Genomic DNA, 230,686 nt, shown 5'->3' on the forward strand with positions numbered 1-230,686 from the left:
GATATTAAACTTTGATAAAACTGGAAAACATATGCTTAAAGTATTCCAGGAAACAGTTGGAGATACTATACCTAGCTATGTAAACAGCCAAGCACTTGGCATTGATGCAAACGACCAGATAGAGCGTTTTGTTCTTAAAGAGACATTTGGTACAGAAGTGCCAATTACGTCCATAAAGGGCATGCTCGGTCATACATTTGGTGCTATGGGGGCAATGCAAATCATTTCGTCCTTACTATCAATGGAATACGGATTTATCCCTCCAACCACCAAAACACAAGGAATTGGATTTGAGGATATCCCTATTGTTTTTAACACAAGGCAACAAGATATTGAGTCAGTGTGCATCACTACCCATGGCAGTAGTGGAAATAATGCTTGCCTTTTACTGACACATACATAGGAGGCCCATTTTTACATGTTTTTACTCTTTCTAGTTATTTTAGCTTTAATTCCTATTTGCGTTGGTATTACGCTCTTAGTTTTATTTAATAAAAATAAGCTCTCTAGGGTTATTCTGCTATTCTTGCTGCTTGCAACCCTTTGGCAGCTAGATGTTGCCTTTTTATATTCGCATGAGTTATTTAATGAAGAAACCATCAGCTTCTTTTTCAAGCTTTTTCGATTTGGGCCTATTATGGTCACACCGACACTTTTCTATATTGGCTATATAATGGTTCAAGAAACATTATCAAATGATTTGCAAAAAAAGTGGCGATTCCTTGTTAATCGAACAACCGTTATTATCTCATATGTATTAGCTTTCATAGTGTATCTAATTGGATGGACTTCAAGTGGCATAAAAGATTTACAGCTTATACAAGAAGGAACGAATATATTTTACTTCCCTATCTACGGCGAGCACCATTGGGTATTTCAAGGTAATATTGTACTTTTCTTTGCTAGTACTACTCTCTGTTTCTTGGTTAGTCTCAAAGTACAAAATAAGAGTGAACGTTCATTTTTAATTTATTTTATAATCTTTTCGACCATCGGCTATTTAATAGGTACTTTGAATATGTTTTCAACTACAAGATTGTACCCAAGCTCGATCGCCGTGCTTGTATTTGCAGTTTCGTTATTAATATTAGCGAGCAGAATGCATATCAAAATTGTAAATAATATGAACAAGAAGCTAAATGAGCAAAAAAAATTCCTATTTCAAGTCATTGATTTAAATCCTAACTATATTTATGCACAGGACAAATTTGGTCGCTATACACTTTTAAATCAATCCTATGCACAGCTAATGGGAATGGATATACAAGCGATGATTGGAAAGTCTGATGCTGAACTACAAATTAATCAAAACGAGAAGAAGAAAAATTTGACCCTAGAATATAATATGGTCAATTCACAGGAAAAACTCTTCATTAGAGAAGAATCTCTTACAGCCGCAACTGGCGAGAAGATTTGGGTACAGACTGCTAAAGTGCCTATTAATTTTAATGAGGGCTCAGCATGCCTTGCTGTATCAACTGACATTACAGAGCGAAAGCAGTATGAGGATGAAATCAAATTCCAGGCAAATCATGATTCTCTAACCGGATTACCAAACCGCCGTATGTTCAACGAGGATCTTACAAATCTATTAGAAAAAGCGAAATTAGAAAAAAGTCAAAGTGCTATTATGTTTCTTGATTTGGATCGTTTTAAATATATTAATGATACCCTAGGACATGATTGGGGAGATCTTTTACTCGTTGAAGTATCAAGGCGAATGGAAAGCCTGCTAAAAAAACAACACCAATCTGCCAAAATTTATAGACTTGGCGGTGATGAATTTACGGTTATCCTTCCCTACTACAATTCAGCCGATAGTGAAAAATTTGCAAACGAATTACTAGCGCTGTTTAAAAATGGCTTTATCATAGCAGATAGCGAGTACTTTATTACACCAAGTATAGGTATCAGTATCTATCCAAATGATGGCGAAGATGCAAATACACTTATTAAGCACGCTGACACTGCCATGTACTATGTAAAGGAAAAAGGAAAGAATAACTACCAATTATTCAATTCAGATATGCAAAGTAACTTCTATAGAAAAATGATGATAGAAAAGCAATTGCGTACAGCACTGGACAACGAAGAATTCGAGCTTTACTACCAGCCGATAATTGATTTGAAAACTAGTGATATTATTGCGATGGAATCTCTTTTAAGATGGAATAATCCAATTCTTGGACTAGTCTCTCCAGATGAATTTATATCAATTGCAGAAGAAACTGGAATGATTCTCCCTATCGGTAAATGGGTATTGAATACTGCCCTAAAACAAAATATCCAATGGCAGCATGAAGGCTACAAGTCCTTAAAAACAAGTGTTAATGTTTCTGTCCGCCAACTACTTGACCCCAATTTTGTAGATGATGTGAAAAAGGTGCTCGACAATCTAGGAATCAATGCAGACCTTGTCGTGCTAGAAATAACGGAGAGCATTGCCATGTATGCAGATTCAATGATTGCAAAGCTCAATACATTAAAAGATCTTGGAATCAGTCTGTCGATGGATGACTTTGGAACAGGCTATTCATCCTTAAGCTATCTGAATAAGTATCCATTAGATTCTTTAAAAATCGATAAATCCTTTGTTATGGGCATGAATCAAGACGATGAGAACAATGCAATTGTAAAAACGATTGTGGCAATTGCACAGCAGCTTGATTTAAGTGTTATCGCTGAAGGAGTTGAGGGCCAGGAAGAAGCTCATGTTTTAAATACGATGGGCTGTGATTTTGCTCAGGGCTATTACTTCAGCCGTCCTCTACCAGCAAATGAAATCAAAGAAAAGTGGTTAATTGCAAGAGACTAATTTAAGAAAATATACTTAAAAAGCCTATCCTCTGAGAAATCTAGGATAGGCTTCTATTTATTTCGTTTTCTTTAGCCTATGATTAATAATTTACGAAGAATGCCGCTATATCAGCATTTCCCAAAACTTTCTGCTACACATATCCCCTCAGCTCTATCTAATAGGTATTCTCTCCTACAATTACCAGCCTTCTAATCACTCTTTCTATATTATTATTGATAGTGAGGTGAAGACATTGATAAAAGTATATAAATACCCAGTAATTTTTGCAGTAGAGGATAATGAAACAGATGAAGGTGATTTCCCAGTTTACATTAGAATACCTGACCTAGTTGACGCAGGGTTTTCATTTGCTTCATCAGCTGGACATACAGAAGATGATATTTTAGCAATAGCAAGAGATTGTATGAAAATGTCTATTGAAGACGGGCTTCGTCGTGACTTACAGGCTCCTGTGGCATCCAAGCTTCGTGAAATAGATTTAAAAAAACATCTTTCTCGATATGACGAGGAACTAATTGATTTAAAAAGTATAGCTGTAGAATGGATTAAAGCTGAGGTGTAAGCCTCAGTTTTTTTCTATTAAAAATAGATACTATATCCCCCCTACAGTTAAGATATTCACTATTTTAAAAATACTGAAAATTATGGTAACATGGTGGTATCTTAATAGAATTGGAGAGTTGTTATGATTAACTTTGATAAACCAGGTGTAGAACAATTTTTTCAAACATTAACGGTTTCTAATTTTACTGTCAGCCCCGATGAGAAACAGGTTGTTTTTAGTACAAACCTAAATGGTTACTCAAACCTTTGGGCTATGGATCTTCCAAATCAGTTCCCCTACCCTCTAACTTTTAATAACCAAGGTGCGGCATTTCTTTCCTACGCGAAAACAGGAGAATTCATCATTGCCGGCTTTGACCATGATGGCGATGAAAACACTCAAATCTATGCTATCTCTCCTAAAGGAGGTAAATTCACCCCTCTTCGTACTAAAGAAGGAGAACGTCATTTCTTCTCTTATTTAAGTGAGGATGGAAAACGTCTTTACTATCCAAGTACCGTTGGAAATGCTACTTATTTTAATAACTATGTTTATAATCTTGAAACTGGCGAAGAAAAGCTATTACTTGAAGGAACAGAAGCCCCTACCGCAATCGAGGCGGTTAGTCCAAGTGAAAATTCCTTTGTCTCAATTAAGCAATTCGGCAACACTCATTCACTAGCTTTCGTACACCTAGGAGAAGAGAAGCTTTTATTGACTCCAGAAACAACTGAACAGCACACTGTAAATGAAATCGTCTATACATCAGAGACAGCTATCTATTTCTTAACTGAATATAATGATGATTTGTCTTATCTTGCTAAATTCGATTTAACTTCGAAAGAATTCTCAAAGGTTTTACAGTTAGAAAAAGAGGATTTCACAAGCTTAACTTACTCTAAAAAGAATAACTCTCTATATTTAGTAGGTTCATATGGTGTAGAAGATCGACTTTACGAATATTCTCTAGCAGATGGCAAACTAACAACTTTAAACACACCAGCAAGCGTAATTGATAAGCTAGTTGTAATGGCGAGTGGAAATCTCTACGTTCAAGGACGCACTGCTAAAACACCTGGTAATCTTTTTGTTTCTAAGTATGGTGGAGTAACTTGGGAAGAGTTAACACATTATCGTGTTCCTGGTGTTGACGATGAGGATTTAGTGGAGCCAGAAGTTTTAACATACCCTTCATTTGATGGAATGGAGATTGAGGCACTGTTCTTTAAAGCGAAGGAAGAAAATTCAAATGGACATGTAATTCTTTGGCCACATGGTGGACCACAGGCGCTTGAACGCAAAACCTTCCGCTCTATGTTCCAATCACTTATTTATAGTGGCTACTCAATCTTCGCCCCGAACTTCCGTGGTTCAACAAACTATGGATTAAAGTATTCAAAAATGGTTGAGGGTGACTGGGGTCATGGTCCACGTCTAGATAATATCCAAGGCTTAGAATGGCTAATCGAAAATGGCTATGCAGATCGAGAAAAGATTTTACTATTGGGCGGTAGCTATGGCGGTTACATGGCCCTTCTACTACATGGTAGACATGCAGATTACTTCAAAGCAGTAGTGGATATTTTCGGTCCAAGTGATCTCTTCTCCTTCATAGAGTCTGTTCCTGAGTTCTGGAAGCCATTCATGGAGCAATGGGTTGGAGATCCTGTAAAAGATAAAGAAAGACTAACAAAGGATTCCCCTATTACTTATTTGGATGGCATGACTAAGCCTATGCTTGTAATTCAAGGTGCAAACGACCCTCGTGTTGTTCAAAAGGAATCCGACCAAATTGTCGCAGCACTAAAGGAAAGCGGTCGTGAAGTGGAATACATCGTGTTAGAAGATGAAGGTCATGGCTTCTCCAAAAAACAAAACGAAATCCGCATTTACAGTAGAATTATCGAATTCTTCGACGAAAATATTAAAGCAGCAAATCCAGTAGCATAAATAAAAGCCCCTCAAGCTAGAGCATACTCTATCAATTGAGGGGCTTTAGCTTGCTTCAATTTGGCATTCTCTTTTTTGCCAGCTTTAACGTGGCAACTATAAGAAAGCTGACAATTACAAGTAGCAGCCATGAACTTACCTTTCCTAAATGCACAAGACTCCATGTGTCAGCTTGGTTTGGATATTGCCAGGCTCCAAAGAATGTGGCGATATTTTCTGCTATCCATATAAAAAAGCCAATAAGTACAAAGGATAACGCTATTGGCATCCGGTAGCTTATGCCATTCACTTCATATCGTACCCATGACCTCCAAAATACGATTACTACTAGTCCAGATAGCCACCAACGTACATCAATCCAATAATGATGCGTAAAAAAATTTAAATATATGGCAGCCGCTAATGGAACTACAACTAAAAATGGAGGCCAGCTCTCAAGCTCTACATTTAGCCTTCTCCACGCCTGGCAAAGATAACTCGCGACACTTGCGTACATAAATCCACTATACAAGGGTACTCCAAAAATTTTAGTATAACCCTCCTCTGGATACGACCAGGAGCCCATATGCACCTTAAAAAGCTCAAGTGCCAGACCAATTAGGTGAAATAATGTAATTACCTTTAATTCATCTCTTGTTTCAAGCCCCGAACGCACCATCCACCACTGCATGAGTAAACAAATGATTAGCAACCAATCATATCTTGGCAGAAATGGCAGAGGAAAAATTTGAGTTAAGGCCAAAGAAGCAAAGATAACGACCGGAAACAAACAGGATTGTGCTTGTTCAACCCCAAATTGTACAAGCTGTTTTAACGCTCTCATAAGCACCCCCCTTAGAAATTTCAACCAGCCGATATTTATCGTTTATCAACACTTTATTATCGAATAATAAGACTTATTTATCCCTTAAAGGTTCCTTTAAGAAAAAATCAAATCCTCCCAGTCTCCTTATTTTAAATTCTCAATTTTAGAAATATGGTAAAAGTTATTTCAAAGTAAGTTTTTTCTACTAAAATAAGAGACAATCGTTTTTTTAGGAGGCAGTATTATGAATAAACCCGCGCATTTAATGGGTGGTGTAGCAGCAGGAATAGCAGCAGCAAAATATATAGCCCCGACCGTTCCGTATAGCGGATTAGTCGATGGAATTGTAGGTTCTGGAGTGGTATTCTGCGGTGCTCTATTAGGTTCCCTTTTACCGGATATTGACCATCGTCACAGCTATATCGGTCGAAAGCTTAAAATTGCTTCTTTCATTATCAGTAAGACGCTTGGACATCGAAGTGTAGTGCATACTCCACTGATTATCTTTGCATTTACAGCATTTCTATTTTTCTTATCCAATGAATTAATAGGTGAAGCCCAAGCCCTGGCAAAATCCTTTGTTATTGGCTTGAGTGCTGGTATGTGGAGCCATCTATTATTAGATTTGATGACTAAAAGAGGGATTCCCCTTCTCTACCCGTTTACTAAGAAGAGCTTTCGCATTGCAAACTTTAAGGGCGGGGGAATTGGTGACAGCTTAACAACTACAGGCTGTGCTATTTTAATAGGATTAATGCTTTTAAATTTACTTTAATAAATATGCAGGCAAAAATGAGAGTACCTTACATTACCAAATGTAAAGTACTCCCTGCTAAATTGAATCCTCTTCCATTTATTCCTTCGAATTATTGACCTGTTAAACATATTTAACCATCGCAATTTCACTACAGTTATCAATTTTGGGGCAATTTCTGCAATCAATCCATACCTTTTCCGGTAGCGTTTCTTTACTGACAATATGAAATCCACATTTTTCAAAAAAATTCACTTCGTATGTTAAAGATATTAATCGCTTCACTCCTAATTTGATGCTTTCCTCTACAATGTGATCAACTAAAATACGTCCTATTCCTTTACCTTGATAATCAGGAGATACTACCAATGATCGAACCTCCCCCAAATCCTTTCCCAAAATATGCAGACCTGCCACACCTACCACTGTTTCTTGATCCTTTACTACATATAAACATTGCAAACTCTGATAAAGCGATAACAATGAACGAGGCAGAACAATCTGTTCCTTTACATAAATTTCAATCAATTCGTATATAGACTCTACATCTGCCGTAGTCGCGTTATAAACCTTCATTTCAAATCCCCTTTTCAATGAAAATATACTTTTTTCATAAGATAGTCCCATGTCTTTATTTTATTATAAATATACATTCGCAAGAATAAAAATACAATAAAATATTTAAAAAAATACTCAATTCTTCTTATAGCTTAAGAGAATGAGTATTTAAAGCTAGTGTTGGTAATCTTTTATTATTCTGAGTGCTAAGGAGTCCATAAATGTAACCAAAATGTCACACCTCATATAGTTTGCTCCTCTCGATTACTTTAATCTACTTGCTTGAATGCGTTGGATGACAGAAGCATTCTAGTGTGTGATCGTTCACCATTCCAACGGCCTGCATATATGAATAACAAATCGTACCTCCAACAAATTTGAAGCCATCCTTCTTCAGCTTTTTGCTCATACGATTACTAATCTCGGTCGTGACAGGTACTTCTTTAATAGACTTCCATTCGTTGATAATAGGCTGATGGTCAACGAAGCCCCATATGTAGTTGGAGAATGAGCCATACTCCTTTTGAATACGCAGAAAGCTTTGTGCATTTGTGACAACACTTTGTATCTTCAACTTATTCCGTACGATTCCAGGATTCTCCTTTAAGGCTTGTAATTTTTCTTCTGTATATTGCGTTATTTTTTCGGCATCAAACTGATCAAAGGCTTCACGATAGTTTTCTCTTTTTTGCAAAATTGTCCACCAGCTCAATCCAGCCTGTGCCCCTTCCAAGCAAAGCATTTCGAATAATTTTTTATCATCATATACTGGAACGCCCCACTCCTTGTCATGGTATTCCATATACAAAGGCTCCTTTGTTACCCAATCACATCGTTTCATCCTATTTAACTCCTTTAATTAAGATTATTTACTTTATTTTTATTGTACACGTCTAACCCCAATTAAGAAATTTCTTGGAAACTATTAAAAAACCACCTAGCCTATAATGAAGCATTGGGTGGTCATTGATTAATATATCTATATTCTTTTATAATTCATCCCTGAGTACATGTGTCCCGGCAATAAAATCGTGAATAGCCCTTTTATCCTCTCGAGTCCCTACCATGAAAGCGCTCAAAATGGGAGCAATACCTAAAGACACATAAGCTAATAGCTGTTTTCCGATAACCTCACGTTTTATCATCGTCCAAAAATTAATAGGATTTTCATCTATTCTCTCAATATGAATTTTCATAACTCTTTTACCTATTATATAACCCTTCCAATAGATTGGAAGCAACGTGGCATAAATCACATATAAACCACTTGTAATATTATTAATTATATCCGAAGAATAATCAAAGCCAAAAATTAAATTAAAGACAATCCAAATTAGACCTATAACAATAACTGTGTCCAATATATCTGCCCCAAGCCTTCTCCAAAAACCCGCTAAATTTTGCATTAATCATCCCTCCTATAATATGCTCGCATACCTTTTAACCAAATTATACCATAATAATTTCTGTAAGATAGTTACAATTTTTGGAATTATTAAACGTGGGAACAGGATAATAGCGAGTATACTTTATTACGTCCACCAAAGTATTTTTCCACAGAGGCTGCCGTAGTCAATCGTCTAAACTACATATAGATGAAAAGCTTTGAGTTAACTGTCGATCAAAATTGTAGCCTGCATTTTAAGCTAATATTAAAACGAGCATTTCTACTCCTTGAGGAAATGCTCGTTCTATACTTATTAATTTAGTTTGCTAAAATAATTTCCTCTATCTTTTTCATTACCTGCTTTGCCGTTAAATTAAAGCTTAAAGCAAGTTCCTCAGAAAAGAGTGAGGTTACTTGCTCTAGCATGAGCAAATCCTGGTTCGGAAGAGTTTTGTCTTCTTTTTCCAATTCAAACTTTTTTCTTAAAATGGTATTAATCATCTGGGCAATCTGTACATGATTCTTTGACTCAATTACTTTTTGATAATGCTGCGTACGCTCGTTCATACGACTAGGCCAGTCATCCGGTGGATTTTTAAATGTCTCCAAAATCACTTCTGCTGCTTCTTTTGAAGTGATTGGTGATAGCTTAGAATCCTTCGCTTCAACCGGATGATACAGCTTGATCGATACATCATGAAAAGAATGTAAAATATAATATTTTTTTTGTTTACCTGAAAATGTTAATTTTTGTATATCCTGAACTATGCATACGCCATGTGCACCATAAAAGACTTTATCCCCAATTGAGAACATCGTTTTCCCCCTTGTTAATACCATTTTTTAATGTGTGCCCTTCCTTTCAACCACCGACTGCTACAAAATTGCTCTATTCGTTATGGTCATCTATTAGCCCCTCCATTAGTCAGTATATTCGCCAACTAGCTCAATTACGTCTAAATTTAAAGGGTTCCTACTAATTTACTATTAATCTTTTGTTATTATAGATAACAATATAAAGAAAAAAGTGTTAAACCGTTAACGGCCAACACTTTTTCAAAAATATATAATTTATACTGAATCTCTAGTCTTAAGTTTTTTTGGTAAGTTTATGATATTTCCGGTTATTAATGGCGAGGTGATGTCCCATACCCACTTTCTCGATAATAGGTACACAACAAGAAATGCCAGTCCAAATAAGAAAATATAGTTACCTGTTTCTTCAATCCAATCATAAAAGATGGTTGCTTTAAACGCTCGCACGACAAATAAATGTAATAAATAGATAGCTAATGTTTTAGCTCCAATATCTGTATACCATTGTTGATTTTTAGGTACTAATGATAAGAATATATAGGTTGCCACAAACATTGCTACATAGACCACTAGTCTACTTAATGCACCAACTTCAACGATTCCATAGCTGATATCTTCGTACGGAATTCGACCGAAGAACCATTCCTTCCAACGAACATCTGCAAATACATGGACAAAGAATACAAGGCCTATCCCAACAACACCTGCTATTCCCATATTCCATTTGTTTTTTAGCTTCACAAAATTTTCTCGATTTAGGTAATAGCCTAGTAAAAAGAATGGGAAGAAGAAAAATGTTCTTGCTAATGATAGCCATTCATTGATTTCACTGATGTATCCTACCACTAATGATAAGGCAATAGAAACTAATACCATGATTTTATGGCTACCAAAAGCCCATAAGAGGAATTTCCAAATTGCCATACTTAGTAAAAACCATAGTGCATACCGAGGCTCAAAAATCTCGAATACTACGCTATCTCCAAAAACATTTTTATAATATAAGGTATATAGCAGTTGAAAAATAATATATGGTATCAATAGTGTTTTCCCTATTTTCACTAAATCCTGCTTGCTCTTAATAGTTCTAGAAAAATGCCCAGAAATTAAAATAAATGCCGGCATATGAAACAAATAGATAACCAAATATAAAGTATCGATATATTGGTTTTCCAACAAATAGCCTGACATTAGGTGTCCTAAGACGACTAAGTAAATTAAAATTGCTTTTGCGTTATCAAAATATGCACTTCTATTCATGTTGCCTTCCTTTCAAGCAATTATTTTAACATAGAATTATATGATCATAGATGCCAATTTTTACATTCCCTAAACACCCTGACATGAAACGTTGCTATCGCCCTATCTTTTTAAATAGTGCTTAAGGAATATTGCTTGAAGAGTAGTCATTTTTGAAATAAGTACTTTAATATACAAAAAGAGTATTAATCAATTAAGATTAACACTCTACTTATTAGTATTATATTCTTCCTTCAATAAACCGTACATGTATAGGTCATCAAACTTCCCACATGTGTACTCGTATTTTCTTAGCAAGCCCTCTCGACTAAAGCCAGCTTTTTCGACCATTCTTTGTGATGCTTGATTTAACGGTTCAATTAATGCTTGAATACGTTGGATAGTTGTATGCTCAAAAGCATAACGAATAATTTCGTTCATCGCCTCACTGGCAATACCCTGCCCCCAAAACTCCTTACTTAGTTCAAACCCGATATCTGTTCGGTAATGGCTTGAAACAGTGTTTAAAAAACCGCAGCTACCAATGACTTTATCCTCATTTTTTAACGTAATTCCCCATCGGATGCCTGTTTTTTCTTCTAAAATGGAATTATACCAAGCGATTTCTTCTAACGCCTCCGCTTCAGACATAAACGGCGCTAAACCATAATATTTCATAACCTCAGCATCTGATAAGTACTCATAAATACTGCTCGAATCCCTTTCAGTAATTTCCCTCAATACTAATCGCTCTGTTGCAAGCACTGGGAATTCTGTAATTGAGTTCATTTTTTCGCTCCTTTCTTTGGACATTTATTTAATCAATCTGCTTTTTTGGAAGCTCTTTATAGAAGAATATCTATCCAAATTTTCACAGCTGTTCCCAGAATAAGAATCGCTAGAATGTTTTCTAACACTTTAGTGTTTAGCTTCGTGCTTACTTTTGCTCCAATTGGTGCTGCCATGAGACCCGCAATAACGATGATTAGTGTAGGAAGGTACTCAACTTGTCCAGTTGTTATTTTCCCTATCGAGCCTGCAACAGCAGAAATGAAGGTAATGGCTAAACTTGAAGCAATCGCCATTCTTGTTGGGATACGTAATATTAGGAGCATAATAGGAATGAGTAAGAATCCCCCACCAGCACCAACTATTCCTGAACCAATTCCTACAAGGAAAGCAAGAATGGTTGCAAGAGGTTTATTGAAGGTTACTTGCTCTATATGAGACTCATCAAGTTGCTTTTTAGGTATGAACATCATAATGGCAGCAAGTAAAGCTAAAATACCATACACTATATTTACTTGTGTTTCTGTCAATAATTCGGAGTCAAAGCTTCCTATTAAGGAACCAACTAATACTGAACTTCCCATAACGATTATCAAGGATTTATTTAAATACCCGCCACTTCTGTAGCCGAGCACTCCTGCAATGGAAACGAATAATACATCTAAAGCACTGATGCCTGATACCTCATGGGCTGTAAGGGCCTCAAATCCAAAGACAGGCGGAATCATTAGCAGCATTGGATATTTCACAATAGCACCGCCAATACCGAGCATTCCCGATAAAAACGAGCCTATAAAGCCGAGCGTGAAAAGGAGCACGACATAATAAAACTCCATGTTGTTTCCTTCTTTCTATGTAAATCTAGTAGCAGTCTAATCCTACTAAAGAAAGATGGACATTACAACTCACCTATCGTTAAACCTATTTTAAGATATCGTAAACATCAATTTCATCTTACTTAGTCGTGACCCTCATCAAAGCTTGCTTAACTGTGAATTATGAGTTATGGATAATTTTTAAGAAAAACTAATTAAAGTGGGATTAGTATGAAGCATACTTATTGAGCAAAATCCTTCTTTTTTGTCCTTCATTGCCTAGATGATGGACACTTTTTGGGATACACTCTAATTTTCTGTCCTTCATTCCCAGACTCTACTCATAAAACTGAAATAAGTGGAGAAAGCATATCTGTTTTCTCCACTTATTTCTAGTTAACATATATTACTTTTTCGCGATAACTGCCATTGTGCAGCGAGAAACACAAATTAGCTTCTCGTCTTCATCCACAATTTTAATTTCCCAAATCATCGTTGTGCGCCCTTTATGTAAAGGCGTGGCAACTGCTGTAACGATACCGTCCTGCTTACTTCGGATATGGTTTGCGTTAATCTCCAGTCCTACTGGGTTAAACTTTGTTAAATCAACATTGATAGCCGTCGCGATGCTTGCGGCAGTTTCTGCTAAAGCAACAGATGCCCCACCATGTAAAATTCCCGCTGGCTGTCTTGTTTTCGGACCAACAGGCATTGTCATTACAACACGATCCAATGATAATTCTACATACTGTATATCCAATGCTTCAATTAACGTATTGCTTGCATTTTTTTGCATTTGGTCAATAAATGCAGTTTCATCCTTTGCACCAAATCGCTCTAACACATCTTGTGAAACAACCATTTTCATACCCCCTATAGTTTAACTAGTATTCTCCCACGCGCCTGTCCTTTTAGTAATGTCGGAAGGACTTCAGGTAATTCAGGTAATGTAACCTCTTGCTGGATAATGTCTTCTAAATTACCTAGCTTAAAGTCTGAGCCAAGTCGATTCCATACCTTTAAGCGAGTTTCCATATCACAGTATACTGAGTCAATCCCAAGTAAATTCACGCCTCTCAGGATAAATGGGAAAACGCTGGTTGGTACACTTGTACCTGCTGTCAATCCACTTACAGCTACAGACCCACCATATTGAATTTGACTCAATAGGGATGCAAGGGGTTCTCCTCCAACTGGATCGACTGCGGCAGCCCACTTTTGTTTACCTAAAGCACGTACCTTCCCATCGTATACTTCTTCTCGTGAAACAATGGATGCTGCACCTAGACTTCTTAAATACTCAGCTTCAGATTCTTTTCCTGTGCTCGCTTCTACCTCATAGCCTAATTTTGCAAGAATAGAAACAGCAAAGCTACCAACGCCACCAGTTGCTCCTGCTACTAGAACCTTCCCCTTTTCAGGTGTTACACCATTATCCTCTAGACGTAAAACAGATAGTGCAGCTGTGAAGCCAGCTGTTCCAATTGTCATCGCTTCTTTTAAAGTAAGACCTTTAGGTAACGGTACAATCCATTTGGCTGGGATTCTAGCATATTGGCTATACCCTCCAAAATGTGTTACTCCGATTTCATAGCTTGTTGCGATTACCTCGTCTCCCTCTTTAAAACGTGAATCCTCAGAAGACACAACTACTCCTGCTATATCAATTCCCGGTACAAAAGGATAATTTTTCACGATATTTCCGTTTGGAATAGCAGCTAGACTATCTTTATAATTTACCCCTGAATATTGTACGCGAATTAATACCTCACCCTCTGGTAAATCCGCGATTGTCAACTTTTGAATATCTACAGAAAATTGCTCTTCTTGCTTATTAACTACTAATGCCTCAAATGCTTGCATTTAAAAACTCCCCTTCCCTTTGACTTTCTCCCAACTTAAAACTTCCACAAAAAGCTATTAAATCCTGCTTACTAAATTAATAGCTTCAATGGATGGATATTCTCATCTCTCCTCTATATTAACTTATAAAAACAGGGATTTAAATTAATGAAGCTTCAAGATTCATTTTTTACTAAACCGTTACATCTGCTCAGATAACTCTTTCATACTCGCATATTTTGTATATGAGCTACTAGATTGGAGGTGATATGGTGAAAAAACTAGGACAAATATTTATAGCACTTCTTTTTATTGGTACTCTGGCATTTGCAAATAATGCACTTGCGGTAGAACCAGAGAGCTCTTCCGAATATGAAGGAATTGACGTAAGTAGATATCAGGAGAACGTTGACTGGGAAGCAGTAGCTAACGCTGGAATGGAAGTGGCGATTATTAAATCCAGTGAAGGTGTTGACTATACGGACCCTAACTTTGAAGTCAATTATGAAGGCGCAAAAGCGGCTGGTTTAAAGGTTGGTTTTTATCACTTTTTAACAGCTACAACTGTTGAGCAGGCTCGGGAAGAGGCAAGCTTTTTCGCATCCATAATTAGCGGCAAAGAAATAGAGGTTAAGCCAGTAATGGATTTTGAGGACCTTGATGGTCTATCTGTTGAAGATATCAATGCAATTGCTCTAGCCTTCGCAGAAGAGGTTGAAAGTCAAACCGGCTACCCAGTAATGGTATATAGTAACGCAGATAATGCTACGAATGTCTTCGGAGAATCTTTAACAAAGTATTCCTTATGGCTAGCCCAATATGACGGTAACCAGCCTTCTAATGATGTTATCTGGGAAACTTGGGCAGGATGGCAATATACGGACACTGGCTCTATTGATGGTGTTACCGGAGATGTCGATTTAAATATATTCAATGACGGGATTTTCATAGAGGCTACATCGACCGAGGAGGAACCAGAAGAGCAGCCGGAGCAATCTGAGGAGCAGCCTACAGAGCCTTCTACACCAGAATCAGGTGAAAATTCATCTGCAACTACGTATGTTGTAAAGGCTGGCGATACACTATATAGCATTGCAAGAATGCATGACACAACAGTATCAGCTATTCTAGCAAACAACGATCTAGCAAATCCAAATCTTATTCACCCTGGCGTTGAGCTAACAATCTCGAATATATCCTCTTATTTAATCAATTGGGGAGATACACTTTGGTCACTATCTAAGAGATTTGGAACAACTGTAGAAGCACTGGCTTCTGAAAACAATATCGAAAATCCAGACCTTATCTACGCTGGCGATACGTTGAATATTCCACAATAACAAACGTAATGTGAGGGCTAATCAAATCGACTAGCCCTCTTAAATTTTTATAATCCTTCATATACCTAAACCTCATTCAATTCCATCGCTGCAAGAATGAGCTTCGTATAGACTTCCGACTGAAGGTCTTCCATCTTTTTAAGCGTTATATATTTCATTGTTTTTCCCGTTCCCTCTAAAATTTCCTTCCCTACTCCCTCTTGAAGCAGATTGCCTTTATGAAAGCCTAGCTTCACATGCTTTTTAGCTGTTTGCAGGTAACAGACTAATCCCTTGTATGAATAATTCGGCATGGACCATTTATATTCTTCCACTAACATAGGTGAAGCATCGAGAATGATATTTCGTAATACTTCAGTTATTTCTTGAATTTCCTCTGGCAAATTCTCAATAAATTGATCGATTTCTACAACTTTTCTCTTTTCACTATTCATGAGCTCTTCCCCTTTTTATGTAATAATCTCTCCTCATTATCTACTATTCCTATCTATTTCAACAATGAAGAAGCCATCTCCTCTATTCGAGATGGCTCTTTTAGCTATCTAAATCAATGGATAATATGCTTCATACCGCGGATGGATATAGTAAGGGGGTCTTGGTCCGATTTTAGGCACCTTTATGTTGAGCGATAGATAATGCATAGTCTCTTTTTCCTTCGACTGATTGATCAATAAATATTTCACTTCAGGATTGTAATAATAGTTCATCCTTTTAAGCCTCCTATAATACGAGTTTCCCCTTATGTTATTCGAGCGTTTAGTAATATGTCCATCGAATCGGGATGCACACCCAACTCCAGCCTTGCATATCGTAAGCAGAAAATCGTTTTTGGAGGTTGAAAAACGTTGACTAAGGAACCGAACAATCGAAATTACCCGATGCACCCGAATTTCGGAAAAATTACTCAATACGAGGAAGTTGCCTTAACAGTCCCAGAGCAACGTCAATACCGTCACCCTGGAATAGAAGGTCTTATGGTACCCAAGCCGATCATTGAAAATCCAAATTATAAAGGAAGCGACAAGCTTAAAGGAAAGGTTGTCCTTATAACTGGTGGTGATAGTGGAATGGGGGCAGCTGCCGCAATAGCCTTTGCAAAAGAAGGCGCAGATGTAGCAATTGCCTATTTAGATGAGCATGAGGATGCAACACGCACAAAGAATAGAATTGAAGAGCTTGGGCAGCGTTGCCTCCTTTTACCGGGTGATTTAAAAGAGAAGAAACAATGTGTGGATATCGTTGAAAAAACAGTGGCAGCCTTTGGGAAGCTAGATATTTTATGTAATCATGTCGGCGTTCAATTTCAGCAATTAAATTTAACTGATATTACAGATGAACAGTTCGATGATACTTTTAAAGTAAATATCTACTCTCACTTTTACACAACTCGCGCTGCATTAAAGCATTTAAAGGCCGGAAGCTCTATTATCAATACAGCCTCTGTTGTTGCTTATGATGGTAATGATCAGCTAATGGACTATACCGCAACAAAAGCCGCCAATGTTGGATTTACGCGGGCTTTAGCTAAAAATTTAGTTCGCAAAGGAATTCGTGTAAATGCTATAGCACCTGGGAAGTTCTGGACGCCTCTAATTCCTGCAAGCTTTTCTGCTGACCAGGTTCCACTTGCAGGTAACCCGATGGATCGCCAAGGTCAACCTTTTGAAATAGCGCCAGCTTTTGTTTACCTAGCCTCAGATGATTCCCGTTTTGTGACAGGTCAGGTTATGCATGTTAATGGGGGGCAAATATTCGGATGAATTAGATTTTCGTTCTGCAAGAGTCACTTTCTTGCAGAGCTTTTTATTTTCAATACTTTTTCTAAATACAAGGTGAAATTGAATAAATCTCTTTCCGGCAGGGAAGCCTTTTTAAAGGAAAAATCAGGAGGTGCGATTTACATGTTCGAAAAGAAATTAGCCCTTCATGAAACAATGGAATTTCATGAAGTCATAAATTTTATGACAACTAGTCTACTTAAATCAAAGCTTAGTCAAGGTGTTGTTTTTGATGATGATTTACGTGCTTTACTCGACAAAAATGTAAAGTTATCTACCCCAGCTCTACAAGCCATGATTAAGCTCTATTCTAAATCGGAATTAGAATATTAGGAGGACATCATATATGGAAGATTATTTAGATCCTATTAACTCAGTTGGAATGCCTGAACTTACAGATTCGGGAGTTGCGTTAGAGTTTTTGCTAACAACAAAGACAGGGATTCGAAACCTATCGATTGCCCTAACAGAAACGGCCTCTCCTGCCCTTCAAAAAATTATGCAAACTCAGCTCAATGTCATGATTGACTTGTATTTCGAGATATCCGAATTGATGTTAAAGAAAGAATGGCTAAAACCATATGATCTTGAAGGTCAAAAAGAACTGGATATTAAATCGGCTGAAAACGCGATTAGCATTGCCCAGTTAGATTTATTCCCTAAAAGCATGAATCGCAAAGGAATGTTCCCTACTCCACCGAAAAAATAAAAGAAAACGAGGGATTTTTTATGAAAGCTGTTACTTTTCAAGGAATCAAAAACGTAGAGGTAAAGGAGGTAAAAGACCCTAAAATTAAAAAGAATGATGATATTATAGTTCGATTAACCACAACTGCTATTTGCGGTTCTGATTTGCACTTACTTCACGGGATGATTCCGAATTTGGGACAAGATTATGTCATCGGCCATGAACCGATGGGTATTGTTGAAGAGGTTGGTAAAGGTGTGACAAAGGTTAAAAAAGGAGACCGAGTTGTCATTCCTTTTAATATTGCCTGTGGAGAATGCTGGTATTGTAATCACGACCTAGAGAGCCAATGTGACAATGCCAACGATAATGGTGAAATGGGTGCTTACTTCGGTTATTCCGATACAACTGGAGGATTTCCTGGAGGACAGGCTGAATATATGCGCGTTCCTTATGGTAATTTCATTCCCTTCAAAATCCCTGAGAAGTCTGAAGTTCCCGATGAAAGCCTAGTTCTCCTTGCTGATGCTGCAACTACGGCCTTTTGGAGTGTAGAAAATGCAGGTGTAAAAAAAGGAGATACTGTTGTTATTCTTGGTTGCGGACCTATTGGATTATTAGCACAAAAGTTCACTTGGTTAAAGGGTGCAGAAAGAGTTATTGCAGTAGACTATGTTGGCTATCGATTAAAGCATGCAAAGAAAACAAATAATGTTGAAATCGTTAATTTTGAAGATCATGAAAATTGCGGCGAATATTTAAAGGAAATCACTAAGGGTGGCGCTGATGTTGTAATTGATTGTGTCGGGATGAGCGGAAAAATGACACCCTTGGAGTTCCTTGCAAGTGGTCTAAAACTACAAAGTGGAGCAATGGGTGCCATTGTCACAGCAAGCCAAGCAGTTAGAAAAGGCGGAACAATTCAAATAACAGGGGTTTATGGTGGACGCTATAACGCCTTCCCTCTTGGAGATATATTTCAACGCAATGTAGCTATCCGTACTGGACAAGCACCGGTTGTTCACATTATGCCTCATGTCTATAACCTAATTGAAGATGGCAAAATCAATGCTGGAGATATCGTTACCCATGTCCTTCCTCTTAGCAAGGCAAAGCACGGCTATGAGGTTTTTGACACTAAAACAGAGGGTTGCATAAAGGTTGTTTTAAAGCCTTAATATTAAAGGTGCTTTTGAGTTTTCAAAATTTCCTTTTATGCTTTTTATATACTAAATAACCCCATATTAAACACTTATATGACTTCCTGCCATTAATATTGCATTGAGCAAAAGCGCGAATCTAGCTATGATGAAGATAAGTTAATAATTTGAACGGTTATTAACTTAGCCATTTCACTATAATTTAAGTGAAAATATGAGTAGAGTTATTTTTGCCCAACCATTTTAATTAATGGTTGGGATTTTTTAATTTATATCATATTTTCTTTTTCTCCATTACTCTGGAAATAGGTTGGGGGCAGCAAAGTCGAAATTATGCCCTGAGGTGTATGAACAACATACTTTGGCTTTTCCTTCTCGACAAGATCCAAACCGTCCAATCCCCAACTAACCCACATAAATGGCAGTCCTACCTTATTGCAGGCAATGATATCTCGCACTTCGTCTCCAACATATAGCACATTTTCAGGTATGAGCTGATGTTTATTTATAAATTTCTTCAATACTGTATCCTTCCCAAATAATTTGCTGGATGTAAGTACCTGGGATACAGTATCAATTCGTTCCTGCTTTAACAGCATTTCAATATTTTCCTTTGCATTTGATGAAAGAATAACAATGCTATAACCATTTTGAGAGAGTACATCAAGCATTTCTTTAATGCCTTCAAAAACCTTAACTTCCAAAATATGATTTTTAAAGTAGCTATAAATTTTCGGTAAAATAATCGGCAGTTTGTGCATTGGAAAATTGAACAGCTTTGCTCTTTGATGCAAATTTAAATTTCTTGTAGCAATAATGTCTTCACTCTTAACGGGATAATACTTAAAGGTTTCTGCATATGTATTCCACGCATCCATAAAAACAGTGCTTGAGTCAGCTAAAGTTCCATCAAAATCAAAAATAATATATTTCATTTTAAGTTACCCCTCATTTTTATTGGCTATTTCCCATTTTAAGGTATGCTCCTATCCATTAGCAAAATTTTATCGTTAAAAACCTACTACAACTCACCTACTAAACTTAAAGTACGAAAAATTGTCATATTCAAGCCTAATAAATCCTATCATTTAGGGAATACTCCACATAAATATGTTAATAACAAAAAAGAAAATGAGTGAGTAAAATGAAAACTGATGAAAAAATTTATGATGTGACAATCGTTGGCGGCGGTCCTGTAGGTCTGTTTACCGCTTTCTATGCAGGTATGCGTAACTTGTCTGTCAAAATAATCGAGAGTCTCCCCCAGCTTGGAGGTCGCCCTTCTGTTATTTATCCCGAAAAATATATCTATGATGTTGCAGCCTTCCCTAAGGTACGAGCAAAACAACTAATCGACAATTTAGTGGAGCAGCTAGGACTATTTGAACAAACATTTGTCCTTGAGCAAACGATTCAAGGATATGAAAAACTAGAAAATGGTGTGTTGAAGCTCACAACCGACAAAGAAATTCATATGACAAAAACCCTAATTATCGCCGCTGGTTTAGGTGCATTCCAGCCAAGAAAACTATCTATTGATAATGCTGAAAACTTCGAAGGAAAGTCCCTGCATTACTTTATCAATGATATGAGCCTGTTTAAAGGAAAGAAGGTAATTGTTTTAGGTGGTGGTGATTCAGCAGTAGATTGGGCGTTAATGCTGGAGCCTATTGCGGAAAGTGTAACGATTATTCATAGACGTGATAAGTTCACTGCCCATGAGCACAGTGTCGAGCAATTAAAAAAATCATCCGTACAAATTAAAACGCCGCTTGTTCCTACAGAGTTATTGGGTGAGGATGGAAAATTGCAAAAAGTCATCTTTAAAAACGGCGAGACTGGTGAATTCGAAACACTGGAATCGGATGAACTGGTTGTAAATTATGGTTTCACTTCTTCTCTTGGTGCCCTAAATGACTGGGGATTAGATATGAGCAAAATTTCCATTAACGTAAGCTCAAAAATGGAAACAAACCTTGAAGGAATTTATGCGGTTGGCGATGTTTGTGACTATGAAGGAAAAGTAAAGCTAATCGCCACAGGCTTTGGTGAAGCAACAATTGCCATCAATGCTGCCAAACATTATATCGATCCGTCAACTCGTGCCCATGTACCTCACAGCTCTGATATGTTTAATGGAAAATAAAGAACGTGACCTAAAATCCAAGATATTGGTTTCATACTATGAAATGAACTGAACCCAATTGGGAGGTACGATGGTGCAGTTCAATATAGGAATTTCACCATTATGCTTCTGACATAACACTCAGAACAGCGGCAGAGCAAAAAATAAGGAGATGTGAAAAACAATTTCACATCTCCCTTTTATTCAGTACTTTTATTTTACAGGACCTTCGTCTTCACTATTAGTAACATCATTGTTTGATTTCTTATCTAGACCCTCATCGAATTCCTGCGAAAACTCAGTTTGCAAATTAGAAGCTGTATAATTTCTTCCGTACGACGCCGGCTTTGGATCATCGACAACACCCATTACGTGGTCTCTATAGTAACGGTGAAAATATAGTTCTCCGACAGCTACAAAAAGGGCTGATAAAAAGGCAGCTGAAAGAACTGCGATACTTTCACCAAACAGAATCGTACCCAATGCCCAAACGCCAAAAAAGGCAAGAACTAAGTCCCCTGCTGCAGCCATAAAATTACCAACATTAGGTAGTATGAATACATCTCCTACAAAAGCAACAATTGTAAGTATTGTACCAATAAGAAGTATATTTCCAAAGGAAGCGCCAAAAAATAATCCTAAAACTATCCATAACACCACTATCGTCATGGCAAGCTTAATAAAGAACGCTTTCGTATACTTCAATATAACTTCCTCCCTTCTTTATTTCTTAAGGTTTAGACTATCCCGTTCTAAAGCCTTCATACTTCAAGAAATAAAGCAATGGAGGAAAAAATACCTAAAATGTTTACGAAAATCATTCTCTTTTATCTTCTCGTACGGATAGGATTTGAGGCTCTGAACCATATTTATATCGAATGGTTTTTCTCGCTTCTACCGGTGACCTTGCAATAATTGACTTCGTTTGTTTTTCACCATTGACCTCGTATTCAACCAAAAAGCACTTTGATCCACATCTCATGAAAACCCTCCTTAAATCAAATAACCCTTCCAGGAATTGAAAGGGCTGTTATCTGAGAAAATTATAATGTTAAATGAATTTTATTGCTAAGATTACTGACCTCCAGCCTGCATGTTCACTTCTTCATAAGGCTGAACAATCACAAAGCCATCCCCTTCAAAACGCATTTGGATTGATTCTCCACTGCCTCTTCCGACAAAGGTTTTTAGTGAAATATCCGTCTGGAACTCTGGCATAAGATTTCCTGACCAAGCAACTGTAGCGTTAGGATCTGTAATAACTGGATTGCCAGGCGTAACACGTAATGTCAGTGGCTCGTAATGAGTAGTAATGGCAACCATCCCTGTTCCTTCACAGCGAACATTAAATAGTCCACCTGCCATCATTCCCGCTACTTTTCTCATCAGCTTAATATTGTGCTTGATGGATGGCTCGAACGCCAACAGATCATTGCCATTTACATGGATAGCTTCATTTTGCAGTTTTAAAATAATTATTTTTTTACCCATATCAGCCAAATACAATTTCCCTTTTCCATTCGCCTTCATAAGGGTAGCGCCTTCACCTGTAAATGCCTTTTTAAATAAATGACCAATTCCGTTTTCTAAAATGCCTTCACGCTCGAATTTAATCTTGCCATTATAAGAAATCATGGCTCCCGATTTTGCCCACACAAGTCCATCGAGATTCACCTCTAAAATACGAGGTGTTTCTAATTCAAATAGTCCTTCTCCCTTATCAACCTGCTCTGTATTTTTTATAAATTCTTCAATTGAATATCGATTTACCATACAATCCCCTCCATTATTTAACATATACGTAACGTGGTCTAATTTAGTTTCAGGTCTTCCATTCTTTTTATGAACCAAAGCGATTTTATTAGTTAGCCTTACAGTTTATTCCTACTTAGTCACAAGTATCATTCGTTATAAAGTAAAATGAGTACAAACAGGCTTCGTTTATTATAGGTATTACAACTTACAAACTTTTTATCTTTTGAATTATTTTTTTGAGAATATCTTATCTAACTGTTCGTTGTACATTATGAAAAGTTTTTCTCTACATAAGGAGCAATGTGAATGAAGTGTTCATCGACAAATTTTATAAGCAGATTAAAGAAACAAAAAGAAGACGCCCTTGACTATATAATCGAAGCTTATTTGCCCCTAGTAAAAACGATAGCAACAAAAATTTTACACAATATGAAGCACCCTGATATCGAAGAATGTGTAAACGACGTCTTTCTTACAGTTTGGCAAAATGCCCTTCAATTTAATGGCGAGGCAGACGACTTTAAAAAATGGATTGGTATGATTGCAAAGTACAAAGCCATCGATCGGTATCGACAGGCTGAAAAGCTAATGTCAATCGAACAATCTTATGAACCCCTTGAACAGAAAGCTAGCAAGATACAAACAGACCAAACTGTTCTAAAACGAGAAGCTAAAAATGAAATATTATTTGCTGTTAGTCAACTAGAAGTAATCGACCGCGACATTTTTATAATGAAATACTTTTTGGAGCTCTCAAATTTAGAAATAGCAAACCAGCTTGGTTTATCGAAGGCAGCTGTTGATAATCGGCTATATAGAGGTAAGAAAGTTTTAGCCAAAAATGATAAGTTAAAGGAGCGATTTGTATGACAGAGAAAGAATGGCTCGATTTAGATATTGATCAGCTGGAGTTACTAGATGTAACAGAGTTCGAAAAAACTCGTGTTAAGCAGTACGTTGTAAAAAAACGAAAAAAAACATCCCTTTTACGTAATATTGCTGTTGCTTCTATTATCATTATCAGTGCAACTACTGCATCAGGATTCGCCTTCCCTTCGCTTGCATCACAGCTTCCTTTTATGGACAACGTCATCCAACTTTTCAATGTTGAAGAGCATCGATATGAGGCTTTTGAGGACTTCTCTACAGATTTCAACCTTACACAATCGAGCAATGGTATTAATATCATGATTGATGACGCAGTATATGATGGTACTAATATTACAGTGACTTACGCAATTGAGACAGAACATGATTTTGGCAAGACGATGCAGGAAAAAGCACCGAATTGGTTTGATGTAACTGGTTCACACGCCCTTGGTGGAACAGAGGAAATTAAACAAATTAGTGATACAAGCTATATAGGAATATCCACCTTCACCCCTAGTTTTGAAAATGATGTCTATCCAGAAAAAGTGGAAGTAACTTGGACCCCAAAAGCTTTTATAAGTTTAGCGAATGATTTGGAGGTTGAAGGTGATTGGTCCTTCTCCTTCTCATTAGAACGTTTAAAAGGCGATTTACAGCATGTTAATCAAAAGGTCGGGCAAGAAGGGATTAACTTTACATTGCAAACTATTGAATTTACGGATGTTTCAACAGTTATTACCTACGAACAGGTCGTGACTGATGAACTGGTTTCTAAATGGCCAATGGTAACACCCACTTTCCGAATTAAAGATAATTTAGGGCATGTATATGTGGATGGTACAAACGGAGGCGGTGTATCTAGGGAAAACGGCAAGCTCTACAATGGCACAACCGCATTTGGTAAAATTCAAGATGGTGCAAGTCAGCTTATTATCACCCCAATCGAAATCGCAAGTGAGATGTCAGGGTTAACTCATACCGAAATTGAACTTGAACCAATCGTAATTGATTTAAAATAAAAATGTGTGCCTCTATATGGAACCAGTTTCCTTCTATAGAGGCATTTCATTTTGATATCTAAAGGAATTTCCACATATTTATAGAAATAGTCATCTACGGAGGTGTTAGTATGCAAGTACGAAAAGCGGTTATGGCGGATGCTGCTGGGATTGCAAAGGTTCACGTAGACAGCTGGCAGACGACCTATAGAGGGATTATACCGGATGATTTTTTAAATAAGTTATCCTATGAGCAAAGAACTGAGCTGTGGAAGCGTAATATCTCAGAAGTAGATAATTATGTGGCAGTGGCAGAGGATGAAGAAGGCAAAATCATTGGCTTTGCTAGTGCTTCAAAAAGAGAAGAAAATTCGACGCCAAATTCAAGCGACTTAACATCTATCTACTTGCTTGAAGAATATCAAGGCCAAGGAATCGGAAAGAACATCCTTCAGCACATATTCGTGCACTTTAAAAGCTTGGGTCTTCAAAAGATATTTGTGGATGTTTTAGCAGAGAATAAAACACGCCATTTTTATGAATATTATGGTGCCAAATTATATTCAACTACTCAAATTAAGATTGGCGGAAAGGTTCTGGATGAACTCATTTATGAATGGGATAGTGTGGATGAAGTGTTAGAAAGGTTAAAAAAGGTAGCTCATTAGACGAAGCAAATTTGGCGTTAATCACTGGACTAACGCCTTTTTTATATTTACTTTTCTGTCCAAATTGCTTTCGTATAGGCAATCTGCAATCCTGCTCTTTCCATATTATTTTGACTGACAGATCGGAATCTTACTTGCCCCACTATTAAGCTACAGCCTTTATCAATCGCCTCGTTGATACGGTGGTTGATTAATGCACTTTGGATACCTCTATTTCTTAAGGAAGGCATAGTTGCTGCCGCAGCAAGAGTAGCAATGTCATCCTTTATGAATAAAACACCTATCCCTGCAGGTACATTTTCATACGTAGCAAGATAAAATGTCCAGCCCTCAATATCATAGAGAATTTTATTATTCTGAGCGACGCCGTTTTTAAGAAAATCAGGCATCCCAAATCCTTTTACGTAAATATTAGCAAAGGTATCAAATTCATCCCTGTCCAGCTTGTGAATCCCAATATTAGGTTGAATTTCGATTTTAGCCTTCTTTGAGAGTGTCCCGTACAAAGCTGTATGAAAATCGTGATGATAATAGCCCGCCCTACTAAGGCAAGTAAGTAATTCTGAAGAGGTGTTAGCTGGCGCTAGTTCAAATCGAGCCGGTATTTCTTTCTGCTCGTAAAAATTCCCCATCTCTTCAATAGCGTGTTCATCCCCTGTCTTTAATCCCTTTACTGTATTGAAGGACGGACCAGGGATATTTCGTACTGAAAAGGCCGTAGCTTGACCGAACTTTTGAATTTCAACCCCCATTGGATTCCCTTGAAGCTGCTGAAATGCTGATAATCTAGATTCCAAGCATTCTATTTCAGACTGCTCCAACCTTTGTGCCAATTCATGGTTTAAAACTACTGTTGTCACTGTGTCACCTTCTCTCATTTTTCAGGATTGAATAGACATTTGTATCATGAGAAGCCCCGTTATGATATATATTCTCCCGTAAAACTCCCTCTTTTTTAAATCCTAGTTTGATAAGCAAATTATTAGAAGCTTCATTTTCTATGAAAACAATCGCTCCTATTCGTGATAAGCCCATCACATCAAAGCCATAAGGGAGCACCTTTGATAAGGCTTCTGTTGTATAGCCCTGTCTCCAATAGTCAGGATGAATTTCGTAACCGATTTCAGCTTTTCTATGCTTAGGCAACCAACCATTAAAGCCGATTGTACCAATAATCCCTTTTGTCCCTTTCACCTCAATACCCCAACGAATACCCCGTTTCGCTTCGAAGCTATTCGCAAAAAAATCAACAAATTCTTCGGCATGCTCGATCTGCTGTAGTGTCTCTTCACCATAATACCTAGTGACTGCCTCGTTTGAAAAGCAAGCAAAAATGGCCTCTGCATCGTCTTTTGTTATTTCTCTTAAGCGTAGTCTTTCAGTTTCTAATACGGGGAACATAGAACCTCTCCTAACTCAATTTGAATTACCTACGTTTAATTCATCGACTAAATTCTTAACTGTCTTAAAATGATTATGCAATTCGAACCTGTTTCTTTTGAAAGTAATCTATAATGCACCAAACAACCGCGTAAAAGATTCCTAACATTATTGAAAGCACCTCGTAGCTTGTGTCTAAAAAAAGGTTCATGCCGAATAATGGTGTCACAAAAATCACATATAAGGGATATTGGATTGATGCTATTGCGTCGAAAATACTACTTCCAGAAATGTAGTAGGTCTCCAGCTCTGAAATAAAGAAGATCACTATGCCCGCATACGTTCCTCCAATTATAAATTTTTTCAATTTTTGACTTCCTGTTTTAAGGCTGATTACTATGAAAGCCATAAAAACTAAGGATACAAGGAAATTGAGCATACCAATTTGCAGATCCGGATGCTTTATGGCAGGCATTAAGTTTATTGAAAATGCTAATAGATACGACACTATTAACAAGATTAAGAGTTTTTTATTCATAAAATTTTCCTTCCTTACTGATTAAATTGCTTATTAAGTTCACTAGTAGTTATTCTTTTTCGAGAATTATTGCTCCTGTCATCGCATCAATATATCGTATCGCTCTTTTTGTATGATGGTCACATGCTCGATAGATGAGTGAGTATTCCTCGTTCTCTCCATCTTCATCTCCATAGTTTTTATCCCACGCTAATTCAAAATCTAAAGATTTCAGAAAAATTTTGTGCGCTTCTTCCTTTGAAGTAACCGGGGCGGCAGGAATATGTTCTAGTTGGTCAAAGTCAAAGCTAGGGCCACTATAATAATCGATTAAACCTGTATGTCGATTTACTGACACTATTACCAATTCTAAAAAAATTTGTATTCCCTGTTTGCTCTGCACTCGAAAACTAAAGGTTTCTTTTGCTCTAGCCTCTTCAAAGTCCTCCTCGTTATCATGCACCTTCAATTGCAAACATTGGTAAAAATTAGGAATAAGCATTTGTAAAAAATCGAGAGCCTTTTCATAGCATTCCTCACGATCAAGACAAAGGTCACCATTTCTTTCCTTAAACCAGACAAAACCTCTAACCTTCTCTGAATCTTTTGAAATGAAAGCCTTTACGGTATCTTCATTGTGACTCTGTAAAAAGCTATCTACCGATAAATCCTTTTTACTTTGTTTCCATCCACGCTCACGCCAAACAATCCCTACCTCTTTTTCCAGCTCTACCTTACGAATGACCTCCATCTCTGCAGGAATACCGATGACCTCTTCAATAGAAGCTTCTTCTTTTGCTACTGTATCAGCTTTAGGAAGTGGAACATATTGGCTCGGCGAATCCTCATCATGAATAATAGTTAAAGTCGGCTGGGCAGTATCTGCTTTGTAGTTCATGAGAAGGTCAATATCATAAACAAGCTGCAGTCCTTCTTTCCTAACATCATGAATCGCAGAATTTAAGTTCGCTATTAAAGGCTTAAAATCAAGCTGCGTTTGGACATGCTGAAACAATTTTTCTTTTTCTATCAACGTCTCAGGAATAGATGGCTCATCTTTAATTCCAAAATATTCAAATCCGATAACTTCTCCACTTGGTTCAACATCAATATAGAATCCAGTTCGAGGTAGCGATAGGCCCATCACTATTTGTTCATAGTTAAAGCGGTAGGCACCCTCTACCTTTTGGGTAGTAAATAGGGTTACCTTTTGTAAAGCATGGGGATAATGGCTGCTTAAAAACTGCTCCGCCTTTTCTTTCAGTTGTGTCTCGTTTAGTGAAAACACTCCGTTAGTTGGTTCATTTCGTTCAATTGATAAACTTGTCAAATTCCCATTCAAATCAAGGCTTACCGAAATCCCTTCCTCTTGCTGCTCATCAGCCCATGTAAATATCGCTTGGCCTTCGCCATTCTCATCCTCAGCCACTTCTTCTATTAATGGGTTAAGATGATCAGGCAGCTCGATTAAGGATAGTGCTCGTTCCTTTAACTGATCTTTATTCAACGTAAAGCACCTCCAACGTTATTAAAATACTGTTAATAACAATATTAACATATATATCCAAAATAAAAATCACCTCCCCTCTAACGAATTCTTGGAGGAGAGATGATTTTTTTATAGATTATTTTTTTGAACAGGAAGCCAAATTTCGCATTCTACAATTGGAGACGTTAAATCTTTCGTTTTAATCGATAAGATTTCAGGACCCTGTGCTACTTGATAGCTGGAAGCTGGAAACCACTCAGCATAAATCCTCCCCCATGTTTCCTGTAGTGAACCTGGAAAGGGGCCAGATGATTCAAATACTGCCCACGTTGAAGCAGGTACTTCAAGCTTTGTATAGTCTTTTGGGGAGGTTTTTGTTGTTGCTACTCCTATATACTGATCAAGCTCCCCTTTTTCTTCCATGCGTCCTTCCGAAAAGTTTGTAGAGGCTTGAATTATTCCTGACGGTTCAACGTTAGAGAAACTTTTTAGTTGCGTTATTTTCTCCATAGTCAACGATTTCCACATCGCTGTAATTTCCGGGTTTTCCCCTTCAAAAATAATCGGAACTCTTTTCATAATACCAACTATGTTAAAAGCCTCTTTTTCTTCAATTCGATAATTCATCTCATTTCCTCCTCTAATGGATAATTGAAAGGTCATTTGAGGATACGCTTTAAGTGACTTTCCATTTGCTCTTGCTTCCGATGGTGTTACACCATGCAAATTTTGAAAGGCTCTAGTAAAAGAGTCCGGTGAATTGTATCCATATTTGATGGCAACATCAATTATCTTCATGCTACTACTGTTTAACTCCAATGCTGCCAAACTAAGTCTTCTACGTCGAATGTATTCCGAGAGCGGGATACCCGCAAGGAATGAAAACATCCTTTTAAAATGGTATTCCGAGCAGTGAGCTATTCTTGCCACCGCCTTGAAGTCAATTTCATCCGTAAGATTCTCTTCAATATATTTCATGGCAGCATTCATACTTTTAAGCGAATCCATTACATGACCTCCTTTCATCTATACAATAGCAGGAGCTGAGTGTATCCATCCGACATTTCGTGCACCATTATGTAGGGGGACCAACTGAACAGCAGAAAATAATTTACTATTCAGTTCGCACCTTTGCATAAATACAAGTGTCTGTCAGTTTACTGCCATCTGCTGATAAATCTTCACTTTTCAAAATACCCTCCAGCTCAAAACCTAACTTTTCAGGAATGGCACGACTTTTTAGATTTGTAGATTCACACCTAATCTCGATTCGATTAAATTGAATTTTGTTCAAGCCTACATTTGTTAATGCCTCTACTGCTTCTTTCATATAACCGTTCCCATTATATTTGGTATTTATCCAATACCCAATTTGAGTTTTAGGGATATCCCAGCTGACACCTTCAAAGCTCGTTACCCCAATAAACTCATTACATTCTTATTAGGAGCCGCCAATAGTTCTTGATAATAAGGTTCTGGTATTGCCTGTTCAACCTTCATAAAAATATGAGGGAGTGCCTCGGAATGCTCAGCTTGCCCTTCCTTAACAATTGCATTTACTCCTTGATAATCTGCAATTTTCGCCGTAGTTATTTGTATCCTCAACTCAATCCCCCCTTATCACTCGTAATTTATTCAACAAAAATAACCTTAATCCTTCTTGATCAAGGCCCTAGCTCTATTACTTTGTTATCGCAAGCTCCTTATACGTTCTTCTCAAAACTAACAAAATATATATCAATATCGAATATATACAAGTACCAATCATGTAATAAATTGCGTGTTCTTTTGGGTTAACAATTGTAAAACCATCTTCGCCATGAATGGTCTGATATACTTGAATTGACCCATAGAATTGCCAGAAATAATAGAGAGTCACTACTACCATTACTAGGGCCAGGAAAGCTTTTTTGTGAAAAATAAGCTTGAGGGAATTTCTCTTGAAGACCTGTGAAAACGCAATATTCGGCATTGCTTGTAGCTCTAAATTGAATGGCATTAGGAAATAAATCATTAATCCTCCCCAAATCAAACCGACCACAATGATTTCTAGTAAACTCATTAGTACCTCCTTAAAACACGAATTATAAATAGAAATAGAGGAGAATTAATATCCCCTCCACTTCTAATATTATACATTAATTACCATTTAAAAACCCATAAATCCCCTCAATCGAACTACTAGAAAGTGTATAAATCGTATGCGTATCCTTCGTATTCATAATGGTCCCTGCCTTATCTGAAATCCATAGAAAATAGGACTCATTTGCAATAGAAAATTGAAACTCCGGATTTGCCATATTTACAATGCCTGATTCTTTTATCGAATCCTTTACAGCTCTTTCGAAAATGACTACCTCTTCTTTATTTAATTCTAAATTTATAGTGCCATGGTTCTCTTTAGGTATAATTGCAATATCTAATTTACTCACTGTTTCTTCAGCTGCCCGCTCTTCATGGGAACAGCCAGCCCATACCATTCCTATCAGGCTCAAAAAAATAAGTGCTATTTTCAAATTCATCACCTCTTGTATTAGACATGCTTTTTATAAGATAAGTTACAAATTTTTGAAGCAACAATAAAAAGCGTTTATCCTTCTATGAATAAACGCCCTGTATTACACTCTCTTATTCGACTACTTCAAAATAGATTTCTGCTTTTAGTGAGTAGCGTGGTTCTTCGTCGACAATGTGGAAATCTGTAATCCCTTCTATTTTATATTTACCTGGCGGGAAGTTCATGGACGACATTTTTTCAAATTCCTTCTCTGAGTATGGATTTCCTCCATTTCCTTCAAAATAACTGCCTCCAGAAAATTGATATTGCTCCAAAATTGGTTCATTTGGTTTCATGGCTGTCACGATATAAGGCTGAATCATGACTCCCTCGAATTTATATCCCTTGGTAAGGTTCGTTGTATTGAGGAAAATCCATGATCCAGCATGACCAATCTCAATGTCTTCTTCACCTGTATATGTTAGGCTCGCAGTTATATCTAACTCTTCCCCTGCCTTATACTTAGCTTTTGCACTTTTCAGCTCCAGCTTGAAATCGTCCTGACTCTCTACAGCTTGGCTATTTTCGTTGGCATTGCTTGCTCTATTTGAAGTATTTTCACCATTTCCCGCTCCACATGCAGTAAGGAGCAATGACATAAATAGCAAGACAAGATATCTCATTTAATCCCTCCTATCTTCTTATTCCATTAGACCTTATTAGTTATGAAAAGTTACAAAAATGCGAAAAAAAAATGCCAAATTCTATCATTCAGATTAGAATTGGCACTTCGTAAACGTTTAGCGTGACTCTTTTGGCGGTTGGCAAACGTCACATTTACGTTGGTTATTATTTTTAAATTTCGTAAAAGTTTTTTCGAAATTCGTTCCACAAGAACATTTAAAAAGTAATTTTTGAGAGAAGCCGTGATATTCTGTCGTTAGTAGCTTACTGTCAGAGTTTTTCTCAACAAATTCCTTTATCTTCCCGATAGTCCAGCGTTTGTTCATACTTACACCTCTATTTTTTCTATCATAAGTTCCTCATTATACCATGAGCTTTTGTAAAATTGTTCTTTTCTAATACTTTTCTTAAATATAGAGCATCTAATATATAAATTTATATGATTTTCCCATTACCAATTTGCAATAAATGTTATGATAAATTAAATTACCAATTTGTTTTTTCGCTTACCAAACCCATTTATCTTGATGCAATCATTGCAAGTAAGTCTCTCTTCAGTTTGTCCTAAAGTTGGGTGTTTAACTATTCATTTTTACATATTCTATTTCCAATTACAGATAGAAGGTGTTCATTATGCCAGATTGGTCCTATCATCCATTAAAAGAAGCTTTGTTAGATAAAGTTAATGCAAAGGCTGGCCGCGAGTTTATTCATCAATCGATGAGTACTGTTGCTAAAGTTCCTGGTGGCCGAAGCTTTATTGGATTTTTGGGACATATGAATCCTCCTCACCAAATTCAGAAAGACATTTTCCAAACGCGATTTTCTACTTCGGTTGGGTTAAGTGGTGTAATTGACCCGAAATTATCAGGATTACGAGCTTTTCAAGAGCTCGGTTTTGGATTCGTTGAAATTGGTCCAATTGTTATAAATGAACCTCACGAGCAAAAAGAGCCATTACGTGAAAATAGACAAATCCTTTTTGCTAATCAGCCAGAGAAGGTACCACTTAAACTTGTAATACAAAAACTTACGCTACTAAATATTCGAATCCCAGTATTGGCAAAGATAGATGCACAGGTTAATAGTCAAGAACTGATAAGCGTAGTCCAGCATTTAACGCCATTTGTTGCGGGCTTCATTGGCACAAGTGAGCAACTTCATTTCATAGATCAAGATTTAGCTCGCCCTTTTTATGTCTCCTTTACAGCTGAGGAGTTTAATGAAAATATACTAGATGAGCTCGTGGTGCGGTCTTGTTTTGCTGGCGTAGTCCTCACTGCCCCTCGGCAAATTGCAGATAATTATTGGCTTGAGACTGCTAATGCAAACGAAAGCCTTGTAAAAATAGTAAAACAGGCTAAGGAAGTCAATCCTGAATTGAATATCATCACTTCAGGGGGAGTAGAGACACCAAATGAAGCCTACCGTTTAGTCGAGGCGGGCTCTGATTTGGTCATGCTTACGAGTGGCTATGTGAGGGCAGGTCCCGGCTTACCTAAAAGAATTAATGAACGGATTTTGTTTGAAGAGCGACCTCTTCAAAAACCTAGATGGGCTTGGTCGCTCCTATTTGGGCTCTCCATTTTAATGGGTGGATTAATCGCTCTCTATTTTGCATTAACGAGCATTATCCTTCCCTACGATGAATCATTCATCGGGTTAACTAAGGAAGAAATCTTACTAGTCAATCCACGCATTTTAGCATTTATGTCCCATGATCGAATGGCGTTAGCTGGAACGATGATTTCTGCAGGCATTTTATATATCCAGCTTGCACGGCACGGCATTAAGCTCGGTATGCATTGGGCAAAAATCACGTTTCATAGTGCAGCGATTATAGGTTTTCTTGGCATCCTTTTGTTCATCGGCTACGGTTATTTTGATTGGCTACATGGTCTTTTTTGGCTAATATTATTGCCAATCTATTTCTTTAGCTTTAAGGAAGGAAAAAGAGTTACTGGCTCTCCCTTCTCAAGTCACGGAGAAAATAATACAGCCTGGAGGATTGGCCTTTACGGTCAGCTATTGTTTATCATTCTTGGATTTTCGATACTAGTCGGTGGGATAGTGATTTCTACAATTGGTGTATCGGCCGTTTTTGTATCAACTGACATCAGCTTCCTATGCATGTCCCCTGAAATGTTAGACAATATTAGCAGCAAGCTAATCCCTGTGATTGCTCATGACCGCGCTGGATTTGGAAGTGCCCTAGTCAGTGTTGGGCTTCTTGTTTTAATGCTTTCTTTGTGGGGCTTTCGCCAGGGTGAAAGTTGGGTTTGGAATACGTTAGCAATTGGGGCATTACCGGCTTTTGCTGCCGGAATCGGAACGCATTTCTATATTGGCTACACAAACTTTTTGCATTTGCTACCTGTCTACTTTTTAGTTGTTTTGTATTTGGTTGGATTGGGTTTATCTTATGGTTTCTTAAAGAGTAATAAGTGAGTTTAATTAAATAAATAAAACGCACAAATGCTGTTGCTCAACATTTGTGCGTTTTTTGATTGTTAATTGTGCAAGTGCAATAAATATAACTAAGGTTTCTCTTAGTAATGTAGTTTTTTTGCTTGTGAAAATCGTATCTGTATCGATATAGCTTACTGACGCGTTTCATCGGGCTCATGAACATCGTTTTATCATCGATATTCCACTCTAATGCGTTTCATCCTGCTCATGAACATCGTTTCAATATTGATTTCACTCTCCAACGCGTTTCATTAGCCTAATGAACATCATTTTATCATCGATATTCCACTCTAATGCGCTTCATCGGGCTCATGAACATCGTTTCAATATCGATTTTCTTCTCCAACGCGTTTCACCTCAGTTATAAACATCGTTTCGACATCCATTACCTTCTCCAACGCATTTCATCCAGCTCATGAACATCATTTCAACAACAATATCCCTCTCCAATGCGTTTCATCCAGCTCATGAATATCATTTCAACAACAATATCGCTCTCCAACACGTTTCATCCAGCTCATGTACATCACTTCATCAACGATTCCCCTCTCCAACACGTTTCATCAATTTCGTCCATCCCCTTCTTACAAACCCAACCGATTAGAAATCAAAGTTATCTGGGTCTGGACCGACGCGGTGGTTTTGGTTTAAACCATCAATTAGCTTCATATCTTCGCCTGTTAGCTCAAAATCAAAAACATCTGCATTTTCAATAATACGGTGTTCTTTTGTTGATTTTGGGATTGTGACTACACCGTTTTGCAAATCCCAACGCAGAATGATTTGGGCTACGGATTTATTATATTTGCTAGCAATTTCTTGTAGTGTTTCGTTATCAAGTAATTGCCCTTGCATTAATGGCGACCATGCTTCAAGCTGAATTCCATTCTCCTTACAGAATGCTTGGACTTCTTTTTGAGTCAGTCTTGGATGGTACTCTACTTGGTTGATCATCGGTTTTATCTCAGCATCCTTCATTAAATCCTCAAGATGGTGAATTTGGAAGTTACTTACGCCAATCGCTTTAATGCGACCTTCTTTATAAAGTGTTTCTAATGCTCTCCAAGCATCCTTGTATTTCCCCTCCACCGGCCAGTGAATTAAATACAAATCTAAATACTCTAAATCCAGCTTCGCTAAGCTTGTTTCGAAGGCTGCTAAAGTTGATTCGTAGCCTAAGTCAGCGTTCCATACTTTTGATGTTACAAATAGTTCTTCTCTTGAAATTCCAGCTTCCTGTAAGCCTTCTTTAATACCTTTTCCTACCCCTTCTTCATTTCCATAAATCGCTGCTGTATCAATACTTCTGTAGCCATTTTTAATAGCTGCCTTTACAGCGTTTACTAGCTCAGGACCTTCTTCTACTTTAAAAACCCCTAAACCAAACCAAGGCATTTTTACACCGTTATGCAAAGTTGTTGTAGCTTGTAAATTTTTCATTATTTTATTCCTCCATTTTTTCTAGTTATTTTGTGATTGATCTTTACGCTCCATCGCTCTACTGAACCAAGTTAGTACTACTGCCGCTAACACCATTAGTGCACCTATCCACGATGTATGAATAAGCCCAATAGAGTCTGTGACAATCCCACCTATAAATGATCCAATTGCTATGCCTGCATTGAATGCTGCAATATTAATAGCCGATGCTACATCGACTGCACTTGGTACAAAGCGTTCCGCAAGCATTACGACATAAACCTGTAGACCTGGTACATTCATAAAAGCAAAGAGACCCATGAAGAGTATTGTAATTAAACCAACTATTTTATACGGTGCAGTAAACAGCAAAACAAATAGAATCACGGCTTGTACTATAAACATATAGAACAATGCATTGATAGGATTTCGGTTAGATAACTTTCCACCAATCGTATTACCTATTGCAATGGCAATTCCATAAACCAATAAAATCACTGCAACTGTTTCTGCTTTATAGCCTGTTATATCCTGAAGTAACGGTGATAGATAAGTAAATACTACAAACGTTCCCCCGTAGCCTAATGCTGTAATGATGAACACTAGAAGTAAGCGTCCATTTGTTATGAGCTTGAACTGATCTCGAAAAGTTGTTTTGTTCCCTTTACGTAATGTAGTTGGAATTAGGAAGCTTGTTGCAATAAACGCAACGATACCTATCGCGACAATTATTAGAAATGCCGCTCTCCAACCGACCTGTTGTCCAATATATGTTCCAAACGGTACCCCTGTAACGGTTGCAACAGTAAGCCCCGTAAACATAATAGAAATCGCACTAGCTCTTCGATTTTCTGGTACCAAATCAGCTGCAATTGTTGACCCGATTGACATAAAAATACCATGTGACAATGCTGAGATAATGCGAGCGATTAGCAATATCTGTATCGAGTTAGCAAAAGCTGCCAGGGTATTTCCTGCTATGAAAATAATCATTATCCATAGCAACAGTGTCTTCCTTGGTATTCTTGATGTTAAAGACGTTAAAACAGGTGCCCCTAAAGTGACCCCCAATGCATATAAAGAAACCGTTAACCCTGCAGTTGTAACCGGTATACTTAAATCCTCAGCTATCAGTGGCAGTAACCCCACACTGATAAATTCGGTTGTACCTATAGCAAAGGCACTGACCGCTAATGCGAGTAACGCCAATGTACTTTGCTTTTTATTTAATGCCATTTCTCTCTCTCCTCCTCCAGTTGGCAAATCAACTAAACTACTTATGAATTTTAAGAAAGTCTAGTAAAAATCGACTGGCAAATGTTATTATGAGATATACAAATCAAAAATAGAAGTACGCACTTTTAAGTTATATAAGCACCAAAAAGTAATATAGGCACTTTAAAGTACCTATAGAATGGAGTAGTTGATTATGCAGAAAAAGAAATACAATATATCAGTCGAAGCTACTTTAGAGGTTATCGGCGGTAAGTGGAAATGTGTCATCCTTTGTCATCTTACTCATGGAAAGAAACGAACAAGCGAACTAAAACGATTGATGCCGAGCATTACACAAAAAATGCTTACACAACAGCTTCGTGAGCTTGAAGAGGATGGCGTTATTAACCGCATCGTGTATAACCAGGTACCTCCAAAGGTAGAATACGAGCTTAGTGAATACGGCAAGAGCTTAGAAGGAATTTTAAATGCTCTATGTAATTGGGGAGATACTCATATTACGAGAGTTTATGGAGACAAATCAGAGGTTTTAGAGAAAAGTATATTAAATAATTAGTTGTCTATGGCAAGGAAACTTGTACTCATAGTTAGACTCCTTTTTTACCATAAATTTCAACCGTCTCTATTGCGATAGAGGCGTTTTTTTCTATTTTAGGGTTACAGCACTGTTTCAATGTATTTTTTAAAGGGAATATCCAAAAAGTACATACACTTTGAAGTTGCCTTTGCTTTTTAAAATATGGTACGTTTTATTTTCAAATGTGATTTTGATTATCAAAGGAATGAGACTATGAAAAAATTTCATTTTGCTTTTGCGGTTTTTACCTTTGTTGTGTTCTGTATTTTATGGATGACTTTTGAGACCCCTGCTATCCTTTCCTTTGACAAGAAAGCAGCCGATTTAATGTATGGGATTGATTTTATTACATGGTTTCATAATCTAGGTGAAACGAATGTTATATTTGGTGTTTCACTGGTTGTTCTTATTATTATCTGGGTTCGTCTCCGTGATTATAAATTAATGTTTTTTACCTTTTTAACAATTGGTGTTGGTTTTGGGCTGTATCAATTTTTAAAACGAGTGGTTGAAAGACCCCGTCCTGAGATTGTCGATCAATATACTACCTTTAGCTTCCCATCTGGACATGCCACTCATGGAATATTGTTTTTATTAACACTCGCCTTTGTTTTTAGCCGATTGGTTAAATCAAAAAAAGCTTCACAAATTGGCTGGATTGTAGCCATTATAATTTTTATGTTAATTGGCCTGTCCCGAGTAACAGAAGCACGTCATTATGCATCTGATGTATTAGCTGGATGGTCTCTTGGTTATACTTGGTTTACTATATGCTCTTGGTGGTATCGGACTAGCAATCGCATTCATTTACAAAAGACAAACTCAAATGAATAGCTACTATATGTTTATGTAAAGACAGGTGAAAAATAATGAGCTTAACAAACAAAGAATTAGCGGACCTTTATATGAAATATAAGAAGGAAAAAAAATTATATAAACAGAAAAAGAGAAACTCTCTATATGATTTAAATCATTATTTTGAATGTAAAAAAGCCTTATCCCTTATTAAAGTCGAAATGCTTAGACGTGGTTTAAAGAAAAAGCATGCCAAGAGGCTCAGCAGCTTTTAGCATGAAAACTTCCTACTACACTTGAATGGTGTAGTATTTTTTTGTTTAATTTTATGAATAATTTGCCTCCAGTTTTGACAAATTACATTGTGGGAGGTGGGAATTATGGCAAATACAATTGGTGTAGAACAATCATTATCAAACGTGGAAGCAGCTTTAAAGGCAAAGGGCTATCAAGTCGTTCAACTTCGCAGTGAAGCAGATGCGAAAAACTGTGACGCTTGCGTTATTACTGGTCAAGATGATAATGTAATGGGCATTAGCGACACTACAGTTAAAGGACCTGTTATCGATGCTACTGGACTTTCTGCAGATGAGGTTTTAGATCGCGTCGAAAAACTATTCCATTAATTAAAAAGGTGCTATTCATCGGTCTTTTGGACTTTTGAATAGCACCTTTTTTTATTAGTGATAATACTTTGAATAAAGATCGCCCAGCGTCATTTTCCCTACACTAAACTCTGGCTTGTCATTGTCGCTTAAGAAGGCTGAAATACTTTCCAATCTATCAGCTTCATTTTTAGGGAAGTCGATTAGCGTTACGCCGCTCGCGAGTAATTGGATGCTGAGCTCTGGAAATGCTTTTGCCAGCTTTTCTTTTAACTGTTCAGTTCCCTCTTTTACTCGTATTACCATATTTCCATTAACCCCTAAATCGCTATAAATATCCTCGATTAAATCCAGGCTCCCATTTTTAACAAAGAAAATTCGATCTGCGTATTTCTCTAAATTTTCGAGTAAGTGAGACGCAATTATAATCGTTTTTCCCTCTGCTTTTTTCTTCACAAGCATTTGTGAAATAATCTCTACCTGTGTAGGATCCAATCCATTCATCACTTCATCCATCAGCATTATTTGCGTGTCTGAAACAATTTGCATAGCAAAGCAAAGTCTTTGGCGCATTCCTAGCGAGTAGGTGCCAGTTTTCTTATTGACATAGGACTCCATTCCAAGTGCTTTAATAGTACTATCAATCAATTCAGGGTTACTATTCCACATAGAGCTATAAATTTTAAGATGCTGCCTTCCTGAAAGATGATTGTACAAGTCACTTTGATCAGGCATCATCGAAACAAGCTGGTGAATTTTCACCTCATTCTTTTTCGAACTGTATTCTAATCCATTATTAAAAACGACTTTCCCACTGTTTGGTCGAAGATAATTCATGATGACATTCATCAGCGTCGATTTCCCTGTTCCATTTGGGGCGACTAAACCGATGATTTCCCCAGGCTGGAAGGTGATCGAAATCTCTTTCAAGATATCTCTACCTGAAAAATTTACACCTATATTTTTTAGTTCAAGCATTTAATTTCCTCCTGTTCATCAAAGTAGCTTATACCTTCTATGGTTACTAATTATAAAAGTAAGGAGTAAGCAAATAACTGTACATACCGCCATAACGAGTAGACCATTTTTTAATGTGAGTGCTACCGAATTATTGAGATACTCACGATAGCCGGCAATAATTTGTCCTACCTGAACATAGCTAGATGGATACCAATGAATATCCTTTACATATCCAAGCCCTCTCACATAATAATAATATTCAGCAAACACAACAACACAGCCAGCTACCAGATTAGCAAACTCATTTTTTACAATGATACTAACAAGCAGAAGCAAGGAAATCAGCATAAAAAACCAAAACAAGATTAGTAAAGCGTTTTGGAATAGATACTCTCCCATCGAGATAGTAGTAAAGGCTTTTGTTTTATAGCTAAAAACCGGAACGGGTAAATTTAAATCTCCAATCCCATTTCGTATCGCTATAATAACAAAGCCCACTGCCAGCGGAATCACCGTTAGAATGCTACCAGTTAAAGCCACTCCTCCTTTAACTAGCAGGCTTCTCCAAACAGAAATCGGGAAGCCCTTTATCAAGCTCGGATTTTTTTTATCCTTTAATACGATATCTGCTGCAAAGAGAATACAGCTAATCAGCAGGATTAAAGGCAGATAGGAATGCAGCAGTCTTTGTAAGGTTTGCAGGGCTGTTCGCTCCTCAAAAACATTAATGGATAGATTAGAATCCCCCTTAGCATAGCCATCGAAGCGACTAGCAGAGTACATGTAAGCATAGTGGCCATCCTCTGTTGCATAAAGATTTCCTGCTGTATAATAACGAGAATTGTAATAAAGTATATCCTTGCCATTTCTAAAGATCATATTGTCCGAATATACATACCAGTTAAAAGTTGCCTCTGCATACTTTTTCATATCACCTGCAGCTAATGCATCTAATCGCTGTTTATCGTATTCGTTCCATTCAGGGTAAATCGCAGCAGCAAATCTCGTTAAAGGATACGTATTTTCATCCAATACAACATTATTCAGAAAATCCTCTCTTGTTAGGAACCTTGCTTCAATTTCCTCTCTATCAACCTTTTCAATAGGGTCATAGGCCGGAGCAATTTTCAATGCGTAGAAGCAGGCGAAAAAGAGTAGGATGACATAGACTGCAATATTTTTCTTATTGAACATAAATTGAATAAATTCAAACTTAAAATAGGCTCGCATTGTTCTCCTCCTATACCTTTTTTAGTTTTCCAGTAGTAAAGAATAGCTTTACTGCAGCCAGCATCAGAATAATACTTATCCCAATGTAAATCAGCCCATGGACGAGCTCTAATCCAACCGGCTTTGCTAAATCAAGACTTTGACCATTTAATAGATTCGTAAAGTTCATATAGTTGAATGGATTAAATGGAACAAGGCTTACTAGCGCTGGAAACAAAGAAGGAGCAATAAACAAAAGCAGCTGTACAAACAATGTTAAGTACATATTTTTTAATAATACATTTAAAATAACAGACAAAAGAATGGTAAAAATCGCTATAAATATCATATAAATTAAAGCAATTCCTATGTATTCGAGAATCGTGATTACTTTATAGCTGCCATCAAAAATCGCAACCGGATAATTAGCGTCCCCTACCCCATAAAAGTAAATGAAGGGCAAACTACAAGCGAAGATTTCTGCTATAAAAATTAAGACAATCAGCATCGCAGAAGTCGATTTTGCTAGGACGTATTTATCAAAGGAAACCGGATAGCCTTTTATTAATGAGATATGACGGAACTCTTCAATGAGAATTCCACTTGAAAAGATGCTGATGAAGATGAACCAAAAAGAACCTAGCATCATAAATACACTTAAGAGAAATGGGAAGAAGGATAAGGAATCCTGCGATACAACAATCCCCGCTTTGTCCATGAATTGGTAAAGAATGGCATCTAGATGATTCTCTGTTTTGGTAGGTAGATTCGTAGCAACCTTTTCGTAGTCCTCTAATTCAAAGGCACTTGCTCTTACCTCTACTAGCTTGAGGCCAGTATCCAAATAGAGCTGGGGGCGGTCTATTTTGAGAGCCATACTTTGATTTACAACATATTGTTTTTGCTGGAGCAGGTTATAATATAATTCGTTCCCTGTACCATCATCCATAGCATCCGGCGGCTGAAACTTGGTCAGAGCAGCTGATAGTGATTGCGATTCACTCCCCTTTTCGTCAATCAGCTTTTGGGAATTTTCAAGCTTCTCATAGGAAAACAGGCCAAAAACGAAGAGAGCAACTACAAGAATAGCAATGATATTTTTCTTATTTGACCTTTCAATGATTAAATCATTCTTTAAAAGCTTCCACATAACGACCTCCATATTAGATTTTCTTTCTATCAATCTTCTTTTTCCAAAGAATTGGAATCTTTCATCAGTATATCAAATTTTCCGAATATTAAATAGATAATTAATATTAAGATAATAACAGGGGGGCAATATTCGAGTATGAAAAAATTGGATATTTTCTTTCATGAATTTAGAGAAGCTCTTTAAGCATGGCAGTGTCGTAGCTTATTTGGGATTCTCATCTGATATTTCTCGGGCCTTTTTATGTCCAAAAAGCACAAAAAACCAAGTCGACCTGACTTAGTTTTTGCGTATGAATATTTTGTTAAGAAAGCTTTTTTCCTAAAATAATTAAATCTCTTTTTATGCCATCTAATGAGGCTACTTCTGGGAGATTGGCCCATTGCTCAAAGCCAAACTTTTCAAATAAGCGAAGGCTTGGCTGGTTGTGACCAAAGATGAAGCCTAGTAAAGTATCTACTTTACAGCCTGGTGCAGCTTCAATCACTTTGGCTAAGACTGTTTTCCCAAGACCGTGCCCTCTAAAGCTCTCATCTAAATAAATGCTGACCTCTGCTGTTGCTTGATAGGCAGCTCTACCATAAAAATCCTGGAGGCTTACCCACCCACAGATTTCTCCCGCTGCTGTTTCTACTACCCAAAGGGGTCTTTTCGATGGGGTATGCTCATGGTACCATTTTAATCGGTCTTCCACTGTTACTGGTTCTGTGTCTGCCGTAACCATTCTGCCAGGAATCGTTGAATTGTAAATCTCTACAATTCTCGGTAAATCTTCTAGTGCCGCATCGCGAAATGTAATTTCTAGTGCCATCAAAACACCTCATATTTAAATTTTATATTTATGTTAATTCTATTTACATCGGAATACAATATAATCTTTACGCACAAAAAATAAAAGTGCTCCTACCTAGTAGAAACACTTATCTTTTCATTCGCTTAAAAATCCCCAAATATACAAGGATAAATCCGATTACTTCCAGTAAGACAAAGCTATAGATCATTACTGTAAATCCGATAAATCCGTCCCCTTCATCCATCCCAAATGAAATTCCCGCAATCCATGAGACTAAGGGTGCTATGGCCACAATTGTTGCAATTCCCCAAACTAAAAGCTTTTTTTTCCTCGGTTTGTTCCTGCTCATATAAACTGCCAATACGATTGCGAGTAATAAAATTATAATAGCTATTGCCAAATTATTTTCTCTCCTACTATTAATACTATTGAAACTTTTAATTATATTAATTATAACAAAAACTTTCTCCCTCATGTAATAAACTCTATACCTGGAGCTTAAAAATAGGAAAGCCTCAAAGGTTAAACCAAACCTTTGAGACTTTCCCTTTATCATTTATATAAAAAGAACAATTTACTGTACATATGTGCTTTGATGAGAGTTCATTTGTTGGAAGTAATTTAGGACAACATCTAATTCTTGACTACATTTTACGGTATCTGGATGAGTTAAACCTTTAGATAATCCAATATCAATCATACGATTCTTAAGTGTTACAATTTCATCCTCTAAATTTGATAAAGAAATAGCTATTTTACCCATATATATTCCCTCCAACTTAATATATTTTTTCAGCCCTCGGTATTCGGAAATTATTCAAATGAATATTTCTAGATTAATTATCTATCTAATTCTTCCAATTGAATATCACCATACATTCTTATTTTTATACTTTGTAGGGGTGAAGAAATAGGAAGCTCTTCTCATTAAATCTAGTACAGCTCCTATTAATAGAATAGTACCCTGATAGATTTCCACTAAACTCTGGTTACTAAATTGTAATAAATGAAAAAAATGCGTAATCCAATTTGGATTAACGCATTTTTATATTCTATATCTTATTCCTTATTGAACCAAAGTGGCTCTGTGTCATCGACTTCACCATTATAATTAATGAAGATTTCTTCTCCAGCCTTGATATCCTTGTAAGCAAAGAAGTCAAAGGTATGATTATCAAAGTTAATCTCGTAAATGGCATTTGGCTCATAAGAATGGTTAAACAACATACCGTAACCGAGAAGTATCGCCGTATGATTGATGCCATACTCAAAAGCGTAGTCAGCTAGTAAAGTTTTCTCGATATGTTCATGCTGCTCGTTTGGATATGAAATGACTGGCGCTTCATGAAAAAGCTCGCCCTTTTTAATATCCTGTTTAGCGAATACGCCTCTGTTAAATTCTCCATCACTAATTGGAGAGGTTTTTACCTCAATCATATTGGTCTCCTACTCATCTTAAAAATTTTCTTTCTAACTGTAACACGAATTTAACTATTGGCGCTCACTTTATTGCTTATTTAAATGGACTTTGTAAAACTTCCATCCATTTTTTAAAGATTCCTTTATCATTAATCTCTACATCATTTAAATCATTCGTATAAATTTGATAATTATTCTTCCCATTATTCTTTGCAGAATACATTGCTTTATCAGCTGCTTTTATCAAAGTTTCCTTGTCTTCCCCATCATCAGGATACATACTAATTCCTATACTTAGGGATATACTGACACTTTGATTATTAATAGTATATGGCTCGGCAACTAGAGCAATCAATCGTTTTGCAATTTGTTCAATTACTTCTTTTCCTGTTTCTTCAAACATGACGATAAATTCATCGCCACCAATACGTGAAATTACATCCTCTTCCCGGATACAATTATTAATTCTCGATACTACATCTATTAACAACTGATCGCCCGCATCATGGCCGAGTGTATCATTAACCTGCTTAAAATCATCCAGATCGATAAACATAAGCGAAAAATTATGCTGATGACGCTTCGAGCGTACGAGGGCTTTTTGAATTTGTCTATCTAACATCTTTCGATTTGGGATATCTGTTAACTCATCAAAGTAAGCCATTCGTTTCAGTTCAAATTCTAATTCCTTCTGTCTCGTTATATCCTCAAACTGGCCATTTACTTTTTCCAACAGCCCCTCGCTATTTTTAAATGGGTGCGCTTTAAATAGAACCCATTTCTCTCCATCTCCTGGATGGACAATTTTCACTTCTCTTCGAACTATCTTCCCCATTACTAAATCTCTTTGAATCTCTTCCAGGATGGGGATATCTTCTTTATGAACAACCTGTTTTACTATCGTTATATCACTATTGAATTCAGCTTGTGTCAATCCAAGTAACTTTTCAACACCTTTGGAAAAAAGATATTCCTGACTTCTATAGTTAAAAGAAAAGAAGGTAGCCTCATCAAAAGTAGTAAAAAACTGTTCATAGTCCTTATATTTTTTTGTAAGCTCATATTTTTCTTCTATTAGCTGCTCATTTACAGCTTTTATTTTCACATATCGTTCTTTTGTTTTATTAAGATTTATGCCATAATTCATAGAAATGACTATTAGTAGTAAGCTCAGGAGAAGGCTCAGAATAGGTACGGAGCCTGTATGTAAGTAAACAGATAGTATATTGACAAGAGTGATGATAGATATTGAACTGATGATGCTTTTCCCTGATATTTTCATGGATTTTATCCTTCTTTGTTATGCTTCGCTTTATTTTACTCAAAATTACTAGTTCTTGAGTACGTTCAGATAATACATGATGCTTAGAAACTTGTAAATAAATATTTCTCTAAAAAAGCCTGATAATTTTAAAGCCAATCTAGACAGCCAATTTTGAAGATGCACCAACCTAGTCACTTACCTATACCTAAACAAATATTATCCATACTCTAATGATAGTACTTGTATGAATTTACTAGGGAGGTGTCTTTTTGTATTACTATTATCAGCCTCATTACTACCAAACACCATATAATTCTAATACCTATCAGCCTGTTGTTGGAGCTCCATTAAGCAATCATCATTCTATGCATCAACCAGTTCAGCATGCTCAGCCGAACCTTATGCGTTATGTAGCGCAGCGAAACGTAGCACCAGCACAGCGAAACTCAAATCCTCAACCCTCTAATGGATCCCCATCCGCATATCCTGCTGTGGATCCAGAGCTTTTGTACGAATCTGCAAACGAATCGAATAAGCTTATGAAAGAAGCTAGTCTAGTACTCGATAAATTGGCTTCATCTAAGGAATTTGGTGCTAGATTAATGGACGTTGCACAGCATTCCAATACCGAAGAGGTAGAACGTTTAATTCATTCAGTTGGTATTACATCAGACGTTGACATTAAATACAATCCAGATGGTCTAGAGCTTGAGTTTAAGTCAAAGGTTCAAAGTTTAGATTGCTGTAAATTGTCCATTTCCTTACGCTGGCGTTAAGACATATGCCGCTTCTTACAGATGTTTCCCGAGAGCTTAGCTTCCATAGCTAAAAAACAAAGCATTTCGAAATGGAAGTGCTTTGTTTTAACTTATAGACTAATATTCAAAAGAGCTGTTCCTTTTTTAGATCTACTTAAGAAAATCCGGATTGTTTTTCAAGTAATTTTGCCACGCGTTTTTCATTCCTTGCTCGATTACTTCTTTAGTGGCAGTGAGTCTCTTTTCCGTTCCTCCGTAGCCAATTTCCCGTTTTTCACTTCTTAAGCCATCAAATATCCCCGAGATAAACTCATTCAGAGGTGCACCAAATGTATGGAGACCTACCCCACCTAAATCCGTATTTACTGCTGGAGGCAATACCTCTACAACTTCAACATTTGTACTGGCTAGCTGCTCACGTAAAGTAAGCGTAAAGGAGTGCATTGCCGCTTTTGTCGCACTGTAAATTGGCACCCAGGTTCCAGGCTGTACCGCAAGACCGGATGTTATATTAATAATGGCCGCTTCCTTTTGCTTCATAAAATGCTCAATCAATAGCATCGATAAGTGAATTGGCCCTTCAACATTAATGGCAATCTCATTTTGATAATATTTCCAGTCATTTGAGGCATTTAGTAGATTTACTCTTTGCTGGATGCCCGCATTATTGACTAAAACATTTAACTGAGGAAATTCCTTAATAACCCATTCAACCAATTGAATACGTTCGTCTTCCTTTGAAACATCACATGCTCTAGTATGTAGCTGCGGGTATTTTTTCTTTGCTTCAAATAGTTTTTCTTCCCCACGCCCTACTACGATTACTTCGTTTTCTTCCTTTAAAAATTGCTCGGCAAAGGCTAGTCCAATTCCTGATGCCCCACCTGTTATCAAAATTGTGTTACCTGATAATTTCATAATCCCCACTCCAGTTTTAGAATTTAGATTTTGTGCTTTTTAGCTCGCATAATCATTCTCCTCTTAAAGCTATTCCTTTCAAACAAATTCTTCAACAAATGTGAACTGTATTTTGTTCAAATAATTAAGGTTTTCTAAAGCTTTTGTTGGCTATACTCGTGAGGAATGCTTTATAAAAAGGTGGGCCGAATGTGGTGAATTTAGGACAAACAACTATCGAGCTAATATTTGGATTTATAGCACTATTAATTGCTGCCAAAATATTAGGTAAGACACAGATTTCCCAGCTTACTCCCTTTGATTTTATTTCTGCTATGGTACTGGGGGAACTTGTGGGAAACAGTGTTTACGACCCTGAAATAAAGATTTGGTCGATTCTATATGCTTTAATTTTATGGACGGCTTTAATATTCACAGTTGAAAAGCTTACACAGAAATTCCGAGGCTTACGGAGAACCTTTGAAGGAAATCCCTCCATTATCATAAGACAAGGCAAAATTGATAGAGATCAGCTAAAACAAAATCATCTCGATATTGACCAATTGCAGCAAATGCTAAGACAGCAAAAGGATATTTTCTCTATTCGAGAGGTTGAATATATGATTTTAGAGCCCAATGGACAAATCAGTGTCATGAAAAAGCCAAAATATGAATCCCCTACTTTGGAGGATTTAAGCTTGAAACAAAAGCCGGCTTACTTACCAATTACCTTAATTAGTGATGGGATGGTTGTTAAAGATAACTTAAGAGAATCTGGACATGATGAGGAGTGGCTTCTGAATCAGCTAAAAAAGAGGAATGTCACCAAGTTTGAAGATGCCTTGTATGCAGAATGGGTAGAGGATGAAGGGTTTTTCTGCTTAAAAATGAATGGGCAGTAAAGAGAGTTAAAGTCGGTTTCTTTGTTTTGAAGAGCCGACTTATTTTCTGTGTTTATATATATGGTGATAACTATACTAAAAAATTCATGAGAAGCATGCCTAGAATCCAGCCTACAATGCCTCCGACAACACCGGAAACGATTAATGCTAACCCTTGTGATTCGGCTTCGTAATCACGTCTTAACACTACACCAATACATATAGGGATAAACATAAGCAACGGTGCCATTAAGTGACATGTTAATAAGACCACCGATATCCACCCTACCGTTGCGAGAATCTTCTTACCGTTCTTTTGTTCAGCTTCCAACCTTATCAGCTCCTAAAATATGTATAACACTATTCTACCATTTAATTACAAACATTATGATAACCGTTTAGTAATCTCCAAAAATAGAAAAAGACGTCAATCCAATTAGATTAACGTCCCTATATTTATTTCTTTAATATCGGTTTTAAATCCGTTGAGCCTTTAATCATTTCTACAATAAAGACAAACAATGGAATCCCTATAACTAATCCCCATGCACCAAATAATAATTCACCAACCATCAATACCATAAACGTAAAGAAGATAGGTAATTTCATTGTAATGGAGTAGAGTTTTGGATTTAAAATGTAAGATTCAATCGCATGGATAATCATGATGATAACAAAGATGTAAAACACATACATGACGCCCCCGATTTGGAAAGCAATTATCGTCAGTGGAATTAAAGAAATTACCACACCAATAACCGGCATTAACCCTAAGAAGAAGATCATAATTGCTAGCCCTAATATATTGGGGAATCCTAGGATTAATAAGCCAATTACCGTCAAAACAGTGTTTACTGTTGAAATCATTATTTGTACTTTAATAGCTAATCCAAACGTATTTAAAAAGCTATTTCCGAAAAGAACAACCTGGTTAAATACTTTTTCGGTTTGGTTCGTTTTAAAGGACTTACAAAAGATTTTTATCTTATCAATCTCTAAAATAAAGAAGAAGCTTAACAACAGAGCCATAAACGCTTCCAGTAAAAACGTGCTGACATCTCCTATTTTGTCTAGAATCGTGCTGCCAATATCCTTTAAGATTCCTTCCATATCAAGATTTAAGATAAAAGCATATATCTTTTCGGGAATCATATCTCGATATTGCTCAATATGGAATGACGAGCTTTGGACAATAATAGCTGATAATTGACTTATAGCAGATGGGAGATACCGATAACCAGTAGTTCCCACGATAGCTAAAATCAGCAAATACATGAGTACCAAAAGAATCTTCGGACGTTTTAAAGGCTCAGGCAAGATATGTAGCACCTTTACAAATATGGTATAGGCCAAATATGTAATAATAAATGTTAATAATAAAAAGTTTAATGCATTTGCAAAAAAGTACAGGAGACCGATAATGAAAATCATAATGATCCACTTTAAATTTACTTTATCCCTTAACCAACTCATTTTCTATCCCCTTTAATTCACAAATAAATCCTTAAAAAAAGCCTTATTTTAAATCAAAATAAGCGAATCTATTTTTTCAAGAGAAATTTCGTTCATCCTCTAAAATTTCATCGATTTTTTAACAGCGTAGCATGAATAGACCCGTAGAAACAATACTAAAACCTTGCTTTTCGACAAGAATTGCGATTTTTCATAAAATAGACATGATTCTAAAATAACATTTTGATTCCACGATACTTTTGGTAGTTAACAATAGAGGAAAATAGGACTCATGGCTTCTGTTAAAAGCTTTCTTAGTGAGGATAGTTTTTATTTAGTTTATGTTGGAGGTAAGGAGTAGAGAATTAGATTTTGAGGAAGCTGCTGTGTTTTAAACCATATATAGAAAGGAATATGAATACATGATTCATACTCCTCAATTTTAGATATGCTGTTGGTTCTTTTCCAATTCGGCGATTACAGCTGCTACGTGCTCTTCTGTTAAGCCGTGCTTTTCAATGTAGCGATTACGTGGATGCTTTGTGCATTCAAGTGTACAGCCGCCAAGGTGTTTGGCTTCATTTTCCTCTGAGGCTAGAATATGCTTGTTGCATTCAGGGTTGGCACACTTTACGTAGCGCTCACAAGGAGTCCCATCATAGTAATCCTTCCCTACAACAACATGCTCGACTCGGTTGATAGGTACAGTGATTCGCTCGTCAAATACATACATTTGACCATCCCAAAGCTGCCCCTTTGCCACTGGATCTTTACTATATGTTGCAATTCCACCATGTAACTGGCCTACATCCTCGCCAATTCCTTCAGCCTTTAACCAGCCAGAGAACTTTTCGCAACGAATCCCGCCTGTACAATATGTCAACACACGTTTCCCCTCGAAAATTTCTTTGTTCGCTCGCACCCATGCTGGTGTATCTCGGAAGTTCTCTACTTCTGGACGGATTGCGCCACGGAAGTGACCAACATCGTATTCGTATGTGTTTCGCACATCAAGAACCACTGTATCTTCACGCTGCATTTCTTCCATAAATTCAGAGGGAGATAAATAACGCCCTGTACTTTCATGGGGATTAATATCCTCTTCCAAGCCTAAATTCACAAGCTCTGGTCGTGGACGTACACGCATTCTTTTGAAGGCATGCCCCTCTGCCTCATCAATTTTGAAAACAATCCCCTCAAACAAAGGATGATTTTTCATCATATCCATATAGGCATTCGTTTGTTCAACTGTACCTGAAACAGTGCCATTTATTCCTTCATGGGCAACAATAATTCTTCCCATTAAGTCGATGTCCTTACATGCTTGTAAATGCTCTGTCGCAAAAGCCTCGGGATCTTCAATAGTTGTGTAATGATAATATAATAAAATTCGATAATCCATGTTAGTTCCACCTATCATTTATATTTGCAGGATATCCCTGATAGCAAGAAAAGCGCCTCATTCTTACTCAGGCACCAATAAGTTATGTCCTTTTAAGAAATTCATTTTGTTTTCTACATAAGTAAAACAAAATAATCCGAGAGTCTGACCGCTGTAGCTAGACACTTTCAAAAGTATATTTAAATAATATATGAATTGGAGAGAATTCTCTACCGTAAAAAAATACTTGTGTTAAGCTCGGAAGCAAAACACAAGTAAGATAGTTGAAAAATCAATTGTCTATTTAGTTTTTTTCCATCACTGCAAAGTAATTCTCTTCATTATCTGCAAAGTTAAATACTCTGCCAGATGGCATATTAACTATTTCTCCAACTGTAATATTCTTATTTAAAAAGTCATTGTATAGTTGCTCTAGATTCTCTGAAAAAAACATTAAAGATGGGGTACCCAGATTTAATTCTGGAGAAAATTTAGCAATTAATTCCTTATTATGAAGAATAATGCGTGTTTCAGAATCCTTTTGTGGTGAAATTTCAATCCATCGCATTCCTTGACCATTATTCTCTTCTGAAATTACAGTAAATCCTAATTGCTCTGTCCAAAATTTCACAGCCTCATCTTGGTTATTAACATACAACATAATTTGACCAACTTTACTTAACATAAGTGTCCACTCTCTTTCACTTTTTCTCTTCTACTAGCTTTTATTACATTCGAGAAAAGAAAGAGAAATCCTTTTTAAAAACCATTTATTAAACATCAATATTAATATATTTTCCTTACTTTTGGAAAACTTATTATTAGTTTATATACTCTACTTGCCTAGCCTGTCTTGCGTGCATTTTTTTCATAGCAAATCTCGCTATTGGCTGAGCAATCAATAGCTCAATCCAAAATGCTACCCCAAAATTTCTAAACCAGCTGTGAAAGAAATTTTGAAAAGGCTCAAGGCTAATTTGTTTCGTGCCTACCATAGGTCCGATAATTGTAAGAAGAATAGATAATACCGTAACGTTCAATAGAATATTCAATAATACGCGAGCGTTAAATCCATCTGTTTGTCCCATAAACTTCGGCATTACTTTACCCACTACCGGCCCAGCTACTAATCTTACTAATAGAACGACGATAATCCACATAAATGGAATTATCTTAAGTGTTGCTAAATAATTTTCTTTACTAAAACCAAGCTCCAACCCCATAATAATCGGGGCGATAGTGTTTACTGATATGATTGAAATAATTAACATAAATACTATGCCCTCTTTTGAATTATGAGGAAGACGATCTTCCTTATACATATTTTCCCCTCCGAAAATAAAAAATTTCAGATGGTAGACGTATCTTGCGACATATATTTTTGGTTAATAAATTTTCAACCAATATCTCTACACACTGTTTCAACAGTATAACAAGCTTATATGTAATCATGTAAGTTCTAATTTTTATTATTTGTCCTGAATTTATTATTTAGAATCGCACGCCTTAAATCAAAGTAGCCTATCGTTCCACAAATTAATGCGCCAAGTGAAAAGAAAATGGTCCAAAACCAATTTTCTCCCCAATATTGGACTACATTATATAAAAGACCCAATGCAACTACTATTCCAGCATATTTTGCACGCCCACCTTCAAGCCTTGAAGGTTTTCCCTTCTCCATACTCCACCATCCTTTATTACTATGCTTGCATTGACTTTATGCTTTAAAAAATCGGTAAATAAATCTGCACTTCTTCTCCGTCTTCTACGGGGTGATAGGTCTCTATAATATAGGACTCTAGGTTTCTCTTATAGCCTTGCTCTTCTCCCCAATTAATTAGATTAGCATGCAGCGCCCCTATACTAGAGATTTTTCCTCTTGCGGTCATAAATCTTTCATCTACTTCTATAAAATGCATTCCAGCAGGTACATCCTGCAAACGCTCATTTACTATTAACCCTACTAAATACTCTCCTATTTTATGAGCCTGATTTCTTTTAGGCTCAAATAACGCTATTTCTACACCCGTATGGCTCTCGATTTCATCTGACCGACTTAATAATTGTTTGGCGAGCGCCGGTACTTCCTTATCGAAATTTCCAAAGTCTCCTCTACTTTTTAAGCTCACTACTTTAAAATTTTTATTAATAATTTTAAAATCCACTATAATCCTCCCTTTAAAGCATCTATGCTTAAAATTTCTCTTTAAACCTTAAAAAATCCTCCATCAAAAAAAGACAACTGCCTCATTACAAGCAATCGCCTTTTCTTATTTATGGATTTCTTTATTTAATAAATTCGGGATTTCTTCAAAAGGTACAGGCTTACTGTAGAGATAGCCCTGGAAATGCTGGCAACCGAGATTTTTCAAATATTCTAGTTGTCCCACCTCTTCGACACCTTCAGCAATTATTCCTTTTTCTAAGCTTTCTGCCATCAAGATAATCGTTCGTACAATCGCTTCTTGCGCCGAATCATTGATATTTTGTACAAATGATTGGTCGATTTTCAAAGTATTAATAGGAAGTACGCCGAGATAGCTTAAAGAAGAATAGCCTGTTCCAAAATCATCAAGAAATACACCAATTCCTGATGCTCTTAATTGATTTAGCTTTTCAATTATCTTCTCTACATCCTTCATCATAATGCTTTCCGTTAACTCTATTTTGAGATTTTCAGGATTAAAATTCGTTTCCTCTAAAATCTTTTTAAGCTTACTTACGCAGTGATCCTGTTCAAATTGCTTTGTGGATACATTCACAGATAGATATGGCATGTATTCACTATTCTTATATAGTTCGTTAAAAGCTGTGCATGCTGTTCGAACCACCCATTCACCAAGTGGAATAATCAGTCCCGACTCTTCAGCAATAGGGATAAATTCTGCAGGAGAAAGGAATCCTAAAGTCGGATCATTCCATCTTAAAAGTGCTTCGAAGCCAACTATTTTTTTATCATCTACAATCGGCTGATAGTGTAATGTTAACGACTCATTATTCTTAATAGCCTGTCGTAGTGCCTGTAATATATCCAATTTCCTGACAATATCCTCTGAAAAGTCAGTCTGATATATTTTATAAGTGTTTTTTCCATCCTTTTTCGCAGCATTCAACGCCTGATCTGCAAAAGTTATTAGCTTCTCTGGATCTCTTGTATCGTCTGGGTAGATGCTTATTCCAATACTGGCAGTAAGGACGTAGCTTCTTTCCCCTAAAATAATAGGCTGAACAATTTCATCTATTAAGGTTTGGGCTTTGTCTTCAACCAACTCTATAGATGACACATCCTGCAAAAGAATAATAAATTCGTCTCCACCTACTCTTGAAACTATACCTTCTTCACCAACGATATCCTGTAACCTCTCAGCTATTTTCTTTAATACCTTATCTCCATTTGTATGTCCAAGCGTATCATTAATCCATTTAAATTGATCTAAGTCAAAGAAGAGAATCCCAAGTTTTGTACTAGCTTCATCGGCTTTCAAAACGGACTCTTTTAATAGCTGTTCAAGTCGTCTACGATTAGGCAGCTGTGTTAGTTCATCGGTGAATGCCATAAAGACTAATTTCTCTTCGGTTACCCGCTGTTGCTGAATATCTGCAACCATCCCGTTTAGTCGAATAACCTGCCCCGACTCATCAAAAATAGGCGTTGTATAGCTAGATAGCCACTTAACATTGCCATATGCATCAATTATGCGATATTCAAGATTGATTGTATGTCCTTCTGCTAATTTAGATTGCATTGCCAACACTTGGTCACGGTCCTCAGGGTGAATTAATCCCTTCCAGAGTTGAGGGTTTTTTTTAAATTCCTCTTGTGAGTAGCCATAAATCTTTTCACAAGCGGAAGAAACCTGGAAAACTTGCTTATAATCAAAATCACTGGACCATACACAGACATCAATATTATTAAATACACTTTCTAATTCGAGCTTCGTTCTTTCAAGCTCTCTTTGAATTTGTATTTTCTCTGTTATATCTCTTACGATTCCCGCAACTCCTAAAATCTCACCGCCTACAACAATAGGCACTGATGTTACGTATAATTCAATTCTTTTACCTGTTTTATGATTAACCGCTACTTCAAAACTTTTTCTTGTACCATTTTTTAAAACGTCGATGAACGTTCCATTTATGTGTTCTCTATATTCTTCCGCCACTATATCTGAAAAGTAAAGTTTAGAAAATTCCTCGTGAGTATATCCTGTTATGTCCATCGCTCTTTTATTAATGATGATAAATTTCCCACTTTGATCTAATGCATAGCATGGATCAGGGTTAGATTCAAAAAGGGATTTATAGATTGAAAATAAAGCGTCTGAATCTTCATAGATGGGATGCATCTGTACTGCCTCACTTTTAATAATTAGTAGTAACAAAAGAATATATTAGTTCTTATGAATATTCAATTTATTTCTTACGGGAACTCTGTTTAGTAGAGTAAATCAGCTCTTTCACTGTTTAAAATCTCCAATTCCCCATATTTATAAGTTAATTCCTGTTTATAACTGCCCTTCGGAAAGATAAACGTCCAGGGCATGCTTGCTTTTGGTGGAATTGTAAGGGCTGGTAGATTGAAAATCTCTTCTGCAATAGTCTTTCCCTGTATTCTATAAAGTAATCTTGTATTCTCAAAGATGAGTGGATAGTCCATAAAATTATGCACTAACACGGTCACAAGTAATGCTTCTTTATGGTTGATCGCTTCTCTTATAGGCGCACAATAATGTGCAGAATGATTTAAACTTTTTGTCTCATGAAATATTCTTTCTATATTTTGCCGATCATTGGGTGCTAAAGCTTTTTCCCAAGATGCCTCGAATAATAATTGCTGCATATCGTACATCACCTCTTGATTGAAGTGTAACATAAAGAGGTGAGAATTCAGAAACCCTATCTATAGACAAAAGAGCGATAACTATTCTCGTAATCGCTCTATCAAGTGATATTCAAATTTATAATATTTACGTGGTTTGGAGCATAGATAATAGAAAATAGGACGATTAGGATGATAGGAGTTGAATATTAATTGGCACTAGCTTTTTTAGAAAACGTAAAAGAGGTCACTACATTAATACTCTTTATTTCGTGTGTTATTTATCGCAGGCAGCTGAAGCTTACAAAATGGAAAAGGAAGCTGACTAAAGGCGAGATGGCCATGTATTTAATCACTTCCATTACGATTCCGATATATGCCCTTGCTTATTTGATGATTATGTTTGGGGTAGAGTGAAGCTAGGTTTTGAGTAATGGGTGGGACGGCTTCGCTGAGGAATCTAGCCAGTTTTGTGATTTTTCTAGCCACTTTTGGCGATAATCTAGCCACTTTCCCCACTAATCTAGCCACTTTGAAAATCTGATAGCTTCGATAGAAAATATTTTTTAAATCTCAACTTAATTTAGTTTCTTACTGCAAGAAGATGCTCTTCAACAAATTCCATCTTATGTCTTTGAACATACGCTAAAATTTGATCTTCTATCTTCGGAAAAAGTAGAATTTCATCCAGTTCATTTAAAGGAATCCATTTAACTCCGATTTGGTGGGGATCAGGAGTCTTTGGCAGTTTAGGTACTGTCCCATTTTGAATTTTGCACTCAAAAATCATATGCAAAGAAGGCGTCTCACCATAGTTATTATCATTCAAATGTGGCGCATACTCGTAAACTAAAGCTAACTGACCTACTTCAACATCGATTGAGGCCTCCTCCTTCGCCTCTCTTTTTACAGCCTCCACCACGGATTCGTTCTGCTCAACGCCACCTGCTGGCAGGTTATAATGCACCCCTCGATGATCCTCAAATTCAACTAATAAAATCTTTTCATCCTCAATAATGAGTGCACATGCTCGAACTCTGATTGGATATGTCACTAATGATCCCTCGCTCTCTTAAGGTTTTATAAATTACATTTTATTACATTTCCTATTTTTTAAACAGTAAAAAATCCCCACTATAATTAAAAAGTGAGGATTCTCAAATTGCGTTCTATGCTGTAAAGTTGCCATCATAGCTCAACATAATAGCTGATTTTACGCCTTCTATGTTGGAAATATTATTGATAAAGCTCATATCATTTTCTTTAACACGAATCTCATATGTTACCTCAAAATCATCACCAGGCATAATGGACTTTGATTTTACTGAATGTTTTTTTACATGCTTTGAAATAATGTGTTCCATCGATTTTTCAATAGAGGTTTCATCATAGCGAACTACTAGTAGATAAGGATTTTCTACTCGAATTCGGCTGCCAAAAAGAATTAAAACCCCACCGATTAAAATTGAACCAATAATAACTAAGGGAATAAATCCAGCCCCACATAATATACCCGAAACGATTGCCCAGAATAGATACACGATATCCATCGGGTCTTTTATAGGTGTTCTAAAACGCACAATTGATAATGCTCCTACCATTCCTAGGGACAGCATGACATTAGATGAGATACCAATAATGATTAGGGCCGTTGCCATAGACATGATTATTAAAGAAATATTGAACGTATGGGAGTAAATGACCCCTGAAAAAGTTTTCTTATATACATAGTAAATTAATAAACCTATTATAAAGGCTGCTAATAATCCTATCACTGAATCTACAATTGAAAAGCTGCTTGTTTTTTCTAAAATACTTGATTTAAAAATATCATCAAAATTTACAGTATCCATTTTAATTCCTCCAATTTTATATACTTAACCAAACATTCTGCTGACTTGATATTTTGAATAGGTGCCTTTTTTTCTGTTGCCAAGCTGCAGTAAATACTTAATGACGTCTGGCAGAAACTCGTCATACTTCACTTCAAGAATGACAACTTCTGGGTTTGTGTCAATCATTGCTAAATCAGGATTTAACAAATCTGGATTTCGAAAGCTTGTCTTAATATTACTGTCAAAGGTTACTCTGACATTCCCTTGATCATAGATAAATACTTCCCTTTCATAGTCAACTACCGTTACAGGCTTTATTTGAAACAGGTTCATTTGTAGATATAAACCCTGAATAAGCGATCTCGAATCTTTCTCCATCCAAGCAATATTACCAACTGCTATTTTTTCGTATTCCTCTGCAGTTATGGAGCATTTTTGCTTGTAAGTAAGATTATTTCTTTTACTTTTTTTCTCTAAATTTAAGAAATTCATATTGTAGTCATAGAGTCTTACGCGAAACTTATCCCGTTGATAAAACCCTTCTTTTTTCTCAGTAAGGACTTTGTTATCGAAATTATCAAAGTACACACTACGAATTAAATATTTGCCATCTTTCTTGGCGTGGGGATCCACCCTCATAAAATGCTTTAATTTATTTCTAAGAAGATAGCAATCCATTTTGGAAATTTCATGCTTCAGCTCCGTTCGCCCCATTACCCCGTTTAAGCGTCTTCCTTCCATTTGCCTTACTCCTTTGCTCTGTTCTATGTTTTACATTATTGAGGACAAACCTTAAACAAACCTTAAAAGAAAATGAAGCTAGGAAAATAAATAGAATTTATGGATTTTGGATAGGTTTTGGTTCATCCACTACTTGAAACGCGTTGTCTGCCTACATCCCACTCACAACACGTTTCATCCCCTCTGCTTCCGCTCATCTCAAGCTCGCCACAAAAAAAAGAGACTGCATTTCTGCAATCTCCTACTTTGGTAGTTTGATGATAAAGTTTGTTCCTTTGTTTTCGTTTTTTGTTACTTTGATGGCGCCTCTGTGTTTTTCTACGATCCACTGGGCGATGGATAATCCTAAGCCAACGCCGCCAGTTTCTCTGGATCTTGCTCTGTCTTCACGATAGAAACGTTCAAAAATATACTGCATATTTTCTTCTTTAATGCCAATACCGGTGTCGCTTACTTCAATGACTACTCGATGGTCTTCGATGTAAGTTTTTACGCCAATACTGTCGTTATCACCTGTGTATTTAAGTGCATTATCAAGCAAAATTACAAACAGCTGATGTAATCGGGTTTCGTCTGCTGTTATGGACACAAGACAATTTAAATTTAGCCACAAATGCTTTTGCTGTGACTCGGCAATTTCCTGATATGGCGCACAAACCTTTTGAACAAACTCATCGAATTCAAACGTATTGAATATTAGCTCTGTTTCAGCAGAGTCTGCTCTCGCCAATGTCAATAAATCAGAGGTAAGCTTAGATAATCGGCGTGTTTCAGAAAGACTCAAGGCGATGTTTTCAAATTTGTCGGCAATTCTTTCTTGAGGAGCTCTAAGTAGTAACTCCAATTTATTTTGAATGATCGTTAACGGCGTTCTCAGCTCATGTGAAGCATTTTCAACAAATTCAGCTTGTTTATTCCAGGACTGAATTATTGGCTTCATCATTTTTTTCGATAAAAGGAAGCTCGCTGATATAGATAGAATGATGAAAATTACCGAGCAAATCGTTACAAGCTTTACGAAGTTAGCGATAATAATTTGTTCAGCATCTACATTGATTAGTAGCTGCGTATAAGCTACACCATCCTGATTATTTGGATTTTCAAAAAGAAGATATCTAAAATGATATAATTCATCAATGGATGTCATCGTAATTTCGTCTATTTTGGTTTTATCTAGCTGATAGTCCGAAAGATAATTATCATAAAATAGTGATCCCATATCCCCTTCATTCACCATATTTCCAGCCTCATCCCAATGGATAACCACGATTCTAGGGTTAGGATTATTTCTATTTTGATCGGTTAAAGGAGGGTCCTGATTTCCCTTTCCAGGCTGGGGCCTCATATCTGTTCCCACATTCACATCATCAGTAAGTTTTTCTTTAAATAATTTCAGCTCCTCATCTGCATGAGAATATAGCGTATTTTGAACCTGTCCAAAAATGATGAAACTGAAAATCGTGAAAATGACCGTAAAGGCTAGTAAGTTAAGGAGCATAAACTTAAATTGCTGCTTACCGAAAATTGTTTTATTAAACATTTTCTTCACCACTGTCGCTTAGCATATAGCCCAATCCTCGAAACGTTTTAATGTATTGGTCGTAGCCATACTTCTTTAAATTTTTACGCAAATTGCTCGCATACACTTCCACCACTGTTGTTGAGGTGTCGGACTCAAATCCCCAGATTCGGTCGAAAATTTGCTCCTTTGTTAAAATCGCATTTTTATTATTAAGTAAGTACTCTAATAAATCGAATTGCTTGCCGTTTAGCTTCAGCATTTCCCCGTTTATTTCTGCGGTTTTATTTTTAATGTTTAGTTTCAGCTCCTTAAAGGTAATTACATTTTCCTTTAATAATCCGCCGCTTCTTCTCACCATTGCCTCAAGTCGCAGCAACAGCTCTTCTCGGTGGAAGGGCTTAACTAAATAGTCGTCCGCGCCAACTTTGAACCCTTGAATTTTGTCATCGATGCCATCCTTGGCAGTTAGCATAATTACCGGGGTCATGATATTTTGCTTACGCAAGCTCTGCAGTACCTCATAACCGTTCATAGAGGGAAGCATGATATCTAAGATAATGACATCAAATATATTTTGTTCCGCAAGAAATAACCCTTCTTCCCCATCAAATGCCTGCTCTGCCTGAAACATTTCCTTTACCGTTTCACATATAGAGTCAGAGAGGTTTTTGTCATCTTCAATGATTAGTAGCTTCATATCCCTGTTCCCCCTTTTCTTCATTAAATTTCTACGTTTGATTATATGTCCAATTTCTAGAAATGCAAATTTTATTTTTTTAAGGTTGCTTTAAGGTTGGTCATTAATAATAGCCTCATACCCAACAATAGCTTTCAAAATTCGAAATGAAAAGGAGTTAAATTTTATGAAGAATTCTAAACTTATAAAAGTGGCAACACCTTTTATGATGTGTAGTGCGTTATTATTTGCTTGCAGCGATAATACAGAGGAGGTCAAAACTACGAGTGATCCAGCTGTTGCCGAGGCAGAGAGCTTAAGTACTATTGGTAATCAGGAAATTATTAGTGTGATTAACGAGAAGGTTTCTTATTCAGATGATGATTTTTATAGCGAGTGGAAAAATGCCACTTCTATTAAATTGAATGGCGATAGTGCGAGCTTTGATGGCAACGGAGGCGTAGTCATTGATGGAAGTACGATTACAATTCGAACTTCTGGTGTTTATGAAATCAGCGGAAAATTGAATGATGGTCAAATTATTGTGAATGCAGAGGATGAAGGAACTGTTCGGCTGATTCTTAATGGTGTGGAAATCAGTTCATCGACTAGTGCGCCTATTTTTGTAGAAAAGGCAGAAAAAACGGTTGTTTCATTGGAAGATGGAACTGAAAATATTTTAAGTGATGGCGAAAATTATGTTTATGAAAATTCAGATGATGATGAGCCAAATGCAGCCCTATTCAGTAAGGATGACCTTACAATAAACGGGGATGGCACTTTAATCGTGAATGGCAATTACAATAACGGAATTGCCTCTAAGGATGAATTAAGAATTACTAGTGGGACAATCCAAATTGAAGCAGTAGATGATGGGTTAATGGGACGAGACCTCGTTGCTGTTAAGGATGGAGAGATAAGTATTACAGCTGGTGGAGATGGCATTAAATCTACAAACGATAAGGATGCTTCAAAGGCTATTATTGCTATTGAGGGTGGTAGCTTTGACATAGAGGCTGCCAATGATGGGATTCAAGCTGAAACCTCTCTACTAATTGCTGATGGAGATTTCACTATTACAGCTGGTGGTGGTAGCCCTGAAACGGTTGAGACGAATGAAAATAATAGAATGCCTGGCATGCCGGGTGAAACGAATACAACTACTACGAGTACAAGCACGGATTCCGAAAGTACGAAGGGGTTAAAAGCAACTGTGGAAGTGGCTATCGGTGGTGGTAGCTTTACAATTGATTCCTTGGATGATGCTGTACACAGTAATAATTCAATTACCATTACTGGTGGAGAGCTAAATTTAGCTACTGGTGATGATGGAATTCATGCCGATACATCCATTTTAACTAAGGGTGGAATCATCGATGTTACAAAGAGCTATGAAGGAATTGAAAGTAAAAGCATTACCATTGCAGATGGTGAAATTCATGTAAATGCAACGGATGACGGCATTAACATAGGCGGTGGAAATGATGGGTCAGGTCGTGATTTTGCCGCTACTGAAAATGCAGAAGAGAATGTCCTATCTATTAATGGTGGATACATCTATGTCAATGCTATGGGAGATGGACTTGATTCGAACGGTTCGATTTCCATGACAGACGGAACGGTTATTGTCAGCGGTCCTTCCAATAATAACAACGGGGCACTAGACTATGATCAAAGCTTCGAAATTAGCGGTGGGCTACTTATTGCTTCAGGCAGTTCAGGTATGGCTATGGCGACTTCTGAAGAGTCCGCGCAAAGCTCGATTCTAATGACATTTACCGAAACACAAGCAGCAGGAACCGTGCTTCAGCTTGAAGATAGCAACGAGAATTCCATCGTGACATTTGCTCCGGACAAAGACTATCAATCTGTGTTAATCAGTTCCCCACAGCTTACGAAGGATGGGTCTTATAAGCTTATCTCAGGTGGAACGTCTACAGGCTCTGAAACTGATGGATTATTTACTGATGGAACAATCCAAGGAGGGTCAAATGAAGTCGAGTTTACGGTTTCTGATACAGTTACATGGTTAAATGAATCAGGTTTAACAGAGCAAGGTGCTAATGGTTTTGGTGGTATGGGAGGACCTGGTAATGCAGAAGGAAATCCAGGTGGAAGCCGTGGCGATATGTTTGCAGACTTAGATGAGGAAACTAGACAAAAAGTCCAAAGCATTATGGACCAACAAAGAAACGGCACGATTAGTCAGGAAGAAGCCCAAGAGCAACTTTCCGAACTAGGTGTGGAGCTTCCATTTGGAGGACAAATGAAAGAACCTGGTCAACCAGAATAGGATTTAAAGAAGTCAAATTTAGCCCAAGTTACTCAATGAATTTCGTTGAGTTGCTTGGGTTTTTTTATGTATTTTCCCTTTCCTCAAGAATTCTCTAAACCGTTTTTAATTTATGCTATACTTTAGCAAAGGGGGTAATATTATCAAATATTTCAAAACTTTTGACTCGTTATTTATTGTAGCAATTACTCTTTTATTCATTTATGATTACTTTCCTACTGTTCCCTTTGCTAGTGCGATTCCAATGGGCGTAGTGATTTTTCTTATTTTGGGTTCACTCCTATTTAACTTTGTGCTAAAAAAATACAATGAGACAGATTTAAAAACTGAGGTAATATGGAAGATTATTATAATTTTATATGTACTCTTTCTTCTTTGGCTGTTCCCACTGCTAGGTGGCCAATCTGTTTCAGGCATTAGCTTTAGTGATGGCGGTTTATATATCATCATCTTAATTTCCTTATTCGATATTTATTCCAAATGGAAGAAGCTAAAAGTTAATCATTCTGAAGCTTAACAAACATATATAAAAGCGTATTCGGTAAATTAAACGAATACGCTTTTTCGATTAGAATGACCTATCATTTTTGTACCTCAAATACTAATCTGCTTTTTCCTATAGCCGTACCGTCTTCCCAAACAAACAGCAACTCGTAAATTTTATCGTAAGCTATGTCTGTAATCACTAATTGAAAATTCTTTTGTTCATCTGGAAGCATTTCGGTTTCCCCAACCTGATTAAAATCGGTTGTGTATACTCTTACTTCCACGCTGTTTGGAGCAGGAATCATATGATCCCACTTCACATTAAATCTATCACCGATTTTATCCTTTATGTTTTTATCAAATCGACCATTTAATTTATCCTCTTCGGTACACTCATTCCAACAAACCTCTTGATAAAAGGAATCAAAGCCGACCCCATCATTTAGCGAGATTATGGGATGTGCAATCGATTCAAAAGAAGGAAGCTGCACCTTCTCCTCTATCGATATACTTTCTATCGGTTGTGGTTTTGGCTGCTCTTGAATTTCTGCTGTCTCTTCCTGAATCTCTTTTTCATTTGTACAGCCTGTTAAAGCAAGTAAGATTATTAGTGCTCCTATTAGTTTTTGCATGAGGTTCCCCTTATCAACGGTTATGGCCAATATATTGCATGACATTTTCTATATATGTATCTACCGGTTTACTAGTATCCACTACTAAATAGGGATCATCCTCCGACTTTTTACTATTTTCAATTGTGTTTTGAAAAGCTTCCATCGATTTCACTTCTTTTATTTGGCTTAGCTTACTTTCACGATTTTTAAGTCGGAAATTTACCTCGTCAAAGTCATTTAAATAACATTCAACATATTTATATTTTACATTGTATTTCTTCGCTAACGTTGTTCCATTCCTCACCATTTCATCATATAAACATGGACTATCAAAAATCACGCTTTTCCCCTGTGAGAGATAGAATTCTATTAAGGCCCAATCAACCTTGTATGAAATCTTTCCCAAAAGATTTTCTTCAAGCTTTGTTTCCGCTACATTTTCCAATAGTGCCGTTTTTGAAATATCATGGTCAACGATGATAGCATCTACTCTTTTTGCAATTTCACGAGCTAATGTAGATTTTCCCGAACCAGGGAAACCAGACATTTGTAAAAAAAACATTGGAACCCCCCACTATATCTCATCAAAATTATAAATAAACTCTCCCTGATAATCCTTTAGCAAAGGCGTTACTTTAACAAGAGCATTTAAATTTAACTCACCGTAAATATGTGGATAGGTGCGACCGTAATTACCGTCATCCTCCCATTTAATCTCGGCCTCTACCTTATTAGTGTCTATAAATAAAAGAACTACTGGCTCTAAAACATCTTTAAAGTTAGGTGCTACTCTCCAAAAATTTTCAATAGACGAGCAATGTATATACCCAAATGCCTCAATTGATTCCCTGCCATAATATACATTATCCTTCGCTTTCTCCCAAGTGCTCTCTTTGAGACAATGTAAAATAATCATTTGAGCTCCTCCTCTCACTTCTAGATTTGCGATTTATTCCTTACTAACCAAAAAGCATCGTCCTTCAAAGCCGCCCCGTTCTTCATACTTTTTCTGGCGTACTTGTTCAACCTGGTCAATCGTTACTTGATGTGTCTTAGCTAAGGAATGAATAACCTCCAAAATATCTGCAAGCTCCTCAGTTGCAGCTTCTTTAGTGGATGAAGCCAAATACTCGTTAACCTCTTCCAGGAGCTTTTTCTTCAGCTCTCTGATAAACGTCTTTTCATCTAATATCGTAAACTGGCTTTTTTCACCACTAGCTTCTATGATACTAGGGATTTTATCTCGAACTAATTTATTAAAGGTAAGCATTGTTTTCTCCTGCTCTCTAGAATCTCGCCTTACCATTCAAGAGCTGCTGACGAGAATATTTATCTAATCGAATATAGTCTTTTGTTTTTGATATTAGGATGGAATGTCTGTCAGTAAATTCATCTAATTCTAAACATACATTTTTAGGTTCAAAGTTAATAATTCGTAATGGTAATCCTTTTTTTAATTTAATGATTGCACTCTTTTGTGCCCATCCAGTTCGAATAAATTTCACATGTTTAATGTCCTCAGGGTATATTATTCTTTTATATAGCTGGATTGTAAAAAAATTAATTTCAAAAGTGAGCGTGTTTTCTTCGATGTAAAACTTATATTTTATAAAGGCTAACGAAAAAAATATAGCTAGAATAGCTATTTGTAAAATTAATATCTCTCTTTCTCGCCCCTCAACATTGATTGTTGTGTTTAACACCATGACAAAAGTCAGAGAAATCAGGGGTCCATTTGGTAGTGAAGCTGTGAAAAGAAATTTAGACTCTTTTTTCCTTCTTCCTTTTATCTCCTGAGCACTTATCAAAATCATTGAAGAGACCAAGCTAAAAATTGACACTATGTAAATATATTCCCAATCGTATTTTAACTCGAACCAAGAACTCATTAACAGCTGGATCAATAGCGCAGGCAATAATAAAATCATTAAAATGTTTGAAATATGTTTAATCAAGGACACCTCACTTTAACATTATTTTACTATTTTACCATTAATGGATAAGGGAATGGGATAGCTATTTTGGATAATTCTATTTGTTTCATACATAAAGTTATCATTCTCTCTTCCAAATCAATTGCCCGCGCTCAATTACCGATTCCCAAGAATCCTTTTCAAGGAAAACTTCATTGGCATCAAACTCAACATAATACACGGCATCGATTTTCTCACTCTCAGGAAGCCCGAAGATATAGTCATATTCATCTTGACCATTATTTTCATCCAAAAGGTTCCTTGTAGGTGAATGGGCAATGGTTTTTGTATAATAAATAAAACTCACATTCTTTTTCTCGCCATCCACTACAACTGAAATCGGATGCGTTCCATAAACACCAGCATGGCTTTTTCCTAAATAATGAGAAACCAATTGATCATTTTGAGTTTCGATTTTAATCAGATTCTCTGAATATGGAATAACTGTTTTATAATAAAAGACATAGTTAAAAGCACCGAATAAAATTATAGCCGTTCCTAAAATGGAACCCATGGCAATCATAAACTTTTTATTGCGCCACTTTTTCTTAATGGCTTTCAGAAGAGATTCTTTGTTTTCAACAGGAATGTAGAGCTCCTGTTTCATCGACTCATATTCCTTTCGACAGTTCTCACAATCCTGTAAATGCTTGTCTACCATTTCTGTTGTATCCTGACTCACTACTCCATCAATATAGAGAGGTAAAATATCTTGGATGATTGTACACTTAATCTCTTTCATGATTGATCGCCTCCATATGCTCAATTATTTGTTTCCGCGCTCTGTAAAATGTCACCCTAGCCCACCCCGCACTTTTTCCAAAGAGTCTTCCAATTTTCTCAAAGGGCAGTTCTCCAAAGGCTCGCAGTGAAAACACTTCCTTATAAGGCTCTGCCATCGTATGGAGAAACTCGTGAATCGCAAAGGCCCCTTCTTCATTCATCAAATGACTTACAAATTGAACTCCTGTATCTACTACTTCATCAATATCTAACTCTATTTGTCTATTATTTCTTTTGTAGTATGAGAAATATGTATTTTTGGCAATCGTATAAAGCCAAGCTCTAATGTCCTTAGAACCATCGAATTTGTCGATAGCTTTTAACGCTTTAAAAAATGCTTCTTGGGTAATTTCTTCAGCTATTTTTCATCTCGGCTTAAAGAAATGTTGTACAAATAAACCTCTTTAAAATATTTACGATAGATTTCCTCGAAGTTCATAGCCATGCCTTTTTCACCCCTTTCACTTATATAACTTCGGATATAAAGAAACGTTACAAAAAAATGAGAATTTTTTATTTCAATTCTATTCCAGGATTGGCTTTTGGACTTACTAAGTTTGTTATTGGGCATAATAAGTTTAAATTTCAAATTTAGGAGCTTATACTATGCCGCGAAAGTCATCCCAAACAAATGAAGAATCAGAAACTGTAGAAATAGAAGAAGTTGATAAAGCATCAAATAATCTACAAAATGAAATCGACAACCTCTCACGAATGCTAGCTGCCGTACTGGATTATTTAGCTGATGAGGAAAATGAAGAAATCGACATCGAATACCTTTTCGATAAAACTGAGGGTCTACGAGAATGGCGCAAGCAATACCAAGAAAAAAATCGAAAGCTAATCGAGGATGAAATCAAGAAGTCCCTAGGTAATTTATCATTCGAGGAATTGCAACGAATACGGGAGCAGATAAAAGAGAAATAAGTATATGGAGGATGTTGCTGGTTTCATTGGCTTTATGAAGGGGGAATTTTAGATTTTGGCTCGGCTTTTTGTCTTTCATTCGATTGATGAAGGATAATTTTCAGATGCTGGCTCGGCTTTTGTCTTTCATTCGCTTGATGACAGACATTTTTCAGATACTCGCTTTCGGTTTTGTCTTTCATTCGCCTGAGGACAGACGTTTTTCAGATGCTTGCTTTCGGTTTTGTCTTTCATTCGCCTGAGGACAGACATTTTTCAGATGCTTCCTTTGGATTTTGTCTTTCATTCGCTTGATGACAGACATTTTTCAAATGCTTGCTTTCGGTTTTGTCTTTCATTCGCTTGATGACAGACATTTTTCAAATGCTTGCTTTGGATTTCGTCTTTCATTCGCTTGATGACAGACATTTTTCAGATGCTTCCTTGGCTTTTTGTCTTTCATTCGCTTGATGACAGACATTTTTCAGATGCTTCCTTGGCTTTTTGTCTTTCATTACCAGCATGAATGCCACTTTTCAAATTCCGCTCAATATTTTTGGCGTTCATCACCCTTATGAATGCCACTTTTCAAATCCAGCTAAATATTTTTGGCGTTCATCTCCTTCATGAATGGCACTTTTACAATCCAGCTAAATATTTTTGGCGTTCATCACCCTCATGAATGCCACTTTTCAAATTCCGCTCAATATTTTTGGCGTTCATCTCCTTCATGAATGCCACTTTTCAAATCCAGCTAAATATTTTTGGCGTTCATCAACCTCATGAACGCCACTTTTACAATCCCTCTCAACCTTTTTGGTGTTCATCACCCTCATGAACGCCACTTTTACAATCCCTCTCAACCTTTTTGGTGTTCATCTCCCTCATGAACGCCACTTCTCAATCTCCCGCTCAACCAGTTTGGCGTTCATCACCCTCATGAATGCCACTTTTCAAATCCAGCTCAACCAGTTTGGCGTTCATCTCCTTCATGAACGCCACTTCTCAAATCCCGCTCAATCTTTTTGGCGTTCATTACCCTCACGAACGCTACTTTTCAAATCTCGCTAAGCAATATTAGTCTTCATTACCTTCATTAACCACGCTTCGTCTATGTTTCCGCTTGTTCATTCACCTGATTCCAGAATCACCTCTACGAAACTCCTTTTCCACCCTTTGTTTTAAGAGTACTGATTCTTTCCATGCCGGTTATGATTGGTTTGGCTCGTTGAATTAGCTTTTGGGTAGCTTCAAGAGTAAGGGATGCTTGGTGTGCTTCTTCGTTACTCCATACTTCATAGACAAACACCGAATTTGGCTCGTCTGGTGAAATATTAATAAGGTAAACCTCACATTCTATTAGATCAGCCATTGATTCTGCGGCTTCTAGTAAAATCTCTACCAGTGTGTCACGTTCACCGTCCTGTACCGTAAACTTGCCAAACAAACTGAATTTGTTCATTTCGTCCTCCATGATTTTGACTTATGAGTATTATTTCTACATAGTCACTCTTTTAACCTCTTACTAAAAGAGGCCTCATTCTAAATTGATGAGGCCCCGTCGCATTCTTTCAATCTTCTATTCTAAACTCGCAAACTTAGCTAAATCGTTACGATTTCCTATTGTTACTAGAATATCGTCAGGTTGAAGTAATTCGTCCGGCGATGGGGAAACGATAATATCGATGCTGCTTCTTAAAATCGCGATAACACTTACTCTAAATTTTGCGCGTATATCAAGCTCCTTCAAGCTTTTCCCGATCATTTTCTTAGGTAATAAAACTTCTTCAATATTATATTCCTTAGACAGTTCTATATAGTTCAGCATGTTGGGTGAGAGTAGCTGATTTGCAACGCGTTCGCCCATATCTCGTTCAGGATAGATAACCCAGTTTACCCCGATTGTTTCTAAAACCTGCCCATGACGTTTACTTGTTGCCTTGGCGATAATTTTTTCGATGCCCAGATTTTTGAGAAGCATCGCTGTGAGAATACTGGATTGGATATCATCGCCAATAGCTACAATGACACAATCAAAATTCGTGATTCCTAAAGCAGTAAGTGCCTTCTCTTCACTAGCATCTGCTATAGCGCTATCTGTTACATAAGGCTCCGCACTCTCAACTCGTTCCTCACTAATATCAATTCCTAACACCTCTTGCCCAGCTTCATGTAATCTTCTTGCGATGCTTGTGCCGAATCTTCCTAAACCGATTACTGCATATTGGTTTCTAGCCATTTTTTAACTCTCCCTATTTTGAAATTATCCAATCATCATATTTCCTTTTGGTCGTTTAAAAGCTTCTTTTGTTTGTCTTTTTGTAATAGCAAAGCCTAAAGTTAACGGTCCTAGCCTGCCAATAAACATTGTAATCACAATCAAGATTCGTCCGATTGGCGACAATTCTGGTGTTAAACCCATTGAAAGGCCTACCGTACCAAATGCAGAGGTTGCTTCAAACAAATACATCATAAAATCATGGCCATGCTCCGTAATGCTAAGCAAAAACGTAACCAGAATTACAATCATCATCCCACTTACCGCAACTGTAAGAGATTTTAAAATTGTCTCTTCGACAATACGTCTTTTAAATAAAACGACATCTTCTTTCCCCTTTAGCTGCGCCATTACCGTAGCCATTAACACTGCAAAAGTAGTTACTTTAATACCACCGGCTGTAGATCCTGAGCCCCCGCCGATAAACATAAGGAAAATCGTCAAGAACAAGGTTGCATATGTCAAATCTGCCATCGACAAAGTATTGGCGCCTGCTGTTCTAGGCGATATCCCATGGAAAATAGCTCCCAATATTTTCCCTTCCATATTCAAAGGACCTAGCGTTCTCACATTTCCATACTCAAATAAGAAGATTAAGATGGACGCCCCTACAATCAGAATAGCTGTTGTCGTTAATACAACCTTAGTATGGAGTGAAAGCTGCTGTGTTTCACGATACTCATACAATTCATTGATAACAACAAAACCAAGTCCACCGATAACGATAAGTCCACAGATTGTTAGCACTACAAACGGATCATCTACATAGCTTGTTAAACTGCTGAAATCCCCAAAAATATCAAACCCTGCATTATTAAAAATAGAAACACTATGGAAAATCCCAAAGTAAACTGCCTCTCCATACGGCATATCAAACGCAAAACGCATAGCTAATAAAAAGGCACCGATTCCTTCTACAATCACTGTAAAGAGCAAAATTCGTTTCACTAACTTCACCATTCCAGCAGTAGAAGTCGCATTATAGGCTTCCTTGAGAAGAATTCTTTCCTTAAGCGAGATTTTTTTCCCTAGCAATGTAAATAGAAACGTCGCAAAGGTCATAAACCCTAACCCGCCAATTTGAATCAGTACCAAAATGACGATTTCACCAAACTTCGAAAAGGTATCTCCTGTATCAACCACGACAAGTCCTGTTACACAGGTAGCGGAAGTGGCAGTGAATAATGCATCTAGGAATGATAAGCTAACACCATTAACCGTTGCTATAGGAAGCGTCAGTAAAAATGCTCCAACTAAAATCACCAATGCAAAGCCTAGCACTAATATTTTAGAAGGATTAAGACCCTCTAAAAGTATATTTTTCATGTTTCTTCTCCTCGATTTCAAAGTAAAAATGACTACTAAAATTAGCTTCTTCTCTTAAACTACTTGTTTTTTGGCATAATAAAAGACCGCATTTAATACAAGTCGCTTATCTGTTGGATTTACCAACAAATTGGCACCTTGAATTAGGCGGTCGTATAGACCTCCTTCGCTTTAGCCGACGAAGTTAGCTGACGGGTAGGATGGCGAAGAAGCTAGAATCATCCTTTCTGCAATTTGCAGAATTAACCCCAAAAGATCGGGTCCTCCGTTCTCATTTAGAGATTTGGCCATTTATTATTCACTTGATTTCGGATTCATTCTACTCCTCGAATTGTCACTTGTAAATATGAAAATAATTACAAATTTACGCATAAAAAAAGAACCATTTTGTTTATGGCCCCTTTAACATTTGCTTATTTAAACTACCACTTTTATCTCTTTAAAGACATATATGCAGATGGATCTAATGCTTCGCTCTCGATAACAATTGCCGTTAACCCAGTATCAGTCTTTGTTTCATGCCATTCATCTCTCCCCCAAAACACGGCATCGCCTGTCTGGACAGTAATGTATTCTTCCTTATCCCCACGGACATATCCTTCTCCATTTAAGACAAGAAAAAGCTGAGGAACAACTGCTTGGTGAAAGCCAACAATACCATTTGGAGCTAAATACATACACCCAATATTTGCTTTCCTATCTGTTTGAATAACGCGCGCCATTACAAAATCTGAATTGAATTGTGCGATTTGCTTTCCGTCTTCCTTACCAAATCTATAAAATTTCATGGATATATATCTCCTTTTATATATTTTCCGTTCTATTCCAAATTCTCTTAACCTCTTTCAATTCCTGGTATTCAAAGGTTAGTTTATAAATGTCTGGCATATCGAGGGTTTTCCAGAAATTAAAGTCATAGTTTTTATCGAAATGGTTCAGAATAAGCGTCATCAAATTACCATGGGTTCCGATAACAACATTTTTTCCTTCGCAGGTAGTTAACAGATTTTTTAACGCCTTTACCCCCCTTTTTTGAGCGTCCATATTGGATTCTCCACCTGACCAGGAAAATGTAGGCTCGACCCATACCTTTGTAATAGCGGCTTCAAAATCCTCCACAGCTCCTATGGATAAAGTGCGTTCTTTAAAATTTTCTTCTAATAAAACGACCTTTTCTCTAAAATTTGCAATTCCTTCTACAGTTTGAATGGCTCGTTTATAGGGACTCGAAATGATAATATCAATCTCTTCATTTTCAAATAGCTTCTTTATTTTTTCTGCATCAATAAACCCGCGTTGAGATAGTGGTCTCCCTAACTCATCCGGAGAATATGTAGAGTAGGCATGACGTACAAGGTACAAATTAGTTAGCAAGCTTCACACTTCCTTCAATGTTTTTTGATATGTAATTAGTGTTGGTGCTGGTAAAAATGAAAAGTATTTTAACATCTTTAAAGCAGCAGAGTCCGATGTATCAATTTCGGCTTCGATAAACTGCACGCCCTTTTCAAAGGCATAGTTTATTTGCTTAGCTGTTAGCATCAGTAGAATTCGAGAATCTGCATCATCTCTGGTTCCTCTCCATCCAAATTCAAATTGGTTTGGGTGGTTAGAATGGTGCAACAGAGCGTATGCGTGGACTACATTATCCTTCAGTAAAATAAAACTTCCATCTAGAATGGTATCTTCATCGAAAATCAACTCTTCCCATTTCTCTAAACTGTGCTCACCTACCGGATTTGCTTGATGTGTTTTTGCATAGTTATCTTTAACAAGTTGTGTGAGTTCTTCCTTCAATTCTGGATTATTCACTACGCTATTTAAGTCTTTTAAGTGTAAGCACTGTATGTGAAGGTTCCCATAATCTAGCTTAGAGGTTTTCAGCAAAGGTGAGTATGTCCGCCTTACCTCTTTGAACCCATTATCCTCGTAAAAGTTTTTTAATTTATATGAAGTTTCCCAGATGGAGGTTTGTAGCGGCGATTGTATATCTTCTAACTGATACAACGAGCCAATCAAAGCAGCTTCGATTTCATAATCTAGGTGCGATTTTGAAACTATTGAGAAATATGTACAATGTGGATGAAATACTGATTTCCATGCCGTTAGTAAGCCTACTAATTGATTATTTTCTAATGCTTCTATAGTGACCAAATTTGTATTTATATGTAAGCCCCGTAAAAAGTAATCACGTGTGAAATCATCTCCTGCCCAAGTCGTTACCAGTTCCTTAATGAGTTCAATATCTGGAGAATTATTGTTTTGAATAGTGAAATCTCCTGTAGTCATTTTATCCCTCCCTAACCCTTTATCGAAAAAAAGGAAAGGACATTAGCTTTTTATGACTAATGCCCTTGTTACTATAACTATTCGATTGATTGTATATATTATCCTCTAAATTTCGATTTTGTATTGTAGTAGATGAGCATGAGCGAGAAGATGATTAATAATATATACCCTACAAATGACAGAATGTCTGCGACTAGCACGATAAACTCTTCAAGAGCTCCCCCTCCATTGAATACGCCCACTAAGGCAGATCCAAGTAACGTGCTATTTAGCATTGCCAGGACAAAGCTTCCTAATAAGCAGTAAAGTAATTTCGCATTTTTAGTCAATGTGAAAACACCTCCTTATGCTATTTTATTAGAGAACAGCACAGAAGGTTACACCCCTTAGATAAACGCTAAGCTTTGACAATAGACTGCATCACTTTCACACAATGTTCACAAGGTACTCCCTTAATACATTTCGATCCTCAGGGAAAGTAAGCTCCAGCTCATGTATTTCATCTAGAGATTTCCAGTCAATCTCATAAATCAGGTTGTCAGGATCTTGGATAGTTTTTGTCCCACCAACTAGCTCGACTAAAAAATAATGCACCTCAATGGAGATATTGGCTTCCTCATAGCTTCCCTTTTTTACCTGAAGCTCCTTAACAATCTTGACCTTGTACCCTGTTTCCTCTTCAATTTCTCGAATACAGCATTCCTCAAAGGACTCATTGTTTTCTCTTCCCCCAGAGGGTATTGACCAAGTTTTCTTTTCATCAGGCTTCCCTTGCAGTACCATCAAAAGCTGGCCCTTTTCATTAATGCAAACACCTGAAGCACCCTGCCATTCTTGCATATTGATTCAGCTCCTTAATACAGCCTATTTACTTAAGGATTCTTCTTTCAAAATGGAAATTCCTTTTTACCATATAGAACCTAAGGATGCTATTTTGTTTCACTCATTGCATTTACCTTGAGAGAATTTATAGTAAAATAAATAGCCACCTGTTTCCCAAGCGGCTACTCTAGCTCCATCCGAGCATATTCATGTAATTTACCATCTTCTAGCGTATATTGATAGCTCACATTCGGATCGTTTTCAAAGATAACCTCTACTGCAAAATCATATGGAAAACTATAGAGATTTATATCTTTGTTCATCGTCCATTTCTGATTTGGATACTGTTCATTCAGCTTATTTTCAACTTTAATTAAAAAAGATTCATAGTTATGCGCTCGAATCATTGGGGCCGTTATTTCAACGGCTGCATACGCGATCAGTAAAGCAAGGATCGCTATATAGCTCCATTTACGCCAATTCTTTTTTAATAATAAGGCAACGATAAATAAAGCGATTAACGCAATGATAAAAACGATAAGCCGAAAAGCATTGAATTCCATATTTTTACTCCTTAACGCTAATCCGAATAAGACCCTCCCGGTAAAGTGAATAAGTACAATCCGTTATCTCCTCGTAACTGCCATCCTTCAAAATAGCTACTGTCATGGAATACTTCCAGATAGATATCGTCTTCAAATTCAACGACCAAATCCGATATCTCTTCATAATGCCAGATATTCGAGATGCTCTTCCCCATAAGAATCTTTTCAACATTTTTATGCGAATATTCTCCTGGTGCCAAAAGACAATCTGAATAACCCACGACCACGTCTCTAGAAACTCTTAATCTCCAAGGGCATTCCACGGTTAAATTTCCATTTTCAAAGGAAAATCCCAGTGGTTGTTTTTTATCTGTGTTTACCTCTGTAACCCTCTGACCTATAAAATATTTAAAATCTATATCACTTAGCTTTTTATACATGCTTCTTCCTCCCTAGGATTTTCTTTGGATGAAAAATACTATTCAATCACAATCGCCACCTGGACTATCTGGTGAGATATCGTACTTCTTTTTAGCGCTCGCATTATAATTACGCCGTCTTTGCTGTCTGATTTTTTCATATTTCCGTTCAATTGGATTCATGCGCTGCCATCTAATCCAGTGGTACACTTTTGTAATCACTTTTATAAGTAGCATATAACCAAAGCAAGTAGCAAAATAAGTAGCAATACACCACCGACACTTTTAAATAAGGCTTCCATCCAATCAAATCCTTTCTTCTCAATCCCCTTCATTTTATTTAAAATAAAGGAGAAACCTCGGGAGAATTTCCATTTCCGTCCACTTTATTATTACATACGGGGCTTTTATCTAGAAAGATTCAAATGGAATTTTTTTACTTATCCACATCATTGTATGAGGGGTTTCTTTTTGTTCATACTTAACATTATTTTTCTGCCAACATTGAATACTTTCGATAAGCTTTATAGTAGCTGCCCCCATAAAAAACAACCATAATAACCGGAAACAATCTTAAAAGAGCAAATGGAGTTTCAAAAATGAAGGCTTTCCAAAATAAGCTTCCCTCCATACTCCAAAGACCATCAGTTAAATATAAACCTGAATCCTTGTAGAGCATATAAGAAAATAGCAAAAACAGCATTCCAAGACCAGATGAATAGCTCATCAATCTTTTATAATAATTACGCTTTGATTGGCGATCCGAGAAAATTTCATTTTGATGATCATCTTCTTTTTGCCAATATTGAATTGAACCCATCGAGGAGCCTTTAATAAAAGTCCACCCAAAGTCTTCATAAATCCCTTTGTAATCCCTGAATTTCTCCTTCGCTAAATAATCTTGATAATCCAGTTTCATCACGTATCTCTTGTCGGTTTTTTCGAAAGTATATATCCCTAATCCACTAATATTTGTACAACGATAGCCTTTTTGTAATTGGTCGTTCAGCCATTGCTCCTCTTTTTCAATATCAAAAAACATCTTAACTTTCCTCATTGGATTCACTTCCTTCGTACAAGGATAAAATATGCAATAACCTGCTTTGTTCCATTTTCAAAATAGCATTTCCTTCATCAGTAATCATATAGACTTTTCTCCGCCCAGACTCTCCAACCGGTTCAATCCATCCATGCTTATTCAGGTTTTCTATCGCACCGTATAATGTACCAGCCGCCAAAATAACCGTACCGTTACTCAACTTTTCTATCTTCTGCATGGCAGCATAGCCATGAAGCGGCTCACGCAAGGCCAACAAAATATAATGCATCGTTTCAGACAGCGGTAATAATTTGTGCTTCATCTTCTCAACTCCTATTCAGTCCGACTATATAGTTCAACTTAATAAAAATATAATACAGTTCAACTGAATAGTCAATGATAATTCCAAAATTAGTAAAGGATACTTAAGGGAAAAGAACAATAAAAAACCGCTTCCCCTACGTAGGGAAAGCGACTCTTAGATAGACTTATTCAAATTTAAGGGTCTTTCACATGCAAAAGACGCTTAACAAAACGCATATTATTAATTGATTATTTCTTCCGTTTATCTAAATAGAAAGATACTATAGCAGAAATACATAGTGCCGCTATCAACGTCCATGCATTGAAAAACAAATGATTTGAATAGGGATTAAGATACCCAATTTCATCTTCAAAATAGGGTTGCGCCGTTAAATTGAAATCGATTACTCGATATGCAGTGTAACTAACTAGAATTATAGATAAAAATGTGTAACCCATAATAAAATGTTTTCTATTGACCTTGTATTTACTATGAATAGATTCGAATACAAAGATCATTGCAAATAAAAAATAAGCAATAATCGGCATTGGAAAAACTATAAAAAATAAAGCCGGATTCCCATTGCTCCACATTGCATTACTACCGTCTGGATTGAAATTGAATGTATATAGCTGTACAGTCTGAATTGCCAAGATTGTGATTATGCCTGAGAATAGGACACTCCCATTGAATATCAAAAGCATAATTTTGCCTCCATCAATTTTTTCTGTCCAAATTTTACTTATCAGGTGAATGCCATTGTTTTCCATGTTGTTTCGGCAATAGTTTTCTCCATAATTAGTTCAGCAAGATAAGAGCATATTTATTCCAGAAAGACAGCCTCCCACCTCAGTGTTCCAAGTAATTAGCTAGATTAATATAAGCGAAGATTTTTCGGTTAAACAAAGAAAAATCCCCAATTTTCACGTTTTTTAAGGCAATAGACGGAATTTCTCCTTCTATTTTTGATATTTTTCACCTTATTTTCTAATTAAGCGGAAATTTTCCTGTTATTTTACTGATAGGGCACTTACCTGAACGTCAATCGTTTAGAGCGCACTTCCAGATCTTCATTTTCGCGCTATTTGCTGATTCTACAAGTCTTTTAAACTCTTTTTTTAGAATCCCCTCTATAAAACGGATGATTATGTTGGCTACAACCGAATAAATAGCAGCCTCCTTCAACGTAAATATCGATTTCATATGGTGGTACATAGCCTTTTTTCAGGTTCTTGAGCAGGCCTGTTACTTCCTCGCGCCATTCCTCTAATTTTTGGATTTGTTCATTTTTATCTTCTTCTGACCAGTCAATTTCTTTTTGTACCTCTTCCACCTCTTGCTCAATATTAGCCAATGTATGCTTTTGGATTTTCATAAGTTCTTCTTCTTTTCCTAATCGATACAACACGTAACTATAACGTTTCACTATATAAGGGGATGGAAAAGTTATACCCCATTCTTTTTCAAAACCTTCTTTAGCGTTTGTGAACTCACCCAGCTCAATCCATAAATCAGCAGCTTCACTCCACCCGATAAAATCATCCTGACTTTCATCCCATTGAAGTAATATGTCCTTAGCTTTTATATCATTTGCTTGAATACGACAATGAATTTCCATTATTTGGATGTAACTTGACATTTTAGCACTTTCTTGAAAATAATTAGCCGCCTCTGTCCATTGTCTTTTCTTGGCATACAGTACACCAAGATTATGAATAATGGATGGAATACGATGTTTCTCTAATACTTTATGTAAGTGTACTTCCGCACGAGGTAAATCGTTTTTCCTTAAGTAAATTTCAGCAAGTAGCGCGTGAGGAAAATGATGATTAGGCCCTAATTCCACAGCTTCTTCGGCTAATTTTTGTCCCATATTTAAATCTTCTTCTTCATTTAAATAGAGCCATGCTAAATTGTGTAGATTTTCAACTGAACGCTCCTGTTCAACTAATTGTTTCATCCGCTTAAAAGCTTGTTTATACTCATTTCCTTCAAAATAGGCTAAAGCTTGTATCATAACTATCTCCCCTCTTCTCAAAGTGCAATCATATCTCTCCTGCACTTTCAGCTTTTTTAGATTTAATTATGACTAAGTTTTTTCACGTTAGAGAATAGAAAATAAATAAATTCTGCAATTGCATAGAACGTAATAAACGTTATAAATATATTTAAATTCTCCCCAAAGGAAATAGCCCATAACCATCCCGGCCATCCAACCTATTAGTACCGTAGCAATATGTTTTATTCTGTTCTGAAAATAAGTCAAAAAAATACCCCTTTTCATTTTTACTTACATCAATTATCAATAAACTGTAAAATCCAACGCTCGCCCGTTACAGAAAAAGGCACAATTCATTTCAAGAATTGCGCCATAAGGAACCTTTCAGTATCATTACCACCTGTTATTATTCTTATAATTTTTTGTATGAAGGTACACTCTATTATCGATTGATGCTCGTGTACCTATGAAGCTCATAATCGCCACTAAAATTCCAAAGAAAACAAACGCAGTTCGATAATAACCTTGGAACATGGCAACAAAGGACGCTACCATCAAAAAAATCATAATCCCGATTATTATTAACTGTCTTTTTCCCCTTTTCTTTTCTTCCATGTCTCAACCCCCAATCCCTCGGTAATATTGCACTTTTTTTATATGTATTATTTTACCATAAACCAATAAGAACACTACTACTCAACGAGAAAGTCTTATATGTACTGGATTTTGGTTGATTGTATCCTTTAAGAAATACTCCGTAAATATTTCTCAATTTTCATTGTTATATTTTCTTCGCTCATTTCTCCCAAAAACTATTTAAAGAAGTTTTTTATTGCATCCATGCGGATTTTAGATTCGCATGCTTCGCAACGAAAAATCTTATTTGTTCGCTCCTTGAATAGTTTATATTTTAGCGTACCCTCACTTAGTCTGAATGTTCTTCTACAACTACTGCACACGATTTCATAGTAAAACATAGTTCTCCTCCTAGTGACACTTTACTTTTTAGTTGAACTCTCAAATTGTAACCAGTTCGTTAGAATATTTCTGAAGTCCTTTTCCTCTTACATTACTTTTTTTAAATGCATTCGTATCCTAAATTAAGCATCTTTCTAGGAGTAAAATAAGCGGAGATTTTTCGGTTATTTGCAGAATTGAGCTGGAATGAGGCTAAATAAGGGAAGATTTTCCGCTTATTCAAAGGAAAATCCCCAATTTTCATGTTTTTTGAGAGGATAAGCGGAATTTCTCCTTTTATTTTTATCATTATTCACCTTATTTTCTAATTAAGCGGAAAATTTCCTGTTATTGATAATTACTTTTGATTTTAAATAAAGAATGAACGCAATTTACTTTAAAATCGCGCCCAATCGGTGAATCTTACGAAATGCATTTTCTGGCTTATAACAATTTATTTTCCTCGAACCTTATTTGACACTGTGAAAAACAAATGATTTATTTTCTAAAGTAGCTTGTTCAAACTCCCAATCTCCATAGACTTTGATTTGTGAAAAGCCTACTTTTTGTAAGGATTCATAAATGGTCTCTTGCGTCCGAAACTTTAGCTGCATTTTTTCGCGAATGACTACTTCACCTGTATGTACTTTTTTCACAGTTTCATAGAACGTATAAACATCATCTACGAACCCCTCGTATTCAGTCCAAATCTCAAGCGATTCGCCGCTCGCCTGATCAGTTGCAAAATCAGGTGTTTTATCCTTTTCCCACTCTTCCCATACTTTTGCTGCTGGGTTTCGTGTGTCAAAAATAAAATGACCCCCCGGTTCTAAAGCTCCATAGACATCTAATATGACCTGCTGCCAGCTTTCATCAGTTAGAAAGACTTGGGCAACATTCGCTGTCATGATAACGGCGTCAAATTCATTTGCTTGTAAATTTGAGCTATCACCAACAATCCATGTCACTTCACCCGGATACTCCTTGTTTTTCGCATACGCAATTGCTTCTTCATTCGGGTCAATAGCTATAATGTGATAGCCTGCTTTAGCAAAGTGCTTTGTCAATCTTCCTGTGCCACAACCCAAGTCGGCTATTTTTTTAACATTTAACTTCTTTAACAATGCCATAAAGAATTCATCATCTTTTGCCCATCTATTAACCTGGTCATATACTAATGGAATCATATATTCGCCTACTTTCAAATACTTCAGTACCTATCAAATGTTATTTGTTTAGCCTCTAAAACTAGCTGTATTTACTTTTTATTAAATTCGGCTACCACATAAAAATTTCCTGCAAATCATGACTAGATGGTTAGCGTAATCATTACTTCACGACCGGCGACTTCAATCTAAAATATGCCACATGTCAAATATTTTACTACCTTATTTTGCTTTCAATATCAAATTAGGGACTGCCTTTATATAGATCAGCTCTCCAATTAACTCCATTATCGTTTGCGTTACAATTACAGCAGCTGCTATCGTTGCCCAAGACTCGGGTAAAGCTAATGCCAATGGAAGAACAACAAGGGAGTTCCTTGTCCCAGTACTAAAAATTAGCGCTCTGCCTGCATCAACATCCAGTTTGAAGGTCATTACGATAACTCGAGAAACTATGGGAGTAATGACTAAAAACAAAATATATATAGGAATTACGCGTACAATTACATCAAAGTCACTATATACCTTACCAATTTGTGACGCGACTACAGCTATTAATACTAATGCCATAAACGGCACTGGCAGCCATGCTGTATACTCTAAAACTCTATCTCCTATTGCCTTCTTTTTAGCCCACAATTGCGTAATCACAGCCACTATTAATGGTACAACTATTAATAATAGAAATGCTTCTAAAAATGGCTCTATATGAACGATTCCCACCATATCTTTCCCTATAAATAACCACAGGTATAGTGGCAGCAAAATCATTTGCAGGGCGAACAAAATTGGTGTAAAAGCTAGCATTAGTTTCTCATTTCCCTTACCTAATTGCGTAAAGACAATTACATAATCTATACAGGGAGTTAGCAAAACTAGATAAACACCCAGTAATACAGGTGTAGACTGAGGAAATATCATGGTCAAAATCCAAACAATGATAGGTACGGCTATAAAATTTCCGATTAGTAATGCTGACATGAATCTAAGATTTGTCATTGCTTCTCGTAGTTTTAAGAATGGAATTTGAGCGAACATTCCATACATGAGCACGGCAATAAGTGGTGAGATAGCCCACTCTAAACTGGCTCCTATTTTCTCATTTGATAGACCTATTATTAAGCCAAGAATTATAGAAAATACATAGATCCAAATCTGCTGATTTTCTAAATTTACCCTAGTGATTTTCACTTCTTAACCCTCCCTAACTTATGAGGTTTTTAAATCATGTAGAAAATACTTTTCCTCAGGTTATTAATACACGATGAATACTTTTCACAGTATAACATGGCCGTTTTCTTTCTCTTAAAAATCACATTATTGATAGATATGGATTTGCTTTACTCAACCAGCTTTCCATTTTCAATCCCACTATTTACCTCTCCTCTCTCATGTTCGATAAAATCAAAAATGTTTGATTTTCACTAAATTGTTGACACACATATTAGTAAATACTAATATGATAGTATGAAAACATATTAGTTTCAGCTAATATGAAAGGAGTCAAACCATGCAAAATCAAACATCCAATTTTGATATGAAGATGAAACTAATTCACGGTTTTTCTAATAAAACAAGAATTCAAATTCTGGAATGTATTAAAGAAGAAGAAAAAACTGTTAATCAAATTGTTGAAGAAATAAAAGGAAGTCAATCGAACATTTCACAGCATCTTGCGTGTTTAAAAGGCTGTGGAATTATTGTCGGTAGAAATGAAGGCAGATACATGTATTATAGTTTGCGAAATCAGCATATACGAGATTTATTATCTATGTTTGATGTAGTACTAGAAGATGTAGAAAACGACGTTGCTTGCTGTGATCGTCACATAGATTAGGGAGGACAATTCATTGGCAGAAAAATGTTGTAGTTCAAATATAGAAGTTAAACCTATTGAAAATAGCTGCTGTACTTCTACTGTAAAGTCTGAGAAATCAAGTTGCTGTTCCGAAAACAAAAATTCAGGAAATAATTCGATATCCACTTTAGATGGAGAAAACTCAAGCGGTTGCAGCAGTAGTAACTCAAAGAAAGAATCAGAAGAAGAAACCAGTTGCTGTAGTAGTAAAGAACAAGCACCAATCAATACATTTACGAATTCAATCTCTTCAGTTGAAAATGTGACATATCGAGTGAATGGAATGGATTGTTCATCATGTGCAGTAACAATTGAAAAAGGTTTAAGTAGACTGAAAGATATCATAGAAGTAAAGGTAAATTTCAGTTCAGGCAAAATGCAAGTAGTTGCAAGTAACACTAATGCGCTGATACCCATTGAAACGGAGATTCAAAAACTTGGATATTCCGCTAACCCTATAACTCAGAATAAAAAACTGAAAACATATAACATCGAAGGAATGGACTGTGGTAGTTGTGCCAAGAGTATTGAAAATCATTTAAATACCCTCCCCTCCGTTAAAAATGTTAGTGTCAATTTCTCTACTGGAAAAATGAAAATTGAACATGATAGTAGTGTGGATGATATTATCTCAGAAGTCTCCAAGATCGGTTATAAAGCTTCCTTACTGGCTAAGAAGCATTCTAATCAATCTCTACAAAAACCTAGAAAAGAGTTTAATTTAGTCATTTTTTCTGGAGTATTAATTGCATTTGGTTTTGTTGGATCATTGATTAATATTTTTCCAATGCTTTCCACAATTCTCTATGCTATTGCTATAGTGATGAGTGGTTATAAACCAGCTAAGAGTGCATTCTATGCAATCAAAAGTCGATCACTTGATATGAATGTACTTATGTCAGCTGCAGCAATTGGTGCTGCTCTAATTGGAGAATGGTTAGAAGGTGCAACTGTCGTTTGGTTATTCGCAGTCGGTACTTACCTTCAAAATAAATCAATCGAACGCACAAGGGATTCCATACGTAATCTGATGGATCTGGCACCTCCTGAAGCATGGGTTAAGATTGGCACTGAAATTATTAAAAAACCAGTTGAAGAAATAAATGTTGGTGAGACAATCGTTGTTAAACCGGGTGAAAAGATTCCTCTAGATGGGGTAATCATTCTTGGAGAAACAAGTATTAATCAGGCGCCAATCACTGGAGAATCCATTCCTGTGGATAAAACGATTGACGATTCTGTCTATGCAGGTACAATCAATGAGCACGGTTCAATTGATATCAAGGTTACTAAGTTAGTTGAAGATACAACGATTTCAAAAATTATTAACCTTGTTGAAGAAGCTCAAGAACAAAAAGCACCCACAGAAGCGTTTGTCGATAAATTCGCTAGCATATATACTCCAATTGTCTTTATCTTAGCATTGGGCATTATGGTACTACCTCCCCTACTTGGCTTTGGAACATGGGGAGAATGGTTTTATAAAGGATTAGAATTACTTGTTGTTGCTTGTCCTTGTGCTTTAGTTATTTCTACTCCAGTTGCTATTGTGTCAGCGATAGGTAACGCTGCAAAAAATGGTGTCTTAATAAAGGGCGGTACATTTTTAGAAAAAGCTGGTACCATAACTGCCATTGCATTCGACAAAACTGGTACTTTAACTGAAGGAAAGCCTAAAGTAACTGAAATAAAATCGGTAAATGGGTCAGAAGAAGAGTTATTATCAATTGCATTTACTCTGGAAGAATACTCCACACATCCTATTGCAAGTGCGATCGTTGACTATGCAAATCGAAATGGGATAAAGCGATACAATGGAGATTCATTCAAAAACATTGTAGGTAAAGGCGTTCAAGCTACCATTCAGGATGAAATTTACTATGCTGGTAATCCAAAGTTATTTGAAATGCTACCTATTTCATTAGCAGATATAAAAAAACATGTTCAAGAGCTACAAACTAAAGGAAAATCTGTCGTAATAATTGGAACACAAAATAAAGTCATAGGAATTATTGCAGTTTCTGATACAATACGTGAAACCTCAGCTTCTGCATTACAAAATTTAATACAAAATGGCGTTAAGCAAACCGTCATGTTAACAGGGGATAATGAAGGAACAGCTAAGCTAATTTCTTCAGAAGCAAATGTTAATAGATATTTCGCAGAATTATTACCAGAGGATAAAGTAGATGCCATCAAGAAATTACAAAATGAAGGCCATAAGGTGGCAATGGTTGGGGACGGTATCAATGATGCTCCTGCACTCGCGACAGCAGATTTAGGTATCGCTATGGGTGGTGCAGGTACAGATACAGCAATGGAGACAGCAGACATTGTATTGATGGCTGATAATTTAGAAAAGCTTCCTCATACTATGAAATTAAGTAAAAAAGCATTAAGGATTATTAAACAAAATATTTGGTTCTCCATTTTTATAAAAGTTGTGGCACTAGTATTAATTTTCCCTGGATACCTTACACTTTGGATGGCCGTATTAAGTGATACAGGTGCTGCATTAATCGTTATTTTAAACTCAATCAGACTGCTAAAATTCAAAGAATAATTATTGTGTGAGATGTTTCTTTATATTAGAAACATCTCATTTTTCACTTACTCTCTTTGACCCTTTTAAATAGTAAATTTGTGGATTTTACAATTTATAAGTTCTTCAACGCTTCACGTTTACTAAGCGGCTTTAAATCGTTTGAGGCAACAAACTCTTTAACTAATAAGGGGTTCGTTTTTGCGTATTCTCTCAATGCCCATCCAATCGCTTTTTGAATAAAAAACTCCTTACTATCTGCTCTATAGAGAATATATTGAAACAGTCGGTCTTCATCTGTTCCCTTCTTATATTTCAATTGATAGAGTATGGCCGTTCTTTGTAGCCAAAAGTTCTCATCCTTAATCCAGCAATCTGCATATTGCGAAAGTAGCTCTGGATAAGCTTTAAACATATGCCCCATTATTTGTGGAGACAGCTCATCCACTGTATCCCACCAAGATTTGTTCTCTATTAAAGAGCTTAACCATTCCATATCCTCAGGAATGAGCGTCTTTTTTACTTGTGAAAGTATATCGAGAGCTGCTTTTTGATACTCTCTTTCTGGAAGCTCCCATAATGCAAAAATTACATCTGGCAGATTTTCTTTTGACGGGCTACCAAACTCCTTTAAAAACTGTTTTGTTAGCTTTCTACGTATAGGTGTGCGAATCCCTAAAAAGTCAAATTGATTTCTCATATAATTTTCCGACCAACTAGCATAGACCGGATCAATATGCTCGGAATACAGCTTTTTAAGCTCCTCTACATACTGTTGATTGTTAAGATTTATGTTGTTCCTCATCATTTTCTTCTCCCATGCTACTATAAATAACTTCTTCATTAAGCCTTATCATAATCTAAACTGAATATCCTTGTAAAAGGTACCTTCCCAAAACTCCTCTCATAAACTAGTAAGCAAACAAAGGAGTGAATACCATTATGCATAGTCCACGTAATCAGAATCACAATTTAGCGGTACCCCCTGGTCAATATAAGTATTCTAATCATTTCCCTCAAGTCATGCAGCAGTTATCGCCTACTTATACAGTGGCTACAGAACCCGTTTTCTTTGACCATTTACTTATGAATGTAGGAAAATCCATTCGTGTCGTAACATTAAATGATACTTTGGAAGGAACACTTTCAGGAGTAGCAATCGATCATATACAGCTTACAATCGGTGAAGAGCACTATCACATTCGCATTCAACATATTAGTTATTTTGTTGGGAAGCCTTAAGCCAGCTATTCAAGTAAAAAGGATACTACAGCTGTAAATACGAGCCATAGTATCCTTATAAATTATTTAAATTAAGATAGCTTGAATTGTTGTATTAGGCTGTTTAATTCCATCGCTAATTTTGCAAGCTCTTCTGAACTAGCTGCAACTTCTTCCATTGCGCTGCTAGTTTGTTGTGTTGAAGCGGATGTTTGCTCGACACCTGCAGCTGATTCTTCTGAAATTGAAGCAATCTCCTCGATTGATGAATTCATCTCTTGGCTAGTGGATTTAATGCTGATTAAGCTATCGCTAACCGTTTGGATTCTTTCTACCATCACTTTGACAGAGTCACTAATTTTTTCAAATGTCTCGCCTGTTGTTTTCAGCTGTGATGCGCCCTTTTCAACTTCTGTATAGCCCGTTTGTAAAGCGTTTGCCACCTCTGAAGAATCTGTTTGTATTCTTCCAACGATTTGCGTGATATCCGATACGGATCTTGCGACTTGTTCAGCAAGCTTTTTTACTTCCTCTGCCACCACTGCAAAGCCACGTCCATGCTCTCCAGCACGTGCTGCCTCTATTGCTGCATTCAGAGCTAATAGATTTGTCTGTTCAGCTACTTCTCTTATTACAGTAACTAACTGTGTGATTTCGTTTGTTTGCACATCTAATTGCTTTACTTTTTGCACAGAGCTATGAACAATTCGGTCAATATTCGTCATTTGCTCAATTGATTGCAGCATTAACTGTGAACCGCCTTCTGTTAGCTGTAATACTTCGTTAGATGTCTGATGGATTCGTTCACCATTTTCGTTTGCTTCTTCTACCTTTTCCACATACGTCCCCATTGAAGAAGAAAGATCTGATGCGTGACTTGCCTGAGATTCAGTGCCTGAAGCAATTTCCTCCATTGTTCTTGCAACTTGCTCTGCACCTTCTTTTACTTCATTTGCTGATTGTGTTAGTTCCTCACTGTGCCCAGTAATCAGCTGTGAGGCCTGAGAAATATTTTGGATCATCTCTTTTAACTTCATTTGCAGGCTATTTAAGCCGTTTGCCAGCTGGCCAGTCTCATCCTTAGATGTAATCTCGAGTTCACTTAGAGTTAAATCCCCGTCAGCGATATAGGCCATTTGTTCTGTCACTTTCTTTATAGGTCTTGATACGTGATTTGCAAAAAACCAAATAATGAGAATGCCAATTACTAAAGTAACTCCGATGATAATCAGGTTTAACTGAAGTATTTCATTTGCTGGCTGGTTAAAATCAACAATATAAGTACCTGCAACAACTACCCAGCCCCACTTAGGGAAGGCTTTTGAGTACGTTACTTTTTCTTCAACCTGCTCTTGGTTACCTGGAAGCGGGAAATGGTAATAGGTAAAGCCTCCACCATTCAAACCATTTTCGATGAATTCCTGCGCATAATTGTTGCCATTAACATCCTGCTTATCCCAAAGATTTGTTCCTTCACTGTTTGGATGAGCAATCATATTTCCCTCGTTATCAGAGATAAATACATATCCATTTTCACCTAGGTCCAGGTTTTTGTTTATCGGTCTTGTGTTATCTGCCTGCATCTCACCAAGGATAGCTACCTTCACTTTTTCCTTCGCTTCATCTAGTGAAAGGTCACCATTTTCAACTTGTTCGTTTAGAACGTTCATCAATTCAATGGTATATTCAACACTATTTTTTAGATTCGTTTCACCCAATTCACTTAAACTACTACTACTCTTCTGATAGCTGAAGAGTCCTAGGATAATCAACGGAATCGTTAATAGTAAAATAGAAACAGTAAGAAGCTTTTTCTTTATAGATTGCTGGGTAAATAAAGATTTAATATTGGATTTCATTTAGAAACATCCTCATCACTTTTATTAGTTCTTCTTCATATTCGACATTTTATAACAAAATTTTCTCTCTCGTACAATTCCAGATTATATTCCTACTAGACTAAAAACACAATAACTATATTAATGGAAAATAATATTTTTCATTATAAAAGAACCCCTCCTTCAGTCTTGGATAGATTGAAGGAGGGGTTCTCTCAAAGGTTTTATTCTATTTAACCATACATCTTATGGTGGAGCTGCTTTAACTCTCTATTAATCAATTCTCGAATACTCGAATGCTCGTTTTTAAAGCCGATTATAAAATACAAAGATTTTAGGAAGTTGGTTATGTTAAACTTAGTTCGAAAATATCGATTTGAGAAGCCTTCGTTAGAGTAAATCGCTTCAAGATCATTTAAAATTTCATGAATCCATTGCAGCAATATACTTTCATCCACATTCTTTTCAAATAATGCCTCGATGATGAAAACTAGCCGTTCATCTTCTTCATTAATATATGTAGCGTTCTTTAGTAAGCAGTTTTGGATTGCCTTTAAAATCCTTTTAGATTCATCTATTTTAAAGTTGGGGTGCTTCACTACTGCAACTAATAAGTCAGCACCGTGAGCTATGCTATGAGCCCACCCTTTCACTTCTACAAAACCTCTTGTATCTAGTTCACTTTCTAAGTAAGCTACACTCCTACTCAATACATATCTAAATTTTTCATCGGTTAATAGCTTTAGGTCCCTATCTTTATAAAGGAGTCCCACCAGAACTAAAGCGGAAAACGATCTTGTAAAGACCGAGTCTGTGTTTTCCTCACCAATCTTATAAAATAAATGATTGTCATCTAGACAAGAGTCAAAGAGATAATGAACTTGTTTAGGAGTTAGTAATTCTTCATCAATCATCTTCATAAATGTTGGATAAATGAGAGCATCTCTTAACTCTGCATCACCAGAGCCAATATGCTTTAACATAGCCTCAAGCATTAAATCCACATCATCTATTTTTGATTCCTTAAGCCGTACTTTTAGTCTTGAAATTTCTTCACGAACGATCATAAAAATTCCTTTAACCTCTCTAAATTCTCCTCTAGAAATACTGCATTCTTTTCTATCCCGCGGCGTTTGCACCATCCTACACTGTTGAAGGCGTCAGTGAATAAATAAAATGGCAAGACGACATCTAAATCGATGAGTGGCCTGATTGTTTGATAGCCTTCCTTAAAGGCTTGATACAGAGACGGGTCAAAGCTTAAAAAATCACGATACAACTTAGTGAAGTCGATTTCTGTGGAGCCAAATCGGACACTCTCAAAATCAATCATGCCTGCAACCTTATCACCATCAACAATAATATTGGCTGGTCTAAAATCCATATGTACAAAGCTTGGACCATCTGGAGCTGGAATTTGCTGCTTCATCTCTTCATATTTCTTTATGGATTGCTTGTAAATCCCCTCATCTACTACCTCTTTTACATCCTCAGCAAAGCTATAAAATTGCTTTTCTATAAACTGAGACCAGTTTAAAAATTCGTTTTGTATACCCGTTAACTCTTTTCCAGCTGGCGGCTCGATTGTATGCATCGTAGCTTGAAGAACGCCAACTTGATACGAAGCAGCTGGTGATACATCAGTTGTTAGTGGCTTCCCCTTTAGCTCAGACAATAACAAGGCACCGGGACACTCTTCATCCCCAGACCAATAATCTAGTAATTCAGGAATGGCAACTCGCCCTTTTAATATTTCGTACGCTTCAAGCTCTCGCTGATACTTCAATCTTGTGTAAGGTATTTTTAAAAAGAGATTTTGACCATTCAGTAAAGTAATTTTATAGACTGTGGAGCTATGAGAATCCTCCACCTCACTCATAGAAGAAAACTGCAAACCAAATTGTTCAACGACACGATTTAGCAACGAACATACCTCCTTTTTCGAATCTGCTCTTTTCTTGCTTCGATATATATTCAACAAAAAATTCACTAGTCCTGCACAAGCATCCTCAACATGACAAAAATGTCACTTTACATGCTCTTACATCACTGGTTGATGGGCAGATTAGTATATATAGTAAATAAAGGCGAAGGAGGACGAAGCAAATGACTACAATTATACAAACAAAAAATTTATCCAAGGCTTATGGTGAAACTGAGGTCTTAAAAAGTATCGATTTAACAATTGAACAAGGTGAATTCACTGCGATTATGGGTCCTTCCGGCTCAGGGAAAACAACCTTGATGAATACTCTCTCCACAATTGATAGCTTTACCGGTGGCGAAGTATGGATTGAAGGAAATTCACTTTTAGATATGAAAAAGAAATCTTTACGAGAATTTCGTCAAAAGCGAATGGGCTTCGTTTTTCAGGACTACAACCTGCTTGATACCTTGACGGTGAAAGAGAATATTTTATTACCTCTTTCATTGCAAAAAACACCTGTTGCTGAGATGGAAGAAAGACTAGGGAGACTAGTTGAAGCGTTAAATATTGAAGACATTTTAAACAAATATCCTTCTGAAATTTCTGGAGGGCAAAAGCAAAGGACTGCAGCAGCAAGAGCGATTATCACCAATCCAGCGATTGTCTTTGCAGATGAACCAACAGGTGCTCTTGATTCCCGCTCTGCTACACAATTACTCGAGCAAATCCAATTCTTAAATAATCTGTTTAAGACTACAGTATTAATGATTACTCATGACCCATATGCAGCAAGCTATTGCCGTCGTGTTGTATTCCTTCGTGATGGAAAAATTGTGAATGAGATGTTCAAGGGAGAGCAATCTGAAAAAGAATTCTTTGACCACATCCTAACGATCCAAAGTGCCCTAGGTGGTGAAAGACGTTGAGCTTGATTGATTTATCTTGGCGAAATATGAAACGGAACTTCCGTTTATATACGATTTACTTTATCTCCATGCTTGTTGGAGTAGTGATTTACTTCACCTTTTCAGGGTTAATGTATAACAAGGATGTTGTAGCAGCGATTCAAAATAAAGAAAACTACCAAACGGTTATTTTAATTGCTTCTATTATCGTTTTTCTATTTATTGTTTTCTTCATCTTGTATGCAAACTCTTTTTTCATGAAGCAAAGAAAAAAAGAATTTGGTATGTATTTACTTTATGGAATGAAGGAACGTCAAGTTGCTACGATGGTATTCTTTGAAACATTATTCTTGAGTGCATTTGCTGTTGCCGGTGGTATCTTAATCGGTGGACTACTTTCTAAATTTTTCGGAATGGTTTTAATGAATTTAATGCACTACAATGACGACATTTCATTTGCTTTTCCACTGAAGGCAATTCTTTCAACTATCCTGATATTCGTTTTATTAATTGTGATTATTACGATTCAAAGCTATTTTAATGTTCGTCGTGTACAGCTAGTTGAATTATTTCATGCAAAGGAGAAAATGGACAAGCCGTTTAAATTTTCATTTATCCTAGCGATTCTTTCAATCCTGTTAATTGCAGGGTCCTATTATACAATCACTCTATCTGGACACACAGAGTTATGGTCAGAGCATTTTAATCTAGTTTTAATCGCAACAACTGCGGCATTGATTATCGGAACGTATTTATTTTTCCGCCAGTTTTCAGGTTGGCTATTGCAAAAAATGAGCGAAAGGAAAAATTACTTATTTGGCAACAAAATGCTGTGGATTTCCTCCCTTCGTTTTTCGATTCGAGGAAATACTATCAACTTTACGTTCAATTCACTCATTAGTGCAGTGGTTATTTTCGGGGTTGGTTTTATCGCGGTAGACTACGCTGTGAAAGCTGATGTCGTAAAAAAAGAATTCCCTAATCATTTTGTTTTTTCAACACCAAATGAAAATGCTCTTACAGAAGTTGAAGAGATAATGAATGATGCCCATCCGATTCTTGCACATGAAACGATTACTGGTATTCAAACAGAAAAATTTACAGATAGAACACCCTTCTATAGTTATCCTGAATATTACACAGAGGAGTTTTACCTTTTCCCTGAATCTCAACTAAATGCGATTGTGGATTTACGTGGAGTAGGCGATAAAGTAAATATGCAGGAAAACGAGTCGATTCTATTAACAAGAGGCATTGATGATCCTACTAAATATTCGGACCTTACAATTACAGTTTTAGAAAATCAAGAATTTGAGGTAACGGAAAAAATACGTTATCCATTGTTAAGTATTCCGACGAATCCTGGAGGAGATACAGGGCCTCAACCGTCTGTACTTGTTATTTCAGACGAGGTATTTGATTCTTTAAAGGAAAATAATGTTCTTTCCTCTTATGAAGTCTATCAAATCGAGGATCCGAATACATCTAATGAAGAATCTCGTAAAATACACAAGATTATAACTGGAACTGAGGGAGCTTATTATTCAGCTTATGTAGATGAATATTCAACAAATACAGAATCATCCTCATTAGTTCTGTTCTCTGTTGCCTTTTTTGCAGTCATTGCCTTGTTTGCTTTAGGAAGTGTTATTTACTTCAAACAGCTCCGAGAAGCAACAGAAGAAAAAGAACATTATGCCATTCTACGAAAAATGGGTGTTGAAGACAAAGAGCTAAAAAAGATAATCCGTAAACAATTACTGTTCGTATTCTTACCACCATTACTGCTTGGATTGGCCCATAGCTGGTTCCTTTTATACTATACGGTAATTCAAGTAATACAGGATTTACCTTCCCTCACGACTATTATTTTCTCTGTCATGGGCTTATATGTTTTAACGTATTTTATCTTTTATATTTCATCAGCATCGATTTACTACAAAATTATCAACGAAAAGAACACGCGATGACTACTCATCGCGTGTTTTTTGTCTTATTAAATATGGATCATGATTTTTCGGAAAGTGAATTGTGAATTCTGTGTAGGAGCCCATCTCAGATGTACAAGTGATAAAAGCTCCGATTTTGTTCGATAAAGCTTGCGCTAAATATAGTCCCATCCCCGTTGACTTGGAATGAGTGCGCCCGATTTCTCCAGTAAATCCACGGTTAAAAATTCGTGGGAGGTCCTTCTGGCTAATCCCGATTCCATTATCTCTTATTAGTAGCTGCTTCTCCTTGGCGGTTTCATTTACTGTTATCGTAATCTCTCCACCATTACCGGTATACTTTAAGCTATTTGTTAGTAATTGATTGAGTATAAATTGCAGCCATTTTGCATCACTTTGAACCTTTAGAGATTCAGCCTTCAGTTGAATTCGAATTTTTTTAGCAAAAAAGGTTTTTGAATGGGATTTAATAAGCTCTTTTGCAATCTGGATAACGTCACAATTATGAATATCATAATCCTGATTAAAGCTATCCAGCTTCGCATAGTAGAGAGCCTGATCGACATAGTTTTCTATCTTTCCAATTTCTTCTCTTAAGCTATCTCGATCCATATCCGTTTGCTGTAAGAGACGTAGAACCGCAATTGGTGTCTTAATCTCATGAAACCAAGAAACGATAAAATCATAGTGATCCTCTTGCTTATTCAAAATCTCATTCTTGGCACGAATATGCTCTCTTTTCAACTCATCGATATATTGTTTGGCGAAGTCCCCTTCTAGTGAAAGTGGTTCGTAGTCATCAATCTTCATTTGCCGAATTACACGTACATTTTGTTGGTAGCGTAATAACAAGAAGCCTATTAGTAGAAGGCAAGAAAGAAGGAAAGCATAGAAAAAGGTTCCCCATTTCCAACCATCATCATTAGCAGCACTATATACCGCAGATGGAATTAAGGTCCCTAAAAAGTACAAGTAGATATACGGCTTTTCATAGGAAAGAAAACGAAGGATACTCATTCGATTAAATACCCCATTCCCTTCCGAGTAACGATGAAATCCTCAAGACCAAAAGTGGCAATCTTTCTGCGTAATCGATTCACATTGACCGTTAAAGTATTATCATCAACAAATTGGTCTTCATTCCACAGAGCCTGCATCATATCCTCTCGCGACACGATTTTCCCTATGTTCCGCATCATTAACTGTAAAAGGATAAATTCATTGCGGCTCAGCTCTGTCATTTGACCCTCATACTCAATCGTTGAATTCGTGACGTTTAACTTCAAGCCTCGATGGATGAAACGAACATTTGCATCCTCCTGATAGGTATATTTTCGACGCAGCAATGCACTAATTTTAGCAACCAGAATTCCTAAATCAAATGGCTTCTGGATGAAATCGTCGCCACCCATATTTATAGCCATGATGACATCCATATTTTGATTTCTCGACGAAAGGAAAAGTATCGGCACCTTCGAAACATTACGTATTTGCTGGCACCAGTAAAACCCATCAAAGACAGGGAGATTAATATCTAATAAAACAAGATGGGGCGCTGTTTTCTCAAATTCTGATAGGATGTTGTCAAATTGCGTCACTTCCACCACATCATACTGCCACTTTTTTAAGGTATCTGCGACGATGCTTCTGATCTTTTCGTCGTCTTCTATCAACATGATTTTGTACATGAAATCCCTCGTTAACTAAATAGTTTGTGCTTTTATTTTAGCATAAGTCACACTCGGGATACTTTCAGCTGGCATTGAAGGTAGTAAAATCAGGCATTAACAAAAAGAACGTCAATTCATTCCGAATTAACGCCCTTCCCCAATTTAATTTCAATTTCATTCGTTTAGTAGTACGCGCTTTTTGCTGACGATGATTTATCAATAAAATGATGCCAGCTTGAATAGTCATGGATAATACAAGAAGGATAAAATGCGTAGATCCAAGACCAACCCATGAGAAAATAAGAAAGCCGGCGCAGCCGAAAGATACGAGATATATTGGTTTTTAGCTGCTATATAAACGATTGTTGAAACACATGTCGTTACCAATAGAACCTCTAATACCCTTCTTATAAAATAGAAATCAATCGATAATCAATAGGGTACTTCATTTCATTTAGTATCGTCATTATTCTTATTCCCTTTCCGATATGTAAATAGTTTGTTTTTCTAGTAGTCTCTGAATGCTATTTCGTTAAATCCAATTCATAATGATAGAATTCTCCATCCCTTTCATATCCCTGCTTTTCATATAAACGTTGAGCAGTGAAATTGTCTGCAGCTGTACTTAGACTCAAGCTTTTTGCGCCTGTTTCAAGGGAAAATTCCTTTGCTTTGTTTAATAGCTTCTCACCTACACCTTGCCCCCTTGCCTCTGCCTCGACATATAGATCATTTAAAATCCATGCTCTTTTCATAGAAATTGACGAAAACGTTGGATACAGCTGCGTAAACCCGAGCATTTTTTCATCATCCTTAGCCACAAATATGACAGAATCCTTGTATTTAAGACGATCGTTTATGTAAGCCATAGCACCTTCTAAGTCTGACTCCTGCTTGTAAAACATTCGATATAAGTTAAACAAATGTGCTGTTTCCACTAAATCTTCAATTGTTGCTTGGTATAGCTTCATTAGAATCCTCCTTAAAATTAGCTCTTAGTTTTCAGCAATTTTATAGCTTTTTAACCACTCATCAATAACTTCGAAGTACCGCTCATTCTTCCACAATAATAATGTATCTAGTTCACTGGTTTGCTTGATAGAGTATTGAAAGAAACAATCTGCTATAAAATAAGCAAGTCTTGAATAACCAAATGTAACGCCACCATTGATGGAAAACCATTCTTTAAAAATTTCTATACTTGTTTTTCCATTATCTATATCATTTGCAAAGCATCTTATAATTTTCTCTCGGTTAGCCTTCGCAAATCCTAGCCATTCGTCTCCCTCATTATCGTAAGAGAAATAGATAGATTCCTTTAGATCAGGGATAATCTGTCTTGAAAAATGGGTAGCTGCTCCTTCTTGCAATAACGTGATAAAGGGATGCGTCCATTGTATATTTTTCCACTCTATTTGATGGGCATCCGAAATTATGTTATGTGCTGCATGACCAAATTCGTGTGCAATTATCACCCGCAATGGATTTTCCTCAAAAGAAAGCCGCTCCATCGCAAAAGTTAAATCGGGAATGATTTCTCGATGTGTATAAGCATTAGATCCATATGCGCCAATTATTAAATTGACCGAGACCGGGAACTCTATTTGATATTTCTCTTTATAGTGCCCTACTACTTCCTCTATTAAATCTTTGATAGAATGGTGTACCTTTTCAATGGACTCCCAATCATCAGCGTATTTCTCAATGGCTTTGTTTAACCGCTCATCTGTATCCTTGCAATGATATAAAAAATAGGTGTTAAATATTTGAGGGTACTTAGCGTAATATTGCCTTAGCAGATCTAAGCTTAATTCTTCTGGGAAGGCCGAGAATGTGTCAATGATTTTCAAAACTTATTCCTCCTCGTGAAAGCCAGTACTTAAATAACTTCCACATTAAGTGCGTGAATCCTTCCTGTCATTTATGAGCTCTAGATTTGGTTGCGCCGTTAAAAATGCTCAAAATTAACGAACTACCGGCAATAATTCCAAATAGATTCGAAGTGTACATTCGATTCAACCAGGTATAGATTGTGATGGCTAAATTATTGGACGGTATCTCGATTTTTAGTACAAAACTCCATAATGGTACGGCAAAAGCAAGGACAATATTAGGAATGAATACACACCAAAAGAGTGATGGATTCAGATTAATCGTCCATTTTCTAACTAAAATAAGTGAAATATACAATCCATAAAGCAGAGCAATTATCGGTTTCGACCAATACATATACGTAGCATCAAAAGTGTCAGCTACATGTCGTTGAATTTGGTTTTCAATATTAAAAACAATGATTGTCAAGATGATTAACCCCACAAGCCAACCAAGCTTCCACAAATAACCAGACCATTTTCTCACTATAACTTCCCCCTCATAACACATTAGCTGTACAGGCATAATTGTATTACGTTTAAAATTACAAAAAGTTCCAAATTTTTGGTATAAATTGAAATTTTAATGTTTGGAGCAGGAGGAGTTTATAGATTAGATACTGGAATTGGCAATGTGTCTGGTAAATTTGCGAAGGTGTCCGGTAAAACGAGAATGTCCAATAAATTTGTGAAAGTGTCCAATAAACTAATAGATGTTGTCTATAAGAATTAAAAAAGCATTGATTCATCTGCAATCAATGCTTTTCATTAATATTCTGTATGTAATCATTTATAATCGGTAAATCAGGCGGACTTATATTAGGAGGGAGTTCATTCAAAATAAAGAATTTCAATTCCTGGACTTCACTTTCATCGATTGTTAATTCACCATGAAAATCCTTGCATATATATGCTGCAACAACACCGTATACCTCGTCACCGTGAGGATATTTATAGTAGAACTGTTCTCCTGAATACATATTAAATAATTCAAGTGCGTTAGCAACTAAACCTGTTTCTTCAAACAATTCTCTTTTGGCTACCTGTTCCAAAGTCTCCCCTAATTCTAATGAGCCTCCAGCTAAACCCCAGCATTTATTATCCTGACGAAGCTGTAATAATATCCTATTTTCTTGATCTAATAAAATGACACAAGCTCCAACCATTATTAGCGGCCTGCTTCCAACTAACTTTCTTAACTCCATTATGTAGCCCAAAATATATCCCCTCCCAATAGCTCTATACTTCTTACACTATTCACTCCCTTCAATCCCCCTCCAACAAGAATCAATATTGGTAATTTTTCCATTCAATCGTTGTATTTGCATGTAAATAGGGAACACTAGAAATAGGAGTGATTCTATGAACACAATTATTTACTTCCTTTTAGCTTTCGGATATTTTGTTCTTTTGATTTGGGGGTTAGCCCTTTCAAAAAATAACCTGTGGAATTTAACAAACGTACTTTTACTCGTTATTGTCGGACTCGTTTATGATAATTTAATTATTGCATTAGGCAAATTTATTGGCGAAGGAGAGCTACTTAAAGGATTAAGCTACCCAAGATTCTGGTTACACGCCCTCTTTACGCCAACGCTCATTCTTTTTGCTTGGAGCATTTGTAATAAACTTGATTTACCATGGGCTAAGAAGACGCATTGGAAAGTCATCTTCGGTTTCCTAACGATTGGGTTAATTCTTTATGAACTCCTTACTTCTGTTATGAATCTTGAATTAAAAGCTAACCATGAAAACGGTGTTTTAAACTATGAGAGTATTGAATCCACTAGTCCAGTAATGGTTATCTTCGTTACGCTAGTACTCCTCATTGTCGGTATCATTTTATTAAAAAAGTTCCACTTCCCTTGGCTATTAATCGGAACCATTATTATGATATTAGGTAGTTTATTAGCGATATGGATGAAGACCTTCCCAATCATGAATATATTGGAGATTCTTTTGATTACCTCATTAGTTTTGACAAAACAGCTTCAAGTGAAGGAGTCCAAAATAGTAGGTTAACATCCTAGAAAAGAATCGTCTAAATTTAGAGGATTCTTTTTTAATTGGATTTATATCTACTTTATATTGAATGTAGATCCATCAATTACTTCAATATCGTCACGTTTTTTTATTTCATTCATTAAAGTAAATAGAGCTTCATCCTTCTTTTTTGCTTCAATCATACAATCGATTTGTGGAACTGTTCCTTTGATTTCTTTTAAAAACCTAAAAAACATATCAACATCTACATAATCTGAGTGATGTCGAAATTCAGCAAGACTTTTAGGACTAGAAATATGCATTTTGATGGGCAAAGGTGAATACTTCCAAGTTGCTATAACACGCTCCCAATTCTCTTCCCATTGTTCGTTATAATGGTGAGCAAGATGGTGATGATAATCAAATACAAGTGGAATTCCTAGCTTCTCACATAAATACAGCGTATCATCCAACGTAAATGATTTATCATCATTTTCAAGCATAATCATCTCTTGGATGCCCCTAGGTACATCCATCCAATTATCAACAAAACGCTCTAACGATTTCTCTGTTTCCTGATATCTTCCGCCAACATGGAGTACACAACGATGAGTAGGATTAATTCCCATACCATTTAATAATGATTTGTGTAGTTTCAAATTTTTAACTGAATTAATAAACACTTCTTTTTTGTCAGAGTTCAGAACAACAAAATGGTCGGGGTGAAAATCTATTCGTATCCCTTTATTTGTTGCGTATTCACCTACTTCTCGAAGCCTATCTTTAATTGGGGTGATGTAATCCCAATCAAGTAATGCTTCATGAGTAGCTAACGGAATTAGACGAGAAGTTAAACGATAAAAGTGAATTTCATGAAAAACATTATGCTTAAGTAGCCTGAGCGTGTTCTCTAAATTCGTTAGTGCAATTTGTTCTAATTTTCGAATTGCCGCTTCACGATCATCAATTTTTTGAAAATTGGTAAAGGTCATCGTTTTAGAAGGCGAAGCATTCTTAAGTTCCATACTCATGGCAACATAGCCTAATCGTATAATTGTCATCTTTCCACCTCTAACATAGTATGGAGGTTTAAGATTGGTGGTAACCATTTTTAAAATAGGAAATCAGAACTAAATATGTGTAAGCAACAGGCTTTACTTATCAGCTAACTGTATATTTGATGACGTTGAACTAATGAATTAATGACGCTCTCAAACCTGTTATTTCGTTTTCCAAATAAGCCTTTAAACAAGTTAATGTATATACCCAACCTTCTTTTTGTCCTAACATTTTGTTCACTACTTCTGGGTCACTTTCTTTAAGTCCCGTTTCTTTTACTTCAATCACTGTAGTTTCCGGATTTACCTCATTTAATGTTATGGTCACAATTGTCCCTTCTCCTGCTTCTTCCCCCCATGAGAAAGTGATTTTCTTGTTCTCTTCTATTTCCAATATATTAATGACGCCTTCTGCTTCGTATTCAACATAGCATAATGTAATTGCCTTGCCTTCTTCCCATCTTTCCGAGCTCGATGAAAACCAGTAATTTCCGATTTTCATCGGATCAACGATAGCCTCAAAAACCTCGCCAGCAGATTTACGTATTTCAAGTTTCGTTGTTATTTGAGTATCCACGAATCAATCATCTCTCTTTTTAATTGTATTTTTTCCGTACCTTTTATATTTCAATTACAAAGTCCATATTCCTTCAAAATCGACTCAAAAGAAAATATGAGTTCAGTGTTTTTGAAGCTTCAGCTTGGGTAAGCTAAATTGAAAGGAGTGAACAGAAGATGCCAAGAAAACTGATTAACGCTATTAAAGAGCAATCCCTCCCTTTGAACGACCAAAGCTTGGACAACATCATTGAGACAATAGGAAATGCCCGTATTGTAATGATTGGTGAAGCATCCCATGGGACATCTGAGTTTTACACAACTCGAGCCGAGCTTTCTAAAAAGCTGATTGAGCAAAAAGGTTTCCATGTCATAGCAGTTGAAGGAGATTGGCCTTCAGTACAAACAGTGAACCAATATGTAAAAGGCTTTGGTGATGAAGGCGCCTCGGCTAAAGAAGTCCTTATAAAATCTTTTAATCGTTGGCCAACCTGGATGTGGGCAAATGAAGAGGTCGAAGAGTTTACAGAATGGCTTAAGGAGAAAAATAAAGCATTAGAGAATAAGGTAGGCTTTTACGGAATTGACCTCTACAGCCTCTATGAATCTATTGATGAAGTACTGAAATTTTTATCGAAAAATCCTGAGTACAAAGTTGATTTGGAGCACGCTAAAAAAGCCTTCACCTGCTTCGAGCCCTATAACAGAATGCCTGAGCACTATGCCCTTTCCACCGCGCATTTTACAGGTGAATGTATTAGCGAGGTTTCCAGTTTACTTAAATCCTTACGAAACAATGAAGAAAAGTATTCCGAAGAGCACGAAGAGGATTTAAATGTAATCATGAATGCGCTTGTAGCCAAAAATGCAGAAGCCTATTATCGTGCAATGATGCAGGATGCAAAATCGTGGAATACTCGTGATTCTCACATGGTCGAGGCGATTAATGAACTAATTAAGTATCATGGTGAAGACGCCAAGATTATCATTTGGGAGCATAACACCCACATTGGGGATGCTTCTGAAACAGATATGAAGGACGATGGCTTAATCAATGTTGGCCAACTTATGAGAGAGCAATATGGCAAGGACAACACATTTGCCATTGGATTCGGAACTTATCAAGGAAAAGTTATTGCTGCTGACAGCTGGGGCGATCCTTTAGAAGCTATTGATGTACCGCCTTCGAAACTCAGTACGTGGGAAGGACAGCTCCATGCAGCTGGTGCAGAAGATAAGGTACTGCTTTTTAATGATGAAAATCGCGACATCTTCAACGATTGGATTGGTCACCGTGCAATTGGCGTCGTTTATAACCCTGAATTTGAAGCCTATGGAAATTATGTCCCTTCCCGGGTAGGTAGCCGTTACGATGCTTTCATTTATATTGAAGAATCAAATGCGTTAAAACCATTGAAGGAGTGAGCCGTGCGATTTTTCGTACGGTTTGTTTATTGGCATTTTTTTCACTCTTTCAATTTTGCTTCAGTTTTAGTTAGAAATTTTTCCAACGCTTCACCACTATCAATATCCATACGTTCAGCCAAAACTATCAACCACCACATGCATTCACCGATTTTATGCTCAAGATTAGTTTCACTGCCGCCACTAATTGGCCAACGCTTTTGTTGTGACATTGTAAGACGACCTACTAATCCAGCATCTGTTAAGAATGCCAAAGCATCCTCTTCTACTGTCCATTCACTTTCATGATACTGTCTTTCTAAACGATGGTAGGCTTTTCTTAATTGTATGGAGCGTTCAGCTATGTCGCTAAAATTCATATTAATTTTACCTCACTTGTATTAAAATTTTTTCTTCTTCTCTCGACAAACAAGGAACGTATGTTCTCATTTCAATTATAACCTTTATTAAACTAAAGTACAAGGAATATATTACCTTAAAGCTACTACCTTTACTGTACACCCACTAAGGAGAAAAAAATCCGTGCATATATTAGATTTCCCCTATCTTGATGAAGGATTATGGATATATTATAGAAAATAACCATATGGAGGTACGAAATGGAATTTTTAATCTATATCTCATTATTTATTTCAGCCGTTTCATTTATGCTGGGAATCGCCAAATTATCATGGTGCTACCTGCTTGTTAGCACCATTACATGCATCCCATTGTCTTACTATTTTCTCGGAACAAACAATGCTTGGAAATATGTAGGCTTTATTCCGTGGTTCGTACTATTTTTATTAGCCGTAGCATTTGCGATTATTAAAAGGAAAAACGTTGATGTGAAAAATTTAGGTGAGTTTCTCAGACGTATTTGAAGAGATGAACTTTGTTCTGTCCCCCCTATTCGTCAATTGAATCTGAGAACTCTAGAAAATAGCTGCGTATTTCTTCTGGCAGCTCTTCAACAGCAAGAACCTTAAGTTTTGATTTTCCAGGACTTGTCAAAATGAGATAGGTTCTGTCTTCAAACTCAAACAGCGTAAATTGGTTCACACTTTTAGCTACTGTTTCAGGCTTACTTATGTAATCGAAATCCTCTTTTTTAAAATTCCTCTCATATCCCGTTAAACTTAGCTTTTGAGCCTCTTCAAAATCCTTTGCAAAGGAAATAGACTGGTATAGCTCAAGTGAATTCTTGGGTTTGAAGAAGAGTATGAAATAGCTTGATGCAGCTATTGCTACGATTGCGATTATACAAAATGAGAGAATTTCTTTTAAGGTTAATTTCTTTTTCACATACTCTCTCCGTTCCTAAATAAATTTTAATTAGTAGATTTTTCCATCAAAATGAAGGACACCGGATGGCCAAAGAAGCCCCCTTGGTTTTCTTTGATTCTCTTAAACCCTTCTTTTTCATAAAACGAAATATTAGGATTACCTTCATATACTGTTAAGGCGACAGTTGTAGCGTTCGGAAAATTGGAAATTGCCGATTGTAATAGTTTCTTCCCTATCCCTCTTCCTTGGTAATTCGGGTGAATATATAGAGATTCTACAAATAGCTTGTTATCGGATTTCACATATAGAAAAGCATAACCCATCACCACTCCATTTTCTTCTGCTACCAAATTTAAAGAGGATTTAAAGCGACTAGCCATCTCTTTACTAGAGTAAGCCTCTGCTAAAACTTTATCCTGAATTTCTTCAGGAATAAAGCTACTATAAGTCGCCCTCCAAGCATCTCTCGCAATCAACCTAACCGTTTCAATATCCACAGACTTCATATCTCTAATTATCATAAAATGCCCTCCAGTGTACGATGTTTTATAGTGCCGATTATTTCAAATTATGAAATCTCATAGTGTTTTTATAATCATTACTGACTCTCATGTAGGTATGAAAACTAATAAGAAGAGAAATTTCCGTTAATGTTAAAATTGAGCATTTTAACGGCAAAATAAGCGAAAATATTCCGGTTAACTCCTCTAAATTCGGCAAAATCCAAAGAATTAACCACAATAAGCGAAAAAACTTCCTTTATTTTCAATAAAATCTGGGTATTTTTCAATATAAGCGAAATTTTTCCCTTTATCTTCTTCACATAAAGCAAATGAGCTTCGCCTTCATATACTAGCTTGAAGTTTGTTGTTCCAGTTAACTAACTTTCCCTTTACTCTACTAACATCTATATTTTTTTAACCTTTAAAAGTACTTGTTCAATCCAGCATTCCACTTTTGACTTTCGTTGCTCGTAGCTTAGTTGATAATCTAGAGTTAAATACTGTAGTTCGGATGGTAAGCGATGTATATGTGGACGGATATACTGGTTTGCTTCTGCTTCCTCATCTAGAAAAAGATCATTTTTTCATTGTTTAAAGTTATTAGGGTACGTACAGAGTATTCAACTTTATCAATGACCACCTCTAAATGACCCCTTGCGTTAAGTGACAACGGCTAAAAATGCCTTTATTTAAATTGAAAAGAGAGGACTCAAAAGTACTTAATTGCTCCTCGTTAATTATGTAATGATGAAAATAGATGTCTTCGCTTTTTCGATTCATTTCCATATTCATATCGTAAACATCCATTTGGAACAAAATATTTCCTTCTTCATTCTTATTTTCAGGGATATCGCCCCACTCTACCTCAAATTTACTTAATCTATCTTTTACTAAATAATGAATATTAGAATAATCAAGATTACAGCCGTAAATGGCAAGTAAGATTCCTTTCAAGGCTACGCTACCCTCCAAAGTGAAAGTGTTCATTGTATGAAGTATTTTCGACAAAAAGAGCGATAATCCTTTTTCTGGGATTATCGCTTAGTCATAGTTCATGGAGTTAGCAATTTTAAGGTAATCTCCAGCCTCGAAGGTTTGTTCCTCTTCCTCGCCACCTTCTAAATGAATGGAGTAAATCAGGTTATTATCCTGCAATAAAAATTGTTCTGAACCTGGTTTGTAAAGAGCTTTTAAGCCATTACTTAATGTGTAAATTTGATCGTTCGCAGCTTGAAAATCTTCTAACGCTGTAGCGTTTTGCTCTACCGCTATTTGTAGTGAAGCCTCGGTTTCTGTATTTCTATAATTTAATTCAAGACGTCCATTATCTATATTCCCATCAACCTGCTGTACCACAAAATGATGTTCTGTGACGGTAAGAATGTTGGTTTTACTCTGACTTTCAAATTCATTAACAAGATTCACCTCGTTTATGAATGGATTTGAACCATCGTAAACCACACGAATGTCCGTGATTTTCTCATCTTCTACTGTTAGCTCCCAAATAAAAGCAATTCGTCCACTTCTTCTGGAAATTCTTTCGTCCTCGAAATAACTGATGACCACACTTACATCTTCATCTGGCGAGGGATAGCCAGTTACTCTGTTAATCGGTGTGTTCTCCCTGACTTCTGGAATCGTTACGTTTTCAGCAAGATAGGTTCTTGCTTGTTCTTGATTATTCTCTATAAAATAATCAATGACAAATTCACTTGCATTTGTTACAACGGTTGATACTGCCTTAGCCGGCTGAAAGTGTATGATAACAAGGGTTAAAGCCAAAAATACAGTCACTATTTTCTTCATTTTTCATCACCAATATTAGATTGTCCTTGATATGTTATTTTATCCTTTGATGAATATCGGAAAGTATATTTTATAAATCGAGTATAAGTACTGACAATCCATCCATACTATTAGAGATTTCACTTCTAATCCAGTGACTTAGGAGGGTTAACCCGATGAGTGCGATTGATCGTTTTCTCTAGGAAGAACCATCTAACTGAATAGCTAAGCAGTAAAATGCGAAAGCGAGGCAGCGTGTCGTGGATACAATAATGTAGTGCAATCAGACCCGGAATTTATTCCAGGTTTTTCTTTTTTTCAAAATTTCATGTATGAGATTTAAAAAACCATCCATACTATTAGAGATTTCACTTTAACTCCAATGAATTGGGAGGGTTAACCCGATGAGTGCGAATGATCGTTTTCTCTAAGGCAATCTAACTAAATCGTGGAACATGTGTAATCAGACCCGGAATTTTTTCCGGGTTTTTATTTTTTCAAATTTCATGTATGAGATTTAAAAAACCATCCATACTATTAGAGATTTCACTTTAACTCCAATGAATTGGGAGGGTTAACCCGATGAGTGCGAATGATCGTTTTCTCTAAGGCAATCTAACTAAATCGTGGAACATGTGTAATCAGACCCGGAATTTTTTCCGGGTTTTTATTTTTTCAAATTTCATGTATGAGATTTAAAAAACCATCCATACTATTAGAGATTTCACTTCTAATCCAATGATCTGGGAGGGTTAACCCGATGAGTGCGAATGATCGTTTTCTCTAAGGCAATCTAACTAAATCGTGGAATACGTGTAATCAGACCCGGAATTTTTTCCGGGTTTTTATTTTTTTCAAATTTCATGTATGAGATTTAAAAAACCATCCATACTATTAGAGATTTCACTTTTAATCCAATGATCTGGGAGGGTTAACCCGATGAGTGCGAATGATCGTTTTCTCTAGGTAAAACCATCTAACTGAATATGCTTGAGCGATATTATCTTAGGTCAAACTTAAGGTTAAAAAGCGAAAGCGAGGCAGTGTGTCGTGGATACAAATATGTAGTGTAAATCAGACCCGGAATTTATTCCGGGTTTTAATTTTGCTTAAATATCAATAGGCGGATCTTGTAAAATAAGTCACCACCACCATTAAATAAAAGAAAAAGTTCCCCCAAATTAAACAGACCAAAAACCTATAATCTACAAAAAAGACGTTTATTAATACTGTGAAAAAAATAGCTAAGGCGATTGCGTAAAATAGTTTCCCATGTTTGCAAAATAAACTTTGTATGACTGCAAAAACAATCGTTAAAAGAATTGGAAAGTAAAAACTCATCGGCTCACCTCTGCTTCTATCGAAAATGCTGATTTCCATGAAAAACCTTTAAAATAAAATCCTTAGCAGGTACATTTAACTGCTCGTAGGCAAGTAAAAATTCTTTATTGTCATATGGCACCTCTATAAATGAAACATCAATTTGCCCTGAATTCCCCACCTTCAATGTTGCATAGGGAGCTAATGGAGAATGATTACAGCCTAAAGAACCCGGATTGATATAAAGTCTCTTCTTCGATTTAAAATGATGCACGATGTGATGGTGACCAAAACATACGACATCTATATTTGAATCTCCATAAAGAGTATCTAATTCTAAAGCAGTAGGTCGTTCATCAATCGGTAGAAATTTCTCTTCAACGTTCAAATGATAATGTACAAAGAGAAAGTTTTTACCGTTTATGGTTTCGTATCTTGTCATCGGAATACTGGCTAAGGCTGGTAGAAATTCCCGCTCAATTCTCGAAGCAATCCAATCGTGATGCTCGATTTTGTTCTGAAAACCTGTGGACTTATGCCCCGCAAGAATATTTAATATATCCTCATCATGATTTCCCTTTACAAAAGAAATGTCTTTTCTCGAAAACAGCATCTCAAGCACTTCGTTTGTTTCATGGCCAATCGCTATTAAATCCCCAAGGCAATAAATATGTTTTATGTCAGTATCCTGATCAATATGATCTAAAACAGCCTTAAGAGCTGAACTATTCCCATGAATATCTGTAATAATTGCAATTTTGTCCCGCATTGTTTTCACATCCAAATTGCTTATTAAAAGAAATGATTTTTGAAGCTTTTTAACTCGGATAAAACTCCATCGCTTCCTTAGAATGAACGTACCCATTCTTTTGGTAATATGTGATTGCCTCATCACTCGGCCAGACGATGACAAACTCATAGCTATTTTCTTTAATCCAATCGTTTATGGAGCTAAGTAATTTACTTCCAACGCCCATATTTCTATATTCCGGTATTGTATAGACATTCGTCATATATGCAAATGGTTGAGTAACTCTACCGGGGCGAGGCACCTTTTGTATTAATTCTATGTATATATGGGAGACAATTTTCTCTGCTTCTTCTACAACCCAAACAAACCATTGACCACTAGTTAAAGCCTTTTCAAAAAATGATTTACATTCTCTTTCAAAATGAACAAAGGACGCATTTTTTTTACTTTCATCGTGTTCAATCGTAAAATCCCAGCGCATTCTAATTAATTGATCGACGTCTTTTGCTTCAGCTAACCTAATAATCAAAGTTAATTCCTCCCTGGTTTAGAATCTTAAAAGCCTATATTATTATAAGTTCAACAAAAAAAGGGCAAATCCTTGTTGGAAATGCCCTTTTATATACAATAAATCCCAATATTTCGTTCAATAGTTAACTATTTGTAAAAAGCTATGCTGCTATTACATTTGAATCAGCTTATTATCCGCAATGTGAAATTGTCCATCTGCGACATTGGCAATGAACTGCTTATCATGTGAGATAAATAGAATCGTTCCTTTATAGGCTTTGATAAAGGCTTCTAATGCTTGTATAGCCTGGATATCCAAGAAATTAGTCGGTTCATCCAATAACAATATATTATATTCCCCTAAAAAAAGCTGGCAAAGTTGAAGACGAATCGCTTCTCCCCCACTTAACGTTTTGACTCTTTTTTGGAGGTCTGTTCCACCAAATCTCATGGAATGCAGTACACTCCGCAGAAATCCTTCGTCGTATGAAGATCGATTTTTTAAAAATTGCAGAACCGTCTCATCGCTGCTGAATTGATAGCTCATTTGCTGGAAGACCCCTATTTTTGCTTTAGGAGATATGGTGATGCCTTGTTCTTGATTCACAATATAATGAAAAAGAGTACTTTTCCCACTACCGTTGTTTCCTGTTATGGCGATTTTTTTACCAAGCGGAATTTGGAAGCTTATGTCCTCTAATAAAGTTTTGTCCTCTACACCAATCGTTACACGGTCCGCCATTATCGGAAACCTGTTGTGCAATTCGAGGGTACTCGATTGATGGAATACAATTGGTCGCTCCTCTTGAATTGCATCCACTACATGAAGCTTTTCTATACGCTGCTCGATTGCTTTTGCCGAACGCTGTATCGCTTTTTGACTCGTGCTTTTCGATTTGGTTTCGAACATTCGATTTGCTTTGGCTTTCGATTCCTTTGACATAGCCGTAGCTTTTGCGATTTTGTCTGCTGCCTTCATTTTTTCTGCAGCAGCTTTTTCAAGACGACTCTTTTCTTTTAGGTATTGTTCATGAGCTAGCATTTGTTGCTCCTGCTCGCGCTGTTTCTGAGAGATATATTCACTGTAGTTTCCAGCATAGACATTAACCTTGCCATCTTGAATTTCCCAAATTGTCGAAACCAGCTCATCTAGAACAGCTCGGTCATGGCTTATTAAAACAAGCGCTCCATAATAATAGCGCAACTCATCTAGGAGATATGAAATTCCCTCCTGATCTAGGTGTGTCGTGGGTTCGTCTATTAAGAGACACTCATAATAATGAGAAAACAGCTGAGCAAGCTTTAGTCTCGTTTGCTCTCCTCCACTTAAGGAATCCTGCTGTTTCGGCACGTGTAATTTCCCCAGTAACTTAGGGTCCGCTTCTTTAGTTTCTGGGGGTTCCACTTGCTCAAAATAACCAAAGTCTACATGCCGATTCACCTTGCCCAGTGAAGGCTGAATCTCACCTGCCAGAAGCTTTAATAACGTACTTTTCCCAGCACCATTTTTCCCTACAATACCGATGCGATCAAATTGATGTACAGCCAAACGGTCAATCTTTAATATCTCTTTATCTAAATAATTCAACTCTATATTTTCTAATTCAAAACAAATTTGTTCCATTTTCGCTACCTCCGAAATTGTAAAATTCCGTATCGATAGCTAGAATCTAGAATCGATACGAGCTTCTAAATCAAGCTCGTATTAAAAGAATAATAACCACATATGGTGTCCTCCTAGTTTTCTATGTGATAAAGCTCTATATGCGACTAAATTTGATGGGCTGAGAGACATTTTTTTGAAATTTGAAGTTTTTTGTCCTTCATTCACCCTATGAAAGATATTTTTTTGAAATCTGAAGTTTTTTTGTCCTTCATCAACATACTATTAATCATCAATATATAAGACCCAAAAACAAAAAATCACAGACTGTGCGCCTGTGATTTAGAGTAAAAAGGAGTATCCCTTCTTTTAACTTAAATTGAAAACAATAAAGAAAGACAGAATAACCTACCTTTCTCCCCATAAAAAAATACCTGAAGATTATTAAAAAAGGACAGACTAACTCCATTTACTCTGCTAGACAAACAGAGCCTTTGACCATATTCAATTACTGGTTCAAAGCTAGAAAACGTAGTCTCATAGAATGCGTCATTTTTTAATAATCCTCCTTAAAGTGTAATACAGTATCATTATATATTTTGAATTGTAACAAAGTCAAATACCCTATTTAGATAAGTAATCTCTAAACTTTAGTTAACATGTTCTTTTGCGATAGAGATTTTCTCTACCTCACAGCGCAATTTATAAAAATATTGAACTATCTCATGGTCCCCTAAAATGGATTCTCTAATATTACGTAAAGTCCGCTTTCCCACTCGGCGATCTAGTAAACAGAGAATTTTAGTTAGACTATCTGGGGATTTTAAAGATTCTTCAATTGATGAATTGAAGTAGTTCTCTAAAGCCGTAAAGAAATCGTATTGAGCATAGACTCCTTCTTTTTTCAATTGTTGATGCGCTTGATCTTGTATATCCCTATTAAATTCAACATTGTCAAAATCGAAATTATTCAAATCTCTCCTTATCTCGTTTTCTCTGTAATACTCTTCTCTTTCAGCTGTAATTGTACACATATTTACCTTTTCAAGTTTATCGACTGTAATAACCGCTCTTCCTAACTGATCGTGAGCTCTACGATAATTAATGACCTGAAAATCAACTCTTGAACGCAAAGGTTCACAAATAAAACTCTTTAGCTGTTTCTTCGCTTTACTCCATTTTGGCTGAAATAACACTAAACTACTTCCTCCTTTGGATTTCACCCCTTGTGATGCAGGTCACTTTTAGGTTTCGGGGCTCCTGTTTTGCCTTTCTTTCTGATGATGCATACACTTTTACGATTTTGGCTCGCGTTTATGCCGTTCATCCCGGTTGTGAATGCCACTTTTAGAGTGCTGCTGCCTCGGGTTTGGCGTTCACCACACTTATGAATGCCACTTTCAAAGTGCTACCTTTCATTTTTGGTGTTCACCACACTTATGAATGCCACTTTCAAAGTGCTACCTTTCATTTTTGGTGTTCATCACACTTATGAATGCCACTTTCAAAGTGCTGCCTCTCGTTTTTGGCGTTCATCCCACTTATGAATGCCACTTTCAGGTTGCTGCCTTTCGGGTTTGGCTTTCATCACACTTATGAATGCCACTTTCAGGTTGCTGCCTCTCATTTTTGGCTTTCATCACACTTATGAATGCCACTTTTAGAGTGCTGCCTTTCATTTTTGGCTTTCATCACACTTATGAACGCCACTTTCAGAGTGCTGCCTTTCGTTTTTGGCGTTCATCACACTTATGAATGCCACTTTCAATGTGCTGCCTCTCGTTTTTGGCTTTCATCACACTTATGAATGCCACTTTCAAAGTGTTGCCTCTCGATTTTGGCTTTCATCACACTTATGAATGCCACTTTCAGGTTGCTGCCTCATATTTTGGGCTTTCACTCTGATTATGAACTGTCTACATCACTTCTCACTACTCACCAAAAACATCGAGGCATCTTGGTTCATAAAGATGTGGCTACCATGGTGGAAGGTATTGATTTCAATTGATTTAAATCCAACTTCAGATAAAGTTTTTTTTAGCTCTGCATGTGAAAAACCATTGTGTACTTTTGGATGATTAATTTTCTCGTTTTTATCAAAATCAACGATAATCAGCTTGCCGCCATCATTTAAAATCCCATATAATTCCTGCAGTATATTTTTTGTATCTGGAATATGGAGTAGCACGAGTGACATGAATACAATGTCTGCTTTTAGTTCAGGAGTGGCTTGAGTAAAATCTGAATAAAGCACTTTTGCATTGCTAATTCCTTTATGAGAAATTTTAGCTTCTGCAACCTCCAGCATTTTCTTTGAGGAATCCACCAACAAAACTGTATCGACTAAGTCTGTAAGCTCTAGACTGACTAGACCTGTACCACTTCCATAGTCTATTAAAGCTTTGGATTTACTGTTCTGTAATTCTCCTCTTACTTCATTAACTATAACTTTCGCTAATTCAATTCTGTCTTTTGTATCATATCTGTTGGCCATTTCTTCAAAAACGTTACTTTCCATATTCTACTCCCCCTGAAATTAAAGCTTCTTGGTGGTCATTATAGCAAAAATCTAATCTTGAGGCTTCGTTCATAGCTCAAAAAGCACCGAGCAGGTAAAACTACGCTCGATGCTTAATAATTATTCTTGTTATTCACACTTCAAAATACAAATGCTTATGAAGGCTACAGCCTGGGTTAAAGGAGCTCTCGCAGGATGGACAGGTTGAATGGCAGCTTAGATATTCATTGATGGTTAGTTCATGTCCACAGGAACCGCATAATATGGCCTTTTGATGAAAATGCTCTTTTGGCCACACCTGTGGGTTACTGCAGCCTTCCTCTTCGTGACAGGAAAAGCAAGGATAATAGGTGTCACAGCAATAGAATTTGATGGCGATTCGATCAACCTCTGAATGATAATGTCCACAGCGTGTTTCGTTGTCCACATTATTCCCCTTCACTTGATGTCCATGTATCAGCATTTAACTCACCCCTAGGTAGTAACTCTTACTTTTTGAACCTTTGTACAATTGGCTTAAGTCGATAGCCAAAGATTCCGGCGAAAATAGCCAAGATGATGTCCTTTGGCAGTGGTACAACCATCCATGCCCACGCCATTTGATAGGTAAAGCCTTCTGGTGCAGCAAACCAAAACTTATAGGCTGCGTACATCCAATTAGTTCCGATAACATAATTGATAACCGTTCCTACCAATGCTGCTATGATAAAACCCTTTACTGATGGGAATTTGCGAACGATTTCCCCTACAATGTAAGCCACGAAAAAATATGAAACTATAAATCCGAAAGTTGGTGATATAAGTGAATCAATTCCTCCTGAAAACTGTGCGAAAACAGGTAGCCCGGCTAGTCCAATAAATGCATAAAATAGCATCGCAATTAAACCTGTACGACTGCCTAATATCATTCCTGCTAGGATTGCGAAAAACGTTTGTAGTGTGATGGGAACCCCACCGATAACTAAGAAGGAAGAAATGTTGGCACCAATCATCATTAAAACTGAAAACATTGCAATTTGAACCATTTGTAGCGTACGTGAATAATTCGTTGTTTTTTCAACTGTAGTAGTCATCATATACCTCCTAAAAATCCAATATTAGGAATAGTATATTTAAATACCCAATATGAGTCAACCTATTTTTTATTTAGGTTAACGTAAATAAAAATAGAATTATTGAAGTCCTTCCAATTTCAAGATAGCTTCAGCTTTTCTTTTATTCTTTCAATAATATGCGTAACGCTAGTATTTTCAGTGTCTATAAATTCTCCAAAGGCAGCTTCTTTATAGGCTTCCAAGCATTTTTCAGTTTGCTGGAAACACCAATTCCCTTCTTCCTCGCCCCGTTCTCTTAGCCGCTCGTAAATTGTTTCTTTACTTGCTGTCAAACAAAAATGGAAGGTTTGTTCATCAATTTGCTTGAAGCCTTCTAGAATATATTGCAGGTACTCTGATTTTCGAATAGTCATGGGTACGATAAGGTTCATTTTATATTTAGCCACAATACTTTCTGCTACTCTAACAGTTAACTCTCTCCATAGGTGTAAATCCTGAAAATCTCCCGTATCCGCTTCACTCTTTTTTATCTCCTCTGGTATCACATTTCTTAACATAAAACCAATCTCTTCGGGATCATAGATCATGCTGTTTTCGAGCTCCCTTTGAAGCTCACCTGCAACCGTCGTTTTCCCTACACCAAAGGCTCCATTAATCATTACAATCATCTTGCTCCCCCTCTTATCGGGATTTTCCTGACTATATTACGCTATCAATCTCTTAGCTAATTCACTGATTTCTTTATCCTTTGTCTTGCTGGCGATATTTTGGATGATTTCGATGAGCTCTGGATTTTGCCAGTGCTTTTTATCTTGCGCTTCTAATGTATTTAAGGCAAAGTATTGACAATTCGGTTCACCTGAACGCAAGCATTTTCCAACGAAATGAAGGCCCGTTCCTTCAAACTCTTTTAATGCCTCTAATAAAGAAATAATCTTATATTGTTCCATATCAGATAAATTTTCAAATGAGCCAAGGTGTTCCATAGAGTTTACTAAAGCTTCTATTACCTTTTGCTCCTTTGTTGCAACAAGGGCTATATGATATTCTAAATTATCCGGCTCGCTTTTAAGCTTCTCAAATAATAGCTTTGTGATGTTTAATTTAAAATAGAGTGCAATGGCTAATGCCTTTGTATTGTTCTGATTTTCTGATTGGAGAATTTCCATTGCTTGTTGTACCCAGATTGGTTTTTTTGCAATTTCTTCAATCGTCTCATTTACCGCATTCCGTTCGTGAGGCTTCCAATTCTCTGCAAATCGCTCCTCCCAAGTCTCCAGGCTTTCGTTCATATAATCTGCAATACGTGTTAGAATATAAAATTCCTCGAGATTTCTACAATGCAATTTTGAATGATATATATAACGCATAAGCACCTGTCCCGCGTATTCATATTCATCAATGGCTTGATGAGGCACATCTCCCAGTAACCCTAAAATTATTTCTCCTGCACCGAGATATAGCTCTTTTGAGATTTCCGGCTCATGTAGCACAATATCAAGCTTGCCTTTTACAGCACATGCAAGAGACGAATAACCGTTCATTACATCATTAATCGTGCCTTCCGTTAATAACCAATGCTGAATCTCTTCTGTACTAGCTTCTAAAAAGTCAATCGCTTCGATTTTCCCCCATCCATTTACAGACTTGGCTATTTGGTAGATTGTTTCATTGGCATTTCTTGTTCCATTTTTCAGCGCAAATAGAGCAACACCTGTAAATTCTTCGTGTAAGGCAAACATTTGCAGGCGTTCTTTTATATTTTCACAATTTGTGCAGCCGAGAATAATTAATGCAAATTTTACTACCTCTCGGTGAGCTGCATGCTCCAATAACCAGATTGCCTCCTGCTGTACCTTCTGCTCGTCTTTTTCCTCTTGGGCAAAAAGCTCAATTAGCTCCTGGAAATAGCTGATTACTTTCTCATCCTTAATCTTCTCATAGGTTGCTTTACGTGTTTGATTTGTTGGGTTTTCAACTTGCTCCATAAATAATTTAAGGAGCCTTTTCGTATAAAATGGAGTTACACCCTCAGAAACTAGCTGATCTGATAAGCCAGGTGCTAGCTTTGGATGGTTTTCATCTACTAAAAAGGCATCGTCTGGTAAGGCAGTATTTATAATCTTTTGATGCTCTACTATTTGCTGTTCAAGATACGGGACAATATATTCTTTATTTGCCCATGGTAAGAACTCCAGCTTCATGGCTTCCTTTAATATAACTTGGCCATTTACTTTCACCGTAATATTTAAACGGACAAATCCACCTATCTTCACAAATACTTTATGACGCTTGCCGTCCCTTGATTGAAATGTCCCTGACAAGTTTGTAAAAGGAATTATGTGAGACCAAATAGACTGCCTGATGTTACTTGCAATAATATGTCCATCAACTAGTAAACTTTCTTCCATCATTTTATTGTGAATCTCTATTTTATGCCCCTTAAAATCGATTGCCCAGTACTTGTCGACCTCTTTTGCCGCATCATTTTTAGCATTACGCATCTCTCGTTTAAACTCTTCTTTAAATCCCATTTAGTATCTCCTTTTCTTCTATCTACTATATTACTCTCTTTATTAATTCTTAGACTTCGTTATTATGTAAATATTTAGTAAAATAGGCGCCTAAAATCAACAGCACTATTGTAATTGACCAACTTAAGACGCCCAAGAAATCAAGCCAGTATGCAAGTAGATTGGTGATTGAAACTAGATATAAACAAATAGATGATAAAAGGGGTTTGATTCCCTTAACACCTGTTTTTTTCCTCTTTTGAAGCATCATTATTACAGAATAAGCAAGAGCAATTACCAGCAGTATTGATAAAATAATAGGTAGCATTTTAGTTCATCCTTTCACTTAATCATTAAATTGCTCGACACTCAATATCCCCAATCCTTAACATGCCATTTTCCGTTTTCACTATTTCGTATTAATACCCAGCGCCACTCAGTATAAGTTGAATTTGGCTCTAAGCTTCCGTCACCACCAGAAGAGTCCACCTTAAAATTTGAAAGTAAGCCAATCACGTTATCTTTGTCTATATTCTTCTCCGAGCCATCACCATAGTTTAAATAGTCTTCAGCAATTTTATCGGACTCAGCTTCTGTGTACCAAATTTCAGTAAGCTCACATCCTCGAAATCCCCAAAACTTCCTCTTCACCTTGGACACGGCCTCATTGATTTCTACTTCAGAGAACTTAGTAGATTCACCTATACTCACCTGAGCATTATTGCTTTTTCCAAGCTGATTCATTAACAGAATCGCTGTTCCACCAACCACCGCTACTACTATTATGAAACGAAGTAAGTTCTTCATTTGAAATCTCCTTAAATTTTTCATTCACTTAACATATAACCAACCACTTCTTTGGTAATAGGATCTACTAGAATAGAAGGTGTTCCGACTACAGCATCCTCCTTATCTTGAAAAGAAACACTCAGCACTTCTTTACCTTCAAAACTCGGGTCCAATAATTCATAGTTTTCATCCACAACTATTTCTATGACAGTCGTATTTTGCCACTCTTCCTTCGCCATCTGATTCCAACCTTTTTCGTTAACAAACTCCCAAGCAACAGCCTTAACCTCTCCGAAATCATCTGCTACCTGTTGGTTAGAACAACCAATGATTATTAATATCGGAAATACGGTTAGGGTTAATATCTTAAATTTCAATTTACTCCCCCTATAATTAGTCGAAATTCATTTATTTTAGTTTCACAGATTATTCGTTTTTTGTAAAATAATTGAAATAATTTATAACTCAATGTTTCCTGTAAATAGAGAAAAGACTGATTTGAAAACCAAGGTTCAAATCAGTCTTTTAAATTGATGGATTGCATTTTCATTTCAACTTCAATTTTTTGAATGAACAAACCATTTTCAACATTTGTATTTAACATGACGTCAGGATACTGGTTGATAATACTTTGAACTGTACTAAGTCCTTTTCCACGATTCTCTCCTTTTGTTGAGAATCCTTCCTTAAAGATTTGGTCCAATAAGATGGACTCCTCTTGAACAGTATTTTCAATAATGATGATGATTGAATCCTTCACACTCTTCATTATTGCTATATTTATTTCTTTTTCATTTTCTACATGGCTAGTAGCTTCGATTGCATTATCTAAAAAGATGCCCAATATTCTTGAAATATCAATTACATTCATTGCAATCTCTTCTATTTCTCCTGGTATTTCAATATCTACTTCAATTCCCGCTTTTTCTGCCTGCAAAGTTTTCGTTAATAATAGCCCTTTAATACCTGTAATGTGTAAATTTGATAAGTTGGCAAGTCGTTGATTCCTCTTTAATGTATCTCCTTCAGCAGACATAATATGTTGCTTGAAATAGTTCTTCAGCCCCTCCAAATCATTTATCTCCATATAACCTTGCATTGTAGATAAGATATTCGCATAGTCATGACGGAACTTTTGCATATCATGATTGATCAATTCCAATGAATGCATATAATCTGCGAACTGTTCTTTTTCAATCTCTATCTCTCGAAAATGATTTTCTTTCTTTAGATTTATGATTGTTATATAAAGAACAATGCACATAAACCCAAAATACGTTAGCTGGGAAAAGATATTAAATTTTAAAATAGTATCTTGGGAGAAGTAATCTGTTAAGTATAAATTGATATAAAATGTACACATCGTGATGAAGACAATAGAAAGAATAAAAACATATGCTGTTTTTGTCAGACCTAATAACTGGTATATCTTCTTAGAAACTAATTTATAAATGACAGCACAAGAAATAAATATAATTATAAAAATGATGTATTGCTCCAAAATTCCCGGCAGAACATCATAGGGATATACCACCATCGTAAATTGAGCTAGATTATCTGCTATTATTCCGATAATAACAACAAAACAAATATGTATTAGTGTAGAAAATCCTCTTGCTAACCAATAGAAATATGTAAATGAACTAACAATGAAATAGATAATGCCTAGCCACTGACCAAAAATTACAAAATTTAATGCGGTAGGACAAATTACTACTAAAATAAATGCTAATACCCGTTTAATCGTGATTTTTATATTAGTTAAAAATGTAATGGCCCAAAATATTAAGCTAAACTCAATTATTAAAAATAACAGCTCCATCCTGTTCTCCAAACCTTAATATTTTTTGTACAACGGTAATTCTTTATAACTATTATTGTAGAAAAACTTTATACGAATACAAACTTCTTTTTAGTTAGGAATGGTGCTAGTACTAAACGTTATATCTAAATTCCCACCTTTATTCAGTACATATCATCCAACCCTTGTTAAATAAGCCATAAGTCTCCATTCTAGCACAACTTATATTATTATCCCCTCTATTTTTTCAATAATCATATAAAACTATCAATAATATATTTTAATTATAGAAAGTAGAGAGGCATGGACACAACATAAAATATCAAATTTCTCACTGAGAAATTTGATATTTTTTCGCTTATGCTAAATTAATTTCCAATGCGGAGATGCTTTGCTAGGGCACGGCTCGAGCCTATAGTGACTCGTATCTATTAATAACATTCGTTAATTTATAGTTTTCATGTATAACTTATTATTTGATCTCTACCAATTCGTTTTAAAAATTTATGGAACGTCTCTCGTTTCTTCCCGGTTTGTGAATATAAAGCGATTATTTTCTCAACTGATTCGTATAATTCCTCTGGTGATAGATTCTCCAATAACAACGAACCCACTTCAGCGTCTTTTCCTTTTGCTTTTCCACCTATATATAAATTGTAATGCTCTCTTATTTTCATAATTCCTATGTCGCTAACCATTGGTTCACCGCACCCAATTGGACAACCTGTATAAGCAACCTTAAGGGTAAATGGAACAGGCTTTCCTGCTATACGTTGATTTAATTCTTTTGCTACAGGCATCCCTTCCTCTAGTTCCCCTTTGTAAAAATTACAGGTTCTCAAGCTCTTTACGAAGTTTCCAACTGGATAACAGACTAATCCAACACTTTGAAATTCTTCAATGATTTCTTCTTTTTTATCTTCTGGTATTTCTATATAGAGTTGCTGAAATGTCGTTAACTCAAGTTCCTCATCTTCATCCATATATTTTGAAATTGTTAGAAGCTGTTTTGAATTAAGTTTTGCCCCGAAACCGATTCCTCCATTGATGGCAATTTTAACTTTTTTAACATCGTTCCCCATATTCATTTCTCACCTCGATTTTTCAACTTATTACTCCATACATACCTATACATGGTATATATGGAGCAGTGAGTAACCATTATTTTTCTAATTTCACCCTTTGTAGACGTAAAGCGTTTAATACCACCGATACAGAACTAAATGCCATAGCAGCACCTGCTACCCAGGGTGCAAGGAATCCTGCTGCAGCAATCGGAATCCCAATTATGTTATAAGCAAATGCCCAGAATAAGTTTTGTTTAATATTACGCATTGTTTTGCGACTCATTATGATTGCATCTGCAATACTATTTAAGTCCCCTCTTATTAACGTAATATCTGCTGCTTCCATAGCGACATCTGTACCTGTTCCAATAGCCATACCAATATTGGCTGTTGCAAGTGCTGGTGCGTCATTAATGCCATCGCCAACCATTGCTACCTTTTTACCTTTTTGTTGTAGCTTCTTCACTTCCTGTGCTTTACCTTCAGGAAGAACTTCTGCAATAACTGCATCAACGCCTACTTCTTTTCCAATTGCATGTGCAGTCCGTTCGTTATCCCCTGTCATCATAATGACTTCGATTCCCATAGCTTTTAGACGCAATACAGCTTCTTTGGACGTTTCTTTAATTGTATCTGCTACGGCCACTAGACCTGCGTATTGCCCATTTATTGCAGCTAACATTGCTGTTTTCCCTTCACTTTCAAGCTCCTCCATCATTGGAAGGACACCTTGAATATCGATACCATATTGCTGCATTAATTTTCGGGTACCGATGATAATACCTTGACCAGAAACTGTTGCCTGTATCCCGTAGCCTGGAATTGCTTCAAAGAACTGAACATTCCCAAGTTCGATTCCTTTTTCCTGAATACCTTGAACAATTGCTTGTGCCAATGGATGTTCGGATTGTTTTTCTGCTGCACCAATTAGTGATAAAAAGCTCTCTTCTTCTTTACCAGTTGCTGTATAAACATCCGTTAATACTGGCTTACCATGTGTGACAGTACCTGTTTTATCAACCACAACGGTATTAATGCCTTGTGTTTGTTCTAAATGCTCTCCACCTTTGAACAAAATACCAAATTCTGCTGCACGACCAGATCCAGCCATAATCGAAGTCGGTGTAGCTAAACCTAGTGCACAAGGACAAGCAATAACAAGGACTGCGATTAACACTTCAAGTGCTTGTGTAAAATTCCCTGGTTCAACCAAGAAGAGCCAGACTAAAAATGTCAGGATCGCAATACCTATTACAATCGGAACGAATACACCAGAGATTTTATCCGCTAATCGTTGAATTGGCGCTTTTGTTCCCTGTGCATCTTCTACTACTTTAATAATTTGAGCTAGAGCTGTATCACGACCAACTTTTGTAGCCTTCATTTTGATAAAACCATTCTTGTTGATAGTTGCTCCGTATAAAACATCACTTACCTTTTTATCTACAGGTAGACTTTCCCCGGTTAACATCGATTCATCAACAGCCGTTGTACCTTCAACAACTTCACCATCAACTGGAATTTTCTCACCGGGTTTCACTAGAATTATATCAGCGATCATTACTTCTTCCAGCGGCACTTCCTTTTCAATACCCTCACGAATTACTATGGCTGTTTTTGCCTGAAGCCCCATTAATTTTTTAATCGCTTCCGACGAACGTCCTTTAGCTTTTACTTCGAATAATTTACCTAAAAGTATAAGCGTAATTAAAACCGCACTTGTTTCAAAATATAAATGTGGTCCGTGGTGTGTACCCGTTGCAACAATAGCTTGATAAACACTATAAAAATAAGCAGCTGAAGTACCCATTACTACTAGTACATCCATGTTCGCACTTCCATTACGAAGCGATTTATAAGCACCTACATAAAACTGTTTGCCAATAATAAATTGCACAGGTGTTGCTAGCATCATCTGAACCCACGGATTCATTAAAAACTCTGGAACATAAAGAAATGAAGTAAAGGAAAAGTGGCCCACCATCGTCCAGAGTAAAGGCAATGAAAGAATGGCAGAAATTAAAAATTTTCTTTTCTGCTCTTTAATTGCTTTTTCACGATAATCAACTTGTTCTTTATCATCTTGTTTTTGATGTGCACCATAGCCAAGTTTTTCAACCTTTGTAATAATGTCTGCAACGGAAACTTCGGATGGATTAAATTCGATTGTTGCTTTTTCTAGTGCTAAATTGACGTTTGCAGAAGCTATACCATCGATTTTATTTAAGCCTTTTTCAATTCGAGTAGCACAAGCTGCACAAGTCATACCAGTAATATCAAACTCAGCTTTTTGCTTTACAACGCCGTATCCAAGAGATTCAATTTTCTTTTCAAAATCTTCCTCACTCAGTATAGAAGAATCATATTTAATCGATGTCTTTTCTAACGCTAAATTTACAGTGGCTATTTTAACACCTTCTATTTTGTTTAAACCTTTTTCAATTCGAGTAGCACAAGCTGCACACGTCATACCCGTAATTTGAAGGCTTGCTTCTTTAGGTTTTCTTATATCTTCATTTGATGCTGTCGTCATTCACTTTCACCTCTCACATACCCATCAGGGGTATAATTTCCTGTAAGAATTAGAGTGCCTATAAAAGCACTCTTGAAAAATTCACTATTCAACTTCATAGCCTTGATCATCAATAGTTTCTTTAATCTTTTCTAGTGTAACAAGACCATTATCGAATGATACAGTTACTTGACCATCCTCAAGGTTGACTATTACTTGGTCTACACCTTGTAATTCGCCGACACTACCTTCAACTGACTTTACACAATGTCCACAAGACATACCCTTAACATTTAAAGTTACATTTTCCATATTATCTACTCCCTATTTTTTCATTAATTTTTGGATTGTAATAAGCACTTCATCTAGAACTTCTAAATCCCCTTCTTGTATGCGCTCTGCCACACACTCTTTCATATGGGTTTCTAGAAGCATTTTGGCTACGCCATTTAAAGCTGCTTGTGCTGCAGATATTTGCGTAATGACATCATCACAATAAGTGTCTTTTTCAATTAAGCCTTTTATGCCGCGGATTTGCCCTTCAACACGATTTAACCTTGTGATAAGATTTTTCTTTGTTTCATCTGAGTGATGACTTTTCCGCTCACTAGAACTTGAACAGCAGCTATCTTCATTTATTTGAACTTCGTTATTTAATTCATGATTCATTTATTTACCTCTCCTTAGTTCAGGAATTGCATACCCCTATACCCTATACAAGAAATATAACATACCCCCATACCCTATGTAAAGATTATTCTTCAATTATTATTTACCCACAACAGGCCTTTTAGTATACTGCATGATTAAAACTCTATTTAAAAAGCGTATATCCGTTTAGGACACACGCTACTTGTTTACTTATTTTAAAGTGTTTTTGTCATTATAAAGTCCAGTTGTTCTTCGTCACCCATATAAAACGAGTGTGTTCCTGTTTGGACAAACCCCATTTTCTTATAGAAGGCAATGGCATTTTCATTTTCTTCCCATACACCAAGCCAAACCTTCTTTTTATCTAGGTCTGTTGCTATCTCAATGGCTTTATTTAGCAGCACTTTACCTAGTCCATGTTTTTGAAATTTTGTTTTGAGATAAATACGCTCAATTTCTAGTGATTCATCCCCCATTTCTTCTGACTGCGCTTCATTGATATTAATCTTTAAATAGCCCGCAACCTCATTATTAAAATGAATTAAAAAGAATTGAGAAGAAATATTGGATATCTCTAGCTCTAACTTTTCTAAGTTAAAAGCTTTCTCCAAATAAGCTTCCATACTTTCAGGTGAATTTTGCTCCTTAAATGCCTCGTAAAATGTCTCGATACTTACTTCTTGTAGCGTCTGTAAATCTTCAAGGTTACACTTTGTTATTTCTATAGACATATATATTACTCCCTTACCATTAGTAATCTCGCTTATTTCCCTTTTTTACATACTCCCAGTCTTTCTCCACGTTTTTTCTTACTTTTTGAAGAAGGGTGAAAATGGTTTCTGCTTCTGTTTCGGAGAATCCCTCTAACGCTACTAAATTAGAATAATCATTTTCTCTTTTTATAAATGGATATGTGTTTTTCCCTTTTTCTGTAGGATAGAGCTTTTTTATTTTTTTGTTGTTTTTATCATCTTTCTTTTCTATAAAACCATTACTCTCTAGTTTTTTTATAGCCCGAGCTGCTGTTGTACGATCTACCTTGATCATTTCAGCTAGTTTTTCCTGAATGATTCCTGGATTTTCACATATTCGAACAAGATACAAATACTGTCCCTTCGTAAGATCGATTTCTTTAAACTCTATATTACTGATAGAATCTAGTGCCCTTGCTATCATTCCAATTTCTCGGAGAATCTCCTTCATAACTGACTCCTTATTCTTTTTGTTGCAAATACAACAAAAAATAGTATATATTTAATTTAATCCAAATTTGTTGTAAATGCAACAAAATAACAATTTATGAGGTCGATAAAGTGAAATATGTTTTTTATGTTTTGGGAATTCTAGTATTAACCCTTGGTATTACTTTCACTATTCAATCAGACCTTGGAACTTCACCTTTTGATGCACTTTTAGTAGGGTTGTTCATAAATTTAGGGCTAACTGTTGGAAGCTGGGAAGTAATTATCGCTTTACTATTAATAGGCTGTAATTCAATTTTGAAAAGACAAAAACCGGAATTTTTGGGTTTGGTAACAGCTTTTATAACGGGGATAGGAATTGATTTATGGCTATATTTATTACATAATTTTTTATCACCTGAATTCTGGTTAGGAAAAGCGATATGCTTTGCATTAGGTCTAGTTTTAATAGGATTAGGTACAGCAATCTATTTACAGACTAATTTCGCCCCCATTCCCATTGACCGTTTAACACTCATCATCCAAGAAATAATGAAGAAAAGTATATTTTTTTCAAGAACACTTATTTATATCGTATTTTTAGTTATGGCAATCATTTTCAATGGTCCTATAGGTATTGGAACTCTATTAACAGTTTGTTTAGGTGGGCTAATACTCAATTGCTTTATGCCACTCACTAAAAGATTTATAGACCGTTACACCCTAAATAAAAACGAACGCTGTTGAAATGATATCAACAGCGTTTCATTTTACTCATAAATCTTTTCCCACGTTATATTAAATGCTAGCTTCCACAGAATCATTAAGACGATAAGTAATATTCCAATATAGTAATATTTTCCAAAAGTGAACCATGTACTTACATAGTGCAGCCCTGTCAGCAATAAAACTATCAGTGTTAAGCCTATCAATATAAATGCGTTGCTGTTTTGATTGTACTCATCAAAGGACTGTGAAAATGGAATGTATTTCTTAAGGAGCATGAAGCAAATTACTGCGAAGCTGCACGCATGCAAAAATACTAAAATCAAATCTGGCAAAATTCTAACACCAAATAGGAAAACAAATATAATACTAAGCAGCAAGTAAATCGGTAAATATAAATTCACTATAAATGCCTTGATGGTTCCACTGAACATTGGTGCCAATCTTTCTAAAGGTGCTGCCTTGTAAATCCATGCCCCTTTATATTTACCCGAGAACTTAAGTACAATCATAACTGTTGGGATAACAATTAAGCTAAAGTAAATCGACAAATACGAATTGCTGCTAGCTAAATCATTTAAGTCTGTTCTAAATACTCCAAAGATGAACAGCAAAGGAATGACAATAGAAAAACCTAATGATGGATAGACCTTCAGCTTAAATTCACGCTCATTTTTCATCATCATCGTTGCAAATCTAAAAAATGCTCGCTCCTCTTTTGAGCGACAAAGGAAATTCACAAGCATTTTTCTAAGCTTACTTCTTCTTTGTTCCTTTGCTTTTCCGTGATAAGAAAGCTTTTGAAGATTGTGCTCAAAGGCTGGCGTGATTTTCATATAAATCCAGATTGCTAGTATAGGCATAAGTAAGCTCAATACTGAAAATAGGATAATTGCTGGCTCAAAATTTTGATTCAAGAGCAGTTCAGTATTCGCCCCATACCATAATGGGAAAACAAACACCTGCCACCACTCGATGTTAAACCGTACCGTTAAATCAAAGAGCTCAAAGGAACGACCAAGCAATTGATAGCCAATCATAATAGCAAAGGATAGTCCAATTTGAACGTAATTTATAATATCCTTCAGCTTCTCCCCATCAAAGAACCGTAAAATCAGGAAGTAGATGAGCGCTGTAAAGACAACAATCAATAGATCCAACAAAATGATATTCAATACCATAACAAGGAAAAATAGAATACCCTTCGTAAAAAGTCCTACAATCAAAGGGATTCCGGCTAATGCAATTGTTAGGTAGGACAAATAAATAATGACATGCATTAGCTTTGCCGTACTAATCGTTTTCCGATCCACCGGCTTTGGATAGAGTATGTTACGGTCGCGAATATCAAGTAGAACCGAAGAAAAATCTGAAATCAATGAGGTCATGATAAAAAAGGTAAAGATTCCATAAACAATACTCATTTGGAACAGTAGGTTGTTACCCATAAACATAAACGGAAGCAAAAACAGACTAAATAAAACATAAATCCATAGTGATTTGATATATTGGTTGGTAGGTTCTTTGTCTTTCTTTTTCGCATTTTGGGAGAAAATCGTTGGTACACGGCGACCATCCATTGTTAGCTTAACTTGAAGGATTTTTCGCATTACCCTGTAGTCAACACCAAGCCCTCTAAAAACCTTTTCAAAACGGTCTAATAGTTTCAGAGTGAAATAGTCCTGCATCGTTACATCTCCCCTACTACGGAGACAAATCTTTCCCCAATTTCTTTATGCTCACTAAATCCTGTCAGCTCGTTGAAAATCTGTTCGAGTGAACCTTCCTTATTCGTATCCTTTAGCTCTTCAAAGGTACCATCTGCTGCAATTTTTCCGTCATGCAGAAGGATAATTCTGCTGCTTATTTTTTCAACCACATCCATTATGTGAGAGGAATAAAAAATTGTTTTTCCCTGAGCCGCAAGCTGCGTCATAATTTCCTTAAAAATCATCACACTGTTTGCATCCAAACCATTGATTGGTTCATCAAAAAATAGAATTTCTGGATTATGTAAAAGGCTTGAGATAATTAATATTTTTTGGCGCATTCCTTTTGAATACGATGCAATGCGAGAATGATAGACCTCACCAATTCCGAAAAGATTCATTAATCGCTTTGCCTTAAAGTCAGCGAAGTCCGAATCTAAACCATATAACTCACCGATGAAAGTCAGATACTCATACCCAGTTAAATTATCGTAGAGCTCAGCGATTTCTGGAACATAGCCAATCTTTCTCTTATACTCCATACTTTCAGTGGAAATATCCTGTCCAAAGATTTTCACTTCCCCAGAATAGCCACTTTCAATGCCTAGCAGGATTTTAATAGTTGTACTTTTCCCAGCCCCATTCGGACCGATATAACCAATAATTTCTCCTCTTTTAACTTCTAGGGATACACCATTTAAAACCGTTTTAGAGCCATAATGTTTTCTTAAATCCTTGATTGATAATAGTATTTCATCCATTGTGTGAACCTCTTTCCTTCGGGAGAATTACTCCCAGGTTTGATCTAATTTATCAGCATAAAAAGTAAGTGCTTTTTTATAATCGAGTAGGTTTGCATCTTTTGTTGTTTCGATTAGGCAATTAAGTAACAGCTCGACCGCTTGGCTATGCTCATTTAAATTGTAAAGTGTCATGGCATAAAAGGTTTGGATTGCCCGATTAGCTGGAAATGCTTCCATTGCTTTCAGGAAGACACTTTTAGATTTTTCGTATTCACCTAGAGCTCGATAAGTGCTCCCTAAGCCGATAAAAGCTCCTTCTAGTTCCTCAGGTGGTAGCCCCAATTGAATGGCCTTTTCATAATAAGGAACTGCCTTTGTTTCCTCTCCCAATAGGTCAAAGCTCCAGGCACAATGATAGTTGATGACCGCTTCGTTCGGGCATTCTTTTACTAATGCAGTGAGGATTGCATTGGATTCCTTGATGCTTCCACTTTTTCTTAAAGTTATGGCTTTTTCTAATTTTAGTTCCAAGGTGTTCACCTCCAATGAACGCTGTTATTATTTCGCTATATCTATTAACTCCTCAATTGAAGGACCACTTACAAGCTTATATTCCCTGCCATGAATGTTCAGTATCCCATCAGAAGTTATTAAAATGTCATAGGGATCAATGGGTTTTTCTATATTTGAAAGGTTTATTTGATACATATCTTGAGAGGAATCCTGTTTACTAAAAAGTGTCCTCTTTACTTCCCATTCATTTAATGCAGCAATTATTTCTTCATACTTTTCCTCGCTAGAATTGAAGGTAGCTAGCGTTTGGACAGTTCCATTCTCTCCCTCTCCCCAAATCGTAACTCCATTTACTTTGTCTGATAATTCTTCAGGATCTGAAAGAAATGCGTGCACAAAGTTCACCGTTCTAAATTCCGAATAGAAAATAAGTCCCCCTAACAAAATGCAGAATGCCACTAACGATAAAATTACTTTTTTCATGTCAATCGCTCCGTTTCTGTTGATTATAATTTATTTACGTTAGAAATTTCCAAAAGTTTCAATAATTACATTTTTATACAATAACATTTAAATTTTCTTTGGAAATTAGGCGATCATCTGTTATATATCAGTTAACTTTTAAATATACTGTTATATACCAAATGAAATATAAGGGGTGGTAAAATGATTACGGAGAAAGAAAGACAAAACATGATGCAATTTCTAATCAGATACTTTGGTGTGGATCCAAAGCAGCTTGTTAACATTAGCGATCGCATGCTTGAAGCGACTTATGATTTTGCCTACAGAAGAACTGAAATGGAATGTGATTTTTAATTTAAAACCACAAGGCTATTAAAATAATCTGCTAAACTTTAAAAATATATGGAATATTATGTTAAGATTAGTAGCGATTATTTAATAGGAGGCCAGTTATGCTATTTTTTATCTTTATTAGTTTTTACTTCACACCTATATTAGCGATTATTTTTTGTCTGAATTTAGTAGCAATCTTAAAGAAAATTAAAAGTGAACAACCTACTGCCAAAAATACATTTTGGTTAACAACATCCTTCGTCTTAATGGCATGGAGTATCGCATTCTCATCCTACGGTGGCCTTTAAGGCTTAAAATACTGATAAAACGCTTGGAGTTGAGCTTATCCTCCAAACGCTTTTTGTTTCCTATCGAATGGATACTTATAGGATAAGAATAGGCCTTCCACAGGTAGCCCAATGGGATTCTTACAATGATTCAGCAATCAAAACAATCTCTTTAATAACGGCTTCCATCTCTGCACTGTTTTTTATGACAAACAAACGATCCGCCTCACCATCGATTGGAGGTGAGGCACTTTTTGATGCTTGCTGCCGCTTTAGTACTTCCTCAAAAGTAGTTGCAGCTCCTCTGAAAATATTGGTGCCTCGCTTACTTTCAGTCACTCGTTTTAATAGAACCTCATCCGGGATATCCAGATGAACTAGAATACGATAAAAATCATTTTTCTGAAATAACTCTTCTAGTAAATATTCGCGATCCTTTCGACTTCGATTAGAGTTGCAGATAATAATGTGAAGATCTGTATGTTCTTTTGCATAGTAGACGATTTGCTTTGATAGAGCGTGCTTTAGCGTATTCGGCCCTTGGTTGGGCTGAAGCTTCTTATAATATGTATTGATAAATTCAGCCTGATTGTCTTGATCCATCACAAAGGAATTAGTCAGCTGTTTTTCTAAAGCTTGTGCAAAAGTCGTTTTGCCGCTATGTGTTTTCCCTATCGTAATAATCGCAAGCCTTTGCATAACCTCAACTCCATTACTTGTTTCATGCTTAAATGCCGCCCTTATTTCATCGAAGCTTTTACTTTGTTTGGTATCATCACTACCTCAGTTTTTAAATCAACTGGACGATATGTTTTATCAATGCATTCATCCCAATACTCCAGATGCTTCTTGTCAATCCAGTGTTCGGATGCTTCTACTTCTACTCCCCCTGTGCCTTGGACTGAATACCAATATAGAAACTCGTCCCCATTTAAGACTTCTCGAAAGATGGTTTCAACAAACATCTTCTCACCTTCTAACGTAACCAATACATCGTCCAAATGCTCGTTTAAGAAGGCTAACCATTCATTTACTCGCTCTGTTTTTCCTTGCTTCACTCGAAATCTAGTACATTCAATATTCATAAAAGCACATCCAATTCTTTAATAGTTTGCTACTATCCCCACCACCAAATCAAAACAAATAACGACCAACAGATTGTAAGTAAGCTTACGAAGCAACCCATAACATAGAGATATGTCATTAGACTCATATCCACAAGCCGTTGCTTTCTGTAGTACCGAGCAACCAAAACAAAATATATAATATATAAAACTAGACTTAAGATGGTTACAACCGCTAAGTAAAATATCGGTGCTGCTTCAATCAAATTTTCATTTAAAAAATAGGCCATATTCTGACCGAATATTCCAATAATGGTTGCTATAGCAAAGCTCCCTAATAGCATCACATGATTCTTCACAAAAAACTCCTCCCTTAATTATACAATATTACGCTTTCTAATAGGAAAAAGTTTCCTGAAATGAGAAAAGGCCTCCAAAATTGGAGACCCCTCTTCTAATCCTTGCTACCGCATGTAAACCATCGCTACGTCTGGTGTTGATATCTGAATAGTTTGAGCCTGTGGTCGCGGCGGCAACTTAGGCTCTATAAACATTGTTGAATAATATGCATCTGAAATAGTAACAAAGTAGGCTAAAAATAATAGCTTTTTCAGTCAATAATCCAAAGTAAAATCTTTTCTCCCTCTTACACATAAACTTCGGTGAAATCCTACCGTGATTGTACATATAATATATACGCTTGATAGCTGAATAAGTTTCAAAAAAGGTCTATTTAATCACTGTCTGAGTGTCTCCTTAATCTTCTCTGTAAACCGTCACTCGATTCTTCCCTGCCTGCTTTGATTGATAAAGGGCTTTGTCTGCTCTTTCGATAATAGCCTTTGGTGTGTCGTCATTTGGTTGATGAGCTGTCAAGCCAAGGGATACTGTGATTGGTTTTCCAGTCGGGCTTTCGGTGCTGGCAATTTTCAATCTAAAATGTTCTGCCATGCTTCTAGCTTTTTCCGCCTCTTTCCCTTTCAGCAATATCCCAAATTCTTCTCCACCATATCTAAAACAAAGGTCTCCTTCTCTCGAAAAACTAATGAGGATGGAGGTTAAAAATTTAAGAACATCATCCCCTACTAGATGTCCATAGGTGTCATTGATTTGCTTGAAATTATCAATATCCAGCATAACAAGGGAGAACGGCTGCTTTTGCTCCATCCATTCATTGATAACGATATCGAAAGCTTTTCGATTCGCTACACCGGTTAATCCATCCAGTTGAATCTCTTGATTTAGCTTCAATAATTGAATTCGCATTCGCCGGTAGAGTTGATTGATTTCGTAAATATTGGAATTAATGATTAGCTCATCATTTGGATGATTTAATTTATTAGTAGTTATTAACCGTTCTGAGTACTCCGCCAATCGTGTTAATGGCTTGGTTAATTGCTTTACTAGAAACATTGCAATCACTAAAATTATGAGCAAAATCAGCGTTGACTGTGTAATGATTTTAAAAACTAGATTATTTAAGGGTCCATGGATGATTGACGTAGGAGTAAGTAAAATCACACCCCAGCCTAAATTTTCAATATATGAATACCCTGCAAAATACTCATTACCTGCTTCATCTGTTACTTGATAGCCACTTTCCCCACCTCTTACAGCCTTCACAATTGAATTTCCACTAACATTTTCATAAACTTTATTGGTATCTGGATGGCAGATAATTCGCCCATTTTGATCGACTGCATAGACAAAAGAACCGTCATTATATTTGTTGGAGCTTAAAACGGTTTTAATAGCATTTTCATTCTCTAAATAGATTGTCCCTACCATCATTCCTTCAAATATGCCATGCTTATTTAATAATGGTGCTGTAATGAGAATTAGTACTGTTCCCGAAGTTGTGATATATGGTTCAGTGATAAACGGCTTTTTAGTTGTTAAAGATTTCTCAACCACATCCGGATTGATTTTTCTGCCTGCCTGTATTATTACGGACGTTTCCCTCTCTTTGAAATCAATTGTTTCTGGACTCATTAGCTGGATAACGCCATTTTCGTCGGTAATGAAGATGGAATTAAAGTGCCCGTTTTCAGATTCCTTTAGGATATCTAACTGGTTTTGGTCAAAATGTGGCGATTTGGAGAGCTCAGCCATGGCAATAATAGTATGCTGTAAATCAATTGTTACATATTGAATCCCTTCAGCTATTTTATTACTGTAATTGTAATTACTCTCGAGATAATTCGTTGCTAAGGAGTTTTTTAGTGCATTGGTGGAAGAAACTAATTCGATTACAGTAGCAATCATCACAGCAATGACAACCAAAATACTGATAGCAACATTGAGTTTTATTTCCTTTTTCATGATTTAATCTCTCTCATTTTTTAGTTATTCTTGTTCAAATAGGCTACCATACAGACAAAATAATAGGAAGTAATATGAGGAGAGTTTGGAGAACCCTAAAAAAGCAGCGCCTCCCATGGGGTTTGCGCTACTTTTTTGAAGATAATTTTAAACTAATAGTAGTCACGGCGATTTAAATAAATATGCTCAGCTTTAAGATCGGCCTCAACTGTTTTCGTTTCTAAATAATCCATGGTTTCATCGTCTGCATAAATCAGGATACCACCGCTTTCAACGACCTCTTTATAATGATCGAGCTCTGCTTCTGGTATATCTCTTCCCTTTAGTCCTTCTATAACAGCATCATCACCCGTGAAAAGCGACTTAAATTTGTCCACCATATTCCCCGGTCGATGCATATCCACATCGGCATCCCATTTCAGGATTGTAAAGTCATCTAAATTTTTACCTACTAAATGTATTTGACCCATCGGAGTTCCACCAGTCTTCAATCTCTCGATAATTCCCATGGCTTCGTCAACCGTATAAGCCACCTCAATCTTGTTCGATGAATACATGCCTGAATCCCTCCTTTTACTAGTCTATTAACTTACTACCCAATTTGTGATTTTTCAAACCTGTTCAATTTGAAAAAGAGACGCCAACCCCCTCTGGGATCAACGCCTCCTTTTATATCAATAAAGGCTTCAGCCCTCATTAATGAATTTGGTTGCTTCTATTAGAGCCTAATTCCGGCTCTTTTAATATTTTTAAATTAATGGGTTACGATCATTTGAGTACGTATCCATGCCTGTATTCAGGTCACGTTCTACAACTGTCGTATCCATATAGTCATCTCGATAAATTAGCACTCCGCCGTTTTCAACCACTTCTTTATAGTGAAGAAGCTGACTTTCTGGTAAATCCGCATCTCGTAAGCCTTCCATCACGGCATCTTCACCAGTAAAGAGCGATTTAAATTTGTCTGCGAAGTTGCCGGCATTGTGGACATCCACATCGGCATCCCATTTTAAATCTGCAAATCCAGATAAATCTTTCCCGATAATATTAATTTGACCCCTCGGAATTCCATCATTTTTCAATCTGTCAATAATCGCCATTGCTTCATTTCTACTGTGAGCAACTTCAATATTGTAATTGCTTTCGTTCATATTGTTTGAATACATGTCTGAATTCCTCCTTTTAATAGGTTATTAGTTTTATACCCTGGAGGGATGGGGGTAAACATTTTTTATGGTGGTAGTTGAGGGGTGTGGTAGGGTTCGAACTGGCGGAATGGGCTTTGGAGGAGTTGATGAATGCCAGTTTTCCTTTTGCATTTATCCCAAGTGGCTTTCATCACTTCGATGAACGCCATTTCCTCTCATGCTTTTTCCAAAAGTGGCTTTCATTCTCCTGATGAACGCCATTTCCTCTCTTGCTTTTCTCCAAAGTGGCTTTCATTCACTTGATGAACGCCATTTCCTCTCTTGCTTTTCTCCAAAGTGGCTTTCATTCACCTGATGAACGCCATTTCCTCTCTTGCTTTTCTCCAAAGTGGCTTTCATTCCATCGATGAACGCCATTTCCTCTCTTGCATTTTCCAAAAGTGGCTTTCATTCACCTTATGAACGCCATTTCCTCTCGTGCATTTATCCAAAGTGGCTTTCATCACTTCGATGACCGCCATTCCCTCTCTTGCATTTTCCAAAAGTGGCTTTCATCACTCCTATGAATGCCAGTTTCACTTATGCTTTTATCCAAAGTGGCTTTCATCACTCCTATGAACGCCACTTTCCCTCATGCATTTTCCCAAAGTGGCTTTCATTCACCTGTTGAACTCCATTTCACCTCATGCATTTATCCAAAACGGCTTTCATTCCACTTATGAACGCCATTTCCTCTCGCGCATTTATCCAAAGTGGCTTTCATTCCACTTATGAACGCCATTTCCTCTCGTGCATTTATCCAAAGTGGCTTTCATTCCATCGATGAATCCCATTTCCTCTCATGCATTTTCCAAAAGTGGCTTTCATCACTTCGATGAACGCCATTTCCTCTCTTGCTTTTCTTCAAAGTGGCTTTCATTCACCTTATGAATGCCAGTTTCCCTCATGCTTTTATCCAAAGTGGCTTTCATCACTCTTATGAATGCCAGTTTCACTTATACTTTTCTCCAAAGTGGCTTTCATTCCACTTATGAACGCCATTTCCTCTCGCACTTTTATCCAAAGTGGCTTTCATTCCATCGATGAACGCCATTTCCTCTCTTGCTTTTCTCCAAAGTGGCTTTCATTCACCTGATGAATGCCAGTTTCCCTCATGCATTTTCCCAAAGTGGCTTTCATCACTCCTATGAATGCCAGTTTCCCTCATGCTTTTATCCAAAGTGGCTTTCATTCCACTTATGAACGCCATTTCCTCTCACGCTTTTCTCCAAAGTGGCTTTCATTCCATCGATGAATCCCATTTCCTCTCATGCATTTTCCAAAAGGGGCTTTCATTCCACTTATGAATGCCATTTCCTCTCTTGCTTTTCTCCAAAGTGACTTTCATTCACCTGATGAATGCCAGTTTCACTTATACTTTTCTCCAAAGTGGCTTTCATTCCACCGATGAACGCCATTTCCTCTCGCGCATTTTTCCAAAGTGGCTTTCATCACTTCGATGACCGCCATTCCCTCACGAACTCATCACTAAACTGGCTTTCATCCCATGACCGCTTATTCTTCCTCTTCTTCATCCTTCAAACGACTTTCTTTAAGTTCGATTCTCATATCCAGTACCATCATCATAGGTAGTCGGATCATCAATAACATTTGGATCACGCTCCATTTCCTTTACGATTTTGGTTGTGTGCAGGTATTCGTCTGTATAGATCAGGACGCCCCCGCTGTCTATAATTTCTTTAAATTGTTGCAGCTTGTCTTCAGGTAGCTTTGAATGCTTTAACCCTTCAATTTCGGCGTCTTCTCCGGTGAAGAAGGATTTGATTTTGTCCCCTGGATTTCCTATTCGGTGGAGATTGATCTCGGCATCCCATTTCAAATTCGCAAATTCATATAATTCCTTGCCTACTACATGAATATCGCCCTTTGGAATACCATCTGCCTTCAAACGTTCGATAATTGCCATTGCCTCTTGTTTTTCAAAGGTCACTGCTATATTGGCTCTGCCTGGTGTTCCATTATCTATTGGATACATGTCGACTCCTCCTCATTTAAATTAGTAATTTGTACCCTGAGGAATCGTCAAATAAACATAAAAAACTGCTGGATACTTACCATCCAGCAGTTAAAGGAATCCTATTTCATCGAAAGCTGTCTTTCAATTTCTCTTTTGGCTTCTAATATATATTCGGCATACATTTCTGTTTGTTCATCCTTGAAACGGACGTCCGGAATAATGATGGCGATGGAGGCAATGGGTCTGCCAAGAGAAATAATTGGTGTGCTTATTGAGCATGCCCCGATAATTCTTTCGCTCTTTGTTGTCACATAGCCCTGAAGACGAATTTGCTCTAGTTCAGCGAGGAGCTTCTCCCGATCAACCACCGTGGATTTTGTAATCGGAACTCTTTTCACTCGGTCTAGATATTCCTCAATTTCCGCTTGTGGAAGATATGCGAGCAAAGCCTTTGCCGAAGCTCCTGCATATAAAGGAGAGGTATCTCCTACCTGATTTCGAGCTGTTAGTGAATGGACACTTTCATAATTCAGGATGCATCTCCGTTGGTCGCCATCAAAAATGCTCATCGAAACACTTTCGCCGATTTTCTCGCTTAACGCTTTTAAAATTGGTTCAGCAACAGCTAAAATCGTCGACTCCTGCTCCACCAGCTTGCCGAGATAAAATAACGATAGCCCTAGCTGATACTGTTTCGTTCTTTCATCTTTAATAAGAAACCCTTCATGTACCAGTGTTGCGACGAATCGTTGAAGACTGGAGATTCCTATGCCTGTCATTTTGTTCAGGTCCGTTAATGTAAGCTTCGGCTCTTCCCTTGTGAACGCCCGTAATATTAAAACTGTTTTTTGAACTGTATTCATCAAATAATTTTTTTCAAATGTTGTTTGATCCATGCAGCATCCCCCTTACAACCATAATAGCAAACCCCTCTATTTTTCGTTAAGTAGTTTCATAGATTGACCTTTAAAGGATTTATAATGTCTGCTGTATGCTCACCTAATAGTGGCGGTGCCTGGTCATAGGAAATATTCAACCCTGAGTGCTGTAATGGATTTTTGACAAACTTCACCCTTCCGTAGCTCGGATGCTCCATCTCGCCGATCAAATCTCTCGCTTTCGCTTGTGGCTGCTCCAGAGCTTCTGCAATTGTATTTACCCGACCACCAGGGATTTTGTATTGTTGCAACAAAGTCAGCCACTCGTCCCGGGTTTTCGTTACAGTTATTTCTTCAAGCAACTCCGTAAGCTCCTGCTCATTTTGCTTTCTTGCTGAATTTGTTTTGAAGCGCTGGTCTGTTGCCCATTCCTCTCGTTTAATCATCTGACAGAACCTTTCAAACTGGGCATCCGTACCGACACAAAACATTAAAGGGCCATCTGAACAAGGGAATACCTGATATGGCGCTACATTATTATGCTTGTTTCCTAAACGCTTTGATGCAAAATCTGCATTCAAATAGGCACTTGATACATTTGCTAAGGAACTCAGCTGCACATCCAATAGTGCAAGATCGATAAATTGACCTTCATTTGTCTGGTCGCGCAAGCGTAACGCTGCTAGAATCCCGATTACTACATAGTTAGAGGTTAGAATATCCGCGATCGGAACCCCTACCTTTGTAGCCTCGCCATTAGGATCCCCCGTCACATCCATAAGACCACTCATTGCTTGAATGACTGGGTCAAAACCAGGTTCCTGTGCAAGTGATCCTGTTTGACCAAAGCCAGTAACAGCACAATGAATAATTCGAGGATTTACCTTTTTTAGTACCTCATAGCCTAATCCCATTCTTGTCATATCACCAGTTTTAAAGTTTTCTAAAACAACATCTGCATCCTCAACCAGGGCAAGGAATTTCTTTTTATCCTCTTCCTTTTTCAAATTAAGCAAGATTGATTTTTTGTTACGATTCGCACATAGATAATAGGTGCTTTGATCATTCACAAATGGACCCCACTCCCGCATGCTATCTGACCCATTTGGATGCTCGATGCGGATGACCTCAGCTCCTAAATCTGCCAACAGCATCGAACCAGCTGGTGCAGCATACACTCTTGATAAATCTAAAACTCGAATCCCATCTAATGGGCGCATAGCTCACCCTCCTTAGTCTTTTACTAATGCGGTTTCCTTTTCACGTTCTTCTTCTATTGCCGATACTTCCATTTCACTTACCTTTACTTCTGCTGCAATCGCCTTATCTCTAATTAAAGCTTGAGAAGCGACTACTAATCCAACAACAATTAGAGAAATGATATTCACAAGAAGAGTCGTATCCATCAAGCTGATACCAGCTATTAATAGTAAAATCCGCTCGACCAAATAAGTCTTCCTAAATAGATAGCCCTTCAACCCAGCAGCTAAAGCTATCCCACCAATGATTGCAGTTACCCCCGCATAGATGTACTCTCCAATGGTTCCACCTGTTAGTAACAAAGTCGGGTTAAAGATGAAGAAGAATGGAACGATAAAGCCGATTAACCCTAGCCGTACCGATTCAAATGCGACTTTATTTGGTGATTCTCCTGCAATTCCAGCCGCGGCATAGGCAGCTAAAGCAACAGGTGGTGTAATACTTGATAAGGCGGCAAAATAGAAGGCAAACATATGGGCAGCAACTGGTGCGACGCCCAGCTTAGTTAAGATTGGAACAGAAATTGTGGCAACGATAATATAAGCAGCTGTAGCCGGAACCCCCATTCCAAGCACAATGCTGATAAAGGCCGTTAAAACCGCAGCCAGAAGAATACTTTCTCCAGCAAAGCTCAATACGTTGTTCCCAATCAATAAGCCGACACTAGTTAATGTAATCGTAGCAATAACAATTCCTACAACTGCACACGCTATCCCTACACTAATCGCACCTTTTACACCTTCAACAATCGACTCGATGACTACTGTTAAACTCATTCGTGTATTCTTTCGAATCGCAGCAGCAGGTACAACGGTAATCAGCGAGATAATTGCTGCATAGATCGGTGAAAAGCCACTAAACAGCATGATCAGTAATATGATTAATGGGATAAACAGGTGCCCTCCATCTTTTAATACCTTTTTGGCATTAGGGATATTTTCCTTTGCAATACCTGATAGGCCCATTTTCTTGGCTTCAAAATGTACTATCATAAATAATGTTAAGTAATACAAAATAGCCGGAATGATAGCAGCAAGTAACACAACCGAATAAGAAACACCTAGATATTCCGCCATGATAAACGCCGCTGCCCCCATAACAGGTGGCGCAATCAAGCCTCCAGTAGATGCGACCGATTCAACAGCGCCAGCAAATTTCTTAGAATAGCCCGCCTTCTTCATCATCGGAATTGTAACTGTCCCCGTGGTCACAACATTACTGACAGCACTTCCACTAACAGTTGCCATTAAAGCGCTCGCAAAAACTGCTACCTTTGCAGGTCCACCGGCAGTTCTACCTGCTATTGTCAGCGCCAGGTCATTAATGAAATCTGAAAACCCACTATTTTTTAGAAAGGCTCCGAATAATACAAAGACAAAAATATAAGTTGCCGAAACACCTAATGCTGTACCAAATACACCTTGACCGCCCCAATACATCAGGTTTACGACACGTTCAATGCTAAACCCGTAATGTCCTAACAAGCCGGGTATATACGCACCAAAGAAATTATAAGTTAAGAAGAACAAGGCAATCAGTGTTAACCCAATTCCAACTACTCGACGGCTCGCTTCAAATAATAGAAGTAAAGCTAAGGACCCTACGTAAATGTCCATCGTCGTGTTTTCACCAGCTCGTTCACGTACAAATGTGTCATACGTAAAGAGGAAGTAGAAAATAACAAATGCCGATAACCCAATGCAAAGGATATCTAGTATGGTCGGCAGTTTCCGCGTGCCTACACTCTTTTTAGTAGCAGGATAGAATATAAAGCTAAATAATAGAAGAAATCCTAAATGCCAAGCACGGAACTTCACAGCATCCATGACACCAATACTACTCATATACAGCTGAAATACGGTCCAAATGATTGCGAGCAGCACTACAACTTTGCCAAAAATGCCGATATACTTTCTTGAGTTAAGTGTTTTCTCCTCTATCTCTACTAATCCCTGTACATCAACATCTACACTGTTTTTTGTCGTCATTTGAACCGCCCCCTATTCCAATACGCCTATTTCTTTATAGTACTTTTCTGCCCCTGGATGCAGTGGCACTCCAGCAGTTCCCTCAATGGCTTTTTTAGGATCAAACTGTTTAGCAATGCTGAAGGATTTTTCAAGTTCCTTTACATTCTCCCAAAGCAGCTTTGTCAGCTCATAGGCAGCTTCCTCTGACACACTTTCGTCGATTACAATCGTGCTGTATTGACCAACTGTTATAATCGGTTCAGGCTGCTTATCATAGGTATTGGCTTCAATGACATATTCAAAATTCCATGGATATTCTTCCGTCATTTTCTTAATGGCTTCAGGTGAAAAATTTAAAACCTTTGTATCCAGCGTTGAGATCAGCTCGGTTGTGGCTGCAGCAGGTACACCAGAATAGATATTTACTGCATGGACCTGGCCATTTCTCATTAAATCCGTGGCTTCAGTAAACCCAACATAGTTCCCCTTTACTTCATCTGCTGCAATTCCATGTGCTTCTAATACGAGCTTTGATTCCATTTCAGTGGAGCTTCCTGCCGCCCCATATACAAAGCTTTTTCCTTTTAAGTCTTCAATGGATTGAATTTTGCCATCATTGACAGCCACAATATGACTAACATTTGGATAGAGGTTGCCTAATATGCGAACTTCTTTGTATGGCTTTTCTTTAAAAGTTCCCTCACCGTTATAGGCTTCATATGCAATATTTACCGTTGTAAAGGCAAGATTGGCTTCTCCTTTACTCATTAGCTTCAAATTTTCAACACTACCATTAGATGCTTGGGAGGCCACTCGCTTCCCCATCTCTTTCGTCCATAATGTTGAAAGCCCTGCACCTAATGAGTAAAACACCCCCGTTGTCGTTCCCGTAGTGAAGATAAGCGGTTCCCCATACCGCTCTGCATTACTTTGACATCCTATGAGAAGACCGACACATAACAAAATTGTGATGATAAACCTACCTTTCATCCCCCATCCCCCTTGGTCTTTAGTTAAATTTTGGTTTCCTCTTTTCTAGCACAGCTGCTACACCTTCCTTGTAATCTGGTAATTCCGTCACTAGCCCCATTTTAGAAGAAATATAGTCTAGTGAAGAACGTAGACTCATTGTCTGGCTTTGGTACACTGCACGTTTTATAATTCGGATGGCCTCCTGTGGACCGTTGCTTAGCTTCTCTACATATGCTTGAACAAAAGCATCCAGTTCCTCATCTGGAATGACAAAGGTTACCAGCCCCTTTTCTTTGGCCTCCTCTGCTGTTAAAACGCGTGCCGTCCATAGCATATCCAGCGCCTGATCGATGCCCACTAATTTCGGTAAAAAGTAAGCGCCTCCATCTCCAGGTACAATTCCTACATTGATGTAGCTTTCAGAGACCTTAGCTGAACTTGCAGCAATACGAATATCACACATTAGAGCCATATCTAATCCTGCTCCCATAGCATAGCCATGCATTTGGCATACAACAGGTTTATCGATTTCCTCCAGTAATAGTGGGACACGCTGCACTTTTTTCCATAAGGAATGTTTTCTCGCAAGGGCTGTTGAGGTAATATCCTCCTGACTTTCAAAGAAGCCTTTACCTGCCACCATCGCCTTTACATCCCCACCGGCACAGAAGGATTTTCCGTTTCCCTTCACTAGGAGCACCCTGATCGAATCATTATCACGCACCTCTTCTAAAGAAGAAATCCAAAGCTGGATCATTTCCTCGCTGAAGGCATTAAAGCTCTCCGGTCGATTTAATGTAATTGTCGCAATCCCGTTATTCACTTCAAATAGTAAATCTGCCACTAATTCTTCCCCCTTAAATGTGTTCCACCTGTTTTTTCTTTGTTAAGACATCCCAAATCGTATTTGATGAATTCAGCCAGTTTTTGGCTAGCTGCTTTTTCCAATACTTTTCATGGAAGTCCTCATCTCGCCATGCCCATAATCTGCGTGTGTAATGGTGTAATCGGTGCTCGTGTGTAACACCAATGGCTGCATGTACCTGATGTGCACTTGTAGCAACAATGCGGCTTGCATCATCTAGCTTCAACCTTGCAAAGGCGATTTCGTCTCCTGCTTCACCTTTCTGAAGCAAGGCAATACTATTTTCTAGTGCTGCTGCAGAAATTGCTTGCTCGCCAGCTAAAACAGCAAGATGCTGCTGTACTAATTGGAAACGGTGTATTGGACGACCAAACTGCTCTCGTTCTTTACTAAATTGAACGGATAGCTCATAGGCACGGTCGATTGCTCCAGCCATTTTACTTACCGTGGCTGCTGTCTGTAGTTTTGTAAGGAATTCATGCTGTTCTTCTGTGAGGGGGTGACTTGCTAGAATTTTGCCATCTGTAAACTGAAGGCTATCTCTAGGCTCTGCTGCTAGGTTGGTGTGGTTTTCAATATGTGCTTCCTTCAAATCTACTACTATTAAAGATTGGGTCCCTTTTTCAGTCGCAAGTGTTACGAGTTTTTGTGCGTATCTTGCCCATGGAACATGGTCTAGACTGCCGGAAACCTTTCCAGCTGTAAGTTCTAAAGGCTTTGCTGCCAGGTGCACTGTGGATAATTCTGTATGTGGGTTTATATTGATGAATTCTAAGATGAGATTTGCCAATGTATGTTCGACAAATGGAATCGGTACTGCATATTTGCCAACTAATCGATAGAGATGAAATAGATCCTCATAATCGCCACCAGCACCGCCATTTTCTTCTTTAACGGCAACCTGATGGATTTCATTTTCAAGGATTAATTGCCAAACATCCTCCGCCCATTGGTTTGCTTCTAAGAGGTCTACTGTTTCTTTTTCTACTTTTTCTTTAAAAATTCGTTCTACGACCTCGATAATCATGTCCTTCATTTCACTCATCCTGCAAGCACTCCCTTCGCGATAATGCCATATAACACTTCTGACGTCCCCCCACGAATCGTAAAGCCTGGGGCATGAAGTGTGGATTCTGCTAAGTAACGGTCTACTGCACGGTCAGCATGAAGCTGTGGATAAACATCCAGGAGTAAACGAACAATTTCAGGGATTTTCTGTTCAAATTTCGTACCGACACTCTTTACTAATGCGGCTGAGACACCTACTTCTCCGCCTTCTTCTAGCACTTTCGCAACGCCAATTGATAGATTTCGCAGACTCCATAATTCTGCTACTAGCTTTGAGATTTGTGCTAAGCCTTCGATATCCTGCTGGCGTTTGAGCTCCTCCATCGCTTCATTTAATAATGGGAAGGTGCTTAAAATACGCTCTGGACCACTGCGTTCGTAGGCTAACTCTGCTAACCCTTGTGCCCACCCGTTTCCTAATGTCCCAACGACCATTTCATCAGGCACGAAAACGTTATCAAAAAATACGTCATTGAAGTGATGCTCCCCTGTTAAATAACGGATCGGCGTAATTGTTACACCTTCTGACTTCAAATTAATAATTAATTGGCTTAGGCCTTGGTGTTTCTTTTCAGTCACTGGTTCTGTTCGAACAAGTGTGACCATATAATGAGCATCTTGGGCGTTACTAGTCCATGTCTTTGCGCCATTTACTATCCAGCCACCCTCTACTTTTTCAGCCTTTGTTTTTACAGAGGCTAGATCCGAGCCGCTATTTGGCTCACTTAGCCCAATGGCAAAGAAGCATTCTCCTTTAACGATCTTCGGTAGGAAGAAATTCTTTTGATAATCCGTCCCAAATCGCAGTAGAAGCGGTCCGGTTTGACGATCTGCAAACCAATGCGCTGCAACCGGTGCCCCAATTGCTAAAAATTCCTCCGTCAAAATATATCGGTCAATGGAGCTGCGTTCAGCACCGCCATATTCTTTCGGCCACGTCATCCCAATCCAGCCCTGCTCAGCGATTATCCTTGAAAACGCCGGGTCACTCCCACTTAGCCAGGAATCACACTTCGTTTGAAACGTCCCCTTTTGTAGCTCCTGTTGCAGGAAAGTACGAACCTCTTCTCTGAATAATTCTTGCTCCTTTGTAAATTGAACAGTAGGTAAATTCAATCTATCCACCCCTTTTACGCATTTGCGGTATTCATTACCTTATATAAATAGTGTATATTTTCTGAATAATAAAAGTCAATGGGTTTTTGACAAATAAAGTGATTAAAAAAGAGGAATATTGCTTTAAAGAGAATATATAGTTTTCGCAGTGTGTTGCAGGAGTTTTTCAAGAATAATAATAGAGGTAGTAAATAAGGTTGAGGGATAAAAGATTGGCGTAGCTATTGGAATTGAGGGTTATTCTTTTAGAAAAATGATTATGGGATTTGGGGTTTTGGAGTTTGTTTTGGGGAGAATTTAAAAATAATCGAGCAGATGACAGACGCTTTTTGGAGAATTCTGTTTATAGTGTCTTTCATCACACTTATGATAGACACTTCCTGTGCATATCTTGTTCATACTGTCCTTCATCACACTTATGAAAGACACTTCCAGGGGATATCTTGTTCGTAATGTCTTTCATCACACTTATGAAAGACACATTTTGTGTATATCCTGTTCATATCGTCTTTCATCACCATTATGAAAGACACTCCTGTGTATATCTTGCTCATACTGTCCTTCATCACACTTATGAAAGACACTTTTTGGGGATATCCTGTTCATATCGTCCTTCATCATACTTATGAAAGACACTTCCTGTGTATATCTTGTTCATACTGTCCTTCATCACTTAAATAACACAAAAACCCCTGCCTAGATTTAGCGCAGGGGTAACACAAACATATTCAATTCCTAAAGTAACCTTCGCCGTTCCTAACCGAGGCACCATCACCTTATTACTGCTGAATCATTTGAATGAGGTTGCCGCATGTGTCATCGAAGACCGCGATGGTGATGTCGCCCATTTTTGTTGGCTTCATTGTAAACGCGACGCCCTTTTCTACTAAGTCATTGTACTCTTTTTCAATATCAGAAACCCCAAACATTGTTACGGGAATCCCATCAGCAAATAGCTTTTGTTGATATTCCTTGGCAGCAGGGTGAACGTTTGGCTCGAGCAAAAGCTCGGTACCATTTTCTTCACCGGAAGAAACTAGCGTTAACCATCTGTGTGCACCACTTGGAACGTCATGCTTTTTTACAAAGCCCAGCGTATTTGTATAAAACGCTAAGGCTTTCTCTTGATCTTCAACGAATATACTCGTAATAATAATTTTCATCATGATTTGTGCTCCCTTATAATTTTGATGTCTAGTGTTTGCCTACACTCTTACTTAAGTTAATCTATCCAGCCTTTCAGTAAATTTTCTAGCGGTTCTTTATTAAATAATAGTACTCGATACTTGCCCTTACGTTCGGAGGTTACGAGCCCCGCCTCCTCCAAAATATTAAGGTGCTTCGTGATTGCCTGCCTCGTGATGGAAAGCTGGTATTTCATAATGAGACGCGCCGTAAGCTCATACAGCGTCAGCTCGTTCCGTTCAGAAAGCTCGTCCAGCATCAGTCGCCGAGTAGAGTCAGCAAGGGCTTTAAATATAGCGTCTTTGTTCATGAATTGATTATATGCAACTAATCGGTTGCTCGTCAAGTATAAACAACTAGATGGTTGCATTTTGTTCCCAACGAAATCAAAAGAAAATTAGGCTTACGAAACCAGTGGGCACCTCATTAATTTTTCCATTTAACTAAAATTGTATTATCCATTTCTTCTTCACAACCTACTAGGACGTATTCCGTTGCATCGTTTCTTTCAGCAGCTTCTATTGCAGTACAAGTATTATGATAGATTTCTCCGGCACCATATTCATCTCTACTCGTATCAATTGTAGATTTTATAACGACTCCATCATAGTCGAGCTGGTAAAATATTGGAGCCCCTTCTGTGGTATATTGTACAATCGTCAATTTGTCCTGAATGCCCTTTTCCGTATTGCTTTTAAACTCTTCAAATCGTTCCAGGTTTTCAATTTCACCAAACCGTGCCACTACATCTCCAGACGGGGTACTATCACTTGTAGCATTAACTTTCTCAGATGTTTGGCCATCTGTATTTTGACAGCCTGAGATTAAGAGAATAGCTAATAATAAAACCAGTTTCCTAATAGCATTCCTCCATAATTTAATAAAGCCATCTCATACATTGCATAGTTGAGAAGGCTCCTTTTTACCCTATTTCAATATCAAAATCATCAAATCTTCATCAAAATACTCATCGCCCTCTTTTAATCCCCTCGGTTCAACACCATATGTTGTAAACCCAAGAGATTGATAGAGCTTCTTTGCCGATTCGTTTTTCGAAACTACCTGAAGATGAATCTGCTCAACTCCATCAAAATCTTTAGCACGTATGATTGCCTCTTGCATTAGCTTCTTGCCAACACCATGACCGCGCACTTCTGGAGCCACATACATCCCATAGATATTTCCCTTGTGCTTTGATTTTCGATCAGTATCTCGCATAAAACGAACTACTCCAACCAGCGCTCCCCCTTCTTCAAACGCTCCCAGCACATAACGATCTTCTGCTTGACGAATTCGCTCCTCCACCGCTTCTTTTGGAAAATTGATTTCCCTTTCATATGTCGACCCAAAGCTTTCCGGGTCTGTTTGCAGTGCTCTTAGTCTAAGTTCGTGATAAATTTGTGCATCTGCTACATTTAAAACTCGTATGTTCATGCTAGCCCTCCTAGTCTCTTTTTCACAGTAATAATCTATTTAAAGTATTCGTTTTAATAACTAAAAAACCTTCTTCTAACTAAAATACTAGTTTCTCCATAAAGATAATTACAAAAATACCATTATTTAGTAAAATAGAATTACTGATTATGCGAAAGGCAGTGGAGATTTTGTTTAAGACACTAATTAATAACGTTGTAAATTTACTAAACCCTTCTTCTTCAACGAAACCAACAGACAAACCAAGTTCAAAGTCCGTTATCTCTACATACAAGGAACAAACGGGAAATGGCTTTTTAAGTACAATGTTCAACAAAGGCAATTACGGGGAGTTCTCCTCCTATGGAAAAATGGTGAAATTACCAGGCTACCATAAGGCACTATTCAACATCTACATTCCAAACGGTAATAACCAAACGACTGAAATTGACCTCGTCTATATCCATGAGACTGGCGTTTACGTGATCGAATCCAAAAATTATAGCGGCTGGATATTTGGCGATGAAAAATCTCAAAAGTGGATGCAAACCTTTCCGAACGGTCAAAAGTATCCCTTTTACAATCCTATCAAGCAAAATATCGGTCATATCAAAGCATTACAAAAAATCCTTCCCTCTATTGAAAAGGAGCACTATAAATCGGTCATCGTCTTTAGCGAAAGATGCGAACTAAAAAAAATCGCCTTCGAGGCAGAAAATACATTTGTCCTCAAACGCTATCATCTCGCTAAGCTCATGGTCAAACAAATTGAAAGCTCGCCAAAAATTCTGGAGCCCGACTTCATCGACCGAATCTATAACTTCCTGGCACAATACCAAAAAGCCGACCAAGCCGTGAAGCAGGAGCATGTTGAGAAGATTAAGGAGAAGCGAGGATAGATGGAGAAAGGACTATAAAATGGATGAATACCTTCGTTGAATGATTGAAAAATGGTTAAGAATAGCTTTTGTCGGCTACGAGGGTTGGTTGGGGTTGGAGATTTAATCATAAAAATCGTTTAAAATCTTTATTCAAGCTGGATCTCTTCAACTTTCTACTCTTCATCAAGTATTTGATATCAAAACGGTTATCATATGAGAGCTGCTTATAGAAATAGTTAATAAACTCTAAAATTGCAAAAATATAAATAAAGAATGCAGTTAATAGCCCACCTATCGGCAGAGATGGATACCATCTAACAAAATCAATAATAAATGCAAGGAATGCCAATAGAATTATAAATTTATTCAGCCCTTTGAAACGGTGCAGTAGACGAACGATCTTAATCGGGGTAATCGATGTATTCTCTACCCTTAATCGTTTTAGCTTGGCATGCCAATAAATCGTCCCTTGTATCAATAGCCACTCTAAAAGCAGGAATGCTGCCCAAAATGAAAAAAGTGAATATAAATGTAGGTTCGGCATCGCATAATTAACTATATAACTAACAAAAACAAACATAATTACAGAGGTTAACTCACCTGAATATAAATACGCCAGTCTTCTCTCTATAATTCCCTTCATTTTCCAAACACCTCCCTCTTTAGTATATGGGGAGGACTAGAATGTTTCAATGTATAAAGGAATAATTATCCATATCGAATTTATATTTGCTCCAAAATCCTTTTACCTATAGAAAATAAATGCTCAAATACTGGAAATCAGCTAAAATTAAACTATTAACAGTAAAAAAGGTGATAACGATGAAAAAGCAAGTCCACGTAGTTGGAGCAATTATAGAAAATAACCAAAATGAAATCTTCTGTGCAAAAAGAAGCCCCGAAATGGTACTCCCAAACCTTTGGGAATTCCCTGGCGGAAAAATCGAAGCCGGTGAAACACCAGAACAAGCACTTGCACGAGAAATTCAAGAAGAATTCAGCTGTAGCATCAGTGTCGGAGAAAAAGTAGAAGACACAACCTATGAATATGAAAAATTCATCGTCCGACTCGAAACTTACAAAGCAAAATTAGAAAATGGACAACCTATCGCTATCGAGCATGCCGAAACAAAATGGGTAAAGCGAGATAAACTTGCTCAGCTAGATTTTGCTCCTGCGGATATTCCTGCTGTAGAAAAAATAGAGAGAGAAAAATAAAACATTGAAGAGACGGTGGAAATAGTTTGGAACAGCTTATTCGTAAAATTGAGAGCTCCTTATATAAAGGATTTATTGATCAAAACAAACCAGTTTCGGCACAATTTAAACCCAAGCTTTTAACAAATAAAAATCATGAATCAGTTTTATCAACATTACTTCAAGAATTAAAAACATGTAACACTTTCACTTTTTCCGTAGCTTTCATAACTGAGGGTGGACTAGCAACTTTAAAAACAATGCTCTATGACTTAAAGCTTAAAGGCATTAAAGGAAGAATACTTACATCCACTTTCTTGAACTTCAATCAACCAAAGATGTTTAAGGAGCTTCTTAAACTAGAAAATATTGAAGTTCGTCTAACCGGCGAAAAAGGCTTCCATTCAAAAGGTTATATTTTTGAGCATACAGATTATTATTCTCTAATTGTAGGAAGCTCGAATTTAACCGACAGTGCATTAAAGGCGAACTATGAGTGGAATGTATTTTTAACTTCGTTAGAAAACGGCGAAATTATTAATCACTTTAAGAATCAATTTGAGGATGCTTGGAACGCAGCAATTCCATTAACCGAAGAGTGGATAAACAGTTACAATCAACACTTCGAGCTGCAGCCATTCATTAAACAACTTACCGGCAATACCTTTCAAATCAATGAAAAGTACCTTACCAATCAATTAGCAGAAAGCTTATCCGTCCAACCAAACAAAATGCAATCAGTAGCATTACAGCAAATAAAAGAACTAAGAGAAACTGGAGCAAATAAAGGGCTAATAATTTCTGCTACTGGTACAGGTAAAACCTATTTATCTGCCTTTGATGTAAGAAACTTCGCACCAAAGAAGATGCTGTTTGTAGTCCATCGAGAGCAAATTTTAAAGAAGGCAATGCAAGATTATCGCAAGATCCTAGGTGGAAATGAAGATGATTACGGCATTCTTTCAGGCAATTCAAAAGCTGTTGATGCTAAATACTTGTTTGCAACCATTCAAACACTTTCCAGAGATCAGTATCTTCAAGAGTTTACTAAAGATCATTTTGATTATGTTTTAGTAGATGAAGTTCATAAGGCTGGTGCAGATTCGTATCTTAAGGTGATGAATTATTTTGAACCTGAATTCTTACTTGGTATGACTGCTACACCTGAACGGACTGATGGATTTAATATCTATGAACTGTTTGATTACAACATTGCTTATGAAATAAGACTTCAAGCTGCGCTAGAAGAAGACATGCTTTGCCCATTCCATTATTTTGGTGTAACCGACTTTGAAAAAGATGGTGAAATAGTAGATAACGCTACCGAACTTAGGAACTTAGTTTCGAATGAACGGGTAAGGCATATTATTGAGAAAATAAACTATTATGGACACTCTGGAGACCAGGTGAAAGGTCTAATGTTCTGTAGTTCTAAAGAGGAAGCGAAAAATCTTTCTATTTCATTAAATAATGCTGGGCTTAAAACTACAGCGCTAACTGGTGACAATACACAAGATGAGCGTGAAGATGCAATCCAAAAGTTAGAAAAAGGAAGACTTGAGTATATTCTAACAGTCGATATTTTTAATGAAGGAATTGATATCCCCTTCTTAAACCAAATTGTTATGCTACGCCAAACACAATCGAGCATTATCTTTATTCAACAGCTTGGTCGTGGGTTACGTAAACATGATTCAAAGGACTACGTAACAATCATAGATTTTATCGGAAACTATAAAAACAACTATCTCATTCCCATCGCTTTATCCGGAGATCAGTCTATGAATAAGGATAACGTTCGTCGGAGAACTGTAAACACTGATTACATTCAAGGGGTTTCAACTATTAACTTTGAAGAGATTGCGAAGAAGAGAATTTTCGATGCTATTAACAATACCAATTTATCAACTTTGAAAACGTTAAAAGATGCATATCTAGAAGTAAAGAATCGTTTAGGTAGAATCCCTACCCTATTTGATTTTATAGAACAAAACTCTCTAGATCCCGAGGTCATTGTTGGCTATTCAGAGAACTATTATAGTTTCCTTGTAAAAATGAAAGAAGAAATTCCTTCCCTTTCAGATTATGAGCAAGCTGTACTAACAATGATTTCAAAGGAATTTTTAAATGGGAAACGTATGCATGAAGTTATTATGATTCAAGAATTACTTAAAGAGCAAGCTATTTCGAAAGAATCTTATTTAGCTAAATTAAATGATTATGGTACTTATGTGGATGAGGCAACAATTCAATCTGTTGAAAACATATTCTCACTTAAATTCCATGTACAAAACGATATAAAGAAATATGGTTTTAAACCCGTTATAACTAATGAAAATGGTATATATCAATTCAATGAGGAAGTTCAAGAAAGTTTAAGGGATTCTTATTTCAGAGGATATATTGAAGACATTGCAAATTGCGCCCATAATAAGAGTAAAAAATACGATAAAACAAAGCCATTAACATTATTTGAAAAGTATTCACGTCGTGATGCTTGTAGGTTGTTGAACTGGCCACATGATGACTCGTCTACAATTTACGGTTATCGAGCTAAACACAATACATGCCCTATTTTCGTTACTTATCACAAAAAGGATGAAGTAGAAACTAGCCAAGCATACGGTGATGAATTCTTAGCTCCAGAATTATTTAGATGGTTTACTCGTAACCGTTTAACCCTTGATTCAAATGAAGTAAAAACTATTCTCTCTTCTAAGGAAGCTGGATTACAAATCTACTTATTTACAAAAAAAGATGATGGAGAAGGAAGTGATTTCTACTATCTTGGTGAAGTAGATATTGCAGAGGATACACCGAAAAATGAAACAATGCCTGATGGTAAAGGAAATCTCTTGCCAGTTGTAACAATGAACTTAGTGCTTGAACAACCTGTCCAGTATGATATTTATCATTATTTGGTGGAAGAATAAGAAATATAAAGTATAAGGAGTTTAAAGCTTCTTATACTTTATTTATTGAGAAATATGCGATTACATATATTTTGGTTGTGCAAGAGGATTCTGAATTACCTCGCCATTCTTCATCCAAATTTCAAATGGATTTGGGCCAACATAATATAGATGACACACTTGATGAAAATCATCACTCTCTTTATCTATGTATCCTTCGCCAGTAGTAGCGATTGGATCAGCTAAAACGTCTAGAATACCAATCGGTAAAGCCTTGCCTTCAAACTGATCATGAGCAAACATTACATAATCCAATTCTATTTCATCTGCAGCAAGATGTTTACCTATCAATTTAAATATTCCTTTTTGCATTCGTTCTACTAGACGTTTATCATCCGCTAATTCAATCAATTTCTACTCTACTTTCATTCATTATTTATTTTTTAATGTAAAACCACCAATAAACTCTTTAAACCATTTATCTACTTCTTCAAATAGCCTCTCCATAAAAGGTTTCTTTTCACGAGATATTAACCAACTCTGTTTATGCTCTAACCAATATTCTGCTAACTCTGTACCATTTATTAATTTGATATTTGTTCCTTCAGCATACTTTATAGCTTTTGGATTATAGTCACTTGTTGTAACGAAATAGCCTGCTTTTACATTTTCTTTTACCATATTAGAATGAAGAATTGCGATTGCCTTATAATCAACCTTAATACTGGGAGCAAAACATTTTACTTGGACAAGGAGTTTCTCATTTGCTGTAGTATGAATTATATCTATCCCTCCATCGCCTGACTTTTTTGTTACTTCTGTTCTTCCACCTAAAATTTTTTGCATTACAAGAGCAACAAAATCTTCAAACGCATATGGATCTTCTAAATATTCACCAATATTATAGTTGCAATTATCACATTTATCTTTTCTAAAACGATGGTATAAACCAAGTGCTAGAGTTGCATAAAGTTTCTCTTGACTGTTCATTGTAGTTCACCCTTCTTCGAGTTAATCTTCTCACTCCATTTCATAATAGGCTTTATTTACTAATTTTATAACTAATGGCCTGTATATAAGAAAAAAATTATTGAGATATTTTTCAAATACTAGTTAATTCATGACATTCAGTAAAGCAATTATTCTTTTAGATAAACTTTAAACTCAACAATTACAGGTCCCCTAATTTAGAAATTCCTATAAGTTAGTGAATTAATTACATTTAAATGACTGATAACCTGCACTATGTAAGTTGCGATTGGGAAATTTTGCGTCGAAGGATTGGAATTTATCAGATAATACTTTTACTAAAATCATATTACTGATAACCTTATACATTAAAGTGGTATACATTATCTAACTTGAATCGAGGTAGCAATATGTTCTCCTTTTTTAAAAAGAAACAACAACCAAATGAACCTTCTAAAGCAATTCCAACCCAAACAGCATTTTTTACTAAAGATAATGAACAACTGGCAAATCGAAAAGGAGAACTTGGAGAATATAAGATAAATATTCAACTAGATCAGTTTCCGAAGAACTATAAGCATATTAGTGATTTGATGATTGAAAATGCGAAATCCTCTACTGGATTCTCACAAATCGATCATATTATTATCACTCCATACGGTTTATTTGTCATTGAAACAAAGAATTATCAGGGGACTATTTATGGAGGAAAAGACAGAAAAACCTGGTTAGTTAACGGCAAGTTTAAAATGATGAGTCCTCTTGTACAAAATTTTGGACATATTCAGTCTATAAAAAATGTTCTCGAGCCTACCTATCGTGATTATTTTATTTCAATGGTTTCTTTCACAAAACGATGTACATTCAGGATTGATGAAGAACTTCGTAAAATTTCTTCCAATGAACTTGTTGTTTATGATATCGAATTAACGGAGTTTATCAACCGTAAAATTGCAATACTTAAGCTACAAAATAAAGAACCGTTTTTATCGGACAGTGAAATCGATTCAATCTATCAAACATTGACCAAAATTAATATCACTGATCCTACACTAAGAAAGCAACATGTCGAAAATATCAAAATTACAAAAGCTAATGATAATAAGGACACTAAAAATACTTGTTGCATCTGCCAGAAACCTGTTTCAGAAAAGGTGAAATCATTTTGCCTTTCCAATAAGAAATTCAATGGACAGATTTATTGTTTTGAGCATCAAAAGGTATTTAAATAACGGCATTGATTATCCAGATACATATTTTAAGGGGATTGTTAACAGTCCCCTTACTGTTTATTTAGATTAATCTTCCAAAAATACCTATATATAGTTCCCATCCCCCAACCTCCCACCATAACAAAATTACTATCCACATAATAGAGAAAAAACTACCTAACTCTTAAGCTAATTCCGTTTGTTATGCTGTAGTTTAGCGGTACCATCAAATGGTAAAATACAGGGAATATAAGCGCTTATATTGTAAAAAGAGTTTGAGCTAATTTTAAAAGCATCATGAAGGAATCGGCAGAAGAATATTTTCATAAGCATAACTTTTAAATTATGGAGGAGGTATTCTTGTAATGAAGAAAAAAGGTGCAATATTAGGTACCCTGGTTCTTATTTTTACACTTGTGACGGCATCTTTTGTTGGGGCAAAGGCCTTGTATGAATCAAAGACTGTACCTAAGGGAGAGAGACATCATATAACTGAAATTGTTAAGAACAATAGCAAATGGGAAAAGGTTGCTACAGGTAGTGGCTTTATGGAAGGGATTAATTTTGATCGTCAGGGCAATATCTGGATGGTCAGTCCTCCAACGGGCGAAATTTTTACGATTAAGAACGGTAAAGTTGTAACCGTTAACAAAACGCCTATGCCGATTGGTGCGAAGTTTCATAAAGACGGTCGCCTTTTTATAACGGATGGTACTGGGGAGCTCTATGCGTATAATCCGAAGACTAAAAAACGTGAAACGATAGTGAATTCGTACAAAGGGAAGCCTTTAAATGGTTTAAATGATCTTGTCTTTGATGAAAAAGGTGGTATTTATTTTACCGAACCAATGGGCTCTAGTGCCACACACCCTACTGGACGTGTATTTTACCTTCCCCCGAACAGCAAAGAAGCAGTGCTATTTTCCGAAAATATAGCGTATCCAAACGGAATCGCGCTTTCAGCTGATGGCCAGCGTGTATATATTTCGGAATTTAATAAAAATCAAATTCTTTCAGTCCCTTCTTTAAGTGCAGCTGATGCTCGTGAAACACCCTTTGTTTTTGCACGGTTTGAAGGAGGCATTGGACCAGACGGCTTAACCGTTGACGCCGAAGGGAATCTTTATGTAGCTCATTTCCAAGCTGGCGAAATTGTTGTAGTTGACTCCAGCGGCTTTGACTACGGTACAATCCGCCTTCCTGAAGACGCAGGCACCTTCGTAACGAATCTTGCCTTCCACGATGGCTATCTATATATAACAGAATCCTTAAAAAATGAAGTTTGGCGCATTAAGGTTAATAATACCGGCCTTACACCGTTTGGATTGAAATAATATTTCTTATTGTATCTGGAGCAACCGCAGCTTTTATGGGTTCTCCAGATTTTTTTAAGTTGTGATTATTTTTAGTGCAACCATGCCTACATTAATTTGATTTAAATTCTTTTACAAAGTAAATAAGGGAAGATTTTTCGGTTATTTGTAGGTTCGGGCTGATTTCAGTGTAAATAAGAGGAAATTTTCCTTTTATCCATTGCAAAAACCCCTGTTTTTCACCTTTTCTGGGTCAATAGGAGGAATTTTTTCCGCTATTTATGCTATTTTCCTTTCTATTTTATAATTAACCGAAAATTTTCCTTTTATTTAACAGATTCAGAGCTTAAATTACCGCTCCTGCCCCAACGATACCCATTCTCCTTTCCGATAGTACCCAACAGAAAAAGCCCACACCTTTAAACCAAGGCATGGACTTCATCCGTTTGAGTAATTTATCATTTTATTTTTTGTTCTCCATTTTTCTTAGGTTTCCTTTTAGTTATAGGCCTGTAGCTCATAGGAAACTTTTAATCCATCTTGTCTGTTTCTAAATGATAGGATTAGGGCGTCATTTGATAGTTGTTCGATACGCATGGTTGCTGGGTTGTTGATGATTGGGTCTAATCTTTCACTTGCCTGCGTTATGGCGTTATCAAGGTTGTCTGCATTTAGTTTTAGTTCAATTAGTTGAATCGGGACAAAAAATGGCCTGTCCACCTTGCCGAGCAGTACCTCGCTCTTATTTTCTATTAATTTTGCTACGTACATCGAGCTCCCTCCTTTTCTTCACCCTATGTGTTATTTATTCACGAGAATTCAGAATATAAACATATTCCAATAAAAATGGCCTCCTTTTGAGTAAGGAGACCGCCTTTATTACGCTATTATTAGCACTTTATACTCAGAACTCAATTTCCGGTTTTAGCCAACGGGACCTGCCCTTTAATCATTGCGCCACCCTCTGAGGCATTCCCTGCAACCAGTTCCCCGCCATGCTGTCGAATAACACGCTGTGAAATGGTTAGCCCTAATCCTGCCCCACCTGTTGAACGATTTCTTGATGCATCTCCCCTATATAATGGTTCGAACACTTTTGGTAGATCCTCTGAAGAAAAGCCCTCTCCTGTATCTTGAATTGAGAATGTAACAAGCTCTTCAGCCTTATTGCATTTAATAATAATTTGCCCATCAGTAGATGTATGTCTGACCGCATTGTCGATTAAGTTATTCATGGCTCTTTCTAATAAATGTGGATCACCTTTCACCATGCATCCCTTTACCAAGCCTTCAGCGATAACCGTGATATTCTTTTCTAGAGCTTGTGGATTAAGACTTTCAATTGATTTCTTCAAAATATAGCTCAGGTCAACTATAATAGTGCTCAGCCCAGATTCTTGATACTCCGTCTTTGCAAACGCGAAAAGCTCCTCTACTAGTCGGTCCAATTGCGCTGACTTCTCTATACAAACTGCCAGATATTTCGCCTGTTTTTCAGGAGTACCTGCAATACCCTGCTTGAGCCCGTTTAAATAACCACGCAAAGCAAAGAGAGGTGTCCGTAAATCATGTGCAACAGCAGCAATCACAAAACGTCGTTCATCCTCCAATTGGATTTGATTTTGAACGGATTTTTTTAAACTATCTACCATAATTCTAAATCCATTATGAACTTCGGCAATTTCAAAGATTCGAGAGGAAGGTAACTGGATATCCAAATCTCCTTCTGCAATTTGCCGCGCAGAGCTACCCATTTTCTCCAGAGGAAGGAGAATATATTTTCGAATGGCATAAGCAACGATCAAAAACGCCACTATAACCCCTATAATTATCGCTACGATTTGAGTGGTTTTTGAATCAGCTTGATAGATTGCTACTCTTCCTAGTACCTGCCCGTCCTGTACAATCGAGAACTGCTCTTTTCTCGAATATGAAGGCTTGCGATTATCGTCTGTTTGTAAAATTACCTGACCCCCTTCTGTTAAAATTGATACTTCCATATTCATTTGTTCTAGCTGTTTTTTAAATTGATGCTGCCAATCCGGATCAGTCCAATTATCAGCATTTTTTTCAATTAAATTCCTCGTAGCTTCCAAATCTATGTGCTGTGCTTCATTCATATCAAAATTGAAGGATTTGGTTTCAGCAAAATGTGCCCCTACATAAAATATCCAAGGGAAAAGTAGGAGGATAAATAAACAGAGAACGGTGAACTTACGAATTCGAATGGTTTTCATCTTATTCTCCTTTAAAACGATAGCCAACACCCCATACGTTCACTATCAATTGCGGATCATTGGGATCAGCTTCAATTTTCTCCCTTAGCCTGCTTAGATGGACACGAATGGTATGCTTGTCACCGATTCCTTCCCAAAACTTTTCAAGTAATTGGTCATATGTAAAAACTTGCTTAGGATGTTTTGCAAACAATAGCAACAATTCGTACTCTTTTGGGGTAAGTGAGATGGACTGTCCTTCTATAAGCACTTCCCTTGTAGTTAAATTCAGCTCAAGCCGCCCGTAATCCAGCACCTTACTTTGTGGGGGCTGCAAGGTACTGGAACGCCGTAATACCGCCTTTACTCTTGCTACAATTTCTCCTGGCGATGCGGTTTTGACAATATAATCATCTCCTCCAAGTGCTAGGCCTCGAATCTTGTCCACATCATCACTTAAAGCACTCAAAAACAGGATCGGCACATTGTTTGTCATGCGAATTTGTCGACATAGCTCAAACCCGTTTTGTCCTGGCATCATAATATCAAGCACGATGCAATCTATTGTATTTTTATTTAACTCGGCAAGAGCCTCGGTAGTATTAAAAGCTGTTTTCACAGAAAAGCCATCATTCTCTAAAAAATCCTTCAATAATTCCACAATGCTAATGTCATCATCCACAACTAGAATCGTATGTACTTCCTTCACGAAAATCCCACCCTTCTTTAGATGATTCTCTTTAAAAATTTCAACCTTAGTTTATCATTTTTTCATTCAAGTTAACGGTGAATAATGGATTGTGATACTTTTGTGATTGTTTTGTACCACCCTTTGAGATATTAAAGGGGTATTCTTTCATTAATAGAGTGATCATTAGGTTTCACCCCACTGTTAAAAAGCTTAGATGGAGGAGTAAAAATGCACATCCAAATAGTATTGTTTGACGGATTTGATTTATTAGATGCCATTGCACCTTATGAGGTGTTTACTGCAGCTGCCATGTATACAAATGAGGCAATTACCGTTAGGCTCGTGTCTGCTGAAGGTGCACGAATGGTGCCTAGTGGCGTAAATGATTTAAAAATACAAGCAAGTGAAAAACTCGACCTTAACTGCAAAGGCATCATTCTTGTTCCAGGTGCCTCAGGTTCTGTTGATGGCAACGGACCAGATTCGGTACCTGTGAAGCTAAAAAATGCAACCGAAACGGAATTAAGTAATCTGTTAAAAGAAGCCCTTCAAAAGCCCGATATATTACTTTCAACTGTGTGCGGCGGTTCTCTCATTCTAGCAATGGATGGTTTATTAGAAGGACGTCATGCTGTGACACATCATATGGGGATGGGGCTATTGAGTGCCACAAATGCTATTCCTATTCAGGCTCGAATTGTCGATGATGGTGATCTTGTAACGGGTGGCGGTGTAACATCAGGACTTGATGTTGCCCTGTATTTAGTTGAACGAGAATTAGGTCCTCGTATAGCACATGAAGTAGAAAAGCTATTTGAATACGAACGTAGAGGCACTGTTTGGAAGGCTGAAGGAAGCGTGCCAAAAGAAGCACATCAAGAAGTGCCAGAGGAAGAGTCAAGCAATGCTAGCATGGTGCAAACTGATAGGATTGTTGATGTTCTAGGTAAATGGGATACGACCATTGCTACTCCTATCGGAAAACTTTCCGTTTTACTTGATTTAGCCTCTGCGGATGGACGAATTGTAGGAACTGCTACGCAAGGAAACGAAATTGTTCCGTTAAATCATCCGGTTCAAGAAGGAAATCAATTAAAATGGTCCATGAAGGTAACTAAGCCTATGCGTCTAACTTTAAAATTTACAGTTTATGTAGACGGGAATAACATGACTGGTGAAGCAAAGGCTGGTATGCTTCCTGCCTCAAAATTAAGTGGCCATCGCTTATTATAGATAGGATAAAGGCTACATTTATAAGAGCAATGCAGCTTCTTTCCCTAAGTATTATTGGAGGATTTCACTTTATGAAACAAAAAATAGGAATTATACTATTAGTTTTTTCAATGATGTGGGTATTACACACATTTTCAAAGAATTATATAGTGGACCCTTCCTTTGAAAAATTTATTTCTAGGAAGGACCAAATTCTTACAGATGAACGTTTATGGATTTTGATGATTCGTATTCATATCTTACTTGCGATTATTTCGCTTATTACCGGGCCACTAGGAATTATTAAAGCACTTCGTGATAAATCAAGAAGCTTTCACCGATGGAACGGGAGATTATATGTATTGTCCATCCTTTTAAATTTCATTCCAGGTGTCTATGTCTCGTTCTTTGCAACGGGAGGATGGATAAGTGTTATAGGGTTTCTTATTTTAAATACATTATGGCTAGGAACAACACTTCTCGGCTTTTACTATATTAAAAGAAAAAAAGTTATATTGCATAGCCAATGGATTACCAGGAGTTTCTTTCTTTCCTTTGCCAATATGATGATTTATATAATTGTAGTTATTGCACATAACCTCATGAATTTTACTTATGAAAATTCATACACAATAGCAGTCTGGCTAAGCTGGTCTCTTAATCTACTTGTAGCAGAATTAATGATTCGTAAGAAAGTATTTATTTAAACCTGTCAGATATATAGAAGTTCCTGCAAGAAAAAAAAGGCTTAATTGTGTAAGCCTTTTTTTCTATTTAAAGATTGCTTCAGTTTTTCACTCTGCCCAATTCATAAGGCTTCAGGATGCCATAAAGCGTCTCGATAACCGGAATCGAGACATCATGCTTTGTAGCCAACCGCAGTGCCGCACCCTGCAAATGCTCGAGTTCGATTGGGAGACCCTTTCTTAGATCTTGATGCATGGAGGACGTTGCCTCTTTTTTGAAGCCAAGTAGCATATTTACTACACCTTCTACTTCACCATCTGTTAGATGAACCCCCTCTTTTTCGGCAAGCAAGCTCATTTCTTGGATGACGTTTTTAGCAACCTTAAGAGTCGCAGGTGTTTCTGAGATAAAGCCTGATGGTAATTGCATTGCTGAAGTGATACCAGAGAGCGCTGTAATGAATGCATACTTAATCCAGAGGTGTTTTAGGATGTTTTCTTCTCTTATGAAATTGGATTTCAGCTGCTGTTGGATTTCTTCGATTTCACTGCATAGTTGCGTTTGTTCACTGTGAAGCGCTCCGTATTTTAAAATACTGGTTGGATTCGTATGCTCGACATGACCTTGTTCGTTTAAGGTTGCAACGATTGTAGCAAGTCCGCCCATTACCTTTTCTTCACCAACTGCCTGCTGGAGCCTTTCGATATGCTCGATTCCATTTAGTAAAGGCAGAACGACAGCACCAGTTTGCTGTGCAATCGTTTGAATTTGCGGAATAACTGAATCGAGATGATAGCCTTTGACAGTGAGTATAATTAAATCTGCATTTTTCACTTGTTCAGGTGACGTATAAGTTGTGATGTCTTTCCTTTCAAAGTCACCCTCTGGACTGCTGATTTTCAGCCCTTCATTTTTCAGCTGCTGTGCACGTTTTTCTCTCACAAAAAAAGAAACATTTTGACCGACCTCAAGCAGCCTTCCCCCAAAGTAAAGCCCTAGCGCTCCCGCACCGAATACTACAATATTCATAAAACAGCCTCCATCCCCGAAAAATTACTAGATTGTTGATATTACTAAATATACCATATTTGAGCTGGCATCGGCTTATAACTTTCTGTTTTTTCAGATAACATTGGTTTGGCGGATATAATGTACAACTCGGCGGATATTCTCGAAAAAGTGGCGGAAATATTAGAAAAACTGGCGGATAAAGTACCAATTTTGGCGGATAAAATCCACTAACAATAGGAGAAACTAATACAAAGTAAAGGAATAGGATGGGGATTAATGAAGGAACATACAAACACAAACAAAGTTTTTTGTAGGAGTGAGTATGACACATTAAAACGGGTAGTTCTTTGTCAGCCTCAATATATGACGATTCGGCAGGTCATCAATAGCACGCAGGAGCATTTTAAGAAGCAAGGGCTTCATATCGAACGTGCCCTGCAGCAGCACGAAGAGTTTGTAAATACGCTTAAGAAATATGATATCGACGTTGTATTTTTACCGTATCATAAAAAATATCCTGAGCAGGTTTTTACAAGGGATATTGGCTTTACAATCGGCGAAACTATTTTTGTGGCGAATATGGCTACAGATGCTCGTTCTGGTGAGGAAAATGTTTTGAAGCAGTGGCTGGAGGATGAAGAAATCTCCTATTTCAACCTGGTGAAGGAAAAAATTGAAGGCGGCGATGTGATTATTGACCAGGATACCGTTTATGTTGGTCTAAGTAGCCGTACAACCCAAAAAGTGGCGGATCACCTGCAGCGCCTATATAGTAATTTGAATGTTATTACGATTCCATTTAAGGAGAAATATTTGCATCTAGACTGTGTCTTTAATGTCGTCTCGCCTGATGTGGCAATAATTTATCCGGACGGTTTGACAAAAAAAGAAATCGACCTCTTCGCTTCACGCTATGATTTGATTACCGTTTCAGAGCTGGAGCAATTTCAACTTGGCACCAATGTGCTAAGTATCGGCAACAAACGTATCATCAGCCTGCCGATAAATAACAATGTTAACGACCAACTTCGCAAACGAGGCTTTGAGGTCATCGAAATCGACTTTTCCGAAATCATCAAATCCGGCGGCTCCTTCCGCTGCTGTACCTTACCATTATTGCGAGAAAACTAAAAAACAGGCCAGGCCCACACCTAAAAGAGCAAGTGTGAACCTGGCCTTCCATTATTCTGAATTGTTCTAGAATTGTGTGTGTACCTGGCACCCGTACTATTCAGAATTGTTTATGTACCTGGTACATAAACAATTCTATTTTTCTATGATTAATCACATTCATTTTGGGTATGTAGAGGTTAACCTACGTGCAATTGATGAGGATGTGTTGATGTATGTTTGGCCTTTCAAATCTTGTTTCTCTTATTGTTTCGGCATTTATCATCCTTCCTGTTGTTTTATTCCTTCGGGAGATGAGCTATTTAATTGTCAGTGGTATGTTTGGAGTTATTAAGCCCAGGATCACAATCGGTTCTGGCCCTCGTGTTATTAAATTTGGAATTATTGATATCCGAAAATATTATCATTTTTATAGCTGGTTTTCGTATGATGACTTAAAAAATAATAGTAAGCTTGCGTACATTTTGATTTACTCAAGTCCCATTATTTTCAACCTGACCATCGCGCTTCTCATCAATGCTTTAATAGCCAACGGAGTGCTTGATGATTACAAGGTTTTCTGGGATCGCTTTGTTTTTTATGTGTTTTATTTCATGCTATTTGATGTCATCCCTATGTTTACAATAAACGGGAAGCCAAATAATGGCATGATAATTTATGAAATGATTCGCTATGGGAAACGGGTGGATTATAACCCGGAGTCCTTCCTTCCCACAACATCAGAAATGGAGAAGCAGCATAAGGAATTCATGAAAAAAATGGAGGAAATAAAAAAAGAACGGGAAGAGGAAGATTGCGATTAAAAAAGCCAGCTCTCCAATTTAAAATGGCGGGCTGGCTTTATAATTTAATTTAGAAAGGATTTGTAGCAATAAATCCTGCCGTTTTCACGTAGATACGTGGGTTAAGCTTTAATTGGTTAACGATAAATTCAGCGATGTCCTCTGGCTGCATCATTTTCGATTCATCGTTTTCTTTAATTAGGTTCGTTTCTACTGCTAGATCAGTAGCTACCGTACTTGGTGTTAAAGCAGATACACGAATATTATTGCGGCGAACCTCTTGTGCTAATGATTCAGTAAAGCCGATAACACCGAACTTCGATGCACTATACGCACTTGAAGTTGCAGCCCCACTTAAGCCATTTGTGGAAGAGATGTTGATGATATCGCCAGCTTCTTTATCTAATAATTGAGGTAAAACCGCTCGAGTTACATAATATGTACCCATTAAGTTTACATCAATCATTTTCTTCCATTCTTCAGGCTCCATATCTAAAACTGAGCCAAATGTTGCAATCCCCGCATTATTAACTAGAATATCGGCATTGCCTAATTCTTTTGCTAGTAACGTAACAGCTACCTCCACTTGCTCTTGAGATGAAACATCCGCCATCGCATAGGCAACCTTAACGCCTAAGCCCTCGATTTGAGTTGCCACTTCTTTTAAGCCTGATTCAGAGCGTGCAATTAAACCAACACTTACGCCTTCTTTAGCTAAAGCGATGGCCGTTGCTCTACCAATCCCTCTTGCTCCACCTGTGATAATTGCAACTTTTCCTTGTAACGATTGCGCCATAAAATCGGCTCCCTTCTATACAATTTAATACCTTCGCCTTCATTATACTATCTTGACATAATTGTGGCATGGAATTAGCTTGGGGGAATTGTTTGTGTACCTGGTACACAAACAATTCTAGTACAATTCAGAATATTCATCATTACATGTGTACCTGGCACCTAAACACTCCCCCTCAAATACGCCAATACTGCATTCATCTCCTGCGCTTCCTCCGCTCCATCTTCTACCGCCCAGAGCACTTGTACTGTCAGTAGTGCGATGGCTGCTTTTCTTAAACGGAGCTCGTCTAGTGCTTGCTTTGATGCAATCTGTTTCAGCCGCGTTTCCAGCAATATTAAGTCGTGATTTAATTCGTTAAATAAAAACGAGATGTAATCGTAGTAGATGTCTCCCTGTACCCCTTTTGGATCGATAGCAACCCAGCCTTGTTTCTCGTCGAATAGGATGTTTTCATGATGTAAATCCCCATGCAAGTTTACATTCCCTTTAGAAGATTCTTCAATTTCCTTTTTATAGCGAAGTGCCGTTTCGATATGCTCTTCTGTTACGAAATCGCTCGGGACAGGATTCACCAATGCCTTAAACCAATTATGTATAAAAGGCAAATCCTCGGAAGGCAGCCTGTTTAATCTATTCCAAACCATCAAGTATATGTCGATTTGCTCGTCCTTCTCCAGCTCTTTTAGCATCTTGCCCGGTGTGAGCCGTTCAAGTAAGAGACAGCCTCGCTTTTCGTCATGGTTATATAGTGTTACGAAGCCCTCTCCCTGAAACTCCTTCGTCGCTTTTATTTCATTAGAAAAGTCATATCCCGGAACACCGATTTTCAAAACAAGCGAGCGACTCATGGTGTCCTTTACGTATGCCACATAGTTATACGATAAATTGGCAGGCTCTCCTTCTATAGTTAATCTCCAATCGTGACAGATTGCATCAAGCGATTTGGGTAATTGCTCAAGCCACAGCTCACCCTTTGTACCAAATGCAGCTTTTATTTTCTCTCGAAATCTTTTATTCATGCTATCCCTCCTTTGACATTCCTAATTACGATTCAATATCCATTAAACAATTTCCTGCAAAAATAAAACCCCTAACACTAATAAATAGTGTTAAAGGCTACGCGCTAGAGAGCACTCTGGCTTTTATTTTTTACTCATCATCAATTTCACCATCACCGATTTCATCTTCCTCTTCAATATCCTCAATGTGCTCCCCTTCATCCGGTGCTTCATCGTTGCCACAAGCTACTAAAGAGAACATTGAAAACGTTAAAAACATCATCATAAGTAATTTCTTCATAATAGGAAAACCTCCTTTTTAAATAGGTTTCCCGGATTGCCCTAAACAAAACCCTTACATTTGGAAAATCTGAATTGTTCTTAATTGTGTGTGTACCTGGTACACATACAATTTACCCGCAATTCCTATCTAAACAGATTAAAGAATGCGCCAATTTGTCTTACCATGTTAATGCCATCTGATAGTTTTCCGGCGTGGTTCATCATCATGTTGAGATTTTCAGGGAGTCCTCTTCTTTGGCCCTGCTGCGGGAATCCGTATGGCGGCTGCTGGTTGTTCATATAAGGATTGTCTGGTCTTCTTCTTTCGAAGGGTGGGCCGAAATTTTGTCTGGGACCAGGTGGCATTGCTCTTCTTCTAGGATCCTCCGCAAATGCTCTTCTTCTGTCATCTGGTGGATAAAACGGCATCAATCTAATCACCCCCTATTAGGATTAAACTTTATCTCTAGTATATGCTTGAGTTTTTTAGTGGCTTAGACTTTATGAGAAATTTATATTCACAAGAAAAAAGCAACCCACCAAAGCTAGTACCTTGATAGATTGCTCTATTTTTTTATTTCAATAACTCATCCGGCACTACAAACAAATGCCCTGAATTATCTGCGTAAACACCTATAATTGTTTTGTCTTTAATATATTTCACGATATAAAGCTTTTTCCCATCATGCTTTGTTGTATTCAGAAGCTCTACCTTCGTACCGTCTCGTTCCATATTGGCCTTTACTTCTTCCCATGTTAAGTTAATCGGCTCTTCCTGTAGAGTGACCCATCTATAATTCTCCATAAACCACTTTCCATTTTGTTTAACTAGCGTAAAGTAAACGGTGCTTCCTCCTGAAACCATTTGATCGAACACAATGGAAGAGGCTACAACTCGGTCACTTGTGTTCTCTAGCACATTAAAACGGATATCTAAAGCAGCATAAGGATATGGAGGCACATCGCATGAGCAATAAAATTCATCCTTCACATCCTTTAAAAATCCATCCGTAAAGGTAGGAGTGGCATATTTTAATAATTCTGGTCTTAAAATAGTAAAGTCTGGATGGTTTTCAAAGGACCAATTATTTTCTTCCCCTAAACGCTTGAATGTATCTACAATTCCTGATAGCTTCTCTTTTACAACATTCTTTGCTTCATTTTTAGAAAGTATATTTAACTCAGGATCTACTTTTGCTTTCGATTGTTTGACTAGCTCATCCAGTGCAAGACCTTTTTTGGCTGTATTTGAAGCAGCTTCACTTACTTTTCCGAAACCACTTTGATTCATCATATATAAAAATGTAACTACTTGAGCTCTAGTAAGTTCATTATTGTAGCCGAAAAATTCTAATACATTGTCCTTCTTATCATGATTTTGCCCAGTTGAGATTTCATGCTCTAGCAAAAATTGAATTGAATTATTCAAATCTAGATTATCATGACCTAAATATACTAGAGCCTGCGCCACTAAGCCGCGCTTTACTGGTTGGTTTCGAATCGTATCATCTATATACCCATTTAAAGGTACACCATAGGAGGCTAGTGAATTATATACATCATCTGCCCAATGTTTCGAAGGTGTATCTTTTGTAATCTCTCCATCCGTCTTGTTTAACTTGTATAGATTATTTAACATGACCACTAGTTGAGCTTCACTCACTTTGTTATTAGGGCCAAAGCTTCCATCCTCATAGCCACTTATAATTCCCTTTTCCTTTGCCCAAGCAACCGCCTCATAGGCATAATGATCACTTTTTACATCAGGAAAACTTGAATACTTGACCGGGGCAGCTGCTAAAGCATTAGACTGGATACCCATAGCAACACAAAGACACAATATCGAAACTAGTATACTCAAAAGCTTTTTCATAGAGCCCTCCTACTTATTTGTATATTTTAGGTAAAAATCCACATAATAGTATTTTATGTATTATCAAAGACAAAAATTCTCCCAAATTTAAAAGTTTAGAATCTATTTCTTGTTGCTTCAATAAGGATGACTACTAGTAAACTCTATTTTTAATTTCTTTTCCCTAATCAGAGTGGATTAAACCTATTGTTTGTTCAGATGGGATATAATGGGTATATGATTTTTAGTTTAATTTTAAATGGAGGGTCTATGAAAACTTTAATTCGTGGTGAAAAAGTAAATGTATCTGATTTTACCTCTGCAACTCAATTAGAGGTAGAGGTAAATGTATCTTCAAGCTTTGAAATTGATATTACATGCTTTGGGCTAGACCAGAAAAAACAGCTTACAGACGATCGGTATATGATTTTTTACAATCAGTTAAATTCCCCATCCAACGAAATTCAACTTAGAAACCTTGGGAATGGCAGTGGTACTTTCTTCATCGACTTAGCCAAAATCCCGACTTCCATCCAATACCTCGTTTTCACAGCAACAATTGATGGAAACGGAACAATGGGTATGATTCAAAATGGCTCCCTGAAATTAAAAACGGGCAATCAAACACTTCTTGACTATTCCTTTAACGGAAATGATTTCAAAAATGAAAAAGCCGTGATTATTACAGAAGTTTATAATTATAAATCCCTTTGGAAGGTTTCCTCTGTCGGGAGTGGCTTTGACGGAGGTCTTTCTGCTCTATTAACAAGCTTCGGTGGTACTGCTTCAGAAGAACAGGCACCAGCTAATACACCTACACCTGTAACAGCAGCCGCGTCAGAATCGCAAGCCGCTCCTACTCCTGTACTCGATAAAAAAATACTGTTAGAGAAGAAGATGGAGCAAACAGCACCAAAATTATTGGACCTTTCAAAGAAAGCCAAAATCTCGCTAGAAAAAGCCGGACTGCAAAATCATACGGCAAAGGTAGCACTCTGCTTGGATATCTCTGGCTCCATGTCTAAAATGTACCGTTCAGGCAAAATCCAAGAATTTGTAGAGCGTATTTTGGCATTAGGAACTCGCTTTGACGATGATGGCTCCATCGACGTATTTTTATTTGGCAAAAATGCCTATGATGCAGGCGAAATCACGATCGATAACTTTGGCGGCTCTGTGGATCGCTTAATCAGGCAGCATCCTTTAGAAGGTAACACCTATTACGGCAAAGCGATGAAAATTATTCGAAAGCATTATTTTGGTCATGGAGGAAAACGCGACAAGCCCTATTCACAAAAGCATCCTGTTTACGTCATGTTTGTAACAGACGGCGCCCCATTCGACAGAGCTGACGCAACGAACCATATTCAGCATTCATCCTATGAGCCGATGTTCTGGCAGTTCATGGCGATTGGTAAGTCAAATAAAGGTGCCAAAAAGAAAGGCGGTTTCTTCAATAGTCTTATCCAATCCGATTTCACCTTCCTGGAGCAGCTAGATAATCTGAGTGGTCGCTATTTGGATAACGCCAACTTCTTTAGTGTCGAGGATCCGTTAGAGCTATCAGACACAGAGCTCTACGATTTACTAATGACCGAATACCCAGGATGGGTCAAATCAGCAACGCAAAAGGGATTAATTCAGTAGCCTCGTGAATAAGCAAACTTTGAAATGCAACACTAATACAACTTTCTTGTTAGGAGGAGCAGCATGTCCACTATATCTTTAAGAAAAGACAAAGTAAAAATCGTACTGACTAAGAAAAAATTAACTGGTGTTAAAGCAAAGGTTGGGCTCGTCCTGGATATTTCAGGTTCTATGAGACGCCTTTATAAAATTGGCGAGGTTCAGGAAGCCGTTGAGCGTGTTGCTGCAGTAGCTTCCCAGTTCGATGATGATGGCTCCTTGGACGTTTGGGTATATGACAACGAATTTTCCAGACTGCCTGAAGTAACAGAGCATAACCTACTTGGCTATGTAGAAAAGAATATTCTAGGGAATGACGCTATTCACAAATTCGGTCGTAATGACGAGCCCCAGGTTATGGCAGACATTATCAACAAATACACTGTTGAAGAACCAAGTGATGAACCTGTTTTCTTAATCTTTATCAATGATGGTGGCTGCAAACCGGGCATTAAAAAATTTATCGTAGAGTCTTCAAACAAGCCAATTTTTTGGCAATTCGTCGGCATCGGTGACTCAAACTTTGACGTCCTGCGCAAATTGGACACAATGGAAGGCCGCTTTATCGACAACGCGAACTTCTTCCATTTCGAAGACATCGAAAAAATCACAGATGAGCAGCTTTACGAGAACCTATTAGACGAATTTCCCTCCTGGCTTGAAGAAGCAAAGGAAAAAGGGATTTTGAAGTAGAATGAAATGTAATGTAATGAACCCTTGTTAAGCAGATTTTGCTTGGCAAGGGTTTTATTATTGTCTACAAGTAATTGGGCAAGCTTATTATATGCTGGTTTTGATAAATTTCGTTAATTATTAGTATTTTTTCGAGGGTTGATTTTGAAGTGTCGGGATTATTGATGAAAGTGTCGGGATTTTTTGAAAAAGTGTCTGAATTTCGACAAAAAGTGGCGGGAATATAAGCAAAAGTGGCGAGATTAAATCTCTGCAATCACTCCTTTTAAAAATTTATTTGACGGATATTTACTTCTAACTGGCGGATTTATCACAAAAGTTGGCGGATAAACGAGCAAAATCGGCGGATATAATTCACCCAACAGCACTTATCAATTCGATTCTCTCCCATCACAGTTTCCCAAGCCTTTATTTTATGGCTTTTCGCCTAACAAATAACAATTATATGTCGTATAAAAAGCCTATCCAAAATCAAAAATAAGAGAAATCAAAAGGAGGTGTAATGTAAATGAATAAGTTTTCGAGCGTCCTTCTGTTTTGTGCCTTACTCCTGTTCTCTTCTAGTTATACTGTACAGGGGCAAGAAATCAAAATGTTCAAGGAGCCACCATTTGAGTATTATAAGGTCTCTAAAGGGGATTCATTCTGGTTCATTGCCAAACGATATGGGTTGGATTATAAGGAGCTTATGAGACTAAACCCATCAGTTGATCCACTGAATATGCAGGTTGGTTCGACTATCCGATTAAAGGATTCGGGTAAACCGGTGGCAAGCTTTGAAGAAGAAGTCGTTCGATTGGTGAATGTCGAAAGACAAAAAGCTGGCCTAGGTGCTGTCCAGCATCGCGCCGATGTGAAAAGCGTTGCTCAAAAGAAAGCAATGGATATGATCAACAGTAACTACTTCAGTCATACGAGCCCGAACTATGGTAGTCCTTTTGATATGTTGAAAACCTTCGGCGTATCTTATCGAGCTGCAGGTGAAAACATTGCCAAAGGACAAAAGACACCACAAGAGGTTATGAATTCCTGGATGAACTCATCAGGACATAGAGCCAATATTTTAAATGGTCAATACAACGCTATTGGTGTTGGTTACTATAACGGTGCATGGGTTCAAATGTTTATTCAATCATAATAAAAAGTAGCCGTCTCAAATTTGAGATTGGCTACTTTTTCAGCTTATACTTATGATTATTCTGGTTGATCCCCAGCGAAAAGCATTTATTTTCTTCCAGCTACCCAGTTCATGCCCCAGTTATAGGCTTGGTCCATATTTTTGTGGCCATTAAAGTACTCTACAAGACGCTCCACCTTAAATGTTTCGTCATTTACATTTTCAATCATGGCGATAGCACACATAATTTGCCCGTTTTTGTGCTCATCCAGCTTCACTTCAATGTCTGGGCCTGCAGGGTATTTTAATGTCACAACGCCATCTGCTTGCGACCAATTGGCTGCACCTTCATAGATGAAGGCATACACTAATACACGCTTGATTTCAGAAAGCTTACTTCCATTTATGCGAAGGTTTTCTCCACCCGTAGCAGAGCCAGTGCGATCATCTGCATCTAATTGCATATATGGATAGCTTTCGTAGGAGCCAAATGCATTTCCTAATGCTTGCACACAGCCCTTTTCGCCATTTTTCAGTTCATATAAACAGCCCAAATCAAGATCTACATTATTTGACTTACCTAGTAAAGAAGAAAGGAAGCCCCCTGATTTTTTCCCAGTATTTTGCTGATTCCAATTCAGATTGACTAAAATTTCACCTATTGCTTGATTGTTTTTAGTCAGATTAATGGATTGTCCTTTTTTCTTTAACTCGATTTTGTTCAAATTTACCATTTAATGTAGCCTCCCATTTTTATAGGTACTTTCATTTCAGCCAATTTACCGAAATCTTCTTCATCCCGAACACTGCACACCCGCTCGTACTTCCAGCTACTACTTCACCACATTCAGCTCCAAAATGTTCTGAAGCAGCTCCTCTGTTGAGGTAGCACCCATACCGTTTAACCACTTTACTTTTTCATCATTAGGCTGCATTTCGTATAGCTCTCCATGTGTTGGGCTATAACCATAGTCTGCTTCGATAATCATATCGTAGTCCATCATGGAATCACCTGCTGCCACATGAAGGTCATAGTCCACAAAGTTTTGTAAATATCGAACCGCGTAGGCTTTGTTTAAGCTAGTTGGCAGGACATATAGTTTTCTTCCATGCAGGAAAATACTCCAGCCCATTGTCATTAGCTCACTTTGGAATTCCGCAAGCTCGCCTCTTGGCACAAGCTCTCTATTGACATGGAACATATAAAACAAATCATCGATGTAAAATTCACGAGCTACCCAGGACTCATGACGAATCTTAGAAAACACCCGAATCATTTCTTCCTTTGGCTGAGATTGATCTGCTAAACGGTTACGCACAATTTTATTCCACTCTAAATCCGATTTACCGTCAATCAAGAGTGTTCCACCATTGCTTGTTATCGCATATTTCGGATTGATATCCTTTGCGAGGGCGTGAATTCTTTCATATTGATAAACTGCTCTCGTTGTCACCGGTACAAACAAGTGCTCTTTGCTAAATTGCTTTAACAAATGGATGGAGTCCATAGACATATAAGAAATCTCAAGAGCCTCTTTATGTTCAACAGGAATCACATCTCCAGCTACCGGATATGTCTGCATCATCGTATTAGAATAAATTAAAGTACGATCTAAATCGGATGTAAATAAAATCAAGCTATATCCCCCTTATAATTCCTTAATTATTCCACAGCACGAGTAAGACATGTCCGTAAATTCTTCAATTGGCACATTACGCTCTTTAGCAAGCATCAGGATATGGGTTAAATCATTCGAGTACTTAGGATTCACAAGGATTTTCCAAGGCACACGACGTAGTAATACACGTGTTGTTTCACCAACACCAGGTTTAATAAAATGCGTATTATTTATGCCGAATTTATCTTGAATTCCTTCAACAGAACGCATGCCCTTCCAGGAAGGTGTCGCATCCTCTTTTCTCAGCTCCTCAAGCTTTTCTGCTACCTCGTTTTGCACAAGCGCGAATTCACTGGTTAGCGTATCTACGTAAAGATTGGACACATCTACATCAGTCAATTCCTTATAATACTTCGCCCCGTGGAAGTCACTTTCCTCCATAAAATCATAATTCAATACAGTTCGGCTAACTAAGCCTGAAACGGTTGAATTTAGACAAGCCGATGGAATCAAAAAGTCGTCTCGTGTTCCGTAGATACTTACACAATGACCTGGGTCTGCTAAAACACTTAAAGAAGAATCTAATTTGGCCTCATGCGTCGCATTGTAGGCCTTACATGCCTCATCTAATTCGTATGTAATGGCACCTTTTCCTGTCCAGCCATCAACAAATTGAATTTTTGCTTGTGGGTGTTGGTCAAAAATATAGTCGATTGCTACTTCATCAATTCCTCTCCCGCGAATGATCGAGATAGAGTAATGTGGCACCTCCACTTGATATTTAAATGACAAGTAGCGCTTAATCAAGATTCCAATGGGTGTTCCTGCCCTTGCCAAGCTTACAAGAACCAGATTCTCAAGACCGTTTCTTTCCTTGATTTGCTCTGCAACAACCCCTACTGCAATGGCCACGCGTTTTGAGTACTGCTCTAACGTATTATGAAATAACGATAAATATTCTTCTGTTGGTTGGTATTCTACAGGCAGCATTTCTGAATAATGTGTACCCGATTGGATAAGTTTTTCTCTTTCCTCTGACTTTCTCTCAATCTTAAAATTGCTAATATCCCGTAATAAAAAGATAACATCCTCTTCTTTGTAGCTTCCCATTTTATCCGGTTTCACAATTGGTTTGTTCATACATATTCCCTCCATGCTTTTGTAGTTTGGCGTTTGCTCCTTTACTCCACGATTTCAGTCATATTAACGATATTAATATATGGTAGATTTACTCTTGCTAACTCCTCTATTAACGGGCTTGCCGCATCTAAAGAGGACATTCTTTCAAAGATGATAAAGACCTCATCATATTGGTTTGCTTGAATATTATACAGATAGTTTGTTACCCCTTGGTTCTCAGGACTATCGAAGGTGAACTTTTGCCAAATGGTATAGTTATTTGAGTTCGTATGATAGATTGGGCTACGTGTAGTTGAATGGAAAGAGACACCCTCCCCCATCTGAGCAGCAATGTGCATAGGTAAATACATAAATTCGCCCGTACCAATGACCAATGTTTTTTTGCCCCGTCTTTTTTCTTTCACGTAATTTGCAACTGCTTGGATTTGATTTGAAAACGCCTTTTCCTTTTCTATGGAAAGACCAAATCTTCCTGTTGCATGTAGATAGCTCGATTTGTTTGGAATGCCATTGACACTAGTTGAAGAGCTTTGTTGAAGGCCATCTGATGATAAAAGGTGAGAAACCGGTAGATAAGATACCTCTGGTTGGAATGAGTGATCAGTTTTCGTTTCGTGCTCTTCTGTGCTTGGTGTTCCACTAATTGAAACGACCCCATCTATTAAAGCAATGGTATGAATTTTAACATCCAATTCGTCCTCTAATTGACGGTATCGCTCACGATATTCTGGCGTACGCCAATCTAATATCGAAACGACTGTAAATTCCTTCTTCAAGGGATACTCGGCTTTAATCGTCCGTATTATATTGATGGCTGTTTTCCCAGTTGTGACTTCATCATCCACAAGAACCACTTCACTGTCATCCTGGAAAAATTCTGCATCAAGTGCATAAACACGATGACTCGTAGCATGCGAATGCTCCTCTTCAAAATTAATAATTGAAGTGAGACTTTCAATTTGCTCACGTGTTGTATGAATATACTTTGCATTATTGCTAAAGCTGCTAAAGACTGCGTGACCCAGTGCAGTTGCTGTTTCTGCAAAGCCGACAAAGGTTGTGGCCTTTGGAAGTGAAATCGGGGCTTTTTGTAGTGAGCCCCAGATTTCCTCTAATCCTTCATTTGTTTGGATAGCATTTGCGATTTTTTGAGCACGTGAATCACTTTCCCCATGAACTACCTCTAAATAACGTATCGCAAGTAAGCTTCCCACAAGCAACGGTATTTTAGGATTGACTGCAAGATGCTTTCCTAAAACCTTGCTAACAAATAAGAAGCTTCGGTTTTTATTGATTCGTGCTGCCATTTGAAATAACTGACCAAGCTGAAAATCGTATGGATTATTTAATACATCCACTTCGACAGTTAAGTCATTTAATACTTGATATACTTCTTTATTTTCAACAGGCTTCAGAGTCATCTCTCCTTATCTCTTAATCTTCACTTCTTCTATTATCAAGCTTGTAAAATCCTGATGCTCATTATAAACACCAAACGCTTTTGCTCTTAGTAAAATTCGTTTTGCCCAATAATGATGAGGCTTTACTTCATTCATTTTATTTTGATACTGACTTTTTAAGACACCCACATTCCCTTCAGCATTATTGATGATACTTAACGCATCCATATACTCCTCATGTGTTACGGTATAGAGTGCATGAACAGGTTTAATATGGGTTGGGTGAATAATTGTCTTACCAACAATACCATTTAACTTATCTAAAATGACTTCATTAATCAGTCCATCTAGGAATTCGTTAATTAGCTCTCTACGCTTTTTAAGACCTGTGCTCCCATGTCTGAATTCAAATGGGCTGACACGGAGCTGTGGCTTTAAAATTCGTTCCTCTTTTGAGAAATACTCCCACACTGGACCAGAAATGACATAGCCATCCTCTTGACGATTAAATATATTTAAAATATTAGCTAAGCAATCACGAATAATGGACACATCATAGATAGTCGTATCTACATTTCTTCTAATTCCATACAATCCGCAAAAATCTGTACAGCCAACTCGAATATTTAAAATATACTTACTATATGAATCGATTATTTTTTTTGTTTCTAATAAGGATTCTAACCGGTCTTCCTTATATATAAATTCACTAGATTCCAGGATTGGCATGGCATATAGAACTGTGTCCTCAGTATTAATGTCAGCAATAATTTCTAAAAATTCCCGACCGTTTTTAGGGGAGAATTTAGGGAAAACATAGCCAGTTAATACTTTATTAAATATGCCAAATTTCGAATTCATTCTTTTTAATTGCTCTGGAGTTCTAACCCTTACAAAAATCAGGGGCAAATCCTCTATTGTGATGATTTGATTTTCAAGAGCGTAATAAATTGTTTCCAGATGCTTTACTAAAAGCTCCTCTGCCTCTTCTAGCTGGTTATCCCCAACAGCATCCTCTAAATCAATCACCATTGATACTAGCTCTTCGAACTTCTTTGTAATGACATCTTGAGCAATACTTTCCTTTGTCGCCGGCATGTAGAGAGTTGCACCTACCATGTAAGAAAGAACCTCTTTTTCTGAATACTTAGTAAAGGACTCTGGCTGTTTATAAAAGATTCTCTCCAATCTTTCAGGTGACTCAAAGCTAAAATGTTTCATCCCATTCCCCCCAACCTTTTGTATTAGAAAAACACAACTCGACCCAAAATGGTCGAGTTGATGTCGTTTCCTTAACGGATTCAATTATCAATAATTCATATTCGTTAAAGAAAAGCTACCGCTTAAATAGCAGTAGCTAAATCTATTGATTTAAACTAAGAGATTACAAGTTTATATTCTCTTCATCTGTCGCTTTCTTCTTATTCATAAAGTGAATAACAAAGGTAGCTGCAAAGGCTACAATTAATATTAAGAAGAATAACCAGTGCTCTAAGTGGAACCCAAAAACACTCGCTAACATCTTCAATGAAATAATACCGATTAATACAAAGGCTGTATTTTCTAGCTCAGGGACTTTTTCAATTAATGTAAGGAACAATCCGGCAACTGTACGCATCATGATGATTCCCAGCATACCACCAAGTAAAAGCACCCATACCTGATCAGATATGGCAAATGCCGCCAAGATGGAATCGACCGAGAAGGCAATATCCATTAGCTCAACGGAGATTACCGTTGCCCAGAACGTACCAAATAGGCGAACTAATAGAGTATCTTTTTTAAATTCCTTTGCTTCATCCTCATCTTCGCCACCTTTTTTGCGGAAATGCGAATATACAAGCCATCCTAAATAAAGGGCACCTAGTACTTTGATGAACCAGAATTTGATTAGATATACACCAATACCTATGAATAGGAAACGGAAGAAGTATGCACCTAGCATCCCATACATAAGTGCTTTCTTTCTTTGCTTCTCTGGAAGGTGTTTTACTAATACCGCTAAAACAAGGGCATTATCAGCAGATAATAAACCTTCTATTACAACCAGCGATCCAATTAACCCCCACGCTACAGGGTCTGTTAATACTTCACCCCACATCTCCCAGTCAAAAAACATGGCATATGTGCTTAATATTTGATTAATAACGTCCAAAGTAGTCCCTCACAATTTACATATCCTATTTTTATATTAAATTCATTTAGATAGACAATTATGCATTCAGCCCATAGGCATTAACTAACGCCTGTAAACCGCCTTGGTAGCCAGAACCGACCGCATTAAATTTCCAGTCGTTTCCGTGCTTATAAACCTCACAGAAAACAACTGCTGTTTCAATACTGAAGTCTTCACCCAAATCATAGCGCAACACTTCATTACCCGTATCTTCATTAACTAAACGAACAAATGCATTAGATACCTGACCAAAGTTTTGATGGCGTACCTCTGCATCATGAATCGTTACAGTAATTGCAACCTTTTGAACATCATGGGGAACCTTTGATAGGTCAATTTTAATTTGCTCGTCATCACCATCGCCTTCTCCAGTTCGGTTATCTCCTGTATGAGTTACTGAACCGTCAGCACTGCGTAGATTATTGTAGAAGATAAAATCAGTTTCCTTTCTACATTTACCACTCGCATCTAAAAGAAATGCAGAAGCATCTAAATCGAAATCTTGACCACCATCAAATTGTTTGATATCCCATCCCAATCCAATAATAATACGTTGTAATGATGGGTCATTTTTGGTTAAATCAATCCGTTGACCTTTACTTAATTGAATTGCCAAATTCAATTCCTCCAAACATTTTCAGAATAATCAATCAATTATATCGAAAGTAACACAGCAACTAGATAAAGATAAGTCACTGTGCTACATCATAAATTAACCTACTTGTAAACCAAAGTCATTACATAATGCCGCTAAGCCGCCTTGGTAGCCAGAACCAATTGCACTGAATTTCCACTCGCCATTATGACGGTATAATTCTCCAACTACTACTGCTGTTTCGATACTGAAGTCTTCACCTAAGTCATAGCGAATAATTTCTTCATTTGTTTCATCATTTACTACACGAATAAATGCATTTGAAACCATACCGAAGTTTTGTGTTCTAGCTTCTGCATCATGAATCGTAACTGTAAACGTTACTTTTTGAATGCTTTCCGGGATGTCTTTAAGAGCGATTTTAACTTGCTCATCATCACCCTCACCTTCACCAGTTAAGTTATCACCAGTATGAACTACTGAGCCATTTCCACCTGTTGTTTGGTTGTAGAAGACAAAATCCTGAGGTCCAGAAACTTTGTTCGTTGCGTCTAATAAGAATACTGATGAATCTAAGTCGAAATCATGTCCACCATCATACTTATTTGTATCCCAGCCAAGTCCTACTGTAATTTTTGATAATCCTGGATTTGTTTTTGTTAAATCAACCTTTTGACCTTTTGCAAGTGATACTACCATTTGAAATCCTCCTAATTATTGATGAATTTTTTAGTTTACTATTAAAATCATGTATAACGGTTACAGATTGCTGATAAGCCCGGATCTGTTGTTCCAGTTCCAATTGCTGCAAACTTCCATTCATCGTTATGACGATAAATTTCACCTGTTATTAATGATGTCTGACCAGAATAGTTGTCAGATAAGTTATATCTCACAATTTCCTCATTTGTTTGTGGGTTAACCACGCGAATATAAGCATTTTTAATCATGCCGAAATCTTGCTTTCTTCTTTCGCAATCATAAATATTAACAACGAAAACTAATTTGTTATATTGAGCTGGGATATTTCTTAAATCCACCATAATTGTTTCGTCGTCGCCATCGCCTTCACCTGTTAAATTATCCCCAGAGTGAACGACCGAACCATTATTACTACTTTTGTTTCCAAAGTATATGAGATCCTTTTTATCTGTAAAACGGTCATTTTGTAGCATAATTACGGACGCATCACAGTCGACATCTGGTCCCGAAGATTTAAAAAAGCTAAATCCTCCTGTTTTCCCTACCGGATCCCAGCCTAGTCCAACCATCACACGGCTTAAATCTGCCTTACCCTTTGTTAAATCGATACGTTGACCTTTTTGCAAGTTAATAGTCATCAGCTTTTAGTCCCTCCTTCAAACACTTAAAGAATACAATTTTTCAAATTCGCTAAAACAGTATGTACGATTATGTACTTATTTAAAATCGTTAAATTCAATTACCCATTATTAGTCTAGTAATAAAAAAGTAGTAAGTAAATGATATTACCTAAATTTTACATTTAAATAACAATTTAGAACTCACCTTTTATATATACATAATCTGGTAAAAAACACATTTCAATGGGTGATTTTAATTATCGAGAATAAAAAATATAGCTAGTTTTAAGCACAGAAACGCTACATTAAACGCATTATTCAGATAATTAATACAGTTATCATGTTACCATATGGGGCATATTTTTACAATTAATACACCCACCTATATTTTTCCATATATCTGTCATAAAACAAGATTTAAGGTTCATCAACATGAACACTTCATATTTCGTTAGAAAAACACCTATCGACTAAAATAGTTCGCGAGGATGTTTTACTAAACGCTCTTGTATTTTGAGCCAGACAAAAAACCTAACGTTTAGGTGCTTTTCCTAAAGTTAGGTCCTTCTGTTTATGGAATTTACTTTCTCAGAGTAGAATAATACACAGTTTCGCCCTTCTTCCTTCGCAGCATAGAGGGCTTTATCTGCATTATTAAGAAGCTGTGTTAGTGTTTCATCTTTATTGTTTGAGAGCTGAGCCACTCCAAAGCTTGCTGTTATTGAGACAATTAAATCCGCTGCAACTAAGGACTCTAACTCAATGGCATGTCGGAGCTCATTAGCAATCTCTGTCCCCTCATTTGCTGTATACCCTTCTAACGCGATGACAAATTCTTCACCACCATATCGAGCAAAAAGACCTACCTCATTTAGCTTTGTTTGGCAAATTTGTGCCACATGTTTTAATATCTGGTCTCCAATCATATGGCCATATGTATCATTTACCTTTTTAAAATAATCTATATCAAACAAAATGACCGTCAGAGGTGTTTGAGCAGCCTTGGCATGCTCAAGCTTTTTTCCACAATGCTGAAAGAATGCACGGCGATTAAAAACCTGCGTCAGCTCATCGAAATATGCCTGCTTCTCTAGCTGTGATTGAAGCCTCTTCAGCTCTGTAATTTCTGTAAGAATGATGAGCAATCCCTTTTTAACGTACCGATCCTGCAGGGTAGAAGTACGAACCTGATAAAAATTCTCCGCAATTTCTATTTCAAGTACCATTTCCTGCTTATTGCCAACGGATTCAAGATTAAAACTATCTGATACACCCGTTATACTTTTCCATATAATTTTAAAATCTTGACCAATCATGGATTTATTTAGCTGTGGAATCATCCTTCTACCTGCTTCATTAAACTCAATGAGATGATATTGCTCATCTAATACGAAAACACCATTACTAATACTGTGGAAAATTGCATCCTTTGCAATCGGCATTACAGTAAATAATCGAGTCGTCCTGATTGACCATAAATATAAAATACTAGTTAGCCAAAGTACCATCGGCACTGGATCAAAGCCAGCAGGTGTAACACCTATCAAATAAATAAAAGCTGTCACCATTGGTACTAGCTGACCGACTAATAAAGCAATAATTTGAGGCCGATACATTTTCGCTGTTTCTTTCCAGCGGAAGATTAAAAGCAAGAAAGCTGCTAGCATACTGCCAAAGGTAAACATTCCATGAACTAAATACCAAATACCGATTTCAATTGTACTAAACGGTGCACCTAATGATGGATGAACCATGTACGATTTATAGTGAAAATGATGAAAGTCATTTGTTGCGACCAAGATAAAACTAATCATAGGAATTGCTAATAGTAGAATTACACGTGGCTTCGTTATTTTCACACCTAAGTACTGCATGATAAACAGTAAACCAAGAGGTGCAGAAAACGGCATTCCAATATATTGAATAATGGTCCAAAACTTAATTTCCTCTAGGCTGGATGCTGTTAAACCAAAAGCAGCCGCAAAGCAGTAAATCGTAATACTCAGGCAATATACAGCGAAAACATTTTTAATATTGGTAAATTGCTGACGCTTAATAAATACATAAATAAATAAGTACAAGTTCAAAATACCCGATGTGCAAAACAATGTAATATAGGTTGTTAATTGAGAATTCACTTGTTTTCCTCTTCAGCTCACTTTTTCTTTAATGTAGCATATTTACTATCTATTGTGGTCCATTATATGAATATAATGGTTCTTCGGATAATTTGATTTGCTTATTTATAAAAACTTACACTTCTTTTAGTAAGGAATTAATTTTATCTAAGGAGCCACTTGTCTTTATTTCTTTCACCTCATTTTTTGCCTCTACTGGTGGTTTATCGTGATTATCCTTACAAGCTGCCAAAAAAATTAGCGAGCCTATTAAACACATGATTAAATAGAATTGTTTTCGCATAGTTCACCCTCACTTTTGTCATTTAGTTTATTTTTTACATTAGGTATTAAAATATGCGAATTATATTTTCCCATTCTTTAAATGTTAGTAATTATTAAGCTAATTTCAAACGAAATACAGTCTCTGTTCTCATTTTTCATAAGCCTGTTCTATAAAATCCAACCTTGTACCCTTTCAAAAGCGAACATATGTGCTATAATTTGGTTGTGATAGTTTAGCTTCCTTTTAAGAAGGATTGGTTCCTCACTTCTTTAGAGAGGTGGTGATGCCATGACAGTTGCTGAAACGCTTATGTTTGCAGTCGGGTTTTCAGCGTTGATAGTGTCTGTTCTATCTTTTAACCATAAAAAATAACCCATCCTTTTGCCGCGCGAACGACTAGATGGGTTAATTCTTTAAAATAGCCAATCCACTCTTAATGGACTAGCCTATCGCACCGACTACTTGATGTTGCAGCATCAAGTAGTCACATTAAATTATGAAATTCTTAACTTTAGTATACCAGATTTGCTACTTCCCTAACAAGATTGGACAGTCTAGAATCTTACTCCTTTTGAATTGTATATATAGCTTATCTAGCCCATCAGCTCACAGAAATTTTTTAACAAAAATTCCTTTCCGACCTGGTTAAATACGACCTTTTGATATTCACGACCATTAAAGGTTCGAGTGACACTCTCTATTCCATACCCTTCTGATTTGTCGTTTGTTACCGTATTACGATGTCCTTGCTCATCGACTTCTTCACTTAAAATACCGAGCTCTTTTAAATTTTTATTAATCATTGCACCAGTAACATTTTTACTAACCGTTCGATCAATTACTGCATTAATAGCCTTAGCAAATTCATTAATGCCCATACTCCCTGCTGGTAAAGTCACTTGCTCCATTTGTTCGTCTGTAATGATAACATCGGTTGGTTTTTTTCTTGGTTTCTTTGATTTTTCAATTTCATAAGAAATATAGTCTGTAAGGAAACATAATGGACGGATAATTTGTGGATTATGTAAAAAGCTTTCTTCTTGGATGGGTGTATCGTCTAGAGGATTAATTCCACTTGCAATCTTTATCAATAGATTTTTGGATTCTAATAGTTTTTTTGTTTCGAGCACACTACCTTCACCCTCTCCAACGAGGATATTTTGTTTCTACGGCTTGTAAAAAGGGCTTATAAATTTCATAGTTTTCCGCATAAATCTCTAGGAAATTACTAGGCACCCTACCATACTTTACAAAAAATGCACCACTAGAGTATTGAGCGATAAAACTATTTTCTGAATCCACCTCAGGTATTTCTAAATATGCAGCAAAATGTGCTAAAACCTTCTCTTCAATATCCGAGTTAAACATGTATACATGGGAGGAGCCATCTTTTTTACCTAAGCTAAATATTCCATAAGCATCCTTATACATTATCCGATAGCTTTGCATTTCACCTGTAACTTCTCTTTTGTCAGAAAAGTCTTTTTCACAGGCTTCACAGCTTCCTGTCACCATACCAGATTTGTAATCATAATATTCAGTTGCTTCACCGTTACAATTTGGACATTCGACCCTTGAAATAATAAATTGCATACTTTACACTCCTTCATTTATAGTTTTCGAATAGATAAATCAGGAATAATTAAAGCTGTTTTATGAGGATAATCTTAGAGGTATTCTTGAAGTTACCCTTATTTTAATCAATCCCTAAATAATGTCAAATGCTCATAAAATCTACATTTACACGAAATTGGTCCAAAATTTGATTTTGCGATGTCTTTTTATTTGAAAATCGAATTTTGACACTCTTTTTACCTTCAAAAAAATATTTTGAGGGTTAGAAAAAAGCTCCCCAATCTTGTTAGGGAGCCTCCACTTTATTTAACTGGTATTTTCACTATAGCAGTCGTTATATTATCACCAGAAGATTCAATCGATATATCACCATTATATTTTTTTACTACCTCTTTGACTATAAACAACCCTTGCCCTCGAACCTTACCTTCTTCAATAGGCTTTGTAGAAAAACCTTGTTTGAAAATGGCTCCGCTACTGACAACCTTTGGCCCAGTATTTATTACCTTAAAAATATAATGCGTTTCGTTTGCATCACAAAAGATTGACACTTTTCGTGAGTCCTCTGTTAACTCTCGTGTCGCATCCATTGCATTATCTATTAAATTTGAAAGGATTTTAATCATATCCGTCGTTTTAATACGCTGATAGGAATCCTGCTTTACCTTTGTTTCCATTGCTATTTGGTGGTTTTGTGCTGCGATTTTTTTCGATTTTAACAGAATTGCCAAACCTGGATGCTCAATTGTCGAATTTATCGATTCAATTAACTGAACTTCGTTTGATAGTGAATTTACATATTGCCTAGCTTTCTCTGATTCTCCAATTGTAAGCAGGCCGTGGATAACTTGTATATGGTTTGAAAAATCATGTCTCAGTGAAGAAACAGAGCTTAATAGCGTTTGAATTTCCCCTTGATATGTATCCTCTGTATTTTCTATTTCCTTTGTTACTTCCCTTTGGTACCAATTTTGAAGGAAGTAAGATAAACAGATAGCAATTAAAAGAAATATTGAGTTAACCAAAAAGATAATCACATTATTTTCTTGGACACTTTCATTAATGGTATTGATTTTATCCGTACTGATGTCAATTGCAAGAAACCCAATTATATTATTATAATCATCGAATATTGGAGTACCCACGGACAAATAATTCCCATAACGGTTATCATCTATAATGTCTGAGGTGTATGATTCACCACTATAATACGCATGCCTTACCTCCCGCTCCGGGAGAGTACAAACAGCCCCAATTTTGAAAAATTCTTGTTCCGTTCTAGGTAATCCAGCAATCATCGTATGGGATACTTTCGGATTATCTACTTTTATTGTATAAACAAATAGAGCACCTATGTCTTCTCTAATAGTATTCAACTGATAATTTAACTTCCAATAATCATCATTCTTTTCAGGATTACTTAGAAATCGTTTATACGTAGCTGTATCAAATTTTGCAGAAATCTCTTTGGCTGTTTCTAGCGTTTGATTGGCAATCGCCTCTTCAACCGTGGTTTCTATATTCTGATCGGTTACGTAAAAACTTAGAACATTAAAAACTATCAATAAAGTAGCAGATATTACTAAAATTAGTTTTATTTTATGATTTTTCATTACTAAGTACATCCTTAATTTATTTCGTTCAGCATTATAGTACTATAGTAACAGCTATTTTTAAACAAATAAATTATGGGACTAAAGAGTCACCTCTTTATGTCCCATATTTTCAAGTATTCGAATAACTTCATCAAATAGCTAAAAGTTAGCTAATTCCAGGCAGTTCTTTCACTTACCGGCAGCCCTTTCCGTTCATTATTTTGATTACCAAACGTATTTTTCGATTCATAGTTTTCTAAATTTTGATCTAGATGAACCTCGGAAGCAAACTCCTCATTATTATTTTTGGCTTGTTTGTTTTGACTCACATTAAGTTTATCCACCGCACAAACATTCCCTTCCTTATCGGAATTATAATTCGTGTTGTTCGCTTCTACATTTGGCATGATAGCTATCCCCCCTACTTGAATATAACTATATAGAAAAGATTTTTTTCAAAAACCATTTCTATATGTTACTTGACTAGTTTGTCCAAAATAGGTTAATTTATTTGAGTTAAAATAGAGAATCAGCTGAAATCAAATGCAATTTTATTTAGAATTCACCCTTCGTATCTCTCAATAATGTCCTTTGCCAGATTGCAAAAAGCATTATATTGGCCATCTTCTTCCCACTTTTCCTTGAACGTAGAATATTGCTGAGAGTAATCTGCTGCCTTAGCTATCTGATTACTTTCTTTAAAAATAGATTTAAATACATGCGGAATCATTCCCTTTTTAAGCTTTCCCAAAATATCTTTATGTACCTTTGAATCTTCTTTAAATTTGGTCACAACAATTCCTAATGCTTCGATTTTAATGTCCATATTATTTGAAAACTCCTCGATACGATCCACAATATAAGGTATTCCATATGTAGAAAGGACATCAGGGATAGCCGGAATGATATACCCGTTAGCGATGCGAAGACCATTCAATGTAATGATCCCCATATTAGGAGGACAGTCGATTAAGATATAGTCATAATTATATTTGATAGGGCGTATCGCCTTTTTTAAAATCTCAATAGGATTGTCTGAGTAAAATGGTCCCGTCGGCATTTTAGCCAAAACGTCCTGAATATTTATTAAATCTAGGCTAGAAGGAAGTAAATCTAAATTTCTCAAGGAGGAAATATTTGAGACATTTTTTTGAAGTGTTTTATCGAGAATAAATTTAGACTCATCTGGATCCAATGCTTCTTCAAATAATGCAGCTAATGTATAACCATTTTTATTTAACTCTTTCCAACGTCGATCACCGATTAACATCGTCGTTGCACTTGTTTGCGGATCTAAATCTATCAGTAAGACTTTCTTTTTAAACTCTGCTGCTAACACTTCGGCAAGGCCAACAGTCGTTGTTGTCTTTGCTACGCCGCCCTTCAAATTAATTGTCGGGATAACAATCGCCATTCAATCTCCCCTTTCCCTTGTCAACTAAGCTTTCTATCTGTGAGAAATAACTTAAATGATTTTAAGTGAAACAATTTCCTCAATGTAAATTACCTTATGACAAGGTATGTCTATCGTCCTCATTTCATTAATCATTTAAAGGTTTTTACAAATTCCTACTTCAAACGCAAAATAAGACATTTCTCGGGAAATAATTCTCAGTATTCCTTGGAAATTGTTGAACAATGGTGAGAATAAATATTTGGACGAGGTGTGAAAAGTGAATATCCCCCTGTGGATAACCTCTATTCTGTCAACAATTGTGGATGAATTTTAGAAGCTTGTGGAAAAGTTTTGGATGGATACGTGGTGTTGAGGTGAGGATGTATTTGTAATCCTGGTGGGCTTAGGTAGTATCGGTTTTGTAGATTGGGCGTACTAGGTTAAGGATGTGGTGACCTACTCTATAAATAGAAGGAGAATTTCCGTTTATTTGCCCGTTTTAATGCAAAATGAATGAAATAGCGGAAGAAATTCCGCCTATTAGCTTGAAAAACATAAAAATGAGGTATTTTTCTTTGAATAACAGGAAAATATTCCCTTATTCACGCCCAATACACCTCCAGCTTCCAGATAACCGAAATTTCTCCGCTTATTCACACTAAAGTAATTCCTCTTTCATTTATCCACAATAGTTGATTAACAGGTTCACTCAACCAAAACTTATCCACAAAGCTCAAAGCCAATACTGAAAGTTCAGCATTGGCTTCTTACTCTTATTTACTATGTGATAGAATTTCATTTGCGGCAAAAACCAGTTTTCCCTTGCTATATGTTGCGGCTACTTGATAAGGAAATTCGTGATTTTCATATAAAGAGTCCTTGTGCTTTGCTTGTATTGTTTCCTTCGTCACGAGATAAGGTATTTCCTCTACAATGGCAAAATCGGCATCATAGCCCACCTCGATACGACCTTTGCCCTCTAGTCCAAAGCGAAGAGCCGGTGCTTCTGCTGTTAACTTTGCTACCTCTGTCAAAGGTAATCCATTCGCTTTTGCCACTTCTAAAGCTGCTAACAGGGTAAATTGACCACCGTTAATTCCTCCCCATGCTTCAAAGAAATTCCGTTTGGTTAAATCCTTTAATTCAGGGGAGCATGGAGAATGATCTGATGTAATAAAGTCGATTTTTCCTGCTACAACTAGCTCGACCAATTCCTGTTGAACGCTTGCTGATCGCAATGGTGGTGCACATTTTGCATAAACGCCATGGTCATCAAAGGCCTCATCATTAAACAATAAATAATGGGCACAGGTTTCCAGCGTGACATTCAGCCCGCCCACTTTTGCTTCATCTATGATTCTCACAGCTTCTGGGCTACTAATATGGACAAAATGCAAGGCACATCCAGTAACCTCTGCATAAGCAAGGGCTCGCTGTACAGCTTCAATTTCCGCAATGATTGGACGAGATTCACAGTAATCCTTTGGATCCAGTAAACCGTTTGCGATTTTCTCAGCTGCTAAATGCTGTGTCATTTCATCGCTTTCTGCGTGCAGGGCTAAAATTTTACCTAGACGGCTGATTTCCTTCATTCCGTTTAGTAAAGCGAGATTATCCACAGATTTAAATGGCTCAAAACCAGAGTTTGATATAAAGGCCTTAAATCCAATGACTCCACGCTCTGCTAGACTTTCTAGATCGCTTATGTTTTCTGGCACAAGGCCGCCCCAGAATCGATAATCTACTATAGATTTTTCAGCGGATAACTGTTCCTTCAACTCAAGAGATGGTACATCAATTGTCGGAGGGTTACTGTTTAAGGGCATATCAAAATACATGGTTGCCCCACCCGCTGCAAGCATTCTAGAGCCACTTTCAATTCCTTCCCATTCGACGTTTCCTGGTTCGTTAAAGTGTACATGGGCATCGATTGCACCAGGTAGAACGATTTTCCCCTTTAAATCTACCGTTGGAACGTCCTCACTCAAAATTTCTGCTGCAATTTGAACAATTTTCCCATCCTTCACTGCTATATCGCAAACAGTTGCTTGATGAGGCTCGACTACGATTCCACCCTTTATAATAATATCCAAATCCATGCTTACGCCTCCTTTATCAGCACATATGAAGGAACATCATAATAATCAAGCGCCGCCTGTACGCCTTCACCACGTTTCGGTTCAAACCCATTGCGAATTAACGCTGCCTCCAAAGCCTGCAGCACCTTTAAGATATTTTCTTTTCGACAGCTGTACCCCATTGTTCCGATTCGCCAAATTTTCTCTTGAAGCGGTCCGAAAGAAGAGGCAATTTCAACACCAAATTGCTCTAGCATCAATTTGCGCACCTTCTCTCCATCTACACCATCGGGAATGACAACACAAGTAACCGGTGTTAGCTTACAGGCTGGATCCCCATAAATCGTAAGCCCCATCGCTTCCAAGCCTTTCATAAGTGCTGCTTCATGATAGCTGTGACGAGCAAAACGCTCTTCCAGTCCTTCTTCTAGTACAAGTCGTAAGCCTTCACGCAGTGCATAAATCATCGATGTGGCCTCTGTATGATGATTCAAACGTCGCGGTCCCCAATAATCCTGAATCATTGCAATATCAAAGTAGTTGCTGCGAATCATGTTCGCTCGTTTACTGCCAAACTCTTCTTCAGTTGCAATCCCGTATTCTACTTTTTTGCGTCCTTGAATAACAGACTCAACCCTGTCATTATACGTAATTGGCGCCATCCCTGCTGGAACTGATAAACATTTCTGTGTCCCACCAATGATGCCATCTATATACCATTCATCTACTGGGATGTTGACGCCACCAATCGAAGCCACTGCATCGACAATAAGCAGCACATCTTGTTCACGACAGGCCTTACCAAGAATATCTAACCCCTGCATACAACCGGTAGAGGTTTCGCCATGAACGACGGCCACTATTTTAGGTTGTACTTCCTTCATCTTGTCGATAATCACTTGCTGCTCAAACACGCTTCCCCACTCTGTTTTTAAAGTATAGACTTCCGCACCATAGCGTTCACAAATCTCAACAAGCAAATGACCGAATCGACCGAAAATTGGTACGAGCACTTTATCACCAGGTTCAATGACACTCGCTAGAAGTGCTTCATTGCCTGAGCGGGAAGTTCCATCAATCGGAAAGGCCCATTTATTTTTTGTTTGGAATAACTCTCGAAGCATTTCCATTACTTCATTCATAATATTAGTAAAGGCTGGGTCAAACTGCCCTAGGATTGGTGTACTCATAGCCTGTAATACACGAGGGTCTACCTCGACTGGACCTGGTGTCATTATTGTTCTTGAAGGCGTTTGTAATTGTTTATAGTTCATCACATTTCACTCCTTAGTAAGCTAATTCGTATAGATAATCCATTAAAACGGAGACACCAATCTCTAGCTTGGTGCTATCCGTATATTCAAGCGGTGAATGGCTAATGCCGTTCCTACTGGGAACAAAAAGCATTGTCGTGGGGATATGCTGACCAAAGACTTGTGCATCATGGCCGGCTCCACTCACCATCTGCATATAGGTTAACCCTTTGGCAGCGAGCTTTTTTTCCATGTCCTTGTGCAGTTTGGTGTCTAATGGAACTGGACTAATATCCGTCCATAGGTCAATTTCTATAGCAATGCCACTATTGGCTGCCAACCGTTGAAGCAACAGAGCTGCTCGTTGACAAAATGTCTCTAAAACTTCTGATTCGTGATGACGTATATCTAAAGTGAAATTTACATTTCCTGCGATTACATTGGGGACATTCGGCTTTGCAATTAACTGACCTGTTGTCACTCGTAATGCGGGGTATTCTAATTTCGCAACAGCTGTCAGTTCACTAATACAATTCGCCGCGCACACAAGAGCATCCTTCCTCTCCGTCATTGGCGTTGTACCTGCGTGATTGCTTTCACCAGTTAACGTAACGGTCAATCGCTTTTGCCCAACAATATGACTGACCAACCCTAAATCCAGCTGACTTTTCTCTAATACAGAGCCTTGTTCAATATGGATTTCTATAAAGTGCTGTATATCACTTCGTTTTTTTGTTTTATAAGATAAAAACGGAAAGCCCGCTTCGGTCATTGCTTGCTTAAACGGAATTCCGTCCTTGTCTTTCATACCTTCTATTGTCATCGGTGAATACTCCCCGACTATATTTTTAGAGCCCCAATACGTGAGCGGGAATCGGCTCCCCTCCTCTTCACAGAGTGAAACGACTTCAATTGTTTTCTTCGGCTTACCATATAGCTCCACTAATCTTTTGGTAGCTAGATAGCTTGCCAGTACACCATATGCGCCATCATACTTTCCACCTTGAACTACTGTGTCAACATGTGAGCCAGTTAAAATAACATCCTCTTCCGTTCCTTCTATCCGTCCAAAAAGATTTCCTACATTATCAAAGTAAGTAGTATACCCTGTATCTTCCATTTTTTGTTTTAGTGCATTTTGTGCGTTTACCCAATCTTTTGAATAGAGTAATCTCGTGACTCCACCTTCGCTTGTTATGCCAAAAGCAGCTAGCCAATCGATCAATCCTTGAATTTCACTCACTTCAATCTGTGCCGCCTGAGCCTCACTCATATGACACATCACCTTCCCTCCTGAAATTCGTTACCTACGTTTTGGTAACTCTTTAAATAACCGAATATTCAACCTTTTTATCAGTATAAAGAAAGAAAAGAAGCCACTTCATCAGCATTTTTGTTAAAAAAAATCTCATTTTTAGTTAATGTGAACAAAAATCGGTCCTTTGTCTCTTTTTTATGTAACTTTTTATAACACACTATTATTTACATTGATTTTATGTTAGATTTTGTAACATATAGCAAAAAAGGAGGGTTTGTTTGTGAACATTCTACAAATGCTTTCTCAAAAAGAATTAGCCCCTATCACATTAGTAGCCGGGGGAAAAAGTAGAGGTCGAGAAATCAGCTCCATTACAATGATGGATGCACCGGACATTATTCCATATTTGCGAAAAGACGAGCTGATCATCACGACTGCCTATCATCTACAGAATAACCACGATTTCTTTCAGGAGCTTATACGTGAAATGGCTTCAAAGGGGTGTGCTGGTATCGGCATTAAAAAGAATCGCTTTTTACATGAAATCCCTCAAGATATTTTGCTGCTGGCAGATCAACTACATTTACCTTTCATCGAGCTACCCGAGCATCTATCACTAGGGCAAATCAATTTTTTGATGACCGAAAAGATATTACAAAGTGAAGCTTCTTTATTAACTCACGCCATGGATATCCATCGGCAATTTACATTGCTTATACTAAACGGCCAAGGCATTCAGAGACTTGTACGCCAGCTAACCTCTTTAATAGGGAGAGAGGTTCAGCTAATCAGCCCGTTTTTACGGCCGATGTATTCTGCTCAGCAATATATTCCCGAGCTGGCATCGATTCACAAACTGATGCGCAATGATATTAGACATACACCATCAAATAAAGCATGGGCCTTTTCATTAATCGCTGACCGCCAAGCAATTTCTTTATATCCCATCAACATTAACTCTGAGAAGAATTGCTATTTAATGATTAAAGGCTCGATAGATGAGCAGGATATCCTGTCCCGTTTAACGATTGAGCAGGCCATTAACGTTTTATCTTTTGCGATTATGCAGGAGCAAGCACTCCTCCAGCAAAAACGTAATATTCGCAATCAGCATTTCCGAGATTTACTGGAGCAGGACGGCCATTCACCTATCGCCTTAAAGGCTATGTCACAAGAGCTTTCATTACCTTATCAGCAAGTATATCTTTGCATTATCGGGCACGTAACAACAAAAACAGCTTCTTATTCCTATCAACCAAATTTCGTCATCGAGCAAATTCATAAATATTGTGAGGAAGCCCTTCAAACAAGCAGGATTCCTATACACGCCTTCACCCTGAATAACGAGTTAATCTTTTTATTCGAATTGCAGGATCCAAATTCAGACTATACGTTATTTTTAACCGAGCTATTCACTGAATTAGAGGCTTCTATTTATCAATATTTCGATCTTCATATGATGTTCGGCGTCAGCAATCAAACGCATAACTTCTCCGAGATACAGCGTGCTTATAAAGAAGCACAAAGCACAGTGCTAACGATAAGAAATCGCAGGAAATTAATTTCCTTCTATAAGAAAAAAGAAATCAATGAGCTATTACAAATGATTCCACAAACTGATTTAATGAATTATCATCGCATGGTATTTAAAGCCTTTTCCTCTCTTCCAGATGAAGAGCAGAAGGTGCTTTTTGAAACCTTAAATGAGTTTTTAGAATGCCATTGCCAAATTTCAGAAACAGCGAAGCGACTTTATGTGCATCGAAATACCGTAATTTATCGGATTGAAAAATGCAGTAGTCTTCTACAGAAGGATTTAAAGGATCCAGAAGTGACACTTCAGCTTCGATTAGCACTTCGTATCCAAAATCATCTGCTGATCGAACAATACGCTTAAATTAGCATTCAGTTATAGTAGCTAAAACTTCATAGCTTAATTAGCCAAATCATCCAAAGACAATTAACTGAATATTTTTTATTATGTAATAAATCGTAACATTAATAGTTAGAAAAAGTTACGGATGGATTTGGAGGGAAACATATGATTGAACAGATAAGCAAACCAAAAGCAGCCTCTCTCGGATTACAGCACGTTTTAGCTATGTATGCAGGAGCCATGCTCGTTCCCATTTTAGTAGGTGGTGCTATCGGGTTAAATTCTACACAGCTCGCATATCTAATCGCCATCGATTTAGTGACCTGCGGAATTGCTACCCTATTGCAAATGTGGAAAAACCGCTTTTTCGGGATTGGCCTACCAGTTGTTCTCGGTTCCTCTTTCGTCGCTGTAACACCGATGATTGCTATCGGAACAAAATACGGTATGACTGCTATCTACGGAGCGATCATTGCCACTGGATTGTTTCTCATCCTTTTCGCTAAATTTTTCAGCAAGATATTAAAGCTATTCCCCCCAGTCGTTACAGGTACAGTTGTGATGATTATCGGTTTATCTCTTATTCCCACAGGAGTTAAAAATATGGCCGGTGGTGCAAGCAGTCCAGAATTCGGTTCGCTTGAAAATTTGATTTTTTCGCTTTTGACTCTGTTTATTATTTTACTAGTTCAATATTTTGGAAGAGGCTATATAAAATCCCTCGCTGTATTGTTCGGGATAATTATAGGTACTGCTGCTTATGGCTTTATAAATCCAATTGACTTTTCAACACTAGGAGACGCTTCTTGGTTCCACTTACCCGCACCCTTCTACTTTGGGGTACCAACCTTTGAATTGGTTCCTATTATTACAATGATCATTGTTGGAATTGTCGTAATGATTGAGTCAACTGGTGTATTTTTGGCCCTCAGCGATATCACAAAACAAAAACTGACTCCAAAGGATATGGAACGAGGCTACCGAGCAGAGGGTATAGCATTTTTATTAGGCGGGATTTTCAACGCATTCCCTTATAATACTTTCGCTCAAAATGTAGGGCTTGTTCAAATGTCAGGCGTGAAATCTAAAAATGTAACGGTGGCAGCAGGAATTATTCTAATCGGTCTCGGCTTAATTCCTAAAATTGCCGCTCTTGCAACGCTAATCCCTACAGCTGTTTTAGGTGGCGCAACGGTTGTGATGTTTGGAATGATCGTTTCTTCCGGCATTAAAATGCTTAGTAAAGTTGATTTTACAAATCAAAACAATTTACTTGTCATAGCCTGCTCAGTTTCCCTTGGATTGGGCGCAACAGTAGTACCAGAGCTTTTCTCCAGCCTTCCAGCTGCATTAAAAATGCTTGTTGGGGACGGTTTAATCACAGGAAGCTTAACTGCCATTACGATGAATCTTGTTCTAAATTTTAAGCGTTCAAAAAAGGAAAAAGTTCAAGTATCCGAAACAACGCTCATCTCTCAAGGAGGTAATTAAAGATGGCCATTAAAATGATTAACACCTATAGCAACGAGGAATTTGTAGAGGTTTTCGGTGAAATATTCGAGCATTCGCCCTGGATTGCTCAAAGGGCCGTTGCGAAAAAGCCGTTTAACACAGTTGAAGAAGCATTTGAAATAATGCGAGCAATCGTGGCTGAAGCAAGCCATGATCAACAGCTCACATTAATTTTAGAGCACCCGGAGCTTGGCAAACGCATCAAAATGAGCGAGGCATCTGTCCGCGAACAAAACGGGGCCGGTCTGGATTCTTTATCGCCAGAGGAATTTGAGGATTTCTCAGCTACCAATAAAGCCTATATGGCAAAGTTTGAGTTCCCCTTCATTATTGCCGTTGCAGGGAAAGATAAAAACCACATTTTACAGACCATGAAGGAAAGATTAAACAACTCTCGAGAAGCGGAATTCGAAACTGCTCTGCAGGAAATCTATAAAATTGCGAGACTACGATTTAACGCGATACTTGCGAATCTGGCTAGTAACTAAATATCTAGGAGGAAAAGAGATGCCCTCATTATCAACACATGTCTTAGATCTACATCATGGAACCCCTGCTCAAAATGTAAAAATTGAAGTTTTTTTTCAATCCGAAAACGAAGCTATGGAGCTTTTTAAAACGGTGATAACAAATTCAGACGGCCGCTGTGATGAGCAAATCGTTACAAACGAAGACTGGCGACAAGGAACCTACGAGCTAGTCTTTCACGTAGCAGATTACTATCAAGCAAAAGGCCTTACACTCCCTACCCCGAACTTTTTAACAACGGTGCCTGTTCGATTTAGCATGACGGAAACTGGTGGTCATTATCATGTCCCATTATTGGTAACACCATGGGGTTATCAGGTTTATAGAGGCAGCTAACCCCCTTTTTTAAGACCGTAATTCGTTAGTTAGGCTATAAGAAATCATTACATATAGATAAAGGAGATGTGCTCAATGAGTTTAGAAGCGTTAAATGAGCAAGTAAAAAAGGATCTTTCATATATCGCCCATCCGGTTTCCACTGTAGATTGGGTCGAGCCGACTTCGCATCCAGATGGCCATGTCTATGACGTCGTTGTGATTGGTGGTGGTCAAAGCGGCTTGAGCACAGCATTCGGCTTAAAGCGCGAGCGCATTACGAATATTACCGTTTTAGATGAAAACCCCGCCGGCATCGAAGGTCCTTGGATTACTTACGCACGTATGGTTACATTACGCACTCCCAAGCACTTACCTTCCATCGATTTAGGCATCCCCTCATTAACCTTTCAGACTTGGTGGATTGCACAGCACGGTCAAGAAGCTTGGGATCAGCTCGATAAAATCCCTCGCGACGAATGGATGAACTACTTAAAATGGTACCGAGAAGTATTGGAATTACCTGTACAAAATGAAGTGAAGGTTGATTTAATCGAACCGATTGGAAATGGATTACACCGCCTTGCGATTTCAGGCAATGGCGCAAAATCAAATTTTCTCCTCGCTCGCAAGGTCGTATTAGCGACCGGAATCCAAGGCGGCGGCGAATGGCATATTCCTGATTTCATAAAAAACAACTTACCAAAATCACTTTATGCCCACACCTCAGAGGCAATCGACTTCGATACCTTAAAGGGAAAAAGAATTGGCATACTAGGCGGTGGTGCTTCTGCTTTCGACAATGCGAACTTCGCCTTATCGAGCGGCGTAAAGGAAGTCCATACCTTCATTCGACGTAAAGAAATGGTTCGTGTAAACCCTATGCGAATTCTAGAGCAATCTGGCATTATTGAACGCTACCATTCCTTAAATGACGAAGAAAAATACACAGCCATGCTCCACTTTTTCAAATTCAATCAGCCACCAACTAACGATACCTTCAATCGCGCCAATGCTTGGGAGGGCTTCCATGTCCACCTCGATTCTCCTTGGCTTGCGGTTAACTCTTCAGAAGAAGGGGCAGTAGTTCGCACGCCGCACGATACATTTACGTTTGATTACTTGATCATTAGTACAGGATTAATAACTGATCCTACCTTGCGTCCAGAATTAAAACAGATTGAGCAATTTATTACTCGTTGGGGCGACGTATATAAAGCAAACCCGGATATTGCCAATCCAGTAATCGATGCACACCCATATTTATCTAAAAGCTTTGCCTTTGTTCCAAATTCTGAAGAAGGCAAAGCCGCTCTCTATGGCTTATTTGCCTTTAACTATTCAGCTCTAATCAGCTGTGGCGTCTCAGCATCAGCCTTATCCGGTATTCGCTATGCAGTTCCAAAGCTAGTGACCGCCATCGCTGACGAGCTCTTCTTAGACGACAAAGCAACCATCTTAAAGAATTACTTCGAATACAACGTAATTGAATTTACAGGCAATCCGAAGATTCCCACTAAATAATCTACGGATTTCTAATATGACAAACCTCGAGCAGCTTCCCCTCTCTTTGTTGCTCGGGGTTTTATTGGTTTGAGTTTGGTGGGTATGTTGTTTAGGTGCGAGTTTACACGCTTTACGCGCGACTTCCTCCTCTTTACGTGCGAGTTTACGAGCTTTACGTGCGACTTTTCCCTCTTTACGTGCGACTCGCCCTTTTACTTGCGAGTTCGCATATCTTACTTGCGACTTCCCTCTCCATACTTGCGACTTTTACTAATTTACTTGCGACTCGCCCGTATCCGTCCAACTCTCACCACTATACTCGCGCGACTTACCCAAACGCGTTCTTATTTTTCCAAGAACACTCCACCTCTTCAAAACCACCCTAATCCCAAACACACTCTCACACCCAAAAGGCACACAAAAAGCCGCCAACTCATTCCACCTTCAGAACAAGTTAACGACCTAAACTTACTTTTTATAAGAAAAATCCACCAACTACTAGACCAGCCATGATGACAAATGCTGGGTGAATTTTGAATCGCTCCAGCGCAAAATATGCAGCGACCATCAGCACTACTGTTACTAGTAAGCCAATCGCATTGTAAGATGTGTTGAAGAAATCAAATGTCATATCAGCCAATAATATTGCTATTGCTGGTAGAACGAAGCTAGATAAACGTTTTACGCGAGGCGAATTCCGATAGCGGTACAGGATATTCAATAAAATGAGCATCAGTACTAATGATGGTCCAACTGTTGCAAGTAATGCCACAATCGCTCCTGGTACACCTGCCACCTCATAGCCAATAAAGCCCGCCATTTTTGTTGCAATCGGACCAGGTAAAGCATTCCCTAACGCTAATACTTCACTAAATTCACTCGTTGTCATCCAGCCGTAGTTATCAACGACCTCATGTTCTATTAGCGGAATCGAGGACGGACCTCCGCCATAGCCGAGAATCCCCGGGAAAAAGAAGGCTAGAAATAGCTTAAGATAAATCATCATTTATCTGCCCCCTCCTTTTTAATGGGAAGAGCTAAGGCTAATATCAATAAAATCGCAATCACGATTCCTGGATGAATGCTTAATAGAATCATCGCTACAAAGGATGCAGCTAATATAATTGCACCAATTTTCCAGCCCAACGATTTTTTTGATTTCTTTAGGAAATCCCATGTTAATACCCCGAGCATAACCGCTACGACTGGCACTACACCATTTGTCATTCCTTTTACAAAATCAAAATCCTTAAATTCGTTCAAGGACGCAAGAAGAATAATCATCAATACAACTGTCGGTAACACCGTTGCAACTAAGGCAGTCACCAGTCCTAGCCACCCTCCAACTCGATAGCCAATATACCCCGCCATTTTCGTTGCGATTGGCCCTGGTAATGTATTCCCGATGGAGAGCACATCCGAAAATTCTTCGTCGTCCATCATTTTGAAAATGTCTACTACTTCTTTTTTTACTAACGGAATGGTAGAAGGGCCCCCACCAAAGCCTAAAATACCCGATCGGAAGAAGGCGATAAAAATAGCTCGCTGCTTTCCCCAAAACTCCCTCTCTTCAAAGGGTACTGATATTTTTTTAGTAACCAATTGCCACTCCATCTCCTCTTGGGTCTGCACCGCCAAATTTCACATTTGTTTTTTCGTCAATGAAAATTGCCCCCGCATGCCCCATTGTATCCGTAAAATCCTCTAATACTTCAAGCTCATGACCTAAACCGGCAAGCTCATCTCGCACACCTTCATTAATACGATTTTCAACCTTTAAGCTATTGGAGGAAGCTCCCCACGTACGGCCATACAACCATCTCGGCGCTTCGATTGCTTCCTGCACCGACATACCGTAGTCAACAATACGCGTTACAAGGGCAGCCTGGGTTTGCGGCTGACCCTCTCCACCCATCGTTCCATATACCAAAGCTGGTTTCCCGTTCTTTAATAGCATTGCAGGATTCAATGTGTGGAAGCTACGTTTGCGTGGCGCAAGGGAATTTACATGGTTTTCGTCTAGCGAGAAGAAGCTGCCGCGATTTTGAAGTACAATTCCCGTCCCTTCCGGAATAAAACCAGAACCAAACTCGTGATAAATACTTTGAATGAAAGAAACCGCATTTCCGTATTCATCCACCACACCAAACCACACTGTATCACCCTTTGCATCTAGTAGCTGCAATTCTTTCGCAAGACGGCTTTCTTTTATTTTCTCAGCTATCTCCATTCCATGCTGCTCGCTCAACAGTTCATTTAAAGGAATTTGCACAAAGGCAGGGTCTGTTAAATAGCGATCACGGTCGACAAAGGCATGTTTAATGGCCTCTACAAGTACATGATAATAAGTTGAAGAGCCCTCTTCTAAATGCTGCAAATCTATGTGATTTAAAATATTTAAAATAGATAAAGAGGCCATTCCTTGTGTATTTGGCGGTAGGTTGTAGGCTGTGTAATCCCGATATTTTACAGAAATCGGCTCTACCCAATCACTAATATGGGTTTTAAAATCCTCTACCGTTAGTATACCACCATGCTTTTGCAGGTCGGCTACAATTTTTTCAGTCAATTCACTGTTATAAAGATACTCGGCACCATTTTCAGCGAGTAGCTTTAAAGTTTGCGCTAAATCCTCCTGCTTCATAATTTCGCCAGCTTTGTATGGCTTGCCGTCCTTTAAGAAGACCCCTGTAAATTCCTCGAAACGCTGTAAAGCTCGGAACTCAGTATCACCTTCATCCAAATTCACCGTTGTCCAATGCTCCTGACTTGGCGTAACCGGAAAACCTTCTTCTGCATAGCCAATTGCTGACTCTAGTAAGCTTTCCCAAGATAACGAACCTCCCATTTCGGCTTGGGCATAGTTATAGGCCTCGCCCCAGCCAGCAACTGCACCCGGGACAGTGTTCGCGGCAAGCGCTCCACGCGAAGGGATTTTCTCGAAGCCTTTCGACTGATAAAACTCAATAGTTGCCTTCTCTCCAGAACGACCACTCGAATTAATGGCCTTTAGCTCCTTCGACTTTGCATTGTAAATCAACCAAAAGTTGTCTCCACCGATGCCGTTCATATGCGGATAAACCACCCCAATTGTAGATGCCGCCGCAATCGCAGCCTCTATCGCATTGCCCCCTTTTTGTAAAACCGACAGCGCAGCTTGAGAAGCTAGATAATGCGGAGTCGTTACCATTCCTTTTGTTGACATGGTTGTAGCTCGGTATTGCTTTACCATATGACCCATCCCCCTTTTAATCCCCTATAAAACTCGATTCTTCAAATCTAGCAAACCAGTAATCGCACAACCCGCTTCATCTCCACTTTGCAATACATACGAGCCGGGAGTCCCTGTCATAATTAGATCACCTGGCTGCAAAATAACAAATTGCGAAATGTAAGAAACGATAAACTCCGGAGTATACATCATATTGCTAACAGCATTTTCAGCAGCAACCTCTCCGTTATGTATGCTTTGTACAACAAGCTCGGTTAATCTTTCTTTTCCATCTAACAGCTTAATTTGCGGTCCAAAGCTAAAGAATGATTTAAACACCTTAGAAATTTGAACGAATCTCGGGTTTTGAGCATGAATATCCTTAGCCGTTAAATCCAAGGACGTCGTATAGCCACTAACATAAGGCATTGCTTCTTCAGGACTCACCTCATGACACGTCTTCCCGATGATTAAACACAGCTCCCCCTCAGCCGTAACAATCTTTGAAAACTTTGGTAGCTCGATTAATTCATTCATCCCAATTAAGCTTGATGCAGGCTTCATAAAACAAACCGGGGCATCTTCAATTTGCGTTGCCTCTAAATCGATCGCCTTCTCCACATAGTTCATCCCAACTCCGAAAATATGCTGCGGATTACGATAGGGAGCTACAAAGGAGAGCTCTTCGATTTCAAGCTTGTGTATGTCAATCCAATCTGTTTCCACAAGACCTGCTACAGCTTGTTTTAATGCCGCTACAGCACCCCGCTCAACTAGCCCCTCCATCGTTAAAGGAAGCTCTATTCCAGTATGCTCGTTTATACTTTTAATGAGGACAGCCCCATTTTCCAAAAGCAAAACTGGCTGCTCACTATTTTCATAGTTAATGGTTGCTAGATTCATGGCTGCTTCCTCCAAAAAGCTGACGTACAAATTTAAGCAATGAACGATCTTGGCCCTCACTAGCAATAAAGGACAGACCTAAGGCCATACCATCCTCTCTAAAAACAGGTACTGTTACTTGCGGTAAGCCTGCAATTCCCCCAATGCACGTTAATTGCATAGTCATGGCACGAATTGATTCGACTGATTCAGCAGGCGCATTTTTTACCGGAGCAACAGAGGCGGCAGTAGGAAGAACTAAGACGCCATTATCCCCTAATAATCGATTCATAAATTCAGCAATTTCATCCTTGCTATTTACCGCATTTTCATACCCCGAAGCATCAAGCTTACTCGCATCTTTAAATCTTCCATCAATCGCCGCAGAAAAAGTAGGGTTGGTCTCCCGAATCCATTCTCCATGCGCCCTCCAAGCCTCAACACCCTGTATATATTTAAAAAGATGAGGCCATTTAGTTAACTCCTTGGACTCTAAAGTAATATTTTCGATCAAAAGCTCCTTTGGTACTGCCGACAGCAACACTTCTCGATCCTCTTGCGCAAGCTGGCCCCACATTGCTTTTTCCATGAAAAACCTGTTAAATTCGCTCAATTCCGTTTCTGGCAGCAGCACTTCCCCGACCGCTTCGAGGGTTTCGATATCCTTTGCCATCCATCCCACGGTATCAAAGCTTGGTGCCAATGGTATGACTCCCTCTAAGGAAACCGCATCATGAGTTGGTCTAATGCCAAACAAGCCACAATAGGATGAAGGAACGCGAACAGATCCCCCAGTATCAGTTCCTAATGCAAAGCTTACTAATCCGTTCGCCACAGCAGAAGCTGAACCACTTGATGAACCACCGGGAATACAATTAGGATTCACCGGGTTAACAGGCGTACCATAATGAATATTTTCACCATTCAAGCTATACATGAGCTCATCCGTATGAGTCATCCCTTGAAGAGCTGCTCCATTTTCCAGTAAACGTTCAATACAAGGCGCTGTTGATTTCGAGGCTTCATGAGTTTCAAGCCAGGTAGGATTTCCCGCACTATTCCGATGCCCCTCTACGGCAAATACGTCCTTTACCGCAAAGGTCTTCCCACTTAATTTCCCTTCACCCTTCGCTGGCAAAGTAAATGTTCCATCAAAAAACGCATTACTGTCCACAAAACCCCTCCAATCCTATTGATAATCTTTTTATCAGTATAAAAAAATAAACATCTCGCTTCATCGGTAGAATTACCAAATATCCGAAAACGTTTTAGTTAAATTATATAAAAATTCCATTAATTCAGTTATTTTACCTAAAAGGTTACCCGACAACCCAGTAAATGTAAAGAGGCGCCCGCTATTTAACGGTACGCCTCTTGCTCTTTAATTATTATTCTGGTAAATAATCATTCGCGAAGATTTCATTGGCATCAAAGACTTCATCTAACAATTTCAAGTCGTTTAATTGTTGAATTAATGTTGCCCAACGCTCTTCTGTCATGTAACCAACACCATTTTCAGCAGCATCCATGCCATAAACAAAATCAGCCTGGGATTCAGCCTCGAATTTTAAGGATTCTATTTCGATATCTGGATTATCTTGTTGGATGATTTTATTAATCTCCTCATAAGAATCCTCGTACAAGTTCCAGCCTTCAACAAACGCCTTTGTGAACGCACGCACTGTTTCTTCATTTTCCTCTAAGTAATCCTTTGTAACGTACAACACAACATTGTATGGATCGTAGCCCGCATCGGCAATCAACTTCGTTTCCACTTCCACTCCCTCTAGTTCCATGAAGTATGGCTCAGAAGTTAAGAAGGCTTGCGTTACTGCGTCTTCATCTGGAATGAAGTTTACATGCTGACCTGTATAAGCTAATTCCTCAACACCGCTTAAATCATACTGCGTTTTTAAGTATTCCCAATACGTGATACCTGGTTGAATATAAACTTTACGACCATTTAAATCCTCGAAATCCTCAATCCCATGTCCTTTATGGAACATGAATGCTTGCGGACTACCCTGCATCGCAGTAGCAACTGCCACTAGCTCAATCCCTTGATTACGCGCCACAACAATTTGGTCAGCGTGAGCTAAGCCGAATTCTGCATTTCCTGAAGCAACCATGTTGATAGAGGAAACCTGAGGTCCACCTGGTTCAATTGTTAGATTCAATCCGTTTTCTTCAAACAAACCATTTTCTTGTGCCGCATATACTCCACCATGCTGAGCCTTTGCGAACCAGTTTAGGACAAGCTTTACATCCTTCACCTCAGCAGTCTCTTCTTCTGTTGTATCAGAGCTAGATTCCGTTTCAGTTCCCGCAGATTCACCGCCTGTTTCTGTTTCACTGCAAGCGGCTAGAATTACAAACAGTGCCATCATCATAACTATAAAAGTTAAGGTTTTTAATGATTTCATTTTGCTTCTCTCCTTCTAAACAATCTCGTTTATTGTAAGTTTGTAAAACTAGGAAGTTCGTATTTATTTCTCAGCCTCCATCGCCGATTCATGCCAAGATTTCAGCACCAGGCGGCTTACCAGACTAACTATTAAATAGAAAACGATACCGAATAGTGCACCTGCAATCGCACAAGCGAATAGGTAAGGTGTTTTCAACTGGACAGCAGCCACTGTAATAGCGTAGCCAAGTCCACCCTTCCCTCCGCCAATCCCGGCAATGTACTCACCAGTGATTGAACCGATAATCGCTAACGTACAGGAAACCTTTAACCCTGACATGATAAATGGCATGGCTGCTGGAATTCTTAGCTTGACCATCGTTTGCCATTTGCTCGCATTGTACAATTTGAACAAATCGCCCATATTCTTATCAACAGAGTTTAAGCCCATCAATGTATTTGAAACAATCGGGAAGAAACCGATTAAAAACGAAATAATCACAATCGAGTTGAAGCCTGAACCAAACCAAATCACAATGATTGGTGCAATAGCCACAATAGGAATGGTTTGTAAAATTACCGCATAAGGGTAAAGGCTTATCTCCAGCACCCTTGAGCTTGCCAATAACACCGAAATCCCAATCCCTACAACCGCACTTAAAATAAAGCCTATTACCGATTCGAAAATCGTAATTTGCATCGCCGGCCATAATAAATGCCAATCCTTAACGGCCGCAGCTACGACATCAGTAGGTTTAGGGAGAATAAACGGCTTGATGTCCAATAGAGCCGGGATGAATTGCCATAAGGATAGGAAAATCACTAGCGCTAAAATAGGACCCAAATACTTTAGGTTAAATTTTTGTTTGCCCTTCATGACTTTGAGCTTACTAGACTCATTAACTAATTCCGCATTTGTAGGTACCGTTTTAACAGTCATTTAAACCAGCTCCTTTCGACCCATGCTATGTTCAAGACTTTGCGACGCAGCATCGACATACTCTGTGAATTTCGCCGTAGTTCTTTCCCTTGGATAAGTTAAATCAACATCGATTAAATTAGATAATCTTCCTGGACGAGCAGACATCACTGCAATTCGAGAGGATAAGTAAACCGCTTCATAAACGTTATGGGTAACAAATAATACCGTCATCTTTTCACGCTCCCAAATGTTCAATAAATCCATTTGCAAGGTTTGTCTCGTCATTTCATCCAAAGCCGCAAATGGTTCATCCATAAGTAAAAGCTTTGGCTTTGCAGCGAGTGCTCGAGCGATTGAAACACGCATTCTCATTCCACCAGAAAGCTCACGAGGATAGGATTTTATATGGTCTTTCAACCCCACTTTTTCCAGCACACTGATTGCAGTTTCTTTTCGACTCTTTTTATCAGAACCTCTCAATTCTAGAGGCAGCAATACGTTATCCAGTACTGTTCTCCAAGGTAGTAAGTTGGCATCCTGGAAAACAAACGCGACATCATTAGAAGTTTCGATAACAGCTTTCGGGTTTTTCCCAAAAACCTCAACCGTCCCTCGAGTAGCTTCACCTAAACCAGCAACCATCCTTAGCGCCGTTGACTTCCCGCATCCAGAAGGACCTAAAAAACTTATAAACTCTCCTTCTTTTATCGATAAATTTAACTGACTCAATGCAACAGTGCCCGTATTATAGACTTTATCTACTCCCTGAAACAAAACGACCTCTTTTTCATTTACCATCACCACAACCCCTCCCTTAGTAAAATTCAAAAATCAATTTATGTCATATTTCCTTACGTTATTTACGTACATTTTGTAACATATGGCTATTGTATAGTTTTCAGAATCATTTGACATTGTGTAAGGTTGACAAATTAACCGCCATATTTTAGCTACTTTAACTAGAAAAAAGTATAAGAAAAGTAAAACTCGACCAGCAAAGGTGCAAGCTCTTATCTTCTTATGCCACAAAAAATGACTCCAGCAAAAATGCTGAAGCCATCTCATTTATATAAAATTGCTATTAAATCATATGTACGCCAAGCTTTTCGTTCAATTTTTGGTATACGACCTTCATTTCCGGTTCTGTACTTACCTCAATTGCTCTTTCTAATTCAAACCAGCCTATATCACTGTTCTCATCAGGTTTAATGCGAGTCAGTTCACTTTCGCTCGCTTCCAACAAATACGTGACATTTAAGTGAACATGCGTTGCCACATGCTTGCCTTTTTTTACATGTGCAGGTACACCTAAAATTTCAATTGAATAGATTTCCTCCGATATAGGTCTAACATTTTCCAGGCCAGTCTCTTCCTTCGCCTCTTTTAATGCTACATACAATAGATCCATATCTCCATCGGCATGCCCTCCTACCCAAGACCAGGAATTATAAATATTATGGTATGCCATTAACACCTTTGTATGCTCTTCATTTACAAGCCATGCTGATGCTGTAAAATGAGCAAATTCATTTTCTCGAGTAAATAGATTATCAAAAGTGTCCATATAACGAAGAATGATTTTTTGATCCTTCTCCTCCTGTGGATTATAGGGCTTGTACTGCTCAAGCTGTTGTCTCATATTCATAGAGTAATCTCCTTTTAACCTTTTTTGTTATTGTGCCAGCTGTCTATATATTCTTTGAATTCTTCTTAGCTGGGGCTTTGTCATATATGGTTCGCGTTCCTTCAGAGCATGTATAAAATCTGCTTTAGACACCTCTGTAATAGCCAATAAAATACTTTCTGCATGCTGAGGGACTTCCTTAGTCCGACAGTTTTTCAAATGCTCGATTAGAAACGGAACAATCCGCTCATGATTTTGCTCGTTTAATATGGCCAGTTTAGCTAGAGTGAGGATTCCTTTATCGGTTGTAATTACTGAACCCGTTTTCACTGCCAATTTAATAGTATGTAGATGCTTCATCAATACAATAGCACTAATTTCTGTGAGAGTTGACAATACTTGCATTGCTCCCCATACGAATCGGTTATTGGAATCCTTTAACAAATCAATAAAAATCTCTGCGTAGTCACTTATTAATTCTGGTTTAACTCTCCCGATTTCATAGGCAACCTTAATACAATCAGCTTTTATTCGCTTATTAGGATTTGCTAGATTTTCAACAATTTCCTGTATCCCCTCAATATGATTAACTTCCATTAGTTCCCTTGCAAGTTCAATATTCGGACGCTCGTCTTTTCTATTTAATTGTGATGCTAATTTCGTTTGAACAGTCATTTTTTATCCCCCAAAAAGTCTAAAGCCTTCCATTCACTACTATTCCCACTATTGCTTCGTTTTCTTATAGCCAATTAAAGTCATTTTATCATTAACAATTTGTTCAAAATCCGTTCGCTCATATCCCAACTTTTCGTATAGATAACAATTCCCTTTTTCCTCTAAAATCGTATGCAGCTCCCAAGTGTTGTAGTTGGTAAAAGATTGTTCAACTTGTTCGATTGCCTGCTGTGCAATTCCCTTCCCCTGATAGTCCGGAAGCACAAATATTGGGCTAATCCAATAGCTGGCATCCTTCCTAACTATACGGATACCACCTACACATTTTTGGTCCACTACGATTTTAAAGAATGAACTATACTGTATTTTTTCAAATAAACGATTAATCGGCTCATTTGCTGGATTCGTCTCATAATCTAGATACTTTTCTAATAAGGGCTGGAATGCTCTTGTTTGAACATCATGAAGCAACAGTACATCTCCTGCAGTTGCTTTTATTAACTTAATCTCCACTTTTCTAACCCCCACCTTACTACTCACAACCTAAATTCGACAAACTTCTCTCTATTCCCTTTTATAATTTAGTTAAAAAGCAACCATCCAATTCGGTAAAGCAATTGAATATTTTCAATTCAAGCCTTGGCTATTGAAGCCTTATTCAAACCTTTACATCCCCAAGTAATGGCAATAGGCAAAAGGATTCATTCGAAACTTTTTTCTTTTATTAAATAATAGCGTTTTCATTTAGATTAGATTGGGATTTATAGCAAATTTATATTCTAGCAAAATCAGCTCTCCCACTCTAGCAAGCCCTTGAATGATATCTTTATACATGTTAAGGTAGTAATCAATATTCTAATATTTCTAATTATTAGGATATATAATGAAAATTTGAGAGGAGAAATGTCCATGATAAAAGCACTTATTTTTGATTTTGATGGAACCATTATTGATACGGAAACCGCCTGGTATATAACCTTTAGAGATGCCTATAAAACCCACGGTGTTGATTTAACCCTAGAGCAATATTCTCAATGTCTCGGAACGAGCCTCCATTCCTTTAACCCGTACACGCATTTAAAAACTCATCACAATCTTCCAATAGATTTAGAGGAATTCAAACAGCTAGTGCAGCAGCAGCATACTGAAATGATGATAAAGGAACGCGTACGCCCAGGTATCCTTCAATTACTTGAAACCGCCAAATCACAGGGCTTAAAAATCGGTCTAGCAAGCAGCTCCGAACGTTCATGGATCGACAAATTCGTAAAACTACACGGCATCGAAAACTACTTTGAATGTTATTGTACAGCAGATACTGTTAAAAAAGTAAAACCAGACCCTGAACTATATCTACAAGCTTTAGAAAAGCTCGGTGTTGAAGCTAGTGAAGCCATCGCCATCGAAGACTCCCCTAATGGTGCACGTGCAGCAGTTGCAGCAGGCATACCTACAGTTGTTATCAAAAATGACATTACAAACCAACTTCCTTTTAGCGAAGGTCATCACACAATAGAATCTCTAACAAACTATGATTTAGAAAAATTAGCTGAGCTTGTACAACAAAAAGTGCATTCAAGTTAAGTTGGATTGTAAATAAACGGATTGGCGGATATTACTACTAATTGGCGGAAATAAAGAAATAGTTGGCGGATAAATTCTGCTTTCTGGCAGATTTCCAACCCAAATTGGCAGATATCCTAGCTAACTCCATAGCCCGTGTCTGTGTGATCAACCTAACCCTAAAAAGGAGAGTGATACACTTGAATGATGTTAATATTGATAGGCCTAAAGCAGTTCACTTTGGTGCTGGCAATATCGGAAGAGGATTTATAGGTCTTATCTTAACTAAATCTGGTTATGACGTTTGTTTTGTCACTCGTAGCCAAACAAAAATTGAACAATTCAATCTTAGAAAAGAGTACCCTATCACCATTGCAAACGAAACAAAAGATCGTATACTCGTTAAAAATGTGGAGGCTGTTTCTACAGACGATACCCTGTCAGTCGTAAAAAAAATTGTCGATGCGAAAATTATTACCACTGCCCTTGGTGTATCGAACCTACCTACAATCGCTGAGAATATTGCCTTAGGAATTAAAGCAAGAATCATTAAAAACAACAAAAATCCCCTCCACATTATCGCTTGCGAGAACATCATTGGCGCAAGCTCCAAGTTAAAAAAATATGTCTATTCATATCTTCCAGCATCAATGCATGAACAGGCTTCACAATTTGTAGCCTTCCCAAATGCCGCAGTAGACCGTATCGTCCCTGTACAGTATCATAAGGATCCGCTTGAAGTTACGGTAGAGCCTTATTTTGAATGGGTAATTGAAAGCTCCCAGCTACAAGAAAAACTCCCAACTATCCAAGACGTCCAATTTGTCGATTCCCTCGATGCCTATATCGAGAGAAAGCTTTTCACCGTAAATACCGCTCATTGTAGTGCAGCCTATTTTGGCTATTTGAAGGGCTACTCTACAATCCAAGAGGTTATGAAGGATCCACAATTATCGATGGAAGTACAAAAAGTAATGAATGAAACAGGTGAGATGCTAATTGAAAAATATGATTTAGATGAACAAGAGCATAAGCGTTATATCCGCAAGATACTGCATCGTTTCGCAAACCCCAATTTGAAGGATAAAATTGTCCGTGTAGGTAGGTCCCCACTTCGAAAACTATCTATCAACGATCGCCTTGTGAAACCAACTGTTCAAGCTTATGAGCTCGGTATGGATATCTCAAATCTAACAAAGGCCATTGCTGCTGCTCTCCACTTCGACTACATCAAAGACCCAGAAGCAGTAAAGCTTAACGAGGAACTAGAAAAATATGATATCCATCTTGTCATCTCCAAATATCTAGGTATCCCAAAAGCACATCCAATTCATGAAAAAGTCGCTGCCAAATATAAAGAAATTAAAAATAGAAATTTAAAAGTAAAAACCTTAAGCTAAGTAGCTTGGATTTCAGACCTTATCAAGTTAAATAAAAACTCATTTTGTCTAAATATTGTTAGGCTTCCCTCATTGTACCCTGCATTCATATGATTTTTTATTTCGCCGTTGTTATAGTTTGTAATAAACTATCTAGTTACTAACTCCATATGTTGACTCTTTATAAGTACAGTGTTTAATACATCTGTACGTACTCAATGTGCAAATTGTGACAGCTGTGAAAGCTTACAATGAATCCGAAATCGACAAATTTTTAGACAATCGCACCAAAATACTTATCATTCCTATCTAAAACATCCATAACTGAATTGAAAAATCGATTTCTATTCGATTCAATTCGCAAAATAAAACATTTCTCGGGAAATAATTCGACATTTGTCATAATAAATCTAAGAATAGTCTTGCCTCACTTAGCTAAAAAAAGCAGAATAGCTTTTTGCCATTCTGCTTTTTCCTTATTTATTTAAATGATAAATTGCTTCTACAATTGTGTTAATGACGATTTCTATATCTTCATCAGGAATACTTAGGGGTGGAGATAATAGAAGCACATTATTGTATCCAGCTACTGTAGCCCCATTTTTCCCTATGATAACTCCCTTTTCCTTGCACATCGCAATTACTTTGTTTACATATTCGAGCTCTAGTGGCTCTTTTGTTGCTTTATCTTTAACTAATTCAATTCCTATTAATAAGCCTTTTCCACGTACATCCCCTACTAATGGGTGTGTGTTTAATTGGGCTTGTAGTGAAATGAACATTTCTTCACCTTTTAGTGCAGAACGTTCAAACAGCTGCTCTTTTTCCATTATTTCGAGGTTTTTCAAGGCTAATGCACATGATGCCGGATGACCCCCAAATGTATTGACGTGTCGGAAATAGTCATAGTCCCCACTCTCCATAAAGGCTTCATAGATTTCTCGTTTCACAGCCGTTGCAGATAGCGGAAGATAAGCGCTTGTAAGGCCTTTCGCCATCGTGATAATGTCTGGTTTCACTCCATAATTCATAAATCCGAAGGGCTTACCAGTTCGACCAAAGCCACAGATTACCTCATCTACAATTAACAATGCACCATGCTTTTTACATACGGCTTCAATTCCTTTTAAATAACCCTCTGGTGGTACCAGCGCTCCTCCACCAGTTATGATGGGCTCTAGAATCATTGCCGCAATCGTCTCACTAAATTCCCAAGTCATCACTCGATCGACCTCTTTTACACTCGGGATTTCAAGGCTATCGGTATAGCTATCTTCATTACTTCGGTAAGAGTCAGGTGGTGCAACATGAAGAAATCCAGGTGATAACGGCTCATACCGGTATTTACGTTCTGCTTGCCCAGTAGCCGCTAATGCTGCTCCTGTATTTCCATGATAAGCACGATAGCGAGAAACAATTTTAAAACGAGATGCAGCTCCCTTTTGTTGGTGGTACTGTCTCGCAATCTTAAAGGCCGTTTCATTTGCTTCAGAGCCACTATTGGAAAAGAAGATAACATAATCTCCACCTAGCATTTCATTTAACTTTTCAGCAAGCTTAATGGATGGCACATGCCCTTGGGACAGTGGCGTATATGGATTGACAACCATTTGCTCGTAAGCAGCCCTTGCAAGCTCCTCCCGCCCATAGCCTACATTTACACAAAACAATCCAGCCATTGCTTCTATATACTCTTTGCCATCTACATCAGTAATTCGGGCACCTTTTGATTTTTCAACTACTAGAGTTGCATTTGGGTTATAGGGCTTCATTGAATGCCAAACGTATTTTTCGTCCTTCTCTAGTAACTCTTTTCCTAAAGTAGTATCCAACATCCCAGTCACTCTCCTATCTTCATTTTGAGGTAAACGTCTCTCCTTACCTCTTTGAAACGCTTAGTTTACAAATATTATGAAGAAAAAAGAGCTCCATTTCATGTAACAAAATGTAAAACAAAACCAGTTTTTTTATACATTTCGTAAAAACTATCATACGACACACCAGTTTATTTTATTTTCCTCGTAAACTTTCGTGCTAGGAGCATAAATTCTAATACAAGACGGTTTTGCCCGTTCATGAAGTCCTTCCCTATTAAGCTTTCAATCCTCCTTAAACGGTGATATAGGGTTTGGCGTACGATAAATAATCGCTTTGCCGTTTCCTGCTTCGATCCATTCGATTGCAAATATACCTCTAACGTTTCAAGTAGCTCTCCCCCATGCTTTTCTTCGAAATCCACTAAGGGCTGAAGATAGTCTCGAATCATTTCCTCTAAATTTGTATGCTTTTGCATTTTATAAATAAGATGAAAAACATATAACTCATCATAAAAACAGGAGGGAGAATCTAGGTTTCTGGAAATATACAAAGTATCTAAAGCAGTTTGATAGCTTTCATGAATCTTTGTTAAGTCTGTGACAAACTTACCTACAGCAAATTCTTGTCCCATCAACAAATCCGATGTTTCAAGTTTTTGAATGCATTCCCGCAGTCTTTCCTTCATAGGAATCCCATCCTGCCGATTTAGTAAGATTAAAATCAAACTATACTTTTTTTGAATTGCGAAGGGATAAAAGCCTTTCTTGTCAAAGGTTGCATGGCAATATAATTTAAAATAAGTGCTATCCAATTGCTTGTTTTTTTCGTTTCTTGGTAGAGAAATAACTAGAACGGCGCTTTCTTTTTGTTTAAAGTTTGGCCACTCAGATAATATAAACTGCTTTACCTCCTCTTCTGAATGGCCCCCTTCCAACCATTCCTCCAACCATTTCGCATCCTCCATGCCCTTCTTTTCTTCTACATATAAATTTCGAAGCAATACTTGGGCCAATGCCGTAACAGTCCTGTCTAAAATTAACATTTCAAACTCTGTAATTTCACGATTTTCACTATGAAGTGTAATTTCACCATAATTATGTTCAAATAAATAAATTGGATAGATTGTAAATTGAGAGGAGGTAGCAACGCATTTCTTCTTTTCTAAAAGAAGCTCTCTTTGCTTTTTCGTCATATTAGGATAGAAAATAGCAACTTGTCCTTCAACCTCAAAAATGATTTGAATTTGCAAAAAGTTATAAAGGATTTTTAAGAGCTGCTCGGCATTTTGTGTAGATAATATTTCTTTGTTTAAAAGTTGGGAGTAATTTTCTAGTTGAGTCATCTTAGAATATTGATGATTAATGATGAGGGTATGTAAATCTTGTGTAATTTCTACAAAGCGTACTTCTTCATGAAAGACGATAATCGGGAAATGATGTAGATTTGCCAGTGCAAGGATTTCGGTCGGGATACTTTGTATGTAATCTCCATATTCAATACAAAGACCAGAGCAATTTGTTTCAATTAGCCCCTGTACAAATTGCAGGAAAATTTCTGAATTTTGCTTAAAGCTAACACCAGTCGTTAAAATAAGCTCCTGCCCCTTCAATAGCTTCTGAGCATTCGTTACCTCCAGTACATGCACCCATTTAATTGGATTTTGAGCTCCATTAAATCCGGCTACTAACTCGGCCTGTTTAAAGTGTATATTGGTGAGAATATCATTGATTTGCAATGAAGTTTTGTTCATCTTATCCCTCCTCTAGCAAAATACCTGCCATACGCTATTTATACGTTTTTTAAATTAACTATATTTTAATAGAACTCAAGCAGTTTAGCTATAAATATCTGATAATTCAAAATAAGAGCAAAAAAAAAGATATCTAAAAAGTTGATAGGACAACCTTCTAGACATCTTAGGACATTATTGGTCTTTTTCGTTACTTGGAAAGGCAAAGGATGTAGTTGTTTCATCATCTACACTTAGCCATTTTTCTGAAATGGTTTTTACTTTAGTAAAGAAACGCGCCTGATCTGGGCCGAACATATAGCCTTCTCCAAATTTCGAACGCTTCCATCCACCAAAGTTATAATAGCCAACCGGGATTGGAATTGGTACGTTTACACCGACCATCCCAACTTCAATTTCCTCTTGGAATTTACGAGCTGCTGCACCATTATTCGTGAAAATAGTAACCCCATTTCCTAATTCATGGTCATTTATAAGCTCAATCGCTTCCTGTAAGGTTTCCACTCGCACTACAATTCGAGCAGGTCCAAACACCTCTTGCTGGTACACTTCCATCGCAGGAGTCACCTCATCTAACAAGGTTGGCCCTAAATAGAATCCGTTTGAGGTTTCGCAAATGCTAGGGTTACGTCCATCGACAACAACCTTCGCACCTTCTTCAATACTTCGATTTATATATCCCTCAACCATTTCCTTTGACTGATTTGTAATAACAGGTCCAAAATCCACATCATCCTCTGTATATGGACCCACCTTCAACTTTTCAACCTTTTCTTTTAGGACTGCGACAAAGTTATCTGCCGTCTCTTTCCCAACTGTAATCGCTCCAGAGATCGCCATACAACGCTGGGAGGCTGCCCCATATGCAGCTCCAATAAAAGCATTGGCCGTTTTTTCCAAGTCTGCATCTGGCATAACAATCATAAAGTTTTTCCCGCCACCTAAGGCTGCAACCCGTTTGTTATAATTCGTTCCTGTTTGATAAATATATTCAGCAATTGTTGTTGAACCAACAAAAGATACAGCTTGAACAGTTGGATTTGCTAACAATTCATCAACCGTTTCCTTATCTCCATTGATCACTGTCCAAACGCCATCTGGAAGCCCTGCTTTTTTCCAAAGCTCTGAATAGAAAAGAGCAGACATGGGGACTTTTTCAGAAGGCTTAAGAATAACAGAATTCCCTACAGCGACTGCCATGCTTGTTTGAGCAAAGGGCACCATCACAGGGAAGTTAAATGGAGAAATTGCTGCAACTACACCTAAAGGAGCCTTTGTTGAAAAGGCATTGATATTACCTCCAACATTGACTGAATACTCCCCTTTTAATAAATGTGGTGCATTAATGGCAAGATCAACTGATTCTAAGCCACGCGTGATTTCTCCCTTTGCATCCTCACGCGTCTTTCCGCTTTCAGTGCAAATAATCTCAACTAACTCCGCCTCATTATCCTTCACAAGCTGCCTGAACTTCATAACTATTTCCGCACGCTTTCCAACGGACATGTTTTTCCAAGCAGGAAAAGCTTTTTGGGCCACTTCGATGGCTTTCTGAACTTCCTCTTTTGTCGCTAAAGGAACCTGTGCAATCACTTCCCCGGTAGAGGGATTATACACATTAGAAAATCGTCCACTTGCACCCTCTACTAATTCGCCACTTATAAAATGATGTAACTCTTTTACCTTTTGTTCAACTGTCACACTACAGCACCCCTTTGTGTGGAATAAACTTATTTAAAAGCTAGACTTCTTGAATTACTATTAATTTACATGAATTATTGTCCTACCGAAATGGACACTTAGTAAACAATGAACCAACAGTGTTTAACAATCTGTATAAACTAAGGGCTTCCTCTCTTTACAATACATATTCTCCCGCTCTTAAATAGATTCTCATAAACGAATAAACTAAAAAAACTACAAGCTTTCTAACTTAATAGAAGAGTTTATAGTTTTTATATCTGCTAGCTTAACAGGTCAATAAGCTGATTTACTTCTTTTTTCATCGAGACCACTATAGTATCATCGCCATTTATAAGCTTAGTAGTTTCTTCTTCAAATATTTGATAGCCCTGATTTGTATATAATCGGATATTTCGTTCCACATTTTTCCTTACCTTACAGCGCACTTCTCGTACTGTATTTTGTTTTGCATATACCTCAAGCGCCTTTAATAATTGTTTTGCAAAGCCCTTTCCCCTGCATTCAGGCAGTACAGATAATCGATAAAAGTGCATGACATTTTCAATTACTTGAAATCGTACAGCTGCAACGGGTTTCCCATTCTGATCATAGCCAATAAATGCTGTTGCGCCGTTTTCTAAATCCTGTTGAACAGTATCAATAGTTTCCTTTGACGCACTTGAGGGTACTCCAGCTTGTTCGTATTCTAGATATGCTTGTAACATGATGTTGTGAATAACTAGTGCATTTTTCGAAAGCTCGATTTGCATATTAATCACCTTTTTATCATAAATATACATACAATAGAATGAAAATACAAGTTAAATAAACTGAAATTTCTATAAATTATCCAAAAGAAAAAGCTTACCCAAAGCATACTCTGGATAAGCTTTACCATTATATTTTATAAGCCTTCGATTTCACTTTCACTTTCTCCAAAAAACGAGACAATCTCATCGCTCTTTTTGCGTTCTGCTGCTTTAGGAATATCATCGTAATATCCCATTTGAAGCATAGAAATAATTCGCTCGCCAGATTTTACACCAAGTGCTTCACGAAATTCTGGAGCATCAAGGAAATCTGGAGTTTTCCAGCAGGAGCCGATTCCATAATCCCAAGCAAGTAATTGAATGTTTTGAATAAACATACTTGCTGCAGCATAATCCTCTAGTCTTTGCTTTTGACGGACATCTTCTGGAACAATCACAAATGCATATGCCCCCGGTAAAGTGAATTTTTGCATTTGTTTTTCTAGTACATCCTCAGAAAGCTCTTTCCATTTAGGAATGGCCGTATCTCGTAGAAGCTTGTGTAATTCTAAAATCTCTTTGCCGCATGCTGCTACTAGTCGCCACGGTTCTCTATTTTTATGATTTGGTGCCCAAACTGCATCATCGATAATTTGTAGTAATACTTCGCGATCAACTGGTTGACCATTGAACTTTTTAATCGAACGTCTCCCAATTATTGCTTCGCGAATAGATAAAGAATGTTGGTCCATTTGTTTCTCTCCTTAAAGAAATTAACTAAATATAGAACTATAGTAATGTTAACCTCTCAATTAACCTTAACATATATTTCGTACATTTAAAATATACTTAGCAATTCCCATTTTTATACAACGGAGAATTCAAAGTAAACCTTTTAGTTAAACATATCATCTATTCTAAAGAAGTAGTACCGAATATTAGGCGTATAAGCTAATGAGTTGGAATAGTCATAATGACGATCCGCACTGTCAGCAGTATGGGCATGGATGTATGGAACACCGTCTATCATACTCGTCACAATCGTTGTATGATCCACAACACCATTGCCTTGAAAATCGTAGCAAATAACATCACCAATTTGCAGGTCTGAAGGGTTTTCTACTCGCTTTGCCGTAAGACCTGACCTCGCATTTTCCAAATACCAACGAAAACTATGTGCAACAGACCAGCTATAGCTCCACGTTTCTTTTGAAAAGTGACCATCCGTATTATGACCACTTCTCCACCCATCTGTAATCCACCAACCGCTTCCACGGTTTGGTGCCCCTGTCATCGGCGCGCCACCTGCAAGCAAGCATTGTGAAACAAAGTTTGTGCAATCCACTAAGAATGCGGGAAATTCCGGGTTTTTCTTATCCCACCACGCTCTTGCGTACTCAACAACAGCATTACGATTATAATAAGTCGGAATTTGATAAACCTCCTTTTTTTCATTCTATGCAGTTTTTTGCGCATCTTTCGTATTTTTGAATACTCAGTGGATAATTGTGACAATTATTTAATAATTTGCTATGTCTAAAGAAATGCTGCTTAGATTTTGCTACAATAAAACTAATTCACATTTTTGGAGAGAGAAATTTTATATTAAAAATATTACAAATACTTGAGGGTTGATATATTTACTAGATAAAAATCATATTTTACTTTCAATGGAACAGATACTTATACTAGATAACTTGATTGAGAGGATGTTGGAATTGACGCAGCACGCTGAAAGAGAAATAACTGAACTAACAAGGCTTTGTGATAAAAAAGGCAATTTGAATCCAGAGGCTATTGGTTTTGCTCGTAAACCTATCATCGATTGCAACTTATCTGGTCATTATTTACGAAAGAAAAAGTGGAATAATTGGTACATCTATGGAGAAGAAATCTTGTTCTCTATATCAATTTGTCATTTAGATTATGCTGCGGTTTGCTTTGTGAACTTCTTAGAGTACGAAACACAGCGCTTCTTTGAAAAAATCATAACAATTCCTCTTGGTATCGGAAGCAAGTTAAAAATGCCAACTAGAGTATTAGAGCCTATTGAGTTCAAAAATAATGAGATTCATATTAATATAACGTATTTTCAAAACCAAACCTATTTAAAGGTTACCTCTGACAATTTTGATAGTGAGCCCCTTCTAGCAGAATTGAACATCCATCATCCACAGGAGGATGATACATTAAACGTTGTCGTTCCTTGGAATCGTCAAACCTTCCAATTTACCGCAAAACACCATACTTTACCGACATCAGGCTTTGTGAAGCTCGGAAATCGACTCTATCATTTTAATGAGGAAGATTGCTATGGAGTTCTTGATTACGGTCGAGGTGTTTGGCCACGCGAAGCTAAGTGGAATAGAGCCATGGCCTCTCAGCGTGTCCGCGATCAACGAATCGGCTTAAACTTCGGTGGACAATGGACTGATGGAACAGGGATGACGGAAAATGCCGTTTTCGTCAATGGACATATGACGAAAATCCATGAAGATGTGCTATTTAACTATGATTCTTCCAATCTCTTGAAGCCTTGGTATATCACATCAAAATTCTCAGATACCGCCATGCTAACCTTCCATCCATTCTTTGAGCACTATGGAGAAATGGATAAAAAACTAGTGAAATCCAATAACCAGCAATTGGTAGGCTATTTTAACGGCCAAATCAAACTTGACGATGGCTCTACACTGTTAATTCAGCAAATGCTCGGGTGTGTCGAGGCACATCAGGCAAAGTGGTGAAAAAAGGCGACCTTCATCTATATGGAATGGTCGCTTTTTTTCGTGGATATCTTACACGTTTACACTATTCTCTTTTATAAACACCATCATCTTCTCTGGTTCATCAGTAAAAATAGCTTCTACACCACTGTTTACAAGCAATATCACATGCTCCACCTCATTAATTGTCCAAACACGTACTACAGAGCCCCTTTGGATAGCCTCTTGTACAGGTCGACGAAGTGCAGAGGGTAATGAAACATGCAAAGCCTTGGCAGGGAGTTTTTCTTGATATTCAACTATCTCTAATATTGTGTTAACAAATAGTGCAGCATTCTCAATATTTGGAGCAAGTTCAGCTACTCGAGCTACTGCTTCGTGGTCAAAGGATGAGATTACAACCTGCTCCTGCATTCCTAGTGCTTCAACCTCTTTCAGTACTAGTTCCTCCATTCCAGCATAAGCAAAAATATCGGATTTCAGCTCAATATTTACTCGAAGGTTCGTATCACGGAAAATAGTTAATACTTCACTAAGAGTAGGAATGGTTTCACCGGCAAATTCCTTACTAAACCAGCCACCATAGTCAAATCCGCGTAACGCTTGTAGTGTCATATCTTTTACAAAGCCCTGGCCGTTAGAGGTACGGTTAATGGATTCATCATGAATAACAACAACCTGCTGATCCTTTGTTAAATGCACATCGAACTCTACCCCATCAATTGGTAAGTCAGCTGCAGCTCGAAAAGCAGCTAAAGTATTTTCAGGATACTTCGCAGAATATCCGCGGTGAGCATATATTTTCATAACAAGACCTTCCTTTAACCTGAATTTTTACAATAACCATTCTTGATAACACTCTATCTAAGTTCTATAGTATCAGTTCAAAATTAACAAACCACACTCAAATAATTAAATTCATGTAAAGATTCTTGGCAATTTATAGTCTTATTTTAAAGTTCCATATTCATATACTTTCAACCTCTAATCTCCTTTGCTGCTAAAAAAGTTCATAGGATTGTTGGAAAGCCCTATACAAGTCCCTAACCTTAAACCCTTCTTAAAGGCTTTTATCAAAGGAAATATGCTACAATTTAACCGAATTTATAAATTTGGAGGTTTTTTTGTGCTAAAAAAATTCCTAATCGTTTCTTTTATCTTTTTATTTACTTTTGTAAATAATGCATTTGCGCATACACATATTGAAAGCTCCTCCCCACAATCTGGTGAAGTAATAACTGAGGAATTAAATGAAATTCAATTAACCTTTGAAGGAAAAATTGAACAAAATAGTTCCTTCACACTTCAAAATACGGCAGGCGAATCTATATCAATCGATCATATTTCAGCAACTAACACTATATTGACTGGTACCCTTTCTACTCCTTTAGAAAATGAAGAATACGTTATTAACTGGACTATTATCGGTGCTGATGGCCATGTCATGGAGGGAGAAGTACCCTTTAAAATGGACTTACCTACAGCACAAACAAACGAAAATACTGAAGATGGCGCAGTAGATGTCGAAGTGACCGATGCAGACCTTAGTATAGCTACAAGTGAATCAGAGTCTGCTGCTGAAGTGGATTTAGCTGAGAGTGAACCTGTTGAAAAAAAGTCCTATCTAGCACCATCACTTATTGGCGTGCTTATTCTGATTGTTATCGGTAGCTTCATCTTTTTCGCCAAGAGGAAGCAATAATTATGGATATGTTAGGTATGTTAAGTCAGACAATCGTATATCTTTGCTTTGCTATTTTAATGGGGAGCTTCATTTTAGCAATAGTACCTGAATCAGCACGGCCTTCTATTTTTGTACCGAAATGGGCATTGCTTCTTTCTACAATTGGACTCGCCCTCTTTTCTTTTTTTCCAGTACTACAAATTCTGTTCTACCTAGTGCCGAACATGGGCTTAGCCGATACACTGCAATCTGTTTTATTTACATTTGAGGTAGGTAAAGCCTGGTTATTTACGTTTATTGTTTCGATTATTTTATTCCTTTTCATCGCTCTTTTCGATGATCGGGCTAACAGGTTTTACTGTGCGATAGCTATAGCGCTCACTTTTCTTTTGATACTAGCTTTAGGCTGGTCGAGTCACGCTAGCTCTTACAATCAATTACTGGGATTTGTAAGTGATACCATTCATTTTACTGCTGTAGCTGTTTGGGTTGGTGTACTGATTATCGTTAGTTGGTTTTCAAAAAATCATTCCAACTGGGCAAGCTTTTTAAAATGGTTCACGCCTGTTGCGTTACTATGCTTTACGGCGACAATTGTAAGCGGTCTTCTTTTGATGGACATCATTGTGGAGGACTATACAAATTCCTGGCCAATTTCCTATGGGCAAATGCTGTTAATGAAGCATTTATTAATCATTCCATTAGTAGTTTTTGCTGCGATTAATAGTCTATTTATTAAAAAGAAGGTTCAAAGAGAAGCAAGCTTCAATCCCCTGCCTTGGACAAAGGCCGAAAGTATTTTTATGCTGCTCATTTTTTCTGTAACTGCTGCATTAGGACAACAGCCGCCACCGAGAGAAACAGCTATTTCGGGCAACAATGTATCACCATTATTCAGCTACATTTACCAGGGGCAGATTCAACAAAATATGAGTGTACAATTTGCTCCAAATGCAACAGCGATTATGCTAGGAGTTCTAACTCTTCTATTCTTAGTACTGATGATTTTTTCCTTTTTAAAGAAGATGCCAGCAATCATGACTTTTATGATGGGTATATTCATTGTTTTAAGTGGCTATCTTTGCTTGATTTTAAGTATTAAATAAAACAAGCCGTTTCCATGTTTTTGAAGATGGAAGTGGCTTTTGTTATTTCAACATTTATTTTTAAATTATCTGAAAAAACATTATACAAAACTTCACTTCAGTAGGAAAATTTAGTAAGATAAATATCTAGCTTTTTTTGTACGTTATTACACAATGAATGGGGGTTTGACCTAAAGTGGCAGAACAAGGTGAACAAAACACAATCCAGCATCCTGATTTTCAAAAAGAAAGTGAACGATTAGAGTACACAAAGCATTATATGAGCGAGCTTCTTGAGGCTTCACAGAGAGATTTAAAGGCTGTGCAAGATAAGATTAAGGAATCGATGGCCAATCTTGAATATATTGATTCCAGTGATAGCTATATCAATATTTTAACGAATTCTCGTTTTTTTGAATTAGCCTTAAATCAAAAAGAAAGTTTGGAAGCCGTTAAGAAAAAACCTTATTTTGCTCGGATACATTTCCAACGAACTGGAGAGCTTGAGGAGCTTTTATATATCGGTAAAACCTCTCTTTTTCATAACGAAACCTTCGAGCCTATTATTGTGGACTGGCGTTCTCCAGTGGCCAATGTGTATTATGACGGTCGACTTGGCGAAATTTCCTACCCTGTCCGTGATGAGGTTTTTACAGGGCACTTATTTTCAAAACGACAATATAAAATTGAAGATGGTGAACTGTTAAGCTTCCAGGATGTTGATTTAACAACGAATGATGACCTCCTTCAGGAAGCACTTTCGGGGAAAGCCGATGTACGATTGACCGAGATTGTAGCAACCATTCAAAAAGAACAAAATGAAATTATTCGCGCCCATTTAAAACAACCGATACTTGTACAGGGAGCTGCAGGAAGTGGAAAAACCACCATTGCTCTTCACCGAATTTCTTACTTCCTATATACAATGGGCGAACATTTTAACCCTGAGCAGCTAATGATTTTAGCACCCAATAAATTGTTTATCGAGTATATTGGAGACGTCTTACCAGAGCTAGGTGTGGAGCAAATTTGCCAAACAACCTATGCTGAATACGTCCAAAATGCTACAGGCACCAAATTAAAATTACAAAACCCGAATGAACAGCTTGAAACAATCGTTGAAGAAGGCCTTGATGCACTTCCCGCTTTCAACATCCCTCAAATAAAGGGCTCCTTATTTTACCGGGAATTGTTAAACCGTTATATCAAAACACATGAACACGATCTAGCAGATTTATTTAATGAGGATGTGTTTATAGAAAAATATCGGATAATGCGTGGCAGTCATTTGAAGAAGCTGTTCCTAGAGGAATTTGCTTACATGCCGATCGAAAAACGTATTGAACGCATTAAGAAGATTGTTCAAACCGAAGTAAAACGAAAAGCAAAAGCTGTTCTTACATCTCTAAATACCCGTTATGAGGATATGATTGGAAAAGCATTAAGCGGTTTACGAGATCCCGACAAAAGACGTGAAACAGTTACAAAATTCATCGACGAACGGGATGAACGCATTCCTAAAATTACAGCTGAAGCTAAATCTACTGCAACTACTTATATGAAGCGGTTTGAAAAAGCGAAGATCAAACAGATGTATCGCAAGCTTTTGACTGACCGTCAGCTTTTACAAGAGCTTGCACCTGAATGGACCTTTGAGCAGCAAGAGAAATTTTTGCAAACCCACGCAAAGGAAAAATGGGCATTAGAGGATCTAGCGGCCATTTATTATTTACAGGCCAAAGTCAAAGGCATTGCTGATCAGTGGAAAATGCGAGTTGTCTTTATTGACGAGGTACAGGATTATAGTTTATTTCAGTTAGCTGCTCTACAGGATGGTCTGGAGACAGACATGTTTACAATGGTTGGTGACTTAGCACAGGGAATTCACAGCTATCGTTCTTTAACAGAATGGGATTCTTTACTTGAACTGTTTCCCCGTGCAAACTACTTTACCCTGCAAAAAAGCTATCGAACGACCATTGAGATTATGGAGGTAGCAAACAAAATTCTCATGAAAATGGACGAGGATTTACCATTAGTTGAGCCCGTTGTTCGACACGGCCAGGAACCAACCTTTGTACAGGGCGATACATTTGCCCCTGAGAAAATCAGTGAAATCTATCAATCAATTGGTCAAAATGGACACAAATCCATTGCTCTTATTTGTAAAACTACAGCTGAGGCAGCTAACTATACACGGCTATTAAATAACGCTGGAGTTCCTGCTGAAATGCTGAATGAAGAATCCGCGCTAGGCGATGCAAAGCTTCTCATTGTGCCTAGTCACTTGGCAAAGGGGCTGGAGTTTGATGCGGTAATTATCGCAGCTTTCGATATCCCCTATTTCGATACAGCGATCGACCGAAAGCTTTTGTATGTTGCCTTGACCCGCGCTATGCATGAGCTATATTTAGTTGGACCTGGATTAGATGTCTTTTTACTTAATGAAGTATCTGAAACAGTGAACAAAGCGTAGTAATATAGAAGATAATCTAGGGATGAAGCTGTTCAAAGTCTTTAGACTTAAGAACAGCTTTTATTTTCTTGGTGGAATTCGAACGAAGGGTTTCTTTTTAACAGCTCTTTTTGAAAGTATTTGTCGAAGCAGCCTGAACAACAGTCTTCTTCTTTTAAACTCAATATCCTTTGTTTGAGGTAAGGCAGGAATTCTCATAATTTCATCACTCCTTTATTTTAAATATATTAAAAAAAGAACTATATTATTCACCGTAAGTGATAGTTTTCAAAATTTCTTTTGTAGAATATAAATAAGGCCTAATCCAAAAGAACTTTGAATTAGACCTTCTAAAAACTACTTTGTATGCGAAAAGAAAGATACTATTCTACATTACCTTCCCAGGCAAGCATGCCACCACTCATATTCGTTACATCAAAGCCTTGGTTTTGTAGAAATTCCGTTGCCTTGCCACTGCGTCCACCTGAACGGCAAACCATAATATATGGTTTGTTTTTATCTAATTCATGTGTGCGAAATTCGAGTAACCCTAGTGGAATATGCGTTATACCAGAAATATGACCAGCTTGTACTTCATCAACTTCACGTACATCGATTAGGTTTAGAGCCTCTCCATTTTCTAAGCGCTGTTGCACTTCTTGTGGTGTAATCTCTTTCATGTTATTTTCCTCCTTTAAAATTCCAGTTACTTAAGCCGCCACGAACATTTGTAATATTCGTATGGCCACGTCGTTTTAATTTTTTACAAGCCTGATTACTTCTTATACCCGTTTGGCAAATCACAATGATTTCTTTATCCCTTGGTAAATCCTTAAATTTCGATTTTAGTGGGATATTTTGAAACTGTTGAATATGCTGCGCATTATATTCAAGCGGGGACCTTACGTCTACAAATACCTTATCCGGATCATTTATAATTGTTTTTAGCTCCTGTGCCGTGATTGTTTTAACTCCCCTTGCTGGTGTTAAACGGTACACGAGAAACGCGACAAGAATTATGATTAAAATCCATTCTAACATCGGTGCCTTCACTCCTATTTTTGCCTATTAAAATCAATGCAATTTCAATCTACTTATACCTATTATACACGAGAGCGAGCTAGTTAAAAAAGGTATGGTTCTTTTGTTAACCATACCTCTTAATGTTTTTTTCGTTTTTAAAGCCCTTCACCTAAGGAAAAGCGAGCATATTCATAATATTTAGGTGTTCTATCTAAATGTGTCTCATAAAGAATAACTTCATCGATCGTAAATGAAAGTCGTTCATCGAAGTTAGTAAGCGTTGCGATATCAAAGTCTTCCTCGCCCTGCCATTTGCGAGCTAATGTAATATGGGGACGGAACGGTTTTTTATCTAATTGAAAGCCGATATTCGTACACTGGCGATAGACCTTTTTTTGAACTTCGTTTAATTCCTCGGATTGTTCTACATCTGCCCAAAATATACGGGGTTTTTTATGCGGCCCAAAGGTACCAATTTTATTTAGTGTTAAAGTAAGTGGATTTTCATTTATTAAAACCTGTGCCATAGTTTCAATAACTTCTTGTTTCATGTTTTCTTCAGCAAAGCCTAAAAATGCTAAGGTTATATGAAAATCCTCATGATGTACCCATCTCGCAAATGGAAAATCTATTTTATTTGCCTCAACCCACTCTTTTAAAAACTCTTTTACTTCTTTTGGTAGCTTGGCTGCTAGAAAGTAATGATGCTTACTCAACGTTTTCCACTCCTTAAGAAATCTGACTACCATTTATAGTTCTCATATCCTTCAAAACTATAACGTATTTTTATTCTTATGAAACAATTTTCAACCCAATACTAGCACAGAGAATAATAAAGATACATAGAACCCTTTTCCAATCCTTGGATTCCCCGTAAAAAAGCATGCCTACGATTGTTCCTCCGACTACTCCAATACCAGTCCAGATGGCATAAGCTGTTCCCATTGAAATCGTGTGCATCGCGTAGTCTAGAAGGAATAAGCTAATACAAAATCCAAGTATTAATAACGCTAACGGTTTCCAGCTTCGGCTTACGCTATATTGATTCATCATTGCCACTCCAAAGGTTTCAAATACCCCCGCTACGATTAAAGCTACCCATGCCATTATTCAGCTGCCCCCTTTTCCTCTTGACCATTGTCCGTTACAAGCTTTAAGCCAATAACACCTATCAGTAACAAAATAATTAGTAGAATTTTTACTATGTTAAAGGGCTCACCAAAGAACATAATCTCCGAAAGAACTGCCCCCGCAGTCCCCAATCCAACAAATACCGCATAAACGGTACCTGTAGGAAGCTCTGAGGTTGCCTTTATCAATAAATAATTACAAATTCCGATTGCTAGTATTGTACCTGCCCATTCCCAAAACTCATCTGCATGAGCAAGACCTATCACCCAAAATACCTCAAGCAATGATGCTAGTAAAACCTTTAACCAAGCTTTCATGTAAACTTTCCTCCTCCATTCAAATAAAAAAAAGCCTTGAGAGATATTAAAAATATCTCCCAGGCTTTTGTCCTTCCGTGTCACGCTTTGCGTAGTTCTCTCTCGGACCAGACTATCAAAATACGATACGGAACCCTAGAAAACCTTTCTCTTAATCTAATTGTCTAGAATTATGTCACATTTTTTAGGGGGATTCAAGCGTTACTGTCATGCTATCAAAAATTTCCAAAGAACATCGATTTCAGCTATCATAGAGGAAATGATTCCATGTGAAGGGAGGGGCGAGAATGGATAAAGAAAAACAAAACGAGCCTGAGCCAATTAGTGAGGAAGAATTGATAGAGTTAGTCCTTGAAGAACAAAGAAAAGCCCTTGAAAAGGACCGAGAAAATCGATTATCCGGCGTGAAAGTAACTAAGAAACGCTCAAAGCCAGTTCGCCTTTTTGCTTGGATCATGGCTGCCATGCTTGCCTTTAGTACATTTGCGATGATTTTTGAAATCTTCTCAATTCCTGCTATTGAATTTTTGAAGGTTTCTGCAAAGCTTTCAAGTCAGGAAGACATTCAAACCTATAAACAATCTGTTGTTGAAATACAAACTAACGATGGTAAAGGAACTGGTTTTTCTATTACTGAGGACGGTTATATCGTGACGAATGATCACGTCATTGAAGACGCCCTGACCATCACTGTTATTTTTCCTGATGATAGCCTGTATAAAGGTGAAGTGATAGAAACTTATCCAGACATTGATTTAGCTATTCTTAAAGTAGAAGGTGAGCAGCTCCCCTACTTAACCTTAGCTGATTCATATACACCAACCGAACAGGAGGCTATTTACTTTATCGGAAATCCTTTATATTTTACCGGGATAGCCAATGAAGGTCAGGTAATTGATTACATGCAGCTATCTGATTGGAATGAAGAGGTTTTAATGTTAGATGCGCCGGTCTATCGAGGAAATAGCGGAAGTCCAGTTATTAATCTAGATGGTAAGGTCATCGGAATAATCTTCGCTACAATTAAAGACGAGACGCATGGACGTGTAGGATTATTTATTCCCGTTGACCTACTACATGACAAAACTCAATTTTAATATAATAAAATTCATTCTCCCTTTTTCAACAGACCGTTTATGAGGATTGCTAATATAAGTCGGTATGCTTAAATTTTTGTCAACTTAGGTTACGAAATTGCTTTATCGGCAAAATAAAAAGTACTTGTCCAGATAATATCCAGCAAGTACTTTTTCGTTTACTATTTTGCTACACTTTCTAAAACATCATCAATAATTTGACCATTTGCAATAGCACCTGTGTATAACCAGCTTGTATCTGGTCCGAATTCATACACATTGCCCGCTTTTACGGCAGGAATGCTTTTCCATAATGCATCACTTAAAGTTGTACTCTCGCTACCATCGCTGTTTACTAGGAATAGGTAGTCTGCATCAAGCTCAACTAATTTCTCAAGAGAAACGGCATTCCAGTTGTTTTCACCGCTAGCTGAAATTTCTTCTACTACTGCTGGCGCTTCAAATCCTAAATCATTATAAAGTACATCTCCACTTGATAATTCTTTATTTACAACAAAGAAACTTCCCCCAACTAACCAAACCGCAGCAGCAGACTTTTTACCAACTTTTTCTTCAATCTGCGCCTTTGCTTCTTCTGCTTTTGTTTCATAATCAGAGATTACTTCTACAGCTTTATCTTCCATTCCGAAGATACCACCTACTGTTTTAAGCTCTTCTCTCCAATCATTATTTAACTCTGCCCCGATAACGTATGTTGGTGCGATTGCATTGTATTGTTCATACTTTCCACCCTCTACCATGCTAGGTGAATCCATAATAATTAAATCTGGCTCAAAGCTTTGAACTTCTTCGAAAGGAAGATCATAATTGATTAGATCAATATCTTTTAAATTATCTTGTAGATAGCCTTGAATACTTGCGCCTTCATTTAATGACCATTGAGCAATCGGTGTAATCCCAAGCGCTACTAGTGGATCCTCTAAATAAGATGCAATAACACGTTTTGGCTCAGCAGGTACTGCTACTTTGTTTCCTAAAGCATCTGTAAGTGTGCGAGCTTCAGTTGAATCTTCTCCTGTTGTAACTTCACTTGTAGCTGAATCATCTGTTTTAGGTGTATCTTCAGCCTTATCTCCACATGCTATTAATGCTAAAGCTAAAAACCCTAAAGATGCTATTTTTAATGGCTTTGTTGATTTAAAGAAAATGCCCATTTTAATCCTCCTGATTATGTGTTAAAATTTACTTTAGTTGATAATGATTATCATTTATATTAAATGCTAAATATTCAATATAGTCAACATTTATTTTTAATATAGGTTTAAAGAAAGTAGGCTTTATAGTATGGGTCAGCCCAAAAAGATATCTCAACATTTACATAACTCCTTTAAAGGAAAACCTTATATCTCGCTGATACTTGGATGTGTGGGTATCTTTTTACTTATATTTCTTGGTATTATTTCAATCCTTTATGGTGCTACCTCAATTGATGTAGCAACCATTATTCAAAGTCTCTTACATTTTGATGATGAAAATAGCCAGCACGTGATTATTAGAGAGCTAAGAATTCCTCGTGCTATTGCAGCCGTTGCCGTAGGAGCAGCTTTAGCAGTTTCGGGTGCCATTATGCAAGGTATGACGAAAAATCCACTTGCTTCTCCATCAATCATGGGGGTTACAGCTGGTTCTTCTTTTGTACTTGCTCTAGCAATGGCTATCCTGCCTTCTTTACCTTATCAATCACTTATATTCTTCTCATTTATAGGTGCTGGTGTAGGTGCATTCCTTGTGTTCGGTATGGTCGCTTTAGCAAAAGGCGGAATTACACCGATTCGTTTAGTATTAGCTGGTTCTGCCATCACATCCTTACTAACATCTTTATCGACCATTATTAGTATTCGCTTTGATATCGCAAAAGATATCAGCTTTTTCTATGCGGGTGGTGTATCCAGTATCCAAAAGCACCACTTATCCATTGCTATACCTGCAATTGTCATTGGTTTAGTATTTGCAATTCTTTTGTCACGATCCATAACAGTGTTGAGCTTAGGTGAGGATATCGCGAAGGGTTTGGGGCAAAATACTAGACGCATCCAATTATTCGGCACAATTACAGTACTGATTTTAACTGGAGCAGCCGTTTCAATCGCTGGGATGATTGGCTTTGTCGGCTTAGTTATTCCGCATATCACTCGCTTCTTTGTCGGATTGGATTACCGTTATATCATTCCATGCTCGGCCATCTTGGGTGGCCTGCTACTTTTAGGAGCAGATATTGTTGGCCGTATGGTAAATCCTCCATTTGAAACACCTGTAGGAGCTATCACAGCCTTAGTCGGTGTACCTTTCTTTCTTTATTTAGCTAGAAAAGAAGGGAGAACAATGAATTGAACTCGCAACTAGTCAACTTACGAAAATTTGTAGGTTTCATGGTTTTATTTCTCATTTTAATAATTGCCCTTGTATTAGTTAGCATTAATGCTGGGTATATACATATTCCCTTTTCTGATGTGTACACAACTTTAACTGGGAACGGTACTGCGGCAAATCAGCTGACTATCTTACAATTCCGCTTACCGAGAATTGTCATCGCCTTATTAGTAGGTGCTGGAATTGCAGTGTCTGGTGCGATTTTACAGGGGGTTACGAAAAACCCAATCGCAGATCCAGGTATCCTTGGAATCAATGCCGGGGCAGGTTTAGCTGTCGTGCTTTACATGTTCTTTTTACAGGGCTCAGCATTCTTTTCAGGACCATTATCAATTTTCATCATGCCACTTACAGCTTTAGCTGGAGCGTTTTTAGCAGCGATTTTCATCTATTTCTTCTCAATGAAAAATCGTACTGTGACGATTACCCGCTTACTTTTAGTTGGAATTGGCGTAAATGCTGCTTTCAATGCTGGATTAATCATCTTCCAAATGAAAATGGAGCCGGCTGATTTTACAGCTGCATTGGTTTGGATTTCCGGCAGCATTTGGGGAACAAATTGGACGTACGTTTTGGCCTTATGTCCATGGATTTTCATCTTCATTCCACTGGCAATTTATAAATCAAACTATTTAAATATCCTAAATCTAAACGACTCTGTCGGTATTGGGTTAGGTATGAGAATCGAACGCGAACGTCGAATTCTATTATGCATTGCCGTAATTTTAGCTGGTACCTGCGTGGCAGTTGGTGGAGGGATTACATTCTTAGGTTTAATCATTCCACAAATCGTACGCAGACTTATTGGCGCAAATCACAAAAGACTCATTCCACTAACAGCTCTAGCCGGCGCATTATTCTTGCTCCTTGCAGATACATTAGGAAGAATGTTCATGGCGCCAGCGGAAATTCCCGTAGGCTTGATTGTATCGCTTATCGGCGCACCTTACTTTATGTATTTGTTGATAAAGGGAAGATAAACCACAAAAGCATCTCCTATTTGTTAGTTTTGACGCTAACTGGTGGAGATGCTTTTTAGATTTCATTATATAGAGCTGTTTTGAACATTATTATTTATCCTTTTCATTTTCACAAGCATAGCTAATATCATAAATTTTTACTTTTAATCAATTTTAGCATAAGTATCCAATTTATTTTAAAAGCAACTCTGTTAATTTGACGAGTACATCTCACTTCTATATCCAAATAACAAAAAATATTACTCAAATATTTTGTTACCCGCTTTCATCATTAATCTAATAAGCCCACCATGTAGAATCTTTGTCAACCCAGTTTACGAAATCACTTTCCCTCTATAACTAGGGCTTCCTGTAATTACGTTAAAATTTCTGTAAAGAGACGTTTTATTACTAAAACAATATCAAATGAGCGATTTTCAAGTTGTACCCCTTCAGCTTTGACAGCATCACTCCACCCCACGAAATTTTTGTCAACCTAGTTCACGAAATGAGTTTCCTTATATATTAAATTGAAGAAAAAAATAGGACACCACCAATTTTGGTGGTGTCCTATTTTCATTCATAATCTCTCATGGAATACGCTTTTTTCAGGGGTTAATAATTTAATTGTATCTATTTGGAATATTCTTCTGTGTAGTATTCTACTCCATTTGAATCTTTAATTATTCGTTCTCCTGTTTTTTCAAACTCTAATGAAATATTATCATCAAGAGTTACATAGTATTTTGAACCCTTTGTTTCAATCTTTCCTTGGTTATAAATTTTTAAAAAGCTTGGCCCAGATTCAGCATTTTCTTTCTCAAGAACTTCATCTATATCGCTCATTTTAGGCTCTTCATACAATAGATGAACAGTACCACTACTAACTAATATTCCATCCTCAACTAAAATGATTAGTTGATTATTATTATTTCTAAATCCTGAATCCTCAAAATCTGTTACTTTTGCCTCTAATTTAACGTCATTATTTACACAAGCGGTTAAGAGCAAAGTTGTTAAAACAAACAAGATTATTTTTTTCATTTAGTCCTCCCTGTTTTAAATGTTTTAAATTTCCAATTATCTAATATACGAATGGAATCCTTATTAGATACAAAAAAGCTGGTGTTGTATTAAAGAAAATAAAGTTGTTGCACTAACGGGGGCGATAGTTCAACAAAGGAACTTAAAGCAGTATAATTCAAATAAATGGTAATTATAACTGGAGGTAGATTATGAGGAAGAATGGATTTTTCGTTTACCATATTGTTACACGGCAGGAAATGAATCTCGGACAAGTACTTCACTTTGACAAGAAGCAACACAACACCCTCTATCATTTCTTTTTCGAGGGAGAACAATTGAATACTAAAGAAGAAGATTTCTTTCAAATTTTAAAGACTCATTATACAAACGAGGGGCTAAACTTGAATAAAGAAGATGCCGATTTAGCTATGAATTACTCCGGCAAAACAATTCGAGCGATAAGAGAATTAATCTTGGAAATGGTAAGACTCGAAGAATATCCTGAGTATCCTTCAAGACTCTCTTGCTTATATGCAGCTAAAACGTACGAAGATGCACTGCAATGGAAAGAGATATTCACCTCTTATAATCGTAAGGTCTTACAAATTGTTAAACTACAAGTTTTTGGAGATCCTTTTGAAGGCGACGGAAACCTTTTACCAAAGGAAGATGGTGCGCCATTCGCAAAAAAATTTGAACAAGCTAGAGCTTATTGGAATGGAAATATTCAAAATGAACTCCCCGAACTATTGATTAACGGAAAAATTGAAGTGGTAGAAATTATTGATCAATTCAATTAAGGAATTTCAGAGGGAAATGGGGTTAATATTCTACTGAAGGCTGATACTTTCTTATTAAAATATATTTTCTTAAGCAATTTTCAAGTCACACCTTTTCAGCCTCGATATTATAACTCCATCCCTCGAAATCTTTGTCAACCTGGTTCACGAAATTGGTAT

256 protein-coding genes, 2 pseudogenes and 2 riboswitches (1 of these 260 running past the window's edge) are annotated in these 230,686 nt (G+C 37.4%); of the genes and pseudogenes, 63 read left to right on the forward strand and 195 right to left on the reverse strand.

The window, feature by feature from the left end; all coding sequences use genetic code 11:
• From BJ095_RS02000 to BJ095_RS02015, 4 genes are all read left to right on the forward strand, one after another.
• Nucleotides 1-403, forward strand: the end of a protein-coding gene (locus BJ095_RS02000; RefSeq protein ID WP_107936041.1) for a beta-ketoacyl synthase N-terminal-like domain-containing protein. Its footprint begins 776 nt before the window's first position; only the last 403 of its 1,179 coding nucleotides appear in the window; its start codon lies off the left edge, out of view; the stop codon is at nt 401-403.
• A 15-nt stretch (nt 404-418) separates the two neighbouring features.
• On the forward strand, nt 419-2,815 hold the full coding sequence (locus tag BJ095_RS02005; protein WP_107936043.1) for a sensor domain-containing protein: 2,397 nt from the start codon (nt 419-421) through the stop codon (nt 2,813-2,815).
• Between the two features lie 235 nt (nt 2,816-3,050).
• The gene (locus tag BJ095_RS02010; RefSeq protein WP_107936045.1) at nt 3,051-3,380 is read left to right on the forward strand and encodes a hypothetical protein; all 330 of its coding nucleotides are present in this window, start codon (nt 3,051-3,053) and stop codon (nt 3,378-3,380) included.
• A 123-nt stretch (nt 3,381-3,503) separates the two neighbouring features.
• Entirely contained in the window at nt 3,504-5,312 is a 1,809-nt protein-coding gene (locus BJ095_RS02015; protein WP_107936047.1) for a S9 family peptidase, read from the forward strand.
• Nucleotides 5,313-5,367: 55 nt separating this feature from the next.
• On the opposite strand, the gene BJ095_RS02020 is transcribed toward BJ095_RS02015, so the two are convergent.
• Nucleotides 5,368-6,135 carry a DUF817 domain-containing protein gene (locus BJ095_RS02020; protein WP_107936049.1) on the reverse strand — a complete coding sequence of 256 codons (768 nt, stop codon included), beginning with the start codon at nt 6,133-6,135 and terminating at the stop codon, nt 5,368-5,370.
• A 226-nt stretch (nt 6,136-6,361) separates the two neighbouring features.
• Between BJ095_RS02020 and BJ095_RS02025 the strand changes: the two genes are divergently transcribed.
• Entirely contained in the window at nt 6,362-6,892 is a 531-nt protein-coding gene (locus tag BJ095_RS02025; protein ID WP_107936051.1) for a metal-dependent hydrolase, read from the forward strand.
• Between the two features lie 102 nt (nt 6,893-6,994).
• On the opposite strand, the gene BJ095_RS02030 is transcribed toward BJ095_RS02025, so the two are convergent.
• From BJ095_RS02030 to BJ095_RS02070, 9 genes are all read right to left on the reverse strand, one after another.
• On the reverse strand, nt 6,995-7,447 hold the full coding sequence (locus BJ095_RS02030) for an N-acetyltransferase (protein ID WP_107936053.1): 453 nt from the start codon (nt 7,445-7,447) through the stop codon (nt 6,995-6,997).
• A 256-nt stretch (nt 7,448-7,703) separates the two neighbouring features.
• Nucleotides 7,704-8,270 carry a DNA-3-methyladenine glycosylase I gene (locus tag BJ095_RS02035; protein ID WP_107936056.1) on the reverse strand — a complete coding sequence of 189 codons (567 nt, stop codon included), beginning with the start codon at nt 8,268-8,270 and terminating at the stop codon, nt 7,704-7,706.
• A gap of 148 nt (nt 8,271-8,418) precedes the next feature.
• Nucleotides 8,419-8,835 (reverse strand): RDD family protein, encoded by a 417-nt coding sequence (locus BJ095_RS02040; protein ID WP_107936058.1) that lies wholly within the window; start codon nt 8,833-8,835, stop codon nt 8,419-8,421.
• Nucleotides 8,836-9,134: 299 nt separating this feature from the next.
• Nucleotides 9,135-9,656 carry a CarD family transcriptional regulator gene (locus tag BJ095_RS02045; protein ID WP_107931982.1) on the reverse strand — a complete coding sequence of 174 codons (522 nt, stop codon included), beginning with the start codon at nt 9,654-9,656 and terminating at the stop codon, nt 9,135-9,137.
• 231 nt (nt 9,657-9,887) lie between these two features.
• Nucleotides 9,888-10,892, reverse strand: coding sequence for an acyltransferase family protein (locus BJ095_RS02050; protein ID WP_107931980.1), 1,005 nt, complete (start codon nt 10,890-10,892; stop codon nt 9,888-9,890).
• A gap of 207 nt (nt 10,893-11,099) precedes the next feature.
• Entirely contained in the window at nt 11,100-11,651 is a 552-nt protein-coding gene (locus BJ095_RS02055; RefSeq protein ID WP_107932012.1) for a GNAT family N-acetyltransferase, read from the reverse strand.
• Nucleotides 11,652-11,716: 65 nt separating this feature from the next.
• The gene (locus BJ095_RS02060; RefSeq protein WP_107931978.1) at nt 11,717-12,496 is read right to left on the reverse strand and encodes a sulfite exporter TauE/SafE family protein; all 780 of its coding nucleotides are present in this window, start codon (nt 12,494-12,496) and stop codon (nt 11,717-11,719) included.
• Nucleotides 12,497-12,881: 385 nt separating this feature from the next.
• Complete coding sequence (locus BJ095_RS02065) at nt 12,882-13,271, reverse strand: PaaI family thioesterase (RefSeq protein ID WP_107932010.1); 390 nt, start codon at nt 13,269-13,271, stop codon at nt 12,882-12,884.
• Nucleotides 13,272-13,348: 77 nt separating this feature from the next.
• On the reverse strand, nt 13,349-14,338 hold the full coding sequence (locus BJ095_RS02070; protein WP_107931976.1) for an NADPH:quinone oxidoreductase family protein: 990 nt from the start codon (nt 14,336-14,338) through the stop codon (nt 13,349-13,351).
• A gap of 251 nt (nt 14,339-14,589) precedes the next feature.
• Between BJ095_RS02070 and BJ095_RS02075 the strand changes: the two genes are divergently transcribed.
• Nucleotides 14,590-15,657 (forward strand): GH25 family lysozyme, encoded by a 1,068-nt coding sequence (locus tag BJ095_RS02075; RefSeq protein WP_181417930.1) that lies wholly within the window; start codon nt 14,590-14,592, stop codon nt 15,655-15,657.
• Nucleotides 15,658-15,722: 65 nt separating this feature from the next.
• Here BJ095_RS02075 and BJ095_RS02080 read toward each other — a convergent pair whose 3' ends face one another.
• Entirely contained in the window at nt 15,723-16,091 is a 369-nt protein-coding gene (locus BJ095_RS02080; RefSeq protein ID WP_107931972.1) for a DUF1801 domain-containing protein, read from the reverse strand.
• Nucleotides 16,092-16,199: 108 nt separating this feature from the next.
• Nucleotides 16,200-16,364 carry a hypothetical protein gene (locus tag BJ095_RS18905; protein WP_181417931.1) on the reverse strand — a complete coding sequence of 55 codons (165 nt, stop codon included), beginning with the start codon at nt 16,362-16,364 and terminating at the stop codon, nt 16,200-16,202.
• 171 nt (nt 16,365-16,535) lie between these two features.
• Here BJ095_RS18905 and BJ095_RS02085 point away from each other — a divergent pair, with 171 nt between their 5' ends.
• The 4 genes from BJ095_RS02085 to BJ095_RS02100 all read left to right on the forward strand — a co-directional run bounded on the left by BJ095_RS02085 (nt 16,536) and on the right by BJ095_RS02100 (nt 19,301).
• Nucleotides 16,536-17,417, forward strand: coding sequence for an SDR family oxidoreductase (locus BJ095_RS02085; protein ID WP_107932008.1), 882 nt, complete (start codon nt 16,536-16,538; stop codon nt 17,415-17,417).
• 141 nt (nt 17,418-17,558) lie between these two features.
• The gene (locus BJ095_RS02090) at nt 17,559-17,768 is read left to right on the forward strand and encodes a spore coat protein (protein WP_107931971.1); all 210 of its coding nucleotides are present in this window, start codon (nt 17,559-17,561) and stop codon (nt 17,766-17,768) included.
• Nucleotides 17,769-17,781: 13 nt separating this feature from the next.
• A complete protein-coding gene (locus BJ095_RS02095; protein ID WP_107931969.1) occupies nt 17,782-18,144 on the forward strand; it encodes a spore coat protein in 363 nt (120 codons plus the stop codon).
• Between the two features lie 20 nt (nt 18,145-18,164).
• Nucleotides 18,165-19,301: a zinc-dependent alcohol dehydrogenase gene (locus tag BJ095_RS02100; protein ID WP_107931967.1), complete on the forward strand. Its 1,137-nt coding sequence runs from the start codon at nt 18,165-18,167 to the stop codon at nt 19,299-19,301.
• A 251-nt stretch (nt 19,302-19,552) separates the two neighbouring features.
• Here the strand turns inward: BJ095_RS02100 and BJ095_RS02105 are convergent, their stop codons facing one another.
• Nucleotides 19,553-20,218: an HAD hydrolase-like protein gene (locus BJ095_RS02105; RefSeq protein ID WP_107931965.1), complete on the reverse strand. Its 666-nt coding sequence runs from the start codon at nt 20,216-20,218 to the stop codon at nt 19,553-19,555.
• A gap of 209 nt (nt 20,219-20,427) precedes the next feature.
• Here BJ095_RS02105 and BJ095_RS02110 point away from each other — a divergent pair, with 209 nt between their 5' ends.
• Nucleotides 20,428-21,429 carry an NAD(P)/FAD-dependent oxidoreductase gene (locus tag BJ095_RS02110; protein WP_107931963.1) on the forward strand — a complete coding sequence of 334 codons (1,002 nt, stop codon included), beginning with the start codon at nt 20,428-20,430 and terminating at the stop codon, nt 21,427-21,429.
• A 192-nt stretch (nt 21,430-21,621) separates the two neighbouring features.
• Here BJ095_RS02110 and BJ095_RS02115 read toward each other — a convergent pair whose 3' ends face one another.
• The 3 genes from BJ095_RS02115 to BJ095_RS02120 all read right to left on the reverse strand — a co-directional run bounded on the left by BJ095_RS02115 (nt 21,622) and on the right by BJ095_RS02120 (nt 23,181).
• A complete protein-coding gene (locus BJ095_RS02115; protein ID WP_107931961.1) occupies nt 21,622-22,113 on the reverse strand; it encodes a YndM family protein in 492 nt (163 codons plus the stop codon).
• A gap of 112 nt (nt 22,114-22,225) precedes the next feature.
• Nucleotides 22,226-22,390, reverse strand: coding sequence for a hypothetical protein (locus BJ095_RS18910; RefSeq protein ID WP_181417932.1), 165 nt, complete (start codon nt 22,388-22,390; stop codon nt 22,226-22,228).
• Between the two features lie 92 nt (nt 22,391-22,482).
• On the reverse strand, nt 22,483-23,181 hold the full coding sequence (locus tag BJ095_RS02120; protein WP_107931959.1) for an AIM24 family protein: 699 nt from the start codon (nt 23,179-23,181) through the stop codon (nt 22,483-22,485).
• Nucleotides 23,182-23,469: 288 nt separating this feature from the next.
• On the opposite strand from BJ095_RS02120, the gene BJ095_RS02125 reads away from it, so the two are divergent.
• The 3 genes from BJ095_RS02125 to BJ095_RS02135 all read left to right on the forward strand — a co-directional run bounded on the left by BJ095_RS02125 (nt 23,470) and on the right by BJ095_RS02135 (nt 25,699).
• Entirely contained in the window at nt 23,470-24,033 is a 564-nt protein-coding gene (locus BJ095_RS02125; RefSeq protein ID WP_107931957.1) for a sigma-70 family RNA polymerase sigma factor, read from the forward strand.
• Nucleotides 24,030-25,052 (forward strand): DUF4179 domain-containing protein, encoded by a 1,023-nt coding sequence (locus tag BJ095_RS02130; RefSeq protein ID WP_107931955.1) that lies wholly within the window; start codon nt 24,030-24,032, stop codon nt 25,050-25,052. The genes BJ095_RS02125 and BJ095_RS02130 overlap by 4 nt, the downstream gene beginning before the upstream one ends.
• Before the next feature lie 110 nt (nt 25,053-25,162).
• Nucleotides 25,163-25,699, forward strand: coding sequence for a GNAT family N-acetyltransferase (locus BJ095_RS02135; protein WP_107931954.1), 537 nt, complete (start codon nt 25,163-25,165; stop codon nt 25,697-25,699).
• Nucleotides 25,700-25,746: 47 nt separating this feature from the next.
• Here the strand turns inward: BJ095_RS02135 and BJ095_RS02140 are convergent, their stop codons facing one another.
• The 11 genes and pseudogenes from BJ095_RS02140 to BJ095_RS02190 all read right to left on the reverse strand — a co-directional run bounded on the left by BJ095_RS02140 (nt 25,747) and on the right by BJ095_RS02190 (nt 32,592).
• Nucleotides 25,747-26,577, reverse strand: coding sequence for a GNAT family N-acetyltransferase (locus BJ095_RS02140; protein WP_107931952.1), 831 nt, complete (start codon nt 26,575-26,577; stop codon nt 25,747-25,749).
• Entirely contained in the window at nt 26,564-27,100 is a 537-nt protein-coding gene (locus BJ095_RS02145) for a GNAT family N-acetyltransferase (RefSeq protein ID WP_107931950.1), read from the reverse strand. The genes BJ095_RS02140 and BJ095_RS02145 overlap by 14 nt, the downstream gene beginning before the upstream one ends.
• A gap of 73 nt (nt 27,101-27,173) precedes the next feature.
• Entirely contained in the window at nt 27,174-27,617 is a 444-nt protein-coding gene (locus BJ095_RS02150; protein WP_107931949.1) for a hypothetical protein, read from the reverse strand.
• Between the two features lie 49 nt (nt 27,618-27,666).
• Nucleotides 27,667-29,103 carry a YcdB/YcdC domain-containing protein gene (locus BJ095_RS02155; protein WP_107931947.1) on the reverse strand — a complete coding sequence of 479 codons (1,437 nt, stop codon included), beginning with the start codon at nt 29,101-29,103 and terminating at the stop codon, nt 27,667-27,669.
• Nucleotides 29,104-29,214: 111 nt separating this feature from the next.
• Nucleotides 29,215-30,093: an AraC family transcriptional regulator gene (locus BJ095_RS02160; RefSeq protein WP_107931945.1), complete on the reverse strand. Its 879-nt coding sequence runs from the start codon at nt 30,091-30,093 to the stop codon at nt 29,215-29,217.
• A 106-nt stretch (nt 30,094-30,199) separates the two neighbouring features.
• Nucleotides 30,200-30,523, reverse strand: a pseudogene (locus tag BJ095_RS02165) (GNAT family N-acetyltransferase); the annotation flags it as partial.
• Nucleotides 30,499-30,690, reverse strand: a complete 192-nt coding sequence (locus BJ095_RS02170) for a hypothetical protein (RefSeq protein WP_107931941.1) — start codon at nt 30,688-30,690, stop codon at nt 30,499-30,501. The gene BJ095_RS02170 and the pseudogene BJ095_RS02165, both read right to left, overlap by 25 nt.
• 76 nt (nt 30,691-30,766) lie before the next feature.
• Entirely contained in the window at nt 30,767-31,147 is a 381-nt protein-coding gene (locus BJ095_RS02175; protein ID WP_107931939.1) for a hypothetical protein, read from the reverse strand.
• Nucleotides 31,148-31,223: 76 nt separating this feature from the next.
• Nucleotides 31,224-31,601 (reverse strand): hypothetical protein, encoded by a 378-nt coding sequence (locus BJ095_RS02180; protein ID WP_107931937.1) that lies wholly within the window; start codon nt 31,599-31,601, stop codon nt 31,224-31,226.
• Between the two features lie 112 nt (nt 31,602-31,713).
• Nucleotides 31,714-32,265, reverse strand: coding sequence for a hypothetical protein (locus BJ095_RS02185; protein WP_107931935.1), 552 nt, complete (start codon nt 32,263-32,265; stop codon nt 31,714-31,716).
• A 117-nt stretch (nt 32,266-32,382) separates the two neighbouring features.
• The gene (locus BJ095_RS02190; protein WP_107931933.1) at nt 32,383-32,592 is read right to left on the reverse strand and encodes a hypothetical protein; all 210 of its coding nucleotides are present in this window, start codon (nt 32,590-32,592) and stop codon (nt 32,383-32,385) included.
• A 307-nt stretch (nt 32,593-32,899) separates the two neighbouring features.
• On the opposite strand from BJ095_RS02190, the gene BJ095_RS02195 reads away from it, so the two are divergent.
• Nucleotides 32,900-34,714 carry a dihydroorotate dehydrogenase gene (locus tag BJ095_RS02195; RefSeq protein ID WP_107931931.1) on the forward strand — a complete coding sequence of 605 codons (1,815 nt, stop codon included), beginning with the start codon at nt 32,900-32,902 and terminating at the stop codon, nt 34,712-34,714.
• Nucleotides 34,715-35,335: 621 nt separating this feature from the next.
• On the opposite strand, the gene BJ095_RS02200 is transcribed toward BJ095_RS02195, so the two are convergent.
• Together BJ095_RS02200 and BJ095_RS02205 are read right to left on the reverse strand one after the other, a co-directional pair.
• On the reverse strand, nt 35,336-36,175 hold the full coding sequence (locus BJ095_RS02200) for an aldo/keto reductase (RefSeq protein ID WP_107931930.1): 840 nt from the start codon (nt 36,173-36,175) through the stop codon (nt 35,336-35,338).
• A 21-nt stretch (nt 36,176-36,196) separates the two neighbouring features.
• A complete protein-coding gene (locus BJ095_RS02205; protein ID WP_107931928.1) occupies nt 36,197-37,390 on the reverse strand; it encodes an MFS transporter in 1,194 nt (397 codons plus the stop codon).
• A 193-nt stretch (nt 37,391-37,583) separates the two neighbouring features.
• Here BJ095_RS02205 and BJ095_RS02210 point away from each other — a divergent pair, with 193 nt between their 5' ends.
• The 3 genes from BJ095_RS02210 to BJ095_RS02225 all read left to right on the forward strand — a co-directional run bounded on the left by BJ095_RS02210 (nt 37,584) and on the right by BJ095_RS02225 (nt 39,388).
• The gene (locus BJ095_RS02210; protein WP_107931926.1) at nt 37,584-37,946 is read left to right on the forward strand and encodes a winged helix-turn-helix transcriptional regulator; all 363 of its coding nucleotides are present in this window, start codon (nt 37,584-37,586) and stop codon (nt 37,944-37,946) included.
• A 234-nt stretch (nt 37,947-38,180) separates the two neighbouring features.
• Nucleotides 38,181-38,801, forward strand: a complete 621-nt coding sequence (locus BJ095_RS02215) for a phosphatase PAP2 family protein (protein WP_181417933.1) — start codon at nt 38,181-38,183, stop codon at nt 38,799-38,801.
• Between the two features lie 341 nt (nt 38,802-39,142).
• Complete coding sequence (locus tag BJ095_RS02225) at nt 39,143-39,388, forward strand: YkuS family protein (RefSeq protein ID WP_107931920.1); 246 nt, start codon at nt 39,143-39,145, stop codon at nt 39,386-39,388.
• A 54-nt stretch (nt 39,389-39,442) separates the two neighbouring features.
• On the opposite strand, the gene BJ095_RS02230 is transcribed toward BJ095_RS02225, so the two are convergent.
• The 8 genes from BJ095_RS02230 to BJ095_RS02265 all read right to left on the reverse strand — a co-directional run bounded on the left by BJ095_RS02230 (nt 39,443) and on the right by BJ095_RS02265 (nt 46,180).
• Entirely contained in the window at nt 39,443-40,345 is a 903-nt protein-coding gene (locus BJ095_RS02230; protein WP_107931919.1) for an ABC transporter ATP-binding protein, read from the reverse strand.
• An 18-nt stretch (nt 40,346-40,363) separates the two neighbouring features.
• Nucleotides 40,364-41,557, reverse strand: coding sequence for an ABC transporter permease (locus BJ095_RS02235; RefSeq protein ID WP_107931917.1), 1,194 nt, complete (start codon nt 41,555-41,557; stop codon nt 40,364-40,366).
• 10 nt (nt 41,558-41,567) lie between these two features.
• Nucleotides 41,568-42,686 carry an ABC transporter permease gene (locus BJ095_RS02240; RefSeq protein ID WP_107931915.1) on the reverse strand — a complete coding sequence of 373 codons (1,119 nt, stop codon included), beginning with the start codon at nt 42,684-42,686 and terminating at the stop codon, nt 41,568-41,570.
• A 304-nt stretch (nt 42,687-42,990) separates the two neighbouring features.
• The gene (locus tag BJ095_RS02245) at nt 42,991-43,497 is read right to left on the reverse strand and encodes a GNAT family N-acetyltransferase (RefSeq protein WP_107931914.1); all 507 of its coding nucleotides are present in this window, start codon (nt 43,495-43,497) and stop codon (nt 42,991-42,993) included.
• A gap of 109 nt (nt 43,498-43,606) precedes the next feature.
• Complete coding sequence (locus BJ095_RS02250; protein WP_107931913.1) at nt 43,607-43,879, reverse strand: hypothetical protein; 273 nt, start codon at nt 43,877-43,879, stop codon at nt 43,607-43,609.
• A 174-nt stretch (nt 43,880-44,053) separates the two neighbouring features.
• The gene (locus BJ095_RS02255) at nt 44,054-44,242 is read right to left on the reverse strand and encodes an aspartyl-phosphate phosphatase Spo0E family protein (RefSeq protein WP_107931912.1); all 189 of its coding nucleotides are present in this window, start codon (nt 44,240-44,242) and stop codon (nt 44,054-44,056) included.
• A 296-nt stretch (nt 44,243-44,538) separates the two neighbouring features.
• Nucleotides 44,539-44,916: an SET domain-containing protein gene (locus BJ095_RS02260; protein ID WP_107931910.1), complete on the reverse strand. Its 378-nt coding sequence runs from the start codon at nt 44,914-44,916 to the stop codon at nt 44,539-44,541.
• 76 nt (nt 44,917-44,992) lie between these two features.
• A complete protein-coding gene (locus BJ095_RS02265) occupies nt 44,993-46,180 on the reverse strand; it encodes a sensor domain-containing diguanylate cyclase (protein WP_107931908.1) in 1,188 nt (395 codons plus the stop codon).
• Nucleotides 46,181-46,431: 251 nt separating this feature from the next.
• On the opposite strand from BJ095_RS02265, the gene BJ095_RS02270 reads away from it, so the two are divergent.
• Nucleotides 46,432-46,938 (forward strand): hypothetical protein, encoded by a 507-nt coding sequence (locus BJ095_RS02270; protein ID WP_107931906.1) that lies wholly within the window; start codon nt 46,432-46,434, stop codon nt 46,936-46,938.
• 132 nt (nt 46,939-47,070) lie between these two features.
• Here BJ095_RS02270 and BJ095_RS02275 read toward each other — a convergent pair whose 3' ends face one another.
• Nucleotides 47,071-47,838, reverse strand: a complete 768-nt coding sequence (locus tag BJ095_RS02275) for an SDR family oxidoreductase (protein WP_107931905.1) — start codon at nt 47,836-47,838, stop codon at nt 47,071-47,073.
• A 191-nt stretch (nt 47,839-48,029) separates the two neighbouring features.
• Here BJ095_RS02275 and BJ095_RS02280 point away from each other — a divergent pair, with 191 nt between their 5' ends.
• Nucleotides 48,030-48,719 (forward strand): DUF421 domain-containing protein, encoded by a 690-nt coding sequence (locus BJ095_RS02280; protein WP_107931903.1) that lies wholly within the window; start codon nt 48,030-48,032, stop codon nt 48,717-48,719.
• Nucleotides 48,720-48,789: 70 nt separating this feature from the next.
• Here the strand turns inward: BJ095_RS02280 and BJ095_RS02285 are convergent, their stop codons facing one another.
• The 9 genes from BJ095_RS02285 to BJ095_RS02325 all read right to left on the reverse strand — a co-directional run bounded on the left by BJ095_RS02285 (nt 48,790) and on the right by BJ095_RS02325 (nt 56,371).
• Nucleotides 48,790-49,029, reverse strand: coding sequence for a hypothetical protein (locus BJ095_RS02285; RefSeq protein WP_107931902.1), 240 nt, complete (start codon nt 49,027-49,029; stop codon nt 48,790-48,792).
• 125 nt (nt 49,030-49,154) lie between these two features.
• The gene (locus tag BJ095_RS02290; protein WP_107931900.1) at nt 49,155-50,171 is read right to left on the reverse strand and encodes an AI-2E family transporter; all 1,017 of its coding nucleotides are present in this window, start codon (nt 50,169-50,171) and stop codon (nt 49,155-49,157) included.
• Nucleotides 50,172-50,592: 421 nt separating this feature from the next.
• Entirely contained in the window at nt 50,593-51,552 is a 960-nt protein-coding gene (gene trhO, locus BJ095_RS02295) for an oxygen-dependent tRNA uridine(34) hydroxylase TrhO (protein ID WP_107931898.1), read from the reverse strand.
• A 283-nt stretch (nt 51,553-51,835) separates the two neighbouring features.
• Nucleotides 51,836-52,216 (reverse strand): VOC family protein, encoded by a 381-nt coding sequence (locus BJ095_RS02300; protein WP_107931896.1) that lies wholly within the window; start codon nt 52,214-52,216, stop codon nt 51,836-51,838.
• Nucleotides 52,217-52,352: 136 nt separating this feature from the next.
• Nucleotides 52,353-52,853, reverse strand: a complete 501-nt coding sequence (locus BJ095_RS02305) for a hypothetical protein (protein ID WP_107931894.1) — start codon at nt 52,851-52,853, stop codon at nt 52,353-52,355.
• Nucleotides 52,854-52,990: 137 nt separating this feature from the next.
• Nucleotides 52,991-53,212, reverse strand: a complete 222-nt coding sequence (locus BJ095_RS02310) for a hypothetical protein (protein WP_107931892.1) — start codon at nt 53,210-53,212, stop codon at nt 52,991-52,993.
• Between the two features lie 43 nt (nt 53,213-53,255).
• The gene (locus BJ095_RS02315; RefSeq protein WP_107931891.1) at nt 53,256-53,696 is read right to left on the reverse strand and encodes a GyrI-like domain-containing protein; all 441 of its coding nucleotides are present in this window, start codon (nt 53,694-53,696) and stop codon (nt 53,256-53,258) included.
• Nucleotides 53,697-53,801: 105 nt separating this feature from the next.
• A complete protein-coding gene (locus tag BJ095_RS02320) occupies nt 53,802-55,913 on the reverse strand; it encodes an EAL domain-containing protein (protein WP_146223189.1) in 2,112 nt (703 codons plus the stop codon).
• 53 nt (nt 55,914-55,966) lie between these two features.
• Entirely contained in the window at nt 55,967-56,371 is a 405-nt protein-coding gene (locus tag BJ095_RS02325) for an SLAP domain-containing protein (protein ID WP_107931887.1), read from the reverse strand.
• Between the two features lie 192 nt (nt 56,372-56,563).
• Here BJ095_RS02325 and BJ095_RS02330 point away from each other — a divergent pair, with 192 nt between their 5' ends.
• Nucleotides 56,564-56,767, forward strand: a complete 204-nt coding sequence (locus BJ095_RS02330; RefSeq protein ID WP_107931885.1) for a hypothetical protein — start codon at nt 56,564-56,566, stop codon at nt 56,765-56,767.
• 166 nt (nt 56,768-56,933) lie between these two features.
• Here the strand turns inward: BJ095_RS02330 and BJ095_RS02335 are convergent, their stop codons facing one another.
• From BJ095_RS02335 to BJ095_RS02355, 5 genes are all read right to left on the reverse strand, one after another.
• The gene (locus BJ095_RS02335; RefSeq protein ID WP_107931883.1) at nt 56,934-57,404 is read right to left on the reverse strand and encodes an NUDIX domain-containing protein; all 471 of its coding nucleotides are present in this window, start codon (nt 57,402-57,404) and stop codon (nt 56,934-56,936) included.
• Nucleotides 57,405-57,519: 115 nt separating this feature from the next.
• Nucleotides 57,520-58,203, reverse strand: coding sequence for a DUF4956 domain-containing protein (locus BJ095_RS02340; protein WP_107931882.1), 684 nt, complete (start codon nt 58,201-58,203; stop codon nt 57,520-57,522).
• Between the two features lie 24 nt (nt 58,204-58,227).
• A complete protein-coding gene (locus BJ095_RS02345) occupies nt 58,228-58,926 on the reverse strand; it encodes a polyphosphate polymerase domain-containing protein (RefSeq protein ID WP_107931880.1) in 699 nt (232 codons plus the stop codon).
• 241 nt (nt 58,927-59,167) lie between these two features.
• A complete protein-coding gene (locus BJ095_RS02350; RefSeq protein WP_107931878.1) occupies nt 59,168-60,466 on the reverse strand; it encodes a sensor histidine kinase in 1,299 nt (432 codons plus the stop codon).
• Nucleotides 60,459-61,145, reverse strand: a complete 687-nt coding sequence (locus tag BJ095_RS02355) for a response regulator transcription factor (RefSeq protein WP_107931876.1) — start codon at nt 61,143-61,145, stop codon at nt 60,459-60,461. The genes BJ095_RS02350 and BJ095_RS02355 overlap by 8 nt, the downstream gene beginning before the upstream one ends.
• A 166-nt stretch (nt 61,146-61,311) precedes the next feature.
• Here BJ095_RS02355 and BJ095_RS02360 point away from each other — a divergent pair, with 166 nt between their 5' ends.
• A complete protein-coding gene (locus tag BJ095_RS02360) occupies nt 61,312-63,417 on the forward strand; it encodes a carbohydrate-binding domain-containing protein (protein WP_107931874.1) in 2,106 nt (701 codons plus the stop codon).
• A 268-nt stretch (nt 63,418-63,685) separates the two neighbouring features.
• A complete protein-coding gene (locus BJ095_RS02365) occupies nt 63,686-63,934 on the forward strand; it encodes a hypothetical protein (RefSeq protein ID WP_235867550.1) in 249 nt (82 codons plus the stop codon).
• Nucleotides 63,935-63,998: 64 nt separating this feature from the next.
• On the opposite strand, the gene BJ095_RS02370 is transcribed toward BJ095_RS02365, so the two are convergent.
• From BJ095_RS02370 to BJ095_RS02400, 7 genes are all read right to left on the reverse strand, one after another.
• Nucleotides 63,999-64,535, reverse strand: coding sequence for a type 2 periplasmic-binding domain-containing protein (locus BJ095_RS02370; RefSeq protein WP_107931872.1), 537 nt, complete (start codon nt 64,533-64,535; stop codon nt 63,999-64,001).
• A gap of 13 nt (nt 64,536-64,548) precedes the next feature.
• On the reverse strand, nt 64,549-65,079 hold the full coding sequence (locus BJ095_RS02375) for an AAA family ATPase (protein ID WP_107931870.1): 531 nt from the start codon (nt 65,077-65,079) through the stop codon (nt 64,549-64,551).
• Nucleotides 65,080-65,091: 12 nt separating this feature from the next.
• Entirely contained in the window at nt 65,092-65,433 is a 342-nt protein-coding gene (locus BJ095_RS02380; protein WP_107931868.1) for a DUF952 domain-containing protein, read from the reverse strand.
• 33 nt (nt 65,434-65,466) lie between these two features.
• Nucleotides 65,467-65,787: a nucleoside triphosphate pyrophosphohydrolase gene (locus tag BJ095_RS02385; RefSeq protein ID WP_107931866.1), complete on the reverse strand. Its 321-nt coding sequence runs from the start codon at nt 65,785-65,787 to the stop codon at nt 65,467-65,469.
• A 16-nt stretch (nt 65,788-65,803) separates the two neighbouring features.
• On the reverse strand, nt 65,804-66,445 hold the full coding sequence (locus BJ095_RS02390; protein WP_146223190.1) for a hypothetical protein: 642 nt from the start codon (nt 66,443-66,445) through the stop codon (nt 65,804-65,806).
• Between the two features lie 127 nt (nt 66,446-66,572).
• Nucleotides 66,573-67,232 carry a zf-HC2 domain-containing protein gene (locus BJ095_RS02395; protein WP_107931862.1) on the reverse strand — a complete coding sequence of 220 codons (660 nt, stop codon included), beginning with the start codon at nt 67,230-67,232 and terminating at the stop codon, nt 66,573-66,575.
• Nucleotides 67,219-67,635 (reverse strand): sigma-70 family RNA polymerase sigma factor, encoded by a 417-nt coding sequence (locus BJ095_RS02400; RefSeq protein WP_328588990.1) that lies wholly within the window; start codon nt 67,633-67,635, stop codon nt 67,219-67,221. The genes BJ095_RS02395 and BJ095_RS02400 overlap by 14 nt, the downstream gene beginning before the upstream one ends.
• A gap of 244 nt (nt 67,636-67,879) precedes the next feature.
• Here BJ095_RS02400 and BJ095_RS02405 point away from each other — a divergent pair, with 244 nt between their 5' ends.
• Nucleotides 67,880-68,200: a hypothetical protein gene (locus tag BJ095_RS02405; protein WP_107931860.1), complete on the forward strand. Its 321-nt coding sequence runs from the start codon at nt 67,880-67,882 to the stop codon at nt 68,198-68,200.
• A 32-nt stretch (nt 68,201-68,232) separates the two neighbouring features.
• Here BJ095_RS02405 and BJ095_RS18915 read toward each other — a convergent pair whose 3' ends face one another.
• From BJ095_RS18915 to BJ095_RS02495, 20 genes are all read right to left on the reverse strand, one after another.
• Nucleotides 68,233-68,382, reverse strand: coding sequence for a hypothetical protein (locus BJ095_RS18915; protein WP_181417935.1), 150 nt, complete (start codon nt 68,380-68,382; stop codon nt 68,233-68,235).
• Nucleotides 68,379-68,504: a hypothetical protein gene (locus tag BJ095_RS19340; protein ID WP_268968843.1), complete on the reverse strand. Its 126-nt coding sequence runs from the start codon at nt 68,502-68,504 to the stop codon at nt 68,379-68,381. Before BJ095_RS19340 ends, BJ095_RS18915 begins: the two co-directional genes overlap by 4 nt.
• Before the next feature lie 30 nt (nt 68,505-68,534).
• On the reverse strand, nt 68,535-68,660 hold the full coding sequence (locus BJ095_RS19345) for a hypothetical protein (protein ID WP_268968844.1): 126 nt from the start codon (nt 68,658-68,660) through the stop codon (nt 68,535-68,537).
• Nucleotides 68,661-69,332: 672 nt separating this feature from the next.
• Nucleotides 69,333-69,641 carry a putative quinol monooxygenase gene (locus tag BJ095_RS02410; RefSeq protein WP_107931859.1) on the reverse strand — a complete coding sequence of 103 codons (309 nt, stop codon included), beginning with the start codon at nt 69,639-69,641 and terminating at the stop codon, nt 69,333-69,335.
• 117 nt (nt 69,642-69,758) lie between these two features.
• On the reverse strand, nt 69,759-70,418 hold the full coding sequence (locus tag BJ095_RS02415) for a potassium channel family protein (protein ID WP_107931857.1): 660 nt from the start codon (nt 70,416-70,418) through the stop codon (nt 69,759-69,761).
• A gap of 24 nt (nt 70,419-70,442) precedes the next feature.
• Nucleotides 70,443-71,783: a TrkH family potassium uptake protein gene (locus tag BJ095_RS02420; protein WP_107931855.1), complete on the reverse strand. Its 1,341-nt coding sequence runs from the start codon at nt 71,781-71,783 to the stop codon at nt 70,443-70,445.
• A 158-nt stretch (nt 71,784-71,941) separates the two neighbouring features.
• Nucleotides 71,942-72,082: riboswitch (cyclic di-AMP (ydaO/yuaA leader) on the reverse strand.
• Between the two features lie 132 nt (nt 72,083-72,214).
• Nucleotides 72,215-72,571 carry a cupin domain-containing protein gene (locus tag BJ095_RS02425; protein WP_107931853.1) on the reverse strand — a complete coding sequence of 119 codons (357 nt, stop codon included), beginning with the start codon at nt 72,569-72,571 and terminating at the stop codon, nt 72,215-72,217.
• 16 nt (nt 72,572-72,587) lie between these two features.
• Nucleotides 72,588-73,157: a histidine phosphatase family protein gene (locus BJ095_RS02430; protein WP_107931851.1), complete on the reverse strand. Its 570-nt coding sequence runs from the start codon at nt 73,155-73,157 to the stop codon at nt 72,588-72,590.
• A 3-nt stretch (nt 73,158-73,160) separates the two neighbouring features.
• Entirely contained in the window at nt 73,161-74,072 is a 912-nt protein-coding gene (locus BJ095_RS02435) for a hypothetical protein (protein WP_107931849.1), read from the reverse strand.
• A gap of 98 nt (nt 74,073-74,170) precedes the next feature.
• The gene (locus tag BJ095_RS02440; protein WP_107931847.1) at nt 74,171-74,401 is read right to left on the reverse strand and encodes a hypothetical protein; all 231 of its coding nucleotides are present in this window, start codon (nt 74,399-74,401) and stop codon (nt 74,171-74,173) included.
• Nucleotides 74,402-74,498: 97 nt separating this feature from the next.
• Entirely contained in the window at nt 74,499-74,912 is a 414-nt protein-coding gene (locus tag BJ095_RS02445) for an NUDIX hydrolase (protein WP_107931846.1), read from the reverse strand.
• Nucleotides 74,913-75,076: 164 nt separating this feature from the next.
• Nucleotides 75,077-75,457: a hypothetical protein gene (locus tag BJ095_RS02450; RefSeq protein WP_107931844.1), complete on the reverse strand. Its 381-nt coding sequence runs from the start codon at nt 75,455-75,457 to the stop codon at nt 75,077-75,079.
• A gap of 17 nt (nt 75,458-75,474) precedes the next feature.
• Entirely contained in the window at nt 75,475-75,879 is a 405-nt protein-coding gene (locus tag BJ095_RS02455) for a DUF6188 family protein (protein ID WP_235867551.1), read from the reverse strand.
• 466 nt (nt 75,880-76,345) lie between these two features.
• The gene (locus BJ095_RS02460) at nt 76,346-76,915 is read right to left on the reverse strand and encodes a DUF2812 domain-containing protein (protein WP_107931842.1); all 570 of its coding nucleotides are present in this window, start codon (nt 76,913-76,915) and stop codon (nt 76,346-76,348) included.
• Entirely contained in the window at nt 76,902-77,219 is a 318-nt protein-coding gene (locus BJ095_RS02465) for a PadR family transcriptional regulator (protein ID WP_107931840.1), read from the reverse strand. The genes BJ095_RS02460 and BJ095_RS02465 overlap by 14 nt, the downstream gene beginning before the upstream one ends.
• 230 nt (nt 77,220-77,449) lie before the next feature.
• Nucleotides 77,450-77,905 carry a hypothetical protein gene (locus BJ095_RS02470; protein WP_146223191.1) on the reverse strand — a complete coding sequence of 152 codons (456 nt, stop codon included), beginning with the start codon at nt 77,903-77,905 and terminating at the stop codon, nt 77,450-77,452.
• A 401-nt stretch (nt 77,906-78,306) separates the two neighbouring features.
• Nucleotides 78,307-79,218 (reverse strand): tetratricopeptide repeat protein, encoded by a 912-nt coding sequence (locus tag BJ095_RS02475; protein ID WP_107931836.1) that lies wholly within the window; start codon nt 79,216-79,218, stop codon nt 78,307-78,309.
• A 375-nt stretch (nt 79,219-79,593) separates the two neighbouring features.
• The gene (locus BJ095_RS02480; protein WP_107931834.1) at nt 79,594-79,815 is read right to left on the reverse strand and encodes a hypothetical protein; all 222 of its coding nucleotides are present in this window, start codon (nt 79,813-79,815) and stop codon (nt 79,594-79,596) included.
• An 812-nt stretch (nt 79,816-80,627) separates the two neighbouring features.
• Nucleotides 80,628-81,344, reverse strand: coding sequence for a class I SAM-dependent methyltransferase (locus BJ095_RS02490; RefSeq protein ID WP_107931830.1), 717 nt, complete (start codon nt 81,342-81,344; stop codon nt 80,628-80,630).
• A 201-nt stretch (nt 81,345-81,545) separates the two neighbouring features.
• A complete protein-coding gene (locus BJ095_RS02495; RefSeq protein ID WP_107931828.1) occupies nt 81,546-82,514 on the reverse strand; it encodes an arsenic resistance protein in 969 nt (322 codons plus the stop codon).
• Nucleotides 82,515-82,833: 319 nt separating this feature from the next.
• On the opposite strand from BJ095_RS02495, the gene BJ095_RS02500 reads away from it, so the two are divergent.
• On the forward strand, nt 82,834-83,160 hold the full coding sequence (locus BJ095_RS02500) for an ArsR/SmtB family transcription factor (RefSeq protein WP_107931826.1): 327 nt from the start codon (nt 82,834-82,836) through the stop codon (nt 83,158-83,160).
• A gap of 55 nt (nt 83,161-83,215) precedes the next feature.
• The gene (locus BJ095_RS02505) at nt 83,216-85,744 is read left to right on the forward strand and encodes a heavy metal translocating P-type ATPase (RefSeq protein WP_107932001.1); all 2,529 of its coding nucleotides are present in this window, start codon (nt 83,216-83,218) and stop codon (nt 85,742-85,744) included.
• A 94-nt stretch (nt 85,745-85,838) separates the two neighbouring features.
• Here BJ095_RS02505 and BJ095_RS02510 read toward each other — a convergent pair whose 3' ends face one another.
• Nucleotides 85,839-86,528 carry a DNA alkylation repair protein gene (locus BJ095_RS02510; RefSeq protein ID WP_107931824.1) on the reverse strand — a complete coding sequence of 230 codons (690 nt, stop codon included), beginning with the start codon at nt 86,526-86,528 and terminating at the stop codon, nt 85,839-85,841.
• A 137-nt stretch (nt 86,529-86,665) separates the two neighbouring features.
• Here BJ095_RS02510 and BJ095_RS02515 point away from each other — a divergent pair, with 137 nt between their 5' ends.
• On the forward strand, nt 86,666-86,965 hold the full coding sequence (locus tag BJ095_RS02515) for a DUF2642 domain-containing protein (RefSeq protein ID WP_107931822.1): 300 nt from the start codon (nt 86,666-86,668) through the stop codon (nt 86,963-86,965).
• 71 nt (nt 86,966-87,036) lie between these two features.
• On the opposite strand, the gene BJ095_RS02520 is transcribed toward BJ095_RS02515, so the two are convergent.
• The 3 genes from BJ095_RS02520 to BJ095_RS02530 all read right to left on the reverse strand — a co-directional run bounded on the left by BJ095_RS02520 (nt 87,037) and on the right by BJ095_RS02530 (nt 90,706).
• On the reverse strand, nt 87,037-88,803 hold the full coding sequence (locus BJ095_RS02520; protein ID WP_107931820.1) for a methyl-accepting chemotaxis protein: 1,767 nt from the start codon (nt 88,801-88,803) through the stop codon (nt 87,037-87,039).
• A gap of 212 nt (nt 88,804-89,015) precedes the next feature.
• Entirely contained in the window at nt 89,016-89,849 is an 834-nt protein-coding gene (locus BJ095_RS02525) for a DUF2785 domain-containing protein (RefSeq protein WP_181417936.1), read from the reverse strand.
• Nucleotides 89,846-90,706 (reverse strand): phosphotransferase family protein, encoded by an 861-nt coding sequence (locus tag BJ095_RS02530; RefSeq protein ID WP_107931816.1) that lies wholly within the window; start codon nt 90,704-90,706, stop codon nt 89,846-89,848. Before BJ095_RS02530 ends, BJ095_RS02525 begins: the two co-directional genes overlap by 4 nt.
• A 182-nt stretch (nt 90,707-90,888) precedes the next feature.
• Between BJ095_RS02530 and BJ095_RS02535 the strand changes: the two genes are divergently transcribed.
• Both BJ095_RS02535 and BJ095_RS02540 read left to right on the forward strand, forming a co-directional pair.
• Nucleotides 90,889-91,635 carry an ABC transporter ATP-binding protein gene (locus BJ095_RS02535; protein ID WP_107931814.1) on the forward strand — a complete coding sequence of 249 codons (747 nt, stop codon included), beginning with the start codon at nt 90,889-90,891 and terminating at the stop codon, nt 91,633-91,635.
• Nucleotides 91,632-93,584, forward strand: a complete 1,953-nt coding sequence (locus tag BJ095_RS02540; protein WP_202973766.1) for an ABC transporter permease — start codon at nt 91,632-91,634, stop codon at nt 93,582-93,584. The genes BJ095_RS02535 and BJ095_RS02540 overlap by 4 nt, the downstream gene beginning before the upstream one ends.
• Here the strand turns inward: BJ095_RS02540 and BJ095_RS02545 are convergent, their stop codons facing one another.
• From BJ095_RS02545 to BJ095_RS02570, 6 genes are all read right to left on the reverse strand, one after another.
• Nucleotides 93,585-94,580 carry a sensor histidine kinase gene (locus BJ095_RS02545; protein WP_107931812.1) on the reverse strand — a complete coding sequence of 332 codons (996 nt, stop codon included), beginning with the start codon at nt 94,578-94,580 and terminating at the stop codon, nt 93,585-93,587. It lies immediately after the preceding gene.
• Nucleotides 94,577-95,251, reverse strand: coding sequence for a response regulator transcription factor (locus BJ095_RS02550; protein ID WP_107931810.1), 675 nt, complete (start codon nt 95,249-95,251; stop codon nt 94,577-94,579). The genes BJ095_RS02545 and BJ095_RS02550 overlap by 4 nt, the downstream gene beginning before the upstream one ends.
• Nucleotides 95,252-95,757: 506 nt before the next feature.
• Nucleotides 95,758-96,204, reverse strand: a complete 447-nt coding sequence (locus tag BJ095_RS02555; protein WP_107931808.1) for a GNAT family N-acetyltransferase — start codon at nt 96,202-96,204, stop codon at nt 95,758-95,760.
• 24 nt (nt 96,205-96,228) lie between these two features.
• Nucleotides 96,229-97,083, reverse strand: a complete 855-nt coding sequence (locus BJ095_RS02560) for a hypothetical protein (RefSeq protein WP_107931806.1) — start codon at nt 97,081-97,083, stop codon at nt 96,229-96,231.
• Nucleotides 97,084-97,150: 67 nt separating this feature from the next.
• On the reverse strand, nt 97,151-97,591 hold the full coding sequence (locus BJ095_RS02565; RefSeq protein WP_107931804.1) for a hypothetical protein: 441 nt from the start codon (nt 97,589-97,591) through the stop codon (nt 97,151-97,153).
• A 268-nt stretch (nt 97,592-97,859) separates the two neighbouring features.
• Nucleotides 97,860-98,321: an NUDIX hydrolase gene (locus BJ095_RS02570; RefSeq protein WP_107931802.1), complete on the reverse strand. Its 462-nt coding sequence runs from the start codon at nt 98,319-98,321 to the stop codon at nt 97,860-97,862.
• A 145-nt stretch (nt 98,322-98,466) separates the two neighbouring features.
• Between BJ095_RS02570 and BJ095_RS02575 the strand changes: the two genes are divergently transcribed.
• Nucleotides 98,467-99,126: a hypothetical protein gene (locus BJ095_RS02575; RefSeq protein ID WP_107931800.1), complete on the forward strand. Its 660-nt coding sequence runs from the start codon at nt 98,467-98,469 to the stop codon at nt 99,124-99,126.
• Between the two features lie 56 nt (nt 99,127-99,182).
• Here BJ095_RS02575 and uvsE read toward each other — a convergent pair whose 3' ends face one another.
• Together uvsE and BJ095_RS02585 are read right to left on the reverse strand one after the other, a co-directional pair.
• Nucleotides 99,183-100,148, reverse strand: coding sequence for a UV DNA damage repair endonuclease UvsE (uvsE, locus tag BJ095_RS02580; protein ID WP_107931798.1), 966 nt, complete (start codon nt 100,146-100,148; stop codon nt 99,183-99,185).
• A gap of 130 nt (nt 100,149-100,278) precedes the next feature.
• Nucleotides 100,279-100,722 (reverse strand): SRPBCC domain-containing protein, encoded by a 444-nt coding sequence (locus BJ095_RS02585; RefSeq protein ID WP_107931796.1) that lies wholly within the window; start codon nt 100,720-100,722, stop codon nt 100,279-100,281.
• A 158-nt stretch (nt 100,723-100,880) separates the two neighbouring features.
• Here BJ095_RS02585 and BJ095_RS02590 point away from each other — a divergent pair, with 158 nt between their 5' ends.
• On the forward strand, nt 100,881-102,128 hold the full coding sequence (locus tag BJ095_RS02590) for an erythromycin esterase family protein (RefSeq protein ID WP_107931794.1): 1,248 nt from the start codon (nt 100,881-100,883) through the stop codon (nt 102,126-102,128).
• 41 nt (nt 102,129-102,169) lie between these two features.
• On the opposite strand, the gene BJ095_RS02595 is transcribed toward BJ095_RS02590, so the two are convergent.
• Complete coding sequence (locus BJ095_RS02595; RefSeq protein WP_107931792.1) at nt 102,170-102,487, reverse strand: nucleoside triphosphate pyrophosphohydrolase family protein; 318 nt, start codon at nt 102,485-102,487, stop codon at nt 102,170-102,172.
• 240 nt (nt 102,488-102,727) lie between these two features.
• On the opposite strand from BJ095_RS02595, the gene BJ095_RS02600 reads away from it, so the two are divergent.
• Nucleotides 102,728-102,991 (forward strand): hypothetical protein, encoded by a 264-nt coding sequence (locus BJ095_RS02600; RefSeq protein ID WP_107931790.1) that lies wholly within the window; start codon nt 102,728-102,730, stop codon nt 102,989-102,991.
• A gap of 25 nt (nt 102,992-103,016) precedes the next feature.
• Here BJ095_RS02600 and BJ095_RS02605 read toward each other — a convergent pair whose 3' ends face one another.
• Together BJ095_RS02605 and BJ095_RS02610 are read right to left on the reverse strand one after the other, a co-directional pair.
• Nucleotides 103,017-103,412 (reverse strand): hypothetical protein, encoded by a 396-nt coding sequence (locus tag BJ095_RS02605; protein ID WP_107931788.1) that lies wholly within the window; start codon nt 103,410-103,412, stop codon nt 103,017-103,019.
• Between the two features lie 26 nt (nt 103,413-103,438).
• Nucleotides 103,439-103,915, reverse strand: coding sequence for a GNAT family N-acetyltransferase (locus BJ095_RS02610; protein WP_107931786.1), 477 nt, complete (start codon nt 103,913-103,915; stop codon nt 103,439-103,441).
• A 436-nt stretch (nt 103,916-104,351) separates the two neighbouring features.
• On the opposite strand from BJ095_RS02610, the gene BJ095_RS18920 reads away from it, so the two are divergent.
• Nucleotides 104,352-104,492 carry a hypothetical protein gene (locus BJ095_RS18920; RefSeq protein ID WP_181417937.1) on the forward strand — a complete coding sequence of 47 codons (141 nt, stop codon included), beginning with the start codon at nt 104,352-104,354 and terminating at the stop codon, nt 104,490-104,492.
• A 47-nt stretch (nt 104,493-104,539) separates the two neighbouring features.
• Here the strand turns inward: BJ095_RS18920 and BJ095_RS02620 are convergent, their stop codons facing one another.
• The 22 genes from BJ095_RS02620 to BJ095_RS02725 all read right to left on the reverse strand — a co-directional run bounded on the left by BJ095_RS02620 (nt 104,540) and on the right by BJ095_RS02725 (nt 123,975).
• Nucleotides 104,540-104,851, reverse strand: a complete 312-nt coding sequence (locus tag BJ095_RS02620; RefSeq protein WP_107931782.1) for a hypothetical protein — start codon at nt 104,849-104,851, stop codon at nt 104,540-104,542.
• 87 nt (nt 104,852-104,938) lie between these two features.
• On the reverse strand, nt 104,939-105,703 hold the full coding sequence (locus BJ095_RS02625; protein ID WP_107931780.1) for a hypothetical protein: 765 nt from the start codon (nt 105,701-105,703) through the stop codon (nt 104,939-104,941).
• A 1,336-nt stretch (nt 105,704-107,039) separates the two neighbouring features.
• Complete coding sequence (locus BJ095_RS02630; protein WP_107931778.1) at nt 107,040-107,771, reverse strand: metallophosphoesterase family protein; 732 nt, start codon at nt 107,769-107,771, stop codon at nt 107,040-107,042.
• 49 nt (nt 107,772-107,820) lie between these two features.
• Nucleotides 107,821-108,282, reverse strand: a complete 462-nt coding sequence (locus BJ095_RS02635) for a GNAT family N-acetyltransferase (protein WP_107931776.1) — start codon at nt 108,280-108,282, stop codon at nt 107,821-107,823.
• A 153-nt stretch (nt 108,283-108,435) separates the two neighbouring features.
• Nucleotides 108,436-109,887, reverse strand: coding sequence for an Msr family ABC-F type ribosomal protection protein (locus BJ095_RS02640; RefSeq protein WP_107931774.1), 1,452 nt, complete (start codon nt 109,885-109,887; stop codon nt 108,436-108,438).
• Nucleotides 109,888-110,374: 487 nt separating this feature from the next.
• Nucleotides 110,375-110,419 carry an erythromycin resistance leader peptide gene (locus tag BJ095_RS19480; protein ID WP_107931997.1) on the reverse strand — a complete coding sequence of 15 codons (45 nt, stop codon included), beginning with the start codon at nt 110,417-110,419 and terminating at the stop codon, nt 110,375-110,377.
• Nucleotides 110,420-110,516: 97 nt separating this feature from the next.
• Nucleotides 110,517-111,062 carry an SF0329 family protein gene (locus BJ095_RS02650; protein WP_107931773.1) on the reverse strand — a complete coding sequence of 182 codons (546 nt, stop codon included), beginning with the start codon at nt 111,060-111,062 and terminating at the stop codon, nt 110,517-110,519.
• Between the two features lie 725 nt (nt 111,063-111,787).
• A complete protein-coding gene (locus tag BJ095_RS02655; RefSeq protein WP_107931771.1) occupies nt 111,788-112,384 on the reverse strand; it encodes a class I SAM-dependent methyltransferase in 597 nt (198 codons plus the stop codon).
• A gap of 133 nt (nt 112,385-112,517) precedes the next feature.
• The gene (locus BJ095_RS02660; RefSeq protein WP_107931769.1) at nt 112,518-112,847 is read right to left on the reverse strand and encodes a CHY zinc finger protein; all 330 of its coding nucleotides are present in this window, start codon (nt 112,845-112,847) and stop codon (nt 112,518-112,520) included.
• Between the two features lie 25 nt (nt 112,848-112,872).
• Nucleotides 112,873-113,457, reverse strand: a complete 585-nt coding sequence (locus tag BJ095_RS02665; protein WP_408056957.1) for a biotin transporter BioY — start codon at nt 113,455-113,457, stop codon at nt 112,873-112,875.
• Between the two features lie 119 nt (nt 113,458-113,576).
• Nucleotides 113,577-114,107 (reverse strand): AAA family ATPase, encoded by a 531-nt coding sequence (locus BJ095_RS02670; protein ID WP_107931765.1) that lies wholly within the window; start codon nt 114,105-114,107, stop codon nt 113,577-113,579.
• Between the two features lie 36 nt (nt 114,108-114,143).
• On the reverse strand, nt 114,144-115,973 hold the full coding sequence (locus BJ095_RS02675; protein ID WP_107931763.1) for a hypothetical protein: 1,830 nt from the start codon (nt 115,971-115,973) through the stop codon (nt 114,144-114,146).
• Nucleotides 115,974-116,022: 49 nt separating this feature from the next.
• Nucleotides 116,023-116,280 (reverse strand): hypothetical protein, encoded by a 258-nt coding sequence (locus BJ095_RS02680; protein ID WP_107931761.1) that lies wholly within the window; start codon nt 116,278-116,280, stop codon nt 116,023-116,025.
• 41 nt (nt 116,281-116,321) lie between these two features.
• Nucleotides 116,322-116,759: a DUF4829 domain-containing protein gene (locus tag BJ095_RS02685; RefSeq protein ID WP_107931760.1), complete on the reverse strand. Its 438-nt coding sequence runs from the start codon at nt 116,757-116,759 to the stop codon at nt 116,322-116,324.
• Nucleotides 116,760-116,779: 20 nt separating this feature from the next.
• Nucleotides 116,780-117,118 (reverse strand): hypothetical protein, encoded by a 339-nt coding sequence (locus tag BJ095_RS02690; protein ID WP_235867552.1) that lies wholly within the window; start codon nt 117,116-117,118, stop codon nt 116,780-116,782.
• A 140-nt stretch (nt 117,119-117,258) separates the two neighbouring features.
• A complete protein-coding gene (locus BJ095_RS02695) occupies nt 117,259-118,563 on the reverse strand; it encodes a sensor histidine kinase (RefSeq protein WP_107931756.1) in 1,305 nt (434 codons plus the stop codon).
• Nucleotides 118,564-119,000: 437 nt separating this feature from the next.
• Nucleotides 119,001-119,624: an NAD(P)/FAD-dependent oxidoreductase gene (locus BJ095_RS02700; protein WP_107931754.1), complete on the reverse strand. Its 624-nt coding sequence runs from the start codon at nt 119,622-119,624 to the stop codon at nt 119,001-119,003.
• 79 nt (nt 119,625-119,703) lie between these two features.
• Nucleotides 119,704-122,142: a heavy metal translocating P-type ATPase gene (locus BJ095_RS02705; RefSeq protein WP_107931752.1), complete on the reverse strand. Its 2,439-nt coding sequence runs from the start codon at nt 122,140-122,142 to the stop codon at nt 119,704-119,706.
• 84 nt (nt 122,143-122,226) lie between these two features.
• Entirely contained in the window at nt 122,227-122,433 is a 207-nt protein-coding gene (gene copZ, locus BJ095_RS02710) for a copper chaperone CopZ (RefSeq protein ID WP_107931751.1), read from the reverse strand.
• 12 nt (nt 122,434-122,445) lie between these two features.
• Nucleotides 122,446-122,790, reverse strand: coding sequence for a metal-sensitive transcriptional regulator (locus BJ095_RS02715; protein WP_107931749.1), 345 nt, complete (start codon nt 122,788-122,790; stop codon nt 122,446-122,448).
• A 197-nt stretch (nt 122,791-122,987) separates the two neighbouring features.
• Entirely contained in the window at nt 122,988-123,503 is a 516-nt protein-coding gene (locus BJ095_RS02720) for a GNAT family N-acetyltransferase (protein ID WP_107931747.1), read from the reverse strand.
• Nucleotides 123,504-123,522: 19 nt separating this feature from the next.
• Nucleotides 123,523-123,975 carry a MarR family winged helix-turn-helix transcriptional regulator gene (locus BJ095_RS02725; protein ID WP_107931745.1) on the reverse strand — a complete coding sequence of 151 codons (453 nt, stop codon included), beginning with the start codon at nt 123,973-123,975 and terminating at the stop codon, nt 123,523-123,525.
• Between the two features lie 110 nt (nt 123,976-124,085).
• On the opposite strand from BJ095_RS02725, the gene BJ095_RS02730 reads away from it, so the two are divergent.
• Nucleotides 124,086-124,700: a YczE/YyaS/YitT family protein gene (locus BJ095_RS02730; RefSeq protein ID WP_107931743.1), complete on the forward strand. Its 615-nt coding sequence runs from the start codon at nt 124,086-124,088 to the stop codon at nt 124,698-124,700.
• A 23-nt stretch (nt 124,701-124,723) separates the two neighbouring features.
• Here BJ095_RS02730 and BJ095_RS02735 read toward each other — a convergent pair whose 3' ends face one another.
• From BJ095_RS02735 to BJ095_RS02750, 4 genes are read right to left on the reverse strand one after another with little or no spacing between them, the layout of a single operon-like run.
• Nucleotides 124,724-126,367 (reverse strand): hypothetical protein, encoded by a 1,644-nt coding sequence (locus BJ095_RS02735; RefSeq protein WP_107931741.1) that lies wholly within the window; start codon nt 126,365-126,367, stop codon nt 124,724-124,726.
• Nucleotides 126,368-126,369: 2 nt separating this feature from the next.
• Complete coding sequence (locus BJ095_RS02740) at nt 126,370-127,149, reverse strand: ABC transporter ATP-binding protein (protein ID WP_107931739.1); 780 nt, start codon at nt 127,147-127,149, stop codon at nt 126,370-126,372.
• Between the two features lie 27 nt (nt 127,150-127,176).
• Nucleotides 127,177-127,662, reverse strand: coding sequence for a tetratricopeptide repeat protein (locus BJ095_RS02745; protein ID WP_107931737.1), 486 nt, complete (start codon nt 127,660-127,662; stop codon nt 127,177-127,179).
• A 27-nt stretch (nt 127,663-127,689) separates the two neighbouring features.
• Nucleotides 127,690-128,127, reverse strand: a complete 438-nt coding sequence (locus BJ095_RS02750; RefSeq protein ID WP_107931735.1) for a hypothetical protein — start codon at nt 128,125-128,127, stop codon at nt 127,690-127,692.
• A 183-nt stretch (nt 128,128-128,310) separates the two neighbouring features.
• Between BJ095_RS02750 and BJ095_RS18925 the strand changes: the two genes are divergently transcribed.
• Entirely contained in the window at nt 128,311-128,463 is a 153-nt protein-coding gene (locus BJ095_RS18925) for a hypothetical protein (RefSeq protein WP_181417938.1), read from the forward strand.
• 98 nt (nt 128,464-128,561) lie between these two features.
• Nucleotides 128,562-128,750: a hypothetical protein gene (locus BJ095_RS02755; RefSeq protein WP_107931734.1), complete on the forward strand. Its 189-nt coding sequence runs from the start codon at nt 128,562-128,564 to the stop codon at nt 128,748-128,750.
• A gap of 120 nt (nt 128,751-128,870) precedes the next feature.
• Here the strand turns inward: BJ095_RS02755 and BJ095_RS02760 are convergent, their stop codons facing one another.
• The 19 genes from BJ095_RS02760 to BJ095_RS02845 all read right to left on the reverse strand — a co-directional run bounded on the left by BJ095_RS02760 (nt 128,871) and on the right by BJ095_RS02845 (nt 146,028).
• Nucleotides 128,871-129,428 (reverse strand): AAA family ATPase, encoded by a 558-nt coding sequence (locus BJ095_RS02760; RefSeq protein ID WP_107931732.1) that lies wholly within the window; start codon nt 129,426-129,428, stop codon nt 128,871-128,873.
• A 41-nt stretch (nt 129,429-129,469) separates the two neighbouring features.
• On the reverse strand, nt 129,470-129,814 hold the full coding sequence (locus BJ095_RS02765; RefSeq protein ID WP_107931730.1) for a DUF6176 family protein: 345 nt from the start codon (nt 129,812-129,814) through the stop codon (nt 129,470-129,472).
• A 32-nt stretch (nt 129,815-129,846) separates the two neighbouring features.
• Nucleotides 129,847-130,152: a hypothetical protein gene (locus tag BJ095_RS02770; RefSeq protein ID WP_107931728.1), complete on the reverse strand. Its 306-nt coding sequence runs from the start codon at nt 130,150-130,152 to the stop codon at nt 129,847-129,849.
• A 397-nt stretch (nt 130,153-130,549) separates the two neighbouring features.
• Nucleotides 130,550-132,115 carry a sensor domain-containing diguanylate cyclase gene (locus BJ095_RS02775; protein WP_107931726.1) on the reverse strand — a complete coding sequence of 522 codons (1,566 nt, stop codon included), beginning with the start codon at nt 132,113-132,115 and terminating at the stop codon, nt 130,550-130,552.
• Nucleotides 132,116-132,267: 152 nt separating this feature from the next.
• Complete coding sequence (locus BJ095_RS02780; RefSeq protein ID WP_107931724.1) at nt 132,268-132,672, reverse strand: general stress protein; 405 nt, start codon at nt 132,670-132,672, stop codon at nt 132,268-132,270.
• 192 nt (nt 132,673-132,864) lie between these two features.
• Nucleotides 132,865-133,281 carry a general stress protein gene (locus BJ095_RS02785; protein WP_107931722.1) on the reverse strand — a complete coding sequence of 139 codons (417 nt, stop codon included), beginning with the start codon at nt 133,279-133,281 and terminating at the stop codon, nt 132,865-132,867.
• A gap of 273 nt (nt 133,282-133,554) precedes the next feature.
• On the reverse strand, nt 133,555-133,701 hold the full coding sequence (locus BJ095_RS18930) for a hypothetical protein (protein ID WP_181417939.1): 147 nt from the start codon (nt 133,699-133,701) through the stop codon (nt 133,555-133,557).
• Between the two features lie 1,153 nt (nt 133,702-134,854).
• Complete coding sequence (locus BJ095_RS02790) at nt 134,855-135,298, reverse strand: general stress protein (protein ID WP_107931720.1); 444 nt, start codon at nt 135,296-135,298, stop codon at nt 134,855-134,857.
• A gap of 101 nt (nt 135,299-135,399) precedes the next feature.
• Nucleotides 135,400-136,176 (reverse strand): IclR family transcriptional regulator, encoded by a 777-nt coding sequence (locus BJ095_RS02795; protein WP_107931718.1) that lies wholly within the window; start codon nt 136,174-136,176, stop codon nt 135,400-135,402.
• Between the two features lie 56 nt (nt 136,177-136,232).
• Entirely contained in the window at nt 136,233-137,378 is a 1,146-nt protein-coding gene (locus tag BJ095_RS02800; RefSeq protein ID WP_107931716.1) for a CaiB/BaiF CoA transferase family protein, read from the reverse strand.
• Between the two features lie 12 nt (nt 137,379-137,390).
• Nucleotides 137,391-139,406: a TRAP transporter permease gene (locus BJ095_RS02805; protein ID WP_107931714.1), complete on the reverse strand. Its 2,016-nt coding sequence runs from the start codon at nt 139,404-139,406 to the stop codon at nt 137,391-137,393.
• A gap of 12 nt (nt 139,407-139,418) precedes the next feature.
• The gene (locus BJ095_RS02810; protein WP_107931712.1) at nt 139,419-140,378 is read right to left on the reverse strand and encodes a TAXI family TRAP transporter solute-binding subunit; all 960 of its coding nucleotides are present in this window, start codon (nt 140,376-140,378) and stop codon (nt 139,419-139,421) included.
• A gap of 19 nt (nt 140,379-140,397) precedes the next feature.
• Nucleotides 140,398-141,204, reverse strand: coding sequence for an enoyl-CoA hydratase/isomerase family protein (locus BJ095_RS02815; RefSeq protein WP_107931710.1), 807 nt, complete (start codon nt 141,202-141,204; stop codon nt 140,398-140,400).
• 13 nt (nt 141,205-141,217) lie between these two features.
• Nucleotides 141,218-142,270: an acyl-CoA dehydrogenase family protein gene (locus BJ095_RS02820; RefSeq protein ID WP_107931708.1), complete on the reverse strand. Its 1,053-nt coding sequence runs from the start codon at nt 142,268-142,270 to the stop codon at nt 141,218-141,220.
• Nucleotides 142,267-143,409: an acyl-CoA dehydrogenase family protein gene (locus BJ095_RS02825; protein WP_107931706.1), complete on the reverse strand. Its 1,143-nt coding sequence runs from the start codon at nt 143,407-143,409 to the stop codon at nt 142,267-142,269. Before BJ095_RS02825 ends, BJ095_RS02820 begins: the two co-directional genes overlap by 4 nt.
• A 779-nt stretch (nt 143,410-144,188) precedes the next feature.
• Nucleotides 144,189-144,572, reverse strand: a complete 384-nt coding sequence (locus BJ095_RS02830) for a VOC family protein (RefSeq protein ID WP_107931995.1) — start codon at nt 144,570-144,572, stop codon at nt 144,189-144,191.
• A gap of 59 nt (nt 144,573-144,631) precedes the next feature.
• Nucleotides 144,632-144,904: an ArsR/SmtB family transcription factor gene (locus tag BJ095_RS02835; RefSeq protein WP_107931993.1), complete on the reverse strand. Its 273-nt coding sequence runs from the start codon at nt 144,902-144,904 to the stop codon at nt 144,632-144,634.
• A 116-nt stretch (nt 144,905-145,020) separates the two neighbouring features.
• A complete protein-coding gene (locus tag BJ095_RS02840; protein WP_181417940.1) occupies nt 145,021-145,338 on the reverse strand; it encodes a DUF4362 domain-containing protein in 318 nt (105 codons plus the stop codon).
• 183 nt (nt 145,339-145,521) lie between these two features.
• Entirely contained in the window at nt 145,522-146,028 is a 507-nt protein-coding gene (locus tag BJ095_RS02845) for a GNAT family N-acetyltransferase (RefSeq protein ID WP_107931702.1), read from the reverse strand.
• Between the two features lie 149 nt (nt 146,029-146,177).
• On the opposite strand from BJ095_RS02845, the gene BJ095_RS02850 reads away from it, so the two are divergent.
• A complete protein-coding gene (locus tag BJ095_RS02850) occupies nt 146,178-146,906 on the forward strand; it encodes a nuclease-related domain-containing protein (RefSeq protein WP_107931700.1) in 729 nt (242 codons plus the stop codon).
• 106 nt (nt 146,907-147,012) lie between these two features.
• Here the strand turns inward: BJ095_RS02850 and BJ095_RS02855 are convergent, their stop codons facing one another.
• Nucleotides 147,013-147,531, reverse strand: a complete 519-nt coding sequence (locus BJ095_RS02855) for a general stress protein (protein ID WP_107931698.1) — start codon at nt 147,529-147,531, stop codon at nt 147,013-147,015.
• Nucleotides 147,532-147,710: 179 nt separating this feature from the next.
• On the opposite strand from BJ095_RS02855, the gene mutT reads away from it, so the two are divergent.
• A complete protein-coding gene (mutT, locus tag BJ095_RS02860; protein WP_107931696.1) occupies nt 147,711-148,106 on the forward strand; it encodes an 8-oxo-dGTP diphosphatase MutT in 396 nt (131 codons plus the stop codon).
• A gap of 26 nt (nt 148,107-148,132) precedes the next feature.
• Nucleotides 148,133-151,018: a DUF3427 domain-containing protein gene (locus BJ095_RS02865; protein WP_107931694.1), complete on the forward strand. Its 2,886-nt coding sequence runs from the start codon at nt 148,133-148,135 to the stop codon at nt 151,016-151,018.
• A 60-nt stretch (nt 151,019-151,078) separates the two neighbouring features.
• Here the strand turns inward: BJ095_RS02865 and BJ095_RS02870 are convergent, their stop codons facing one another.
• Both BJ095_RS02870 and BJ095_RS02875 read right to left on the reverse strand, forming a co-directional pair.
• Nucleotides 151,079-151,408, reverse strand: a complete 330-nt coding sequence (locus BJ095_RS02870) for a hypothetical protein (RefSeq protein WP_107931692.1) — start codon at nt 151,406-151,408, stop codon at nt 151,079-151,081.
• A gap of 21 nt (nt 151,409-151,429) precedes the next feature.
• Nucleotides 151,430-151,987, reverse strand: a complete 558-nt coding sequence (locus tag BJ095_RS02875) for a restriction endonuclease (protein WP_107931690.1) — start codon at nt 151,985-151,987, stop codon at nt 151,430-151,432.
• A gap of 389 nt (nt 151,988-152,376) precedes the next feature.
• Here BJ095_RS02875 and BJ095_RS02880 point away from each other — a divergent pair, with 389 nt between their 5' ends.
• Nucleotides 152,377-153,198: a nuclease-related domain-containing protein gene (locus tag BJ095_RS02880; RefSeq protein WP_107931688.1), complete on the forward strand. Its 822-nt coding sequence runs from the start codon at nt 152,377-152,379 to the stop codon at nt 153,196-153,198.
• A gap of 425 nt (nt 153,199-153,623) precedes the next feature.
• Complete coding sequence (locus BJ095_RS02885) at nt 153,624-154,511, forward strand: SMP-30/gluconolactonase/LRE family protein (protein ID WP_235867553.1); 888 nt, start codon at nt 153,624-153,626, stop codon at nt 154,509-154,511.
• Between the two features lie 477 nt (nt 154,512-154,988).
• On the opposite strand, the gene BJ095_RS02890 is transcribed toward BJ095_RS02885, so the two are convergent.
• From BJ095_RS02890 to BJ095_RS02900, 3 genes are all read right to left on the reverse strand, one after another.
• The gene (locus BJ095_RS02890) at nt 154,989-155,261 is read right to left on the reverse strand and encodes a hypothetical protein (RefSeq protein ID WP_107931685.1); all 273 of its coding nucleotides are present in this window, start codon (nt 155,259-155,261) and stop codon (nt 154,989-154,991) included.
• A 140-nt stretch (nt 155,262-155,401) separates the two neighbouring features.
• A complete protein-coding gene (locus BJ095_RS02895) occupies nt 155,402-156,727 on the reverse strand; it encodes a sensor histidine kinase (RefSeq protein ID WP_107931683.1) in 1,326 nt (441 codons plus the stop codon).
• Nucleotide 156,728: 1 nt separating this feature from the next.
• Nucleotides 156,729-157,415 (reverse strand): response regulator transcription factor, encoded by a 687-nt coding sequence (locus BJ095_RS02900; protein WP_107931681.1) that lies wholly within the window; start codon nt 157,413-157,415, stop codon nt 156,729-156,731.
• A 210-nt stretch (nt 157,416-157,625) separates the two neighbouring features.
• Between BJ095_RS02900 and BJ095_RS02905 the strand changes: the two genes are divergently transcribed.
• Nucleotides 157,626-158,630, forward strand: a complete 1,005-nt coding sequence (locus BJ095_RS02905; RefSeq protein WP_107931678.1) for a DJ-1/PfpI family protein — start codon at nt 157,626-157,628, stop codon at nt 158,628-158,630.
• Nucleotides 158,631-158,701: 71 nt separating this feature from the next.
• A complete protein-coding gene (locus tag BJ095_RS02910; protein ID WP_107931677.1) occupies nt 158,702-159,316 on the forward strand; it encodes a DUF2306 domain-containing protein in 615 nt (204 codons plus the stop codon).
• 79 nt (nt 159,317-159,395) lie between these two features.
• On the opposite strand, the gene BJ095_RS02915 is transcribed toward BJ095_RS02910, so the two are convergent.
• Nucleotides 159,396-160,325 carry a ketopantoate reductase family protein gene (locus BJ095_RS02915; protein ID WP_107931675.1) on the reverse strand — a complete coding sequence of 310 codons (930 nt, stop codon included), beginning with the start codon at nt 160,323-160,325 and terminating at the stop codon, nt 159,396-159,398.
• Between the two features lie 258 nt (nt 160,326-160,583).
• Between BJ095_RS02915 and BJ095_RS02920 the strand changes: the two genes are divergently transcribed.
• Nucleotides 160,584-161,438, forward strand: a complete 855-nt coding sequence (locus BJ095_RS02920) for a dimethylarginine dimethylaminohydrolase family protein (RefSeq protein WP_107931673.1) — start codon at nt 160,584-160,586, stop codon at nt 161,436-161,438.
• A 215-nt stretch (nt 161,439-161,653) separates the two neighbouring features.
• Complete coding sequence (locus BJ095_RS02925; protein ID WP_107931671.1) at nt 161,654-162,241, forward strand: hypothetical protein; 588 nt, start codon at nt 161,654-161,656, stop codon at nt 162,239-162,241.
• A gap of 49 nt (nt 162,242-162,290) precedes the next feature.
• Here BJ095_RS02925 and BJ095_RS02930 read toward each other — a convergent pair whose 3' ends face one another.
• From BJ095_RS02930 to BJ095_RS02945, 5 genes are all read right to left on the reverse strand, one after another.
• Nucleotides 162,291-163,016, reverse strand: coding sequence for a 3-ketoacyl-ACP reductase (locus tag BJ095_RS02930; RefSeq protein WP_107931669.1), 726 nt, complete (start codon nt 163,014-163,016; stop codon nt 162,291-162,293).
• 161 nt (nt 163,017-163,177) lie between these two features.
• The gene (locus tag BJ095_RS02935; protein ID WP_107931667.1) at nt 163,178-164,038 is read right to left on the reverse strand and encodes an aminoglycoside phosphotransferase family protein; all 861 of its coding nucleotides are present in this window, start codon (nt 164,036-164,038) and stop codon (nt 163,178-163,180) included.
• Nucleotides 164,039-164,168: 130 nt separating this feature from the next.
• Entirely contained in the window at nt 164,169-164,318 is a 150-nt protein-coding gene (locus BJ095_RS18935) for a hypothetical protein (protein ID WP_181417941.1), read from the reverse strand.
• Nucleotides 164,319-164,443: 125 nt separating this feature from the next.
• A complete protein-coding gene (locus tag BJ095_RS02940) occupies nt 164,444-164,731 on the reverse strand; it encodes a hypothetical protein (RefSeq protein ID WP_146223192.1) in 288 nt (95 codons plus the stop codon).
• Between the two features lie 142 nt (nt 164,732-164,873).
• Complete coding sequence (locus BJ095_RS02945; protein WP_107931663.1) at nt 164,874-166,172, reverse strand: S-layer homology domain-containing protein; 1,299 nt, start codon at nt 166,170-166,172, stop codon at nt 164,874-164,876.
• Nucleotides 166,173-166,421: 249 nt separating this feature from the next.
• Between BJ095_RS02945 and BJ095_RS02950 the strand changes: the two genes are divergently transcribed.
• From BJ095_RS02950 to BJ095_RS02960, 3 genes are all read left to right on the forward strand, one after another.
• Nucleotides 166,422-167,798 carry a VWA domain-containing protein gene (locus BJ095_RS02950; RefSeq protein WP_107931661.1) on the forward strand — a complete coding sequence of 459 codons (1,377 nt, stop codon included), beginning with the start codon at nt 166,422-166,424 and terminating at the stop codon, nt 167,796-167,798.
• A 63-nt stretch (nt 167,799-167,861) separates the two neighbouring features.
• The gene (locus BJ095_RS02955) at nt 167,862-168,530 is read left to right on the forward strand and encodes a vWA domain-containing protein (RefSeq protein WP_107931659.1); all 669 of its coding nucleotides are present in this window, start codon (nt 167,862-167,864) and stop codon (nt 168,528-168,530) included.
• 508 nt (nt 168,531-169,038) lie between these two features.
• Nucleotides 169,039-169,668 carry a CAP domain-containing protein gene (locus BJ095_RS02960; protein WP_107931657.1) on the forward strand — a complete coding sequence of 210 codons (630 nt, stop codon included), beginning with the start codon at nt 169,039-169,041 and terminating at the stop codon, nt 169,666-169,668.
• A gap of 86 nt (nt 169,669-169,754) precedes the next feature.
• Here the strand turns inward: BJ095_RS02960 and BJ095_RS02965 are convergent.
• The 19 genes and pseudogenes from BJ095_RS02965 to allC form a co-directional block, all read right to left on the reverse strand.
• Nucleotides 169,755-170,378: pseudogene (locus tag BJ095_RS02965) on the reverse strand (TerD family protein); the annotation flags it as partial.
• Between the two features lie 102 nt (nt 170,379-170,480).
• Nucleotides 170,481-171,284 (reverse strand): HAD family hydrolase, encoded by an 804-nt coding sequence (locus BJ095_RS02970; RefSeq protein ID WP_107931653.1) that lies wholly within the window; start codon nt 171,282-171,284, stop codon nt 170,481-170,483.
• A gap of 12 nt (nt 171,285-171,296) precedes the next feature.
• Nucleotides 171,297-172,406 (reverse strand): cysteine protease StiP family protein, encoded by a 1,110-nt coding sequence (locus tag BJ095_RS02975; protein WP_181417942.1) that lies wholly within the window; start codon nt 172,404-172,406, stop codon nt 171,297-171,299.
• A gap of 41 nt (nt 172,407-172,447) precedes the next feature.
• Nucleotides 172,448-173,827 (reverse strand): phosphoribosyltransferase family protein, encoded by a 1,380-nt coding sequence (locus BJ095_RS02980; protein ID WP_107931651.1) that lies wholly within the window; start codon nt 173,825-173,827, stop codon nt 172,448-172,450.
• Between the two features lie 6 nt (nt 173,828-173,833).
• Nucleotides 173,834-175,027, reverse strand: coding sequence for an HpcH/HpaI aldolase/citrate lyase family protein (locus BJ095_RS02985; RefSeq protein ID WP_107931649.1), 1,194 nt, complete (start codon nt 175,025-175,027; stop codon nt 173,834-173,836).
• A gap of 163 nt (nt 175,028-175,190) precedes the next feature.
• Nucleotides 175,191-175,961 carry a TerC family protein gene (locus BJ095_RS02990; RefSeq protein ID WP_107931647.1) on the reverse strand — a complete coding sequence of 257 codons (771 nt, stop codon included), beginning with the start codon at nt 175,959-175,961 and terminating at the stop codon, nt 175,191-175,193.
• Between the two features lie 58 nt (nt 175,962-176,019).
• Nucleotides 176,020-176,598 carry a TerD family protein gene (locus tag BJ095_RS02995; protein WP_107931645.1) on the reverse strand — a complete coding sequence of 193 codons (579 nt, stop codon included), beginning with the start codon at nt 176,596-176,598 and terminating at the stop codon, nt 176,020-176,022.
• 96 nt (nt 176,599-176,694) lie between these two features.
• Nucleotides 176,695-177,276, reverse strand: a complete 582-nt coding sequence (locus tag BJ095_RS03000; protein WP_107931644.1) for a TerD family protein — start codon at nt 177,274-177,276, stop codon at nt 176,695-176,697.
• A gap of 47 nt (nt 177,277-177,323) precedes the next feature.
• On the reverse strand, nt 177,324-177,917 hold the full coding sequence (locus tag BJ095_RS03005) for a TerD family protein (protein ID WP_107931642.1): 594 nt from the start codon (nt 177,915-177,917) through the stop codon (nt 177,324-177,326).
• Between the two features lie 539 nt (nt 177,918-178,456).
• Entirely contained in the window at nt 178,457-180,037 is a 1,581-nt protein-coding gene (locus BJ095_RS03010; protein ID WP_107931640.1) for a sensor domain-containing diguanylate cyclase, read from the reverse strand.
• 115 nt (nt 180,038-180,152) lie between these two features.
• Nucleotides 180,153-180,320: a hypothetical protein gene (locus BJ095_RS18940; RefSeq protein WP_181417943.1), complete on the reverse strand. Its 168-nt coding sequence runs from the start codon at nt 180,318-180,320 to the stop codon at nt 180,153-180,155.
• Nucleotides 180,321-180,895: 575 nt separating this feature from the next.
• Nucleotides 180,896-181,432, reverse strand: coding sequence for a hypothetical protein (locus tag BJ095_RS03015; RefSeq protein ID WP_107931638.1), 537 nt, complete (start codon nt 181,430-181,432; stop codon nt 180,896-180,898).
• A 7-nt stretch (nt 181,433-181,439) separates the two neighbouring features.
• Entirely contained in the window at nt 181,440-181,895 is a 456-nt protein-coding gene (locus BJ095_RS03020) for a hypothetical protein (protein ID WP_107931636.1), read from the reverse strand.
• A gap of 284 nt (nt 181,896-182,179) precedes the next feature.
• Nucleotides 182,180-183,490 (reverse strand): sensor histidine kinase, encoded by a 1,311-nt coding sequence (locus tag BJ095_RS03025; protein WP_107931634.1) that lies wholly within the window; start codon nt 183,488-183,490, stop codon nt 182,180-182,182.
• A gap of 152 nt (nt 183,491-183,642) precedes the next feature.
• Entirely contained in the window at nt 183,643-183,879 is a 237-nt protein-coding gene (locus BJ095_RS03030) for a hypothetical protein (RefSeq protein ID WP_107931632.1), read from the reverse strand.
• Between the two features lie 155 nt (nt 183,880-184,034).
• Nucleotides 184,035-184,886, reverse strand: coding sequence for a ParA family protein (locus BJ095_RS03035; protein WP_107931630.1), 852 nt, complete (start codon nt 184,884-184,886; stop codon nt 184,035-184,037).
• Nucleotides 184,887-185,641: 755 nt separating this feature from the next.
• Nucleotides 185,642-186,967: an allantoinase AllB gene (allB, locus tag BJ095_RS03040; protein WP_107931629.1), complete on the reverse strand. Its 1,326-nt coding sequence runs from the start codon at nt 186,965-186,967 to the stop codon at nt 185,642-185,644.
• A gap of 2 nt (nt 186,968-186,969) precedes the next feature.
• Nucleotides 186,970-188,220 carry a pyridoxal-phosphate-dependent aminotransferase family protein gene (locus tag BJ095_RS03045; RefSeq protein WP_107931627.1) on the reverse strand — a complete coding sequence of 417 codons (1,251 nt, stop codon included), beginning with the start codon at nt 188,218-188,220 and terminating at the stop codon, nt 186,970-186,972.
• Between the two features lie 13 nt (nt 188,221-188,233).
• Entirely contained in the window at nt 188,234-189,481 is a 1,248-nt protein-coding gene (gene allC, locus BJ095_RS03050) for an allantoate deiminase (protein ID WP_107931625.1), read from the reverse strand.
• A gap of 256 nt (nt 189,482-189,737) precedes the next feature.
• On the opposite strand from allC, the gene BJ095_RS03055 reads away from it, so the two are divergent.
• The 5 genes from BJ095_RS03055 to BJ095_RS03075 all read left to right on the forward strand — a co-directional run bounded on the left by BJ095_RS03055 (nt 189,738) and on the right by BJ095_RS03075 (nt 195,212).
• The gene (locus tag BJ095_RS03055) at nt 189,738-191,354 is read left to right on the forward strand and encodes a PucR family transcriptional regulator (RefSeq protein ID WP_107931623.1); all 1,617 of its coding nucleotides are present in this window, start codon (nt 189,738-189,740) and stop codon (nt 191,352-191,354) included.
• A 144-nt stretch (nt 191,355-191,498) separates the two neighbouring features.
• Complete coding sequence (locus tag BJ095_RS03060; protein ID WP_107931621.1) at nt 191,499-192,824, forward strand: nucleobase:cation symporter-2 family protein; 1,326 nt, start codon at nt 191,499-191,501, stop codon at nt 192,822-192,824.
• Nucleotides 192,825-192,826: 2 nt separating this feature from the next.
• Nucleotides 192,827-193,333 carry a 2-oxo-4-hydroxy-4-carboxy-5-ureidoimidazoline decarboxylase gene (uraD, locus tag BJ095_RS03065; protein WP_107931620.1) on the forward strand — a complete coding sequence of 169 codons (507 nt, stop codon included), beginning with the start codon at nt 192,827-192,829 and terminating at the stop codon, nt 193,331-193,333.
• Nucleotides 193,334-193,352: 19 nt separating this feature from the next.
• Nucleotides 193,353-193,709 carry a hydroxyisourate hydrolase gene (uraH, locus tag BJ095_RS03070; RefSeq protein WP_107931618.1) on the forward strand — a complete coding sequence of 119 codons (357 nt, stop codon included), beginning with the start codon at nt 193,353-193,355 and terminating at the stop codon, nt 193,707-193,709.
• A gap of 75 nt (nt 193,710-193,784) precedes the next feature.
• Nucleotides 193,785-195,212, forward strand: coding sequence for an NAD(P)-binding domain-containing protein (locus BJ095_RS03075; protein ID WP_107931616.1), 1,428 nt, complete (start codon nt 193,785-193,787; stop codon nt 195,210-195,212).
• Nucleotides 195,213-195,669: 457 nt separating this feature from the next.
• On the opposite strand, the gene BJ095_RS03080 is transcribed toward BJ095_RS03075, so the two are convergent.
• From BJ095_RS03080 to BJ095_RS03130, 11 genes are all read right to left on the reverse strand, one after another.
• Complete coding sequence (locus tag BJ095_RS03080; RefSeq protein WP_107931989.1) at nt 195,670-196,197, reverse strand: chromate transporter; 528 nt, start codon at nt 196,195-196,197, stop codon at nt 195,670-195,672.
• On the reverse strand, nt 196,197-196,796 hold the full coding sequence (locus tag BJ095_RS03085; protein ID WP_408056958.1) for a chromate transporter: 600 nt from the start codon (nt 196,794-196,796) through the stop codon (nt 196,197-196,199). The genes BJ095_RS03080 and BJ095_RS03085 overlap by 1 nt, the downstream gene beginning before the upstream one ends.
• The gene (gene ggt, locus BJ095_RS03090) at nt 196,786-198,426 is read right to left on the reverse strand and encodes a gamma-glutamyltransferase (RefSeq protein ID WP_107931613.1); all 1,641 of its coding nucleotides are present in this window, start codon (nt 198,424-198,426) and stop codon (nt 196,786-196,788) included. The genes BJ095_RS03085 and ggt overlap by 11 nt, the downstream gene beginning before the upstream one ends.
• Before the next feature lie 24 nt (nt 198,427-198,450).
• Nucleotides 198,451-199,308, reverse strand: a complete 858-nt coding sequence (locus tag BJ095_RS03095) for a fumarylacetoacetate hydrolase family protein (RefSeq protein ID WP_107931611.1) — start codon at nt 199,306-199,308, stop codon at nt 198,451-198,453.
• On the reverse strand, nt 199,289-200,461 hold the full coding sequence (locus BJ095_RS03100) for an amidase (protein ID WP_107931609.1): 1,173 nt from the start codon (nt 200,459-200,461) through the stop codon (nt 199,289-199,291). The genes BJ095_RS03095 and BJ095_RS03100 overlap by 20 nt, the downstream gene beginning before the upstream one ends.
• 214 nt (nt 200,462-200,675) lie before the next feature.
• Entirely contained in the window at nt 200,676-201,710 is a 1,035-nt protein-coding gene (locus tag BJ095_RS03105; protein ID WP_107931607.1) for an ABC transporter substrate-binding protein, read from the reverse strand.
• A 63-nt stretch (nt 201,711-201,773) separates the two neighbouring features.
• Nucleotides 201,774-202,631 carry an ABC transporter permease gene (locus BJ095_RS03110; RefSeq protein ID WP_107931605.1) on the reverse strand — a complete coding sequence of 286 codons (858 nt, stop codon included), beginning with the start codon at nt 202,629-202,631 and terminating at the stop codon, nt 201,774-201,776.
• Complete coding sequence (locus tag BJ095_RS03115; RefSeq protein ID WP_107931603.1) at nt 202,632-203,411, reverse strand: ABC transporter ATP-binding protein; 780 nt, start codon at nt 203,409-203,411, stop codon at nt 202,632-202,634.
• A gap of 283 nt (nt 203,412-203,694) precedes the next feature.
• Complete coding sequence (locus BJ095_RS03120) at nt 203,695-204,258, reverse strand: NUDIX hydrolase (protein WP_107931601.1); 564 nt, start codon at nt 204,256-204,258, stop codon at nt 203,695-203,697.
• Nucleotides 204,259-204,285: 27 nt separating this feature from the next.
• On the reverse strand, nt 204,286-204,912 hold the full coding sequence (locus BJ095_RS03125) for a hypothetical protein (protein ID WP_107931599.1): 627 nt from the start codon (nt 204,910-204,912) through the stop codon (nt 204,286-204,288).
• Between the two features lie 48 nt (nt 204,913-204,960).
• Nucleotides 204,961-205,425 (reverse strand): GNAT family N-acetyltransferase, encoded by a 465-nt coding sequence (locus tag BJ095_RS03130; protein ID WP_107931597.1) that lies wholly within the window; start codon nt 205,423-205,425, stop codon nt 204,961-204,963.
• Between the two features lie 396 nt (nt 205,426-205,821).
• Here BJ095_RS03130 and BJ095_RS03135 point away from each other — a divergent pair, with 396 nt between their 5' ends.
• Both BJ095_RS03135 and BJ095_RS03140 read left to right on the forward strand, forming a co-directional pair.
• Nucleotides 205,822-206,496 carry an HAD family hydrolase gene (locus BJ095_RS03135; protein ID WP_107931596.1) on the forward strand — a complete coding sequence of 225 codons (675 nt, stop codon included), beginning with the start codon at nt 205,822-205,824 and terminating at the stop codon, nt 206,494-206,496.
• A gap of 179 nt (nt 206,497-206,675) precedes the next feature.
• Nucleotides 206,676-207,875, forward strand: a complete 1,200-nt coding sequence (locus BJ095_RS03140; protein ID WP_235867554.1) for a mannitol-1-phosphate 5-dehydrogenase — start codon at nt 206,676-206,678, stop codon at nt 207,873-207,875.
• Between the two features lie 455 nt (nt 207,876-208,330).
• On the opposite strand, the gene BJ095_RS03145 is transcribed toward BJ095_RS03140, so the two are convergent.
• The 6 genes from BJ095_RS03145 to BJ095_RS03170 form a co-directional block, all read right to left on the reverse strand.
• Nucleotides 208,331-209,689: an aspartate aminotransferase family protein gene (locus tag BJ095_RS03145; protein ID WP_107931594.1), complete on the reverse strand. Its 1,359-nt coding sequence runs from the start codon at nt 209,687-209,689 to the stop codon at nt 208,331-208,333.
• A 170-nt stretch (nt 209,690-209,859) separates the two neighbouring features.
• Nucleotides 209,860-211,422, reverse strand: a complete 1,563-nt coding sequence (locus BJ095_RS03150; protein WP_107931592.1) for a PucR family transcriptional regulator — start codon at nt 211,420-211,422, stop codon at nt 209,860-209,862.
• Nucleotides 211,423-211,596: 174 nt separating this feature from the next.
• The gene (locus BJ095_RS03155) at nt 211,597-213,123 is read right to left on the reverse strand and encodes a CoA-acylating methylmalonate-semialdehyde dehydrogenase (protein ID WP_107931590.1); all 1,527 of its coding nucleotides are present in this window, start codon (nt 213,121-213,123) and stop codon (nt 211,597-211,599) included.
• A gap of 263 nt (nt 213,124-213,386) precedes the next feature.
• On the reverse strand, nt 213,387-213,875 hold the full coding sequence (locus BJ095_RS03160; RefSeq protein ID WP_181417944.1) for a GNAT family N-acetyltransferase: 489 nt from the start codon (nt 213,873-213,875) through the stop codon (nt 213,387-213,389).
• Nucleotides 213,876-214,009: 134 nt separating this feature from the next.
• Nucleotides 214,010-214,606 carry a nitroreductase family protein gene (locus tag BJ095_RS03165; protein ID WP_107931586.1) on the reverse strand — a complete coding sequence of 199 codons (597 nt, stop codon included), beginning with the start codon at nt 214,604-214,606 and terminating at the stop codon, nt 214,010-214,012.
• Nucleotides 214,607-214,749: 143 nt separating this feature from the next.
• Nucleotides 214,750-215,286, reverse strand: coding sequence for an amidase domain-containing protein (locus BJ095_RS03170; protein WP_107931584.1), 537 nt, complete (start codon nt 215,284-215,286; stop codon nt 214,750-214,752).
• 286 nt (nt 215,287-215,572) lie between these two features.
• Here BJ095_RS03170 and BJ095_RS03175 point away from each other — a divergent pair, with 286 nt between their 5' ends.
• Nucleotides 215,573-216,601, forward strand: coding sequence for a DUF2804 domain-containing protein (locus BJ095_RS03175; protein ID WP_107931582.1), 1,029 nt, complete (start codon nt 215,573-215,575; stop codon nt 216,599-216,601).
• Between the two features lie 51 nt (nt 216,602-216,652).
• Here the strand turns inward: BJ095_RS03175 and BJ095_RS03180 are convergent, their stop codons facing one another.
• Nucleotides 216,653-217,387, reverse strand: a complete 735-nt coding sequence (locus BJ095_RS03180; RefSeq protein WP_107931580.1) for a glycerophosphodiester phosphodiesterase — start codon at nt 217,385-217,387, stop codon at nt 216,653-216,655.
• Between the two features lie 319 nt (nt 217,388-217,706).
• Between BJ095_RS03180 and BJ095_RS03185 the strand changes: the two genes are divergently transcribed.
• From BJ095_RS03185 to helD, 3 genes are all read left to right on the forward strand, one after another.
• Nucleotides 217,707-218,282 (forward strand): copper resistance CopC family protein, encoded by a 576-nt coding sequence (locus BJ095_RS03185; protein ID WP_181417945.1) that lies wholly within the window; start codon nt 217,707-217,709, stop codon nt 218,280-218,282.
• A 2-nt stretch (nt 218,283-218,284) separates the two neighbouring features.
• The gene (locus BJ095_RS03190) at nt 218,285-219,370 is read left to right on the forward strand and encodes a copper resistance D family protein (protein ID WP_107931576.1); all 1,086 of its coding nucleotides are present in this window, start codon (nt 218,285-218,287) and stop codon (nt 219,368-219,370) included.
• Nucleotides 219,371-219,629: 259 nt separating this feature from the next.
• Complete coding sequence (helD, locus tag BJ095_RS03195) at nt 219,630-221,825, forward strand: RNA polymerase recycling motor HelD (RefSeq protein WP_181417949.1); 2,196 nt, start codon at nt 219,630-219,632, stop codon at nt 221,823-221,825.
• 362 nt (nt 221,826-222,187) lie between these two features.
• Here helD and BJ095_RS03200 read toward each other — a convergent pair whose 3' ends face one another.
• From BJ095_RS03200 to BJ095_RS03220, 5 genes are all read right to left on the reverse strand, one after another.
• Nucleotides 222,188-222,484 (reverse strand): rhodanese-like domain-containing protein, encoded by a 297-nt coding sequence (locus BJ095_RS03200; RefSeq protein WP_107931574.1) that lies wholly within the window; start codon nt 222,482-222,484, stop codon nt 222,188-222,190.
• A gap of 1 nt (nt 222,485) precedes the next feature.
• Nucleotides 222,486-222,845, reverse strand: a complete 360-nt coding sequence (locus BJ095_RS03205) for a rhodanese-like domain-containing protein (protein WP_107931572.1) — start codon at nt 222,843-222,845, stop codon at nt 222,486-222,488.
• A 137-nt stretch (nt 222,846-222,982) separates the two neighbouring features.
• Nucleotides 222,983-223,543 (reverse strand): RNA 2',3'-cyclic phosphodiesterase, encoded by a 561-nt coding sequence (thpR, locus tag BJ095_RS03210; RefSeq protein ID WP_235867555.1) that lies wholly within the window; start codon nt 223,541-223,543, stop codon nt 222,983-222,985.
• Between the two features lie 76 nt (nt 223,544-223,619).
• Nucleotides 223,620-223,934, reverse strand: a complete 315-nt coding sequence (locus tag BJ095_RS03215) for a DMT family transporter (protein ID WP_107931569.1) — start codon at nt 223,932-223,934, stop codon at nt 223,620-223,622.
• Nucleotides 223,934-224,275: a DMT family transporter gene (locus BJ095_RS03220; RefSeq protein ID WP_107931567.1), complete on the reverse strand. Its 342-nt coding sequence runs from the start codon at nt 224,273-224,275 to the stop codon at nt 223,934-223,936. Before BJ095_RS03220 ends, BJ095_RS03215 begins: the two co-directional genes overlap by 1 nt.
• A gap of 54 nt (nt 224,276-224,329) precedes the next feature.
• A riboswitch (guanidine-I (ykkC/yxkD leader) is annotated at nt 224,330-224,425 on the reverse strand.
• Between the two features lie 137 nt (nt 224,426-224,562).
• Here BJ095_RS03220 and BJ095_RS03225 point away from each other — a divergent pair.
• On the forward strand, nt 224,563-225,372 hold the full coding sequence (locus BJ095_RS03225) for a S1C family serine protease (protein ID WP_107931565.1): 810 nt from the start codon (nt 224,563-224,565) through the stop codon (nt 225,370-225,372).
• 161 nt (nt 225,373-225,533) lie between these two features.
• Here the strand turns inward: BJ095_RS03225 and BJ095_RS03230 are convergent, their stop codons facing one another.
• The gene (locus tag BJ095_RS03230) at nt 225,534-226,526 is read right to left on the reverse strand and encodes an ABC transporter substrate-binding protein (protein ID WP_107931563.1); all 993 of its coding nucleotides are present in this window, start codon (nt 226,524-226,526) and stop codon (nt 225,534-225,536) included.
• Nucleotides 226,527-226,737: 211 nt separating this feature from the next.
• Between BJ095_RS03230 and BJ095_RS03235 the strand changes: the two genes are divergently transcribed.
• Both BJ095_RS03235 and BJ095_RS03240 read left to right on the forward strand, forming a co-directional pair.
• Nucleotides 226,738-227,703, forward strand: a complete 966-nt coding sequence (locus tag BJ095_RS03235) for a FecCD family ABC transporter permease (RefSeq protein ID WP_235867556.1) — start codon at nt 226,738-226,740, stop codon at nt 227,701-227,703.
• 38 nt (nt 227,704-227,741) lie between these two features.
• Nucleotides 227,742-228,722, forward strand: a complete 981-nt coding sequence (locus tag BJ095_RS03240) for a FecCD family ABC transporter permease (protein ID WP_107931983.1) — start codon at nt 227,742-227,744, stop codon at nt 228,720-228,722.
• 612 nt (nt 228,723-229,334) lie between these two features.
• Here BJ095_RS03240 and BJ095_RS03245 read toward each other — a convergent pair.
• Nucleotides 229,335-229,745 carry a hypothetical protein gene (locus BJ095_RS03245; protein ID WP_107931559.1) on the reverse strand — a complete coding sequence of 137 codons (411 nt, stop codon included), beginning with the start codon at nt 229,743-229,745 and terminating at the stop codon, nt 229,335-229,337.
• Nucleotides 229,746-229,936: 191 nt separating this feature from the next.
• Here BJ095_RS03245 and BJ095_RS03250 point away from each other — a divergent pair, with 191 nt between their 5' ends.
• Nucleotides 229,937-230,527, forward strand: coding sequence for a DUF2441 domain-containing protein (locus BJ095_RS03250; protein WP_107931557.1), 591 nt, complete (start codon nt 229,937-229,939; stop codon nt 230,525-230,527).
• The last annotated feature ends 159 nt before the right edge of the window (nt 230,528-230,686 follow it).

The sequence above is a fragment of the Ureibacillus chungkukjangi genome (assembly GCF_003217295.1).
Taxonomy (GTDB): Bacteria; Bacillota; Bacilli; order Bacillales_A; family Planococcaceae; genus Ureibacillus; species Ureibacillus chungkukjangi.

Coding starts and splice junctions, on each gene's coding strand:
- BJ095_RS02005 (WP_107936043.1), top strand. CDS start 419: ATGTTTTTACTCTTTCTAGTTATTTTAGCTTTAATTCCTATTTGCGTT.
- BJ095_RS02015 (WP_107936047.1), top strand. CDS start 3,504: ATGATTAACTTTGATAAACCAGGTGTAGAACAATTTTTTCAAACATTA.
- BJ095_RS02020 (WP_107936049.1), bottom strand. CDS start 6,135: ATGAGAGCGTTAAAACAGCTTGTACAATTTGGGGTTGAACAAGCACAA.
- BJ095_RS02025 (WP_107936051.1), top strand. CDS start 6,362: ATGAATAAACCCGCGCATTTAATGGGTGGTGTAGCAGCAGGAATAGCA.
- BJ095_RS02030 (WP_107936053.1), bottom strand. CDS start 7,447: ATGAAGGTTTATAACGCGACTACGGCAGATGTAGAGTCTATATACGAA.
- BJ095_RS02035 (WP_107936056.1), bottom strand. CDS start 8,270: ATGAAACGATGTGATTGGGTAACAAAGGAGCCTTTGTATATGGAATAC.
- BJ095_RS02040 (WP_107936058.1), bottom strand. CDS start 8,835: ATGCAAAATTTAGCGGGTTTTTGGAGAAGGCTTGGGGCAGATATATTG.
- BJ095_RS02045 (WP_107931982.1), bottom strand. CDS start 9,656: ATGGTATTAACAAGGGGGAAAACGATGTTCTCAATTGGGGATAAAGTC.
- BJ095_RS02050 (WP_107931980.1), bottom strand. CDS start 10,892: ATGAATAGAAGTGCATATTTTGATAACGCAAAAGCAATTTTAATTTAC.
- BJ095_RS02060 (WP_107931978.1), bottom strand. CDS start 12,496: ATGGAGTTTTATTATGTCGTGCTCCTTTTCACGCTCGGCTTTATAGGC.
- BJ095_RS02065 (WP_107932010.1), bottom strand. CDS start 13,271: ATGCAAAAAAATGCAAGCAATACGTTAATTGAAGCATTGGATATACAG.
- BJ095_RS02070 (WP_107931976.1), bottom strand. CDS start 14,338: ATGCAAGCATTTGAGGCATTAGTAGTTAATAAGCAAGAAGAGCAATTT.
- BJ095_RS02080 (WP_107931972.1), bottom strand. CDS start 16,091: ATGAATAGTGAAAAGAGAAAAGTTGTAGAAATCGATCAATTTATTGAG.
- BJ095_RS18905 (WP_181417931.1), bottom strand. CDS start 16,364: ATGAACTATTATTACAATCCTGAAGTGAAATATTTATTGATCAATCAG.
- BJ095_RS02085 (WP_107932008.1), top strand. CDS start 16,536: ATGCACCCGAATTTCGGAAAAATTACTCAATACGAGGAAGTTGCCTTA.
- BJ095_RS02090 (WP_107931971.1), top strand. CDS start 17,559: ATGTTCGAAAAGAAATTAGCCCTTCATGAAACAATGGAATTTCATGAA.
- BJ095_RS02095 (WP_107931969.1), top strand. CDS start 17,782: ATGGAAGATTATTTAGATCCTATTAACTCAGTTGGAATGCCTGAACTT.
- BJ095_RS02100 (WP_107931967.1), top strand. CDS start 18,165: ATGAAAGCTGTTACTTTTCAAGGAATCAAAAACGTAGAGGTAAAGGAG.
- BJ095_RS02105 (WP_107931965.1), bottom strand. CDS start 20,218: ATGAAATATATTATTTTTGATTTTGATGGAACTTTAGCTGACTCAAGC.
- BJ095_RS02110 (WP_107931963.1), top strand. CDS start 20,428: ATGAAAACTGATGAAAAAATTTATGATGTGACAATCGTTGGCGGCGGT.
- BJ095_RS18910 (WP_181417932.1), bottom strand. CDS start 22,390: ATGAGATGTGGATCAAAGTGCTTTTTGGTTGAATACGAGGTCAATGGT.
- BJ095_RS02120 (WP_107931959.1), bottom strand. CDS start 23,181: ATGGTAAATCGATATTCAATTGAAGAATTTATAAAAAATACAGAGCAG.
- BJ095_RS02125 (WP_107931957.1), top strand. CDS start 23,470: ATGAAGTGTTCATCGACAAATTTTATAAGCAGATTAAAGAAACAAAAA.
- BJ095_RS02130 (WP_107931955.1), top strand. CDS start 24,030: ATGACAGAGAAAGAATGGCTCGATTTAGATATTGATCAGCTGGAGTTA.
- BJ095_RS02135 (WP_107931954.1), top strand. CDS start 25,163: ATGCAAGTACGAAAAGCGGTTATGGCGGATGCTGCTGGGATTGCAAAG.
- BJ095_RS02140 (WP_107931952.1), bottom strand. CDS start 26,577: ATGAGAGAAGGTGACACAGTGACAACAGTAGTTTTAAACCATGAATTG.
- BJ095_RS02145 (WP_107931950.1), bottom strand. CDS start 27,100: ATGTTCCCCGTATTAGAAACTGAAAGACTACGCTTAAGAGAAATAACA.
- BJ095_RS02150 (WP_107931949.1), bottom strand. CDS start 27,617: ATGAATAAAAAACTCTTAATCTTGTTAATAGTGTCGTATCTATTAGCA.
- BJ095_RS02160 (WP_107931945.1), bottom strand. CDS start 30,093: ATGGATTCGCTTAAAAGTATGAATGCTGCCATGAAATATATTGAAGAG.
- BJ095_RS02175 (WP_107931939.1), bottom strand. CDS start 31,147: ATGAGTTTACTAGAAATCATTGTGGTCGGTTTGATTTGGGGAGGATTA.
- BJ095_RS02185 (WP_107931935.1), bottom strand. CDS start 32,265: ATGAGATATCTTGTCTTGCTATTTATGTCATTGCTCCTTACTGCATGT.
- BJ095_RS02190 (WP_107931933.1), bottom strand. CDS start 32,592: ATGAACAAACGCTGGACTATCGGGAAGATAAAGGAATTTGTTGAGAAA.
- BJ095_RS02195 (WP_107931931.1), top strand. CDS start 32,900: ATGCCAGATTGGTCCTATCATCCATTAAAAGAAGCTTTGTTAGATAAA.
- BJ095_RS02200 (WP_107931930.1), bottom strand. CDS start 36,175: ATGAAAAATTTACAAGCTACAACAACTTTGCATAACGGTGTAAAAATG.
- BJ095_RS02205 (WP_107931928.1), bottom strand. CDS start 37,390: ATGGCATTAAATAAAAAGCAAAGTACATTGGCGTTACTCGCATTAGCG.
- BJ095_RS02210 (WP_107931926.1), top strand. CDS start 37,584: ATGCAGAAAAAGAAATACAATATATCAGTCGAAGCTACTTTAGAGGTT.
- BJ095_RS02215 (WP_181417933.1), top strand. CDS start 38,181: ATGAAAAAATTTCATTTTGCTTTTGCGGTTTTTACCTTTGTTGTGTTC.
- BJ095_RS02225 (WP_107931920.1), top strand. CDS start 39,143: ATGGCAAATACAATTGGTGTAGAACAATCATTATCAAACGTGGAAGCA.
- BJ095_RS02230 (WP_107931919.1), bottom strand. CDS start 40,345: ATGCTTGAACTAAAAAATATAGGTGTAAATTTTTCAGGTAGAGATATC.
- BJ095_RS02235 (WP_107931917.1), bottom strand. CDS start 41,557: ATGCGAGCCTATTTTAAGTTTGAATTTATTCAATTTATGTTCAATAAG.
- BJ095_RS02240 (WP_107931915.1), bottom strand. CDS start 42,686: ATGTGGAAGCTTTTAAAGAATGATTTAATCATTGAAAGGTCAAATAAG.
- BJ095_RS02245 (WP_107931914.1), bottom strand. CDS start 43,497: ATGGCACTAGAAATTACATTTCGCGATGCGGCACTAGAAGATTTACCG.
- BJ095_RS02255 (WP_107931912.1), bottom strand. CDS start 44,242: ATGGGTAAAATAGCTATTTCTTTATCAAATTTAGAGGATGAAATTGTA.
- BJ095_RS02260 (WP_107931910.1), bottom strand. CDS start 44,916: ATGATTGAGGTAAAAACCTCTCCAATTAGTGATGGAGAATTTAACAGA.
- BJ095_RS02265 (WP_107931908.1), bottom strand. CDS start 46,180: ATGAAAATATCAGGGAAAAGCATCATCAGTTCAATATCTATCATCACT.
- BJ095_RS02275 (WP_107931905.1), bottom strand. CDS start 47,838: ATGAAATTATCAGGTAACACAATTTTGATAACAGGTGGGGCATCAGGA.
- BJ095_RS02290 (WP_107931900.1), bottom strand. CDS start 50,171: ATGAGTTGGTTAAGGGATAAAGTAAATTTAAAGTGGATCATTATGATT.
- trhO (WP_107931898.1), bottom strand. CDS start 51,552: ATGGATTATCGAATTTTATTATATTATCATTACACAACTATTGAAGAT.
- BJ095_RS02300 (WP_107931896.1), bottom strand. CDS start 52,216: ATGTTAAGTAAAGTTGGTCAAATTATGTTGTATGTTAATAACCAAGAT.
- BJ095_RS02305 (WP_107931894.1), bottom strand. CDS start 52,853: ATGTATAAGGAAGATCGTCTTCCTCATAATTCAAAAGAGGGCATAGTA.
- BJ095_RS02310 (WP_107931892.1), bottom strand. CDS start 53,212: ATGGAGAAGGGAAAACCTTCAAGGCTTGAAGGTGGGCGTGCAAAATAT.
- BJ095_RS02325 (WP_107931887.1), bottom strand. CDS start 56,371: ATGCAGCAATTATTATTCGAGGCATCTTGGGAAAAAGCTTTAGCACCC.
- BJ095_RS02340 (WP_107931882.1), bottom strand. CDS start 58,203: ATGGATACTGTAAATTTTGATGATATTTTTAAATCAAGTATTTTAGAA.
- BJ095_RS02345 (WP_107931880.1), bottom strand. CDS start 58,926: ATGGAAGGAAGACGCTTAAACGGGGTAATGGGGCGAACGGAGCTGAAG.
- BJ095_RS02350 (WP_107931878.1), bottom strand. CDS start 60,466: ATGTTTAATAAAACAATTTTCGGTAAGCAGCAATTTAAGTTTATGCTC.
- BJ095_RS02355 (WP_107931876.1), bottom strand. CDS start 61,145: ATGAAGCTACTAATCATTGAAGATGACAAAAACCTCTCTGACTCTATA.
- BJ095_RS02360 (WP_107931874.1), top strand. CDS start 61,312: ATGAAGAATTCTAAACTTATAAAAGTGGCAACACCTTTTATGATGTGT.
- BJ095_RS02370 (WP_107931872.1), bottom strand. CDS start 64,535: ATGCAAAAACTAATAGGAGCACTAATAATCTTACTTGCTTTAACAGGC.
- BJ095_RS02375 (WP_107931870.1), bottom strand. CDS start 65,079: ATGTTTTTTTTACAAATGTCTGGTTTCCCTGGTTCGGGAAAATCTACA.
- BJ095_RS02380 (WP_107931868.1), bottom strand. CDS start 65,433: ATGATTATTTTACATTGTCTCAAAGAGAGCACTTGGGAGAAAGCGAAG.
- BJ095_RS02385 (WP_107931866.1), bottom strand. CDS start 65,787: ATGCTTACCTTTAATAAATTAGTTCGAGATAAAATCCCTAGTATCATA.
- BJ095_RS02390 (WP_146223190.1), bottom strand. CDS start 66,445: ATGATTTTATTATTGCCTGCGCTATTGATCCAGCTGTTAATGAGTTCT.
- BJ095_RS02395 (WP_107931862.1), bottom strand. CDS start 67,232: ATGAAAGAGATTAAGTGTACAATCATCCAAGATATTTTACCTCTCTAT.
- BJ095_RS02405 (WP_107931860.1), top strand. CDS start 67,880: ATGCCGCGAAAGTCATCCCAAACAAATGAAGAATCAGAAACTGTAGAA.
- BJ095_RS18915 (WP_181417935.1), bottom strand. CDS start 68,382: ATGAAAGACAAAACCGAAAGCGAGTATCTGAAAAATGTCTGTCATCAA.
- BJ095_RS19340 (WP_268968843.1), bottom strand. CDS start 68,504: ATGTCTGTCATCAAGCGAATGAAAGACAAAATCCAAAGGAAGCATCTG.
- BJ095_RS19345 (WP_268968844.1), bottom strand. CDS start 68,660: ATGTCTGTCATCAAGCGAATGAAAGACAAAAAGCCAAGGAAGCATCTG.
- BJ095_RS02410 (WP_107931859.1), bottom strand. CDS start 69,641: ATGAACAAATTCAGTTTGTTTGGCAAGTTTACGGTACAGGACGGTGAA.
- BJ095_RS02415 (WP_107931857.1), bottom strand. CDS start 70,418: ATGGCTAGAAACCAATATGCAGTAATCGGTTTAGGAAGATTCGGCACA.
- BJ095_RS02420 (WP_107931855.1), bottom strand. CDS start 71,783: ATGAAAAATATACTTTTAGAGGGTCTTAATCCTTCTAAAATATTAGTG.
- BJ095_RS02425 (WP_107931853.1), bottom strand. CDS start 72,571: ATGAAATTTTATAGATTTGGTAAGGAAGACGGAAAGCAAATCGCACAA.
- BJ095_RS02435 (WP_107931849.1), bottom strand. CDS start 74,072: ATGACTACAGGAGATTTCACTATTCAAAACAATAATTCTCCAGATATT.
- BJ095_RS02445 (WP_107931846.1), bottom strand. CDS start 74,912: ATGCAAGAATGGCAGGGTGCTTCAGGTGTTTGCATTAATGAAAAGGGC.
- BJ095_RS02450 (WP_107931844.1), bottom strand. CDS start 75,457: ATGGAATTCAATGCTTTTCGGCTTATCGTTTTTATCATTGCGTTAATC.
- BJ095_RS02455 (WP_235867551.1), bottom strand. CDS start 75,879: ATGTATAAAAAGCTAAGTGATATAGATTTTAAATATTTTATAGGTCAG.
- BJ095_RS02460 (WP_107931842.1), bottom strand. CDS start 76,915: ATGAGGAAAGTTAAGATGTTTTTTGATATTGAAAAAGAGGAGCAATGG.
- BJ095_RS02465 (WP_107931840.1), bottom strand. CDS start 77,219: ATGAAGCACAAATTATTACCGCTGTCTGAAACGATGCATTATATTTTG.
- BJ095_RS02470 (WP_146223191.1), bottom strand. CDS start 77,905: ATGCTTTTGATATTCAATGGGAGTGTCCTATTCTCAGGCATAATCACA.
- BJ095_RS02475 (WP_107931836.1), bottom strand. CDS start 79,218: ATGATACAAGCTTTAGCCTATTTTGAAGGAAATGAGTATAAACAAGCT.
- BJ095_RS02480 (WP_107931834.1), bottom strand. CDS start 79,815: ATGGAAGAAAAGAAAAGGGGAAAAAGACAGTTAATAATAATCGGGATT.
- BJ095_RS02490 (WP_107931830.1), bottom strand. CDS start 81,344: ATGATTCCATTAGTATATGACCAGGTTAATAGATGGGCAAAAGATGAT.
- BJ095_RS02500 (WP_107931826.1), top strand. CDS start 82,834: ATGCAAAATCAAACATCCAATTTTGATATGAAGATGAAACTAATTCAC.
- BJ095_RS02510 (WP_107931824.1), bottom strand. CDS start 86,528: ATGAGGAACAACATAAATCTTAACAATCAACAGTATGTAGAGGAGCTT.
- BJ095_RS02515 (WP_107931822.1), top strand. CDS start 86,666: ATGCATAGTCCACGTAATCAGAATCACAATTTAGCGGTACCCCCTGGT.
- BJ095_RS02520 (WP_107931820.1), bottom strand. CDS start 88,803: ATGAAATCCAATATTAAATCTTTATTTACCCAGCAATCTATAAAGAAA.
- BJ095_RS02525 (WP_181417936.1), bottom strand. CDS start 89,849: ATGATCGTTCGTGAAGAAATTTCAAGACTAAAAGTACGGCTTAAGGAA.
- BJ095_RS02535 (WP_107931814.1), top strand. CDS start 90,889: ATGACTACAATTATACAAACAAAAAATTTATCCAAGGCTTATGGTGAA.
- BJ095_RS02545 (WP_107931812.1), bottom strand. CDS start 94,580: ATGAGTATCCTTCGTTTTCTTTCCTATGAAAAGCCGTATATCTACTTG.
- BJ095_RS02550 (WP_107931810.1), bottom strand. CDS start 95,251: ATGTACAAAATCATGTTGATAGAAGACGACGAAAAGATCAGAAGCATC.
- BJ095_RS02555 (WP_107931808.1), bottom strand. CDS start 96,204: ATGAAGCTATACCAAGCAACAATTGAAGATTTAGTGGAAACAGCACAT.
- BJ095_RS02575 (WP_107931800.1), top strand. CDS start 98,467: ATGAACACAATTATTTACTTCCTTTTAGCTTTCGGATATTTTGTTCTT.
- uvsE (WP_107931798.1), bottom strand. CDS start 100,148: ATGACAATTATACGATTAGGCTATGTTGCCATGAGTATGGAACTTAAG.
- BJ095_RS02590 (WP_107931794.1), top strand. CDS start 100,881: ATGCCAAGAAAACTGATTAACGCTATTAAAGAGCAATCCCTCCCTTTG.
- BJ095_RS02595 (WP_107931792.1), bottom strand. CDS start 102,487: ATGAATTTTAGCGACATAGCTGAACGCTCCATACAATTAAGAAAAGCC.
- BJ095_RS02600 (WP_107931790.1), top strand. CDS start 102,728: ATGGAATTTTTAATCTATATCTCATTATTTATTTCAGCCGTTTCATTT.
- BJ095_RS02610 (WP_107931786.1), bottom strand. CDS start 103,915: ATGATAATTAGAGATATGAAGTCTGTGGATATTGAAACGGTTAGGTTG.
- BJ095_RS02625 (WP_107931780.1), bottom strand. CDS start 105,703: ATGAAGAAAATAGTGACTGTATTTTTGGCTTTAACCCTTGTTATCATA.
- BJ095_RS02630 (WP_107931778.1), bottom strand. CDS start 107,771: ATGCGGGACAAAATTGCAATTATTACAGATATTCATGGGAATAGTTCA.
- BJ095_RS02640 (WP_107931774.1), bottom strand. CDS start 109,887: ATGGAACAAATTTGTTTTGAATTAGAAAATATAGAGTTGAATTATTTA.
- BJ095_RS02655 (WP_107931771.1), bottom strand. CDS start 112,384: ATGGAAAGTAACGTTTTTGAAGAAATGGCCAACAGATATGATACAAAA.
- BJ095_RS02660 (WP_107931769.1), bottom strand. CDS start 112,847: ATGCTGATACATGGACATCAAGTGAAGGGGAATAATGTGGACAACGAA.
- BJ095_RS02665 (WP_408056957.1), bottom strand. CDS start 113,457: ATGACTACTACAGTTGAAAAAACAACGAATTATTCACGTACGCTACAA.
- BJ095_RS02670 (WP_107931765.1), bottom strand. CDS start 114,107: ATGATTGTAATGATTAATGGAGCCTTTGGTGTAGGGAAAACGACGGTT.
- BJ095_RS02675 (WP_107931763.1), bottom strand. CDS start 115,973: ATGGGATTTAAAGAAGAGTTTAAACGAGAGATGCGTAATGCTAAAAAT.
- BJ095_RS02680 (WP_107931761.1), bottom strand. CDS start 116,280: ATGCTACCTATTATTTTATCAATACTGCTGGTAATTGCTCTTGCTTAT.
- BJ095_RS02685 (WP_107931760.1), bottom strand. CDS start 116,759: ATGAAGAACTTACTTCGTTTCATAATAGTAGTAGCGGTGGTTGGTGGA.
- BJ095_RS02695 (WP_107931756.1), bottom strand. CDS start 118,563: ATGGAGCTGTTATTTTTAATAATTGAGTTTAGCTTAATATTTTGGGCC.
- BJ095_RS02700 (WP_107931754.1), bottom strand. CDS start 119,624: ATGGGGAACGATGTTAAAAAAGTTAAAATTGCCATCAATGGAGGAATC.
- BJ095_RS02705 (WP_107931752.1), bottom strand. CDS start 122,142: ATGACGACAGCATCAAATGAAGATATAAGAAAACCTAAAGAAGCAAGC.
- copZ (WP_107931751.1), bottom strand. CDS start 122,433: ATGGAAAATGTAACTTTAAATGTTAAGGGTATGTCTTGTGGACATTGT.
- BJ095_RS02715 (WP_107931749.1), bottom strand. CDS start 122,790: ATGAATCATGAATTAAATAACGAAGTTCAAATAAATGAAGATAGCTGC.
- BJ095_RS02720 (WP_107931747.1), bottom strand. CDS start 123,503: ATGTCTATAGAAATAACAAAGTGTAACCTTGAAGATTTACAGACGCTA.
- BJ095_RS02725 (WP_107931745.1), bottom strand. CDS start 123,975: ATGAAGGAGATTCTCCGAGAAATTGGAATGATAGCAAGGGCACTAGAT.
- BJ095_RS02735 (WP_107931741.1), bottom strand. CDS start 126,367: ATGCAGGACTATTTCACTCTGAAACTATTAGACCGTTTTGAAAAGGTT.
- BJ095_RS02740 (WP_107931739.1), bottom strand. CDS start 127,149: ATGGATGAAATACTATTATCAATCAAGGATTTAAGAAAACATTATGGC.
- BJ095_RS02750 (WP_107931735.1), bottom strand. CDS start 128,127: ATGAAAAAAGTAATTTTATCGTTAGTGGCATTCTGCATTTTGTTAGGG.
- BJ095_RS18925 (WP_181417938.1), top strand. CDS start 128,311: ATGATTACGGAGAAAGAAAGACAAAACATGATGCAATTTCTAATCAGA.
- BJ095_RS02755 (WP_107931734.1), top strand. CDS start 128,562: ATGCTATTTTTTATCTTTATTAGTTTTTACTTCACACCTATATTAGCG.
- BJ095_RS02760 (WP_107931732.1), bottom strand. CDS start 129,428: ATGCAAAGGCTTGCGATTATTACGATAGGGAAAACACATAGCGGCAAA.
- BJ095_RS02765 (WP_107931730.1), bottom strand. CDS start 129,814: ATGAATATTGAATGTACTAGATTTCGAGTGAAGCAAGGAAAAACAGAG.
- BJ095_RS02775 (WP_107931726.1), bottom strand. CDS start 132,115: ATGAAAAAGGAAATAAAACTCAATGTTGCTATCAGTATTTTGGTTGTC.
- BJ095_RS02780 (WP_107931724.1), bottom strand. CDS start 132,672: ATGTATTCATCGAACAAGATTGAGGTGGCTTATACGGTTGACGAAGCC.
- BJ095_RS02785 (WP_107931722.1), bottom strand. CDS start 133,281: ATGTATTCAAACAATATGAACGAAAGCAATTACAATATTGAAGTTGCT.
- BJ095_RS02790 (WP_107931720.1), bottom strand. CDS start 135,298: ATGTATCCAATAGATAATGGAACACCAGGCAGAGCCAATATAGCAGTG.
- BJ095_RS02795 (WP_107931718.1), bottom strand. CDS start 136,176: ATGGATCAAACAACATTTGAAAAAAATTATTTGATGAATACAGTTCAA.
- BJ095_RS02800 (WP_107931716.1), bottom strand. CDS start 137,378: ATGCGCCCATTAGATGGGATTCGAGTTTTAGATTTATCAAGAGTGTAT.
- BJ095_RS02805 (WP_107931714.1), bottom strand. CDS start 139,406: ATGACGACAAAAAACAGTGTAGATGTTGATGTACAGGGATTAGTAGAG.
- BJ095_RS02810 (WP_107931712.1), bottom strand. CDS start 140,378: ATGAAAGGTAGGTTTATCATCACAATTTTGTTATGTGTCGGTCTTCTC.
- BJ095_RS02820 (WP_107931708.1), bottom strand. CDS start 142,270: ATGAGTGAAATGAAGGACATGATTATCGAGGTCGTAGAACGAATTTTT.
- BJ095_RS02830 (WP_107931995.1), bottom strand. CDS start 144,572: ATGAAAATTATTATTACGAGTATATTCGTTGAAGATCAAGAGAAAGCC.
- BJ095_RS02835 (WP_107931993.1), bottom strand. CDS start 144,904: ATGAACAAAGACGCTATATTTAAAGCCCTTGCTGACTCTACTCGGCGA.
- BJ095_RS02845 (WP_107931702.1), bottom strand. CDS start 146,028: ATGAACATACGAGTTTTAAATGTAGCAGATGCACAAATTTATCACGAA.
- BJ095_RS02850 (WP_107931700.1), top strand. CDS start 146,178: ATGCGAAAGGCAGTGGAGATTTTGTTTAAGACACTAATTAATAACGTT.
- BJ095_RS02855 (WP_107931698.1), bottom strand. CDS start 147,531: ATGAAGGGAATTATAGAGAGAAGACTGGCGTATTTATATTCAGGTGAG.
- mutT (WP_107931696.1), top strand. CDS start 147,711: ATGAAAAAGCAAGTCCACGTAGTTGGAGCAATTATAGAAAATAACCAA.
- BJ095_RS02875 (WP_107931690.1), bottom strand. CDS start 151,987: ATGAACAGTCAAGAGAAACTTTATGCAACTCTAGCACTTGGTTTATAC.
- BJ095_RS02880 (WP_107931688.1), top strand. CDS start 152,377: ATGTTCTCCTTTTTTAAAAAGAAACAACAACCAAATGAACCTTCTAAA.
- BJ095_RS02890 (WP_107931685.1), bottom strand. CDS start 155,261: ATGTACGTAGCAAAATTAATAGAAAATAAGAGCGAGGTACTGCTCGGC.
- BJ095_RS02895 (WP_107931683.1), bottom strand. CDS start 156,727: ATGAAAACCATTCGAATTCGTAAGTTCACCGTTCTCTGTTTATTTATC.
- BJ095_RS02905 (WP_107931678.1), top strand. CDS start 157,626: ATGCACATCCAAATAGTATTGTTTGACGGATTTGATTTATTAGATGCC.
- BJ095_RS02910 (WP_107931677.1), top strand. CDS start 158,702: ATGAAACAAAAAATAGGAATTATACTATTAGTTTTTTCAATGATGTGG.
- BJ095_RS02915 (WP_107931675.1), bottom strand. CDS start 160,325: ATGAATATTGTAGTATTCGGTGCGGGAGCGCTAGGGCTTTACTTTGGG.
- BJ095_RS02920 (WP_107931673.1), top strand. CDS start 160,584: ATGAAGGAACATACAAACACAAACAAAGTTTTTTGTAGGAGTGAGTAT.
- BJ095_RS02925 (WP_107931671.1), top strand. CDS start 161,654: ATGTTTGGCCTTTCAAATCTTGTTTCTCTTATTGTTTCGGCATTTATC.
- BJ095_RS02930 (WP_107931669.1), bottom strand. CDS start 163,016: ATGGCGCAATCGTTACAAGGAAAAGTTGCAATTATCACAGGTGGAGCA.
- BJ095_RS02935 (WP_107931667.1), bottom strand. CDS start 164,038: ATGAATAAAAGATTTCGAGAGAAAATAAAAGCTGCATTTGGTACAAAG.
- BJ095_RS18935 (WP_181417941.1), bottom strand. CDS start 164,318: ATGAAGAAATTACTTATGATGATGTTTTTAACGTTTTCAATGTTCTCT.
- BJ095_RS02945 (WP_107931663.1), bottom strand. CDS start 166,172: ATGAAAAAGCTTTTGAGTATACTAGTTTCGATATTGTGTCTTTGTGTT.
- BJ095_RS02950 (WP_107931661.1), top strand. CDS start 166,422: ATGAAAACTTTAATTCGTGGTGAAAAAGTAAATGTATCTGATTTTACC.
- BJ095_RS02955 (WP_107931659.1), top strand. CDS start 167,862: ATGTCCACTATATCTTTAAGAAAAGACAAAGTAAAAATCGTACTGACT.
- BJ095_RS02960 (WP_107931657.1), top strand. CDS start 169,039: ATGAATAAGTTTTCGAGCGTCCTTCTGTTTTGTGCCTTACTCCTGTTC.
- BJ095_RS02975 (WP_181417942.1), bottom strand. CDS start 172,406: ATGAACAAACCAATTGTGAAACCGGATAAAATGGGAAGCTACAAAGAA.
- BJ095_RS02980 (WP_107931651.1), bottom strand. CDS start 173,827: ATGACTCTGAAGCCTGTTGAAAATAAAGAAGTATATCAAGTATTAAAT.
- BJ095_RS02985 (WP_107931649.1), bottom strand. CDS start 175,027: ATGAAACATTTTAGCTTTGAGTCACCTGAAAGATTGGAGAGAATCTTT.
- BJ095_RS03000 (WP_107931644.1), bottom strand. CDS start 177,276: ATGGTAGTATCACTTGCAAAAGGTCAAAAGGTTGATTTAACAAAAACA.
- BJ095_RS03005 (WP_107931642.1), bottom strand. CDS start 177,917: ATGACTATTAACTTGCAAAAAGGTCAACGTATCGATTTAACAAAGGGT.
- BJ095_RS18940 (WP_181417943.1), bottom strand. CDS start 180,320: ATGCGAAAACAATTCTATTTAATCATGTGTTTAATAGGCTCGCTAATT.
- BJ095_RS03020 (WP_107931636.1), bottom strand. CDS start 181,895: ATGCAATTTATTATTTCAAGGGTCGAATGTCCAAATTGTAACGGTGAA.
- BJ095_RS03025 (WP_107931634.1), bottom strand. CDS start 183,490: ATGAAAAATCATAAAATAAAACTAATTTTAGTAATATCTGCTACTTTA.
- BJ095_RS03030 (WP_107931632.1), bottom strand. CDS start 183,879: ATGCCAAATGTAGAAGCGAACAACACGAATTATAATTCCGATAAGGAA.
- BJ095_RS03035 (WP_107931630.1), bottom strand. CDS start 184,886: ATGGCGATTGTTATCCCGACAATTAATTTGAAGGGCGGCGTAGCAAAG.
- allB (WP_107931629.1), bottom strand. CDS start 186,967: ATGGATTTGGATATTATTATAAAGGGTGGAATCGTAGTCGAGCCTCAT.
- BJ095_RS03045 (WP_107931627.1), bottom strand. CDS start 188,220: ATGAACTATAAACAATTACAAACGCCTTCAAGAACAATAATGACACCA.
- allC (WP_107931625.1), bottom strand. CDS start 189,481: ATGTGTCATATGAGTGAGGCTCAGGCGGCACAGATTGAAGTGAGTGAA.
- BJ095_RS03060 (WP_107931621.1), top strand. CDS start 191,499: ATGATTGAACAGATAAGCAAACCAAAAGCAGCCTCTCTCGGATTACAG.
- uraD (WP_107931620.1), top strand. CDS start 192,827: ATGGCCATTAAAATGATTAACACCTATAGCAACGAGGAATTTGTAGAG.
- uraH (WP_107931618.1), top strand. CDS start 193,353: ATGCCCTCATTATCAACACATGTCTTAGATCTACATCATGGAACCCCT.
- BJ095_RS03075 (WP_107931616.1), top strand. CDS start 193,785: ATGAGTTTAGAAGCGTTAAATGAGCAAGTAAAAAAGGATCTTTCATAT.
- BJ095_RS03080 (WP_107931989.1), bottom strand. CDS start 196,197: ATGATTTATCTTAAGCTATTTCTAGCCTTCTTTTTCCCGGGGATTCTC.
- ggt (WP_107931613.1), bottom strand. CDS start 198,426: ATGGTAAAGCAATACCGAGCTACAACCATGTCAACAAAAGGAATGGTA.
- BJ095_RS03095 (WP_107931611.1), bottom strand. CDS start 199,308: ATGAATCTAGCAACCATTAACTATGAAAATAGTGAGCAGCCAGTTTTG.
- BJ095_RS03105 (WP_107931607.1), bottom strand. CDS start 201,710: ATGAAATCATTAAAAACCTTAACTTTTATAGTTATGATGATGGCACTG.
- BJ095_RS03110 (WP_107931605.1), bottom strand. CDS start 202,631: ATGACTGTTAAAACGGTACCTACAAATGCGGAATTAGTTAATGAGTCT.
- BJ095_RS03115 (WP_107931603.1), bottom strand. CDS start 203,411: ATGGTAAATGAAAAAGAGGTCGTTTTGTTTCAGGGAGTAGATAAAGTC.
- BJ095_RS03120 (WP_107931601.1), bottom strand. CDS start 204,258: ATGAATATGAGACAACAGCTTGAGCAGTACAAGCCCTATAATCCACAG.
- BJ095_RS03125 (WP_107931599.1), bottom strand. CDS start 204,912: ATGACTGTTCAAACGAAATTAGCATCACAATTAAATAGAAAAGACGAG.
- BJ095_RS03135 (WP_107931596.1), top strand. CDS start 205,822: ATGATAAAAGCACTTATTTTTGATTTTGATGGAACCATTATTGATACG.
- BJ095_RS03145 (WP_107931594.1), bottom strand. CDS start 209,689: ATGTTGGATACTACTTTAGGAAAAGAGTTACTAGAGAAGGACGAAAAA.
- BJ095_RS03150 (WP_107931592.1), bottom strand. CDS start 211,422: ATGAACAAAACTTCATTGCAAATCAATGATATTCTCACCAATATACAC.
- BJ095_RS03160 (WP_181417944.1), bottom strand. CDS start 213,875: ATGCAAATCGAGCTTTCGAAAAATGCACTAGTTATTCACAACATCATG.
- BJ095_RS03165 (WP_107931586.1), bottom strand. CDS start 214,606: ATGGACCAACATTCTTTATCTATTCGCGAAGCAATAATTGGGAGACGT.
- BJ095_RS03180 (WP_107931580.1), bottom strand. CDS start 217,387: ATGAAAATATATGCTCACCGCGGATATTCTGCGAAGTATCCTGAAAAT.
- BJ095_RS03190 (WP_107931576.1), top strand. CDS start 218,285: ATGGATATGTTAGGTATGTTAAGTCAGACAATCGTATATCTTTGCTTT.
- helD (WP_181417949.1), top strand. CDS start 219,630: ATGAGCGAGCTTCTTGAGGCTTCACAGAGAGATTTAAAGGCTGTGCAA.
- BJ095_RS03200 (WP_107931574.1), bottom strand. CDS start 222,484: ATGAAAGAGATTACACCACAAGAAGTGCAACAGCGCTTAGAAAATGGA.
- BJ095_RS03205 (WP_107931572.1), bottom strand. CDS start 222,845: ATGTTAGAATGGATTTTAATCATAATTCTTGTCGCGTTTCTCGTGTAC.
- BJ095_RS03215 (WP_107931569.1), bottom strand. CDS start 223,934: ATGGCATGGGTAGCTTTAATCGTAGCGGGGGTATTTGAAACCTTTGGA.
- BJ095_RS03220 (WP_107931567.1), bottom strand. CDS start 224,275: ATGAAAGCTTGGTTAAAGGTTTTACTAGCATCATTGCTTGAGGTATTT.
- BJ095_RS03225 (WP_107931565.1), top strand. CDS start 224,563: ATGGATAAAGAAAAACAAAACGAGCCTGAGCCAATTAGTGAGGAAGAA.
- BJ095_RS03230 (WP_107931563.1), bottom strand. CDS start 226,526: ATGGGCATTTTCTTTAAATCAACAAAGCCATTAAAAATAGCATCTTTA.
- BJ095_RS03240 (WP_107931983.1), top strand. CDS start 227,742: ATGGTTTTATTTCTCATTTTAATAATTGCCCTTGTATTAGTTAGCATT.
- BJ095_RS03245 (WP_107931559.1), bottom strand. CDS start 229,745: ATGAAAAAAATAATCTTGTTTGTTTTAACAACTTTGCTCTTAACCGCT.
- BJ095_RS03250 (WP_107931557.1), top strand. CDS start 229,937: ATGAGGAAGAATGGATTTTTCGTTTACCATATTGTTACACGGCAGGAA.